General features: G+C 58.4%; 220 protein-coding genes, 1 pseudogene and 2 riboswitches (2 of these 223 only partly in view). Of the genes and pseudogenes, 113 read left to right on the top strand and 108 right to left on the bottom strand.

Going from position 1 to position 228,414, the window contains the following annotated elements; genetic code table 11:
- The 9 genes from H598_RS0100800 to moaA all read right to left on the bottom strand — a co-directional run.
- Positions 1-772: the 5' portion of an alginate export family protein gene (locus H598_RS0100800; protein WP_028111293.1), read on the bottom strand. Its footprint begins 431 nt before the window's first position; the window shows 772 of its 1,203 coding nt (coding positions 1-772); the start codon lies at positions 770-772; its stop codon lies beyond the left edge, outside the window.
- Between the two features lie 290 nt (positions 773-1,062).
- A complete protein-coding gene (locus H598_RS22945) occupies positions 1,063-1,881 on the bottom strand; it encodes an ATP-binding cassette domain-containing protein (RefSeq protein ID WP_051252210.1) in 819 nt (272 codons plus the stop codon).
- 2 nt (positions 1,882-1,883) lie between these two features.
- The gene (modB, locus tag H598_RS0100810) at positions 1,884-2,570 is read right to left on the bottom strand and encodes a molybdate ABC transporter permease subunit (RefSeq protein ID WP_028111294.1); all 687 of its coding nucleotides are present in this window, start codon (positions 2,568-2,570) and stop codon (positions 1,884-1,886) included.
- Positions 2,554-3,297: a molybdate ABC transporter substrate-binding protein gene (modA, locus tag H598_RS22950; protein ID WP_051252213.1), complete on the bottom strand. Its 744-nt coding sequence runs from the start codon at positions 3,295-3,297 to the stop codon at positions 2,554-2,556. Before modA ends, modB begins: the two co-directional genes overlap by 17 nt.
- A gap of 5 nt (positions 3,298-3,302) precedes the next feature.
- A complete protein-coding gene (gene moaE / locus H598_RS0100820) occupies positions 3,303-3,752 on the bottom strand; it encodes a molybdopterin synthase catalytic subunit MoaE (RefSeq protein WP_028111295.1) in 450 nt (149 codons plus the stop codon).
- A 2-nt stretch (positions 3,753-3,754) separates the two neighbouring features.
- Positions 3,755-4,003, bottom strand: a complete 249-nt coding sequence (gene moaD / locus H598_RS0100825; protein ID WP_028111296.1) for a molybdopterin synthase sulfur carrier subunit — start codon at positions 4,001-4,003, stop codon at positions 3,755-3,757.
- A gap of 1 nt (position 4,004) precedes the next feature.
- Entirely contained in the window at positions 4,005-4,490 is a 486-nt protein-coding gene (gene moaC / locus H598_RS0100830) for a cyclic pyranopterin monophosphate synthase MoaC (RefSeq protein WP_028111297.1), read from the bottom strand.
- Positions 4,490-5,014 carry a molybdenum cofactor biosynthesis protein B gene (moaB, locus tag H598_RS0100835; RefSeq protein ID WP_028111298.1) on the bottom strand — a complete coding sequence of 175 codons (525 nt, stop codon included), beginning with the start codon at positions 5,012-5,014 and terminating at the stop codon, positions 4,490-4,492. The genes moaC and moaB overlap by 1 nt, the downstream gene beginning before the upstream one ends.
- A 71-nt stretch (positions 5,015-5,085) precedes the next feature.
- On the bottom strand, positions 5,086-6,066 hold the full coding sequence (gene moaA, locus H598_RS0100840) for a GTP 3',8-cyclase MoaA (protein WP_028111299.1): 981 nt from the start codon (positions 6,064-6,066) through the stop codon (positions 5,086-5,088).
- A riboswitch (molybdenum cofactor riboswitch) is annotated at positions 6,055-6,187 on the bottom strand. (Overlaps the previous gene by 12 nt.)
- A 210-nt stretch (positions 6,188-6,397) precedes the next feature.
- On the opposite strand from moaA, the gene H598_RS0100845 reads away from it, so the two are divergent.
- Entirely contained in the window at positions 6,398-8,029 is a 1,632-nt protein-coding gene (locus H598_RS0100845) for an electron transfer flavoprotein-ubiquinone oxidoreductase (protein ID WP_028111300.1), read from the top strand.
- A gap of 44 nt (positions 8,030-8,073) precedes the next feature.
- Here H598_RS0100845 and H598_RS25345 read toward each other — a convergent pair whose 3' ends face one another.
- From H598_RS25345 to H598_RS0100860, 3 genes are all read right to left on the bottom strand, one after another.
- The gene (locus tag H598_RS25345) at positions 8,074-9,114 is read right to left on the bottom strand and encodes a GGDEF domain-containing protein (RefSeq protein ID WP_051252216.1); all 1,041 of its coding nucleotides are present in this window, start codon (positions 9,112-9,114) and stop codon (positions 8,074-8,076) included.
- 4 nt (positions 9,115-9,118) lie between these two features.
- Positions 9,119-9,967, bottom strand: a complete 849-nt coding sequence (locus H598_RS0100855) for a PfkB family carbohydrate kinase (protein ID WP_028111301.1) — start codon at positions 9,965-9,967, stop codon at positions 9,119-9,121.
- Between the two features lie 124 nt (positions 9,968-10,091).
- Positions 10,092-11,426, bottom strand: coding sequence for a coproporphyrinogen III oxidase family protein (locus H598_RS0100860; RefSeq protein WP_028111302.1), 1,335 nt, complete (start codon positions 11,424-11,426; stop codon positions 10,092-10,094).
- Between the two features lie 308 nt (positions 11,427-11,734).
- On the opposite strand from H598_RS0100860, the gene H598_RS0100865 reads away from it, so the two are divergent.
- Positions 11,735-12,373 carry a winged helix-turn-helix domain-containing protein gene (locus H598_RS0100865; RefSeq protein WP_028111303.1) on the top strand — a complete coding sequence of 213 codons (639 nt, stop codon included), beginning with the start codon at positions 11,735-11,737 and terminating at the stop codon, positions 12,371-12,373.
- Positions 12,374-12,458: 85 nt separating this feature from the next.
- Positions 12,459-12,857, top strand: a complete 399-nt coding sequence (locus tag H598_RS0100870) for a hypothetical protein (RefSeq protein ID WP_028111304.1) — start codon at positions 12,459-12,461, stop codon at positions 12,855-12,857.
- A gap of 57 nt (positions 12,858-12,914) precedes the next feature.
- Here H598_RS0100870 and H598_RS0100875 read toward each other — a convergent pair whose 3' ends face one another.
- From H598_RS0100875 to H598_RS0100890, 4 genes are read right to left on the bottom strand one after another with little or no spacing between them, the layout of a single operon-like run.
- Entirely contained in the window at positions 12,915-13,898 is a 984-nt protein-coding gene (locus H598_RS0100875; protein WP_028111305.1) for a formate dehydrogenase subunit gamma, read from the bottom strand.
- 47 nt (positions 13,899-13,945) lie between these two features.
- Positions 13,946-14,521 carry a formate dehydrogenase FDH3 subunit beta gene (gene fdh3B, locus H598_RS0100880; protein WP_028111306.1) on the bottom strand — a complete coding sequence of 192 codons (576 nt, stop codon included), beginning with the start codon at positions 14,519-14,521 and terminating at the stop codon, positions 13,946-13,948.
- A gap of 24 nt (positions 14,522-14,545) precedes the next feature.
- The gene (locus tag H598_RS0100885) at positions 14,546-17,410 is read right to left on the bottom strand and encodes a formate dehydrogenase subunit alpha (RefSeq protein ID WP_028111307.1); all 2,865 of its coding nucleotides are present in this window, start codon (positions 17,408-17,410) and stop codon (positions 14,546-14,548) included.
- 17 nt (positions 17,411-17,427) lie between these two features.
- Positions 17,428-17,622, bottom strand: coding sequence for a twin-arginine translocation signal domain-containing protein (locus tag H598_RS0100890; RefSeq protein WP_342663216.1), 195 nt, complete (start codon positions 17,620-17,622; stop codon positions 17,428-17,430).
- An 814-nt stretch (positions 17,623-18,436) separates the two neighbouring features.
- Here H598_RS0100890 and H598_RS0100900 point away from each other — a divergent pair.
- Positions 18,437-18,718, top strand: a complete 282-nt coding sequence (locus H598_RS0100900; protein ID WP_051252217.1) for a DUF1496 domain-containing protein — start codon at positions 18,437-18,439, stop codon at positions 18,716-18,718.
- Between the two features lie 4 nt (positions 18,719-18,722).
- Here H598_RS0100900 and xerC read toward each other — a convergent pair whose 3' ends face one another.
- From xerC to lptM, 5 genes are read right to left on the bottom strand one after another with little or no spacing between them, the layout of a single operon-like run.
- The gene (gene xerC, locus H598_RS0100905) at positions 18,723-19,613 is read right to left on the bottom strand and encodes a tyrosine recombinase XerC (RefSeq protein WP_028111310.1); all 891 of its coding nucleotides are present in this window, start codon (positions 19,611-19,613) and stop codon (positions 18,723-18,725) included.
- Positions 19,606-20,268, bottom strand: a complete 663-nt coding sequence (locus tag H598_RS0100910) for a DUF484 family protein (protein ID WP_051252219.1) — start codon at positions 20,266-20,268, stop codon at positions 19,606-19,608. The genes xerC and H598_RS0100910 overlap by 8 nt, the downstream gene beginning before the upstream one ends.
- Entirely contained in the window at positions 20,265-21,092 is an 828-nt protein-coding gene (gene dapF, locus H598_RS0100915) for a diaminopimelate epimerase (RefSeq protein WP_028111312.1), read from the bottom strand. Before dapF ends, H598_RS0100910 begins: the two co-directional genes overlap by 4 nt.
- Positions 21,093-21,130: 38 nt before the next feature.
- Entirely contained in the window at positions 21,131-22,375 is a 1,245-nt protein-coding gene (lysA, locus tag H598_RS0100920) for a diaminopimelate decarboxylase (RefSeq protein WP_028111313.1), read from the bottom strand.
- Positions 22,376-22,384: 9 nt separating this feature from the next.
- Positions 22,385-22,543, bottom strand: a complete 159-nt coding sequence (gene lptM, locus H598_RS27145; protein ID WP_252008015.1) for an LPS translocon maturation chaperone LptM — start codon at positions 22,541-22,543, stop codon at positions 22,385-22,387.
- Positions 22,544-22,621: 78 nt separating this feature from the next.
- Here lptM and cyaY point away from each other — a divergent pair, with 78 nt between their 5' ends.
- On the top strand, positions 22,622-22,939 hold the full coding sequence (cyaY, locus tag H598_RS0100930; RefSeq protein ID WP_035414901.1) for an iron donor protein CyaY: 318 nt from the start codon (positions 22,622-22,624) through the stop codon (positions 22,937-22,939).
- Positions 22,940-22,979: 40 nt separating this feature from the next.
- Here cyaY and H598_RS0100935 read toward each other — a convergent pair whose 3' ends face one another.
- Positions 22,980-25,349: a class I adenylate cyclase gene (locus tag H598_RS0100935; protein ID WP_028111315.1), complete on the bottom strand. Its 2,370-nt coding sequence runs from the start codon at positions 25,347-25,349 to the stop codon at positions 22,980-22,982.
- A gap of 222 nt (positions 25,350-25,571) precedes the next feature.
- Between H598_RS0100935 and hemC the strand changes: the two genes are divergently transcribed.
- The 4 genes from hemC to H598_RS0100955 are packed head-to-tail and all read left to right on the top strand — an operon-like array spanning position 25,572 to position 29,660.
- Positions 25,572-26,504, top strand: coding sequence for a hydroxymethylbilane synthase (gene hemC, locus H598_RS0100940; RefSeq protein ID WP_028111316.1), 933 nt, complete (start codon positions 25,572-25,574; stop codon positions 26,502-26,504).
- Complete coding sequence (locus H598_RS0100945; RefSeq protein ID WP_028111317.1) at positions 26,504-27,226, top strand: uroporphyrinogen-III synthase; 723 nt, start codon at positions 26,504-26,506, stop codon at positions 27,224-27,226. Before hemC ends, H598_RS0100945 begins: the two co-directional genes overlap by 1 nt.
- Positions 27,227-27,228: 2 nt before the next feature.
- Entirely contained in the window at positions 27,229-28,491 is a 1,263-nt protein-coding gene (locus H598_RS0100950) for a uroporphyrinogen-III C-methyltransferase (RefSeq protein WP_028111318.1), read from the top strand.
- On the top strand, positions 28,491-29,660 hold the full coding sequence (locus H598_RS0100955) for a heme biosynthesis HemY N-terminal domain-containing protein (protein ID WP_028111319.1): 1,170 nt from the start codon (positions 28,491-28,493) through the stop codon (positions 29,658-29,660). Before H598_RS0100950 ends, H598_RS0100955 begins: the two co-directional genes overlap by 1 nt.
- A gap of 47 nt (positions 29,661-29,707) precedes the next feature.
- Here H598_RS0100955 and rarD read toward each other — a convergent pair whose 3' ends face one another.
- On the bottom strand, positions 29,708-30,598 hold the full coding sequence (gene rarD / locus H598_RS0100960; protein ID WP_028111320.1) for an EamA family transporter RarD: 891 nt from the start codon (positions 30,596-30,598) through the stop codon (positions 29,708-29,710).
- An 85-nt stretch (positions 30,599-30,683) separates the two neighbouring features.
- Positions 30,684-31,148, bottom strand: a complete 465-nt coding sequence (locus H598_RS0100965) for a thioesterase family protein (protein WP_028111321.1) — start codon at positions 31,146-31,148, stop codon at positions 30,684-30,686.
- Between the two features lie 146 nt (positions 31,149-31,294).
- Here H598_RS0100965 and recQ point away from each other — a divergent pair, with 146 nt between their 5' ends.
- Complete coding sequence (gene recQ, locus H598_RS0100970) at positions 31,295-33,124, top strand: DNA helicase RecQ (protein WP_028111322.1); 1,830 nt, start codon at positions 31,295-31,297, stop codon at positions 33,122-33,124.
- Here recQ and H598_RS0100975 read toward each other — a convergent pair.
- The gene (locus tag H598_RS0100975) at positions 33,090-34,850 is read right to left on the bottom strand and encodes a tetratricopeptide repeat protein (protein ID WP_169629181.1); all 1,761 of its coding nucleotides are present in this window, start codon (positions 34,848-34,850) and stop codon (positions 33,090-33,092) included. The genes recQ and H598_RS0100975 overlap by 35 nt on opposite strands.
- A gap of 480 nt (positions 34,851-35,330) precedes the next feature.
- On the opposite strand from H598_RS0100975, the gene leuA reads away from it, so the two are divergent.
- The 5 genes from leuA (at position 35,331) to H598_RS0101000 (ending at position 41,700) form a co-directional block, all read left to right on the top strand.
- Positions 35,331-36,881, top strand: a complete 1,551-nt coding sequence (gene leuA / locus H598_RS0100980) for a 2-isopropylmalate synthase (protein WP_028111324.1) — start codon at positions 35,331-35,333, stop codon at positions 36,879-36,881.
- Positions 36,878-37,984, top strand: coding sequence for a 3-isopropylmalate dehydrogenase (leuB, locus tag H598_RS0100985; RefSeq protein WP_028111325.1), 1,107 nt, complete (start codon positions 36,878-36,880; stop codon positions 37,982-37,984). The genes leuA and leuB overlap by 4 nt, the downstream gene beginning before the upstream one ends.
- Positions 37,981-39,378 (top strand): 3-isopropylmalate dehydratase large subunit, encoded by a 1,398-nt coding sequence (gene leuC, locus H598_RS0100990; RefSeq protein ID WP_028111326.1) that lies wholly within the window; start codon positions 37,981-37,983, stop codon positions 39,376-39,378. Before leuB ends, leuC begins: the two co-directional genes overlap by 4 nt.
- A gap of 9 nt (positions 39,379-39,387) precedes the next feature.
- Positions 39,388-39,981, top strand: coding sequence for a 3-isopropylmalate dehydratase small subunit (gene leuD / locus H598_RS0100995; RefSeq protein WP_028111327.1), 594 nt, complete (start codon positions 39,388-39,390; stop codon positions 39,979-39,981).
- Between the two features lie 408 nt (positions 39,982-40,389).
- Positions 40,390-41,700 (top strand): outer membrane protein transport protein, encoded by a 1,311-nt coding sequence (locus tag H598_RS0101000; protein ID WP_028111328.1) that lies wholly within the window; start codon positions 40,390-40,392, stop codon positions 41,698-41,700.
- A 68-nt stretch (positions 41,701-41,768) separates the two neighbouring features.
- Here H598_RS0101000 and H598_RS0101005 read toward each other — a convergent pair whose 3' ends face one another.
- The gene (locus H598_RS0101005) at positions 41,769-42,665 is read right to left on the bottom strand and encodes a LysR family transcriptional regulator ArgP (protein WP_028111329.1); all 897 of its coding nucleotides are present in this window, start codon (positions 42,663-42,665) and stop codon (positions 41,769-41,771) included.
- A gap of 121 nt (positions 42,666-42,786) precedes the next feature.
- On the opposite strand from H598_RS0101005, the gene H598_RS0101010 reads away from it, so the two are divergent.
- Entirely contained in the window at positions 42,787-43,386 is a 600-nt protein-coding gene (locus H598_RS0101010; protein WP_028111330.1) for a LysE/ArgO family amino acid transporter, read from the top strand.
- On the opposite strand, the gene H598_RS0101015 is transcribed toward H598_RS0101010, so the two are convergent.
- The 8 genes from H598_RS0101015 to H598_RS0101050 all read right to left on the bottom strand — a co-directional run bounded on the left by H598_RS0101015 (position 43,372) and on the right by H598_RS0101050 (position 52,088).
- Positions 43,372-45,168 carry a cation:proton antiporter gene (locus H598_RS0101015; protein WP_028111331.1) on the bottom strand — a complete coding sequence of 599 codons (1,797 nt, stop codon included), beginning with the start codon at positions 45,166-45,168 and terminating at the stop codon, positions 43,372-43,374. The two genes, H598_RS0101010 and H598_RS0101015, sit on opposite strands and share 15 nt — an antisense overlap.
- A gap of 204 nt (positions 45,169-45,372) precedes the next feature.
- The gene (locus H598_RS0101020; protein ID WP_028111332.1) at positions 45,373-46,416 is read right to left on the bottom strand and encodes an inorganic phosphate transporter; all 1,044 of its coding nucleotides are present in this window, start codon (positions 46,414-46,416) and stop codon (positions 45,373-45,375) included.
- Positions 46,417-46,428: 12 nt separating this feature from the next.
- Positions 46,429-47,097, bottom strand: a complete 669-nt coding sequence (locus H598_RS0101025; protein ID WP_028111333.1) for a DUF47 domain-containing protein — start codon at positions 47,095-47,097, stop codon at positions 46,429-46,431.
- A 74-nt stretch (positions 47,098-47,171) separates the two neighbouring features.
- A complete protein-coding gene (locus H598_RS0101030; RefSeq protein ID WP_028111334.1) occupies positions 47,172-47,999 on the bottom strand; it encodes a hypothetical protein in 828 nt (275 codons plus the stop codon).
- A 12-nt stretch (positions 48,000-48,011) separates the two neighbouring features.
- Positions 48,012-49,382: an OprO/OprP family phosphate-selective porin gene (locus H598_RS0101035; protein WP_028111335.1), complete on the bottom strand. Its 1,371-nt coding sequence runs from the start codon at positions 49,380-49,382 to the stop codon at positions 48,012-48,014.
- A gap of 255 nt (positions 49,383-49,637) precedes the next feature.
- Positions 49,638-50,963: a hypothetical protein gene (locus H598_RS0101040; RefSeq protein ID WP_028111336.1), complete on the bottom strand. Its 1,326-nt coding sequence runs from the start codon at positions 50,961-50,963 to the stop codon at positions 49,638-49,640.
- 4 nt (positions 50,964-50,967) lie between these two features.
- Positions 50,968-51,438 (bottom strand): CYTH domain-containing protein, encoded by a 471-nt coding sequence (locus H598_RS0101045; protein ID WP_028111337.1) that lies wholly within the window; start codon positions 51,436-51,438, stop codon positions 50,968-50,970.
- A gap of 14 nt (positions 51,439-51,452) precedes the next feature.
- Positions 51,453-52,088 carry a hypothetical protein gene (locus tag H598_RS0101050; protein WP_028111338.1) on the bottom strand — a complete coding sequence of 212 codons (636 nt, stop codon included), beginning with the start codon at positions 52,086-52,088 and terminating at the stop codon, positions 51,453-51,455.
- A 323-nt stretch (positions 52,089-52,411) separates the two neighbouring features.
- Here H598_RS0101050 and H598_RS0101055 point away from each other — a divergent pair, with 323 nt between their 5' ends.
- Complete coding sequence (locus tag H598_RS0101055) at positions 52,412-54,013, top strand: SLC13 family permease (RefSeq protein ID WP_028111339.1); 1,602 nt, start codon at positions 52,412-52,414, stop codon at positions 54,011-54,013.
- A gap of 36 nt (positions 54,014-54,049) precedes the next feature.
- Positions 54,050-55,072: a helix-turn-helix domain-containing protein gene (locus H598_RS22960; RefSeq protein WP_051252221.1), complete on the top strand. Its 1,023-nt coding sequence runs from the start codon at positions 54,050-54,052 to the stop codon at positions 55,070-55,072.
- 10 nt (positions 55,073-55,082) lie between these two features.
- On the opposite strand, the gene H598_RS0101065 is transcribed toward H598_RS22960, so the two are convergent.
- The 4 genes from H598_RS0101065 to H598_RS0101085 all read right to left on the bottom strand — a co-directional run bounded on the left by H598_RS0101065 (position 55,083) and on the right by H598_RS0101085 (position 59,775).
- Positions 55,083-56,222 carry a linear amide C-N hydrolase gene (locus tag H598_RS0101065; RefSeq protein ID WP_028111340.1) on the bottom strand — a complete coding sequence of 380 codons (1,140 nt, stop codon included), beginning with the start codon at positions 56,220-56,222 and terminating at the stop codon, positions 55,083-55,085.
- Between the two features lie 91 nt (positions 56,223-56,313).
- Positions 56,314-58,359: a S9 family peptidase gene (locus tag H598_RS0101070; protein ID WP_028111341.1), complete on the bottom strand. Its 2,046-nt coding sequence runs from the start codon at positions 58,357-58,359 to the stop codon at positions 56,314-56,316.
- A gap of 559 nt (positions 58,360-58,918) precedes the next feature.
- Positions 58,919-59,326 (bottom strand): nitrous oxide-stimulated promoter family protein, encoded by a 408-nt coding sequence (locus tag H598_RS0101080; RefSeq protein WP_028111343.1) that lies wholly within the window; start codon positions 59,324-59,326, stop codon positions 58,919-58,921.
- 89 nt (positions 59,327-59,415) lie between these two features.
- Positions 59,416-59,775: a DsrE/DsrF/TusD sulfur relay family protein gene (locus tag H598_RS0101085; protein WP_028111344.1), complete on the bottom strand. Its 360-nt coding sequence runs from the start codon at positions 59,773-59,775 to the stop codon at positions 59,416-59,418.
- 65 nt (positions 59,776-59,840) lie between these two features.
- Between H598_RS0101085 and H598_RS0101090 the strand changes: the two genes are divergently transcribed.
- The 5 genes from H598_RS0101090 (at position 59,841) to H598_RS0101110 (ending at position 63,780) form a co-directional block, all read left to right on the top strand.
- Positions 59,841-61,259 carry a protein adenylyltransferase SelO gene (locus H598_RS0101090; RefSeq protein ID WP_051252296.1) on the top strand — a complete coding sequence of 473 codons (1,419 nt, stop codon included), beginning with the start codon at positions 59,841-59,843 and terminating at the stop codon, positions 61,257-61,259.
- The gene (locus H598_RS0101095; RefSeq protein WP_028111346.1) at positions 61,223-61,540 is read left to right on the top strand and encodes a DUF3630 family protein; all 318 of its coding nucleotides are present in this window, start codon (positions 61,223-61,225) and stop codon (positions 61,538-61,540) included. Before H598_RS0101090 ends, H598_RS0101095 begins: the two co-directional genes overlap by 37 nt.
- The gene (locus H598_RS0101100) at positions 61,537-62,532 is read left to right on the top strand and encodes a serine/threonine protein kinase (RefSeq protein ID WP_035414905.1); all 996 of its coding nucleotides are present in this window, start codon (positions 61,537-61,539) and stop codon (positions 62,530-62,532) included. The genes H598_RS0101095 and H598_RS0101100 overlap by 4 nt, the downstream gene beginning before the upstream one ends.
- A 54-nt stretch (positions 62,533-62,586) precedes the next feature.
- Positions 62,587-63,198 carry a thiol:disulfide interchange protein DsbA/DsbL gene (locus tag H598_RS0101105; protein WP_028111348.1) on the top strand — a complete coding sequence of 204 codons (612 nt, stop codon included), beginning with the start codon at positions 62,587-62,589 and terminating at the stop codon, positions 63,196-63,198.
- 375 nt (positions 63,199-63,573) lie between these two features.
- The gene (locus H598_RS0101110) at positions 63,574-63,780 is read left to right on the top strand and encodes a DUF1107 family protein (RefSeq protein ID WP_028111349.1); all 207 of its coding nucleotides are present in this window, start codon (positions 63,574-63,576) and stop codon (positions 63,778-63,780) included.
- Positions 63,781-63,810: 30 nt separating this feature from the next.
- Here H598_RS0101110 and H598_RS22965 read toward each other — a convergent pair whose 3' ends face one another.
- The 4 genes from H598_RS22965 to H598_RS0101130 all read right to left on the bottom strand — a co-directional run bounded on the left by H598_RS22965 (position 63,811) and on the right by H598_RS0101130 (position 68,372).
- On the bottom strand, positions 63,811-64,074 hold the full coding sequence (locus H598_RS22965; protein ID WP_051252223.1) for a cell division protein ZapB: 264 nt from the start codon (positions 64,072-64,074) through the stop codon (positions 63,811-63,813).
- A gap of 291 nt (positions 64,075-64,365) precedes the next feature.
- On the bottom strand, positions 64,366-64,761 hold the full coding sequence (locus tag H598_RS0101120) for a cytochrome c3 family protein (protein ID WP_035414907.1): 396 nt from the start codon (positions 64,759-64,761) through the stop codon (positions 64,366-64,368).
- 30 nt (positions 64,762-64,791) lie between these two features.
- Positions 64,792-66,354 (bottom strand): flavocytochrome c, encoded by a 1,563-nt coding sequence (locus tag H598_RS0101125; protein ID WP_028111351.1) that lies wholly within the window; start codon positions 66,352-66,354, stop codon positions 64,792-64,794.
- Positions 66,355-66,668: 314 nt separating this feature from the next.
- Entirely contained in the window at positions 66,669-68,372 is a 1,704-nt protein-coding gene (locus H598_RS0101130; RefSeq protein WP_084144263.1) for an HAL/PAL/TAL family ammonia-lyase, read from the bottom strand.
- A 521-nt stretch (positions 68,373-68,893) separates the two neighbouring features.
- Between H598_RS0101130 and H598_RS0101135 the strand changes: the two genes are divergently transcribed.
- A complete protein-coding gene (locus H598_RS0101135) occupies positions 68,894-70,429 on the top strand; it encodes a sigma-54 interaction domain-containing protein (RefSeq protein ID WP_028111353.1) in 1,536 nt (511 codons plus the stop codon).
- A 117-nt stretch (positions 70,430-70,546) separates the two neighbouring features.
- Here H598_RS0101135 and H598_RS0101140 read toward each other — a convergent pair whose 3' ends face one another.
- The 9 genes from H598_RS0101140 to H598_RS0101180 all read right to left on the bottom strand — a co-directional run bounded on the left by H598_RS0101140 (position 70,547) and on the right by H598_RS0101180 (position 80,045).
- The gene (locus tag H598_RS0101140) at positions 70,547-71,683 is read right to left on the bottom strand and encodes a hypothetical protein (protein WP_028111354.1); all 1,137 of its coding nucleotides are present in this window, start codon (positions 71,681-71,683) and stop codon (positions 70,547-70,549) included.
- 203 nt (positions 71,684-71,886) lie between these two features.
- Positions 71,887-72,216 carry a DUF2956 domain-containing protein gene (locus H598_RS0101145; protein ID WP_028111355.1) on the bottom strand — a complete coding sequence of 110 codons (330 nt, stop codon included), beginning with the start codon at positions 72,214-72,216 and terminating at the stop codon, positions 71,887-71,889.
- A gap of 91 nt (positions 72,217-72,307) precedes the next feature.
- Entirely contained in the window at positions 72,308-74,521 is a 2,214-nt protein-coding gene (locus tag H598_RS0101150; protein WP_028111356.1) for an OmcA/MtrC family decaheme c-type cytochrome, read from the bottom strand.
- A 106-nt stretch (positions 74,522-74,627) separates the two neighbouring features.
- Positions 74,628-74,810 (bottom strand): hypothetical protein, encoded by a 183-nt coding sequence (locus H598_RS22970; protein ID WP_035414909.1) that lies wholly within the window; start codon positions 74,808-74,810, stop codon positions 74,628-74,630.
- A 7-nt stretch (positions 74,811-74,817) separates the two neighbouring features.
- Positions 74,818-75,546, bottom strand: coding sequence for a hypothetical protein (locus H598_RS0101160; RefSeq protein WP_028111357.1), 729 nt, complete (start codon positions 75,544-75,546; stop codon positions 74,818-74,820).
- Complete coding sequence (locus tag H598_RS0101165; protein ID WP_028111358.1) at positions 75,543-76,082, bottom strand: hypothetical protein; 540 nt, start codon at positions 76,080-76,082, stop codon at positions 75,543-75,545. The genes H598_RS0101160 and H598_RS0101165 overlap by 4 nt, the downstream gene beginning before the upstream one ends.
- Positions 76,083-76,085: 3 nt before the next feature.
- On the bottom strand, positions 76,086-76,712 hold the full coding sequence (locus H598_RS0101170; RefSeq protein ID WP_028111359.1) for an energy-coupling factor transporter transmembrane component T: 627 nt from the start codon (positions 76,710-76,712) through the stop codon (positions 76,086-76,088).
- Positions 76,702-78,006, bottom strand: a complete 1,305-nt coding sequence (locus H598_RS22975) for an ATP-binding cassette domain-containing protein (RefSeq protein WP_051252228.1) — start codon at positions 78,004-78,006, stop codon at positions 76,702-76,704. The genes H598_RS0101170 and H598_RS22975 overlap by 11 nt, the downstream gene beginning before the upstream one ends.
- Before the next feature lie 2 nt (positions 78,007-78,008).
- On the bottom strand, positions 78,009-80,045 hold the full coding sequence (locus H598_RS0101180) for a TonB-dependent receptor (RefSeq protein WP_028111360.1): 2,037 nt from the start codon (positions 80,043-80,045) through the stop codon (positions 78,009-78,011).
- 161 nt (positions 80,046-80,206) lie between these two features.
- On the opposite strand from H598_RS0101180, the gene H598_RS0101185 reads away from it, so the two are divergent.
- From H598_RS0101185 to ubiA, 5 genes are all read left to right on the top strand, one after another.
- Positions 80,207-81,040 carry an HAD-IA family hydrolase gene (locus H598_RS0101185; RefSeq protein ID WP_084144264.1) on the top strand — a complete coding sequence of 278 codons (834 nt, stop codon included), beginning with the start codon at positions 80,207-80,209 and terminating at the stop codon, positions 81,038-81,040.
- A 62-nt stretch (positions 81,041-81,102) separates the two neighbouring features.
- Positions 81,103-83,280, top strand: a complete 2,178-nt coding sequence (gene uvrD, locus H598_RS0101190) for a DNA helicase II (protein ID WP_028111362.1) — start codon at positions 81,103-81,105, stop codon at positions 83,278-83,280.
- An 81-nt stretch (positions 83,281-83,361) separates the two neighbouring features.
- Complete coding sequence (locus tag H598_RS0101195; protein WP_028111363.1) at positions 83,362-83,862, top strand: aminoacyl-tRNA deacylase; 501 nt, start codon at positions 83,362-83,364, stop codon at positions 83,860-83,862.
- 99 nt (positions 83,863-83,961) lie between these two features.
- Positions 83,962-85,596 carry a methyl-accepting chemotaxis protein gene (locus H598_RS0101200; RefSeq protein WP_028111364.1) on the top strand — a complete coding sequence of 545 codons (1,635 nt, stop codon included), beginning with the start codon at positions 83,962-83,964 and terminating at the stop codon, positions 85,594-85,596.
- A gap of 75 nt (positions 85,597-85,671) precedes the next feature.
- Positions 85,672-86,529: a 4-hydroxybenzoate octaprenyltransferase gene (gene ubiA, locus H598_RS0101205; RefSeq protein WP_035414912.1), complete on the top strand. Its 858-nt coding sequence runs from the start codon at positions 85,672-85,674 to the stop codon at positions 86,527-86,529.
- Between the two features lie 56 nt (positions 86,530-86,585).
- On the opposite strand, the gene fre is transcribed toward ubiA, so the two are convergent.
- Both fre and ubiD read right to left on the bottom strand, forming a co-directional pair.
- Positions 86,586-87,281: an NAD(P)H-flavin reductase gene (gene fre / locus H598_RS0101210; protein ID WP_028111366.1), complete on the bottom strand. Its 696-nt coding sequence runs from the start codon at positions 87,279-87,281 to the stop codon at positions 86,586-86,588.
- Positions 87,282-87,372: 91 nt separating this feature from the next.
- On the bottom strand, positions 87,373-88,839 hold the full coding sequence (ubiD, locus tag H598_RS0101215; RefSeq protein ID WP_028111367.1) for a 4-hydroxy-3-polyprenylbenzoate decarboxylase: 1,467 nt from the start codon (positions 88,837-88,839) through the stop codon (positions 87,373-87,375).
- A 131-nt stretch (positions 88,840-88,970) separates the two neighbouring features.
- Here ubiD and H598_RS0101220 point away from each other — a divergent pair, with 131 nt between their 5' ends.
- From H598_RS0101220 to H598_RS0101230, 3 genes are all read left to right on the top strand, one after another.
- Positions 88,971-89,903, top strand: coding sequence for an SPFH domain-containing protein (locus H598_RS0101220; RefSeq protein ID WP_245595533.1), 933 nt, complete (start codon positions 88,971-88,973; stop codon positions 89,901-89,903).
- Positions 89,903-90,370 (top strand): NfeD family protein, encoded by a 468-nt coding sequence (locus H598_RS0101225; protein ID WP_051252232.1) that lies wholly within the window; start codon positions 89,903-89,905, stop codon positions 90,368-90,370. Before H598_RS0101220 ends, H598_RS0101225 begins: the two co-directional genes overlap by 1 nt.
- Before the next feature lie 121 nt (positions 90,371-90,491).
- Complete coding sequence (locus H598_RS0101230) at positions 90,492-91,442, top strand: LysR family transcriptional regulator (protein WP_028111370.1); 951 nt, start codon at positions 90,492-90,494, stop codon at positions 91,440-91,442.
- Between the two features lie 47 nt (positions 91,443-91,489).
- Here H598_RS0101230 and H598_RS0101235 read toward each other — a convergent pair whose 3' ends face one another.
- The 6 genes from H598_RS0101235 to H598_RS26275 all read right to left on the bottom strand — a co-directional run bounded on the left by H598_RS0101235 (position 91,490) and on the right by H598_RS26275 (position 94,851).
- Complete coding sequence (locus tag H598_RS0101235; RefSeq protein WP_028111371.1) at positions 91,490-91,786, bottom strand: hypothetical protein; 297 nt, start codon at positions 91,784-91,786, stop codon at positions 91,490-91,492.
- Between the two features lie 432 nt (positions 91,787-92,218).
- Entirely contained in the window at positions 92,219-92,518 is a 300-nt protein-coding gene (locus H598_RS0101240; protein ID WP_245595534.1) for a cytochrome c3 family protein, read from the bottom strand.
- 25 nt (positions 92,519-92,543) lie between these two features.
- Positions 92,544-93,503 carry a cytochrome c nitrite reductase subunit NrfD gene (nrfD, locus tag H598_RS0101245; RefSeq protein WP_028111373.1) on the bottom strand — a complete coding sequence of 320 codons (960 nt, stop codon included), beginning with the start codon at positions 93,501-93,503 and terminating at the stop codon, positions 92,544-92,546.
- Complete coding sequence (locus tag H598_RS0101250; protein WP_028111374.1) at positions 93,503-94,168, bottom strand: 4Fe-4S dicluster domain-containing protein; 666 nt, start codon at positions 94,166-94,168, stop codon at positions 93,503-93,505. The genes nrfD and H598_RS0101250 overlap by 1 nt, the downstream gene beginning before the upstream one ends.
- A 9-nt stretch (positions 94,169-94,177) precedes the next feature.
- On the bottom strand, positions 94,178-94,630 hold the full coding sequence (locus H598_RS0101255; protein ID WP_051252234.1) for a multiheme c-type cytochrome: 453 nt from the start codon (positions 94,628-94,630) through the stop codon (positions 94,178-94,180).
- Between the two features lie 44 nt (positions 94,631-94,674).
- Complete coding sequence (locus H598_RS26275; protein WP_156896889.1) at positions 94,675-94,851, bottom strand: hypothetical protein; 177 nt, start codon at positions 94,849-94,851, stop codon at positions 94,675-94,677.
- A gap of 426 nt (positions 94,852-95,277) precedes the next feature.
- On the opposite strand from H598_RS26275, the pseudogene H598_RS27150 reads away from it, so the two are divergent.
- Positions 95,278-95,478 (top strand): annotated as a pseudogene (locus tag H598_RS27150) (helix-turn-helix domain-containing protein); the annotation flags it as partial.
- Positions 95,479-95,532: 54 nt separating this feature from the next.
- A complete protein-coding gene (locus tag H598_RS0101265) occupies positions 95,533-96,249 on the top strand; it encodes a LysR substrate-binding domain-containing protein (RefSeq protein WP_245595535.1) in 717 nt (238 codons plus the stop codon).
- Positions 96,250-96,306: 57 nt separating this feature from the next.
- On the opposite strand, the gene rho is transcribed toward H598_RS0101265, so the two are convergent.
- Both rho and trxA read right to left on the bottom strand, forming a co-directional pair.
- Positions 96,307-97,572, bottom strand: a complete 1,266-nt coding sequence (rho, locus tag H598_RS0101270) for a transcription termination factor Rho (protein WP_028111377.1) — start codon at positions 97,570-97,572, stop codon at positions 96,307-96,309.
- A gap of 225 nt (positions 97,573-97,797) precedes the next feature.
- A complete protein-coding gene (gene trxA, locus H598_RS0101275) occupies positions 97,798-98,124 on the bottom strand; it encodes a thioredoxin TrxA (RefSeq protein WP_028111378.1) in 327 nt (108 codons plus the stop codon).
- Positions 98,125-98,442: 318 nt separating this feature from the next.
- Between trxA and rhlB the strand changes: the two genes are divergently transcribed.
- The 4 genes from rhlB (at position 98,443) to H598_RS0101295 (ending at position 103,638) form a co-directional block, all read left to right on the top strand.
- Positions 98,443-99,735, top strand: a complete 1,293-nt coding sequence (gene rhlB, locus H598_RS0101280) for an ATP-dependent RNA helicase RhlB (RefSeq protein WP_028111379.1) — start codon at positions 98,443-98,445, stop codon at positions 99,733-99,735.
- Positions 99,722-100,657 carry a Ppx/GppA phosphatase family protein gene (locus H598_RS0101285; protein ID WP_084144267.1) on the top strand — a complete coding sequence of 312 codons (936 nt, stop codon included), beginning with the start codon at positions 99,722-99,724 and terminating at the stop codon, positions 100,655-100,657. Before rhlB ends, H598_RS0101285 begins: the two co-directional genes overlap by 14 nt.
- Positions 100,658-100,842: 185 nt before the next feature.
- Entirely contained in the window at positions 100,843-102,240 is a 1,398-nt protein-coding gene (locus H598_RS0101290) for an L-cystine transporter (protein ID WP_028111381.1), read from the top strand.
- 60 nt (positions 102,241-102,300) lie between these two features.
- A complete protein-coding gene (locus tag H598_RS0101295) occupies positions 102,301-103,638 on the top strand; it encodes a CoA-disulfide reductase (RefSeq protein WP_028111382.1) in 1,338 nt (445 codons plus the stop codon).
- 48 nt (positions 103,639-103,686) lie between these two features.
- Here the strand turns inward: H598_RS0101295 and H598_RS0101300 are convergent, their stop codons facing one another.
- The 12 genes from H598_RS0101300 to ubiE all read right to left on the bottom strand — a co-directional run bounded on the left by H598_RS0101300 (position 103,687) and on the right by ubiE (position 115,117).
- Positions 103,687-104,250: a type II secretion system protein gene (locus tag H598_RS0101300; protein WP_028111383.1), complete on the bottom strand. Its 564-nt coding sequence runs from the start codon at positions 104,248-104,250 to the stop codon at positions 103,687-103,689.
- 103 nt (positions 104,251-104,353) lie between these two features.
- On the bottom strand, positions 104,354-107,020 hold the full coding sequence (locus H598_RS0101305; RefSeq protein ID WP_028111384.1) for a hypothetical protein: 2,667 nt from the start codon (positions 107,018-107,020) through the stop codon (positions 104,354-104,356).
- 81 nt (positions 107,021-107,101) lie between these two features.
- A riboswitch (cyclic di-GMP riboswitch) is annotated at positions 107,102-107,182 on the bottom strand.
- A gap of 239 nt (positions 107,183-107,421) precedes the next feature.
- Positions 107,422-107,964, bottom strand: a complete 543-nt coding sequence (locus H598_RS0101310) for a thioredoxin family protein (RefSeq protein ID WP_245595536.1) — start codon at positions 107,962-107,964, stop codon at positions 107,422-107,424.
- A 179-nt stretch (positions 107,965-108,143) separates the two neighbouring features.
- Entirely contained in the window at positions 108,144-109,115 is a 972-nt protein-coding gene (hemB, locus tag H598_RS0101315; RefSeq protein ID WP_371878144.1) for a porphobilinogen synthase, read from the bottom strand.
- Between the two features lie 159 nt (positions 109,116-109,274).
- Complete coding sequence (locus tag H598_RS0101320; protein ID WP_245595537.1) at positions 109,275-110,078, bottom strand: TatD family hydrolase; 804 nt, start codon at positions 110,076-110,078, stop codon at positions 109,275-109,277.
- Positions 110,068-110,601, bottom strand: a complete 534-nt coding sequence (locus tag H598_RS25350; protein ID WP_051252239.1) for a hypothetical protein — start codon at positions 110,599-110,601, stop codon at positions 110,068-110,070. Before H598_RS25350 ends, H598_RS0101320 begins: the two co-directional genes overlap by 11 nt.
- 54 nt (positions 110,602-110,655) lie before the next feature.
- Positions 110,656-111,420, bottom strand: a complete 765-nt coding sequence (tatC, locus tag H598_RS0101330) for a twin-arginine translocase subunit TatC (RefSeq protein WP_028111388.1) — start codon at positions 111,418-111,420, stop codon at positions 110,656-110,658.
- A gap of 2 nt (positions 111,421-111,422) precedes the next feature.
- The gene (tatB, locus tag H598_RS0101335; protein WP_028111389.1) at positions 111,423-111,818 is read right to left on the bottom strand and encodes a Sec-independent protein translocase protein TatB; all 396 of its coding nucleotides are present in this window, start codon (positions 111,816-111,818) and stop codon (positions 111,423-111,425) included.
- 6 nt (positions 111,819-111,824) lie between these two features.
- Entirely contained in the window at positions 111,825-112,052 is a 228-nt protein-coding gene (gene tatA, locus H598_RS0101340; RefSeq protein WP_028111390.1) for a Sec-independent protein translocase subunit TatA, read from the bottom strand.
- A 66-nt stretch (positions 112,053-112,118) separates the two neighbouring features.
- Positions 112,119-113,753, bottom strand: a complete 1,635-nt coding sequence (gene ubiB, locus H598_RS0101345) for a ubiquinone biosynthesis regulatory protein kinase UbiB (RefSeq protein WP_028111391.1) — start codon at positions 113,751-113,753, stop codon at positions 112,119-112,121.
- Entirely contained in the window at positions 113,743-114,351 is a 609-nt protein-coding gene (locus H598_RS0101350) for a ubiquinone biosynthesis accessory factor UbiJ (protein WP_028111392.1), read from the bottom strand. Before H598_RS0101350 ends, ubiB begins: the two co-directional genes overlap by 11 nt.
- Positions 114,352-114,364: 13 nt before the next feature.
- Positions 114,365-115,117: a bifunctional demethylmenaquinone methyltransferase/2-methoxy-6-polyprenyl-1,4-benzoquinol methylase UbiE gene (ubiE, locus tag H598_RS0101355; protein ID WP_028111393.1), complete on the bottom strand. Its 753-nt coding sequence runs from the start codon at positions 115,115-115,117 to the stop codon at positions 114,365-114,367.
- A 171-nt stretch (positions 115,118-115,288) separates the two neighbouring features.
- On the opposite strand from ubiE, the gene H598_RS0101360 reads away from it, so the two are divergent.
- On the top strand, positions 115,289-115,939 hold the full coding sequence (locus tag H598_RS0101360) for a transglutaminase-like cysteine peptidase (protein ID WP_245595538.1): 651 nt from the start codon (positions 115,289-115,291) through the stop codon (positions 115,937-115,939).
- Positions 115,936-117,855 (top strand): EAL domain-containing protein, encoded by a 1,920-nt coding sequence (locus H598_RS0101365; RefSeq protein ID WP_028111395.1) that lies wholly within the window; start codon positions 115,936-115,938, stop codon positions 117,853-117,855. Before H598_RS0101360 ends, H598_RS0101365 begins: the two co-directional genes overlap by 4 nt.
- Here H598_RS0101365 and H598_RS22985 read toward each other — a convergent pair.
- Both H598_RS22985 and rraA read right to left on the bottom strand, forming a co-directional pair.
- Complete coding sequence (locus tag H598_RS22985) at positions 117,827-118,894, bottom strand: formimidoylglutamase (protein ID WP_051252243.1); 1,068 nt, start codon at positions 118,892-118,894, stop codon at positions 117,827-117,829. The genes H598_RS0101365 and H598_RS22985 overlap by 29 nt on opposite strands.
- 2 nt (positions 118,895-118,896) lie before the next feature.
- Entirely contained in the window at positions 118,897-119,382 is a 486-nt protein-coding gene (gene rraA / locus H598_RS0101375) for a ribonuclease E activity regulator RraA (protein WP_028111396.1), read from the bottom strand.
- 341 nt (positions 119,383-119,723) lie between these two features.
- Between rraA and H598_RS0101380 the strand changes: the two genes are divergently transcribed.
- The 3 genes from H598_RS0101380 to H598_RS0101390 all read left to right on the top strand — a co-directional run bounded on the left by H598_RS0101380 (position 119,724) and on the right by H598_RS0101390 (position 121,751).
- Positions 119,724-119,972: a YgjV family protein gene (locus tag H598_RS0101380; RefSeq protein ID WP_028111397.1), complete on the top strand. Its 249-nt coding sequence runs from the start codon at positions 119,724-119,726 to the stop codon at positions 119,970-119,972.
- A gap of 189 nt (positions 119,973-120,161) precedes the next feature.
- A complete protein-coding gene (locus tag H598_RS0101385) occupies positions 120,162-120,680 on the top strand; it encodes a phosphatase PAP2 family protein (protein WP_028111398.1) in 519 nt (172 codons plus the stop codon).
- A 9-nt stretch (positions 120,681-120,689) separates the two neighbouring features.
- Complete coding sequence (locus tag H598_RS0101390) at positions 120,690-121,751, top strand: MJ1255/VC2487 family glycosyltransferase (RefSeq protein ID WP_028111399.1); 1,062 nt, start codon at positions 120,690-120,692, stop codon at positions 121,749-121,751.
- A 28-nt stretch (positions 121,752-121,779) separates the two neighbouring features.
- On the opposite strand, the gene H598_RS0101395 is transcribed toward H598_RS0101390, so the two are convergent.
- The 8 genes from H598_RS0101395 to priA all read right to left on the bottom strand — a co-directional run bounded on the left by H598_RS0101395 (position 121,780) and on the right by priA (position 130,969).
- Complete coding sequence (locus tag H598_RS0101395) at positions 121,780-122,169, bottom strand: gamma-butyrobetaine hydroxylase family protein (RefSeq protein WP_028111400.1); 390 nt, start codon at positions 122,167-122,169, stop codon at positions 121,780-121,782.
- Positions 122,170-122,186: 17 nt separating this feature from the next.
- Complete coding sequence (gene hslU / locus H598_RS0101400) at positions 122,187-123,515, bottom strand: ATP-dependent protease ATPase subunit HslU (RefSeq protein ID WP_028111401.1); 1,329 nt, start codon at positions 123,513-123,515, stop codon at positions 122,187-122,189.
- A 5-nt stretch (positions 123,516-123,520) separates the two neighbouring features.
- On the bottom strand, positions 123,521-124,051 hold the full coding sequence (gene hslV, locus H598_RS0101405) for an ATP-dependent protease subunit HslV (protein WP_028111402.1): 531 nt from the start codon (positions 124,049-124,051) through the stop codon (positions 123,521-123,523).
- A gap of 149 nt (positions 124,052-124,200) precedes the next feature.
- Positions 124,201-125,610: a DUF3131 domain-containing protein gene (locus tag H598_RS0101410; RefSeq protein ID WP_028111403.1), complete on the bottom strand. Its 1,410-nt coding sequence runs from the start codon at positions 125,608-125,610 to the stop codon at positions 124,201-124,203.
- Between the two features lie 40 nt (positions 125,611-125,650).
- The gene (locus H598_RS0101415; protein ID WP_028111404.1) at positions 125,651-126,256 is read right to left on the bottom strand and encodes a tRNA-uridine aminocarboxypropyltransferase; all 606 of its coding nucleotides are present in this window, start codon (positions 126,254-126,256) and stop codon (positions 125,651-125,653) included.
- A 50-nt stretch (positions 126,257-126,306) separates the two neighbouring features.
- Complete coding sequence (locus H598_RS0101420) at positions 126,307-126,867, bottom strand: SPOR domain-containing protein (protein ID WP_028111405.1); 561 nt, start codon at positions 126,865-126,867, stop codon at positions 126,307-126,309.
- 3 nt (positions 126,868-126,870) lie between these two features.
- Positions 126,871-128,619 (bottom strand): arginine--tRNA ligase, encoded by a 1,749-nt coding sequence (gene argS, locus H598_RS0101425; RefSeq protein WP_028111406.1) that lies wholly within the window; start codon positions 128,617-128,619, stop codon positions 126,871-126,873.
- Positions 128,620-128,779: 160 nt separating this feature from the next.
- Positions 128,780-130,969, bottom strand: coding sequence for a primosomal protein N' (priA, locus tag H598_RS0101430; RefSeq protein WP_028111407.1), 2,190 nt, complete (start codon positions 130,967-130,969; stop codon positions 128,780-128,782).
- A 253-nt stretch (positions 130,970-131,222) separates the two neighbouring features.
- Between priA and rpmE the strand changes: the two genes are divergently transcribed.
- The 3 genes from rpmE (at position 131,223) to H598_RS0101445 (ending at position 133,876) form a co-directional block, all read left to right on the top strand.
- Positions 131,223-131,435, top strand: coding sequence for a 50S ribosomal protein L31 (gene rpmE / locus H598_RS25870; protein ID WP_084144269.1), 213 nt, complete (start codon positions 131,223-131,225; stop codon positions 131,433-131,435).
- Positions 131,436-131,810: 375 nt separating this feature from the next.
- Positions 131,811-133,058: a malic enzyme-like NAD(P)-binding protein gene (locus H598_RS0101440; protein WP_028111409.1), complete on the top strand. Its 1,248-nt coding sequence runs from the start codon at positions 131,811-131,813 to the stop codon at positions 133,056-133,058.
- A 260-nt stretch (positions 133,059-133,318) separates the two neighbouring features.
- A complete protein-coding gene (locus H598_RS0101445; protein ID WP_084144285.1) occupies positions 133,319-133,876 on the top strand; it encodes a porin family protein in 558 nt (185 codons plus the stop codon).
- A gap of 118 nt (positions 133,877-133,994) precedes the next feature.
- On the opposite strand, the gene metJ is transcribed toward H598_RS0101445, so the two are convergent.
- Complete coding sequence (gene metJ / locus H598_RS0101450) at positions 133,995-134,312, bottom strand: met regulon transcriptional regulator MetJ (RefSeq protein ID WP_028111411.1); 318 nt, start codon at positions 134,310-134,312, stop codon at positions 133,995-133,997.
- 180 nt (positions 134,313-134,492) lie between these two features.
- Between metJ and metB the strand changes: the two genes are divergently transcribed.
- From metB to H598_RS0101475, 5 genes are all read left to right on the top strand, one after another.
- On the top strand, positions 134,493-135,638 hold the full coding sequence (metB, locus tag H598_RS0101455; RefSeq protein ID WP_028111412.1) for a cystathionine gamma-synthase: 1,146 nt from the start codon (positions 134,493-134,495) through the stop codon (positions 135,636-135,638).
- Positions 135,639-135,649: 11 nt separating this feature from the next.
- Positions 135,650-138,019, top strand: coding sequence for a bifunctional aspartate kinase/homoserine dehydrogenase II (gene metL, locus H598_RS0101460; protein WP_028111413.1), 2,370 nt, complete (start codon positions 135,650-135,652; stop codon positions 138,017-138,019).
- A 28-nt stretch (positions 138,020-138,047) separates the two neighbouring features.
- Positions 138,048-138,935: a methylenetetrahydrofolate reductase gene (metF, locus tag H598_RS0101465; RefSeq protein ID WP_028111414.1), complete on the top strand. Its 888-nt coding sequence runs from the start codon at positions 138,048-138,050 to the stop codon at positions 138,933-138,935.
- 246 nt (positions 138,936-139,181) lie between these two features.
- The gene (locus H598_RS0101470; protein ID WP_028111415.1) at positions 139,182-140,756 is read left to right on the top strand and encodes a methyl-accepting chemotaxis protein; all 1,575 of its coding nucleotides are present in this window, start codon (positions 139,182-139,184) and stop codon (positions 140,754-140,756) included.
- Between the two features lie 215 nt (positions 140,757-140,971).
- The gene (locus H598_RS0101475; RefSeq protein ID WP_028111416.1) at positions 140,972-142,546 is read left to right on the top strand and encodes a methyl-accepting chemotaxis protein; all 1,575 of its coding nucleotides are present in this window, start codon (positions 140,972-140,974) and stop codon (positions 142,544-142,546) included.
- A gap of 62 nt (positions 142,547-142,608) precedes the next feature.
- On the opposite strand, the gene H598_RS0101480 is transcribed toward H598_RS0101475, so the two are convergent.
- Entirely contained in the window at positions 142,609-143,706 is a 1,098-nt protein-coding gene (locus H598_RS0101480) for a hypothetical protein (RefSeq protein ID WP_245595539.1), read from the bottom strand.
- 222 nt (positions 143,707-143,928) lie between these two features.
- Between H598_RS0101480 and H598_RS22990 the strand changes: the two genes are divergently transcribed.
- Both H598_RS22990 and H598_RS0101490 read left to right on the top strand, forming a co-directional pair.
- Complete coding sequence (locus tag H598_RS22990; RefSeq protein WP_035414918.1) at positions 143,929-144,666, top strand: TetR/AcrR family transcriptional regulator; 738 nt, start codon at positions 143,929-143,931, stop codon at positions 144,664-144,666.
- A 57-nt stretch (positions 144,667-144,723) separates the two neighbouring features.
- The gene (locus H598_RS0101490) at positions 144,724-145,260 is read left to right on the top strand and encodes a DUF2799 domain-containing protein (protein WP_028111418.1); all 537 of its coding nucleotides are present in this window, start codon (positions 144,724-144,726) and stop codon (positions 145,258-145,260) included.
- Between the two features lie 21 nt (positions 145,261-145,281).
- Here the strand turns inward: H598_RS0101490 and H598_RS0101495 are convergent, their stop codons facing one another.
- The gene (locus tag H598_RS0101495; RefSeq protein WP_169629183.1) at positions 145,282-146,175 is read right to left on the bottom strand and encodes a helix-turn-helix domain-containing protein; all 894 of its coding nucleotides are present in this window, start codon (positions 146,173-146,175) and stop codon (positions 145,282-145,284) included.
- 121 nt (positions 146,176-146,296) lie between these two features.
- Here H598_RS0101495 and H598_RS0101500 point away from each other — a divergent pair, with 121 nt between their 5' ends.
- On the top strand, positions 146,297-147,157 hold the full coding sequence (locus tag H598_RS0101500) for a nuclear transport factor 2 family protein (RefSeq protein ID WP_084144271.1): 861 nt from the start codon (positions 146,297-146,299) through the stop codon (positions 147,155-147,157).
- A 75-nt stretch (positions 147,158-147,232) separates the two neighbouring features.
- Here H598_RS0101500 and H598_RS22995 read toward each other — a convergent pair whose 3' ends face one another.
- Positions 147,233-148,189, bottom strand: a complete 957-nt coding sequence (locus tag H598_RS22995; RefSeq protein ID WP_051252246.1) for an RluA family pseudouridine synthase — start codon at positions 148,187-148,189, stop codon at positions 147,233-147,235.
- Positions 148,190-148,502: 313 nt separating this feature from the next.
- On the opposite strand from H598_RS22995, the gene H598_RS0101510 reads away from it, so the two are divergent.
- Positions 148,503-149,051, top strand: a complete 549-nt coding sequence (locus tag H598_RS0101510; RefSeq protein ID WP_169629184.1) for a helix-turn-helix transcriptional regulator — start codon at positions 148,503-148,505, stop codon at positions 149,049-149,051.
- A 73-nt stretch (positions 149,052-149,124) separates the two neighbouring features.
- A complete protein-coding gene (locus H598_RS0101515; protein ID WP_156896890.1) occupies positions 149,125-151,098 on the top strand; it encodes a hypothetical protein in 1,974 nt (657 codons plus the stop codon).
- 80 nt (positions 151,099-151,178) lie between these two features.
- Here the strand turns inward: H598_RS0101515 and H598_RS0101520 are convergent, their stop codons facing one another.
- The 3 genes from H598_RS0101520 to H598_RS0101530 form a co-directional block, all read right to left on the bottom strand.
- Positions 151,179-152,075, bottom strand: coding sequence for a LysR family transcriptional regulator (locus tag H598_RS0101520; RefSeq protein WP_084144272.1), 897 nt, complete (start codon positions 152,073-152,075; stop codon positions 151,179-151,181).
- A gap of 626 nt (positions 152,076-152,701) precedes the next feature.
- Positions 152,702-153,091, bottom strand: a complete 390-nt coding sequence (gloA, locus tag H598_RS0101525; RefSeq protein WP_028111424.1) for a lactoylglutathione lyase — start codon at positions 153,089-153,091, stop codon at positions 152,702-152,704.
- An 82-nt stretch (positions 153,092-153,173) separates the two neighbouring features.
- Positions 153,174-153,659, bottom strand: a complete 486-nt coding sequence (locus tag H598_RS0101530; protein ID WP_028111425.1) for a VOC family protein — start codon at positions 153,657-153,659, stop codon at positions 153,174-153,176.
- A gap of 356 nt (positions 153,660-154,015) precedes the next feature.
- Here H598_RS0101530 and H598_RS0101535 point away from each other — a divergent pair, with 356 nt between their 5' ends.
- From H598_RS0101535 to H598_RS0101555, 7 genes are all read left to right on the top strand, one after another.
- Complete coding sequence (locus H598_RS0101535) at positions 154,016-154,477, top strand: CAP domain-containing protein (protein ID WP_211227262.1); 462 nt, start codon at positions 154,016-154,018, stop codon at positions 154,475-154,477.
- A gap of 398 nt (positions 154,478-154,875) precedes the next feature.
- The gene (locus H598_RS0101540) at positions 154,876-156,123 is read left to right on the top strand and encodes an HlyD family secretion protein (protein ID WP_028111427.1); all 1,248 of its coding nucleotides are present in this window, start codon (positions 154,876-154,878) and stop codon (positions 156,121-156,123) included.
- Positions 156,123-158,270 carry a peptidase domain-containing ABC transporter gene (locus tag H598_RS0101545; RefSeq protein ID WP_028111428.1) on the top strand — a complete coding sequence of 716 codons (2,148 nt, stop codon included), beginning with the start codon at positions 156,123-156,125 and terminating at the stop codon, positions 158,268-158,270. Before H598_RS0101540 ends, H598_RS0101545 begins: the two co-directional genes overlap by 1 nt.
- A 143-nt stretch (positions 158,271-158,413) precedes the next feature.
- Complete coding sequence (locus H598_RS26280; RefSeq protein WP_156896891.1) at positions 158,414-158,584, top strand: bacteriocin; 171 nt, start codon at positions 158,414-158,416, stop codon at positions 158,582-158,584.
- 9 nt (positions 158,585-158,593) lie between these two features.
- Positions 158,594-158,758 carry a hypothetical protein gene (locus tag H598_RS26285; RefSeq protein ID WP_156896892.1) on the top strand — a complete coding sequence of 55 codons (165 nt, stop codon included), beginning with the start codon at positions 158,594-158,596 and terminating at the stop codon, positions 158,756-158,758.
- A 51-nt stretch (positions 158,759-158,809) separates the two neighbouring features.
- A complete protein-coding gene (locus H598_RS0101550) occupies positions 158,810-159,097 on the top strand; it encodes a hypothetical protein (protein ID WP_028111429.1) in 288 nt (95 codons plus the stop codon).
- Between the two features lie 324 nt (positions 159,098-159,421).
- Positions 159,422-159,646: a hypothetical protein gene (locus tag H598_RS0101555; protein WP_028111430.1), complete on the top strand. Its 225-nt coding sequence runs from the start codon at positions 159,422-159,424 to the stop codon at positions 159,644-159,646.
- Between the two features lie 93 nt (positions 159,647-159,739).
- On the opposite strand, the gene H598_RS0101560 is transcribed toward H598_RS0101555, so the two are convergent.
- The 3 genes from H598_RS0101560 to uvrA all read right to left on the bottom strand — a co-directional run bounded on the left by H598_RS0101560 (position 159,740) and on the right by uvrA (position 163,292).
- The gene (locus tag H598_RS0101560; RefSeq protein ID WP_035414921.1) at positions 159,740-160,021 is read right to left on the bottom strand and encodes a hypothetical protein; all 282 of its coding nucleotides are present in this window, start codon (positions 160,019-160,021) and stop codon (positions 159,740-159,742) included.
- 107 nt (positions 160,022-160,128) lie between these two features.
- Positions 160,129-160,392 carry a hypothetical protein gene (locus H598_RS0101565; RefSeq protein ID WP_028111432.1) on the bottom strand — a complete coding sequence of 88 codons (264 nt, stop codon included), beginning with the start codon at positions 160,390-160,392 and terminating at the stop codon, positions 160,129-160,131.
- A gap of 74 nt (positions 160,393-160,466) precedes the next feature.
- Entirely contained in the window at positions 160,467-163,292 is a 2,826-nt protein-coding gene (uvrA, locus tag H598_RS0101570) for an excinuclease ABC subunit UvrA (RefSeq protein WP_028111433.1), read from the bottom strand.
- Positions 163,293-163,490: 198 nt separating this feature from the next.
- On the opposite strand from uvrA, the gene H598_RS0101580 reads away from it, so the two are divergent.
- From H598_RS0101580 to H598_RS0101770, 38 genes are all read left to right on the top strand, one after another.
- Entirely contained in the window at positions 163,491-164,858 is a 1,368-nt protein-coding gene (locus H598_RS0101580) for an MFS transporter (protein ID WP_035414924.1), read from the top strand.
- Positions 164,859-164,881: 23 nt separating this feature from the next.
- Positions 164,882-165,808, top strand: a complete 927-nt coding sequence (locus H598_RS0101585; RefSeq protein ID WP_028111435.1) for a LysM peptidoglycan-binding domain-containing protein — start codon at positions 164,882-164,884, stop codon at positions 165,806-165,808.
- 64 nt (positions 165,809-165,872) lie between these two features.
- Positions 165,873-166,511, top strand: a complete 639-nt coding sequence (gene ssb, locus H598_RS0101590; RefSeq protein ID WP_028111436.1) for a single-stranded DNA-binding protein — start codon at positions 165,873-165,875, stop codon at positions 166,509-166,511.
- A 414-nt stretch (positions 166,512-166,925) separates the two neighbouring features.
- The gene (locus H598_RS0101600; protein WP_169629185.1) at positions 166,926-168,848 is read left to right on the top strand and encodes an EAL domain-containing protein; all 1,923 of its coding nucleotides are present in this window, start codon (positions 166,926-166,928) and stop codon (positions 168,846-168,848) included.
- 125 nt (positions 168,849-168,973) lie between these two features.
- Positions 168,974-169,834 carry a type IV pilus biogenesis protein PilM gene (locus tag H598_RS0101605; RefSeq protein WP_028111439.1) on the top strand — a complete coding sequence of 287 codons (861 nt, stop codon included), beginning with the start codon at positions 168,974-168,976 and terminating at the stop codon, positions 169,832-169,834.
- On the top strand, positions 169,824-170,423 hold the full coding sequence (locus H598_RS0101610; protein ID WP_028111440.1) for a PilN domain-containing protein: 600 nt from the start codon (positions 169,824-169,826) through the stop codon (positions 170,421-170,423). The genes H598_RS0101605 and H598_RS0101610 overlap by 11 nt, the downstream gene beginning before the upstream one ends.
- Positions 170,420-171,091 (top strand): type II secretion system protein GspM, encoded by a 672-nt coding sequence (gspM, locus tag H598_RS0101615; RefSeq protein ID WP_028111441.1) that lies wholly within the window; start codon positions 170,420-170,422, stop codon positions 171,089-171,091. The genes H598_RS0101610 and gspM overlap by 4 nt, the downstream gene beginning before the upstream one ends.
- Positions 171,042-171,356 (top strand): MSHA biogenesis protein MshK, encoded by a 315-nt coding sequence (locus tag H598_RS26290; RefSeq protein ID WP_156896893.1) that lies wholly within the window; start codon positions 171,042-171,044, stop codon positions 171,354-171,356. Before gspM ends, H598_RS26290 begins: the two co-directional genes overlap by 50 nt.
- 17 nt (positions 171,357-171,373) lie before the next feature.
- The gene (gene mshL / locus H598_RS0101625; RefSeq protein ID WP_028111443.1) at positions 171,374-173,041 is read left to right on the top strand and encodes a pilus (MSHA type) biogenesis protein MshL; all 1,668 of its coding nucleotides are present in this window, start codon (positions 171,374-171,376) and stop codon (positions 173,039-173,041) included.
- A gap of 2 nt (positions 173,042-173,043) precedes the next feature.
- On the top strand, positions 173,044-173,961 hold the full coding sequence (locus tag H598_RS0101630) for an ExeA family protein (protein ID WP_028111444.1): 918 nt from the start codon (positions 173,044-173,046) through the stop codon (positions 173,959-173,961).
- A complete protein-coding gene (locus H598_RS0101635) occupies positions 173,958-175,151 on the top strand; it encodes a tetratricopeptide repeat protein (RefSeq protein ID WP_028111445.1) in 1,194 nt (397 codons plus the stop codon). Before H598_RS0101630 ends, H598_RS0101635 begins: the two co-directional genes overlap by 4 nt.
- Complete coding sequence (locus H598_RS0101640) at positions 175,148-176,902, top strand: GspE/PulE family protein (protein ID WP_028111446.1); 1,755 nt, start codon at positions 175,148-175,150, stop codon at positions 176,900-176,902. The genes H598_RS0101635 and H598_RS0101640 overlap by 4 nt, the downstream gene beginning before the upstream one ends.
- Position 176,903: 1 nt before the next feature.
- Complete coding sequence (locus H598_RS0101645; protein WP_028111447.1) at positions 176,904-178,121, top strand: type II secretion system F family protein; 1,218 nt, start codon at positions 176,904-176,906, stop codon at positions 178,119-178,121.
- Positions 178,121-178,585 carry a hypothetical protein gene (locus tag H598_RS0101650; protein ID WP_028111448.1) on the top strand — a complete coding sequence of 155 codons (465 nt, stop codon included), beginning with the start codon at positions 178,121-178,123 and terminating at the stop codon, positions 178,583-178,585. Before H598_RS0101645 ends, H598_RS0101650 begins: the two co-directional genes overlap by 1 nt.
- A 98-nt stretch (positions 178,586-178,683) precedes the next feature.
- On the top strand, positions 178,684-179,283 hold the full coding sequence (locus tag H598_RS0101655; RefSeq protein ID WP_028111449.1) for a prepilin-type N-terminal cleavage/methylation domain-containing protein: 600 nt from the start codon (positions 178,684-178,686) through the stop codon (positions 179,281-179,283).
- 27 nt (positions 179,284-179,310) lie between these two features.
- Positions 179,311-179,805 (top strand): type II secretion system protein, encoded by a 495-nt coding sequence (locus H598_RS27070; RefSeq protein WP_028111450.1) that lies wholly within the window; start codon positions 179,311-179,313, stop codon positions 179,803-179,805.
- A 105-nt stretch (positions 179,806-179,910) separates the two neighbouring features.
- Positions 179,911-180,408, top strand: a complete 498-nt coding sequence (locus H598_RS27075) for a type II secretion system protein (protein WP_035414927.1) — start codon at positions 179,911-179,913, stop codon at positions 180,406-180,408.
- 76 nt (positions 180,409-180,484) lie between these two features.
- Positions 180,485-180,961 (top strand): prepilin-type N-terminal cleavage/methylation domain-containing protein, encoded by a 477-nt coding sequence (locus H598_RS0101670; protein ID WP_028111451.1) that lies wholly within the window; start codon positions 180,485-180,487, stop codon positions 180,959-180,961.
- A gap of 27 nt (positions 180,962-180,988) precedes the next feature.
- Entirely contained in the window at positions 180,989-181,471 is a 483-nt protein-coding gene (locus H598_RS0101675) for a type II secretion system protein (protein ID WP_028111452.1), read from the top strand.
- The gene (locus H598_RS0101680; protein WP_028111453.1) at positions 181,458-181,946 is read left to right on the top strand and encodes a type II secretion system protein; all 489 of its coding nucleotides are present in this window, start codon (positions 181,458-181,460) and stop codon (positions 181,944-181,946) included. The genes H598_RS0101675 and H598_RS0101680 overlap by 14 nt, the downstream gene beginning before the upstream one ends.
- A complete protein-coding gene (locus tag H598_RS0101685; RefSeq protein ID WP_028111454.1) occupies positions 181,946-182,737 on the top strand; it encodes a PilW family protein in 792 nt (263 codons plus the stop codon). Before H598_RS0101680 ends, H598_RS0101685 begins: the two co-directional genes overlap by 1 nt.
- Positions 182,721-183,158 (top strand): hypothetical protein, encoded by a 438-nt coding sequence (locus tag H598_RS25355; RefSeq protein ID WP_156896894.1) that lies wholly within the window; start codon positions 182,721-182,723, stop codon positions 183,156-183,158. The genes H598_RS0101685 and H598_RS25355 overlap by 17 nt, the downstream gene beginning before the upstream one ends.
- Positions 183,159-183,222: 64 nt before the next feature.
- Positions 183,223-187,722 (top strand): DUF6701 domain-containing protein, encoded by a 4,500-nt coding sequence (locus H598_RS0101695; protein ID WP_028111455.1) that lies wholly within the window; start codon positions 183,223-183,225, stop codon positions 187,720-187,722.
- 215 nt (positions 187,723-187,937) lie between these two features.
- Positions 187,938-188,978, top strand: coding sequence for a rod shape-determining protein (locus tag H598_RS0101700; protein WP_028111456.1), 1,041 nt, complete (start codon positions 187,938-187,940; stop codon positions 188,976-188,978).
- 18 nt (positions 188,979-188,996) lie between these two features.
- Complete coding sequence (gene mreC, locus H598_RS23010; RefSeq protein WP_051252254.1) at positions 188,997-189,845, top strand: rod shape-determining protein MreC; 849 nt, start codon at positions 188,997-188,999, stop codon at positions 189,843-189,845.
- Positions 189,838-190,320, top strand: coding sequence for a rod shape-determining protein MreD (mreD, locus tag H598_RS0101710; RefSeq protein ID WP_028111457.1), 483 nt, complete (start codon positions 189,838-189,840; stop codon positions 190,318-190,320). The genes mreC and mreD overlap by 8 nt, the downstream gene beginning before the upstream one ends.
- Before the next feature lie 10 nt (positions 190,321-190,330).
- Positions 190,331-190,885 (top strand): Maf family protein, encoded by a 555-nt coding sequence (locus tag H598_RS0101715; protein ID WP_281171295.1) that lies wholly within the window; start codon positions 190,331-190,333, stop codon positions 190,883-190,885.
- A gap of 12 nt (positions 190,886-190,897) precedes the next feature.
- The gene (gene rng / locus H598_RS0101720) at positions 190,898-192,388 is read left to right on the top strand and encodes a ribonuclease G (protein ID WP_028111459.1); all 1,491 of its coding nucleotides are present in this window, start codon (positions 190,898-190,900) and stop codon (positions 192,386-192,388) included.
- Positions 192,385-196,293 (top strand): YhdP family protein, encoded by a 3,909-nt coding sequence (locus tag H598_RS0101725; protein WP_028111460.1) that lies wholly within the window; start codon positions 192,385-192,387, stop codon positions 196,291-196,293. Before rng ends, H598_RS0101725 begins: the two co-directional genes overlap by 4 nt.
- Positions 196,294-196,317: 24 nt before the next feature.
- Complete coding sequence (locus H598_RS0101730) at positions 196,318-197,151, top strand: carbon-nitrogen hydrolase family protein (protein WP_028111461.1); 834 nt, start codon at positions 196,318-196,320, stop codon at positions 197,149-197,151.
- A 5-nt stretch (positions 197,152-197,156) separates the two neighbouring features.
- Positions 197,157-198,605: a metalloprotease TldD gene (gene tldD, locus H598_RS0101735; protein WP_028111462.1), complete on the top strand. Its 1,449-nt coding sequence runs from the start codon at positions 197,157-197,159 to the stop codon at positions 198,603-198,605.
- A gap of 152 nt (positions 198,606-198,757) precedes the next feature.
- On the top strand, positions 198,758-200,140 hold the full coding sequence (locus H598_RS0101740; protein ID WP_084144273.1) for a TolC family protein: 1,383 nt from the start codon (positions 198,758-198,760) through the stop codon (positions 200,138-200,140).
- Complete coding sequence (locus tag H598_RS0101745; RefSeq protein ID WP_035414937.1) at positions 200,137-201,111, top strand: HlyD family secretion protein; 975 nt, start codon at positions 200,137-200,139, stop codon at positions 201,109-201,111. The genes H598_RS0101740 and H598_RS0101745 overlap by 4 nt, the downstream gene beginning before the upstream one ends.
- Entirely contained in the window at positions 201,108-202,184 is a 1,077-nt protein-coding gene (locus H598_RS23015; RefSeq protein ID WP_084144274.1) for an ABC transporter permease, read from the top strand. The genes H598_RS0101745 and H598_RS23015 overlap by 4 nt, the downstream gene beginning before the upstream one ends.
- The gene (locus H598_RS23020) at positions 202,181-203,353 is read left to right on the top strand and encodes an ABC transporter permease (protein WP_051252258.1); all 1,173 of its coding nucleotides are present in this window, start codon (positions 202,181-202,183) and stop codon (positions 203,351-203,353) included. Before H598_RS23015 ends, H598_RS23020 begins: the two co-directional genes overlap by 4 nt.
- Before the next feature lie 38 nt (positions 203,354-203,391).
- On the top strand, positions 203,392-204,261 hold the full coding sequence (locus tag H598_RS25360) for a hypothetical protein (protein WP_051252260.1): 870 nt from the start codon (positions 203,392-203,394) through the stop codon (positions 204,259-204,261).
- A 135-nt stretch (positions 204,262-204,396) separates the two neighbouring features.
- Positions 204,397-205,236, top strand: a complete 840-nt coding sequence (locus H598_RS0101765) for an AAA family ATPase (protein WP_028111465.1) — start codon at positions 204,397-204,399, stop codon at positions 205,234-205,236.
- 4 nt (positions 205,237-205,240) lie between these two features.
- Entirely contained in the window at positions 205,241-206,428 is a 1,188-nt protein-coding gene (locus H598_RS0101770; protein ID WP_028111466.1) for a vWA domain-containing protein, read from the top strand.
- A 38-nt stretch (positions 206,429-206,466) separates the two neighbouring features.
- Here H598_RS0101770 and yjgA read toward each other — a convergent pair whose 3' ends face one another.
- Entirely contained in the window at positions 206,467-206,991 is a 525-nt protein-coding gene (gene yjgA, locus H598_RS0101775) for a ribosome biogenesis factor YjgA (protein WP_028111467.1), read from the bottom strand.
- Between the two features lie 150 nt (positions 206,992-207,141).
- Here yjgA and pmbA point away from each other — a divergent pair, with 150 nt between their 5' ends.
- Positions 207,142-208,482: a metalloprotease PmbA gene (gene pmbA, locus H598_RS0101780; RefSeq protein ID WP_028111468.1), complete on the top strand. Its 1,341-nt coding sequence runs from the start codon at positions 207,142-207,144 to the stop codon at positions 208,480-208,482.
- Between the two features lie 56 nt (positions 208,483-208,538).
- On the opposite strand, the gene H598_RS0101785 is transcribed toward pmbA, so the two are convergent.
- The 11 genes from H598_RS0101785 to H598_RS26935 form a co-directional block, all read right to left on the bottom strand.
- Positions 208,539-208,811, bottom strand: a complete 273-nt coding sequence (locus H598_RS0101785; RefSeq protein WP_028111469.1) for an HPr family phosphocarrier protein — start codon at positions 208,809-208,811, stop codon at positions 208,539-208,541.
- The gene (rapZ, locus tag H598_RS0101790; protein ID WP_028111470.1) at positions 208,808-209,665 is read right to left on the bottom strand and encodes an RNase adapter RapZ; all 858 of its coding nucleotides are present in this window, start codon (positions 209,663-209,665) and stop codon (positions 208,808-208,810) included. The genes H598_RS0101785 and rapZ overlap by 4 nt, the downstream gene beginning before the upstream one ends.
- Positions 209,662-210,108, bottom strand: coding sequence for a PTS IIA-like nitrogen regulatory protein PtsN (gene ptsN / locus H598_RS0101795; protein ID WP_028111471.1), 447 nt, complete (start codon positions 210,106-210,108; stop codon positions 209,662-209,664). The genes rapZ and ptsN overlap by 4 nt, the downstream gene beginning before the upstream one ends.
- A 2-nt stretch (positions 210,109-210,110) precedes the next feature.
- On the bottom strand, positions 210,111-210,398 hold the full coding sequence (hpf, locus tag H598_RS0101800; RefSeq protein WP_028111472.1) for a ribosome hibernation promoting factor: 288 nt from the start codon (positions 210,396-210,398) through the stop codon (positions 210,111-210,113).
- Positions 210,399-210,422: 24 nt separating this feature from the next.
- A complete protein-coding gene (locus H598_RS0101805) occupies positions 210,423-211,889 on the bottom strand; it encodes an RNA polymerase factor sigma-54 (RefSeq protein ID WP_028111473.1) in 1,467 nt (488 codons plus the stop codon).
- Positions 211,890-211,955: 66 nt separating this feature from the next.
- Positions 211,956-212,687 carry an LPS export ABC transporter ATP-binding protein gene (gene lptB, locus H598_RS0101810; RefSeq protein ID WP_028111474.1) on the bottom strand — a complete coding sequence of 244 codons (732 nt, stop codon included), beginning with the start codon at positions 212,685-212,687 and terminating at the stop codon, positions 211,956-211,958.
- A complete protein-coding gene (gene lptA / locus H598_RS0101815; RefSeq protein ID WP_028111475.1) occupies positions 212,684-213,250 on the bottom strand; it encodes a lipopolysaccharide transport periplasmic protein LptA in 567 nt (188 codons plus the stop codon). The genes lptB and lptA overlap by 4 nt, the downstream gene beginning before the upstream one ends.
- Positions 213,237-213,791: an LPS export ABC transporter periplasmic protein LptC gene (gene lptC, locus H598_RS0101820; RefSeq protein ID WP_028111476.1), complete on the bottom strand. Its 555-nt coding sequence runs from the start codon at positions 213,789-213,791 to the stop codon at positions 213,237-213,239. The genes lptA and lptC overlap by 14 nt, the downstream gene beginning before the upstream one ends.
- Positions 213,788-214,342 (bottom strand): 3-deoxy-manno-octulosonate-8-phosphatase KdsC, encoded by a 555-nt coding sequence (kdsC, locus tag H598_RS0101825; protein ID WP_028111477.1) that lies wholly within the window; start codon positions 214,340-214,342, stop codon positions 213,788-213,790. The genes lptC and kdsC overlap by 4 nt, the downstream gene beginning before the upstream one ends.
- Complete coding sequence (locus H598_RS26930; protein WP_028111478.1) at positions 214,342-215,316, bottom strand: KpsF/GutQ family sugar-phosphate isomerase; 975 nt, start codon at positions 215,314-215,316, stop codon at positions 214,342-214,344. The genes kdsC and H598_RS26930 overlap by 1 nt, the downstream gene beginning before the upstream one ends.
- A gap of 18 nt (positions 215,317-215,334) precedes the next feature.
- On the bottom strand, positions 215,335-216,297 hold the full coding sequence (locus tag H598_RS26935; RefSeq protein WP_028111479.1) for a calcium/sodium antiporter: 963 nt from the start codon (positions 216,295-216,297) through the stop codon (positions 215,335-215,337).
- A 282-nt stretch (positions 216,298-216,579) separates the two neighbouring features.
- Here H598_RS26935 and H598_RS0101840 point away from each other — a divergent pair, with 282 nt between their 5' ends.
- The 11 genes from H598_RS0101840 to H598_RS27080 all read left to right on the top strand — a co-directional run bounded on the left by H598_RS0101840 (position 216,580) and on the right by H598_RS27080 (position 225,464).
- Complete coding sequence (locus H598_RS0101840; protein ID WP_028111480.1) at positions 216,580-217,395, top strand: ATP-binding cassette domain-containing protein; 816 nt, start codon at positions 216,580-216,582, stop codon at positions 217,393-217,395.
- A complete protein-coding gene (gene mlaE / locus H598_RS0101845) occupies positions 217,395-218,174 on the top strand; it encodes a lipid asymmetry maintenance ABC transporter permease subunit MlaE (RefSeq protein WP_218126887.1) in 780 nt (259 codons plus the stop codon). Before H598_RS0101840 ends, mlaE begins: the two co-directional genes overlap by 1 nt.
- A 1-nt stretch (position 218,175) precedes the next feature.
- Positions 218,176-218,646: an outer membrane lipid asymmetry maintenance protein MlaD gene (gene mlaD, locus H598_RS0101850; RefSeq protein WP_028111482.1), complete on the top strand. Its 471-nt coding sequence runs from the start codon at positions 218,176-218,178 to the stop codon at positions 218,644-218,646.
- Positions 218,647-218,661: 15 nt separating this feature from the next.
- On the top strand, positions 218,662-219,297 hold the full coding sequence (locus H598_RS0101855) for an MlaC/ttg2D family ABC transporter substrate-binding protein (RefSeq protein ID WP_028111483.1): 636 nt from the start codon (positions 218,662-218,664) through the stop codon (positions 219,295-219,297).
- Positions 219,294-219,581, top strand: coding sequence for an STAS domain-containing protein (locus H598_RS23030; protein WP_035414944.1), 288 nt, complete (start codon positions 219,294-219,296; stop codon positions 219,579-219,581). The genes H598_RS0101855 and H598_RS23030 overlap by 4 nt, the downstream gene beginning before the upstream one ends.
- Before the next feature lie 21 nt (positions 219,582-219,602).
- Positions 219,603-219,854, top strand: coding sequence for a BolA family protein (locus H598_RS0101865; protein ID WP_028111484.1), 252 nt, complete (start codon positions 219,603-219,605; stop codon positions 219,852-219,854).
- A 15-nt stretch (positions 219,855-219,869) separates the two neighbouring features.
- Positions 219,870-221,129, top strand: a complete 1,260-nt coding sequence (murA, locus tag H598_RS0101870) for a UDP-N-acetylglucosamine 1-carboxyvinyltransferase (protein WP_028111485.1) — start codon at positions 219,870-219,872, stop codon at positions 221,127-221,129.
- 143 nt (positions 221,130-221,272) lie between these two features.
- Positions 221,273-221,830, top strand: coding sequence for a cytochrome b (locus tag H598_RS0101875; RefSeq protein ID WP_028111486.1), 558 nt, complete (start codon positions 221,273-221,275; stop codon positions 221,828-221,830).
- A gap of 401 nt (positions 221,831-222,231) precedes the next feature.
- The gene (locus tag H598_RS0101880) at positions 222,232-223,500 is read left to right on the top strand and encodes a hypothetical protein (protein WP_156896896.1); all 1,269 of its coding nucleotides are present in this window, start codon (positions 222,232-222,234) and stop codon (positions 223,498-223,500) included.
- 69 nt (positions 223,501-223,569) lie between these two features.
- Positions 223,570-224,997: an AlkA N-terminal domain-containing protein gene (locus H598_RS0101885; RefSeq protein WP_028111488.1), complete on the top strand. Its 1,428-nt coding sequence runs from the start codon at positions 223,570-223,572 to the stop codon at positions 224,995-224,997.
- Complete coding sequence (locus H598_RS27080) at positions 224,994-225,464, top strand: methylated-DNA--[protein]-cysteine S-methyltransferase (protein WP_028111489.1); 471 nt, start codon at positions 224,994-224,996, stop codon at positions 225,462-225,464. The genes H598_RS0101885 and H598_RS27080 overlap by 4 nt, the downstream gene beginning before the upstream one ends.
- A 33-nt stretch (positions 225,465-225,497) precedes the next feature.
- Here the strand turns inward: H598_RS27080 and H598_RS0101895 are convergent, their stop codons facing one another.
- From H598_RS0101895 to H598_RS0101905, 3 genes are all read right to left on the bottom strand, one after another.
- Positions 225,498-225,737: a DUF6289 family protein gene (locus H598_RS0101895; RefSeq protein ID WP_028111490.1), complete on the bottom strand. Its 240-nt coding sequence runs from the start codon at positions 225,735-225,737 to the stop codon at positions 225,498-225,500.
- A 147-nt stretch (positions 225,738-225,884) separates the two neighbouring features.
- Entirely contained in the window at positions 225,885-226,961 is a 1,077-nt protein-coding gene (gene degS, locus H598_RS0101900; RefSeq protein WP_035415081.1) for an outer membrane-stress sensor serine endopeptidase DegS, read from the bottom strand.
- Between the two features lie 105 nt (positions 226,962-227,066).
- A protein-coding gene (locus H598_RS0101905) for a Do family serine endopeptidase (RefSeq protein WP_028111492.1) crosses the window boundary here: on the bottom strand, positions 227,067-228,414 show its 3' portion. The gene runs 14 nt beyond the window's last position; only the last 1,348 of its 1,362 coding nucleotides appear in the window; its start codon lies off the right edge, out of view; it ends in the stop codon at positions 227,067-227,069.

Consider the following 228,414-nt stretch of genomic DNA (forward strand, 5'->3'; position numbering starts at 1 on the left):
AGCTGGCGCTGGCGCTGTCCGATTCCTGAGTCGCCCATTCGGCGGCGTAGGAGATCGTGGTGCCGTCCAGATCGGTGTTACCGGCAAAGCGTACGCCCCAGGTATCGAGGCCGTTGTCGGTGTTGTCGTCGACCTCCAGCAGGTAGCCATACCCCACCAGGGTACCGAAGGCGGTTTTGTAGCTGGCGTTCAACAGGTGGTCGTCGGCATTGACGTCCCGCTCTTCGGCGAAGATGCGGTTTCGCTGGCTGAGGTAGCCATAGTTAAGGCTCAGATTCTTCATCGGCGTATAGCTGATGGTGGCGCCGTCGAAGGTCTGTCGGTCTTGACGCCAGCCCACGTGACCGACGAAGCGCTGGTTGTCCCAGGCGATGACCTGTCGACCCAGTTTGACGGTCATCATGCGGCTTTTGTATTGCAGCAGCGCCTGATCCAGTTCGGTGGTTTCCGGATCGGCGATCACCGAATACGCCGGTCGAGAGCCCAGCCCGTCGTTGTAGTCATCGACATTGAATACCTGACGGGAGTCTTCAAACTCCACCAGCGCCGAAAAGCCATAGGCGGCGCCGGTCTGGTAGGTGAGGCGGGTTCTCAGGGTCAGGGCGTCGGCGTCCTTAAGGGCGTTGTCCTGTTGCACATTCTCGTAGCGCATGCGCATGTCCAGGGTGGCTTTGCCGCTGGTGATGGCGTTGGCCACCGGGTCGGCGGCGGCGAACAGCCAGCCGGGGGATAGGGCCAGCGTCAGTGACGCGGCCAGAGTCATCAGTTTCATCATCCATTCCTTAGTTATTGTGAATTACTCTGTTGCGGGCGTGTCGTTCCTCGGCCCGGTGGTGTTACCGATTCCTCCCGTTGGTTTCCTAAGTGATAACTCTAATTTAGCCGTTTACGTCGCTTTTGCAGTAATAATCTTCATTTTCTGTGTCACCGCAGCGATACAGTTCCGGAAGATGCGCCGTTCAGGGGCAGGGAATGGCGACTAAGAGGAGGCTGGAAATGAGCTTAAGTAGCTGATTGGAAATAGAAAAATAAAAAGGGAGGCTCGGCCTCCCTCGAAAAGATTCAGGACGGTGTTTTGCTTTTCAGCCAGCGAGGTTCGGATACCAGGCCCACCACCTGACCGGGACGCAGTTCCGGGCCGTGTTCCGCCAGCTTCAGGGTCAGTTCCCCGGTGGCGGCATTATAATGGCTGACCTCGGCGTGGCCCCGGCGCTTGGGCAGGTGATCGCCGACGTCGCTGGTGGGGCCGATGGCGTCGATCTTGCCGTGTCCCATCAGAATCAGCGGATCGCACAGGTTGAGGGTTTCCGAGACCGAATGGCTGATGTACACCATGGGAAATGGGGTGGCGGTGTCGTTGAGGAAGCCCATCAGGTGCTGACGGCTGGCAAAATCCAGCGCCGCCAGCGGCTCGTCCAGCAGCAGGATTTTCGGGGCTGCCATCAGTGCCCGGGCGATGGCCACCCGTTGTCGTTGTCCGGCAGACAGCGATGGGGCCGGTTTTTCCATTAGCGGGCGAATGTCGCAGCCGTCGATCACTTTCTGCAGAGGAATGAACTTGTCTTTCGCCTGGCGTCGGGCCAGATCCAGGTTACCGCGCACCGTCAGGTGCGGAAACAGGCGGCTGTCCTGAAACACCATGCCGATGCGGCGCTGCTCAGGGGGCACAAACACGCCCTTGGCGCTGTCCTGAAGCACTTCGCCATCCAACTCGATGGTGCCTTCCAGCTCCCGGTTGAGTCCGGCGATGGCCCTCAGCAGTGAGGTTTTACCTGCGCCGGACGGGCCAAACAGACCGGTGATGCCGCGCATCTCCAGGTCACACTTGGCCTCCAGGTTAAACTGCCCCAGGTGCCCCTTCAGATCGAATTTCAGTTGCATGGTTACCAGTATCCCCAGCGGCGTTCGTTTTGTTGCAGGAAGCCGTAGATGAACACCAGCAGCGACATGGACAACACCAGCAGGCCGCCAGCCAGGGTGTGGGCCTGGTCATAGGCCAGGGCCTCCACGTGTTCAAACAGGGCGATGGAGATGACCTGAGTTTCTCCGGGAATGTTGCCGCCGATCATCAGTACCACCCCAAACTCTCCCAGGGTGTGGGCGAAGCCCAGCATCGAGGCCAGCAGAAAGCTGCGCTTGGTCATGGGGAACACCACGTAGTGGAAGCGCTGCCATCGCCCCATGCCCAGGGTGGCGGCAGCCTCCAGCTCGCCGGTGCCCATGGTGACAAAGCCGGATTGCAGCGGCTGCACCACGAAGGGCAACGAATAGATCATCGAGCCGATCACCAGTCCGGTGAAGGAGAACGCCAGTGATTGACCAAACAGCTCCTGAAACGTCGATCCCATGGCGTACTGGGGGGAAAACGCCAGCAGCAGGTAGAAGCCCAGCACCGTCGGTGGCAACACCAGTGGCAGGGCCACCACGGCCTCCACCATGGGGCGTAACCGGGAGCGGCTGTGGGCCAGCCACCAGGCCAGTGGCGGGCAGACCAGGATCAGGGCGATGGTGGTGATGGTGGCCAGCTTGAAGGTGACCCACAGGGCCTCGATGTCAGCGGACAGCAACATAGCTGCTGACCTGGTATCCGGCATCGGAAATCAATTGGTGTTGTTCGGCCATAAAGGTCAGCAGTTGCTGGGCCAGTTCGGGGTATTGGCTGCGGGTCAGGACCACCGCCTGCTGCTCCAGCGGATGGTAGTAGCTGTCGGGAATGATCCAGTAGCGATCCGGGCTGACATTGGCCGAGCGCAGCTGAGACAGCGCCACCAGGCCAGCCTGGACATTACCGCTATCCACATACTGGTAGGCTTGCAGGATATTGGCCCCGGTGACGATGCGGCCATGGAGTCGCTCCTTGGCCTTGAGTCGAGTCAGTACCTGGTTGGCGGCCGCCCCGTAGGGGGCCAGTCTGGGGTTGGCAATGGACAGCTTATCCTGCCATTGGCTCAGGCTGGCTTCACTGGGTTGCCCCTGGCGCTGCCAGTAGGCCAGTTGGCCGATGGCGTAGGTGGTGCGACTGCCGGAAACCGCTTTACCATCGGCTTCCAGCAAGGCGGGACGTTCTTTATCGGCAGCCAGGAACAGATCGAAGGGGGCACCGTGTTGGATCTGGGTGTACAAGCCCCCGGTGGATCCGGAAGAGATTCGAATCTTGTGGCCGGTTTCGGCCTCGAAACGCTGGGCGATGTCGGTGAAGGTGTGGGCAAAATTGGCTGCCACGGCCACCTTCAGTTCCTGTGCGTGTGCGCTACAGCCGACGATCACCAGCAGGCTGGCAATAAAGAGACGCATCATAACGGTTATTCCTCGTGCCACATCTCGGCGGCTTGTTGGTCTGAGTCCTTGGCTTCCACCCAATGGGCTTCGGCGTCGGTTTGCTCTTTTTTCCAGAACGGCGCCCGGGTCTTGAGGAAGTCGATCAGGTATTCGCTGGCGGCAAAAGCCGCCTTACGGTGGGCGCTGGAAACGCCGATAAACACAATCTGATCGCTCAGGGTCAGCGGGCCGACCCGGTGGATGATGGTCACCTCGTCCAGAGGCCAGCGTTGGCGGGCCTCCTGCTCGATCTGGGTCAGGACCGCTTCGGTCATGCCGGGGTAGTGTTCCAGCACCATGTTGGTGACGCCCTGGTTGTCACCAAAGTCGCGGACCTTGCCGACAAAGGTCACCACGGCACCGCAGGCTGGGTTGTCTGCCAGCCTGGCGTACTCATCGGCGACGCAGAAATCTTGGGTTTGTACCCGGTTCATCTTTAGCCTCCGGTTACTGGTGGGAAGAAGGCGACCTCGTCACCGTCTTCCAGTTCGACCTGCCATTGGCTCAGCGTCTGGTTCACGGCCACTAACAGGTTGTCGGTTCCCAGGGCCTGTTCCCATTTGTCTCCCTGGGCAGCCAGGAAGGTGCGCAAGCTGTTGGTGGTCATGCAGTGCTGGTATTCCAGCTCAATCTGGTCAACACCAATCACTTCCCGCACCTGAGCGAAAAACAGAACCTTAATCATTTTATGCCTCGTCAATCTTAAAGTGGCCGGATTTGCCGCCACGCTTCTCGAGAAGCTTAACACCGTCGATGACCATATCCTTTTGCACCGCTTTACACATGTCGTAAATGGTGAGCGCTGCCACAGATGCGGCGGTCAGGGCTTCCATTTCGACGCCGGTTTGCCCCGACAGTTTGCACAGGCTGCGGATGCGAACCTGGTTGAGCTCGGGCTCCGGAATCAGATCCAACTCCACCTTGGTCAGCATCAGCGGGTGGCACAGCGGAATCAGGTTCGAGGTCTGCTTGGCCGCCATGATGCCGGCAACGCGGGCGGTGGCAAACACATCCCCTTTGTGGTGACGACCTTCGACAATCATCGCCAGTGTGTCGGGGGCCATCTTGACGATCGCTTCGGCGCGGGCTTCCCGCTCGGTGGCCTGTTTCTCGGTGACATCCACCATGTGGGCTTCGCCCTTGGGATTGATGTGGGTAAATCCGCTCATGATCAGGCCTCAACCGGTTTCAGGTGGGTAACGAAGTTGCACGGCGTGTGGGTGCTGTTCAACTGTTCCACCAGAATTTTGTTCCAGCCGGTGCGGCAGGCGCCGGTGGAGCCAGGCAGGCAGAAGATGGCGGTGCGGTTGGCCATGCCACCGATGGCGCGACTCTGCACGGTGCTGGTACCCAGTTCGGTAAAGGTGATGTGACGGAACAGCTCGCCAAAGCCCTCGATCTGCTTGTCGAACAGCACGGCCACCGACTCCGGCGTGGAATCGCGCTCGGTGAAACCGGTGCCGCCGGTGGTGATCACTACCTGAACGTTATCGGAGGCGATCCACTCGGACAGGACGGCGCGAATCTGGTACTTGTCGTCCTTGATGATGCGGCGATCCGCCAGCTTGTGGCCGGCCGCCAGCAGTGAGTCTTCCAGAAACTGGCCGGATTTGTCGGTGTCGAAATCACGGGTATCAGACAGGGTCAGAACGGCGATGTTCAGAGGTACAAAATTAGCTTGTGACAGGTGTCCCATAATGGTGTCTCTTTGTTGGTTTAGCGCCCTAGTATATGGACGACTGAATTCGGTTATTTGCGCTGGATCAGTTAGCCGCCTATCGACGCCAGATGCTGGGTGACGCCGGTCAGGCCCTGATGCAACTGGTGAGTCTCGGTTTTCTGTTTCAGCTGTTGGTGCAGGCGAGCGACCAGCGCCGCCTGATGATCATCGTGCCCCAGCAGATCCCGCAGTTCCACGCCACATTCGGTGAACAGACACAGGTGCAGCTTGCCGATGGCCGAAACCCGCAAGCGGTTGCAGGTGGCACAGAAATCTTTGGCGTAAGGCATGATCAGGCCGATGCGACCCTGGTAATCTGGGTGGCTGAAGTTCTGCGCCGGGCCGTCAACCGGCCCCCGAGGATCTTCAGTCCAGCCCTGGGCCAGCAGTTGCTGCTTGATCACCATGCCGGAGACGTGGTGACGCTGGAAATACTCCTGACCCAGTCCGGTCTCCATCAACTCGATAAAGCGGATATCCACCGGGCGGTGGCGGATGTACTCCAGAAAGTTTGGCAGCTGATGAGCGTTGAGTTCGTTCAGCAGCACCACGTTGATCTTGACCTTGTGGTAGTCGGCGTCCAGCGCCGCCTCGATGCCGTCGAGCACTTTTTGCTGGCGGCCGTCGCCGGTGATCTGGCGAAACAGCTTTTCATCCAGGCTGTCGAGGGAGACGTTAATCTGGCTCAGTCCCAGTTGACGCCAGCGATGGGCGTTTTCCGGCAGGCGATAGCCGTTGGTGGTGGTGGCCACGGTGTCGATGCCTGGGGTATTGGCTGCGAGCTCAATGACTTGATCGAAGTCCTTGCGCAGGGTGGGTTCCCCGCCGGTGATTCGAATCTTGCGGGTGCCGACAGTGGCGAACGCCCGGATAACCCGGCCGACTTCGTCCACAGACAAAAAACGGGATTTGCCACTGCGCTGATAGCCATCGGGCAGGCAGTATTGGCACTTGAAGTTACAGGCGTCGGTAATGGAGAGACGCAGGTAATGAAATTCGCGACCATAGCGGTCTTGGAGTTCTGTCATGTGTCACCTTTCCAAACACGGGAGGTAGCGAGATTTCTCTGCGTTACCCTGGTGGCGGTATGCCACGGCTTGAAGACCATATATTCACTTAGGTCGGCCAAGCTCGGTTCACAACTTCCGCTAAGTTTAATCCATTCTGTTCAAGAACAACAACGTGGCTGGATCACAGAATTGACGCTGTTGTGAATTCTGTTTTGTCATAACGGCGAAAAAGCCGACAACTGGTAGGAACAGCTAACGGTGGCTTTTTAACCAAACGCGCGTTTAATTTTTGTCGTTATGCAGTAAGCTAGGGGCGTTAGGGAGATAAGAACGACAAAGGAATAACAAGATGGAACGCGAATCAATGGAATTTGACGTGGTCGTTGTTGGTGCCGGCCCTGCCGGGCTTGCCAGTGCGATCCGTCTGAAGCAACTCAATGCCGACCTGAACCTCTGTGTGGTCGAGAAAGGGGCCGAGGTTGGGGCCCACATCCTGTCCGGTGCGGTGTTTGAACCCAGGGCCCTGGATGAACTGCTGCCCGATTGGCAGGCTCAGGGAGCACCGCTGAATACGCCGGTGACCGGCGATGACATCTATCTGCTTAAAGCCGACTCCGCCAACCACTTTCCCAATGCCCTGGTGCCCAAAACCATGCACAACCACGGCAATTACATCACCAGTATCGGTAACCTGTGTCGCTGGTTGGCGGAGCAGGCCGAAGCCCTGGGGGTGGAGATTTATCCGGGCTTTGCCGCTTCCAAGTTGATCATCGAGGAAGGGGTGGTCAGAGGGATCCTCACCGGTGACATGGGCGTCGGCACCGATGGTGAGCACAAAGACAGTTACATGCCGGGGATGGAACTGCGAGGCAAATATACCCTATTGTCGGAAGGCTGCCGAGGCCACCTGGGTAAGCAGGCGATCAACCAGTACCAACTGAGTCAGGAGGCCGACCCTCAGCATTATGGCATCGGCTTTAAGGAGATTTGGAAGGTGCCAGCCGATCAGCATCGTCCTGGTCAGGTGGTGCATACCGCCGGCTGGCCTCTGGATGGCGAAGGCAGCGGCGGTGGTTATCTGTACCACGCCGACAACCACGAGGTGTGGGTCGGACTGATTGTGGACCTGAACTACACCAACCCCAACCTGTCGCCCTTTGAAGAGTTTCAACGCTACAAGACCCATGGTGTGATTGCCCAGCATCTCCAGGGCGGAGAGCGGGTGGCCTATGGTGCTCGGGCCATTACCAAGGGGGGGCTGAACGCCCTGCCGAAACAGCATTTCCCAGGTGGACTGTTGTTGGGGTGTGACGCCGGTACCCTGAACTTCGCCAAGATCAAGGGCACTCATACTGCCATGAAGTCTGGCATGGTGGCCGCCGAGGTGCTGGCCGGGGTGCTGACCGACTCCCATGCCGGTGGTGAGGACCTGGTTCAGTATGCCGAGGCCGTTCAGCAATCCTGGCTTTATGATGAGTTGTATCGGGCCCGCAACTTTGGACCGGCCATGCATAAGTTTGGCTCGCTGCTGGGGGGAGCATTTAACTACCTGGATCAGAATTGGTTCGGCGGTAAGTTGCCGTTTACTCTGCACGACACCGGTGCGGATTATGACGGCATGCAGCCGTTGTCACAGGCCAGGGTGATTGAGTACCCCAAGCCGGACGGAAAGCTCAGTTTTGACCGGCTCAGTTCGGTGTATCTGTCCAACATCTTCCATGAAGAGGATCAACCCTGCCATTTGAAGCTGGCGGATGCCAGCATTCCCATTAAGGTGAATCTGGCCCAGTACGGAGAGCCGGCGCAGCGTTATTGCCCCGCCGGCGTGTACGAGGTGGTATCGGAAGGTGGCGAAGATACGTTTGTCATCAACGGTCAGAACTGCATCCACTGCAAGACCTGCGACATCAAGGATCCCAGTCAGAACATCACCTGGGTGGTGCCTGAGGGCGGTTCCGGCCCCAATTACCCAAACATGTGAGTGCCCAGATCTGATGGAAAGCCCGCTTCGGCGGGCTTGTTGTTTCAGGCAATCACATAGCGGTTTCGACCCTCTAGCTTGGCCTGATTCAGGGCCTTTCCGGCTTGCTCGACCAAGGCATCGGCACCTTGCCCCGGGGTCCACTGGGCCACGCCGGCACTGAGGGTGATGGTGTCGCTGATGGGGGAGTGGCTGTGGGTCACGGCGGCTTCCGCGACTTCGGTGCGCAGTTGTCTGAGCAGCCGTTCGGCGCCGCCTTTATCGGTGGCGGGCAGCAAAATCGCGAACTCCTCACCGCCGTAGCGGGCAATGACGTCGGTCTGGCGACGGCTGCAGTGCACCATCAGCTTGGCCAAGCCTTTGAGGCACAGATCGCCGGCTTTATGGCCGTAATGATCGTTGTAGCTGCGGAAGTAATCCACATCCAGCATCACCAGAGTCAGCGGGTTGCGGGTGCGGCGATTTTCCGCCACCAGTTGCTTGAGGCGCTGGTCAAAGCGACTGCGGTTAGTGATGCCGGTGAGGCCATCCTGATCCGATTTCTGACTCATCAATTGCTGCAGTTTGCGATACCGGTCTTGCTGGCGGCGGCTGAGCCGGCTCCAGCGGCTCAGGGTGTGTTGCATCTGCTGTGCCACCACCAGGCTGATGGCCAGCAGCGTCAGGGCATACCAGGGAAACGGCGAGGTGGTGGTTAGGGCGGTTGTCAACGGCAGCAGCAGTGGCACCAGCAGTGCCACAATGGCCACCGGCCGGGTGTATAGGGTAATGGCGCTGGTCAGGACGATGACGGCATCGGTGAGGATCAGGGTGGTGAGATTAGTGGTGCCCAAGCTCAGTTGATGCAGGGCGACGAAGGCGCCGGCCACCAAGGTTTGCACTGGCAGTTGCCAGTCCGGCCCTCTCAGCGCCGACAGGGGCTTGGCCAATAGCACCGATAAGCCCAGTAGAATCAGCATTGGCACCCAGCTCATCAGCCCACTGGAAGGGGACTGCAGCAGCGCATTAACGGCAACCAGCAACAGCAGCAGACCGATCAGCCGCTGGTAGCCGTGACGGGCGATCCTCCGAAGGTGAAATGCCATAAGCTCATCCTTGAGTGTGTTTAAGAAAACTCCTTAGCTTTTCGGAAGGGATGGAGCTGGCACTCTGCAAGGCAAACGAGGCCCAGCGGGCGCCTTGTTCCATGGCGTGCTGCAGATCCTGCTGTTGCAGTAACCCGTCGATCAGTCCTGCCGCATAGGCATCGCCGGCGCCGGTGGTGTCGATCACCTCCGTTGCTACCGCTGCCACCGAAAAGCTGCGATCTTGAGTATAGGCGATGGCGCCGCTTTCGCCCTGAGTGACAATAAAGGCCTGCAGACTGCTGCCGGCGATCTGCTGGCCAAACAGCCAAGGATCGTCGATGTGATGCTGGCCAAGGTCGTCTACCGAGGTGATCAGGTAGTGACAGGGGCGGCGGCTGAGGTCTTTGGGCAACTGGGCGATAACCGTGGCCTGGGGCAACACCGACTGCATCAGTTGTGGCAGCCCTTCGGCGGTCAGGTTGACGTACAGGGCGTCCATGGGCTGATGGCTGAGGCTGGCGGGCAGCAACAGCCGCGGACGGTTGGGACGCAATATGGTGCGTTCACCGTCTGGTTCCATCAACAATTGCAGTGCCTGGGTTGGCCCCGGGTGACGGTGTACCTGCTGGCAATCCAGCCCCAGCTTCTCGGCTTGTTGCAGCAGCCAGTCTCCGAGATCGTCGGAGCCGACCTGGCTCAGCAGGGCGACCTGGTGGCCAGCCCAGGCCAGCGCGGTGCCGGTGTTGGCTGCGCCGCCACCAATCCGCTTGCCCAGATCTTCGTAATGGATGCGGGCGCCGGTGGTCAGGGGGCGGCTCAGCCGCAGAATGTGATCGCAGTTGAGGTTGGCGATGGTCAGTATTCGGGCCATGAGTGAGTTACTGTCGGCGAATGTTAACCCCGAGTATATCAATGACCCGGACAGGTTGCGCTAGTGCCAGGATCAACAAAGGGCGATGAAAATCGCCCTTTGTCTGCTGCGACCATGGCCGGGTTTACATGTCACCGGCCTTCAGTGGCCGTCGCAGTTCGGCGCGGACGTTGTCCATGCCGGCATAGAAGTTTTTCATCATCAGTACGCCCATCATCAGGCCGTTCGGTGTCGCCTGCAGCTTATCCGGATCGCTGGGATCCTGAACCAGGCCACCGGTGGCCTTCATAAAGGCCATCTCTTTGGTCAGCCCGCCCCACAGGCTCTTGCCAAAGTTGTCCTTGAAATAGGACTTGGACAGGCGGCCGCCAAACAGATTCAACAGGAAGCGGTACTGCATCACGGCTTTCTCGTTGTAGTATTTGGACGATTCCACCCCCATCTTGCCGGCGGCGATCTTTTCCTGATACTTGCGCAGCGAGAAGCTGTTTACGTACAGGGTATCGTGCAGGAAGCTGAAGCTGCCTGAGCCGACACCCAGGTAGTCGTCGTAGTTGACCACGTATTCGTCGAAGCTCTGATCCGCTTTCTTGCCAAAGGACCAGGCGGTCATCTGATCGTAGTGACCATTGAGGGTGTTGAGGATCAGCTCGTAGTCGCGGGCGATGTCCTGCTCGTTGTTGGCCAGGCTGCCCTTGGCACTTTTACGGGTCTGGTGGGTGACCATCAGCGGATAGGTGGTGATCTGGGTCGGCGCCAGGCGCACCAGCGTCTCCATGTCCTTGCGAATCACGTCCTGAGTCTGGCCGGCAAAGCCAAAGATCATGTCGACGCTGAGGATGGGGAAGTTCTCTTTGGCACGGGCCAGTTTCTCGTAGATCACTTCCGGCTCGCCAAACTTCTCCAACCGATCGGTTCTTGCCAGAATATCCCGGTCGAAGCTTTGTACGCCCACAGACAGACGGTCCACCAAACCGTGCAGCTGAGTGAACTCCATCGAGGTCAGGTGCAAAGGATCCGATTCACAGGATACCTGCTTGATGGAGGGGAACAGCTTGCGGGCGTGCTCAATGGTCTTGGCCAGTTCATCCACCAGTACCGTGGTGGTGCCACCGCCGATGTACAGCTCCTCGAAGTCGTAGCCCAGCGCCTTGGCCATGTCCATCTCGGCGCGCAGGGAGTGGAAGTAGGCCCGGGCCTTGTCTTCCTTAAACAGGAAGCGGTGGAAGGTACAGAAGCTGCACAGGGTGTGGCAGAACGGTACGTGGGCGTACAGCATGTATTTGCGTCCCGGCATCGGTGCCGGCATGGTGTCGCACGCCTGAGTGTCGAGACACAGGTGCCGCTCGGTGTAGTACTCCATCACCCGCTCCAGACTGTTCAGCATCCAGGTTGGGGTGGTGATTTTGGCCGTTTCTCGAATAGCGGCGTTGTTTAGGGCACGTTCTGCGAGCGACATGGTGGACTCTCTGGCTTCAAGGAATTAACCGCAGTCTAGTGTACCCGGGCAATGGCAATCTGTGAGCGGTTTCCGAAACTTTGTACTGTTAAGAGAAAATTGGTCAGATCTGTGATCCATTTGGCTTCACTTTGTGGTCTGCGCTGTGATGGTGCGCAGGGTTTTGCTGTGTTAAACCACACAAAAAAGGGGGGTAATGATCCCTGAGCGGCCGCTAATGTCGAATTGCTTACAGGATTTTCATCCCGAGCGGGCACGGCGCTGTCTAAGCTTGAGGAAGCAGATCAGTGGTTGCGGGAGGTCCAAGGATGGACGAACGAGTGTTGGTGATCGGTGATTACGCCTTTTGGGTACGCCAGGCCTGTGTGGTGGGGCCGAACCAGCGGCGTTATCGGCTCTGCCCCAAGGCGGCGCTGCTGCTGGAGTACTTCCTGACTCACCCCAATCAGGCCATTTCCCATCAATCTTTGCTGCACCATGGTTGGCCTGGCCGGGTGGTCAGTGATTCCGCATTGCGACGGGTGGTGGCGGATATCCGCCGTGCCTTCGATGACGATTATCGGGCGCCTTTGTACCTGAAGACCTGCCAGACACAGGGCTACCAATGGTTGCAGTTGCCCCACGAGGAGTACCATGCCCCTTTGAGCCGCGTGCGGGAGCGATGGCGTCTGGCGCTGGGGGCGGCGATGGTGGCGGTGGCGTCGGCGGCGACGCTGTGGAGCCTGGAACTGGAAGAGTCGGGTCAGTCCGTTGGCCCTGGTGGTCGTGGGGCTCGGGCTGGTCTGGTGCCCAAGGGAGTGGACAATGGTCACTGGCCATTGCTGCAGTGGCGCCAGCAACAGCTTGAGGCCGACTACAGCTATCGAATCGAGACGTCATTGGCGGGCGGCGAGTGCATCGACGGCCGCCCTCAGCCCAATTCGGTGGTGATTCCGCTGCGCCACTGAGGTGGCCCGGAACCGTTGTCATAAAAAAAGCCCCGACCGGAGTCGAGGCTCTATTCCCTAGAGTGACAATAAAGACGGTTTAGTCTTGTTTGTACTTCAGGGTGCCGTTGGCGTTTATCTCATCGAACCGGAAGGCGTTGCGGGTGCTGCTCAGCACCACGAATCCGGCGTTATAAAAAAGCCCCGACCGGAGTCGGGGCTTATTCGAGTTCAGAGTTCTGAGGAGAAGGGGTTAGTCTTGTTTGTACTTCAGGGTGCCGTTGGCCTTGATCGCATCGAACCGGAAGGCGTTGCGGGTGCTGCTCAGCACCACGAATCCGGTGTCATAAAAAAAGCCCCGACCGGAGTCGGGGCTTATCAGGTGTTCAGGCTACTGAAGACAGGGGATCAGTCTTGTTTGTACTTCAGGGTGCCGTTGGCGTTTATCTCATCGAACCGGAAGGCGTTGCGGGTGTTGCTCAGCACCACGAATCCGGCGTTATAAAAAAGCCCCGACTTGAGTCGGGGCTTATCAGGTGTTCAGTCTACTGAAGACAAGAGGTTAGTCTTCTTTGTACTTCAGGGTGCCGTTGGCCTTGATCTCATCGAACCACAGGTTGTGGTGCTGCTTGGCCCAGTTCTCATCACAGTAACCGGAGACCATGCAATCCATACCACCCTCTGACATAACGGTTGCCATGAAGATGTGAACGATGGAGAAGGCGCAGATGATGATCGCCGACAGGCCGTGGGCGATGATCGCCAGCAGGCTCAGGGTGCGGCTTGGCTCAACATACTGAGGGAACATCAGTACCACACCGGAGATGGAGATCACCAGGCCGAACAGGGCGAAGGCCCAGAACCACAGTTTCTCACCGGCGTTGGCGAAGCCCGCATCCGGGTGTTTACCCTTGAACGGACCGAAGTTGATGTAACCGCCCACCACCATGAACCAGGCGATGTCGTACTTGGCCGGAATCTGGTTCTTGGCCCACAGTACGGTCATCAGCAACCAACCCGCCATGAACGGAAACGCCATGTAGTCGTGAACCGGCTTGGCAATGGCCATCATGGAAGCGAAGGCCGCCTGACCCAGCACGGGTTCAACGAAGAACTTGCCGGCAATCAGCATCAGGCCGGTGAGGATCAGCAAAATGCAGGGAATGGCACCCAACCAGTGGATGGCCACATCGCTCTTGGACCAGCGGTGTACCATTTTGCCGGAAAAGCCGCCGTGCAGTTTAGAGATGCCATTGACCATGATGAACAGTACGAAGATGGCGATCATGCCAAACAGCGCCGCCATCAGGCCCGGGGCCATCAGCACGTTGCGCAGGGGAATGATGCGTTCGTCGTAGACGTTGATCGGCTGGTTATGGAACTCACTCTGAGACGTGGTGTAACCGGTCGCGCCCTCTTTCATGGCTTGCCACAGGACTTCCGACTGACTGGCGGTGGCGGCGGCGCTGTCCGCCGCTTCAGCCATTGCCAGCCCGGGAAGCATGACGGCAACCATCAGCAACAGGGCTTTGATCATTTGTTTCATTTCAGTGCTCCGAAAAGCGCGGGAAGCCTGGGCTTCCCGCCATTTCATTACTTGTTCCAGGTGCCGCGCTTCATGCCACGCTCGGCAACACGCTGACGGTAGATGTCGGACACAACGGCCGCATCACCGGCCAGCAGGGCCTTGGTGGAGCACATTTCGGCGCACATGGGCAGTTTGCCTTCGGACAGACGGTTGGCACCGTACAGTTCCTGCTCTTTGGCAGAGCCTGCTTCGGTGTTTGGACCACCGGCGCAGAAGGTGCACTTGTCCATTTTGCCCTTGGAGCCAAATACGGCTTTTTTCGGGAACTGAGGTGCACCGAATGGGCAGGCGTACAGGCAGTAACCACAACCGATGCAACGCTCTTTGTCGTGCAGTACGATGCCGTCTTCGGTCTTGGTGAAGACGTTCACCGGGCAGACCGCCATGCACGGTGCGTCGGCACAGTGCATGCAGGCTACCGACAGTGACGCTTCGTCGCGTTGACCGTCATTGATGGTTACTACGCGACGACGGGTGATGCCCCATTCCAGCGCGTTGTCGTTTTCGTTCTTACAAGCGGTGACACAGCCGTTACACTCGATGCAGCGCTTGGTGTCACACATAAACTTCATAGTTGCCATAGTGGCTATCTCCTACCCTAAACCTTACGCTTTCTCGATCTGACACAGGGAAGACTTGGTTTCCTGCATCTGAGTGATCGGGTCATAACCATAGGTCAGCGCGGTGTTTGCGGACTCACCTACTACGTATGGCTTGGTGCCATCTGGGTACACCAGGTCAACGTCGTGCATGACACCGGCAAAGTGATAAGGCATCCAGGTAACGCCCAGCTTCACGCGAGGGGTAACCAGGGCCTTGACCTTGATGCGCGCGCCTTCGGCGCCCTCGACCCAGACATCATCCCAGTTACGGATACCACGATCGGCGGCGTCGGCAGGGTTGATCTCAATGAACATCTCCTGCTGCAGCTCGGCCAGCCATGGGTTGGAACGGGACTCTTCACCACCACCTTCGAACTCCACCAGGCGACCGGAGGTCATGGCCAGTGGGTACTTCTTATCCAGGTTCTCGGTGATCACCTTGTCCTGAATGGTCTTGTACAGGGTCGGCAGACGGTGAACCTGCATGTCGTTGTAAGTCGGGTACTTGGCAATCAGGTCGCGACGCGGAGTGTACAGCGGCTCACGGTGAACCGGCATTGGATCCGGGAAGGTCCACACCTTACAGCGGGCCTTGGCGTTACCAAAGGGCACACAACCGTGCTTCATGGCGACGCGATGGATACCACCAGACAGGTCGGTCTTCCAGTTGCGGCCTTCCGCTTCGGCTTTCTCTTCTGCGGTCAGCTCATCCCACCAGCCCAACTGCTTCAGCATGTCGGCGGTGAATTCCGGATGGCCGTCACCCAGCTCGTTACCCTTAGGCGCGGAGCCTTCGGCCAGCAGGTTTTCGCCGTCGTGTTCGACGCCGAAACGGGCACGGAAGTTACCGCCGCCCTGCAGGACGTGCTTGGAGGTATCGTACAGAATGTGGGTGCCCGGGTGCTTCTGCTCCGGGGTGCCCCAACATGGCCAAGGCAGACCGTAGGTTTCGCCTTTGGCCGGGCCGCCCACGGCTTGCAGGTTCTCGTGAGAGAAAGTGCCCCAGTTCTCGGTGTGCATCTTGATGCGCTCCGGAGACTGGCCGGACATACCGATGGTCAGCATGCCGCGGTTGATCTCGCGGGTCACGTCTTCGATAACCGGCATGTTGTTCTTAACCTGCATGCGCTTGGTGAACTGCTGAGCAAAGCCCAGTTTGGTCGCCAGGCGGTACATGATTTCCAGGTCAGGCTTGGATTCAAACAGAGGCTCAACCACCTGCTGACGCCACTGAACGGAACGACCGGAGTTGGACAAAGAACCTTCGGATTCGAATTGGGAACAGGCTGGCAACAGGTAGACGCCATCCTTACGGCGGTGCATCACACCGGCCATGGTTGGGTAAGGGTCGACCACCACGATGGTGTCCATCTTATCCAGTGCGTTACGCACTTCCATCTGACGGGTTTCGGTGTTGACCGACTGACCCCAGAAGAACGCCATGCGGACGTTGTCTTTCTGGCCCAGCTTGGTTTTGTCTTCTAGAACACCATCGTGCCAGCGTGAACATGGCATGCCAGGAGTGGTCATCGGCTTCTTACCCAGGTATTCACCTTGGTCGAAACGGCCTTGAACCCAGTCAAAGTCCAGATCCCATACGTGGCTCCAGTGCTTCCAGGCACCGGTAGACAGACCGTAGTAGCCTGGCAGGGTGTCAAACAGCAGACCCAGATCGGTCGCGCCTTGCACGTTATCGTGGCCACGGAAGATGTTGGTACCGCCACCGGATTGACCCATGTTGCCCAGCGCCAGCTGCAGCAGACAGTAGGCACGAGTGTTGGCGTTACCGACGGTGTGTTGGGTACCACCCATACACCAAACGACGGAACCAGGACGGTTTTCTGCCATCAGCTTAGCGGCCTGGTACACCTGGTCTTCTTCGATGCCACAGACTTCTGCAACTTCGCTCAGAGGCCATTTAGCGGCTTCTTTGCGGATGTCGTCCATACCCCAGACGCGCTGGTCGATGAAAGTCTGGTCCTGCCAGTTGTTTTCAAAGATGACGTTGAGCATGCCGTAGATAAACGGAATGTCGGTACCAGGGCGAATGCCAACGTGCAGATCAGAGTGAGCAGCCGTACGGGAGAAACGTGGGTCAATAACGATGATTTTAGCGTTATTGCGTTCTTTGGCGGTGAGGATGTGCTGCATGGAAACCGGGTGGGCTTCGGCAGGGTTGGCACCGATAAAGAAGATGGCGTTTGCGTGACGGATGTCGTTGAACGAGTTGGTCATTGCACCGTAGCCCCAGGTGTTGGCAACACCGGCTACTGTGGTTGAGTGACAGATACGAGCAGAGTGGTCAACGTTGTTGGTGCCCCACATGGCCGCAAATTTGCGGTACATGTAACAGCCTTCGTTGGAGAATTTGGCGCTGCCCATGAAGTACACGGAATCCGGACCGGACTGCTCGCGAATCTTCAGCATCTGGTTGCCAACTTCTTCGATGGCCTGATCCCAGCTCAGCTTCTTCCACTTGCCGCCTTCCAGCTTCATTGGGTATTTCACCCGCAGCTTGGAGTGGCCGTGTTCGCGCAGGGCGGCACCTTTGGCACAGTGGCCACCACGGTTGAATGGGTGATCAAAGGCAGGCTCCTGGCCGACCCAAACGCCGTTCTGTACTTCGGCGTAGACACCACAGCCCACCGCACAAGCGGAACAAATGGTGCGCTTTACTTCGATGGGGGCGTTGTGATCAACATGATGGCCGGAGGCTTGCGCCTTACGGATCATGCCGGTGCCCAACATGGAAGCGGCGGCAATGCCTCCGGTGGTGACACCGGCGTTCTTCAGGAACTGACGACGGTTCAGGCCCAGTCCTTTTTTGGTTTCTACCTTAACTTCGGTAGAGGTACGTTTGAGTTGCATCGCAATTCTCTCCTGGATTACTGGCCGCGCAGGCTGGCGTAGTAGCTGCGTACGTGGTCGGTTTCTTTATAGCCAGAGTGCTTGGCTTCGGCTTTGGCCGAGGTGGCTGCAACTGGGGTGGCAATGGCAGCCACACCGGCAGCAGCTGGAGCCATGGCCAGGGCTTTCAGTAAACCGCGGCGCTCCAGGTTGGTGTTGTTGTGTTTCATCATCTTTCCTCGGAAGTAGGGGCGACGAGTGTTTTGGCCCCAACCGAATGAGCGGCATTGGTCAGGGCAGTAAAACGAGCCAAAAATGGCAGGCAGAATTGTCTATGTACGCAGACGGGAAAAATGTGAAGTTCGACAAGGTTCGCCGACCCCAAAGTGATAAATCGGAGTGATATTTGACCTAAATCTCCTTGTTAAGTGCTTATTAACCCAGGGTTTACCTAAATGTGACTTGTAGTTGAATAAAAAAGGTTTTTTTCACGATATTCGTAGAGGGTTGTCACATATTGATGCCTTTATCGGCGGGGTTGAGACAGTTTGGCCCGCATTTTGGTTCACATACACCTCGGCGGTTCTTTTAGAGTTAGTTTAAGTGACCTTGGGGATTTAACCTTTAGTTAACCTGGGTAAAAATTGCGTTCGGAGAGGGTTGTTGCTGTAACTCACAAAAGTGAGGGTTTTTAGTGCTTCAGCAGTGAGCCGGCCGGCAATTACCGGAAAACTGTGACGGATTTCAACTAATGGGTCTTTCATTGATCTCGATCAAGGGTCGTTTTTGGAAATCCGCTACTCTGCTCACACTGAATTTGCGTTTTTGAATCTGATTCTTTTAGAGTCTCAACCGGAGCCTGTTATGCGCCAGCCCTGCTTACCACATCTGTATATTCTGATCGTCGGTGTGTTCCTGGCCCTGACTCCGTTTGTCATCAATGCGGTTCTGATGCTGTCCGACGGCCTGGTATAAACCGCTTCATTTTGCTTCTGATTCCTGGGTCGGATACTCTCTGATTAACGGCCATCCAGGAACCCCCCAGCCATGCCATTCATTGTTTTGTTTCTTTCGCTATTCTCTGCCGTCGCCATGGCGGTGACCGATCCGGTTTTGATTACCCAGCCAACTCAGGTTCAGCCGGTGTGCTGGTATCAGGGGCAACAATACTCCCAGGGGGCGTTGCTGGAGATGTCCGGCCGTACTCTGGTGTGTGCCCAGAAAACCGAACATGAAACCAATGGCAGCCTGATCTGGTTGCCGCTGGATGAGCAGGGACAGCCTATCTGGCCGGAGCCGGTCCGCCACAGTAAGATTCGCATTAACTGACGACTCAGGTACGCTTCTTGGCCCTGGGATGGGCCTGGTCATAGACTTCGGCCAGGTGTTGAAAGTCCAGGTGGGTATAGACTTGGGTGGTGCTGAGATTGGCGTGGCCGAGCAACTCCTGAACGGCGCGCAGATCCTGGGAGGATTCCAGCATGTGGGTGGCGAAGGCGTGGCGCAATTTATGCGGATGCACTCGGGCACCGACCGCCTGTTGCTGCCCCCATTTCGCCAAGCGAGCCTGCACCGAGCGTGGGCTGATACGGGTGCCGCGGTTGGAGACAAACAGAGCCCCGCCGCTCTCCGTGGTCAATCCAGGGCGCAGCGTCAGCCAACGTTCTATCCACTCGATGGCCACTGAGGTCACCGGCAGCAGCCGGGTTTTGCCCCCTTTCCCGGTGACTCTCACCAGCTTTTCCTTCGCATCCAGTTGATCGAGGTCGATGGCCACCAGTTCAGCCAGTCGCAGACCACTGGAGTAGAACAGCTCCATCATCGCCCGATCGCGAACGGCAAGGGGATCCTCGCTGTCGATGCTGAGCAGTTGGTCCATCTGGTCCACGTCCAGATTCTTCGGCAGAGGTTTGCCCTGTTTGGGGGCGCTGAGGTGGCGAGCGGGATTGTGATCCACGGTGCCGTCATCGACCAGGAAGTCGAAGAACTGACGCAGCGCCGACAGGGTCAGGGCCAGCGAGCGCGGGGACAACCCCTGTCGGTGTAACTTGCTGATCAGCTGCTGCAACTGTGGGTGGCTGACGCTTTGCCAACGCTGCACGCCCTGCTGTTGCAACAGGGGCGCGCATCGGTTCAATTCTCTCAGGTAGTTACGACAGGTGTGGGGCGAATACTGACGTTCGCTGCGTAAGTAGCGCTCGAACTGGCGCAGTGGCTCATCCATGCAGCAGTTGCGGGATCTTGTAGGCCAACAACTGGCGCACCTGATCCAGCATCATGGTGTCCATGTCCGGGGAGAAGTGGCTGGGATCGTTGGAGGCGATGGCCAGCAGCGCCACAGGTTGACTGCGATCGCCGATGCACACCAGTGCCACCGAGCCGTTGTCCTGAGCCACCAGTGGGTTCTGCTCCTGTGCAGGGAGTCGGCCAAGGTAGTAGCCCTGTTCATTGAGGCGGCGACGCAGAATCAGGTTGAGCTCAGGTTGATCAAACTGCCCCTGTAGATCGGTAATGGCCAGCCGGACCTTGGCAAACCGAAAGCGGTTCTTGAAGCTGTCCACCAATACCCGGTTGACCTCGTCAAGGCTGCGGGTGTTGAGCAGGTCAAAGAACAGCTGGTTGTAGAATCGGTAGATGTCTTCGTTGCGGGAGGCCACCGACAACAGCGAGGTGATCTCCTCTTCCAGCTGTTGCACCCGGGATCTCAAGTTCAGTTGCTGGTGTTCAATCAGCGAGACGGTGCCGCGTTCGGTATGGGGAATCCGCAGGCTCAGCAGCAACTCTGGGTGGCGAATGAAAAAATCCGAGTTCTCCAGCAAGTACTCTTTGACCATGCTGGCACTCAGATCGTTAAGGCTGTCGGTGAGATCGTGTTTCATAATCCAATTTGACCATCGTAAACGTGTACGGCTGGCCCGGTCATTTCTACAGCCTTTCCATGGCCTGGCCAATCAATGTGTAAGGTACCACCTGGCAAATCAACGCGCACCTTTTGCGACAGAATTCCCTGATGCTGGCCGATCACCGCTGCGGCGCACGCTCCGGTGCCGCAGGCCAGGGTTTCCCCGGCGCCGCGTTCAAAGACTCTCAATTTGATGTGGGAGTCGGACAACACCTGCATAAAGCCGACATTGACCCCCTTGGCAAAGCGCTCATGCTTGCTCAGTTTGCGGCCGATGCCAACCACATCGGCGTTGTCGATGTCGTCTACCTGCAGCACACAGTGAGGGTTGCCCATGGAGACGGCGCCACACAGATGAATCTGGTCGTCGGTTTGCAGCAGGTAGGTTTTCTCTACCTTATTGGCCCGAAACGGCAACTGGCCCGGTTCAAATCTCGGTTGCCCCATGTTGACGGTCACCTGATCGTCGTGCACCAGTCGAAGCTTAAGGGTGCCGGCCTGAGTACTGACCCCGATGTGATTCTTGTTGGTCAGCCCTTTCATCCGCACGAAACGGGCAAAGCAGCGGGCGCCGTTGCCGCAGTTTTCCACTTCGCTGCCGTCTGCATTGAAGATGCGGTAATGAAAATCCAGCTCGGGATCGTAGGGGGGTTCCACCATCAGTAGCTGATCAAAACCCACGCCAAAATGCCGATCGCCGAGACGACGGATCTGTTCCGGAGACAGATACAGGTTCTGAGTGACGGCATCGACGACCATAAAGTCGTTGCCTAACCCCTGCATTTTGGAGAACTGGATCAAGACGCTGTCCTACTTTGGAATTTAAGTTTTTGATTAGTTTACGGCAGTAAGTGCTCACCTTGCCACAACTGATTGACGGTTTCTCGTTCCCGTATCAGCTGGGCCCGGTTGCCGTCGGCCATTATCTCGGCAATTCTGGGGCGGCTGTTGTAGTTGGAGGCCATGGCAAAGCCATAGGCACCGGCGCTGCGCACCGCCAGCAGATCGCCGGGCTCCAACACCAAGGGGCGATCTTTGCCAAGAAAATCACCGGTTTCACAAATGGGTCCCACGACATCGTAGCGGCGTGGGCTGCCCGAACGGGGAGTGACCGGGATGATCGCCTGCCAGGCGCTGTAGAGACTGGGACGCAGCAGGTCATTCATGGCCGCATCCACCACCGCAAAGTCTCGATCGTCTCCCTGTTTGAGGTACTCGACCCGAGTCAGCAGTACGCCGGCATTGGCCATGATGGCCCGGCCCGGTTCGAAGATCAGGGTCAGCGGTCTGCCTTTGAGCAGTTTCAGCAATTCGGCGGCATACTGATCCGGGTGGGGCGGATTTTCATCGCCATAGTTCACCCCTAAGCCGCCACCGACATCGAGGTGATGAATTCGAATCCCGCGTTGTTCGAGCCGATCGATCAGCGCCAGCAGCCGTTCCAGCGCCGCCAGAAACGGTGGCAGGGTGGTCAGTTGCGAGCCGATGTGGCAATCCACCCCTTTAATGTCGATGTGAGGCAGTTGCCGGGCCAGCTCAAAGGCGGCCTCGGCCCGGGCCATGGGGATGCCGAACTTATTCTGCTTCAGGCCGGTGGAGATGTAGGGGTGAGTGCCGGCGTCCACATCCGGGTTGATGCGCAGCGACACCGGTGCCACCAGCCCGAGCTCCTTGGCAACCTGGTTAAGGCGTTGCAGCTCTGGCTCGGACTCCACATTGAAACAGTGAATGCCCGCCGTCAGCGCCTGACGCATCTCTTCGGTGCGCTTGCCGACGCCGGAGAACACCACTTTTCCGGGATCCCCTCCCGCTTCCAGCACTCGCGCCAGCTCGCCGCCGGAGACGATGTCAAAGCCGCTGCCCAGGCGCGCCAGCAGGTTGAGAATCGCCAGGTTGCTGTTGGCTTTGACCGCGTAGCAGATGAGATGAGGGTGGGCGCCGACGGCCGCATCAAAGGCGTGCCAGTGGCGCTCAATGGTGGCCCGGGAGTAGACGTAGCAGGGCGTGCCATAGCGGTCAGCCAGTTCGGCCACGCTGACCTGTTCAGCCATCAGGCGTCCTTGGTGATAACTGAAATGGTCCATGGCGGTGTCCTATGGCTGAGGGTCGCGTTCCTGTTCAGATTCAGCGGCGACCGGGTGTTCCGAGGCAGGCGGATTGACGGCCTCCGGTTCGGGGAGCATCAGTGGTCCTTTCTGACCACAACCGGCCAGCAGCCAGCAGCAAAAAAATGCGGTAAACAGTCGTAACATGGGAAAAGCGATGACCTTGGGAATTTAGCCCTCTATAATCGCATTCCAACCGCCAATTGCAAACAAAGAGAATAGATCATGTCGATGGATACAAGCCGCTTTCACCAACTGGCCGATGACACGCTGGAAGGCATCGTTGATGCCATCGATGACAGTGAGTTGGAGCTGGATTATGAGCAGTCTGGCAACGTGCTGGATCTGGAGTGCATCGATGGCAGCCACATTGTGCTGAATAAGCAGGAAGCGATGTGTCAGCTGTGGTTGGCAACCAAGTTTGGTGGCTACCGCTTCAGTCAGGTCGAGGGACAATGGATTGAAGAGCGTGAAGGGGTGGAGTTGTTGAGTTTCTTAGCCGAGTCGGTGGCCAAACAGGGTGGAGAGCAGATTCAATTTTAATGCTTGCCGAGCGAATCCCTCCGTGGATTCGCTGGCGGAGCTACCCCAGCTGCAGCAGTTCCGATTCCGCCAGGGGCATCACCGTCAATTCGCCGTTGCAGCGCTTCAGTCGATAGAACTGCGGCAGATTAAAGCTGCCACCGCCAAACTTTCCTTCCTGCTTAAACACATAAAGATCACTGATGTTGTCGATCAGGGCGCTCAACTGGGTGACCGAATGGAAAAATCGTTGCATGACGTTGTTTTCATCCAGCAGATAGATGTCCAGCCCTTGCTGGCGCTCGCGCACGAAGTACTGTCGCATCCCCTTGCGGGCGTGCAGCCGCAGTATCGCCGGCGCGCTGGCATAGGGGTCATCGCCCAGGCGCGGCTGCGGCAGCGTCTGCAGGGTGCCTTCCTTGAGAGGCTCCGGCAGTGGCGGCAGTTCATCGGCGGGCCGCCAATGCATGCCCTGAGTGGAAAACAGCAGCCCATACTGATGCTCACCGATGGTCAAGGGCAGAACCTGCAGTTGCTCGGCCCGGCTTTGCTGGCGTAAGCGTCCACACTGCTCGATCAGAAATTGCAGCTTATCGGTGATCTGACGGTTGGCTCTGTGGCCGACCGACACCACCCGGACTTGGGGCAAGTGCTCATTGGTGATGCCGGACATCAGTTGCTCCAGCATTTTCAGTATGCCGTGCTCACCGTCGAAGCTGTGGTAGTGCAGCTCACCCCAACTGTTGCGACATAACAGCTCCAGCGACCCTATCAGTGGTCGCTTGGGGCGCCCGGTGGACAACACTTTATTGCCCCTCAGGTCCAGCATCGCTTCGGAGCCGTGCCAGTGACGGGAGGGATCCTGTTCCAGGTTGACCACCACCGTAATCTCGTCCAGATGCCAGGGTTGTTGCAGGGCCTCCAGATCGCTGGTTTCCGGTTGCGGCAGTTGCTGGCAGAACTGACGGGCCAAGCGGGTCAGTGAGCGACTGCTTCGGCCCTGGCCGGCATTGAAACAGTGTATCTGGGTATGAAAGTCCACCAAACCGTTGGCGGCGGCCCAGGCGATGCACGCCAGGCGGCTGCGGTGGTGGAACAAGGGGCTTTCACCAAACAGCAGCCGTTTGTCCGGTGGTTGCCGGTACAGGTACCAGTTGCCGCCGTGGCCGTCGCTGGCGTCCACCTGCAGCAGGGTCAGGTGTGGTTCCACCAGGCCGTGGCTCCATAACGGATTCAGCCTCACCAGCTTGTCCGGTTCCGACTCAAACTGGGTGTAGAGTTTGCGGGTCAGGATGCCCATGTCCTGAATCTGCAGTTGCCGGGGCAAGCGTTGGCCGCTGGCGAAGCTGGTGAGCCTCTGGTAGCTGGCCAGCATCAACTGTTGCAGTTGCTGATTGAACCAGCGCACCTGGCCGGCATGCCAGTGCTGGGCCTGGTCCAGCGACTCGATCAGCAGCGGTGTCCACTGCCATTGCTTCGCCAGCTTGGTCAGTTTGCGCCGCCGCCAGTCATCGTCATCCACCGGCGCGCTGTTGCTATGGCATTTCAGGTAGAAGCAGCGTTGCACCATCGATAGCCGGCTGGGTTCTTGCTGACGGGTCAGGTAGTGCTCCAGTCGCTGGTACAGCATCAGATAGTGATCGGTTTCCTGCACCGATTTGCCGGCCTTAAGCCCGTACCACAGCTGATCGCGCAGGATGCGCTGATCCGGGTAGTCGGCGACGTAGGCTTCCAGCAGCAGCACCTTGAGGGCGGATTTATGGGGACGGTCGATGCCCTTAAACAGCTGCCACAAGGCGGCACCAAAGAACTCACTGGCGGGCAGATGTTGGATCTGGCCGAGGGACAGCAGTGCCGGATGGTGAGTCGGTGCGCCGGGCCACCAGGCCAGGGCTTTGCCGGCCAGGCGGATCTGGGTGCGGTAGAACTCCTCCAGCAGCAGCCAGTGTTGGGCGCTGCCGCTGTGTTCCTTATCCAGACAGCGCTGGCAGGGCAGGCCGAACTGACAGGGATTGATCAGAAACAGGTGGGTTTCCAATCCCTGTTCGGTGGCCCAGCGGCTGAGCCATTGTGCCTTTTGCTGCAGGGCATCCAGGGTGTCGCTGTCCAGGCCGTCTTCATGAACCAGCCACAGATCCACGTCGGAGCTGCGGGTCTGGCCGAGGGAGCCGCTGCTGCCCATGGCATAGAGTCCCAGCAGCGGCCCAGTGTGGCTCAGGTCCTCGTCGGAGGGACGGAACAGCGGTGGCGAGACGAAGCCGCTGACGGCGGTCGGGCAGCCGGGCAATAAGCGTGACTTCGGGCAATGCAAGGCACCGATCACCGTCGACAGTACGGCAATCTGATGTGGGCTCAGAAGCTGCTGGAATTGCTTAAGCCGAACCTGATTTAGGGTGTTACTCAGGGCGATATCGGCCGAAACCTGATTCAATGTGGGCTCACAAAATAGGGGGAAACTGTGATCATGATAACATTATTCCGGGGTTGACGAGAAATCGTGAAAAGGATCAATTTTCCGAGATTTAGGGCGATAAAAGCGTAGCTAACCGCTGTGCCTGCTTTAATGCAATACGAAATGCTGGCAACATGAGCGCTAATTGTTGTTGGTAACGGCGCAAATCAGTGCCGATATTAGTTAAGGATACCGAGACTTATGGCGCGCAAAGAGATTCGAATCGCAACCCGCAAGAGCCCGCTGGCCATGTGGCAGGCGGAGTTTGTTAAGGCCGAGCTGGAAAAAGCGCACCCGGGCCTGGAGGTGATTCTGCTGCCGATGTCCACCAAGGGTGACATCATTCTCGATACGCCGCTGGCCAAAGTGGGCGGCAAAGGCTTGTTCGTTAAAGAGCTGGAAGTGGCCATGCTGGAAGGGCGAGCCGACATTGCGGTGCATTCCATGAAGGACGTGCCGGTCGATTTTCCCGAAGGGTTGGGTCTGACCACCATCTGTGAGCGTGAAGATCCTCGCGATGCCTTTGTGTCGAATAACTACCAGACCCTGGATGAGCTGCCGCAGGGGGCCATCGTCGGTACCTCCAGCCTGCGCCGCCAGTGTCAGCTGCGTGAACTGCGTCCGGATCTGAAGATTCGTGATCTGCGTGGTAACGTCAACACCCGTCTGCGCAAGCTGGACGAGGGTGAGTACGACGCCATTATCCTGGCGGCGGCAGGCCTGAAACGACTGGAGTTTGATCACCGCATCACCAGCTTTATCGAAAGCGAGCAGTCCTTGCCAGCCAACGGTCAGGGTGCGGTTGGCATCGAAGCCCGTCTGGATGACGCCGAACTGCTTGAGCTGTTGAGTGTGTTGGAGCACGAGGAAACCCGTGCTCGAGTGATTGCCGAGCGTGCCATGAACACCCACCTGGAAGGCGGCTGTCAGGTGCCAATCGGCGCTTACGCCGAACTGGAAGGCGACCAGCTGTGGCTGCGTGGTCTGGTGGGCAAGCCGGATGGCAGCGTTCTTCTGCGTAACGAAGTGCGCGGCAACAAGGCCGACGCCGAAAAACTGGGCATTGAACTGGCAGAGATGCTGCTCAGCGCCGGTGCCGGTGAGATTCTCAAAGAGGTGTACGGGGAGGCCTGATGCACATCTTGCTGACCCGCCCTGCGGGTCGCAATCGGTCTCTGGCCGCCCGGCTGGAGGCCATGGGGCAGCAGGTAAGTTGCTGCCCCATGATGGAGATCGTCGCCGAACCGGAGCCGTGTCCGTCCCCTCTGGCTGGGGTGGATGCGGCTTTTTTTGTGTCTGCCAACGCGGTCGACTACGCCGCCCGCCTGTTGCTGTCTTGGCCGCCGATTCGTTACCTCGCCGTCGGCGGTGCTACCGCTCGGGCGCTGCAGGCTCACGGGGTCTCCCCCCTGACCGCGCCGCCGGATAACGAAACCACCGAAGGGGTGTGGTCACTGCCGCAGATGGCGGATGTGGCCCAGCAGCGGTTTGTCATCGTTCGGGGCAATGGTGGTCGTGAGACCATGGCCGAGCGCCTGACGGCGGCGGGAGCATCGGTGCAGTATTGGTCGGTTTATCGTCGCCAGATACCCAAAATAAATGGGTCAGATCAAGTACAAAGCTGGCAACGGGACGGCGTTAACGCCATACTGGCTACCAGTGTCGAGATCCTGCACAACCTGTTTCAAGTGGTGCCCGAGCCTCAGCGACCCTGGCTGCAACGTCAATTGTTGTTGGTGCCGGTGGAGCGGGTGGCGGCGGCGGCCCGAAAACTGGGGTGCCAGCACATCTGTGTAACCCAAGGAGCAGGAGATGACGCTATCATTGAGTCGATAGCAAACTGGAAGAATCGTTAGTAATGGATAAGAAGCCGGAACATCCCAACTCTCCCAGCACCGATGAGTCGAAACTGGACTCGCCAGACACCGTTGATCACAACGCGACCCCTGCCCAGCCGCAGGACGATGCCCCTCAGCAGGCGCCGGAGCGCGACGCGGCGCCCGAGGCCGCCGAGCCGGCCTCTGATCCGGCCTCTGAGCCGACCTCTGAGACCGAATCCACCCCGGCCCCGAAGGCCGAACCTCGCCCCTTGAGCCCCTCACAGCCACAACCGGCCAAGGCAGAAAGTAAAGGCGCCAGCATTGCCATTCTGGTGGCCATCGTCGCCTTGCTGTTGGCGGCGGCTTCCACCGCCTTCACGGTGTGGCAGTGGCAACAACGTCAGCAACAACAGCTGCAGTCCCAGGCCCTGACCGGTAAATTGGATGAGATGCGCACTCAGATGCTGTCTGAGCGCACCATGCTGGAACAGCGCATTGGCGAGCAGGCCCGTCAGCAACAGGGGATGATCAAGCAGGTGGCCGAGTTGCAGTCTGCCCTGACCAAGGCCCGCAACCTGCGGCCCCAAGACTGGCTACTGGCCGAAGCGGACTACCTGGTGCAGATGGCTGGCCGCAAACTGTGGTTGGAACAGGATGTGCAGACCGCCATCGCCTTGCTGCAGGACGCTGACCGGCGCCTGAACCTGGTGGACGACAATGCCCTGACGTCGATTCGTGGGGCGCTGAAAGACGACATCGCCACCCTTAAAGCGCTGCCCAGACAGGATCTGGCCGGGCTGGCCCTGTCCATTGAATCCTTGATTGCCAAGGTGGACCAGTGGCCGCTGAATCGGGTTGAGCTGCCTGAACTGGCGCAGGCCGAAACCAGCAATGCCCCCTCGGAGTCGGTGGATGACTGGCGGGCCAATCTGGCGAAAACCTGGAGCGCCCTGATGGACGACTTTATTACCGTCCGCCGTCGACAGGGGGAGCTGCAGCCGCTGTTGGCTCCGGAGCAAGAGTGGTACCTGCGAGAGCACCTCAAAGGTAAGATGATGCAGGCTCAGCTGGCCCTGTACCACGGCCATACACAGGCCTATCGCAAGGCCCTGGGGACCGCGTCGGAGTGGATCGATACCTATTTCAAACGGGATGCGGCCGAGATCGATGCCGCCCTGGCAACTCTGTCTGAGCTGCGGTCGGTGGAGCTGGCCAGTCGCCTGCCCACGGAGTTAAACAGTCAGCCGCTGTTGGAACGCATTGTGGCGGATCGCCTGGGTAGTGCCAGGGAGAATCGCTGATGATTAGGCTACTGATTTACACCCTGATTGTATTGGCCGGTGCCATTGTCGGCCCCAAGCTGGTGGAGAACAAAGGCTACCTGCTGCTGGCCGTCGGCGATTACACCATCGAAACCTCGGTAGTGGCGGCGGTGGTGATGCTGCTGGTGGGCTTTGCCCTGTTGCAGCTGTTGGAGTGGTTGCTGGTCAAGGGGATTCAGGGCATCGGCCTGACCTGGTCGTTGCCCAAGCGCTGGCGACAGCGCAGTTCACGCAAGTTTACTCTGCAAGGCGCACTGGCCCTGGCGGAGGAGAACTGGTCTCTGGCCCAGACGGCGATGTCGAAAGGGGCCGGTGCCGGTGAACTGCCATTGGTGAATTACCTGGCGGCCGCCCGCGCTGCCCATCACCAAGGGGATGCTGAGCAGACGGAGGCGTTCCTGAAACAGGCGGAAGCCCTGCCCGGCAGCGACGCGGCGGTTAACATTGCCCGCATCCGCTACCTGATTCAGGACGGCGAACTGGCGGCCGGCCGTCAGTGCCTGGAGGCACTGCCGGCGTCACTGAGAGCCCGTCCGACGGTGTTGAAGCTGGCCCATGAATTGTACCAGCGCCAGCAGGATTGGGACGCCATCTCCCGCATTGCGCCAGCCCTGGCCAAGCACAAGGTGTTGCCTCAGGAGCAGTTGCAGGCGTTGCCAGTGGAGATTGAACGCGGTGCCTTGCAAGCGTGTCCGTCTCTGGAAGCGGTGCAGGAGCGATGGCAACAACTACCGCGACGCACCCGTAAGCTCGACTCCATTGCCCAGGCTTATATCGAGGCGTTGATCCGGTTTCAACAGCCGACGGAAGCCCGCAAGGTGCTGATGGCTCAGCTGTCGAAATCGGCGCCGCAGGCACTGTTGCTGGAGATGCTGCCGCTGTGCAGTGAGGATGCCGGTGAGTCACTGATTCATCAGCTGCAGCGACAGTATGCGGCTCCGGAGTCGCCGGCGTACTTTGATTGCCTGGCCAACCTCAGCCGGCAGATACGCCAGTACCGGGAGGCGAAGAAGTATCAGCGTCAGGCCATTGAGTTGGCGCCGACTCGCTATCGCTATTCCCAGCTGGCCGAGTTGCAGGAGCAACTGGGCGAGCATAACGGTGCCCTGGAAAGCTACCGTAAGTTGCTGGATCGGGAATTGGCGTAGTTGTCCGCCTGCTCAGACACGGCCCCGCTTGCGGGGCTGTGTGGGTTTCAGGGGTGGCGTTTTTTTCTCGACTGACGCCACATGTCAAAGGTGAACAGCAGCAGTGCGGCCCAGATGAAGCAGAAGGTCGTCAATTGGGCCGGGTCCAGCCGTTCATCGTAGAGGGTGATGGCCAGACCAAACATCAGGCTGGGGCCGATGTACTGGAACACCCCCAGCATGTAAAACGGAATTCGTACCGCGGCGGCAGCGAAGGACAGCAGCGGCAGGGTGGTGATGATCCCGGCGGCGATGATCAGCAGGTTAAGCTGCAGTGGATTGTTGCCTAAGTTGGAGGTCGGGGAGTCCAACTGGGCCCAGAACAGCAGCGCCACCGGTAGCATCATCGCAGTTTCCACGAACAGGCCGGTAATGGACTGTAACGCGACTTTCTTGCGCAGCAGGCCGTACAAGCCAAAGCTGCTGGCCAGGGCCAGGGAGATCCACGGCAGGGAACCGAAGTGCACCAGCTCTACCACCACGCCGGTGGTTGCCAGTCCCACCGCCATCAACTGCATTCTCGGCAGTCGCTCTCCCAGGAACAGCATCCCCAACGCCACATTGAACAGCGGGTTGATGAAGTAGCCGAGGCTGGCATCGAGCATGCGGCCGGAATTGACAGCCCAAATGAAAATCAGCCAGTTACCAGCGACCAGAGTGGCGGTGACGGTCAGGGTCAGTAACTGCCTGGGTTGGCGAAGCAATCGCCGGACTGCGCTGAACTGGCCGGTCACGGCCACCAGCAACAGCATCATCACGAACGACCAGATCACCCGGTGCATCAGAATTTCCGTTGCCGGTACTTCGGCTATGGATTTGAAGTACAGAGGGGCAAAGCCCCACATGCAGTAGGCCATGATGGCGTAGATCACGCCGTGGCGGAATTCCTGATTTTGCATGGGTCACACTGGTCGAAGTCGGGGGCAATTGCCGTAAAAGGAGCGACAGTATGCCCCTGCGGTGGCCATGGATGCAATGATGGTGTTACCCCACCAGGTAAGTCCCGGTACCAAAGGCGATGTGGCTGCCCCGCTCGTTGTGCAGCTCCATGCGGGACACCGCCACTTTATTGCCGGCGCGGATCACCGTGCCGGTGGCCACAAACAGCGCTCCGCGGCCGGGGCGCAGGTAATCGACCCGCAAGTCGATGGTGCCCAGGGTCTTCAGGCGTCGGGCCAGTACCTCTTCGGGCCAGAGCTCCCGACTCTGGATCACGCCGGTAAAGGCGGTGATGCCGCCCACCACGTCCAGCAGGGTGGCGGTGACACCGCCATGCAGAATCTGCTGGGCGGGGTTGCCTACCAACTGCGGTCGCATCGGCAGCCGCAGTTGCAATTGGGTCAGGCTCAGCTGGGTGAATTCAATGCCAACCAGTTGATGAAATGGAATGCGGTCAACAAACAGGCGGCGAACGTACTCCAGCGCCTGCGGCTGGGTCAGGGCGGTCATTGGCGCTGCTCCTCGATGCGTATTGGCTGTTTTTCAATCATTTATCAGAACACCTGCGGGATTGGGACACAACCTTTTTGTGATGGCAGACAGGCGCGGCCAGTTGAATTACAATAACGGGCCTTTTGTGACCTGTATTGAGATTCATGGACTCCACTGCCGCCGCCACGCCCCTTTCCGATTGCACCGATCCCGCGCTGGCCCTACTTCAGCAAGTGTTTGGGTACCGTCAGTTCCGTCCCGGGCAGCAACAGGTGGTGGCTTCGGCCTGTCAGGGGCAGGATGGGTTGGTGATCATGCCCACAGGCGGTGGCAAGAGCCTGTGTTACCAACTACCGGCGTTGCTGCTCGACGGCGTCACCGTGGTGGTGTCACCGTTGTTGTCGCTGATGAAAGATCAGGTCGACGCCGTTCGTCAGCTGGGGATCGGGGCGGTGGCGCTCAATTCCAGCTTGAGCCGTGAGGAGTGGCTGGCCAGCCTGGCCGCCATTCGGGATGGCCAGATCAAGCTGATCTATCTCTCACCCGAGCGGTTGCTGGCACCGGACATGATGGCGCGGCTGGCGGAATGGCCCTTATCGCTGATTGCCGTGGATGAGGCGCATTGCATCAGTCAGTGGGGCCATGATTTCCGCCCTCAATACGCCCGTCTCGGCGAGGTCAAACAGGCCTTTCCCCATATTCCGATGATGGCCCTGACCGCCACCGCCGATCAGGCCACCCGGGTCGACATCGTGCAGCGGTTAAGGCTGAACCAGCCCTACGAGCACCTGTCCAGCTTCGACCGGCCCAACATCCGCTACAGCGTGATGGACAAGCTCAGCCCCTTCACTCAGCTGAAGACCTTCCTGCAGCAGCAGAAAGGTAACGCCGGCATCATCTACTGTGGCAGCCGGCGGCGGGTCGAAGAGGTGGCCGAAAAGCTGCGCAAGGAGGGATTCGCTGCCGAAGCCTATCACGCCGGTCTGGAGTCGGATTTGCGTAATCAGGTGCAGGAGGCGTTTCTGCGTGAGCAGGTGGACATCGTCGTGGCCACGGTGGCCTTTGGCATGGGCATCAACAAGTCCAACGTCCGCTTTGTGGTGCACTGGGATCTGCCGAAATCCATTGAGAGTTACTATCAGGAGACTGGCCGTGCCGGTCGTGATGGTCTGGATGCCGAAGCCCTGATGCTGTTTGATCCTGGCGATATCGCCCGAGTCAGGCAGTTGCTGGAGAGCGGTGACCGTGAGCCCAACCCGGTGGACATTCACAAACTCAATGCCATGGCAGCCTTTGCCGAGGCCCAGACCTGTCGGCGACAGGTGCTGCTCAACTACTTTGATGAACCGGCCCACGAATCCTGTGGCAACTGCGATATCTGCCTGGATCCGCCGAAACGCTTCGACGCCACCGAGCAGGCCCGCAAGGCCCTCAGCTGCATCTACCGAGTGAAGCAGCGGTTTGGCATGGGCCACGTCATCGAGGTGCTGCGAGGCAGCAAGAACCACGCCGTGGTAGAGCGGGGCCATGACAAGCTGACCACCTGGGGCATTGGCAGCGAGCATTCCAGTGATCACTGGTTGTCGGTGTTGCGTCAGTTGGTTCACCATGGCTTGGTGAATCAGGACATTACCCGCTCCATGGCGCTGACGTTGAATCCAGCGGCCCGGGCAGTGTTGCAGGGGAGCCAAAAGCTGGAGCTGGCAGAGCCCCGCATTGTGCTGGCCAAACCCGGCAAGGGCCGCAGCCGACTGTTGCCGCAAAACTACGATCGACGCCTGTTTGCCCTGCTGAAGCAGTTACGCCGAACCCTGGCCGACGAGGCGGGGATTCCGCCCTATCAAGTGTTCTCCGATGCCAGCCTGGCGGAGATGGCCAGTGAGTTGCCGACCACAGAGTGGACGCTATTGCGGATCAACGGGGTGGGGGCCAAGAAACTGGAACGCTACGGTCAGCAGTTCATCGATGCCATTGCGGCTTATTTGGACGAATGATGTTTTCCGGCCGCATCAAGCTGTGCTGAATCTGATTGCACTCCAGCCGTGCCAACAGGGAGTCGCTGCGATCCAGAGGGTGAGAACGGGCCACGCCGGTGGTGATATTCAGGTAGCCGGCTTCCACCAGGCTGCGGCTGAGGCGATAGCGTAGCCGCTCGGCCTCGGCTTCACTGGCATCCACCAGCAGCATCAGCAACTGATGATCGCTGGGTTCCAGCATGATGTCATTGATGCGCAGATCCCGACTCAGAATCCGTTTCCGGTCCAATTCACTTAAGGGCGGGCCTTCCCAATTGAACTGCACCACCGGCAGGGTCCTGTCTGTGGTGGCCAGGGCATGCTCCAGCTGGCTGCGCCAGTCCTGATTCTGCAGCGGCCGGTTGCCGGCGCCGGCACCACTGTTGCTGGTGAGCTTAAACAGCAGCCAGATCAGCCATAACAACAGGCTCAGCGAGGCGATGACCTGCCAGATCATCAACTTGTTGTGTAGTTTAAAGTACTCTTCTGATTGGGCAGCCAGTCGCTCGCGACTGCGGTCGATGCGCTGATCCAGTTGGGCTTGCTGTTGCAGCAGTGCGTCTTTTCGCAGTTGCTCCTGCAGGCCGGCGTAGGCTTTCTGATACGACAACTGCAGCTGATACGCTTTCTGGTAATGCCCCTGTAGGGCCTCGCCTTCCGATTCGATGCGATCCAGATCGGCCAGGACTCGAGTGTCGTTGTCCTGCCGGTAGCGTTCCCGGGCCAGGTTGAGGTGATAGCGGGCGTCTTCGAACCGCTTCAGATGAAAGGCCGATTCGGCCAGAAAGCCCCGGGCCCGGGCCTGGCGTTCATCCATGCCCAGCTCGCCAAATTGACTGATGGCCAGCTCGGCGTAGTGGTAGCCGTTGGCGTAACGGTCCAGCTTCAGGCTCAGGTGGGCGTACAGCAGATTGAAATGGGCCTGATCGGTCAGGTTCATGTTGGGTACCAGGGCGTCCAGGCTCTCCATCTGCTGGCTGGCTTCGATAAAGCGCTGCTGCTGCATCAGGGTGAAGGTCTGGTTCACGCGAATCACCCAGCTGAGCACCGAGTCCGAAGGTGCTTCCCGAATCGCCTGTTCAAACAGGGTGTCGCTGCGCAGGTAATCCCCCAGGTAGTAATAGGTTCGTGCCAGCGAGTAGGACAGCATGGCCGGGTGAGGCTGATACAGGGGGGGGTAATCGTGGGTACTTTCCAGCCAGGTCAGGGCCTGATACAGGTCATCCAGCGCCGATTCCAGGTTGCCTTGATCCGCGTAGATGTCGGCCCGTCGTAGCAGGCTGACGCCCAGTGCGCCGTAGGCATTGTCGTCATTGATGGCGCGATTGATGCTTTGCAGGGCCTGCTCATACTGCCCCTGGGTCATCAGTTTGCCGCTTTCACAGGCGTTCATGTAGGCGGACAGTTGCGGCTGCTGCAGCTTTTCGGCCAGTGCCAGGCCCTGGCGGACCACCTGTTGAACTTCGGACAGGGAGCGACTGCTGGCGGCAGATTCACAGCGCAACACATGCCAGCGCATCTGTTGCAGAGGGGTTGCCGACTGAATCTGCGGGCCCAGCTTATCCAGGTGGGCGTAGCTGTCGGGCGCACTCAACTGCACCTCGAGGGTCAAGGCGTCCAGGCGTTGGGTCAGGTCGTCTGCCAGAGCGCTCCAGGGGAGAAGCATCAGCAGCAGGATTCCAATCATCCTAATCGGAGACAGCATTATGGCCTGCATAAATAAAGGGTAGGCCTATAGGATAATGCTTCTGTTACACATTGGTAAAGAAGTGGATACCGACAGGGCGAGGTGGCTCTCAAAAGCGGCACCAGAACTGAGTCGGAGGCGAATCTGTAAGTGACAGTAATTGTTGCTTAAATGCCACAAGATGGTGTCGAAGTTTCGGCGGCGAAGGGGGAAAGTCGGTCCGAAAAAAGCGAAAATTTCCCTCGTCCCGAGGATTAGTGGTTGACAGGCTTTGCGAAATACCGCCATAGTTAGGTCACTTCGTAACCACGATAAACTGAATTTTTATGTACAACGTTTTTGGTTCCACCCTACTACTAAGCCTAACCCTAGCAGGACGCTGCGCGGGCCGGCCGGTCGTGGACTAAAAACAGTACCACTCGAGCATAGCCAACCCGCGCCTTAGAGCGCGGGTTTTTTTTTGCTTGCGCATGGGGACGGGTTGTCAGGGAGGCAGTAATGACAGATCAGGTAATCTTGTTTGATACCACATTGAGAGACGGAGAGCAGGCGCTGGCCGCCAGTTTGTCGGTCAACGAAAAGTTGCAGATTGCTCGGGCATTGGAGCGGATGGGCATCGACATCATCGAGGCCGGTTTCCCGGTGTCATCGCCAGGGGATTTTGATTCGGTGCGTCAGATTGCCGCCACCATTAAGGACAGCCGCATCTGTGCCTTGTCCCGGGCGGTGCAGGCCGACATCGATGCCGCCGCCGAAGCCCTGAAAGTGGCGGATCAGTTTCGCATTCACACCTTCATCTCGACCTCGGATATTCATGTGCAAAGCAAGCTGAAGCGCAATTTCTCCCAGGTGGAAGAGATGGCCACCGATGCCATTCGCTATGCCCGTCGGTTTACCGATGACGTCGAGTTTTCCTGTGAAGATGCCGGGCGCACGCCCATCGACAACCTGTGCCGGATGGTGGAGTCGGCCATCAAAGCCGGCGCCCGCACCGTCAACATTCCTGACACCGTGGGTTACACCACCCCCACCGAGTTTGGCGGCATTGTCCGCACCCTGTTTGAACGGGTACCTAACATCGACCAGGCGGTGATCTCGGTCCATTGTCATGACGATCTCGGCTTGTCGGTGGCCAACTCCATTGCGGCGGTGGAAGCCGGCGCCCGTCAGGTAGAAGGTACCATCAACGGCATTGGCGAACGTGCCGGTAACGCGGCGTTGGAGGAGGTGATCATGATCCTCAAGACCCGCATGGCCCGCTTTGGGCTGGAAGTGGGGGCCAACCCGGCCGAGATCCACCGGGTCAGTCAGACCATCAGTCGTCTGTGCAACATGCCGATTCAGTCCAATAAGGCCATCGTCGGTGCCAACGCCTTTAGCCACAGCTCCGGAATCCATCAGGACGGGGTGCTCAAGTCTCAGAATACCTATGAAATCATGACCCCGGAGTCCATCGGTCTGGGGCGCAACAACCTTAACCTGACCTCCCGTTCTGGTCGTCACGTCATTAAACACCGCATGGCGGAGATGGGGTATGGCGACAGCGAGTTCGATCTCGAGACCCTGTATCAACGTTTCCTGACCCTGGCGGATAAGAAAGGCCAGGTGTTTGATTACGATCTGGAGGCATTGCTGTTCTTTGAGAATCAGCGTGAAGAGGAAGCCCACTACCAGATTCGTCAGTTGAACGTGCAGGCGGGCAGCAGTCATTTTGCTACCGCATCGGTAGAGATGCAGGTGGGCGAAGAGGTGATGACCGAGGCGGCCACCGGCAACGGTCCGGTGGATTCCGCCTACAAGGCGATCGCCCGGGCCACCGGCCATCAATTGGCCATCAAAAGCTACCACATCGGCGCCGAAGGCGGCGGTCACGACGCCCTCGGTCGGGTGGACATCACCGCCGAGTTTGAGGGGCGCACCTTTCATGGCATGGGCCTGTCGACCGACATCATCGAGTCGTCCGCCATCGCCCTGGTTCGGGTCTATAACCTGATCCACAGGCAGCAACAGATTCAACAGAAAAAACAACGTATCTTGGAGGAAGCATGAGCAGGCAGCATCGCATCGCAGTACTGGCCGGGGACGGCATCGGCCCGGAGGTGATGGCGGAAGCCATCAAGGTGTTGCAGGCCGCGTCCGGCCAGTTTGGCTTTACCCTGGATTACCACCCTCACGACATTGGTGGCATTGCCATCGACCGCCATGGCCGGGCATTGCCAGAGGAAACCCTGCAGGGCTGTGAGCAGGCCGACGCCATCCTGTTCGGTTCCGTCGGCGGCCCCAAATGGGAAGGGATGCCAGCGGCGGAGCAGCCGGAGCGGGCGTCGCTGTTGCCGTTGCGGGGCCATTTCGGGTTGTTCTGTAATCTGCGTCCGGCGCAGATTCACCAGGGGCTGGAATCTTTGTCGCCCCTGCGGGCGGACATCAGTGGTCAAGGCATGGATCTGTTGGTGGTCAGGGAGTTGACCGGCGGCATCTATTTTGGTGAGCCAAAGGGGCGCCGGGGTGAGGGGGCCGAAGAAACCGCGTTTGACACTATGACCTACAGCCGCCATGAGATTCGTCGCATCGCCCGGCTGGCGTTTGAAGCCGCCCGCAAACGCCGGGGGAAAGTGGCGTCGGTGGACAAGGCCAACGTGCTGGCCTGCTCGGTGATGTGGCGTGAAGAGGTCAACGCCATGGCCAAAGATTATCCCGATGTGGAGCTGGAGCACATCTACATCGATAACGCCGCCATGCAGTTGCTGCGCCGACCGTACGATTTCGATGTGATGCTGTGTTCGAACCTGTTTGGCGACATCATCTCCGACGAAGCGGCGATGATCACCGGCTCCATGGGGCTGTTGCCGTCTGCCAGCCTCAATGAAAGCGGTTTTGGCCTGTATGAGCCGGCCGGGGGCAGTGCCCCCGACATCGCCGGTCGCGGCATTGCCAACCCGGTGGCGCAGATTCTGTCGGCCAGCCTGATGTTGCGCCACAGCCTGGGTGAGCAGGCGGCCGCCGATGCCATCGACCGGGCGGTTTCCGAGGCCCTCGCCGCCGGCCAGATGACCGCCGAACTGTTGCCGCCGGAACGCCGTCAACAGGCGTTAACGACCGCCCAGATGGGCGATGCCATCGCCGCCCGCATCGCCGGAGGAACCCCGCAATGAGCCAAACCCTGTATGAGAAAATCTGGCATAGCCACACCCTGAATGTCCCGCAGGGGCAGACACCGTTGCTGTACATCGACCGTCATCTGGTGCACGAGGTGACCTCCCCTCAGGCGTTCGATGGTCTGCGTCAGTCCGGTCGCTCGGTTCGGGCGGTCGGCAAAACCCTGGCGACCATGGATCACAATACCTCTACCCGGACCCGCTCCATTGAGGCGTTGCCGTCGCTGGCCCGGACTCAGGTGGAGACTCTGCAAGCCAACTGCCGTGAATTCGGCATCACCTTGTATGACATCCATCATCAGAATCAGGGAATTGTTCATGTGATGGGGCCGGAGCAGGGCTTTACCCTGCCGGGCACCACCATTGTCTGTGGCGATTCCCACACCGCCACTCACGGCGCCTTTGGGGCGCTGGCGTTTGGCATCGGTACCTCCGAAGTCGAGCATGTGCTGGCCACCCAGACCCTGCGCCAGCGCCGGGCCAAGACCATGAAAATTGAGGTGCGGGGCGCGGTGGCACCAGGCATTACCGCCAAGGACATCGTGTTGGCGATCATTGGCCGGGTCGGTCACGGTGGTGGTACCGGTTATGTGGTGGAGTTTTGTGGCGAAGCGATTCGCAACCTGTCCATGGAGGGGCGAATGACCGTGTGTAACATGGCCATCGAACTGGGTGCCAAGGCGGGACTGATTGCTCCGGATCAGACCACGTTTGATTACCTCGAGGGCCGCCCCATGGCGCCTCAAGGTGAAGCCTGGCAGAGTGCGGTGTCACACTGGCGCAGCCTGCACAGCGATGACGATGCCAGCTTCGATGCCGAGGTGGTGTTGGACGGGGCCGCCATCGCTCCCCAGGTGACCTGGGGCACCAACCCGGGTCAGGTGATCGCCATCGACCAGCCGGTGCCTGCCGCCGAGGCGTTTGAGGAGTTAGTGGCTCAGTCTGCCGCCATCAAGGCGCTGGCATACATGGACTTGGCGCCGGGAACGGCATTAACCGAGGTCAGCATCAACAAGGTGTTTATCGGTTCCTGCACCAACTCGCGCATTGAAGATCTGCGGGCGGCGGCGGCCATCGCTAAAGGCCACAAGGTCGCCCCCGGTGTCGATGCCATCGTGGTGCCTGGCTCCGGGCTGGTAAAACAGCAAGCGGAGCAGGAGGGGTTGGATGCGGTATTCATCGATGCTGGTTTTGAATGGCGCCTGCCCGGGTGCTCCATGTGCCTGGGGATGAACGACGATCGCCTCGAACCGGGCGATCGCTGTGCGTCCACATCCAATCGTAACTTCGAAGGGCGACAGGGGCGGGGCAGTCGTACTCACCTGGTCAGCCCGGCCATGGCCGCCGCCGCGGCGTTGGCGGGCCGGTTCGTCGACATTCGTACTTTGTAGGAGCTCAACATGCAGCCATTTATTCACCATCAGGGCACGGCCGCGGTGCTTGACCGGGCCAACATCGATACCGACCAGATCATTCCCAAGCAGTTTCTGGCCAAGGTCACTCGCGAGGGGTTTGGGGTGCACCTGTTCCATGACTGGCGCTATCTGGATCATGAGGGTCAGCAGCCCAATCCGGATTTTGTGTTGAACCAGTCCCCCTGGGATCGGTCCACCATTCTGATTGCCGGGGAAAATTTCGGCTGTGGATCCAGCCGCGAGCATGCGCCCTGGGCGTTAGCCGACTTCGGCTTGCGGGCCATCATTGCCCCCAGTTTCGCCGACATCTTCTATCAGAATGCCATCAATAACGGTTTACTGCCGGTGACCCTGTCGGAGCCTCAGGTTCAGGCGTTGATTCAGGCGGCGGCAGTCGCGCCGGTGAGCATCGATCTGCAGCGGTGTCGGGTGCAATGTGGTGAGCAGAGCTGGTCATTTACTCTGGATGACGATGCTCGCCATAATCTGCTCAACGGTCTGGATGCCATCGGCTTGACGCTGAGCCATGAGCACGCCATTGATGACTACGAAGGCAGCATTCCCGCCTGGCGACAGTAATCAGATGTACGCTGAAATCGGTATTGGCGATCAGCTCCGACCAGTGTAAATGCTTTATTTTCAATGGTTTGAAATGCCTATTTTGGCGTACTCATTATTACTGGTGAAATTCACTGTTTTGATTTTGTGGCTTGGGCGTACACTGTGCGCCCAATTTTGCCATCTAATGATTTGATTTATCTGGCTTTTTATTTTTTAGCTCAGAATTTAGAGTAAACGTTCGGTACACTCGTTCAGCTTTGCGGCCATCAAAGCTGTGTCAAACGATCTTCTTTGCGGTGAATTATTCTGAGTATCTGTTTTGAATCAGGGTTTTTATACAATTCGATTCAGGAGTAATTGCACTATTTTTTTCTCTCTCTACTATGGCGACAAATCAAAATGACCGGATAAGGTTTTGGGGAGAGTATGAAAATTCGTGTAGTTGCTGCCGTTGTTGCCACCGTACTGGCGGCGCAGGCCCAGGGGGCTGGATTCCAGCTGGCCGAGTATTCCGCAACAGGTCTGGGGCGGGCATTTGCCGGCGAAGCGGCCATTGCCGATAACGCCAGTGCACAAGGGCGCAACCCGGCGCTGCTGATGCAACTGGATGGGCAGCAACTGTCTCTGGGTGCCATCTATGTCGATCCTAACATCGACTCTCAGGGTGACGTCAGCGTCAGCCTCAATGGCACCCCGGTGTACGCCACTGGCCCTGGTGAAGCGGATGCGGACGACTTCGCGCCGGCGGCCCTGGTCCCCAACTTCTACTACAGCAACCGGTTGTCGGATCAGTGGGCCATTGGCGTGGCACTGAACTCCTCTTACGGCCTGGCGACCGAAGTGCCTGCGGGCCATGCTACCGCGATCTTTGGTTCCACCACCGAAGTCACCACCATCGAATTTGCCCCCAGCCTGGCCTACAAGGCCAGTGATGCCCTGAGCTTTGGTGTGGCCTTGCGTGCCCTGTACGGCGATGGCAAAGTCGAGGCGACGGTTCCTGCCTGGGCTGAGGGGCTGGGTGTATTGCCTTCGGGTTCCACCGGTGCCGTTCTCAAGTCGGTTGAAGGTGATGGCGTGGCCTTTGGTTACCGGCTCGGTGCCACCTGGGAACCCGCTGCTGGCCACCGCATTGGTCTGGCCTACCACAGCGAGATCGAGGTGGAACTGGAAGGCGATGCCACCGGAGCGGGCTTCGGTCTGGCTCCCGGGGCGAGCAAGCCTGGCAGCCTGAAGCTGCCATTGCCAGCGTACGCTGAGTTTGCCACCTTCCACCAGTTGACTGAGCGATTCGCCATGCACGGTTCCATCAACTGGACCGACTGGAGCGCGTTTGAAGCCCTGGTTGTGGAGTTCCCCGGTGAGCCAAACAACTTGCTCAAAGAGGAAAACTTCAAAGACAATTGGCGCTTTGCCCTGGGTGGCACCTACGAGGCCAGCGACATCTGGACCCTGCGCGCGGGCATGGCCTACGACAAAACCGCAGTGGGTGATGCCGATCGTACCCTGACCATTCCTGACTCGGATCGCCTGTGGTTCTCCATTGGCTCGGCCTGGCAGTTGCAGAAGGATCTGACCCTGGATCTGGCCCTGACTTACATCGAGGCTACTGGAGATGCGCCGGTCAACGAAACCATGGTGATGCCTATCTCCGGTATGGGTAATGCCGAGATCAGCTACAGCGGTGGCATCGAAGGCAATGTGGTTCTGGTGGGCGCCCAGCTTAGCTACGTGTTCTGATCGACCCTGAACTGAGAAAAACCGGCGACCTGTTCGCCGGTTTTTTTATGCCTCGGGGCCGGTGCTGTTCAAGCCTTGTGCTTGAGTAACGCCGACTTACCGTGCTGAATCAGGGTGTGGCCAACGGTTTCCATCACCGGGCTTTGCAGGCGCCAGCTGTGCCAATACAACGGCACCTGAATGCGGTGGTCGCTCAGGGATTTAAGCTGGCCCTGAGCCAGGGCGTCCTGAACCTGGGGTTGTGGCAACAGCGCATAGCCCATGTGTTGCAACACCGCATCGAGAAACCCTTGTGATGAGGGCAGTTGGTGGTGGGGCGGCCGACCATTGGCGTCGCCGAAATGGCGGCCGAGAAACCGGGTCAGCAGTTCGTCGTCCCGACCAAATAACAGGGTCGGGGCCTGCATCAGGGTTTGGGCGCAGATGCCGTCGGCAAAGTGGCGGGCGATGAATTTGGGGGTCGCCACCAGTTGATAGCCCAGGGCCCCCAGCAGGGTGGAACGGCATCCCTGGACCGCCCGAGCGTGGGCAGAGATGCAGCCGGCCACTTCGCCTCGTCGCAGTCGCTCCAGGGTGACCACTTCATCCTCCACCGTCAGCTCCGATAATACGTCGTGGTGTTCAAATAGATGCGCCAGTGCCGTCGGTAGCCAGGTCGCCAAGCTGTCGGCGTTGACCGCCAGGCGGATGGTGCTGTAAGCGCTTTCCTGTTCATCGGTCAGGGTCGTCGACAGGGTGGACTCCATCATTGCCACCTGCTGTTGATGTCGCATCAGTGCCAGCCCTGCCTGAGTCGGGCGGATGGGGTGGGCCCGCACCAGCAGTGGCCGTCCTAGCCGCTGTTCCAGCAGTTTCACCCGCTGCGAGATCGCCGATTGGGTCAGTCCCAGTTCGCGGGCGGCGTGGTCAAAACTGCCGAGACGGGCGACGGCAGACAGGGCTTCCAGCAGCTTGTAATCGAACATGATGTTAATAAGCTCCGCTAATATTTCATTAGCACTATTAATTTTTGTTAATCATTGCCCCAGCCTACAATGAGCGCCATCAAGTCACAAGCCCACAGGGTTCAGGTAGAGGTAGTCGGGAATGGTTTCAGCGTACATCAATGGATTAGGGGTCGGTGCCGGGTTGATCATGGCCATCGGTGCCCAGGGGGCCTTTGTCCTGAGCCAGGCGTTGAAGCGACAGTACCATCTGATGGTGGCGCTGGTATGCACCTTGCTGGACGTGATTCTTATCGGCCTCGGTGTGGCCGGTGTCGGCGCCTTGATTACCGATACCCCCGAGTTGCTGGCGGTGGCGCAGTACGGTGGTGCGGCCTTTTTGCTGTGGTTCGGCTTGTGCTCACTGCGCCGGGCCATTGCCGGTCAGGGGGGCATGCAGGCCAGTGAAGCCATCGCCAGTCGCCGCAAGGTGTTGATCACCACCCTGGCGGTGACCCTGCTGAATCCCCATGTGTATCTGGATGCGTTGGTGTTGCTGGGCTCCATCGGCGCCCAGTTTGGCGATGCCCGTTGGTCATTCTATGCCGGTACCGTCACCGCGTCGTTGCTGTGGTTCCTGGGCCTCAGCCTTGGCGCCGCCCGGTTGGCGCCGGTGCTGTCCACTCCCAAGGTGTGGCGCGCCATCGATCTGCTGGTGTGGGCACTGATGTGGGGCATCGCCGTCAAGCTACTGCTCAACTGAGCGGGATTCCGGCGGGCACAAGGCCACCACCTGCCACTGGGGGGCCGGAGTAAACGGGGCGTCGGCGGTAAACACCCGCAGGCGCCCTTTGTCGTTTAGGGCGAACAGTGGCAGCGCTTCCGGGTTGTCCTGCTGATACTGTGGCCAGTCGTAACTGTCGGTCAGTCCGGTTGCTTTAATCTGATGGCCCGCGTGCATGCGCTGGTGCAACAGGCCATAGCTGCAGTGTTCGCCAAACAGCCGTTGATGGCGTTCGGTTGCCTGCTGGCGATTGGCATTGCCCTGGTTGGCTTCTGGCAGCCGGTAGACGCGTTCCAGACCGAAACGATCCTGAAAATGGTAGGCCACTTCGGTGTTGTGCTGGCGGTAGGGGCTAAGCACCAGCAACCGGCTGATCAGGGTCAGATCCAGCTGACTGTCGGCGTGCTCAGAGGTCGGATGGCCGTAGTAGACGGAGAGTCCCTGCATACGGGCCTGGCTGAGATTGTCCCAGTTGGTGTCACTGAGCAGCACCGGAATCCCGTAGTGATGCAGCTGCCTGGCCACGGCGATGGCAAAGGGGTTGGCGCCGAAAATCATAAAGCCATTGCGATCCGGTGCCTCCAGGCCCAACCACCGCACCAAGGGCGCGGTCAGGACACTCTGAAGCAGCACGGTGGCAACGATCACCATAAACACCAACGGCACCAATTGCTCCGCTCCCAACAGGCCGGTGCTGGCCAGCTTTAGCGCAAACAGCGACGAGATGGCTGCGGCGACGATGCCTCTGGGGGCGATCCACCCCAGCAACCACCGTTCCCGTGGTGACAGGTTACTGCCGATGGTGGCCAGCCATACCGCCAGCGGTCGGGCGATCAGCAGCAGGATCGTTAGCCAACCAAGCGCGTCCCAGCCAAGGTAGGTCAGATCTTCCCGTCCCAGCCTGGCCGCCAGCAGGATGAATAATCCGGAGATCAGTAGCACCGTCAGGGTCTCTTTGAATGCCAGGATCGGTTCCAGATCCAAGTCCTTACTGTTGGCCAGCCAGATCCCCATCAGGGTGACCGTTAATAAGCCGGACTCGTGCATCAATTCGTTGCTGACCGCAAAGGCCGTCAGCACCAGCGTCAGTACCGCCACGTTTTCCAGGTAGCGTGGGAACATCCGCTTTTTGAGCGCCCGGGCCAGCAGGAAGCCGGCGCTGGCGCCGGTGGCACTGCCCACCACGACCGTCATGGTAAAGGTGGCCAGCGCCTGCCCCAGCGCCTGACCCTGGCTGGCGGTGATGAATTCGTACACCAGCACCGCCAGCAGGGCGCCGATGGGATCGATGATGATCCCTTCCCAATGCAGCAGGGTCGCCAACTTGCCGGAAACCCGCACACTGCGCAGCAGCGGCGCGATTACCGTCGGCCCGGTGACCACCACCAGCGCCCCGAGCAGGGCGGCGGCTTCCCAGGACAGCGGCAGCAGGACAAAGGCCGACAGGCCCGCCAGGGCAAAGGTGATGAGCATGGCGATGGACACCAGTTTCAGCACCAGTCGATTCTCATCTTGCAGCTGGCTGAACTTCAGGGTCAGTGCGCCTTCGAACAAGATGATGGCCACCGCCAGCGATACCAGCGGAAACAGCAGTTCTCCCAACAACCGGTCTGGCGACAACAGTTGCAGGCCGGGGCCGAGCGCCAGTCCGGTCAGCAGCAACGGCAGAATGGCAGGCAGACGCAGCCGGAATGCCAGCCATTGACAGACAATGGACAGCAAGCCGATAAGCGCCAATGAAATCAATGGGGATGACACCATAGTGCTCCTGATTCTGACGGTGTGTTAAGGCTAGAACAGATTTGCGCTGGCGAAAAAAAAGCGCCCCTTTCGAGGCGCAATGTCAGGAGTGACAATGGGGTGATGGTAGCGAGGCCGGCAGTCGCCGCCGACTCTGCCACCAGAAGCGGCGACGGTTGCGGTGGCGGCGTTGACCACCGTTGACTGGCGTGGCGGTTATCGGCGTCATAGCACGGTTACCGAAAACACATTCTGGACCAGATACAGGCACAGCAGGCACCCCAGGGCGGAGATCAGCGGAGTGCTGCACCAGCCGATGACCACCCGCACCAGCACCCGCCATTGAATCGGTAACTGTTTCAACACCCCGATGCCGATGACGGCACCGATTACCGCCTGGGAGCTGGACACCGGTACCAATGGAATGGCCGGCAGCCCGGCATCGGTCAGCAAGTCCGACAGCCCTTGAGAGGAGAACAGAAACAGCACGATGGAGTGAGCCATCACTACCACCCAGGCCGTAACCGGGGTCATGGGGATCAGGCCATCGCCGACGGTCATCATCACCCGCTTGGAATAGGTAAAGACGCCGACGCTGATGGCCAGGCCGCCGAGCAGAAACAGCTGCATGGCCGGGGTGAAGGCGATGCCGAGTAATTGAGTCGGCTCAAACGGCGCACTGGAGACAAACACCCCCATGACGTTGGCGATGTTGTTGGCGCCCAGGCTGTAGGAACCAAAGGCGCCGGCCACGATCAGGCCGATGCGGGTCCAGTTGTCCAGGGAGAATAACCCGGGGCGGCCGCGATTGATGCCCCAGGCCACCATTTTGTACAGCACAATGGCGGTGACGAACGACAGCAGCGGGCACACCACCCAGGTGGTGACAATCTTACTCAGCACCTTGGTGTCGGTGTCGGTGCCACTGAACAGGTTCCAGCCGATGATGGCGCCGACAATGGCCTGGCCGGTGGAGACCGGCAGTCCCCACTTGGTCATCATGTACACCGTCAGCGCGGCGGTCAGGGCCACGGTAAAGGCGCCGCCCATGGCGGAGATGCTGCCCAGTGACCCCAGGGTGTGGGAGGCGCCAGCGCCGCTGATGACCGCCCCAAGAATGACCATCACCGAGCAGATGGCGGCGGCGGTACCAAAGCGAACCATGCGTGATCCCACCGCGGTGCCGAACACATTGGCGGCGTCGTTGGCGCCCAGCGACCAGCCGAGAAACAGCCCGCTTGAGAGAAAGATGAGCGTTGCGATTTCCATGCTCCGCTCCCGTTATTGCATGCGTTTAAGGGTGAATACCGACACCCGGTCGCTGATGTCTTCGGCGATGTTGGCGACGTCGTCGATGCGATCGAAGAAATAGCGCAATTGCACCTTGTTGGTCAGGGGCAGGTCGGTGTCAAACAGGGTCATCTTGGCCCGAATGCACACCTTGTTGGCATCGCTTTCAAACAGGATCACCTTCTGGTGGTATTCCTGCACCCGCTGCAGATCGGTGAGGAAACTCTTGGCGCAGAGGACGGTGTGATCCAAAGTTTCGCCTACCAGACGCAACAGGTCGTTGAGATCGTCATTGACCTGCGCTGGAATGGTGGGCTGCTCCACTTTCAGATGCACGCCGATGGTTTCCTGCTGATTCATCAGCTTATCGGTCAGCTCGATCAGTAGCGCCACATCGGAGCGCAGATCCGGGATCAGGGTGCGGGCATACAATCGAGTGTCGATCTCTCGTCGCAGCTGGTCGGCCGAGCTCTCAATCTGCTGCAGCTCGGCCAGGGTGTCATCGAATTCAGGGCAGTTGGCCCCGCTCTTGAGGTAGATTTGCCACAGGCGGGCAAATTTGTGGTGGGCCAGGGTAACGTGATCGAGAAACTGGTACACCTGGGTTTCGGTGCTCTGACTTTGATTCAGTAAAGACGTGACTTTGGAAAACCAAAGCATGCGGCCTCCTTGTGCTAGAGAGTGAGTCGGGGTGGAGCGGGAATCCGGAGCCCATTGCGGGCTCCGCGGCAGGGTTAGTGGAACCCGGGTGTCATCTTGAATGTGGCCTTGGTCTTGGAGCCGGTGTGGATGCCGTCGGTGAGGCCGGAGGCCTGCACCTGGTCGTACAGATACTGAAAGGCCTGATCCAGCTCGTCCCGATCCTTGGTCAGCCCCTTGAAGGAGAAGTCTGAAAAGGCGGTTCTTGGCCGGCGGTAGTAAGGGGTCCAGACCTGAAAGTCCACTTCGATGCCGTCGAAACGGGGATCGGTCATGTAGCCTTCCCAGTCGTAGGTGCGCATCACCACGGTTTGTTTGAGATCGTCGCCGCGTTGTTCCAGTATGGTTTTGACCAGCGCCCAGGCGTCGTCGTGATTGCGGATGTGGTCAATGACCACGTCAAAGGCCAGTGACTTTACATTGATGTCGTCGGGCGAATAGGGAATGTCGTAGCTGACACTGTACTTGGTTTTGTCACCGTCGTAATCGATCTCCGCTTTCTTGTAGCCGCTGATGTCGCCAAAGCCTTGAGGGTCGGTGGCCCGCAATTTGACCGTAATCTTGCTCTTACTGGGCTTGGTAACGTGCTCCCGGACTCGAATCTGCAGCGCCTGCTGCTTCAGGGCCCGATCCGGCGTGTCAAAATAGGTCACCAGCTTTTCCGAGGGCGAGTCTTCGAACCGAATGAAGCTGAACGCGGCATTGAACTCATCGGTCAGGGTATCGGTGGCGTAGGGCAGGGTGGTGCCGGTGCCGATATTGACCGCGTATTCGATCTTATCGAAGTGGTCCTTGGTCAGGGCCTGGGCATTGCTGCCCAGGCACAGGCTGGCCAATCCCCACAAAAACGTATTCATACGCATGGGGTAAGCTCCTTAGAAAGCAAACTGCAGGCGGGCCTGAATGATGCTGGTGTCCTGATCGTTCTGTTCGATGCCGTTGATGTCATCGAAGCTCTTGTCGTACTCCCCTTCGGCGTAGACGTAGTTGAGCTGCGCCTTGAGGTTGTCTTCCAGGTACCAGTTGAGGCCGACCACGTAGTTGGTCATGTCGCCGCCGTACTTGAGGCTGTTGTCGCTGAAGTTGGCCTGGTCATAGCGGACCGCCACTTCCCAGGCGCCCCAACCGCCGGCCGACACCGGCTTGTCGGGACGGGGCGACTTCATTACCCCTTTTTTACGGCTGTAGCGCCATTTTTCCCCGGTCAGTATGTAAGAGGCGGTCAGGTAGTAGGCGTCGACCTCCACATCGGGCTTGTCGATGGCATCGGCCTTGGCGGCAATGTATTCCCCTTGCAGCAGCAGATTGCGGTGTTGATACAGCACTTCGGCGCCGTAGTGCTGGGCACCTTTGGCGTCGAAGTTACCGGTATCGATCATGCGGCTGGCGGGTTTGGAGGCCGGACGAGCCCGGTAGCGCAGCTCGCCAATGTCATCGTTGATGTCCATCATCAGGTAGCTGGCACCCAGGTGCAGCAGGTTGTCGTTGCTGCGGATCGGCGTGCCGGTGACGCGAGCGTTGATGATGGTGGTTTCCGGGTAGCTGACCTCCTCTTCGAAGTCCTGTTCATCGCTGTCCCACTTTTCCTCCTCCAGTTTGGAGAAGTCGATGCCGTACCCCAGTGCCATGGCCCAGTTATTGCCGGCGTAGCGCCATTGTGCGCCCAGGGCCCGGTCTGGTGAGAAGGTATCGGTCGAAGCTCGTTCCATCATAATCTGATGGGCGGAGCTTTGGGTGCCCTGCATACCAAAGGCGTATTTCTGGAAACCCAGAGTCAGCTTCTGATCGTCCCAACCCTCCCAGGTGACCTTGGCGTCTTTGAGATCCACTTCGCTGTCGGCGAAGTCCAGCTCAATCTCATACTCCCACAGGCGGGCAAACTGCCCCTCGATGCCCAGGCGCAGGCGACGGATGTTGGTGTCTTTATGGGCCGGTTCGTAGTTGAGTTTCTTGCCTTCGTACATCTCATCCACATCGACGTAATCGGCCTGGATGCGGGCTTTGAAATTCAGGGTAGAACGTCCATCTTTGGAGACCAGTGTTGGCGCCGGAGAGCTTTTGGAGAACTTGACCCGGTCGGTTTTCTTGGCGGCGTCCCGGGCTTCGATCAGTTCGATCTCAAGGGCTTCGAGGCGTTGTTCAAGTTCGGAAAGTTTTTGATCGTCGGTAGCCAATGCTTGCGGGGCAAATCCGGTAAGAGCGACGGCAACAGCCAAGGCGACGGAAGTAACTGGATAGCGAGCCATAATGTGTCTCCTCCAAAGGAGTTCATCCTTATTAGATTATTTGAAGTCGTTGCTTCATTGTCCGAACTTAGAATAGTTCTATGTACATTTTTTTAACGTGATCCAAATCAACTAATCTCAACCTTTTCTTACAGTCTTAATCACGCTTTGAGAAAAGAAAAATCGAAGGCTATTGCTGGGGAATTGGAAGGCGAAACGGCAGCGCCGCCAGCGGAGGCGGTTATTAAGGTGTGGGGGTGAGGTCGGGATTGTTGGCTATTTCCTGCTGCCGGATTCGATCTCCTTAATACGGTGTATGCCTCGTCTGCTGGCGTGCAATCGAAACAGTTTCACCTTGGCCTGAGCCTGCTCCCGGGTCTCAATGATCAGGTAGATTGGCACCACTTGATGCACGTCCACCTTGCGCAGTTGCTGACTCTCCTGCTGCCAGATGGTTCGAATCTGGCTGGGCAGGAGTCGCAGTGGGCGGCTCAGGTTTAGTGTAAGATCATCGTGAAATTTATTCGACTGCTCGATGGCTTTGTGTTGGCGGAAAGAATACTGACGACGGTAGGACCAAGCGGCTTCGATACGAGAGGTCTCTGCCGAGGTCAGGGATTTTTTTAGGGTGGAAATCAAAACGTCGAGTTTTTTCCCTTTTGGGTGATAAAAACTCTCCTTAATATCCAAGCTCGGCTCTTTGTCACTGGCTTTATATAATCGATAGTGGTGTTGGTAGAAACGTGAATAAAATTTCTCAACCAGGTAGTTACGACCCAGCTCTTTTATTCGATCCTTGAAGATATAGGAGAATACCAGTGAGAAAAAAAATGGCGTGGTGAAGTTACCAAAGGCCCGCTGGGTGGCGAATGCGATGCCGGTGGCAAACGCCATGGCCATCGCCGCCGAGAAGCCAAAAATCAGCTGCTCTGCCATCTGGGTACCTTTGAGTAAGCGTCGCTGCAGCTGATAAGGCCGATCGATGATGCGCTGGCACAGCCCGAGTTTTTCCAGCATCTTTTCCCGTCCCGCTTCCTGCTCGTGTCCCAGGCGAATCCCTTGCCGCCGGGCGTAATGTTCCAGTAGCAGCAGGTAACGACGAACTTGACGGGTTTGACTGCAGCGACCGCCATGGCGTTCACGCAGCAGGGCCTGGTTGAACTGAAAAACAATCAGTTGCCGGGCCAGTTTGTACAGCTTGCGCTGCTTGGGGGCGGTCAGGCTTCGGTCCAGGCGCAGAAATCGGCACAGCGGGCTGCGCAGCGCCAGCAGTTGATCCCCTTGAGCCTGCTCAAACTGATGCAGCAGCCCATTGACCAGATCCGCCAACATCCGCTTGAACTGGCGCTCTTTCATGGCGTGACCACCATGCAGCAATTGGCAGTAACGCTTCAGGTCGCCGGGCTGGGGTTGTCCCGGTGAGCTGAGTCGTTGTTGCTGCAGTAAATTTTGATAAAAACGGGTGGCACTGAGGCTGTCTTCATCGCTGACCATGGCCGACGGCAGCAGCAGGTGCAACTTCCACTCGGTGCTGCTCGGTTTCTGAGTCAGTCCGATCTGAAATTGCAGGTGATACTTGTCGGCAATGGACAGCGAAATCATAGTCTTACCAGCTGGTATAGGGGGTTTTCATCAGCATGGAGTTGTAATAACGCACGTCTCCGGTGACCTCCTGCGCCAGCCAAGTCGGCTTGTGTACCTGTTGCTGCTCCGATTCCAGTTCGACCTCGGCGACGGTCAGTCCCTGGTTTTCGCCATAAAATTCATCCACTTCAAAGGTGTGGCCCTGGTGGCTGACCAGGTAGCGGGTCTTGTCGATCACCCCGGGCTCACAGATTTTCAGCAGCGCCTGCGCGTCTTCCAGGGCGATCTCTTTTTCCCATTCAAACCGGGAGGCACCACTTTCGCTGCCGATCCCTTTGATGGTCAGGATGCCCTTGTCCCCCTTGATGCGGACGCGGACGGTGCGTTCCGGGGCACTGCTCAGGTAGCCCTGGACAATGCGGGTCTGTTTGTGTGAGTCCGCCTTGAACGAGTCGTCGTTCACCAGGTACTTGCGTTCAATTTCCAAAGTCATGTCTGCGGTTCCTCTTAGTTTGCCAGCGGCTTGTTGGTCATGCCGATCACCCGCTTGATGGCTTGCAGGTAGTTGATGTTCTCGACCCCTTCCAGGCCCACATCGCTGATGGTTTTCTGAATGTCTTCCAGTTCGGTGGACTCGGAGTTGATGCTGACAATTTTTGCCCCGTTGACCAAGACATTGGCGACTTCACAGATGCTGTTGTTGACCATGTAGCCGAAGCGTTCTTTGTTGATGCGGACCGACTGCAGATCCGGGTGAGCGTCGATCAGGGCAAGGAATGCCTGCAGATCATACTGTTGCGCTTCCAGAGCGGGCATTTCAACCATAAAGGCCGGGAAGATCTCCTGTTCCAGTTGCTGTTTGGACACCGGGAATTCCGCCTTCAGTTTAGGATCCCACTGCTCCAGACCGTCGACGGCCTGGACGAAGGTTTTGATGTCCATCTTGCCATCACGAATCTTGGTGTTGTTCAGGTCGTTGGTGCTGGACACGATGTAAATCTCTTCACTGTGGCGACACCACACTTTTTCCGGTACCGGAACCGACAGGCGCGCCATCCGCTCATGGGCCGCTTCGAAGCTTTGTCCGAAGGTACGGAATTCAAAACGAGGTTTGGAGATCTCACCGATTTTCAGTTCAGCCATGGGGCAATCCTTTTTGAGTCATTCTGTGATTATTGTTTCGCCATTTATGCTATGCCGGTCACCACGCCTGTGATGTGATCGCGATCAATTTTGCTCCAATTAGTTTTTATCTAATCTTACATTCTATATTGGCGCAATGGTCAGTGTTGGTTGTTTTTGTGGTTGTTAATCAATGGTTTGTGAGCTTGTTGGTGTTTGTTTTTGTCGGTTTGGCTTCAGATTAAAAAAGCACTAATTGTGTTTATTGATGATCTGGATCTAGGTTTTTTGCAAAGTGAATGGTTACTTTGTCCCCATCAAATGGATGGATAGGCAAAATAATAATGAACAGTGAAAAAGTGCTTAGGGACGACCCGCTCGACATGAGTCAGTACCGGATGGAACATCTGCCGGTGCGGGTTAAGTCCACCTTCGAACAGTGGTTGGAACGGTCGGGGCTGGCGATTGCCGCGGCGGTATTCGGCATTCTGATGCTGGGCGACGTGCCGGCCTTTCTGCAGAACATCGATGTGCAGATGTTGGGAAAAACCGCGGCCGGTCATTTTGCCAATGTGGGCGCCGACCAGTTCAGTCTGCACGGTGTGGCGATGCTGGCCATATTTTGCGGTGCAGTGATTCTGTGGATCACCGAAGCATTGCCTAACTATCTGACCTCACTGATTGTCATTATTTTGATGGTGCTGACCGGGGTGCTGCCGGAACGCACCGCCTACGCGCAGTTGGGCCACCCGATCATGTGGCTGAATATTCTGTCGTTCATTCTGGCTTCGATGCTGGTGAGCAGTGGCGCCGCCAAGCGCTTTGCCTTGTGGTTTATCTGCCGCTTCGGCACCAGTGCCACTCCGATTTTCTACAGTTTCATGGTCATTAACCTGGTGCTGTCGGCGTTCATCTCGGCGACTACCGCCAAGGCGGCGATCCTGATGCCAATCTTTATGGTGATTGCCGCGGTGTACGGCGCCCGCGGTGGTGACAACAAAAACAACTTTGGCCGCAACCTGGTGCTGCAGAACCTGTTGCAGATTAACTTGTGTGCCGGTGCCTTTGTGACCGGGTCCGGCGCCAACCTGCTGGCGGCCAGCCTGATCGCCGGTGCCATCGGCGGCAACTTCTTCTTCGGTGACTGGATGGTGGTGGCCTTTCCCATCGTGGTGTGCATGATCGTCATCGGCTGGCTGCTGGCGACCCGAGTGTATTTCCCGCTGTCGCCGGAAGAGCGGTTGCCACAGATCGAAGGCGGCATGCAGCGGTTGCAGCAAGAACTCAAGGCCATGGGGCCAGTCAGTCGGCTGGAGGTTCGCTCGATACTGATTTTTGTCACCATCCTGTTTTTCTGGGCGACGGATCGCTATCACGGTGTCAGCGCCACCGCGGTAGCCTTCATCGGTGCCATCGTGGCGTTGTCGCCACGCATCGGCGTGGTGAACTGGAATCAGGTGGACATTCCCTGGCACCTGCTGATGTTTTCTGCCGGCGCTTACACCCTGGGAGCCGGCTTTAAGCAAACCGATCTGCCCAACCTGGTGGTGAACGCCGGGCTGGAGCACTTCGGGTTGGATGCCAGCACGCCGTTCTGGGTATTTTATGTGGCGTTAACCGGTTGTATGTTGCTGAGCTCGTTGGTGTTTCAATCCAAAACCATGCGTACCATGCTGTTTGTGCCCATCGCCATCGGGGTGGCACAGCGGTTTGGCTACCCGGTGATGAGCCTGGCGTTGCCGGTGGCGCTGCTGATTGAGCACGTGTACGTATTGCCCTTTAACAGCAAACCGGCGCTGTTGCTGTACTCCACCGATCACTACAGCCTGTCGGACACCTTTAAATTTGGCTTTACCATGCTGATGATCGGCTGGGCAACCAGCATTCTGTTGGGAGAAACCTGGTTCAAGTGGTTAGGCTACACCCCCAATGGTGTTTTCTGGTAATCTCGGAGCAACTTACCTCTACATTGTGGCGACAGAGTGACCAACAAAAGCAGTGGCGATATTCGCAGTAAATTGGCCTTGCTTCAGCTTGCCAAGGAGCTGGGAAGCATCAGTCGTGCCTGTGACATCATGGGTTACAGCCGCGACAGCTATTACCGCTTTAAGCGGCAGTACGAAAGTGCCGGTGAACAAGGGTTGCGTAATCTGTCGCGCAAGAAGCCGGCGATCAAGAACCGAGTGTCGCCGGAGGTGGAATCCCAGGTGATTGAGATTGCACTGGACTACCCCAACTATGGTCAGGCCCGGGCGGCGGAATTGCTGACGGCCCGTGGCTGCACCATCTCTCCCAGTGGTGTTCGCGCCATCTGGGTTCGGCACAACCTGGAGACCAAGCAAAACCGGTTGCTGGCGTTGCAAAGCGCCCTCAATCAGCGGCAGGAGTTGGAAGGCGAGTCCCGTCGTCAGGTGGAGCACCTGTATGAGATTAAGCAGGATCAGATGGGACTGGAGTGCCGATACCCCGGCGATGTTTGCGTTCAGGATACCTTTAAGCTGGGCAACGTTGGCGGGTTGGGAACCCTGTATCAACACACTTTCCTTGATGCTTACAGCCAGTTTGCCCATGCCTGGGTCAGCGACAGCAACGACGCCAGCCATGCCCGTGATTTTCTGCTGCGCCAGGTGGCGCCCTGGTACCAGCAGCAGCGGTTGCCGATTACTAACCTGTTGACCGACAAAGGCGCGGAATTTTTTGGCAGTAAAAGCCAGCCGTTTCAGCAGGCGATCGCCGAACTTGGTTGTCATCATATCCACATGCGAGCCTATAACGGCCCGGTGGTGAACGGCCTGGGTGCCCGGTTTCACACCCTGGTCTGGAATGAGTTTTATGAGCCGCTGTTTAAAGCCCAGCGGCTCGATCACCTCGATAGCCTGCAACAGCAACTGCAGGAGTGGCTGGCCAGATACAATCAGCAGTTCGCCATTGCCGGCCGTTACACCCTGGGCAAGACGCCGTCAGAGACCCTGACGGTGGCCCGGCACCTGATCCCCGAGGTCTGACGCCGGGGCACTACACCGCGGTGTACCACGGCTCGGTGGGGAACAGTTCGATCTCTTCGATGTCACTGATTCCGGCGAGTCGCTGGGGCAGATCCAGCCGATTGAGGCCCGGGTTGCTGTAAGTACTGAAATAGAAGTAGCAGTTCTGATGATCCCGTATGGTGCAGAACTGGCTGAAGTCATTCAGGTTTTTCGGTGGGTCCAGCAACAGCTTGTCCACCGGCGCCGCATCCCGTCCCAGGCTGGTGTTTTCCAGCACCGACCCCATCGGCACCCACATGGTTTGCAATACCTTGAACATCTGCATGATCCGCAGCTGATAACTCAGGTGTGCGGGTTCGTCCGGGTTGATGCTGGCTCCGGCCTGACGCATTTTGAAGGCGCGCACAAAGCGTGACTCCGGAGTGGCGTCGGCGGGCAACCCCTGCAGGCCGCTGCCGTTGGCCTGGTAAGCCTGACCCTGATCATCGAACTTCACCACATTGGTGCACGACAGGTGGGTATAGTGGTTGAGGTTATTCAACTGCCAGGGGTAGGAGGGCTGGTTGGTCATGACGCCGTGGTGATTACGATACAGCTGGGTCTCGCCGTTGAGACACTCGATGATCAGTGCGTTGCCCGCCTGGTCGGTGAACGCCATGTGCAGCGGCAGAATCTGTTCCAGTACGCCGGGCAGCGGGTTGATCACCGCCAGCGGGCCGTCAGGACCGAAGTCGCGCTCAATCTCATCCACGCTGGCGTAATGCCGCAATACAAAGCCCACCAGCTGGTTGTAGGGCACGCCGGCCCGGGTGTCGCTGACCGCTTCATAGTGTGAGCCCACCATATACAGGGCCGAGCCACTGAGGCCGACTTCATTGAGACCGTCGTAAAAGGTGTTCTGGGCCAGCGCTTTAAACTTGCCTTTGAGGGCCTGCGTCATCCACGGGGTGACCGGGTAGTCCTGCAGATTGTCTGAGGCCCGCACCGAGGCAAAACCGTAGCGCTTGCCGGTGGACGCCTGAGGCCCGTCGACAAACAGTTCCGCCTGTTTGGGCACCAATTGCAGGGTGGTGGGGATTACAAAGGGAAAGTCGTGGCAGCGGCCAGACAGGCGCGGGTTGTCGTTGCTGATGCTGCCCTGGGGGGCCAGAGTCAGATGGGTGCACATGGGTAAAGGTCCTTTTTGATGTGCCAATGGACCTTTTAAGCTACAAAAAAGGGGTGTTTGACGACACCCCTTTCAACTAGCATAAACTGAGTTATTTCAGCTCTTTGCCCAGTACGTAATGCTCAAACCAGGCCAGATCCCAGCTCATCTTGGTTTTGCGATGAGACATCTTGCTCAGGCCATGGCCTTCGCCAGGGTAGATCACCAGTTCGGTGGGCACGTCCAGATAGTGGCGCAGGGTGCGGTACAGCCCCTTGGCGTGCGGCGCCGGAACCCGGGGGTCATTTTCGCCCATGTGGATCAGGGTCGGGGTGGTGATGCTGCCGGCGTGGGTCAGGCTGGAACCGTGAGTGTAGGCCTCCGGCTTTTCCCATGGCAGGCCCTCCATGTAGTTGAGGACGTGGCCCGGGGTGTCTTCCAGCAGCCATTGCAGGCGCTGATCAAACACACCGGCACCGGAACTGGCCGCCTTGTAACGGGTGGTGGTGCTGATCAGAGCGTTGGTGAGGTAGCCACCGTTGCTCCACCCCATCACGGCCAGCTTGTCGGCATCGGCAATGCCCTCTTTGATCAGCGCATCGACGCCCGCTTCGATGTCCTTCACTTCGATGTCGTGTTCGTGGCCAACCAGTTCCACCAGGAACTTATCACCGTAGCCAGTGGAGCCGCGGTAGTTGGGGGACAGCAAGGCCCAGCCCTTGGCCGCGAAACTGGCACGGCCATAGGAGCGGTGCTGCAGGGCGTACGGGGTGGCGGCGGTGGGACCACCGTGAATCTGTACTACCAGCGGCAGCGGGCCATCGGATTTCTTATAGCCTGGGGGCAGTTCCAGCATCCCTTCTACCTGACTGCCATCCGGTGCCGTCCACTGGAAGCGGCTGATCTGAGGCAGTTTCCAGTTATCGGTTTGCGGGTTGATGTTGGTAATGCGGTGCGGCGTTTTGCCCACTTTGCCTTGATACAGATCGTAGAAGTGATCCAGGCTATTGTGGCTCATGACCATCGTTTTTCCGCGGCCATCGAAGGCGTAGCTGCCGACCACATAGTCGCCGTCGGTCAGGGTACGGGTGCGACCCTGTTTGCCGTCATCGATGTCGGTGCAGAAGATCTTGACCGAACCCTGCTCGGCGCCGCGGTAACACAGCTCGTCGCTGTTGGGGCGCCAGAGGCTGTCGGAGCCGTTGAGGGTGGCTTTGCCCGGGCGTTCGAGGTCCAGTTGCCACTGTACCTGATTGTCGTCGCCAATGGCCGCCACAAACAGTTGACCGGGATGGCCGTCGTAATCGATGCGCCAGGCCAGCTTGTTGCCATCCGGGCTCCACTTAGGGTGCATCAACCAGCCGTATGGGGAAGGGGCCTGCTCACGCCAGGCGCTGTCTTCCAGCACCGTATTGGTGTCGGACTCGATGTCATACACTTCGACGTGAGACCAGCCTTCCAGGAAGATCAACTCGTTATCTGTGGTCGTGACCCGTGCCAGACGTTTGCCGTCGAGGCTGACGTCGAAGTCCCAGACCACTTTGTCGTCATCCAGCAGCAGCTCGGTACGGAAATTCTGCAGATTGAGGCTGTAGATGGGATTGACGTCGACACTGCCATGGCCATAGTTGGGGCCCTTGTTGGCGCTGCGTTGAGCGGTGAACGCGTCTTGCTCGGTGTGGCTGCGGCTGGTGCTGAACCACAGGCTGTCCTGACCGAGTTCGAAGTGCTTCACTCCTTGCTCTTCCCGGGTCAGGGGAACGGCATCGCCGCCGCTCAGCGGCATGCGGAAGATCTGGCTCTTACCATTGTAGGGCGGCTGTTTGCCTTCGCCGCGTTTTTCTGCCCGCAGGAAGTACAGGTACTTGCCGTCGCTGTCGAGGCGAGGCTGAGACTCCTTGTCGGGGCTGAAGGTCAGGCGCTCCGGTTTTTGCTGGCCCAGCTTGACGCGCCACAGATCGTTCAGGCTCTTATCGGCGGCCTCATCCCAGTAACTCTGTACCCAGACGGCCTGCTCGCCATCGGCGCTCAACTGGACCTGGCTCATGCCCTGAATGGAGAAAAAATCATTGGGAGTGATGTCGTGGGTGCGCTCGGCCAGAGCCGGGTGTGCTGCGAGGGCAGCCGCAATTGCTGCGGGGAGCCAAGCTGTCTTCATGGGGTTATGTCCTTGTTGTGATTATTGGCATTGAGCTTACCCAATTCTCACAACTCAGAGTAGAGCTAATAACGGGATTTGTGCTTTTTGGCGGCTGGTATAACCACAAAGGGAAAGGTGGCAGGCCGGTCGAGGGAAACCGACCCACCAATAATCGATCACTGCCCGATCATCCGTTCAGGATCACCGAGGTACCCGGCGGTGACCGGGATGGCATTGGCGCAAAGGTTCAAGATTCGGACCAGGCCACGGAGGCGGTACAGTGAAGGGTCCGAAAGCGACCGCGCGGTCGCAAAAAAAGGCGCGAATTCATCCGTGTTCATCCTTGATGAGGTCATAAGCCGTGGGGCGGAGCAGTCAGGGATGTTCAGGTCGCAGATATCCTGTCTGTCGACCCGTCTGACAGCGCAGCGAATGGTACCAAATAAAATCAAAAAAGCTATAAAAAATAGATAGATGCGAGGATTTCTATGAATTGTTTCAGTGATTTTTCTTTAGATTTCATCCGCTTGAGTGTTGTTCGCGCGCAGTATGTGAAAGTTGCTGAAATATATGAATTTTATTCAGCTTTTGACGGTGAGTCTGGGGTCCGCTGACGTCGGCGTCGATTGGCACGCATGGGCGGCTTGGCGGGTACCGGGCGGCGATTGTCCCGCAGGTGCTGCAGGGCTTCCAATGGGTGGCGCAGCAGCATTCTCGGGCCAGCGTAGCGCATCATGATGCGGGCCTGTTGTCTGGGCTCCGGCTTATAGCAGTGGATGGGACACTTGCCACAGGTGGGTTTGCTGTCGCCATAGGGGCAGCGGTCGAGCTTGGTTTCGGCGTAATCCAGCAGAGCCTGGCATTGGTCGCACAGGCCCTGTGGGTTGCGTTGGCCGTGGCAATTGGCCCGGCAATAGATCTGGGCCATGTGGCCCATGGTGCGGTATTCATTGGCCAGGCGGCCTTGCAAAATGCGGCTTTTCATAAATAACCCAGTTATTGGCTCAGGTATGGTGGTATCTTAACGGGTATTGAGAATCTATCTATGCAGCGCCGCCGCATTTGCGAACCGGATCAAAGGTGCAGCACTTTGTCGCTGTGCAGTGTCCAATGGCTCAGTTCAACCAGAGTTCCGATCTGGACGCCCTCGATGAGTCTGTCCTCGGTCAGGCCCCGGGCTTCGGCGCAGGTTTTACACAGGCTCACCGGCACGCCCTGAGCCAGCAACAGTTCGATCATCTGGCCAATGTGGTAGCTGAGATCCGGGGTCTGTTGGCCACTTAGGGCCGCGACCACGGCATCGGACATCAGAAACACCCGTTGGCTGAGTGGCTGATCGCCGTGCTCCTGCATCGCCAGGGCGATGCGCAGGGCGTTGTAGAGCTTTTCGCTGCCGTAAGGACTGTCGTGGGCCACCATCAGAATGGATGTCATAGGGGTCTCCTGGTAAAGGGCCGGCAAAGGCGGAAATGAGCGTTGGATCAAGGAGAAAGATTGTGCTGAATTTGTCTGCGGGAATCAATCAGGCGGTCGCCGGGCTGGCCCAGCCGGTTGAGCCGTCGCCGCTGCGCGAGCCGGTGTGGCTGGGGTGGAGTGAGGAGATGGCCCATACCCTTGGCTTGCCGGCCACCGCGACCACCGCCTTGCTGAAGCAGTGTAATGGTGAGGGGCCGTTTCGCTTAGCGCCGATGGCCCAGGTTTACTCCGGCCATCAGTTTGGCGGCTATACCCCAAGGTTGGGTGACGGTCGTGGCTGTCACCTGGGGGAGTTGCACGGCTACGAATTGTTCCTCAAAGGCAGTGGTCCGACGCCGTACTCCCGCGGTGGTGACGGTCGGGCGGTGATCCGCAGCGCCGTGCGAGAGTTTCTGGCCAGCGAGGCGTTGCACCACCTGGGGGTGGCCACGACCCGGGCGCTGGCGGTGCTGGGATCGGACACCCCGGTATGGCGGGAGCAGCAGGAGCGGGGGGCCATTACGGTGCGGGTTAGCCGCAGTCATTTGCGCTTCGGTCATTTTGAATACTTTAAGCACAGCGATCAGCCAAAGGTGCTGAGTGCCCTGATCGATTACACCCTGGAGCGGTACTTTCCCGATTGCCTGAGTGACGCCAAGCCGGTACAGGCGTGGTTTTTCGAGGTGGTGTCGCGGACCGCCGAGACCATTGCCGACTGGCAGGCGTTGGGCTTCGCCCACGGGGTGCTCAACAGCGACAACATGTCGATTCTGGGCGAGACCTTTGATTATGGTCCGTTCGCCTTTATGGATCGTTGCGATCCCGGTTTGGTGTGCAATCATTCCGATCACCACGGTCGTTACGCCTTCGATCAGCAGCCTGCCATCGGCTGGTGGAATCTGCAGCGGCTGGCATTGGCGCTCAGTGATCACCTGGATGCCGAGATGATGGCGGCGGCGCTGAGTCACTATCAGCAGCAACTGGTGGCCCGATACCTGTGGCGGATGGAAGCGCGATTGGGGGTGGTGTCCGAAGGGGAGATTCAGCCTCGATTGGATCTGGTGGCGGACTTGGTGGGGATGATGCGACGTCAGCAGGTGGACTTTCACCTTTGCTTGCGCAGCCTGTGCCGATTGGATCCCACTCAGGACGACAATGCGCTGGGGCTGTGGCTGGGACGGGACAGCCAGTGGTCAGACTGGCTGTGCCGCTACCGTGACCGGTTGGCGTTGACGGAGTTGCAACCCTGGCAGCGGCAGCGGGCTCAAGCCAACCCCAATGTGATTCTGCGCACCCACCTGGCCCAACAGGCCATCGAAGCCGCCGAAAACGGCGATGCCGCGCCACTGAATCAGTTGCATCAGGCCCTGCGACATCCCTATGATGAGCACCCGGATCACCCTCACTACACAGAGGCACCCCCTTCATGGGCGCAATCGATCACCCTCTCCTGCTCCAGCTGAGTGCACCTCGGTGGCAGGCCGACACCGGTCAACTGCTGTGGACCCTGGCGGCCGATGACGACACCCTGGCGCAGTTGGTCCCCTTGATGCTGGCCCGGCTCGACTGTCGCCTGCTGGAGCACAGCTGGGGGGCGGACCGTCACCTGTGGTTGCTGGAGTTTGAGGGGTGTCGACTGGCGCTGCAGTACGAAGCGCTGTGCGACACCCTGTGGTTGCAGGCCGAACGTGCCGGCGATCAGGAGGTGACCGAATACCTGGCACAACTTTGGACCTCATTATGACCCTCGCTCAATTTGATTTTCACTCCCTGAGTCCCGATTGCATCCTAGACGCGGTGGAGTCCGTCGGCTTGTATCCGGAAACCGGTTTGCTGCCACTGAACAGCTACGAGAACCGGGTGTACCAGTTTCGTGCCGACGACGGTCGTCGCTATGTGGTCAAGTTTTACCGGCCTCAGCGCTGGACCGAAGCGGCGATTCTGGAGGAGCACGCCTTTGCCCATGAGCTGGCTGCGGCGGAGGTACCGGTGGCGGCGCCGAAACGGATCGACGGCACCAGTTTGTTTGAGCACCAGGGGTACCGCTTTGCCCTGTGGGACAGCATCGGTGGCCGTGAGTTTGAGGTGGACAACCTCGAGCAGCTGGAACAGGTGGGGGTGTTTCTGGGGCGGATGCACAAGGTGGCTCAGGCGGGCCAGTTTGCCCACCGGGCGCCGCTGACGATCGACACCCATGGCCATCAGCCTCGGCAGGTGCTGCAGCAACAGGCGCAGCTGCCGTCGCACATCGAGACGGCGTTTTTTACCGTCCTCGATCAGGTGCTGGAGCGAGTGGCGCAGGCGCCGTGGCAGCGGGTACGCACTCAACGCCTGCATGGCGACATGCACCCCGGCAACATTTTGTGGACCCCGGACGGACCCGGCTTCGTCGATCTCGATGACGCCCGCACCGGCCCGGCGGTGCAGGATCTGTGGATGATGCTGGCGGGAGAGCGCAGCCATCAGCAGATGCAGCTGGACATTTTGCTGGAAGGGTATGAAACTTTTTGTGATTTCGACCACTCTGAATTACAGCTGGTTGAGCCGCTGCGGGCATTGAGGATGGTGCATTACCTCTCCTGGCTGACCTTGCGTTGGCAGGACCCCGCGTTTCCACGTAACTTCCCCTGGTTTGGCAGTGATCGCTTCTGGGAAGATCAGGTGCTGGCAATGAAAGAGCAACTGTCTGCCCTACAGGAGCCGGCGTTGTCGCTGTCTCCGGGGTTAAGTTTTTGAGTCTGTTGTGGCACAGTGAGCCGCAGTTTTTGAGAATTGTTTAGAGAAGGCACTATGAAAAAATTACTCGCGATTGCGTTTACCCTGATGTTGGCGCCGCTGGCCCTGGCGGCCCAATTTGAGGAAGGCACGCACTACAAAGTCGTCAGTCAGGCGCCGGTTCAGGGGCAGCCTCGGGTGACTGAGTTTTTCTCCTTCTACTGCCCCCACTGCTACACCTTTGAAAAAGTGCACCTGCCCAACCTGAAAAAGAGCCTGGACAGTGGCATCAAGTTTGAGCAGAAGCACGTCGACTTCATTGGCGGTCCCATGGGGATCGAGATGACCAAGGCGCTGGCGGTAATGCAGACCATGAAGGTGTCCGAGCAGGTGAAGAAGCCGCTGTTTTCCGCCATTCATGACAACGGCGTTAAGTTCAGCACCGGTAGTGACGTCAAGCAGCTGTTTGTGGATCAGGGCGTTGATGGCGAGAAGTACGACAAAGCCATCAACAGCTTTATGGTGAACTCTAAGGTCAAGAGCTGGAAGAAAGAGCAGATCAGCAGCGGTATCCGCGGTGTGCCGGCGATCATCGTCAACGGCAAGTATCAGGTGGAGATGGGCGGGCTGGAAAGCGCCGAGCAACTGTCTGAGTTGATCAACTACCTGGCCAAAAAACAGGACTGAGTGCTGCATCAGGCCACCTAGGGGAACCGCTCGGTTCCCCTTTTTGTTACACGATGTTTTTGTATATTGAATGCAATTTATGTTAATAAAAAAAGATCGGTGCAACACCGATCAAAAGCGAGCGTGACTCCTGCCGCCTCTCAGCCCCATACCCCTCGAGACGGCGGAACTAACCGTCATGACTCGCGGTTAGGAACACTGCCAAATCACAGTAACAAGTTTGCAACATGATGCCAAATGACGGGGTGTCAAAAATTCACTACGGAAAGCTTTGGGATAATCTAATATCAGTAGGTTGTATTGCGAGCAAAACTAAATACAATTGCCGCGGTCTGATAGTGTGCATCAGCCAGAATAAAACAAGGAATTTTGTCGGTGAGAATTTTCCCAATCTACGCGCCAAGGATGATCGCGAAACACGCCAGAGTCTTTAGGGATGGGGTGGTGCTGGTTAAGCACGTAGGTCGACTGGAGTTTAAAGCCGGGCGATTCATCATGCCCGTTCGTTCGTTGCCCAAGGTCCGTGAGGTGATCAACGAACTCAATGATCTGCTGCAGCCGGACGCCGCAGCAGCGACCTGATACTGGCCTGATTCCTCAGGCCGGTCAGTCTTATGCTAACTCGCTCAGGCCTGGTGTCGGCGGCTCAGCTTCCGCATCGGCCTGAGACAGTTTGTTCAACAGCCCTTCCGCTTTGCTGTTCCAGGCAGCCAGTTGCTGTTCCAGCTCCTGAGTGCGTTGCTCCAGTTGCTGGTTGCGCAGTTCCAGTTCCTGGGCGCGTGTCCGCTCCTCTTCCAACTCCATTTGCTGAAGTTCGATGGTCTCCAGCGCATTTTGTACGCGAGACTCCAGTTTATCTAACAGTTCTAAGCTCATACGACAGTTACTACTTAATTTTGGACAGAAAGCGATTCTATCAGTGCCTGCGGCTGTGATCACGGTATTTTGCCTGAGGGATTGCCAATCTTTCGGCTCCGTGCTGGAGGGGGGGCGCGCAAGGAGGAAAAAGGGCCGGCTTCCTAGCAAAGCCGGGGTCCTTGGGTGAGATAACCAACGCTTACCAGAGCCAGGCTCTGGCGCAGGGAGGCCCATGGCCACCCGATGATGAGAGGTGGCCATGGGACCGCGTTGAGGTTCCCCGGCGACGATCCGCGGGGAGCCGGGGGGTTACTTGCGTTTCAGGTCCGGGTATTTGAACTCGTGGCAGTTGTTGCAGTAGACCTCGGTCTTCTTGTGCTGAGCGTGGCAGTAGACACAGCTCAGATCCTGGCCATAGTGCAGGCTGTCGTGAGGGTTCGGCTCGTAGTCGGCGCCGTGACCCGGACGGGCCGTCTGCTGGGCCAACTCCTCTTTGCTGCCGTGGCAGGTCAGGCAGTTGTCCTCTGACGGAATGGTGTAGGGCTTGCTGTCACCGTGACAGGTGGAGCACTCGACGTTGCCCTGTTCGTCGGTAAAAATCTCTTTGTGATACGACTTCAGTGGCATCTTGGCGGCCAGGGCCGGAACGGACAGGCTCACGCCGGCGGCGATGAAGGCGGCAATAAGTGCGTTGCGAGTAGACATGCTGTCTCCTGAATTCAAAAGGGCGTTGGCTTAAGCCTGCTTGAGGGAAATGGCGGACGCCGCTGCGGCGCTGCGAGCCGCATTGCGGCCGGTTACCACCCCTTCGGCCACCGCACAGGCGCCCAGGCGAGAGGCGCCGTGGATGCCGCCGGTGGCTTCCCCTGCCGCGTACAGGCCGGCAATGGGTTTATCGGACACCAGGTGCAGCACCTCAGACTGGGTGTTCACTCGAACGCCGCCCATGCAGTAGTGCACTTTTGGCCACATCCGCACCGCGTACCACGGCCCTTCCGTCAGCTCAAAGGCCTGCATCAGCGGCCGCCCGAACTGTTGGTCTTCTCCGTCGCGCACAAACTGGTTCCACTGTGCCACCTGGGCCTTCAGCTTGTCGGCCGGTATGCCGTACTCGTTGGCCAGTTGCTCCAGGGTGTCGGCTTTCTTGATGACGTCGTACTTCATGCCCCAGGCCAGGGTTTGCGCCTTGGCGGCCCCCTTGGCGTTGGTCAGGCCGATGGGGTACACCGGTTTGCCCTGCTCATCGCGGCGGGTCATGATGGCGTCGGCCCGGGCCTTACGGTCCGCCAGTTCATTGAAGAAGCGTTCACCGGTGCGGGCGTCGACCACGATGCCGTTCTGGTAGGTGGCGGCGGTGTTGAACTGCGAGGCGGTGCCGAAGCCTTTCTCATCGGGAGAAGACCAGGGACCCAATTGAATCTGGTCCAGGTGGATGGGGTTGGCACCGATCAGCATCATCTGCTTCAGGGCGCCGGCGGTGGCACCCGGATGGTTGGTGGAGTCCAGTTCCGAGGTCAGCTTAGGTTGCTGCATCTGACGGAAGTCGATATCGCGACCGAAGCCACCGGTGGCCATGATGACCCCTTTGCGGGCGCCCAGGGTGCGCATCGAGCCGGTCCGCTCTTTCGGGAAGAAATACTGGCTTTTGACGTTGACGCCGATAACGCGCTGGTCGTCATCCTGAATGAAAGACTCCAGCTTGGTTTGCTTGTACATGGTGACGCCGATCTTCTCTGCCGCCTTGATCAGCGGACGGATGATGCCGGCACCGGAGCTTTCGCGGGTCTGCAGGACGCGGGGCACGGAGTGGCCGCCGAAGTGCTGAACGAAAGGCTTCCAGACGGTGCCGTAGCTTTCCAGCCACTTGGCCGACTCTGAAGTACCGTTGCATACCAGTTTCAGCATGTTGACGTCGTTCATGCCCCGGCCGGATTTCAGCATGTCGCTGACCATCAACTCGATGCTGTCGTTGACGCCCTCTTTGGCCTGCAGTTCTGAGCCTGCCACCGCCATGGCACCACCGTTGATGGTGGAGTTGCCGCCAAACACCGGCATCTTATCGATTACCAGCACCTTGGCGCCCTCTTCGGCGGCTTGTACCGCCGCCGACATGCCGGCAAAGCCGGAGCCGACCACGATGATGTCGAACACTTCGTCGAACTGTTGAGGGGCGGGTGTGCAGCTTGCTTTGGCCTGAGCCTGGCCGGTCACCATCATGGTGCCCATGCCGGCCGCCAGCGCGGCGCCTTTTTTCAGTAACGCCCGACGGGACGCCACCATGTTGTTGTTGTTGGTCATCTTAATCTCCAGTGCACCTTGGCATTGATATGCCAGAGTCAGTGCGAAGGTCGTGCCAGTTAGGGTTTTTCAGGGAAAAAGGAGGGGATTTATGATCGGCCCCACACGAGCACGACATTTCGGGGAATGGGGTTACGGTATTTAGTAGGGGTTACGAATGCTGGTGCTCGTCTGGCTGGTTGGGATCGCGACATGAGGGGATAAAAGCGAAAGTTTGTTTTGTTGGCGTGGTACGGGTGTGGCATTTGGGGTGTTTCTACGAAATAACGTAAAAAGCCGGCGCTGAGGCCGGCTTTTGCGAGAGTCGGAGTGACTTAGTAGGCTTTTACAAATTCAGTAGAGGCCTTGAAGTCCGGAGTGTAAGGGCGGTCTTTGTCCACGAACTTAACCAGTTTGCGGTATTCCTTGTACATCTTACCGGTCTCTTTACCCAGCTTCAGCTTAGGGTTGTCCAGCTTGCGCAGGTCGATGGCCTGAGCGGAGTGGAACAGTTCCAGACCGAAGATGGTGCTGAGGTTGTCGGAGATCTGAATCAGGTTGTCGGAAGCCAGCTTCAGGTTGGTGAAGGTGTCTTCGATGTTACCGGCGATGGCCACACCCTCGAAGCTGACTGGCTGAGCCAGTTGCTTGTTGCGAACGTGCAGGTCAACGTAAGCTTTCTGAATGGCACCGAAGGCGTGACCCATGTTGCCTGGCGCAGTCAGGAAGCGCGGCAGGTGAGTGAAGTGGTCATCGGACAAACGGGTAGAGCGCATCACGGAGTTGTGAGACACCTGAGTCATTGCCACGCTCAACTGCTGTACCGCCATGGCCACCGGCAGTGGGTTGAAGTTGGTGGTCGGGAATACGCCGCCTTTGCCGTCGATCAGGTACTTGGCAACCTGAGGCTTGTTGACGTATTTCTTACCTGGGTTGAGTACGACCGCCGGGTTGTCGTCGGAGGCGTTGATCTGAATCTTCAGCATCGCTTCCAGCTCGTCCGCCGCTTTTTCAGCCATGGCGAAGGTGTAGCCGGAGGTACGGAAAGACAGCGGATCCTGCAGTGGACGGGTGTCGTTCAGATCCCACAGGTAGGAGCCATCCAGCTTGCTGAGGATGGTGTCTGAGGTCGCCTGAACGTAAGGGAACGGACGCACGCCATTGGTTTGTGGCAGGAATGGCGCCACGTTGCCGTTCAGACCTTCCAGGGACAGGCCAAACAGGGTTGGGGCCACTTCCAGAACCTGCTCGGCGTCTTTCAGACCCTGCATGGCGTAAGCGGTGGCGAAGGAGTTGTTGGACAGGATGGACAGTGCGTCTTTGCCGATGGGGTCCAGCGGCTTGATGCCGGCTTTCTTCATCGCCTTGGAAGAGCTCATGCGCTCACCCTTGTAGAACACTTCCCACTCGCCCAGCATTGCCAGACCCACGTGGGACGCCAGCAGGATGTCGGCTTCGCCTACGGTACCCTTGGATGGGATAACCGGCACGATGTCGTTGTTCAGGTAAGCTTCGTACAGATCCGCGACCTGAGGTTGTACGCCGGTTTGACCGTGCAGCAGGGTGTTCAGGCGCACCGCCATACCCAGACGAACCATTTCGGCAGGCATCGGCTCACCCACGCCGGCGCTGTGAGCGCGCAGGGCGTTGATCTGGAACTCTTTGGATGCCTTCAGGGCTTCCTTGGTCATTTCACCGCTGGCATCAAACAGCTTGTGGTCCTTGTTCAGGCCCACACCCACGGTCAGACCGTAGACCGGCTTGCCCAGGCGTGCTGCGGTCATCAGGGTGTCGTACGCCTTGTCCAGACGCTTTTCTGCTTTGTTGGCAATATCCACATCGGCGTCGCCAGCCGCAATGGCCCAGGCTTGGTCGATGGTCATGTCAAAACCGTTCAGAGTGATGGTGTCTTTGGCCAATGCCGAACCTGCGGTCAGGCTCAGGGCCAGTGCAACAGCAACTTTACTTGTTACAGCTTTCACTATGCTTTCTCCAGCTTTTGTATTGTTAGTCTGCGTAAGACAAACAGGGATTCCCATTCATCGATGACAGACAATTGCAGCTTGTGTGCCAGCCGTGCCAAAAGCCGGTTTTGGGGGCGGAACTATGATCGGCCACGGGCAGTTACGAAATGCCGTGAAACGACTTACCGGATTTCGTGGGACGCTACGAAATCTAACTATGGCAGTGGCGGTGGTGGTGAACAGAGTGTGGCAGTAAATGTGGGGTGAGGTAATGGCTGCAACTGAGGAATTATCAGGCTGTGAGCTTGCTCAAATAACCGTGGCTTTCATGAGCCTAAGTGGGCTGCGACAATAACTGTGAGCTGGATCCTTTATTATCGATATAAATAATTGAAATGAGGTCAGAATTAATAAATTAGTGAAATATGTAGACTGGATCTCATTTGGCATTTTAGTTTTTTTGTCGTGGATAATCGGTGATTTTCAGGTGTTTTCTTAATATCGCTTTTTTAGCTTCAAATACATGACCCAATCCTCGGTATTGCCTCGCTTCAGCTTTTAAAATGACGACAATTCGTAATTGAGGGCCCAGTGTTATGTCTACCGAGCTGAAGTTTTTCTATGAGGTGACTCAGCACCTGTCCGGCAGTTTGCAGTTGGATAAGTCCCTGAAGCACTGCTTTGACTACCTGGTCCAGCACATTCCCATCGATGGCATCTACATCAACCTGTTTATGCAAGAGAGCCAGGAGATTCAGATGGTGGCGCACGCCGACCGTCAGGGGGGACAACTGCTGGATCGTCGCATCGCGCTGACGCCCGAGATGTGTGACTCCCTCAATGATCGCGAGCGACCGCCCATCCGCATTCTGAACCACATCTCTATGGATGGGGTCAGCCATCACGTGCTGTCGCAGCTTATTCCCGGTGCCAAATCATTGATGCTGTTAAGAATGCAGTGTGATGATTTTCATCTTGGGGTGGTGGGACTGTACGCCAACCAGGAGCAAAGCTTCCGCGCGCGCCATGCGGATCTGCTGCAATCCCTGCATCAGCCCTTCAGCATGGTGACGGCGTTCAACCTTCAGGGGCGTAACCTGTTGGCGGAGAAAGCGCAACTGGAGGCGGAGAACCGCAGCTTACGCCGCTCTATCGACAGTCGAGAAGACGTCATCGGCGCCAACAGTGGTCTGCGTCAGGTGATGGAGCAGGTCGAGGCCATCGCACCGCTGGACAGCACGGTGCTGATTAACGGTGAGACCGGTTGTGGTAAAGAGGTGATTGCCAACGCCATTCACACCCGTTCTTCCCGATCCAACAAGCCGTTTGTGAAGGTGAACTGCGGGGCGATTCCCGACTCGTTGATCGATTCCGAACTGTTTGGTTATGAAAAGGGCGCCTTTACCGGCGCTGAGAAGCGTAAGCAGGGCTATTTCGAGCAGGCCAACGGCGGCACCATCTTCCTGGACGAGCTGGGGGAGCTGCCGTTGTCGGCCCAGGTGCGCTTGTTGCGGGTACTGCAGAGTCGCACCATTGTTCGGGTCGGGGGCATCGAACCGGTGGAATTGGACATTCGCATCGTGGCGGCGACCCACAGGGATCTGCAGCAGATGGTTAAGGCTGGCTCGTTCCGTGAGGATCTGTGGTACCGGCTCAATGTGTTCCCCATCGCCATTCCGCCGCTGCGCCATCGCCGTGAAGATGTGCCGTTGCTGGTTCATCATCTGCTGGAGCAGTTTTTGACCCGCTTCAAGCTGGATCGCTTGCCCTCCATTGCCCCGGAACAGTTGGCCAAGCTGCAGAACTACGCCTGGCCGGGCAACGTTCGTGAACTGGTGAATGCGGTCGAGCGAGCGATGATTCAGTCCCGAGGGGCGCCGTTGGTGTTTGACTTTCTCAGTACTGGCGGCGAGCCGGAAACCGGTCACAGTGGTGGCGGAGAGACGGTGGTGATCGACCCCAGTCGTGCCAGTGATCACTTGGTGTCACTGGACACCATGACCGCCAAATACATTGAGCATGCCCTGAGGATCACCGGCGGCAAGATTCACGGCAGTGGTGGGGCAGCGGAGAGGCTGGAGATTCACCCCAATACACTGCGCAGCAGAATGAAAAAGTTGGGGTTGATGTAATTCAGCGTCTAGAAAGAAAAACGCGGCCACGGCCGCGTTTTTTTATGCCCCATAAAAAAGCCACCGCTCAGGCGGTGGCAAAAGGGTCAGGAAATAAAACAGGGTGTTGAGGTTCGGTTAGAAGTAGTAACCGAAGTTGATGTTGATGCGCTGATCCCAGCCGTCGCCGGCTTCTGGCAGACCAACGTGGTCGTCCATCTTGGTGGAGAAGGTCATGTTTTTACCCATGATGAAATCCGCCATGATGTAGATCGGGCCGGCCGAGAAGGCGGCACCGGTAACGTTCTGGTAGCTGTTGTCGTAGCTGCTGTCATCCACGTCGGGAGTCATCAGGCCGAAATCGTTGTAGATCTTGACGCTGCCCCAGGAAGTCGGGATGGTTTTCGCCAGGTTGAAGGAGTAGATCTGACCCTTGGAAGCCACTTCATACTGCCAGCCAGCGCCGCCCAGACCGATCTTGTTGTTGTCCATGCCGTCTGGATTTTCGGCATCAAATTCGTACTGCATCGCTTGCAGTTGCAGTTTCCAGCCCTGGTAGCCTGCGTCCATGTGGACGGCAAAGGCGTTGCGGTCACCGTTTTTCTCGGTCTTGCTGTTGTAGATCTGGCCGTACTCCAAAGAGCCACCCATGACGATTTTCAGGTCACCGTCGCTGAGGGTGTAGGTCTGACGCAGGTTGATCTGGTTGGTTTCTTCGTTGTTGTACTCGGTGCCGTTAACGGTGCCGGAGAAGATGTCAGGGGCGTAGGCTTTGGTGTCTTTGGAGTTGTATTCGCCGTTCTTGTAGAAAGCGATGTCGGTGTGCCATTTGCCGTTGTCGAAGGTGGCTTTGGCGCCAACATCGAAATCATCCTCGAAGCCCAGGTAGTAAGGCAGACCGAACCACCAGCTGTTGGAGATGAAACCCGGGTTACCGAATGGGACCTTGTTGATACCGAACTGCAGCTGCCATTCCGGATCGATGTTGTAGTAACCGTAGCCCCATTTGATGAAGTTTTTGCCGGAGGCAAAACGGTATTCGCTGGACAGACCCCAGTCGCCGTGGGTGCCATCAAATTTAAGCGTTAATACGTCAAAATTCAGGTCGCCGCCTTTATCTTTTGACTGGTCGTTATACAGCTTCATGCCGTAATTAACACGAACGGAACCACCGATATTCATGCCATCTTCTGCCGCGGCATTTACGGTGTATAAAGAAGACAAGAGTGCCGAAATAACTAAGGCAGATTTTGTCAGGCGCATGCTGTTCATCATATTTACCTTTCAGTGTTTGTTTTTGTGGTAAATACAGAGCACGGGCTGTGCCAAGCAGGAAAAAACCTGAATCGCGGCTGAATTTCTTGAATCCGGATTTGCAAAAACGATATCTGGTGATTTTGCGGTTACGAGATGTCGTGAGATTAACGATATTTCACATGCGCAAGGCGCCGATTCGGGCGAATCGGCGCCTCTGAGGGTCAGGCCATCGACAGGTAGGTCAGGAAACCGGCCCAGCTGAGTCCGAGCAGAATCCAGGGAAGCAGGGCGGTCTGCCGGGAGGTGGTGTCCATCGACACCGGCGCTTGCTCGGGCTGGGATTTGTCCCGTTGTTCACGCTTCTTCTGCTTGTCACGCTCGCGGGCCTTGGCCTTTTCACGCTTCTTGTATTCGGCGATGCCTTTCTCGATGCCTTTGGCGATCAGCCGGGTTTGCTCTTTGGTCTGGCCGGGTTTTTGGGTGGCCTTGGCAATCTTATCGGCCTGGGCCACCACCTGGGGGGAGACGGCCTGCTGGTTCTTTGCTTTCATGGAGTCGTTAAGGTGAGAAATGGTGACCCAGTGTACCTCAGGTGCCAGCAAAAAGGGGGCCGAAGCCCCCTGAAGGATTTTGGTGCAGGGGTCAGTCCGAGCCGTGGACCTTGTCGATGCCAAAGGTTTTGCCTTCGCCATGACAGGTACTGCAGCTCTCTACCGGCAGGTTGGCGCTGCTGTCCGGGTTGCTGTCGACGGTGGCGCCGTTGCTCTCGAAATGGGCCATGGCCGCGGCATCGGCGTGGGCGTGACAGGAGCGGCAGCTGGCGGCGACGGGAGACACGTACTGGTCGGTGCCAATGGCGATGGCCCGTTTACCGGACATCAGGCCGCCGTCGGCCGCAAACAGCGGTTGATCGGCGCTGTGGCAGGCACCGCACTGGACAATGCCATTGGGGTAGCCTTGCAGTTCGGCCTCGGCGTTGAGGTACACCCCCTGGGCCTGGTCGTTGTCCCAGGCGCCGCTGTGGTAGCGGTGAACCACGGTGACCAGATCCCGGTTACTGAAGCGGATGCCCTCGACCTCAGTGGCGCTGCCATCGTCATTAATCACATTGACCGTCGGGTGGAATGAGCCGGCCCAGGTGCTGTTGTGGCAATGCATGCACTGAGTAAACTCGGTTACCCCATGGCTGCCTTTCACGTGGGTGAGGTTTTCGTGGCAGGCGTTACAGGCGGTTTCGGTTACCGAGACCCGGTCGGGCTGACTGTGGCGAGCCGTTGTCGGGCTGCCGCCGTCGAGGTTGAAGTAGGCCACCGGCGCGTGATTGGCGTAGCCGGTACCGTCGGCCTCACAGGGCATCGCCGCACCCTGTTCGCCGCAGAACTGCACCTCGGCGGTCAGATAGATGCTGCCGCTCAAGCTGCTGTCGGCCAGATCTTTCGCTACCGTCAGTACGCCGCCGCTGAGGCTGACCCGATCCGGTGCGTTGATGGTGAGGGTGGCATTGCGGGTCACCACGCCGTCGGTATCGACGTTGCCCAGCAGGATGCCTCGACCGGTGTTGGTCATGTAGGGGGTAAAGTCGAAATCGTCGGCGGCGGGGGCGCCATTGAAGGTGACATTGGCAGTGACCGTCAGGGTACTGAGGTCATCGGCGAGGCCGTTGTCACTGACCACTGCGGAGGTAAACTCAAACCCCAGCCCTTCATTGGCCAGCATCAGTGCCCGGCGCATCGGTTGGTGGCTGTACTCCACGGTACCGGGCAGTCCGGGACCCGCCGGTGGCGCATCGGGGCCATGACAGCTGTCACAGCTGCGATCGCTGCCGACGGCGGCGATGTGGTTGGCGGCGTCCTCACTGGTATGACAGGACTGACAGGCCTGGCCGTAGAGGTTGGCCTGCCAGCTGTCCTGTTCACCGTGACAGTGCTTGCATTGAAACAGTTCGCCGGGAAATCCGACCGCGTCAAATCCGTCCCGAATGCCGGCGTGCAGATCGTGAATCATGGCGGGGAAATCGGCATCGCCCAGGGCCGGAGTGTGGCAGGCCACGCATTGCTCCACTTTCTGGTAGTTGGAGTGGGTGTCCAGGTAGGCGATGCGCGGGTCGTCATCCGGGTAGCCTGGCAGTGCGCCGTGGCACTGGATGCAGGCGCCATTGGTGACACTGTCTTTGACTGAGACCGCCAGGGCATCGCTGGCGGGAATGAAGTCCAGCGGTGTCGACAGCACTTTGTCCGCCACCCCTTCGCCATTGCTGTCATTGAGATCATAGGCCCGAATGATCACCCGGTGCAGCAAGTTGGGGTCGCCATCGGCCAGCACCACTGGCGCATTGCCATCATGGCTCCAGCTGCCGTGGTAACGGCCCGGAGTGGCCTCATCCTCGACCAGGGTGCAGGCATTAATCTCATTGCCGCCCCGGTCGGTGGTTTTTCCGGTCAGGGTACAGGTCATGGACGAGCCGGCGCCGTTGGCCTGAGTGTGGCTCTGCCACTGGGTCGGTGCGCCGCTGTCGCCGCTGTTGGTCGACTGATTCATCACGTACAGGGCGATGCGTGACAGCCCGACCAGGGGTACTCGGTTGCCACCATTGAGGCCGCTGGCGCTGAATTCGATGCTGAAGGGATCGCTGCCGGTGACCACCACGTCACCGGGTTGCAGCATCAGCTCAACCTCGGCGGCCGATTCTGCGGTGCGGGTAAAGGAGCCGGCAGGCAGGCCGGGATCCCCCGGAGGTCCAGGGGGACCTTCCGGCCCCGGGGCGCCGTCGGCGCCATCGTCGCCGTCACAGCCAAAGATCAACAGAGAGGCCCCCAGCAGCAGGGCTGAGCGTGTTGCAGCTGACTGAATCATCATCATTGTCCTTTTCGATTGTTGATTGCGGGCCTCTAAAATGTAGGCGAGCTTTCACGGTTCGGACAGTGTGGAAGTGGATGTTATTTCAGTGATAAAACCTAGTGTTTTAGTCGGCTTTTGCCTGTTCGAGCTGCTTTTGCGGGTGAACGCAGTGGTATCCTTCCTGCAACCAGCGCCGGTAGGCGCAGTTGACGCAGGAGCGCAGGGTGTCGTCCACCTGTTCATCTTCGTCGTCGGCGATGAACCAGCGGCACTCGCGGGCAGCCATGCGGCTGTGTTTGCTTTCCATAGTGTCCTCAATAATGCTTCAGGTGGCGTTTTTGGGCGTTGAACCAACGGTCGCCGTCGAAGGCCACCAACAGGGTCATGCGGTGATTGAGCTGTACCGCTTTCAGTTTGCCTTCCAGTTCGATTCGAGTGTGGTTGGGAACCGGTTGATGGCTCAGGGTCCAGACTTGCTCCAATGGCGTGTGACGCAGCAGCGCGGCGATGCTGACTGGCTGTGCTAACCCTTCGGGCAGCGTCAGTTGGCCCTTATAGCGGCCGTCATTGCCGCACAGTCTCAGGCCGATGCCGGCCAGGGCGCCGATCACGCCGTCGCCACTGCCGCCGTGCTCTGACAGCCTGGCCTGGCATTGCTGTGCCAACTCGTAAGCCTGCTCCTTGGTCAGCACCTCTTTCTTGGCCCGCAGTCCGAATTCAATCAGGGCTCGTCGAGCCTCGGTGTCGGCGTCGCTGAACAGGCACAGGCCCGGATCCGATCCCGGTGCCGATTCCGACAACAGGTGCTCCACGGCCAATTGGCGAATGCGATCCGGATCGCCGGCTTCGCCAATGCAGAAGCACATGGCGCTGTTGTGGGAGGTGTAGGGAATGTCGTCATGGACAAAGAGTTGGTGTCGGGTCACCGGCGAGCAGTGGCCCAGCTCCAGCTGGTGAATTTTTTCGGCCAGCTCTTCGGCCAGTTCTCCGGTGCCCTTGGTGCCGATCTCGTCGGTGTCGTCGATGCAGAGGTAGAGGGTCATTGTGGTTGCCTGTGTGTGGGAATCAATTGGTGATGAGCGAGGCGTTGCAGCAGCATAGGGGTGCAACAGGCCCCGAGAATGGAGAACAGTCCACCGCCGAGGGTCTTCCAGCCGGACTGGACCAGGATCAGGGCCGGGTCGGCGCCCGCCAGCCACAGCTCCAATGCCCCTTTGCCAACCCACACCGTCAGCGCTGCCGCTGCCACCAGCAGCGCCTGAGCGGTAAACCAGGGGGCCATGGGCAACAGCAGCAGGGCCAGCTCCATTGCCATGGCCGGCAGCAGAAACTTCAGCAGCACCAGCGGACCGCCCTTGCCGACGCCCATGATCAATGCCAGCAAGCCGGTCATCAGGCCGCAGTACAGCACCGAGCCCCGCTGTGGGACCAGGCCGCGGGCCAGCAGGTAGACCAGCACCAGCAGGAACATCGAATGGCCAGTCAGGCCCAGCTTCAGCCGCACCACGGCTTTGAAGCTAACCAGTAGCAGGGCCAGGCCGCTGAGCAGTATGGCGTCGCTGAGTGAAAAACGGTTCACGGATTACTCCTCCGGGTAGTGGGTCATGGGCTTGGGGTTGTCATCGCAATAGCCCCGGGCCTGCAGGGCGGTGGCTTGCAGTTGGCTCAATCGAATCAAGCGGATCAGTAATGGCAGTAGCACCTGGCTGGCCAGGGCCTTCCAGGCGGCCGGGCGCCACAAATCGCCGCTGCCGATGGGCGCGCCTCGAAGCCGTTGCAACAGGTACAGCTCTTTGGCCTCATCGGCGATCAGCGGAATCTGGCTGAGGCAGGCGCCGAGAATGAGGGCGTTGCGGTCACTCATCCAGCCTCGAATGGCCGCCAGGGTATGGTGACCCGGGGTGGACAGGAAAAACCACAGTCCGGGAACCAGCATCAGGGTCATCCTCAGACACAGCAACAGCGCATCCGGCCAACTGTTCAGGCCGAAACGGATCAGGTACAGCGACACAATCAGCACCAGCTGCACCAGCAGCAGCCGGGTCAGTTGAGACAGGGCCTTGAGCCCCTGAGGCTGAAGCAGTAACAGACTCAGGTTGACCATGGTCAGTGGCGCCAGCGCCCAGGGGGGCAACAGCAGTGCCGCCGTTGCCAGAACTGGAACCAGTGCCAACTTAATCCGGGTACGGCTGCGGGTGCTAACCTTCATGGATCTCTCCCGCCTCGATGTGCCACTGGCGGTGACTCAAGGGCAGAGGCCGGTGGCTGGCGATCAGCACTGCGCCCCCCCGTTGCAGCCGCTGCGCCAGCGCACGCCATAAACGTTGGCTGGAGTCGGCGTCCAGTCCGGCAAAGGGGTCATCCAGCAACAGCAGCCTGGGCTGTCGACACAGCTGACTGGCGATGGCCACCAGGTGCTGTTGCCCGTAAGACAGCGTCAGCGGTGAACGATCGGCCAAGGTGCTCAGGCCTAATTGAGCCAATTGCTGGTCGGCCTGTTGTCGGCACTGAGACTCTGGCAGCCCCAGTTGCCGCAAGGACAGCCTGAGCTCTTCGGCGACGGTGGTGGCACTGAGCTGGCGAGCGGGCTCCTGGCACACCAGCGCCAGTTGCCCGCCATGGCTGTCGAGACGCGGCGGGCGATTCAGTACCATAACCTGGCCGTCGGGGGCGGCCGTCAGTCCACACAGGGCCCGCAGCAAGGTGGTTTTGCCACTGCCGTTGTTGCCCCACAACTGCACGCACTCACCAGGGTGAATGGCCAGTGCGCTGGCCTTAAGTCGGTCTTGGTTCCCCAGTGTCAGGGTCATGGCGGTTAACTGCAGCAGCGCCGAGGCTGGGGCCACGGGCGGGGGCAGAGCCAGTGACTGGCACTGTGAATCCGGTTGCGGTGGCTGACCCAGACCGGACTGGGTCAGCCAGCGGTGATGGTCGATGAGGTCGCCATAGCCGTCGCTGTGATGCTCGGTAATGACCAGGGTGAGGCCCTGCCGTTTGAGGCGGTTCAGCAGGGCCTGCAATTGAGCGAAACCCTGATCGTCCAGTTGTGCCCAAGGCTCGTCCAGTAGCAGCAGTTCTGGCCGGCTGACTAACTGGGCGGCCATCAGCACCCGGTATTTCTGTCCCAGTGACAGGGCTCGGGTGGGGTGGTTCAGGGGCAGGTCCAGTTCCACCAGATCCAGAGCCTGGCGAACGCGGGCTTTCATCTGCTTGGAGGGGACGCCTTGTGTCTCCAGGCCCAGGGCCACCTCCGGTCCAATTTGATCACGAAGCAGCTGCAGGTTGGGGTCTTGCAGCACCAGCCCGCAGCGGTTCGGGCGACGCAGGTCACCACCGCTGATCGGCTGAATGCCAGCCAGGATCTGCAACAGGGTACTCTTGCCGCAGCCGGTGGGGCCGGACACCAGTAGGGCCTGCCCCTTAGGCAGGCGCAGATCCAACGGCGCCCACAAAGGGGCGCCGTTACGTTCTGCCGTGACCCCGGTAAGGGTCAGTGCCGTCATGTTCAGAACTCGGCGCGCAGGCTGAGCATCCACTGCCGTCCGGCGGCGGGCAGATCTTCGCTCTGCTCGTAGTACTCATCCAGCAGGTTGGTGACCGTCAGTTGCCAGGAGGTGCCCTGCCAGGGCAGGGGTTGTCCCAGGCTCAGATCCACCAGGCTGTAGTCATCGATGTCCACCGGGCCGTTGGCGTCGTAGTACACCTGATCCATGACCCGCTGTGCGTCCAGGCGGGCGGTCACTTCCCATGGCAGTCGGGTCAGCAGGCTCAGCTTCACCGTATGCGTCGGACGGTTCTGCAATTGATCGCGATTCTGATCGTCCTCACCGCGATTTTCCGCATCCAGATAGCTGTAGGTCAGATCCAGATCCACCGCGTCCAGCGAACGGTTGCTCCAGCCGAGATCGACCCCTTGGAATCGGTATTCAGCGTAGTTGCGGTAGACATCGTTGCTGTCCTTTTCGATGTAGTTGTCGACATCGCTGTGGTACACCGACACCATCCAGCTGTTGGCGGCATCCAGTTGTTGCTCCAGTCCCAGCTCGAAGTGCTCGGTGGTTTCTGGTTCCAGCTCGGCGTTGGCACCGCTGCCTTCGTACAGGTTGCGCAGCGTCGGGAAGCGGACCTTGCGGGCGGCGGAGGCATGCAGCTGGGTGTTGTTGCCCAGCATGTAGAAGCCGGAAGCCAGGGCGGAATAGCGGTTCTTCTCTTCGATGTCGCTGCGGTGCCAGCCGGCCGACAGGGTGGCGCCGTAGTCGCCATTGGCCAGCCACTGGTACTCGGTGACCAGGGTGTACAGGTTCTGGCTCTCGTCCAGGTGGCTGATGCTGGGGGCACTGCCGCCACCGTTGCCGCCACCGTTACCGCCGCCGTTACCGCCGCCGTTGCCGCCGCCGTTGCCACCGGCTCGGGCCTGGGCTTTGTTGCCCCCCTTGCCGCCGCCACCGCCGGAGCTGGCGGCTTTAATCACGGTGGCATCGTACTGCTGGTTTTCCAGAATTACCGCAGTGGTCAGCACGTGCTGTTGATTGCTCAGAATCCACTGGCCATTAAAGCCCTGATTGGTCGCGGTAGAGTCGCTTTGCTGCTTGTAGGCATCGAAGTCGGCGTTGGTGTATTGATTTTCAAGCTTGTCCTGCCAATTGTGGTAGGCAAAACCGCGTACACTGTTGTGGCTGTTGAGGCGGTGCGCCACGCTGAACTGGATGCCACCTTTCTTCAGGTCATCCACCCGTTCGTACTTAATTTTACTGTCGGCCAGGTTGCCGACTCGGCTGGGCTTGCCCCACTCGGCCTGCTCGTATTCGCCGGTCAGGCTCATGCGGGTGTCGTCACCCCATTGCCACTCGGCATTGCCATACAGGCTGTCCGAGCGGTTATCGCTGTTGTTGCGCTGGCCGCCGTTCTCTTCCGGACCCGGGGTGAAGTCGTCGGCCAGGTTGAAGCCGTCCTGGCCGCTGCCGCTGTAGCTCAGCAGCAGGTTGCGGGTGTCGGTGGCACCGGCGACACTGGCATTGGCTGTCCAGCGACCGTCATTGCCGGCACCCACCTCGGCGCTGACGCTGCTGGCATCGATGCCGGTGCGGGTAATGACGTTGATGACCCCGGCATTACCGCCGGTGCCGTACAGCAGCGAGCTTGGGCCCATGCTGACCTGAATCTCTTCGATGCGGCTGGCAGGGATCAGGCTGGCGTCAAACTGGCCGTCATAACTGCTGTTGGCTGGTACGCCGTTGACCAGCAGCAGTACATGGCGTGTCTTGAAACCGCGAATGTCGATCAGTGGTCGACCGGCACCACCGGTGCGTACATAGACACCGGGAATCTTGGTCAGCGCCTGGTCCAGAGTCAGGGCCCCCTGCTGCTGCAGATCCTCCTGGGAGATGCTGTAGCTGGTGGTGGCCAGTTGCTGGGGGGCCGGTGCGTCACCGGTCACCACGATCACCTCTTGAACGTCAAACACGGAATCGGATTGATCCGTCGCCATAGTCGAGCCACTGCACACCAGTGCAATGGCACTTGCCACCGTAGTAAACCGCATAACCTGTTGTTCCACTTGTAATCAGACTGGAGTTGTGAGGTCATTTTCGGATCTTGGTCACGTTATCTTCAATCGCCTTGCGCTGGTCCTTAGAGCTGGATCAACAGTAAATGCGCCCAAAGGAAAAGAGTGACCTGAAATAACCATTGCGCCGGGACAGAATGTCTCAGGGAGCGGCCTGTCCGGACAGAAAGGGGCGGTTGTCGATGGCGGCGTCATTTAGGCGTCGCCGCCAGCAGTGCTATGCTAGGGGCATTCTTGAACAGGGGTGGATGCCCATGCAGTTTTATCGTCGCCTGCATCCGGTGAAAGCGATCAGCTTCGATCTGGATGACACCTTATACAACAATAAGCCGGTGTTGCTGGCCGCCGAAGCCCGGTTGATGCAGTGGCTGGCTCATCACAGCCGCCTTCCCCAGGCCGGAGAGCGTCGTTGGTGGTGGCAGCAGCGGGCCCATCAGCTGAGGCTGACGCCGGAGTTGCGTCACGATACCACCCGGTTGCGGCACCGCACCTTGGAACGGGGGTTGCTGGCGTTAGGGCTGTCCGACTGTGCCTCGGCGGAGTTGGCCGATGGCGCCATGGCCAATTTCCTGGAGTGGCGCAATGAGATTGTGGTCAGCGACGAGGTGCGCCAGGTGATCCAACGCCTGGCGCGGCGCTGTCCGTTGGCGGCGATCACCAATGGCAACGCCGATCTGGCCCGGTTCTGGCCCCAGGCGCCGTTTGTGGTAGCCCGCTATGCCGGTCAGCATGGGCCGATGAAGCCCGACCCGTCCCTGTTTGAACAGACCTGGCAGCGACTGGGGGTGGCGCCCGCTCAGCTGCTGCACATCGGCGATCACCCCAATGCGGATGTGGCCGGAGCCAATCGGGCCGGCTGTCAGAGCGGCTGGTTGACGCCCCCCTATGAGCAGGCGGCGCGACCGCTCGCCGCCAGTCTGCCCACCTTTGCCTTTCAGCGGCTGTCGCAGCTGCTGCAGTTGCCCCTCTGAATACTGGTTAAATACTCAGTGTTTTTTGCTATAGTGGCGTTTTTTCCCATTGGAGCCTTGCCATGATCCCGTCGGCCTCAGCGTCTGAGTTACTCGACTCCCTCAACGACAAGCAGCGGGCTGCCGTTGAGTCGGCGCCCGGTTCGGTGTTGGTGCTGGCCGGTGCCGGCAGTGGCAAGACCCGAGTCCTGACCCACCGTATCGCCTGGTTGCTCAATGAGCAGGGTGAGAGCCCGTTCGCCATTCTGGCTGTGACCTTCACCAACAAGGCGTCGGCGGAGATGCGCAGTCGCATCGAGTCGCTGGTGGGCGGCCCCATGAATCGAATGTGGATCGGCACCTTTCACGGGCTGGCGCACCGACTGTTGCGGGCGCACCACCATGAGGCGGGACTGCCGGAAGGGTTTCAGATTCTCGACTCCGACGATCAGTACCGGTTGATTCGCCGCATCCTCAAAAGCCTGGATTTGGATGAAAAGCGCTGGCCGCCTCGGCAGGCCATGGGTTACATCAATGCCAAAAAGGACGAGGGCTTGCGCCCGGCGCACATCGATGCCGGGCACCATCCCATGGAGCAGATGCTGCTTCGCATCTACAGCACCTATCAGGAGGCCTGTGATCGGGCCGGATTGGTGGATTTTGCCGAACTGCTGCTGCGGGCCCATGAGTTGTGGCTCAAGCACCCGCAAATTCTGCGGCATTATCAGGGCCGGTTTCGGCATGTTCTGGTGGATGAGTTTCAGGATACCAACGCCATTCAGTATGCCTGGATTCGGTTGTTGGTGGGGCAAAGCAGCAATGTGATGATCGTCGGCGACGACGACCAGTCCATCTACGGCTGGCGTGGTGCCAAGGTGGAAAACCTGACCAAGTTTTTGGACGATTTCCCCGGTTCCGAAGTGATTCGGCTGGAGCAGAACTACCGTTCCACCGGCAACATTCTGGCGGCATCCAATACTCTGATTGCCAACAATGCCGAGCGGATGGGCAAAGAGTTGTGGACCGACGGCAAGGATGGCGAGTTGATCGCCGTGTTCCAGGCCTTCAACGAACTCGAGGAAGCCCGTTTTATTGTCAGCCGGGTTAAGCAGCACCTGGAGCAGGGCGGAGCGCTGGCGGACTGCGCGGTGTTGTACCGCTCCAATGCTCAGTCGCGAGTGCTGGAGGAGGCACTGTTGCATCAGCAGGTGGCCTATCGCATCTACGGTGGTCTGCGCTTTTTCGAGCGTCAGGAGATCAAAGATGCCCTGGCCTACCTGCGACTGGTGGCCAACCGCAGCGACGATGCGGCGTTCGAGCGGGTGGTCAACACCCCGGCGCGGGGCATCGGCGATCGCACCCTGGACATCATTCGCACCACCTCCCGCCAGCATAGGTTGTCGTTGTGGCGCAGTTGTCAGCAACTGTTGAATGAGAAAGCACTGTCCGGACGGGCCGCCAACGCGGTGCGGGGCTTTATGGATCTGGTGGCAGAGATCGACGACGAGATTGCCGACTTTAGCCTCAAATTGGCCACCGATAAGGTGATCGAACTGTCCGGGCTGCGGGCCATGTACGAACAGGAAAAAGGCGAAAAGGGCCAGGCGCGGGTGGAGAACCTGCAGGAACTGGTGACGGCGGCCGGGACCTTTGAAAAGCCGGAAGAGGCCGAGGAGATGAGTGACGTCAATGCCTTCCTGGCCCATGCGGCGCTGGAAGCCGGTGAAAACCAGGCCAGCGACAGTGAGGATGCGGTGCAGATGATGACCCTGCATTCGGCCAAGGGACTGGAGTTTCCGCTGGTGTTCATGTGCGGCGTCGAAGAGGGGATGTTCCCCAGCCAGAAAGCGGTCGAGGAGGGAGACCGGCTCGAGGAGGAGCGGCGCCTGTGTTACGTCGGCATGACCCGGGCGATGCAGAAGCTGACCATCAGCTACGCCGAAAGCCGCCGCATCTATGGCCGGGAAACCTTTGCCAAGGCGTCCCGGTTCCTGAGCGAGATCCCCGAGCAGTACCTGGAGCCGATACGGGCCCAGACCCAGGTCAGCAGTACCAAGAGCGTGAATCGTTTCAGCCAGACCGACAAGAGCTTCGATGCCACCGGCCTTAAGCTGGGGCAGCGGGTAAAACACCCGAAATTTGGTGACGGGGTGATCATCAACTACGAAGGCACCGGTCCCCAGAGTCGAGTGCAGGTGGCGTTCGATGGTCAGGGCATCAAGTGGTTGGTGGTGGCTTACGCCCGGTTGCAACCCATGTAAGGCCCGGTCAGCGCCGGTTCCCTGCCGGCGCCGGCATTTGCGATTACACTTAAGGTGGTGCAAGCCTTAGGAGGAATCGTCATGGGCATTGCCATTAGTATCAGTGAGTACCTCAATCAACACCATATCCCGTTTCGGGTGGTGTCCCACCCCTATTCCGAATCAGCCCTGCAATCGGCCATCAGCGCCGGCATCCCCCAGCAACAGGTGGCCAAAGCGGTGATGCTGCAAGATCACCAGGGGCGCCAGTTGATGGCGGTGATCCCGGCGGACCGGCGCCTGCGCCTGAAGCGGCTGGGGGAGTTGCTGGAACGGGATCTGTCTCTGATGCCGGAGGTGGAAGCATCGCAAACCTTCCCCGATTGTCAGTTTGGCGCCTTGCCGGCGCTGGGGCAGGCGTACCACGTTCCCGTGGTGTTTGATGAGGTGTTGCAGGACCAGCAGCAGGTGTTTTTTGAAGCCGGTGATCATCAGTTGCTGGTGCAACTGAGTCAGCGCGACTTTGGCCGGGTGATGGCCGAAGATCGCCATGGCCGCTTCAGCGTGCAGCCGACTCTGGACTACGGTCAGCGGCGATTGTGAGAGCTTTCCCATTTCACTGATGGCCCGTGATCCAGATCAAGACTCCTTGTGTCAGAAGTGTGTACTTTGCCGGTACATACTTCGCAAGGAAAAGTTAACGTGCTGTTACTTAAGCGTATTTCACTGGGCAAGAAGCTCTGGTTACTGGTCATCCTTTCCATCATTGCCACCCTGTGGTTGCTGGTTTTTTCCGCGGATCTGCTGAAGCAGCGCATCAACGAAGCCAGCGATGAAGCGCTGGTCAATCAGGTGGAGCAGGCCAGCTCCCTGTTGACTCATTATCAGACCCTGATTCCCGAACTGGGTGAGGCCCAGGCCAAGCAGCAGGCGCTGGCGGCGCTGGCGGCATTGAGATTTGAAGGGGACAACTACTTCTGGGTTCTGGATCGCCAGGGTACCCTGCTGGCCCACAGCCGCCGCCCGGACCAGCTGGGGCAGGTGATGACGGCGGTGACCGACGCCAACGGCCAGCGTCACTGGCAGACCATGCTGGATCGCACCGCCAACGGCGGCCGCGGCTTCCTGACCTATGCCCTGACTCAGAACGACCAATCGGTGCGGGACAAAACTTCCTACGTGATGGCCGACGACCGCTGGAACTGGGTCGTGGGTGCCGGTGTGGAACATGCCAATACTCAGGCGCTGTTCTGGGATTTGATCGTGCGGCTGGTGTGGGTGTCGATCATTGCCACCGCCATTACTCAGTTGGTCAGCCACTTTATTCGTCGTGACATCAGCCAGGCCATCGGTGATCTGGAAAAGGCCTGCGATGCCATGGCCGATGGCGATCTCAGTGGCCGCGACGATCAGCTGCTGGACCGACGCGATGAGCTGGGTCATCTGGCCCAGGCGCTGACCAAGATGCGCCGTTCGCTGGTGCAGGTGCTGGCCGAGGTGAAGCGCAATGCCGACGATGCCCAGCAGCAGTCTCAGGCCCTGAGCGAATCGGCCCAGGCCAGTCAGCATACGGTGGAGGAGCAGCAGGCACAGTTGCAGCAGGTGGCCACCGCCGTCAATGAGATGAGCCACACCATCGGCGATGTGGCCCACAACGCCGAGCAAACGGCGTCATCCACCGATTCCGCGTCCCAAAGCAGCGTCGACGGTCAGCAGCGCATGCAGCAGGCGGAGCAGCAGATCAACCGCCTGGCAGACAGTGTCAGCACCAGTGCCGAACGGATCGCCGAGCTGCATCAGGGGGTTCAGGCCATCAGCGAAATTACGGAGGTGATTAACGGCATCTCCGAACAGACCAACCTGCTGGCGCTCAATGCCGCCATCGAAGCGGCCAGGGCCGGCGAGCAAGGGCGGGGCTTTGCGGTGGTGGCCGATGAGGTGAGGCAGTTGGCGGCCCGGACCCGGGAGTCCACCTCGCAAGTGCAGACCACCATCGAGAGCCTGCAGCGTGGTGCCGTGACCTCGGTGGAGGCGATGCAGGGGTGTGCGACCATGGCCACCCAGAGCGCCGAAACCAGTCAGCAGATGGCCGATACCCTTAAGGAGATGGTGACTCAGATCCGCGATGCCAACGATCGTGCCGGTCAGATTGCCACCGCTGCGGAGCAACAGAGCTCGGTGTCCGAAGAGATCAATCAGAACCTGATCCGCGCCAATGACGCCGGTGTCGAGGTGAAAACCCAGGCGGAACAGGTGGCCGAGCAGAGCCAGGTGCTGCTCAGTCATGCCAGCGACCTGCAGGTGCAATTGCAGCGGTTTAACTTCAGCGCCGGATAGTAGTTTGGCCGGGATTGCCGCATAATGGCCCCAGTTGGAATTTGACGAGTACGGGCACGGAAGATGCTTGCAGTGATGCGTGATCGATTAGGGCCATACCTGCGCCTGGCCAGACTGGACCGGCCAATTGGAACTTTTTTGTTGTTATGGCCGACGCTGTCGGCCATCTGGCTGGCCGCCAATGATGGCTCACCGGACCCTCGGGTGGTATTGGTGTTCTTTGTGGGGGTGTGGTTGACCCGCGCCAACGGCTGCATCATCAACGACTACGCCGACCGCGACCTCGACGGCCACGTGGAGCGCACCAAGGGGCGGCCGCTGGCCAGTGGCGAGCTCAAGCCCAGAGAGGCACTGGCGCTGTTCGTGGTGCTGGGGCTGGTGTGTTTTTCCCTGGTGCTGACCCTCAATACCCTGACGGTGATGATGTCCTTTGTCGGCATGGCGCTGACCATCCTCTACCCGTTCACCAAGCGGTTTTTCCCCGGCCCCCAGATGGTGCTCGGGGTGGTGTGGAGTTGGTCGATTCCCATGGCGTTTGCGGCCCAGACCGGCGCGGTACCGCTGGAAGCCTGGTACCTGTTTTTCGCTCATTGGTGCTGGACCGTGGCCTACGACACCATGTACGGCATGGTCGATCGTGAAGACGACCTGCAGGTGGGGATACGGTCCACCGCCATCTGGTTTGGCCGCTATGACCGTCACTTTATCGCGCTGTTTCAGCTGATGACCCTGGTGCTGCTGTCGGCACTGGGCTGGCGTCTGCAACTGGCCTGGCCTTACTACGCGGGGCTGGTGGTGATGACGCTGTTGTTCGTGCATCAGCAGTGGCGCATTCGCCATCGTCATCGCGATGCCTGTTTTAAAGCGTTCTTGAACAACAACTGGGCCGGGTTGGCGCTGTTTACCGGAGTGGTGACCAGCTACGCCCTATAGCCCGTCCGCCCACAAAAAAACCGCCTGTCGGCGGTTTTTTTGTGGCTCGGTGGCGGCTACTTGATGTAGGCAAAGGCGTCACCGAACAGGCGCCGTTCATCGACCCCTTTGTTGCGGAAGGCTTCTCGGGCGGCGCCTGCCATCTCAAAGCGTCCGGCGATGTAGACGTCGTAGTCACCCAGGCTGATGAAATCATTGCAGACGGCGTCGATGACCGTGCCTTGGCGCTGGCCAGCCACCGCCTCATCAAACACCGGAATGACGGTTAGGTGAGGGCAGCGCTGCGCCCACTGGGTCAGCTTGTCGGCCTGGTACATGCTGGCCTGATCCCGGCAGCCCCAGTACAGAAAGGTGGTGCTGGTATCACCGGCAGCAATCAGGGTTTCCATGATGCTGTTGATGTAGGAGAAGCCGGTGCCACCGGCAATCAGCAACCGTGGCCGTGACTGATCCTGGCGCAGGTAAGCGTCACCGAACGGCAGCTCCACCTCGATGCTGTCGCGGTTTTGCATCGCTTCGATCACCTGCATGGCGTAGCTCTCGGCGACCGCGGCGCCGATGTGCAGCTCCAGCTGGTCGCCGTTGACCGGGCTGGAAGCGATGGAGAACGGACGTTTATCTTCATCACTCATCACCACGGTCAGGTACTGGCCGGCGGCAAACGACACCGGTTGTGTCGGGGTGAGGATGACCTTGAAAACGGTATCGCAAAACGGCGTCACCGAAGCGATGTTACAGCGGATCCTTTGCATTCTATTCTCATTGTTATCGAGTTACTGCGGCGCATTGTAGCCCGAAGCCCGGGCGACACGCCAGCGTAAGGATCGATTGCGGCTATCGCCACTAATCGATTCCCAGAGAGTCCCACAGGTCGTCGACCCGGGTTTTGACCGCCTCGTCCATGACGATGGGCTCGCCCCATTCCCGCTGGGTTTCCCCTGGCCATTTATTGGTGGCATCGATGCCCATTTTGGAACCGAGCCCGGCTACCGGGGAGGCGAAGTCCAGGTAATCGATGGGGGTGTTGTCCACCATCAGGGTGTCACGGCTGGGGTCGACTCGAGTGGTCAGGGCCCAGATAACGTCGTTCCAGTCGCGGGCGTTGACGTCATCGTCGCAGATGATAATGAACTTGGTGTACATAAACTGGCGCAGGAAGCTCCAGGCCCCCATCATCACCCGCTTGGCATGACCCGGGTACTGCTTCTTAATGGTGATCACTGCCATTCGGTAGCTGCAGCCTTCCGGCGGCAGGTAGAAATCTTCGATCTCCGGGTACTGTTTTTTCAAAATTGGCACAAACACTTCGTTCAGCGCCACACCAAGCATGGCAGGCTCATCCGGCGGCCGACCGGTGTAGGTGCTGTGGTAGATGGCGTCTTTGCGCATGGTGATGTGGGTGACCGTCAGCACCGGGAAGCGCTCCACTTCGTTGTAGTAGCCGGTGTGGTCGCCGTAAGGGCCTTCATCGGCTTCCTCGCCGGGCTCCAGGTAGCCTTCGAGGATGATTTCACTGTGGGCCGGTACGTCCAGATCGTTGCTGATGGATTTGATCACCTCGGTGCGTTCGCCTCGCAGCAGCCCGGCAAACGCGTATTCGCTCATGGCATCGGGAACCGGGGTGACGGCGCCGAGGATGGTGACCGGGTCAGATCCCAGTGCCACCGACACCGGATAGCGCTCGCCCGGGTGTTTTTCCTGGAAATCTTTGTAGTCCAGTGCCCCGCCCCGATGGGCCAGCCAGCGCATGATCAGCTTGTTCTTTCCCAGCAGTTGCTGACGGTAGATGCCCAGATTCTGGCGTTTTTGGTTGGGGCCCTTGGTGATGGTCAATCCCCAGGTCACCAGCGGCGCCACGTCGCCGGGCCAGCAGTGCTGAATCGGCAGTTGAGTCAGATCGACGTCGTCGCCACTGATCACCACCTGCTGGCAGGGGGCTTTCGAGACCCGCTTGGGGGGCATGTTGAGCGCCTGCTTGAACATCGGCACCTTGGAGATGGCGTCTTTGAACCCGGACGGGACCTCGGGCTCCTTCAGAAACGCCAGCAACTCCCCCACTTCCCGCAGGGCACTGCTGTCTTCCCGGCCCAGGGCCATGGCCACCCGTTTCGGGGTGCCAAACAGGTTGGCCAGCACCGGCATCTGCTTGTCTTTGACGTTCTCAAACAACAGCGCCGGTCCGCCGCTGCGCAGCACCCGGTCGCTGATCTCGGTCATCTCCAGATGGGGGTCGACTTCGGCAGCGACCCGCTTGAGCTCGCCAGCCTGTTCCAAGTGGCTTATGAACTCTCGTATATCCCTGAATTTCATGCGATAGTCTCTAATTTACAGGCTACAATCATAGCTGATGCGCGCGGCCAGGCTGCGCTTTTGGGCTAGTATACTCGTCATGGTCGGGGATGTCGCCGCCCAGGACGCCGCCGTCCACTCTAGGAGTAACCATGGAGATTGGTATGTTTATCGAAGTGCTGGGACCCAGCTTTATTTTCGTCGTGTTTGCCCTGGTAGCGGTGTTTACCGCGGTCAAAATTGTGCCTCAGGGGCACGAATGGAACGTGGAGCGGTTTGGGCGCTTTACGCGCTCATTGAAGCCAGGTTTGCACCTGGTGGTGCCGTTTATCGATCGCATTGGGCACAAAATCAATGTGATGGAAAGGGTACTGGACATTCCCAGCCAGGTGGTGATCAGTCGCGATAACGCCAATGTAACCGTGGATGGGGTGACCTTTATTCAGGTGATCGATTCGGGGCGGGCCGCCTATGAGGTCAATAACCTGGAGAACGCCATCCAGAACCTGGCCATGACCAACCTGAGAACGGTGTTGGGCTCCATGGAGCTGGACGAGATGCTGTCTCGCCGGGATGAGATCAACGATCGCTTGCTGGCGGTGGTGGATGCAGCCACCCAGCCTTGGGGCGTGAAGGTGACGCGCATCGAGATCAAGGACATCTCGCCGCCGTTGGATCTGATCGAGTCGATGAATGCCCAGCTTAAGGCCGATCGTTCCAAGCGTGCCGAGATTCTCGAAGCCGAAGGGGTGAAGCAGGCGGCGATTCTCAAGGCCGATGGGGAAAAGCAGGCGGCGATATTGCGGGCCGAAGGGGAGCGTCAGGCGGCGTTTCTGGAAGCGGAAGCCCGGGAGCGCCAGGCGGAGGCCGAAGCCAACGCCACCACCACGGTGTCCAACGCCATCGCCAGTGGCGACCTTAACGCCATCAACTACTTTATTGCCCAGCGCTACACCGAAGCGTTGGCGGACATCGGCAAATCCGATTCCAGTAAGCTGGTGATGTTGCCGGTGGAAGGCAGCAACCTGGCCGGCTCCGTTGCCGGTATTACCGAACTGATTCAACAGGTGAGGGCGTCATCGTGATGGAACTGTTACTGAGCATGACCGCCACCCACTGGTTGATTGCCGGCTTGTTGCTGCTGACCCTGGAATTGATCGGTTCCGGCGGCTACTTGTTGTGGATTGGCGGCGCCGCCATCTCCACCAGTGTGTTGGCCAGACTCTCTTCGGTCAGTGTCGAAAACCAGTGGTTTGTGTTTGGTTGCCTGTCGTTGCTGTTTACGTTTTGCTGGTACCTGTACCAGCGCGGGCGCGACAAGCGCGGACTGGAACGCACCGGTCTGAATCAGCGTAGTCGTGGCCTGATCGGGGCCCTGGGCACCACATTGACCTCGGTCTCGGCTCAGAGCGGGCGGGTGAAAATCGGCGACACCAGTTGGTCGGCACGCTGTGTCGAGCAACAGGAGGTGCAAGCCGGGGAGCAGGTGGAAGTGATCGAGGTGGATGGTACCGTGCTGGTGGTGTCTGCGGTTTCCGAACCTGACAGCTAACCTTCAGTGCAGCCTGGTTACTGCCGGAACCTTATGACGGTAAATTCGATAAAACCTAGTTAACTTAATCTATTAACCGGAGTAGCATGGGGCTTTCTGGTTTGCCTCAGGCGCAGTAGCCATGCTCAACCTTAAGTTGGTCGATATTCGCGTATTCCTTTCCATCTTTGATTCCGGGTGCAGTAAAACCACCGCATCACGCCTGGGGCTCTCTCCGGCCAAAGTCAGCCGCAGCCTGGCAGGGTTGCGGCAGGTGTACAGTGATTCTCTGTTTATTAGAAAGAAGAGCGGCTTTGTGCCAACGGCCAAGGCCTCGGCTCTGGAGCAGGATTTTCGCCAGGCTATGTCGTTACTGGATAAGCAGTATCAGAAAGACCTGGCACGCCATCAACCCCTGGAAGTGAAAGTTGCGCTGCCGCCTACCTTGTCGGTGGGGCTGCCGCAGCGCCTGGCCGATGCGGCAAGTCAGCTGCCTGGTCAGGTGACCGTTTCCATCCAGCCTCTGAATCTGCGCATCTGCCAGCAGGTGCTCAATGGCAGCTTGTCCATGGCGGTGACCCACAGGGAGTGTCGCAAGTTGAAGGACTGCGTCAGTCAGAACAGCGATCAGTTGCAGGTTCGGCGCATCAGTGAGGGGCAGTTTCTCTATATTGTGGCGGCCAGGGACCATCCGGTCTGGCAAAGGGAGCGAATTCTGGAGCACCTGGCTGAGTACCCCTTTGTGATTACCCAGGTGATTGGGTTCAACAACGAGGTGGACCCCTTCGAAGTTTGGTGTGAGCAAAGGGGCCATGAACTGCAGGTGGATCGGAAGGTACAAAGCCTGGCCAGCCTCATCGAGCGCCTAGTCAACAGCCAGGCGATCTCCTTTGTGGGAACACGCTGCGCCGCTAGGTTTATCGACAGTTTTGAAGGGTTTCGAGCTGAGAAGCTCACCAATGACCAATATGATTCGCTGCACGGCTACCAGCCCAGACCACAGTACAGTTTGCTGACGGACATAGGCGCAGACGACAGGCTGATTCCCATCCAGGATGCGGTGGAGCGCTTTATTCGTGAGCAGGTGAATTAAATGAAGGCCTGCGCCTGATGAGGGGCGCAGACCTCGCAGGGAACAGGTCAGCGGCGCTGGGCGATGGCCATTTTTTCGCTAAGCGCCTTGGGAGAATCATGGCATTTGGTGCAGTGTTGTCGAACATAGGCTTCGTCCGGTAACAGAGGAGGAAGTGCGTCCCCTTCTGCCCAGCGGTGACAGTCCATGCAACTGACTTCATCCAGATGATGTTCGGTGTCTATCCAGATGTGGGCCGGGGTGACGGACCACTTTTCGTCGTGGCATTCATCGCAATCATCGATGGCCAGCCCCGGATGGCTAATTAGGGTCAGCAGCAGCAAAATCAGACGCTGTTTCATCATTGGAAACGCCTAGTAATAGAAGTGAATAGAGCCGGTTGTCCAAGATGCCGGAATAAACCCAGTGGGGGTAAGAGCAGGATAGGAAGAAACGGGGATTGAGGAAAGGACAGGGAAAGACAGTTGTGAATTGCTGCCTAATCTTCGTTGGCTGAAATGCAATATCTCATTTTTCGAAAAGCAGATAGTTGAAACCCATTAATCTGCAATTTAATAATGTGTCCGAAAGTATGAGTTTTATCTAATTTACTTCATCCTTACTTATTGGTGTGCTCCGTGAGTCTCAAAAAGGGGCCACCCCGAGGGTGGCCAAAGTAGGATGAGATCCCGGACTAACCGGGGGCCGTCCTGGCCAAGAAAATCGTCCTGTGTTGCAACGGGCGGCAGCGGTTGCCGAATCGGGTCATCACGCCGAGGGCAACCGCCTTGGCACCGTTATTCGTGACAGTTAGCGCAACCGGCATTGAGGTCCACATCGTCGTGGGCCACATGGCAGTCGGTGCATTCCAGTATGCCATCGTGTTTTTCATGGGCGTCGCCGCCCAACTCCTTCATGGCGCCGTGGCAATCCAGGCAAGCCTGATTTTCAAAGGCCATGTCGCTGGAAGGAACCCCCTCTGCGTGACAACTTTCGCAGCCACTCATGTCGCTGTGGCTATCGGCGATCGGCTGAGCGCTGACTGCCAGAGGCAAGCTGCACAGCATCAGGGTTATCAGGGTGTGTTTCATCATCATCTCCAGTGGTGTTGATGCCGAAGCATCAGGCGACGGTCAATTGACCGGCGTACAAAACAAAGTGCCTGAGGGCGAACACCCCAATCAGGGTCAGCATGCAGGTGGTGACCACAAAGGCATTGCTGTGCCGCATCCGCTCCGGCATCCAGCGGTTCAGGGCCGCCGGGACCAGCATGCCGCCGACCACCACCAATCCCCAGAAGATCGCCGACCAGAAGCCGCCACCCAAGGCGACCTTGGCGGCCTCCAGGCTCTGGCCACCAGCAAAAGCCAGGCCGATGAAGAAGGCAAACAGCAGGAAGCCTTCGAAGATCACCAGTGGCGACTCCAACCCATGGACAAAGTGAATGTCATCGTCGGTGGGACGGTGCTTAAACAGCAGCAGGCTCATCAGAATGGATGCGCCGATCCCGGAGGAGATGCCGGAGACCAGGAACAGAATCGGCAGGATCGGGTTGTTGAGCATGGGGTAGCCCTTGAGCGCCGACAACAGGAAGCCGGTGTAGGCGCCGAGGATAACCGCCAGCGCGGCCAGCACGTTTTCAATGGGGCGACTGTGACGGCATAACCAGTTCACCAGGGCCACGAATCGTGGCAGTGCCGCTTCCAGTTTGCGCATCGGGGCGGCAAAGGCGATCAGCAGCCACACCAGCAGAACGCCAATGTACAGTGACGCGGCGATTACCCCCAGGGACATCACCGAGGTGGGGTTGTAAAACACCATGATTTTCCAGAAATCAAACGGCTTGGTGAGGTCGAGTACCAACAGCCCCAGGCCGACCATGATCGCCAGTGGTCCTACGGCGGCGGCGCCCTGAACAATGCCACTGTGGTGGGCAGGCAGTCCCTTATTTTCCAGTTTACGTTTGGTCAGAATGCCGATCACCGTGGCGCCGGCGGAGACGCCTGCCAGAAACAGGTAGATGGCGATGGGCCAGTGCCAGACCAGGGTGTCGAAATGCAGTGCGCTCTCTACGGTGTTCATTACAGTACTCCTGCTTTCTGGCTGGGAATGCGGAACAGCTTGGGATTGGTGCCCAGATCCAACTTGGCGCGCTCGGTGCGTTGGTGGCGCAAGATGGTGGCCAGTTCACTGTTCGGATCGTTGAGGTCACCAAAGGTCAGTGCCTTGGTGGGGCAGGCTTCGACGCAGGCCGGCAGCCGGCCTTCGGCCAGGTTGGTTTTGCGGCAGAAGTCGCATTTGTCGGCGGCCTTGGTCACCGGGTGGATGAACCGAACCCGGTAAGGGCAGGCGGCGATGCAGTATTGGCAGCCGACGCACTTAAACGGATCGACGTCGACAATGCCGGTTTCCTTATCCCGGAATGCGGCGCCAGTGGGGCAGACGCTGATGCAGGGGGCGTCCTGACAGTGTTGGCAGCTGTCGCGACTGAAGCGGTAGTAGGGGTCTTCGTCGGCATTGAACGGGCCGTCGATATTGAGTTTGAGGCGGCTGACTCCTTCCGGCACGTGGTTGACTTCCCGGCAGGCGTGCTCGCAGGCCCGGCAACCAATGCACTTGGTTTCGTCGTGAATCATTGCCAGGTTTTTCACTTTAGTGTCAGCGTCGGAGCTGGCATCGGTGCTGATGACCGCAGTGACGGCGCAGGCAGCGGAGCAGCCTAGAAATTGGCGTCTGGACAGGCTCATGATCTCTCCTTATTGCTGGCTGCCGTGGCAATCCACGCACAGTTGGGTCCGGCCGATCTCATCCAGTTCGGAGATGGGGTCGGTGTGGGGGTGCAGTTGGTGGCAGTCGGCGCAGCCGACTTTGTCCTGATGGACATCGTGGGTCCAGTCGGCGTTACGCAGCTTGACCGGTTTGTGGCAGCGGGCGCAGCGCTGATTTTGGATCGCCACCTCAGTCTGGCTGTCGGCGCCAAACTCGATGACCGGCGCTTTCTTTCTGGGGTGACTGCCTTGGTCGCCGTGGCAACTGGTGCAGGCCAGTCCCTGTTTGCCGATGGTGCTGTGAACGCCTTCCATGGAGCCGTTCTTCTTGTGGCAACGTAGGCACTTGGCTGAGGCGTCGTTGGCCGCCTGCAGGGGTGAGGCAGCCATGGCCAGCAAGGCGCAGCTCACCAAGATCGATAGCAGATGCCGATCTCTCATATATCCTCCGGGGAGATTGGGGGCCCCGAAGGGCCCGAAGTCGATCAGTGTTGCGGTTTGGCGTGGCGGGCTGGAGCGGCAACGGTTTTCTTTTTACCGTCGGTCAGGTACTCGTAGAAACCCACCACAATGGCAGAGGCCACATAGGGCAATGCGATGAACAGAACAAAGAACAAGAACAGATAAGGTAATACAACTGTTAGGAAAGTAGCGAAGCTCATAATATCCTCCTGGGCTTAAAAAGGGGATTTCCCTTCCTTGACTCTATTTTTATTCTTTATTTGCCCCATTAATATTGATTACGATCAAATTTGAATCCTAACTTGCCCTATAAATAGGAATATTTTGATCTGGTAAATATTTCCATTTTCGGGAAATGCATTCTTTAAATATCACTTATTGGCAATATGATTAATTGCTTTTTCAACCTTCTGAATATTACTAGTCGCAACTTAGTATTGCGTTTTTAACAATTTCACCGCGAATTTCAGCGTTTTACCCTAAATTGCTGTATTCAAAAGCAATAAAATGAAAGATGCAGTTCTACAAATCGAGTTTTGGGTTCATAAATATCTGAATTAGATCTTTTGTTTTCTACCCATTTGGTGGTACTTTTTAAAGCGATGATGATGTACCAAGGAGTTGCTATGAACTCGTGTTCAAAGATAGATAGCATATGCGACTTATCAATATTTAATGTAACTGTGTTTGTTAATATATACCAAGTTCTTAATTCACAGACAGTCGCAAAAAGAATGGGAGTGCAGCCCTCTAAAATTAGTAGAGCGTTGGCTGCATTAAGACAAGTATTTAACGATCAATTATTTATTCGGAAACAGTATGGATTTGAGCCGACCTCTCTCGCGTCTCGTCTCTATCCCACCATGGAACAGTTGCTGCAAGTGTCCGACAGTTTATCGGAACAACTTCACCCCGATGTGGTCGAGCGCCGTCGGGTTTCCATTGCGGTTCCGGCCACCATGCAGGCGGGCCTGACTCAGTACCTGAGCAACGTGTGTCGCAGCCGTGGTGAACAACTGGATATTGTTACCACCGGCTGGAATGGCAAGGTGGTGGAGGACATGGAGTCCCATCACCTGGACCTGGGGGTGTTTTACGCCTTGCAAGGCTGTCCGCAGCTGGGCAGTGAGCTGGTGGCCCGCAATACCTCGGCCTACCTGGTGGGTTGCAGTGAGCACCCGATATGGCAGCAGGGCCGGGTCAACCTCGCCGAGTTGTTCCGGCATCCCATTGTGGTAACCGAGATGACCGAGTTTAATGATACCGAGGATCCGCTGGAGTCGGTGGCTCGGAAAATGGCGCTGGACCTGAACGTGGCCGCCCGGGTCAATAGCCTGACTGAACTGACCGAGATGATCGTCAACTCCAGTAATTTGTCGGTCGTGTGTGGCGCTCATGCGGTCAACTTCCTGCGCTCGGTCAACGGCATTCGTGTGCAGCGCATTCCCGATGAAGTGCGTCAGGAGGTACTGAGGTTGAGTTGTGGGGACGGTGAACCAGGATTCCACCTGGTGCAGCGCAGTGGCCGTGCGGTACCGCCCTGGCTGGTGGAGTCCCTGCGTCAGTTTACCCGCGAGGCCGCCGAGCCCCGGGACTGAGTTAATGCCAGACACAAAAAAAGCCGCATTCAGCGGCTTTTTTGTTGTCCGTCGGCGTTAGCCCTTGGAGCGTTTCATGGCGGTGAAGAACTCGTCGTTGGTCTTGGTCATGGCCAGACGGTCGATGAGGAATTCCATCGCTTCGATCTCCTGCATCGGGTGCAGAATCTTACGCAGAATCCACATCTTCTGCAGCTCTTCGGAGCTGGTCAGCAGCTCCTCGCGACGGGTGCCGGAACGGTTGAAGTCGATGGCCGGGAAGACCCGCTTCTCGGCAATCTTACGAGACAGGTGCAGTTCCATGTTACCGGTGCCCTTAAACTCTTCGTAGATCACTTCGTCCATCTTGGAGCCGGTATCGATCAGCGCGGTGGCGATGATGGTCAGGCTGCCGCCCTCTTCGACGTTACGAGCCGCACCGAAGAAACGCTTAGGACGGTGCAGGGCATTGGCGTCCACACCACCGGTCAGTACTTTACCGGAGGAGGGGATCACGGTGTTGTAGGCACGAGCCAGACGGGTGATGGAATCCAGCAGAATCACCACGTCTTTCTTGTGTTCAACCAGGCGTTTGGCCTTCTCGATAACCATCTCTGCCACCTGTACGTGGCGGGAAGCTGGCTCATCGAAGGTGGACGCGACTACTTCACCTTTCACCAGGCGCTGCATCTCGGTGACTTCTTCCGGACGCTCATCGATCAGCAGTACCATCAGTTCACAATCCGGGTGATTGTAGGCAATGGACTGAGCAATGTTTTGCAGCAGCAGGGTTTTACCGGCCTTGGGTGGCGCAACGATCAGGCCACGCTGACCTTTACCGATGGGGCTGGCCAGATCCAGAACCCGGGCGGTGATGTCTTCAGTAGAGCCATTACCACGCTCCATCCGCAAGCGGTCATTGGCGTGCAGTGGGGTCAGGTTTTCAAACAGGATCTTGTTGCGGGAGTTTTCCGGACGATCGTAGTTAACCTGATTCACCTTCAGCAGGGCGAAGTAACGCTCGCCCTCTTTCGGTGGACGAATCTTACCGGCAATGGTGTCACCAGTGCGCAGGTTGAAGCGTCGAATCTGGCTAGGAGACACGTAGATGTCATCCGGACCAGCCAGGAAGGACGCGTCGGCGCTGCGCAAGAAACCAAAGCCGTCTTGCAGAATCTCCAGCACGCCGCCGCCGAAGATGTCTTCGCCACTTTTTGCGTGTGCCTTGAGAATGGAGAATAGGATGTCTTGCTTCCGTGCGCGAGCCATGTTGTCGAGTCCCATGGACTCAGCCAGAGCGACTAGCTCGGAGACGGGTTTCTGCTTAAGTTCAGATAGATTCATGGGTGGGTCTTTGTGGTTTTGGCGCCAGTTGAATATCGACGCGTTCGTTACAAAACTAATTGAGGTTTTTTTAGGTCGCCCAAAAGGCAGAAGCCGTGACAGGCTGGCAAGTGTTGGCTAATAAACTAGCACTAAAGCAAAACAGCGTCCAGTGTCGACCGGGCTTTTTAATTGATTGGTGACATGGGGAAGGTCAACCCAGGCCGTAGCCTGGGTTGAAAGGCGTTACAGATGGGAGTCAATGAACTCTTTCAACTGAGTCTTAGAGGCTGCGCCTACCTTGGTGCCTGCCAGCTCGCCATTCTTAAACAGCAGCAGGGTCGGGATGCCACGAATGCCGTATTTGGCCGGGGTGCCGTTGTTCTGGTCAACGTTCATTTTACCGATAACGACTTGATCGCCGTACTCTTCGGCCAGTTCATCCAGAACCGGGGCGATCATTTTGCAAGGACCACACCATTCCGCCCAGAAGTCCACCAGCACAGGGGTGTCGGATTTCAATACATCGGCTTCGAAGCTGTCGTCACTCAGCTGTACAATCTTTTCGCTCATTGTTTACTCCGTTTATTTTTTGGTCGGGACGGGTCCCATGACTGCAATCTTGGGCCAATCGGCGACGCTTTCAACCCTCAGGCGAACAAAAAGTGTTGTCTTCGCCTGGGTATCAGATCTTGTCAGTTTCTTCTGTTGCGCTGGCGTCCGTTCGAGTTTCATCCGTTTACAGGCCAGGACTGTGGTGCCCTGTTTGGGCAACGGACAGTGACGAAGCGCAAACTGCTCTGTGTCGACTGAATGATTCCTCAATAGAATCGGTAATATTTGACTGGATCACGTTTTCTAATGCAAGCGCATCCGGTATGCTTTCCAACCATGAGCAAAACACACTTAACTGACACCCGCTTCACCGACCTGCCGCTGGCCCCTCAAGTGGCTGATGCGCTGGTGCAGACAGGGTTCACTCACTGCACGCCGATTCAGGCCCTATCCCTACCTATCGTACTGGACGGCAAAGACATTGCTGGTCAGGCGCAGACCGGTACCGGTAAGACCCTGGCATTTCTGGCGGCGACTTTTCATGAACTGATCACCCGCCCTGTGCCGGAGCAGCACGATGGCAAGAGCCCCCGGGCCATTGTCATGGCGCCGACGCGTGAACTGGCCATCCAGATTCATCGCGATGCCGAGCCTCTGGCGGCAAGCGCCGGCCTGAAAATGGGCCTGGCCTACGGTGGCGAAGGCTACGATGCCCAGCGTGCCACCCTGGAAGCTGGCGTGGATGTTCTGATTGGTACCACCGGCCGCTTGATTGACTACTTCAAGCAGGGCGTGTTCAACCTCAACTCGATCCAGGTCATGGTGCTGGATGAAGCGGATCGCATGTTCGATCTTGGCTTTATTCGCGACATCCGCTACCTGTTCCGCCGCATGCCGGCGGCGAAAGATCGTCGCAACATGCTGTTCTCTGCCACCTTGTCCCATAAGGTTAAGGAACTGGCTTACGAACACATGAACGATCCGGTTCACGTGGAAGTGGAACCAGAGCAGAAGACCGGCAAGCGCATCAAGGAGGAGCTGTTCTACCCCTCCAACGAAGACAAGATGCGCCTGTTGCTGACGCTGGTGGAGGAGGAGTGGCCAGACAAAGCCATCATCTTCGCCAACACCAAGCATCGCTGCGAAGACATCTGTGGCTGGATGGCCGGCGACGGCCATCGGGTCGGTCTGCTGACCGGTGACGTGCCGCAGAAAAAGCGGGTTCGTATCCTTGAGCAGTTTAAGGGTGGCGAGCTGGACTTCCTGGTGGCTACCGACGTGGCGGCCCGGGGCCTTCACATCAGCGACGTAACCCACGTCTTTAACTATGACCTGCCAGACGATTGTGAAGATTACGTTCACCGCATCGGTCGTACCGGCCGTGCCGGCGCTGAGGGCTCTTCCATCAGCTTCGCCTGTGAAGAGTATGCCCTTAACCTGCCTGACATTGAGGCCTACATCGGTCACACCATTGCGGTGACCAACTACGACGCCGATGCGTTGCTGACTGACGTTAAGCGTCCACAGCGGATTCAGCGTCACCGCCGCCCCAACACCGGCGGTAAACGCCCCGGCGGGCGGGATCGCTCCTCCGGTCAGCGCGGCCCTCGTCGTCATGACAAGCGGTAATCCCTCCAACGGCGGCCTTTTGGCCGCCGTTACCTTAGGCTCCAACAGTTTTAATCTGCTCCTGGCCCGTCCCAGTGCCTCCGGTGTGCCCGAGGTGGTCGCCAAACATAAGCGCAAGGTCCGCCTGGCGGAAGGGCTGGATGCCGAAACCGGCTTGTCGGACGCGGCGTTTGAGCGGGGCATCGACTGCCTGGCCTGGTTTGGTGACATTCTCAGGCAGGCCCAGCCACAACGGGTACAGGTGCTGGCGACGGCGGCCCTGCGGGTGGCGGCCAATGGCGATCAATTCAGAGCGCGAGCCGAGCCGCTGCTGGGCTATCCCATCGAAGTGATCAGCGGCGATGCCGAGGCGGAGCTGATTTATCAGGGCATGCGAGCCTGCACCTCGGTGGCGGGTGAGGCCCTGGTGATCGACATCGGTGGTGCCAGTACTGAGCTGGTGATCGGCGATGCCGAGCAGATCCATTTCAAGCACTCCTTCGAGCTTGGCTGCGTGCTCTATACCCAGCGCTACTTTGCCGAGGCCGTGACCGAGGCCGGTTTCGAGGCGGTGGCGGAGGCGGTGGCCCGGTTACTGGCGCCACAGCTGCCACAGATGACGACGTTTCGGTGGCAGCATTGCCTCGGGGTGTCCGGCACGGTCCGGGCCCTGTTTGAGCTGGCTCCACAGTTGGGGTGGTCGCAACCGGTGCTGACATCGGAATTGCTGGCGCTGGTGAAAGCCCGCTTGTGTGAGGACAGCGAGGCGGTGCTGGCCTTGCTGGATAGTGAGCGGCGACCGCCGTTTGCCGCTGGGGTGGCCATTTTGCTGAGTATCTTCGAGCTGCTGAACATCACCGAATTGCGCCAGGCCGGTGGTGCCCTGCGCGAGGGGCTGCTGCATCGGCTGCAATCTGACGCTTACCAGGCTGCCGATACCTAAGATTATTACGATTTGTTTATAACAAATTCATTTTGGTACTAAGGGCGATCTTTCCCGGTCGAGTATTCTGTACTACCCGCGAATCAGGGCTTACGCCTGAATCTGGGCAAGAATTCAACATAACAAACTGTAAACAATTTTGGTACTGGCATGACTCCCCAGGCAATGGGGTGAGGTAAGAGTAAATGAGTGTATTGGTGGTGGCGAACGTCCTGGCGATGTTAGCGCTGTTGTGGCTGCTGTATCGCATGCAGCAGAAGCATGTAAAGTTTACCCACAGGGTGTTTGCCGGTCTCGGAATCGGGGTGGCCTTTGGCCTGATTCTGCAACTGGTGTACGGCGTGGACTCGCCACACCTGGCAACCTCCATCGACTACTTCAACATCGTCGGTCAGGGCTATGTGCAGCTGCTGAAGATGATCGTCATGCCGCTGGTGATGGTTTCCATCATCAGTGCCATTCTCAAACTCAAGGATGCCGAGTCTCTGGGGAAAATCAGCGGCCTGACCATCGGTGTGCTGCTGATCACCGTGGCCATTGCCGGCCTGATCGGCTTCTTCGTCGCCAACCTGTTTGGCTTGACCGCCGAGGGGCTGACCCAGGGGGCTCGAGAGGCCGACCGGGCCGCCTACCTGTTGTCCCGGGAAGGCGCCGCCTCTGGCATCTCCATCGCCACTACGCTGGTGAATTTGATCCCGGCCAACCCCTTCCTCGACATGACCGGTGCCCGTGACACCTCCATCATCTCGGTGGTGATTTTCTCCGCCTTTGTCGGCATCGCCGGCCTCGGTCTGCACCGCAAACAGCCGCTGGTGGCAGAGCGGTTCGACGCCTTCATCGAAGTGGCCTATGCGGTGGTGATGCGGATCGTTACCCTGGTACTGCGCCTGACCCCGTATGGGGTGCTGGCCTTGATGACCAAGGTACTGGCCACCAGTAAGTTTGCGGACATTTTCAACCTGATCAATTTTGTGGCGGCGTCTTACACCGCGCTGGGGCTGATGTTCCTGATTCACCTGCTGCTGGTGAGCTTCTTCGGCGGCAACCCGGTGACCTACATTCGCAAGGTGCTGCCGGTACTGTCTTTTGCCTTTACCAGCCGCACCAGTGCCGGCACCATGCCGCTGAACATTCAGACCCAGACTCACCGTCTGGGGGTACCGGACGGCATTGCCAACCTGTCGGCGTCCTTTGGTGCTACCATCGGCCAGAATGGCTGCGCGGGCATCTACCCGGCGATGCTGGTGGCGATGATCGCCCCCACCATCGGCATTGATCCGATGACGCCGTCGTTCATCATTACCATGATCGCCACCATTGTTGTCGGCTCCTTTGGGGTGGCCGGCGTCGGCGGCGGGGCGACGTTCGCCGCGCTGATTGTGCTGACGGCGCTGGATATGCCAGTGGCCCTGGCCGGTTTGCTGATCTCCATCGAGCCGCTGATCGACATGGGCCGCACCGCTTTGAATGTGAATGGCGCCATGACCGCCGGTTTCGTTACCAGCCGGGTGTTGGGTCAGACCGACATGGCGGTGTATAACGGTGAGCAGGAGTTGGATGTGGACCTGGAGTCCGCCTCCTGAGCCTCGACTTTTGAAAGAAAAGGCCGCCATCGGGCGGCCTTTTGCGTGGAAATTGAGTCTATGAAAATTGTGATTATCGGCGGCGAAGCCGCCGGCATGAGTGCCGCCGCCAAGGCGCGTCGAACCGACCGGGATGCCGAGATTATTGTGTTTGAGCAATCCGAGGTGGTCTCCTTTGGCGCCTGTGGCCTGCCGTATTTTATTGGTGACAGTTTTGATGAGCCCGGTTACATGGCGGAGCGCAGTGTGGCCCAGTTCCGGGATTCCGGCATTGATCTGCGCACTGGCCATCGGGTGGAGCGATTGGATTGCGACCAGCAGCGACTGTGGGTCACCGATCTGGCGTCCGGTGAGCAGTTTACTCAAGACTATGACAGCCTGATGATCGCCACCGGCGCCTCGGTGGTAAAACCGCCCATCGAGGGGTTGGCATTGCAGGGGGTGCATTTCCTGAAAACCCTCGAGGATGGCCTCACCATTAAGCCGCAGTTGCAGTCTGCCGCCATTGAAGAGGTGGTGGTGATCGGTGCCGGCTACATCGGCCTGGAGGTGGTCGAGGCGTTGGTACACCAAGGCAAGCGAGTGCGATTGATCGAGCTGAGTGACCGAGTCCTGACCGAGTCGTTCGATGTTGAGATCAGCGAGCTGATTCAGCAGGAGTTGCTGGAAAAAGGGGTGCAGCTGCACCTTAAGGAGGCGGTGCAATCGTTGTCCGGGGAGCAGGGGCGGGTACAACATGTCCACACCAATGCCGGCCAATATCGTGCCGATATGGTGATTGTGGCGACCGGCGTGCGCCCCAACAGCGAGTTCTTGTCCGACACCGGCATCGAGCGGTTGAGCAATGGGGCCATCGTCATCGATGAGCAGGGCCGCACCAGCCTGCGGGCGGTATACGCCGCCGGCGATTGTGCCACGGTCTGGCACCGGGTGCGTCGTCAGCCGGTCTACATTCCGCTGGCGACCACCGCCAATAAGCTGGGGCGACTGATCGGCGAGAACCTCTGTGGCGGTGCCCGCGCCTTCCCGGGAACCCTGGGCAGTGCCGGGGTCAAGGTGCTGGCGCTGGAAGCGGGCCGCACCGGCATCAGTGAGCGCGAAGCTCGGGAGTTAGGGCTGGATTACAGCACAGTGGTGATTAACGACAAAAACACCACCAACTACGTACCGAACCAGCAGTCGTTACGGGTGAAACTGGTGTACGACCGGGTCAGCAAACAGCTGTTGGGCGGCCAGATCGCCGGCGGACCGGGAGCGGTGTTGCGAGTTGACACCCTGGCGGCGGCCATCCATGCCAAGATGACCACGGCGGATCTGGGGATGTTGGATCTGGTGTACGCGCCGCCGTTTGCCCGCACCTGGGATGCCATCAACGTCGCGGGGAACGTGGCCAAGTAATTCAACAGGGCGCTCAGGCGCCCTTTTTTATGGTGGGAAAGCGGTGAGCTAGCGTTGGATGACCCCGACGCTGCCATCTTCGGAGCGGTATTCGATGACAATGGCGGCGCTGTCGCGGTCAGCACGATCGCCGCCGGCCCGATAGACGTAACTGCAGCGGCTCATCGGGTTATTGTCGCCATTTTCGTTATGGCGATAGGCGTGGTAATCGGCATTGAAATCGGGATCATTGGAGGGCAGAGCGACGCTGGGAGCATCGACGATCAGGGTTTGCCACAGGGAGACGCAGCCAGCATCACCCTTACCAATCTGCTGAGCCTGGCCCATGGGGTTGTTCTTGTTGATGCCAAGTGGGTAGCCCGCGGCATTCAGATCCAACACGCCATCCACGTAACCGGGCAGGTTAACGATCTCCTTTCCCGGGCTGACGATCTGCCAGCGGGTGTGCGCGAACGCCACCGCCTGCTGAAACGAAGCGGCCACCGCTTTGGCTTGAGCCAGCTCGGCTTCTGGTCTGAGGCTGGTCAACCTGGGAAAGGCGATGACCGCCAGGATGGCCACCACGATCAGGGTGATCACCAGCTCCATCAGGGTGAATCCGCGTTGCTTCATTGATCGGCACTCGTAGACGGTAAACAGTCACTAGAGTAAATGATCTGAACAGAAAGGGAAGCCTGACGGAAAATGGGCTGCCCCGAAGGGCAGCCGGGAAACGCTAGGGCAGCCACTCAAAACGGAAGCTTTCCAGCATGTCGTCATTCCGCTGGCCATCGGCCTGAGGCGAGACGGTACGCATCAGCACCCGCTCCAGTGGACCGCTGCCGAAACGGGACAGCATCAGGGTTTCCGGGTCAACGCTGCCATCGGCCATGATCGGTTGCAGTTTGAAGCCAGCGTCGGTCTGCGCCCATAAGAACTCCTGATTGACGCCGCTGTCACTGTCGTCGGCGCACTGGCTCAGGTCGACCCAACCACTGCCCTGCTGGTGGTTATCGGAGCCGTTCAGATGCAGGGTCATGCTGCACTGCGCCTCGTCGTCGGCAGTCAGACGAAACGACTGTGGCTGTGACAGCGGTTCCAACGCCAACGGCCGAATTCGAGACAGTGGGTACGCTTCGACGACGCCGTTATCCAGCTCGCTGGCCTTCATCACGTCGGCGCCCAGCTCGGCGTCCGCCAGTTGCAGCAATGCCCAGTCGCCGCCATCAAACTGCAGCAGCAGTTGCTGGTCGGCGTCGATGACCCAGCGGCCATTGTTGCGGTGGTGCGAGACCTGGCCTTCGTCGATGTCGTCCACCCAGGTCAGCAGCTGCCCCTGGGCACCGAATTGAATCAGCGCCTGGAAATCGCCGCCTTCGGCCAGATACTGTGTGCCGGTCAGTGCGGCGGTGGCGGTGGGGTCGGCCACTAGCTCAGGGGGCGCCGGTTTGTCGTCGCCGTCACCGGGCTGGTCACCGTCACCGGGTTCGGTTCCATCGCCGGGGTCGGTTCCATCGCCGGGATGATGGACGCCGCACTCCGACAGTGGCAACTCCTGACGTAGCGACGGCGCACCAAGTCCTTCAATCAGGGCGTCGATGGCGCTGCCGTTGAAGCTCCAGTCGTTGCTGCGGGTGGTGCCTTCGTCGATCAGGTAGGCGTGCCGCACCAGGCCGTCATGAACGGTCAGCAGGGCCGAGGCGTTGTCCTCACCCAGCAGCGACTGGGTCCATTGTGGCAGCGACAGCTGCAGACCAAAGTCGGTCAAGTGCCAACTGCCGCCGTCTTTAGCCTGTGGCTGGCCGCAACCTGAGTCATCGCAGTGCTGGTGCTGGACCACAAACAGGCGCAGGTCGCCTTGTTGCTGCTCCAGACTGCCGTACAGGCGAACCGCCAGGCTGGTGCCCTCTTCGCCGCCGATGTAGATCAACGGCGCCTCACCGGCGGCGTTAGCCAGCAGCTGCTGCAGTTGCTGGGCCGGGCCGGTTGGCAGGTTAACCTGGTTGCACCATTGGGTCTGTGCATCACACTGCGGATCGTAGGAGAGCAGAGCGCGCTGGCTCAGTTGTCTGAAGGTCAGCTGATAGCCCTGGGCATCGGCGGGAAAGCGAAGGTCGCTGCTAAGTTGGTGCATCCAGACTTTTTCGCCATTGGCGTAGCGCTTCATTTTCAGGTCGGTCAGGTCCAGCTTGCGAGCCCACACTTGCTGGCGGCCGTCGACATCGGACTCGACAATGACGGAGCCGTCTTCCTGCACCGATTCGATGTGGATGGCGTTGTCCATCGACTGCCAACTGCCTTGCTTCCAGATCAGCGTATCGCGGCGATCGTCGTCGTCGCTGGCAGTGAAGCCGAGTTCCGCTCCCTGGTAGCCGAAGCGGTTAAATTGGACCTGCTGCTCCTGCAGTTGAATCTGCTGATAACTCAGCTCCCGTTCGGCGATGCAGGTCTGGCTATCCGCTTGGTAGCTGCGCTGCTCATGGCCACCCAGCTCGAACATGCCGCGCTCCTGGGTGATGATTTCCATCAGGTCGGAGTGCTGTTTATGGGCGTGCTCGCGATTCTCCTCCACCTGTTCCTGCACCTCTTCCGGCGCCAGCGGCAAAGCTTCATTGACCTGATCGGCAATGGCGTCGACGTCGGTGTCGTCGCCACTGGCTTCGGACTGATCGACGCTGGCGACCAGCAACTCCAGGTTCTCTGCCACGGTATCGGCAATGGCATCGGCCACTTCGCTGTCGTTGGCGTCGCCGCCGGTACCACCGTTGGCGGCCATCGCCTTGTGAGCGGCGGCAGTGACCCGGGCGACCACCTGGGCGACCTTGTGAATGCGGTCGTAGCCCTGGCCGTTTTCATGCTGTTTGCCGGCGATGTAGTCGTCCAATACGCTGAGTTCGGAGCCCTGAATGCCCAGCGACTGTTCCAGGGCGGCGGTCGCCGTCTCCAGGTCGAGATCGCTGTTTTTGACCTCGGCAGCCAGCATGGTGGTCAGTGGGCTGATGAAGGCGTTGACCCCAGCTGGGGCGGTCATGGTGTAACCCTGATCGATGAGGATGCCGGGTGCATCTTCATCTTCGGTCTGGCCGGCGATGACTTTCACCAATACCCGAGCTTGGGTCAGATCCAGATCCCCGTCCAGGTTGTCGAAATGAAACTGGCCCCCGGACTGAGACTGGGTGGTGGGCTCGCTGGGATCACACTCGTTATTGTTGTTCAGATCCAGGCAGACCTGAGCGTTAACCAGGTAACCATCGGCGGTGGTGCCGGACAAGCTCTGAGTCGGCTCCGGTGCCGGTGGCTCCGGGGTGGGCGTCGGGGTGGATGAGGAGGAACCGCCGCAGGCGGCGAGTTGGGTTAATGCTGCGGCCATGGATATGGCCAGCAGGTGGCGTCTGAAGTGCATAGTCTACCATCCCTAATGGTTGAACCTATTTCAAACGCTGGCGCTGGCGAACGCCGAGTGGCCACCGGGACCACTCGATACGCTGGAAACCCCGCTGTCTCTGTGAAGCAGAGACCGGTGGCTTTGCGTCCCAGCTTCGCAGCTGGTTTGCCATTGTCAGCGATGCATCGTGTGATGTCGTTATTATGGTGTCGATAAGCGGCGACAAAGCGGGGATACCGGCTCGGTCATCGCGGTGACTTAGGGATTAAATCATGAGGTTACGTCGATGTCATGGCAAAGATGAACGACTGTGAGTCGATGCTGACACCGTGTGAAAAAAGGATGCGTTAAAACAGATATTTACAGTTGGGCTAAGGTGCCAAGCCATTGAATTTAATGGCGTTGGCACCTTGAGAGTGCTATTTCAGAATCTCTGCCAGATCCTGTTCCAGCGAGGTGGTCGGCGATTCGATGATGCGACCGATCTCCTTGCCCTGTTGCTGGATGATGAAGGTGGGAATCCGTTGGAAATCGTAGGCGGCGGCCAGGTGCTGCGGGTCCGCCTTGCTGCGATCGACGCCGATGTAACGCACCTGCAGGTGGTCGTTGCCGGCCAGTTCCAGAATCTTGGCAAAACGCGGGGTTTCACGGTGGCAATCCGGGCACCAGGTGCCGATGATAACCACGATCTCGGTTGGGGTGTCGACCGCCTTCAGTTTGTCCAGCCACTGAGGCTGAGGGGCATAGTCAGCGTAGTTATCGCTGTAACCCGGAATGGCGTCCATGATGTCGGCCATGGCCAGTTCACCGGTCAAAATAACCTCCTGTTTATCGGGTTGATCGCAGGTGGCGAAGGGGCCTTTCTGTCCCTCTTCAAAGCCACAGCCAGAGTTGGCAAAGGCGCCGCTGCTCAGCAGGGCCGGGGCCAATAACATGGCCATCAACGTGCTCTTTTTCATCATTCTCTCACCTTAGTTTGTCTCCTGCTAGTCTGACCCAGATTCAGCCAAGAGGTGCCCTGGCGGTAACGGAACTGTGAAGCCGATCATGACCGTTGTCACAGTTTCTGCCTCGATGGCGAGCCGATCCAGAAGCACAAAAAAGGCGGCCGAAGCCGCCTCGATGGAATCGATTCAGGGGGTTACTTTTCGTTCAGCCACTGAGCCACGCGCTTGGCAAAGTAGGTCAGTACGCCATCGGCACCGGCCCGCTTGAAGCACAGCAGGGATTCCAGAATGATCTTACGCTCGTCGAGCCAGCCGTTTTGAATGGCAGCCATGTGCATGGCGTATTCGCCGCTGACCTGGTAAGCAAAGGTGGGGACCTTCAGCTCGGTCTTAACCCGGCGTACGATGTCCAGGTAAGGCATGCCCGGCTTCACCATCACCATATCGGCACCCTCTTCGATGTCCATGGCCACTTCCTGCAGGGCCTCATCGGAGTTGGCGGGATCCATCTGATAGGTGTGCTTGTTGCCCCCCTTCAGGTTACCGGCGGAGCCGACCGCATCGCGGAATGGGCCGTAGTAGCTGGAGGAGTACTTGGCGGAGTAGGCCATGATCTGGGTGTTGACGTGACCGGCGGCTTCCAGGGCATCGCGAATGGCGCCAACGCGGCCATCCATCATGTCGGACGGGGCCACCACGTCGGCACCGGCTTCGGCATGGGACAGGGCCTGCTTCACCAGCACTTCGGTGGTGATGTCGTTAAGGATGTAACCTTCGTCATCGATGATGCCGTCCTGACCGTGAGTGGTGAACGGATCCAGTGCCACGTCGGTGATCACACCCAGCTCTGGGAACTCCCGCTTCAGGGCTCGAACCGCTTTCTGAGCCAGGCCATCCGGGTTATAGGCTTCTTCGGCGCCCAGAGATTTGATCTCCTGCGGGGTCACCGGGAACAGCGCGATGGCTGGAATGCCCAGAGCAACAATCTCACGGGCTTCCTCGATCAACAGGTCAATGGACAGACGCTCGACGCCGGGCATGGACTCAACCTGCTCTTTACGGGCATTGCCCTCCAGCACAAACACTGGGTAGATCAAATCATTGACGCTCAGCTGGCTCTCGGCCATCAGGCGACGGGAAAAGTCATGACGACGCATCCGACGCATGCGGCGACGAGAAAAAGGTCCGGTTACAACGGTCACTTGCTGCTCCTTGGTAATGGGGGGTGATGGCCAAATTTGCCCGTCAAACAGGAGGACGACGGGGCTGGGCCGATCTCGTGGTGACAATATTAGCAAACTCTACCACTCTGGATAGGAGCTTAATCACACTTGAAACAGGCGTTTGGCGTTCAATTGGCACTGGTACGACAACGATTCCAGCGATTCGTTGCGCAGCTCCGCCACTTTATTGGCAATGTGTGGCAGCCATCGCGGTTCGTTGCGGCGGCTTTTGGGTTTGGGTCTCAGATCCCGGGGCAACAGGTAGGGGGCATCGGTCTCCAGCAACAGCCGCTCGGCGGGAATCATCGGCACTAGCCGTGCCAGTTCCTGGCCCCGCCGCTCGTCGCACACCCAGCCGGTAATGCCGATGAACAGATCCAGATCCAGCGCCTGATAGAGTTCCTGCTCGGTGCCGGTAAAGCAATGCAGCACCCCACCGCTCAGGTTGGGACGATGCTCGTGGACCATGGCCTGAAAGTCGTCACCGGCGTCGCGGCAGTGCATCAGCACCGGCTTGGCCAGGTCGCAGGCCAGCTTCAGCTGGGCGGAAAAGGCCCGCCGCTGATCCGCCCTGGGGGAGAAGTCGCGGTTGTAATCCAGGCCGCACTCGCCGACGGCAACCACCGCCGGATGGCCGCACAGTTGCCGCAGCTGCTGCGGGCTGTCGGCGTCGAAGCGGCTGGCGTAGTGAGGGTGAACCCCGGCAGTCGTGCGGATGCCGGGGTGAGCCTGAATCAGGCTCTGCAACTGCCTGGATTCCTCCAGGTCGCTGGCGACGGCGATGAGGTCACGGACCCCGGCGTCGGCGGCGCGGACGATGACCTCCTCCAGATCATGGCGAAACTGACTGGAGCTCAGGTTGACGGCGATGTCGGTCCAGGCCAGTGGTGCGCTGTTACTGGACACGCTTGACCCGCACGCTGCCATTGCGGCCTTCCTGGGTCAACAGGAACGATCCCAGGGCGGCTTTGCTGATGGTGATGGTGCCCTGCTTGCTGAGGCGGAAGTTGCGAGATTCGGTTTGTTTCCAGCTCTGACCATTGTCCAGAGTGATGGTGAACTTGCCGTAGGCGTCTTTGCTCATCTTGGTGATGGTGCCTTGAATCTGTTCCGGCTCGTTCTCGTCGGCCTTCTTGATCAGCCCGAACTCCTGCTCGGCAGATTGGGGCGAGCTGGTAACGGCGGCCGGGGCGGCAGCGGCCACAACCGGAGCCGGGCTCAGGCTGGCGGCAGAGGTGCCGTTGAGTTTGTCGTAACACACCAGCCGATCGAGGCGATCCTGTTGCTGCTGACAATTGAGGATGGCTTCGGCAGCCTGGTCATAGCACGCCAGGCGCTGCAGTTGATCATCGATGGCGTTACAGGCGGGTTCCGCGGCCTGGGCGGCAACGGGAGTGAGCAGTAAAGCGAAGATGGCGGCCTTGTTCATATAACGTTTCCTTTAGTTGTTATTGTCCCTTAGACCGCCAGATCGGGAGGGAAGTTACTCTTTGGTTGCTTCCTCAGTGGTCTCTTCCTGATCCTCTTCTTCGTCATCACGGGGCTTGTACAAGCGGGCGAAGAACAGGCCTCCTTCAAACAGAAGTAACATCGGCAAAGCCAACATGCTCTGTGAGATGATGTCCGGCGGTGTCAGTAGCATACCAACAACGAAGGCACCGACAACAATATAAGGTCGGTTTTTCTTCAAATCCTCCGGGGTAGTGACCCCTGCCCAGACCAAAAGAATCACCGCTACCGGGATCTCAAAGGCCAGTCCGAAGGCGAAAAACAGCTTCAGAACAAAGCTCAGATAGCTGTTGATGTCGGTTGCGACCTGCACTCCTTCCGGTGCCACACTGGTAAAGAACCCGAACACCACCGGGAATACGATGTAGTACGCAAACGCGATGCCACCGTAAAACAGCAGTGAACTGCTGATCAGCAGCGGAAACACCAGTCGCTTTTCATGTTTGTACAGTCCCGGCGCCACGAAGGCCCAGATCTGGAACAGTACATAGGGCATGGCAACGAACAAGGCCACAAACATGGTCAGCTTGAAGGGAGCGAAGAACGGCGAGGCCACGTCGGTGGCGATCATCGAGGCGTTGTCCGGCATTACCGCCAGCAGCGGTAAGGACAGATAGTTATAGATGTCGTTAGCCCAGTACGCCAGGCTGGCGAACACGAGCAAGACACCGCCGATGATGTGCATCAGGCGGTTTCTCAGCTCAAGCAGATGACTGATTAGGGGTTGCTGCTCGGACATACTTACTCTGAAGGTTTACCCGATTCCGTAGCCTTGGGGGCTGAGGGCTCGGGAGTGGGCGAGATCGAAGGGGCAGGGGACTCGGTGGTTTCCGGTTGTTGCACCTGATAGGGGCGATTCACCGATTGTGCAGCGTCACGTAGTTCCTGAATCGATTGCTTCAGGCCAGGATCCAGAGATTCGAGTCCTTTGGACTCCGCCTTCTTAAGATCCGCCTGCAACTGCTCGATCTTCAGTTCCTGCTCGAGTTCGTCTTTTACTGAACCGGCCATGCGTTTGATGGTAGTCAGCCAGCGACTGACGCTGCGCATGGCAACCGGTAGCCGCTCTGGTCCCAGCACCACCAGGCCCAAAACGGCAATCAGAACCAGTTCAAACATGCCAATACCGTCAAACATAGTGGTTTAGGCCTGTTCTTTGTTTTTCTGCTCGGCAGTGGTGGAGTCTGCTGCCTTCTCTTCTTCGATAGCTTTCTTTTCCGCTGGCTTGGCGTCTTCGTCGCCAATGGCTTTCTTAAAGCCCTTTACCGCGCCACCCAGATCGGAGCCCATGCCACGCAGTTTCTTAGTTCCGAACAGCAGAACTACGATCAGCGCGATGATTAGAAGTTGCCAAATACTGATGCCACCCATGTTGTCTCCGGGATCTCTAAAAAAGTAAATAAACGATATTCAATGTATCAAGTTTTGACGGCGTTTTCACTGATTGTTGAGCCGCCAGCCTTTGGTCCATGCCGCAATTCCGGCAAGGGCCAAAGCCGTTGAAGGCCAGATTGTACTGAATTTCCCTAGCAATATTGTGCTGGAGATCAACAAAACCGAGCCAATAATGAGGAAGTAGTGACTATTGTGAATCCTGCGACGCTGGCGAATGTATCGATCCATGATTCCCTGAGGATGTCGGAGCAGTTGCCGACTCAGTTGCAGGTTGTCGTGCAGCAGATCCGGCATCTCCGGCAGCTTCTCCAGCCAGAATGGCAACGCTTCACGAACCCGCTTGGCCTGGGCCGATGGTCCGATCTGTTCGGCCATCCACTGTTCCAGGAACGGCTTGGCGGTTTGCCACAGATCCAGCTGTGGGTACAACTGCCGCCCCAGCCCTTCGATGTACAGCAGGGTTTTCTCCAGCAGCACCAGTTGCGGTTGCACCTCCATTTCGAATTCGCGGGCACAACGGAACAGCTCCACCAGCAGGTGACCGAAGCTGATCTGCGACAGGGGTTTGTTTTCCAGAGGCTCCAGTACCTTGCGCAGTGCCTTTTCAAATTCGATGGGGTCGGTGTCGGCGCTGACCCAGCCGGAGCCGATGTAGACGTGGGCCAGGCGAGGGTAGTCCTGGTTAAAGAAGGCCAGGAATACGTCGGCGAGGCAGCGTTTGTCGTTTTCGGTCAGGCTGCCGACGATGCCACAGTCGATGCCGATGTAGGTGGGATCGTCCGGATGCTCACGGCTGACAAAGATGTTGCCCGGGTGCATGTCGGCGTGGAAGAAGTTGTCGCGGAACACCTGGGTAAAGAACACCTCCACCCCACGTTCCGCCAGTTTCTTCATGTCGGTGCCCTGGGCCTTGAGCGCATCCAGGTCGGTGACCGGAATGCCGTAGATCCGTTCCATCACCAGCAGTTTGCGTCGACACAACTCCGGATAGACCCGGGGGATGTAGAGCGCCGGTGAGCCGGCGAAGTTGTCCCGCAGGCGGCGAGCGTTGCTGGCTTCCTGGACCAGGTCCAGCTCCGCCAGAATGGTCTTGCGGTAATCCTCCACCACTTCGACCGCGCGCAGGCGCTTGCCTTTTTCGGTGTTGCTGATCATCGCCGCGGTGGCGGCCATCAGGCCCAGATCGGCGTGAATGACCCGCTCGATGTCCGGGCGAACCACCTTGAGGATGATGTCGTCGCCGGTGGCTTTAATGGTGGCGGTGTGAACCTGGGCCACCGAGGCGGAGGCCAGCGGGGTGATGTCGAAGTTACTGAACAGGCGATCCACCGGTTGCCCCAGTGCTTGCTCGATCTCCCGTTGGGCCAGTTGGCCATCGAACGGGGGCACGCGATCCTGCAGTTCCGCCAGGGCGTTGGCAAACTCGTCCGGCAGCAGGTCGCGGCGGGTAGACAGCATTTGGCCAAACTTGATGAATACCGGCCCCAGTGATTGCAACGCCAATTTGACTCGGGCACTGGCGTTGGCGTCGCCGGCTTTGCGACCGACCCAGAACATCGTCCGGTCCATGATCTTGAGCAGCAATGGTGTGCGCTCGGCGGGCAGCAGTTCGATCAATCGGTACTGACGAACAGTGCGGGCGATCTGATAGGCACGCTTGAGGGCGCTAAGGCTCATGGCGTTTCTCCAGCGCGGTCAGGCGGCCCAGCAGGGCTTCGGCCCGCTGTTGCAACTCATCCACCTGTTGGCAAAACAGGCTGACTTCGCTGGGGCCGGGCAGCACCTGGCGCTCCTCGATCAGGTAGTCGCTCAGATGGGCACCGCCGGCCTGAAGCTGTTGGCGGCCAAGATCGAACAGGCTCTTGCCGAGGCTGTGCATGCGATAGGCCATGCCGTCGCCCACCAGTTTGCTCAGGGGCTCGGTCAGGTCAGGCTCAATCTGACTCAGGAGTTGGGTTAGCTTGCCCACCAGTTGCATGTCGCCGCTGATCTCCAGCTTCTGCTGCTTGACCAGTTCCGACAGTGGCTCACCGGCCTGAATGGCGGCCAACACCGACAGGCTGACCTTGAGCTGAGCCTGGCTGTCGCCGCCATAGCGGCTGTACACCAGAATCGGGTCGGCCATGATCAGATACAAAGGCCAGGGCAGTTCGGCGAGCTGCAGTTCGATCACCTGCCCCTGGCAGTCGGCCAGAGGACGGGCATCGGGATGGTACTTCAGCAGGTGCCCCAGCGCCGCTTCCAGGCTGCCTGCTACTAGGGTGGCAAGGTGCATAGTGCCTCGCTGATCAGAACTTATAGCCGCGGTGCAGGGCAACCACACCATTGGTCATGTTGACGTAGTCTGCCTGGTCGAAACCGGCGCTGAGCATCATCTGCTTCAGGGTTTCCTGATCCGGATGCATGCGGATCGATTCCGACAGGTACTGGTAGCTTTCGGCGTCGCCGGCCACCATGGAGCCCATCTTAGGAATCACCTGGAAGCTGTAGAAGTCGTAGGCTTTTTGCATCATCGGGTTCAGCGGCTTGGAGAATTCCAGCACCAGCAACTTACCACCGGGCTTCAGTACCCGGTTCATGGACGCCAGCGCCTTCTCTTTCTCGGTAACATTACGCAGGCCAAAGGCGATGGTAATGATGTCGAAATGGTTGTCCGGGAACGGCAGGGCTTCGGCGTTGGCCTGTACGTAGTTGACGTTGCCAACCACGCCCTGGTCTTGCAGCTTGGCGCGACCGACTTTCAGCATGGAGTCGTTAATGTCGGCCAGAACCACTTCGCCCTTTTCTCCCACCAGCTGGGAGAATTTTTTGGTCAGGTCCCCGGTACCACCGGCCAGATCCAGAACCTTCATGCCCGGGCGGGCGGCGGCGCATTCGATGGTGAAACGTTTCCAATAGCGATGAACCCCGAAAGACATCAAATCGTTCATCAGGTCGTACTTGGAGGCGACAGAGTGGAATACGTCGGCAACCATTTCGGCCTTCTTATCGGCCTCTACCGTTTTGTATCCGAAATGGGTCTTGTCCCCGTTATCAGCCATGAGCGGGCATTCCTATGTTAGCTAGCTGGAAATTGGACACAGTCTACACTTTAAAACAGTGAACAGAAACGGGGCGCGGCCAATCTGTAACCGTTATCACGATGCATACTGTGCCCTCTTACAGAATTATCGCTTCGATTTCGGGGTCTGGCATTACGTGTGCGTATCGTTTTGATCATTCTTGTTTTGTTGGCCAGTTCCGTCGGGGCGGAGCCGCTGCCTCAGTGGCGGGCATTTTTTGCTCCGGACCGACTGGCCCGGGTCGAGCAGCACTTCGGGGCCGAGGGCGTGGCGGAGGTGATGAAATTGCACGATTTCATCGACGCCCGTCTGCAGTTGTCCCTGCCTGCCGCAGCGCATTTGAAGCCGGTAAATGACTACTTCAACCAATACCGATTCGTATCCGACCAGCGCCATTGGCAGCAGGCGGACTACTGGGCCACGCCGTTTGAATTTGTGGCCAGCGGCGGTGGCGATTGTGAAGACTTCTCGTTGGCCAAGTTTTTTACCCTGCGGGTGCTGGGAATGCCGTCGGTGCGAATGCGGTTGATGTACGCCAAGGCACTGGAGCTGAATCAGGCACACATGGTGCTGACCTACCTGGAGCAGGAGCAGGCAATGCCACTGGTTCTGGATAACCTCAACAAGACGATTCTGCCCGGGGATCAGCGCCCGGATCTGTTGCCGGTTTACAGTTTTAACGGCGAAGGGTTGTGGCGGGCGCGGGCGTTCGATCAGGGAGTGCGCCTCAAGCAGGGGGAAAACGGCATTCTGCTGTGGCAGGAGTTGTTGGAAAGGCTGGCGGCCGGGGAGGGAAGATGACGTTATTTCGGTTGTTACTGATCTGTCTGGTGCTGCTGGTAGCCAGCCTGACGGCGACGACGCTGGCGTTGTTTGTGCGTGGCAGCCAGGAGTACCTGGTGACCCAGTTGGCCAGCCATGGTCAGGATACCGCCACCTCCTTTGGTTTGTCCCTGTCGCCAGTGCTGGCCGGTGACGACTGGGTGCTGGCGGAATCCATGGTGGATGCCATCTTTGATCGCGGCGATTTCGCGTCGCTGATTCTCGAAGGGGGCGATCATCGGCTTGAGCGGGTTGCCGGCGCCCCGCCCGAGGTGGCTCCGGCGTGGTTTCGGCGCTGGGTACCGGTGCAGGTGCCTCCTCGTGTCACGGAAATCAATGCTGGCTGGCGCTTGGTGGCCACCCTGACGGTGACCGCGAATCCGCAACCGGCGATGCTGCACCTGTATCGCATTGCCCGTCATGCCTTGATGGTGGCGCTGGTGGTGGCGCTGTTATCGATTGTGTCCGGTGCCTGGATTCTGGGTTGGATCCTGGCGCCGTTGAAGTCGGCTCAGGCACAGGCGGAAGGGTTACGACGACGGCGCTTCATCCGTCAGCACAAATTGCCGCTGTTGACCGAGTTACGAGCCCTGACCCTGACCATGAACCGTATGGTGGAGAACAGCGAGCAGCAGTACCGACACCAGTGTCAACGGATCGAACAACTGCAGCGGGCCAGCTTCATCGATGCCGAAACCGGCCTGGGTAATGGTCAGCGGGGTCGGGATCGCTTGGATCAGATGCTCAATGACCGGGAATTGGAGTATGGCGTCCTGGTGCAGGTACACCTGAGTGGCTTGGAGCAGCTGGAACATAAGCTGGGGTTGGCCGCTCAGCAGCCGCTGATCCAAGGGGTTACCGAGTTGATGCGCCAGCAGCTGGCCCGGTTGCCGCTGGCGAGAATGTACCGCATGGGGCAGGCAGACTTCTGGATCCTGCTGCCGGGAATGGAGGCGCCAGACTGGACCGACAGTGGTGAGCAATTGACGGCGGCGCTGAATCGGCAGGTGACCCTGGCCGGTGCGACCCGGGTGGTGCTGGCGCAACAATCGTTTCATTTCGGTCAGTCGGTGGCCGAGGTGGAACAGCAGTTGCACCAGCAATTGCAGCGTTGCCTAAGTGGCGTGGCGGTGGTGGCGGAGGCCGCTGTCGAACAAACCGACCTGTCGGCCCAGCAGGCGCGGCTGCTGCGGTTATTGCAGCGGGTTCCCCGGTTGCTGCTGCAGCCGGTTGTCGATTGCGATGGCGAGCCGTTGTACTACGAAGTGCTGGCGCGGTTTTTTGATGGTCAGCGCTGGCGGGCGCCGGCGTCGGTGGTGGTGTTGGCGCAGCGGCTGGAGCAGGAGCAACAGGTGGACTTGTTGGTCCTTGAAGCCTTGCTGGCGCAGGTGAAACAGCGGCCACTGGCGGCGACCCTGGCGGTCAACCTGACCGCCGCATCACTGTTGTCGGCCCAGTGTGCGCCGAGGCTGGGACGGGTCGGTAAACAGCTGCGGGCCTTTGGGGCCTCACTGGCGGTAGAGATTCCGGAGCAGGCGCTGCTCGAACACCCCGATGGCGTGCGCTTCGCGGTAGAGCAACTGCAGCAGCAGGGAATACCGGTGTGGCTGGACCACGTTACCCCGGCCGGAGTGGCGGAGCTGGAAACCCTACCGGTCACCGGCATCAAACTGGATCCCGGCTACAGCCGTCACCTGAATCAGCAGGGCAGTTACGAGTCGCTGTTGCCGCTGATGGTAACCGCCGCCCACGCTCGGGGGGTATTGGTGGTGGCAGAGCAGGTGGAGGACGCCGGGGTCGCCGAGCGCCTGTGGAGCCATCAGGTGGATGGCCTGCAGGGGTTTGCGCTGACGGAACCCCGGCCCTTTACTGAGGTGTCCGCAGTCGACCGTTGAGATAGCTGAGCACCAGCTCGGATAACGCTTGCCCGACCTGGCGCTGGCCGGCCTCGAGGCCGGCGGGGTGGCACTCGGGAGCGCCTTCGGCCAGATGCAGGTAACGGCAGGCCGGGTGACGGGCCAGGGCGTAGACGATGTGCAGCGCATCCATCAGCGGTATGCCGGCGACGGTCTCGGCGGAGCTGGCCAGGCCGGCGATGGCGTCCAGATCCACTTCGATGCCCAAAGGCAGGGTGGAGGCACTGACATCGTTGTCGATCTGTTCCAGGAGCTGGTGCAGAGGCCGTTCACGGCGAACCCACTGCTGCTGAAGACTGGTCCAGTGCTTGCCGCACTGCCGCAGTGCCACCAGGCTGGCCTGGTTGTTCTTCTGTTCGTGCAGTCCCAACACGTGGTAATACCCCAGCGCGCCCTGCTCATGGGCGTAGGCGAAGCCGTTGCCGCTGTGGCGACCCTCGGGGGCGCGAAAATCGCTGTGGGGATCGAGGTTGACGGCGGCCATGGGACCGTCCAGTGCCTGACTGCAGCCCATCAGAATGGGAAAGGCGTTGTTGTGACCGCCACCGATGACAATGGGCTCCAGACCGGCGCCGATGATGGCGGCAATCACTGGCATGACCCGTAGATCCAGTTCGGCGGTGTGTTGGCGCAGGGCCTGCAACTGTTCCGAATCCGCCGCGTCCAGGAACTGGCACTGCTCCAGCAGATCGGTGGTGTCGATGTGGCCCAGCAGCAGCAGTTGTTCACCGCCCAGCAGTTCGTTGGCCTGCAGGTTGGCAAATTGACTGAGGAAAGCCCCCCAGCCCCGTTCGGCGCCGCCGCGACCCAGGTTGGCCCGGGGGCCGATGTCTTCCGGAATGCCCAGCAACACATAGCGGGCGCCCTGCTGGCGGGCAGCGGCCAGTCGCTCCGACAACGCGGCGCCGTCGGGGCCGAGCTCGGCCCCGAGCAGCCAGTGTTCGCCCTGATGTGCCTCGCCACCTCGATGGTGAACGTAGGCGCCGAGATAGTCCTTATCTGCCAGCACCAGGCTCATAATCAGTCGATGTCCAGCGGGTCGGGAGACAGGATGATGCCGGTGGAATCGGCGTACAGGTGATCTTCCGGCAGGAAGGTGACGCCACCGAAGTTCACCGGAACGTCGACCGCTCCTTCGCCGGTCTGGTAGGCCCCCACGGGAATCGAGGCCAGCGCCTGAATGCCGACGTCGATGTCTTCAAGGGCATCCACTTCACGGACGCAGCCATAGACGATCAGCCCTTCCCAGTTGTTGCGTGCCGCCAATTCTGCCAGTTCGGCATCGATCAGGGCGCGGCGCAGTGAGCCTCCGCCGTCAATCAGCAGCACTTTGCCGGTGCCGTCCTGCTCCAGGGTGTCGGCGATCAGCACGTTGTCCTCAAAACACTTGATGGTGTGCAGTTCGCCCCCGAACGAATCACAGCCACCAAAGTTGGTGAACATGGGTTCGACCACGTCGACTTGTTCGGCGTACAGGTCGCAGAGTTCAGATGTGTTGTAGTGCATGATAGCCCCCTTCGCAGTGCGTTTTCGCCCCAAGTATAACCCCAATTTTCACCATTGAAATGCGGCTTTTGTGGCAGAACTCATTGTTTGTTAATCGAGTTTTGCTTTACTTGGCAGACTTATATTTCAATTGTGTTGTAAAATAACGAAACAAATCAATTTGTCCGCCAACTAATGCGTGATCTTGATCACGCTTAATGCATGAATGTATTGATGTTAACAACTTGTTTGCTACCATCTGTCGCGATTTTTGATTAATGATTCACCAGACAGTTCGGGGCAAGGAGTCTCCATCACCAGTCAAGGTAGAGGGGAATCGTCAGCATTTCTGAGGAAGTATCATGGAACTGAACCTGGTTGAAGTCGTCGGTCATATGGCCTCCATTATGGTCGCCATCTCCCTGATGATGAAAAATATTGTGCGACTGCGAGTGCTCAACTTCATTGGTTGCTCGTTGTTTGTGATTTACGGTTTGCTCATCGATGCATCTCCGGTCTGGACCATGAACGCCTTCGTTGCCAGCGTCAACGTGTTCTATCTGGTGAAGATGTTCCGCGAAGACAAGTCGCCTCAGGCTGAAAGCGCGTAAGCCGCTGATGCCGGAGAAAAGGGTCGCTCAAGCGGCCCTTTTTTGTGGCTGAAATTCGCGTCAGCCGCCAGTCTCCCTCCTCTATCGCCCTGTTTTTATTGCTGTCATTGAATTGACCTGTGGCCGTAACTTTTCTGTCACCCCGCCGCCATACCTTCACAATGAATTCAGAGAGCGAGGGGACTCGTGATGTGGCAACAACTGGATGAATGGGACAGGCAGTGTTTCTGGTGGCTGAACAAAGCCGGTGGCCATCCGGGTGCCCAGTGGTGGGCCCGCAACCTCTCGCGCAGTGGTGACGGGGCCGGATACGCGTTATTTGCTTTCATTGCCGCCGGCTACGATGACAGGCTGGGGCCGAAGCTGTTGCTGATGTTGCTGCTGGCCTATGCCATCGAGCTGCCTCTCTATTGGTTGCTCAAGACCCGTCTGCGACGCCAGCGCCCGTGTCAGGCTTTGGCCGGTTGTCAGGCGCGGGTGAATCCCCACGACAAGTTCAGCCTGCCATCCGGGCACAGTGCGGCGGCGTTTCTGTTTGCCACCCTGCTGGCCTGGTACATCCCGGCCCTCGCTCCCTGGGGGTTCATCTGGGCCGCCGGCGTGGCCTGGGGCCGGGTGGTGCTCGGGGTTCATTACCCCGGTGACGTGGTGGCGGGGGCGTCTCTGGGCACCTGTGCCGCCTTGGTTAGCATGTCATTAGTGATTTAGGACTCGATGATGCGAATTTTGTACGGCATACAAGGCACAGGCAACGGTCACCTGACCCGGGGACGGGTGATGGCTCCGGCATTGGCCGATGAGGGCATCGAGGTCGACTACCTGTTTTCCGGCCGCCCCCGGCAGCAGTACTTCGATATGCAGCCCTTTGGGGATTTCCAATGCCGCACCGGCTTGTCGTTTGCCACCCGGGATGGCGGCGTCGACATGTGGCAGACCTGCCGCGCCAATCGTCCGGGCGTCTTCTGGAGCGATGTGCGGAACCTGGATCTGAGCGACTATGACCTGGTGTTGAACGATTTCGAACCCATCAGTGCCTGGGCGGCTCGGCGTCAGGGTAAGGAGTGCATCAGCGTCAGTCATCAGAATGCCTTTCAACACGATGTGCCGGTGGCGGGACAGCGTTGGCTGGACAAGCTGATCATGAGCAAGTTTGCCCCGGCCTCCATCCACCTGGGCTGTCATTGGCACCACTTTGGCTGCGATCTGCTGCCGCCCTTTATCGAGCCCCCTCACGAGCAGGTGGCCGAGGTGGGGCATGTGCTGGTGTACCTGCCGTTCGAGGAGCCGGCGGCCATCGCCACTCTGCTACGTGCGGTGCCTGAGGTGCAATTCCAGGTGTATCACGGCCAGCCGGCACCGGCGTCACTGCCGGCCCACGTGCACTGGAACCGCTTCGATCGCCAGGGGTTTCAGCGTCACCTCGGTGGCTGTTCCGGGGTGATCTGTTCCGCCGGATTTGAACTGGTGTCTGAGGCGCTGGTGTTGGGCAAAAAGCTGTTGTTAAAGCCGTTGAAAGGCCAGTTTGAGCAACAGTCCAATGCGCTGGCTCTGGAGTTGTTGGGCGCGGCAACCGTGATGGACAATGGGGGCCGCCATGAACTCAAAACCTGGCTCGCCAGCAGCGCCTGTGAGCCCATCCATTACCCTCAGATGGGGCGACTGTTGGCCCGCTGGTTGAAGCAGGGGCAGTGGCAGGATGTGTCGGCCTTGTGTCGGGAAGCCTGGACGCAGGCTCGGCTGCCGGAAAGCTGGCAGCATAAATGGGCCTACGCCTATTAAAAGAGGAGCCGTCTGGCTCCTCTTTTATTTACTTATCGCTGTAGTGAATCTTGACGTCCAGCAGCGGCTCTCGGCTGCCTTTGGCGGCCTTGAGGCGGGTGAGGTAGTCCTCCCACATCTGGCCCTGATTCATGGCAAAACTGTACAGCACATCCCAGGAGTAGAGGCCACTGTCGTGGCCATCATCGAACACCAGTTTGACCGCGTACTTGCCCACTGGCTCGATCTTGTTGATGTTCACTTCCCGTTTATTGGTGACCAACTGGGGGTTGCCGTGGCCGTGCACCTCCGCAGAGGGTGAGCAGACTCGCAGCAGCTCGCAGGCCAGCTGGGCGGTTTCGCCTGTTTCGAACTCGACCTCCAGAACCCGTGACGTGCGCTTCAGTTTCAGCTTGGTGACTTTTGGTGCCTGACGCATGGCAAACCTCGTTGTAGTTACAGGATAAAGCGAGACAAATCTTCGTTCTCAACCAGCATGTCCAGGTGGTCATTGACGTACTTGGCATCGATGGTCAGGGTGTCACCGCTCTTGTCGGAGGCCTCAAACGAGATCTCTTCCATCAATTTTTCCATCACCGTGTGCAGGCGGCGGGCACCGATGTTTTCGGTGCGTTCGTTGACCTGCCAGGCGGCTTCAGCAATGCGCTTAATGCCATCATCGGTAAACTGAATGGCAACCCCTTCGGTGGCCATCAGGGCGCGGTACTGCTCGGTCAGGCTGGCGTTGGGCTCGGTCAGAATGCGAATGAAATCGTCCGCAGACAGGGCTTCCAGTTCCACCCGAATCGGCAGGCGTCCCTGAAGCTCCGGAATCAAGTCCGATGGTTTGGCCAGCTGGAAGGCGCCGGAGGCGATAAACAGGATGTGGTCGGTTTTGACCATGCCGTGCTTGGTGTTGACGGTACAGCCTTCCACCAGTGGCAGCAAGTCACGCTGAACCCCTTCGCGGGACACGTCCGGGCCTGAGCTTTCGCCGCGCTTACAGATCTTGTCGATCTCATCCAGGAACACGATGCCGTTCTGTTCTACCGCGTCGATGGCTTTCTCTTTCAACTCTTCCGGATTCACCAGTTTCGCGGCTTCCTCTTCCACCATCAGCTTGAGGGCTTCGGAGACTTTCATCTTGCGGCGCTTGCTGGGTTGATTGCCCATGTTCTGGAACATCGACTGCAGCTGGTTGGCCATCTCTTCCATTCCCGGTGGGGTCATGATCTCGACGCCCATTGGGGATTGAGACACGTCGATCTCGATCTCTTTGTCGTTCAACTGGCCTTCGCGCAGTTTCTTGCGGAAGGTCTGGCGAGTGGCGTTGTCGCTGCTGCTCTTGTCCTGGGACCACTCGTCGCGGGGCTTGGGAAGCAGGGCGTCCAGTACTCGCTCTTCGGCCGCTTCTTCGGCGCGGAAGCGATTGCGCTCCACTTCGTGTTCCCGGGTCATCTTGATGGCGGAGTCGGTCAGATCGCGAATGATCTGCTCAACCTCTTTGCCCACGTAACCCACCTCGGTGAATTTGGTGGCTTCGACCTTGATGAACGGCGCCTTGGCCAGCTTGGCCAGGCGGCGGGCAATTTCAGTCTTACCCACACCGGTTGGGCCGATCATCAGGATGTTTTTCGGGGTCACTTCCTGGCGCAGTTCGTTGTCCAGTTGCATACGGCGCCAGCGGTTACGTAGGGCGATGGCCACCGCCTTTTTGGCATCGTTCTGACCGATGATGTGACTGTTGAGTTCGGAAACAATTTCTCTTGGCGTCATTTCAGACATGGCGATTAACCCTTGCTTGGAAGTTCTTCAACGGTGTGGTTCTGGTTAGTGAATACACAGATATCACCGGCGATGGTCAGGGCCTTTTCGCAGATCTCGCGGGCACCCAGATCGGTATTTTGCAACAGCGCCTGGGCGGCTGCCTGAGCGAAGTTGCCTCCTGAGCCGATGGCCACCAGATCGTGCTCCGGCTCTACCACGTCGCCGTTACCGGAAATCAGCAGGCTGGTTTCCTCGTCCGCTACGATAAGCATAGCTTCCAGTTTCTGCAGGGAGCGTTCGGTTCGCCAGGCTTTCGCCAGCTCGACGGCCGCTCGGGTCAACTGGCCCTGATGGGCGTTGAGTTTGGCTTCCAGTAACTCAAACAGGGTAAAGGCATCGGCAGTGGCACCTGCGAATCCGGCCAGCACTTTGCCGCCGTTCAGCAGCCGCACTTTGCGGGCGTTCCCTTTCATTACCGTGTTGCCCAGGGATACCTGGCCATCTCCGGCGATGACTACTTTGTCGCCGCGGCGAACCGATACAATGGTGGTCATAGTGATTCCTTTTTGCGTTCCGGGCCAGGCCCGGCTCTGGAAGTCGAATGTCTGTTGTTAGCAGTAAATGTGGGGACAGTAATGGCCGGCTTCAACCCTAAAATCGGTCTCGGCCAAGATTTGTGACATAAAAACGGTGTTTGAGTGGCCTAAGGAAGCGGTGGCAGCAGCAGCGCCCGGTTGCCGTTGTGAATGTACAACAGCGCCGTCAACACCACCGCATGGGTATTAAGGTTACTGCTGGAGTTGACCGTTCCGTCTTGATAGCGGCCGGTCAGCCAGCCTGTGGGGCGGTACAGCGCTCGGGCCTGATGCCACAACTCGGTGCCGAAGTCGTCGTCACTGAGTACCGCCCAGCTGAGGGCGCACTTGGCGCTCAATACCTGGACGGTGTCGGTGGCCTGGCCGCGGTAGTCGGTGCTGTGCCAGGGCTGGTCGGCAAAGCTGAGGTTGTTGTACAGGAACCAGGGAGGATGATTGCTGGCGTCTTCACCAAAACACCACAGCCGCTGCTGTTGTTGCCATTGGCGTCGGTGGATCTCGAGAATCTGCTGTCCCTCCTGGCGCAGTTGTCCCAACTCCAGCTGCGCCAGGTAGAAGGGGTCGCTGGTGAGAAACGGCAGATTGCGCCGATCCAGTGGCAATCGAATCCCCATTAGCTGGCCGGTTGGCAGTCGGCTATAGTCGAACGCCGTGTGCGTCTCCAGTTGCCACTGTGCCAGCCCGGCCGCGGCGTATTGCTCGTAGCCATAGCGCCCCTCCTGATAGCGTCGCTCCCGCCCCTGGTGGTAACGGGCGCCAATCAATTCTCCCTGATGCACCAGGTGCGACAGTTGCCAACGCTGGGTGATGGCGGTTATCTGGCTGCGAAACTGTGGGTGCCGGCGGTCGATGATCGCCAGCCAGGTGAGGGTGCGGGCGATGTCCAGTACCGACCAGCCGTTGCCGTGGCGGTCGCTGTCATGGGCCGGTTGACCGCTGTCGGTGCGATAGCTGCGGGCCGGCAGCAGATCGTCATACAGCGGCATGGTGGCCAGGGTGGTCAGCAGGGTGGACAATCGCTGTTGAAACTGGGACGGGGTGATCAGCCCCAACTCGGCGGCGGCCACGGTCCCGGCCAGGGCGCTGCCAACGTCCCAGAGTGTGGTCTCTTTGTAACCGTAAACGGAGTTGATCATGCCGGTATCGGCCTGGTACTGACTGGAAAAATAGCGCCAGGCTGATTGTGCCATCTGGCGATGAATCGGCAGCAAGCGGGCAAAGCGCGGCTGATCGGAGGCCCGTTGCGAGCGATCCTGAGGTAAGGGGGATGGGGTCAGTCCTTGGGTGATCACCTTTGAGGTGGGTGCCGGGACGTTGGCCGGCGTGACGCTGCGGCTCAGTTGAGCGCTGCCAGACAGTCGGGGGGCGTTGACATCGCCGCTGGCGGGCGAGACCCGGGCCGAGGCCTGCGCCTTGCTGGACAACCGCATGGGGGACGGATCTGCGCTGGACGGCGGATCGTCATTGGCCGCCCCGGGCAGCCATACCAGGGTCAGCATCAGGCACCAAAGTCGCATCCTTGCTCATTCAATGAAGTGGAGATAGCCTGAGTGTAGCTCAGTTTTTCTTTTGGTAACGGTGTTTTACGTCGTCGGGCATGTGGGCCAACTGGCTGGCTTTGAGGGCGTCAAAGGCGGTAAACAACGGCCCGGTATCGCAGCGATCGATGCCATTGAGACCATGGGCGATGGCCTCCAGTGTCGACAGGCTGTCCGGGCGGCGCGCCTTGCGAATCTGGTAATCGCCGGCGGGCACTTCGGCGAAACTCAGCTTGGGTAAGGCCTGCAGCCAGGGGTTGAGTTGCAACAGTCGATAGACCTTCTTCCAGGTGCCATCGAGAACCAGCAGGTTCAGCGGAGCACTGTCCCGGCCCAGGGTTTCCATGGCGGTGGCATCGTCGCCGGGGTACAGCAGGTAACTGGGACGATCGCTGTCGGCCAGCTGTTGTCGTAACCGGGCAAAATCCTCAGGGTGCTCGCCAGGCCAAAGCTGTCCCTGGTCCAGGCACAGCAGGCTGAGGGTGGCGGTCCCCTTGGCGGCATTCGCCTCGGAAGGGTGCTGCAGAATGTGAATCGGATGCCGGTTGTGCACCGGCGCAGTGGCGGCGCACAGGCACACTTTTTGTGGTCGCTGGCAGCGGGGGCAGGTTGGGCGTTTGCTCATAACTCGGTATCGAAAAAAAGGGCCACCCTAGGGTAGCCCTTATTGCTGGATCAGTTCCACAACCAGATCTGGCAGCCGTTGATGCCGCCACGCTGGATCTTGTGGCGCTCGCTCTCGGCCACGCGTTTGCGTTCGTAGGGACCGAGTACCACTCGGAACCAGACGCCGTTGCTGCCGGTGGTGCGCCGAACCTGAGACTCCATCCCCATAAAGGCGATCTTGGCTTTCATGGCTTCGGCCTGGCTCTGTTTGCGGAACGAGCCGCACTGCATCTGGTAGGGGCCACCCAGTTCCTGTTTCGGCACCTCAACCTCGACCTCTTTCTCAGGCAGGGTCTCGATGTACTCCCAGGTTTCCTGTGGTTTCTCCGGCAGGGCCGGTTCGGGCTTGCTGGGCTTGGTCGTCGGCTGCGGCACCGGCACGACCACCGGGGCTTCGGTGACCGGTTGGTCTTCCGATGCTCCCTGAATCGACCAGAGGAAATAGCCAAAACCGCCGATCAGGGCGATCACCAGCACCAGTTTCAGCCAGGGAAAGGCCGGTTTGGCTGCGGCTTTGCGGCCTTTGGCGCGCGGCTTGCGGCCGCGCTTGGCGTAGTCCCGGGTAGCCATGGATTACATGCGCTCCAGGGTGTTGATGCCCAGCAGGCCCAGGCCGACCTTGAGGGTGTTGGCGGTGGCCAGGCACAGGCGCAGGCGGCTGGCTTTGACGTCGTCGGCGACGTCGTCCTTGTTGATGGGGCAGGCCTCGTAGAAGCTCATGAAGGCACCGGCCAGCTCAAACAGGTAGGTACACATCAGGTGAGGAGCACCCTTGGCGGCAACGCCATGAACCACGTCGTTCAGCTGCACCAGCTTCTGCGCCAGTGCTTCCTCTTTATCGTGCTCGAGGGTGATGCTGCCATTGAGGTCGGCGGCGTTGACACCGGCCTTGCGGAAGATCGACTGAATGCGGCTGTAGGCATACAGCATGTACGGGGCGGTGTTGCCTTCAAAGGTCAACATGTTGTCCCAGTCGAAGACGTAATCGGTGGTGCGGTTCTTGGACAGATCCGAGTATTTCACCGATGCCATGGCCACGGTGGTGGCGATGGTGTCCAGCTCCTCAGCCTGCAGATCCGGGTTCTTGTCACCGATCAGCTTGATGGCGCGCTGATGGGCTTCTTCCAGCAGATCGGCCAGTTTCACCGTACCGCCGCTGCGGGTTTTGAACGGCTTGCCGTCCTTGCCCAGCATCATGCCAAAGGCGCAGTGCTCGGTGGTGGTTGTGTCAGGCAGGTAACCGGCCTTACGGGCGATCAGCCAGGCTTGTTGCAGGTGCTGAGCCTGACGGGAATCGATAAAGTACAGGATGCGGTCGGCGGAAAAGGTGTCGACCCGGTACTTGGCGGCGGCGATGTCGGTGGTGGTGTACAGGAAGCCACCGTCGCGCTTACGGATAATCACCCCCATGGGGTTGCCGTCTTTGCCCTTGTACTCATCGAGGAAGACCACGGTGGCGCCGTCGTCTTCTACCGCCAGGCCTTGCTGGGTCAGGTCGGCGACCACTTCTGGCAGCAGGGCGTTGTACAGGCTTTCCCCCATGACGTCGTCATTGCTCAGGGACACGTTGAGGCGGTCGTAGATGGCCTGGTTCTGAGCCATGGTGATGTCCACCAGCTTCTTCCACATGGTGCGGCAGTACTCGTCGCCGCCCTGCAGTTTGACCACGTAGTTACGGGCACGCTCGGCGAAGGCGTCGTCTTCGTCGTAGTGCTTCTTGGCTTCGCGGTAGAAGGCTTCCAGATCGGACAGGTCCATATCGGAGGCGCTTTCGTTCTCCATCTTCTCCAGGTAGGCGATCAGCATGCCGAACTGGGTGCCCCAGTCGCCGATGTGGTTGGCGCGAATCACCTTGTGACCCAGGAACTCCAGGGTACGGGTGACGGCGTCACCGATGACGGTGGAGCGGATGTGGTGCACCGCCATCTCTTTGGCGACGTTTGGCGCCGAGTAGTCGGTCACGATGGTCTGAGGTGCAGCGACGGCGGCCACATTGGCGCGGCTGTCGGTGGCAATGGTTTCGATCTGCTTGCCGAGCCAGCCGGCATCGAGGAAGAAGTTGATGAAACCGGGGCCGGCGATCTCAACCTTGGACACCAGTTCCGAGGCCGGCAGGGTGTCGATGATCAGTTGCGCCAGTTCACGGGGATTCTTCTTGGCAGGCTTGGCCAGCATCATGGCCAGGTTGGTGGCCAGGTCGCCGTGGCTTTTGTCCCGGGTTCGGTCTACCTGAACGCGAGGCGCAGCCTCGGCTGGAATGTGGCCATTCTCTTTCAGGAGAGTGACAGTCTGTTCAAGTAACTGCTGGATATGTTCTTTCATCGCGACACCGAAAAACTCTATGGGGACAGGCCGGATAACGGCTGATAATCAAACCGCACATTTTAGCGCCTAAAGCGCCTAATACCAACGCTTTGTTTGCCCGGTAACCGAGTTTATTGTCGTTGTGAGTCAGTGGCGGTGATTTTGCTTCAGTAGCGGCTTACAACAGGTCCTGAGGATCCCGCTCCAGATGCCAGCGACAGCGCTTGGCCGAGGGCAACTGCTCGATGCGGGGTAACGCATGCTCCAGCGCCTGTTGCAGGTGTTTGCGATCGTTGGCCAGCAGCAGGGTGTGGTAGCGGAATTTTCCCGCTTTGCGCTCCATGGGGGCGGGCATCGGCCCGACCCGCTGAATCGGCAGGGCATCAAAGCAGTGGTTGGCGTCATTGAGGAACTGCTGCGCCTGGTTGGCGTAGGTGGCTTCGGCGCGAATGATCGCCATCTGTCCGGCCGGTGGCAGCATGGCGTCCATCCGCTCTTTCAGGGCGGCATCGGCAAAGGGGCCGTAACCCTGGGTGGTCAGCTGATGCAGCAGCGGATGGTCCGGCTGGTGGGTCTGCAGGATCACTTCGCCGGGTTTGCTGGCACGGCCAGCGCGGCCAGCCACCTGGATGTACAACTGCGCCAGACGCTCCGAGGCCCGAAAGTCGGCGGAGAACAGGGCGCCGTCCACATCCAGCAGCCCCACCAGGGTCACATCGGGAAAGTGGTGCCCCTTGGCGAGCATCTGGGTGCCAATCAGGATACGGGCTTCGCCGCGGCGAATCTTTTCCAGCAACTGATTGAGGCTGCCTTTGCGGGAGGTGGTATCTCGGTCGATGCGCACCACCGGGTACTGGGGGTAGCGCTGCACCAGGGCTTGTTCCAGTTGCTCGGTGCCGACGCCCTGGGTAAACAGCTGGGTCGAGCCGCACTCGTGGCACTGATGCGGCAGGCGTTTCTGGCTGCCGCAATGGTGGCACTGCACCATGCCCGAGCCCTGATGCACCGTATAGAAGGCGTCGCAGCGGCTGCAGCCATGGAGGTGGCCGCATTCGTGGCACAGCAGTGCCGGGGCAAAGCCGCGACGGTTAAGAAACAGCATCACCTGATTGCCGGCCTCCAGATGCTGCTCCATCTTTTCCAGCAGTTGCCTGGACAGGCCGGCGTCCAGGTTTTGCAGGCGCAGATCGACGATGCGCTGCTTTACGTGCTGGGCCACCCCGGCGCGTGCGGTCAGTTGCAAGCGTTTGTATTTGCCGCTGGCAACGTTATACAGGCTTTCCATCGATGGGGTGGCGGAGCCCAGGATGATCGGCACTTGCTGCAACTGGGCCCGCATTACTGCCAGATCGCGGCCGTGGTAACGAAAGCCCTCCTGCTGCTTGAAGCTGGCGTCGTGCTCTTCATCGATGATGATCATCCCCAGCTTGGGCATGGCGGTGAACAGGGCCGAGCGAGTGCCGAGCACGATGCCGAGGGCGCCGGCCTGGGCCTGTTGCCACACCTGCAGGCGTTCGTTGTCGTTCATGGCCGAATGCAGCACCCCCACCGGGACCGGAAAACGTCGCTGAAAGCGTTCAATGGTCTGCGGGGTCAGGCCGATCTCAGGCACCAGTACCAACACGGTTTTGCCGGCGCGAAGAATCGGCTCCATCAGGTGCAGATAGACCTCGGTCTTGCCGGAGCCGGTGACCCCTTCCAGTAGATAGGCGCCGAAATGATCCAGATCGCCGCTGATGGCCGCGACCGCCACCGCTTGCTCCCGGTTCAGTACCTGCGGCGTCTCACCCAGCGTGACTTGTTGGTGCCAGTCGGTATCGAAACTCAAGGCTCGTTCGCCGGCCTCGATCAAGCCCTTATCGGCCAGGGCCTTCAGTGCCTGGCGACTGAATTCCAGTTTGCTGACGTCGCCGTCGGCGATCTGAGTCTGGGTCTGCAGGTAGGCCAGCAGGCGTTGCTGCTGAAAGGCGCGTTTAAGGCCATCGAGGTCGGCGCGGCGGCCGGCCTCGGTCAGTTGCCACAGCTTGATCGGCTGTGGCTGCGCCGACTCTCCCTGTCGCAGTTTCACCGGCAGCAGCTGATTCAGTACCATGCCTATGGGGCTGCAATAATACCGCGCCGCCAGGCGGGACAACTGCCACAGAGTGTCGTCCAGCACCGGCGCCGGGTCCAGCCCCCGGTCGATGGGTTTCAGTTTGTTGTCCGGCAGATCGCTGTGGTCACTGATGGTCACCACCACGCCGACCATCGATTGACGGCCAAACGGCACTTCGACCCGACAGCCGGGCTGCGGCAGTGGTTGGTCAGCAGCAGGTAAATAGCTGAACAGTTGGCGAAGGGGAACGGGCAGGGCGACCTGAATGTACACTGAGCTGTCTCATTATAGTAGCGGCATGGGCTCCGGGTGCTGGCGGGACCCGGTTTTTGCTGCCATCGCAGGGATCCTGCCACGGCGCCTGACTACCCTATCAGAGCTGGAACAATGATACTATGGAGGCGGATTGATGCTTGCGGCGGTTGGTTACATCATGTACCATTACGCGCCTTAAAATTGTCAATAACGACGTATGGTGTCCGGCTTTGGATCGGATAGCGATACGGCCTTAACTGAGGTTTTCCCAATGAAACAAGGTATTCACCCAGAGTACGCTGAAATCAATGCTACTTGCTCTTGCGGTAACGTAATCAAGACTCGTTCTACCGTAGGTAAAGATCTGCACCTGGACGTATGTTCTTCTTGTCACCCATTCTACACCGGTAAGCAGAAAGTTCTGGACACCGGCGGCCGTGTGGACAAGTTCAAGAAACGTTTCGGCGCGCTGTCTTCCAAGTAAGCCGACCCGTTTTAGGAAAAGGGCACCCATTGGGTGCCCTTTTTCGTTGCGGTCTGAAATAAATTCGACCCAAACAGACTATTTAAATTGGTCAGTCTTTTTTACCATTCAAATAGCCAAAACCCGCCATTAAACTGACATTTTTCCCTATATTACTGTCAGTGCTGAATTAGTTTATTTTTTCATTTAGTCACTTTTACTGAACGATGCATGAGTATTTTGTTACTTTTGCCTTGTTGGCAATGAAACTGGTCGGAATTGCCTGTTATATCAAGCGCTAATGACAACATCGGTTGCAAATTCAGGCCAGAGGAGTAAGGTTTCATGCGACTGTACCCCTCCCTTAAAATAAATGTAGTGACTGGAATTAAGAGAATGGCAGACCTCCGCGAACAAGCGCTCGAATATCACGCCCAACCCGTTGCCGGCAAAATCAGTATTGCCCTGACAAAGCCAGCGGAAACACAACACGATCTGGCTTTGGCATACAGCCCGGGTGTTGCTGAACCGGTTCGTGAAATCGCCTCCAACCCTGCAGATGCTTATAAATACACCAACAAAGGCAATCTGGTTGCGGTGATCACCAACGGCACCGCGATTCTGGGTCTGGGCAACCTGGGCCCTCTGGCCTCGAAACCGGTAATGGAAGGCAAGTCTCTGCTGTTTAAGCGTTTCGCCAATATCGATTCCATCGACATTGAGGTGAAGCACCGCACTCAGGAAGAGTTTATCGATACCGTCGCCAACATTGCCGACACCTTCGGCGGCATCAACCTGGAAGACATCAAGGCACCGGAGTGTTTTGAAATCGAGAAGCAGCTGGTTGAGCGCTGCCAGGTACCGGTGTTCCACGATGACCAGCACGGCACCGCCATTGTGACCGCGGCGGGCATGCTCAACGCGTTGGAGATTCAGGGCAAGAAGCTGGAAGAATCCACCATCATCTGTCTGGGAGCCGGTGCGGCGGCCATTGCCTGCATGGAGTTGCTGATTAAGTGCGGCGCCGTGCGCGAAAAAATCTACATGTTGGATCGCAAAGGGGTGATTCACACCCGTCGCGATGATCTCAACGAATATAAGAAGCTGTTTGCCAACAACACCGATAAGCGCACCCTGACCGATGTGATTCAGGATGCCGACGTGTTTGTGGGGGTGTCTGGCCCGGATCTGCTGACCGAAGAGCAGGTTAAGTTGATGGGCGACAAGCCGGTGCTGTTTGCCTGCTCCAACCCGGATCCGGAGATTCGTCCCGAGCTGGCCAAGGCCGCACGCCCGGATGTGATCATGGGAACCGGTCGCAGCGACTACCCGAACCAGGTCAACAACGTGCTGTGCTTCCCGTTCATCTTCCGTGGTGCCCTGGACGTTCGTGCCCGGGCCATCAACGACGAGATGAAGGTGGCGGCGGTGGAAGCGATTCGTGAACTGGCCAAGGAGCCGGTACCGCAGTCGGTACTGGATGCCTACCAGGTCAGCAGCCTTAGCTTTGGTGCCGAATACGTGCTGCCCAAGCCGATGGATCCACGCCTGCTGCCTCGAGTGGCCAAGGCGGTGGCTCAGGCGGCCATTGAGTCCGGTGTGGCGGAGATCGAGACCCTGCCGGACCACTACATGATCGATTAACGCCGACCGGCGACAATTGAGGCAGCGCATGGCGCTGCCTTTTTTTTGAGTAACACCCCACCTTGCCACTGGTGGTGAATTGGTCGGCAGGCCTCAGTGCGACAGCATCGGCGGCAGAATTCGCTGTGCATGGCTATTCAGTGCGGATGCAAAGTCTGTCGTTATTAATAATAAGTTACTGATTTACATGTTTAAATTGTTTAATTGATTGCACTCGCTCATGATATCTTATCGGATTAACCCCGATGGTATTTGGAGAGATGATGAAAAGAACAATCGGTTCCGGGCTGGTGTTGCTGGCCATGTTGGGCTCCAGCGCCGCCATGGCGGCAGTGGATCAGACCGGCTTTTATGTGGGCGGTTTTGTTGGCAGCACCACCCTGGAAGTGGAAGATTTTGATAAGTCGGAAGCGGGCTTTGGTGCCTACGGCGGCTATAACTTCAACGAGTGGTTCGGGCTGGAATCGACGCTGTTCGTTACCAGCGAATACAAGCTGGAAGATGAAGATGAAGCCTATGCTGCGGCGTTCACCATTGCGCCGAAGTTTACCGCTGTTATCAATGACACCTTCTCGGTCTACGGCAAACTGGGCCTGGCCAGCATGCTGGTGAGTGTCGATACCCGCCTTGGCGATCAGGATTTCTACGGTGTCGGCTTTATGTGGGGCCTGGGCGTGAACGCAGCCCTGACCGACAACCTCAACCTGCGTCTGGGTTATGAGTCCATGAGCGGCGATCTGGAGCACGAAGACTTCAGTCGTATTGAGATCGATACCGATCTGTCTCAGATTAACCTGGGCCTGCACTACCAGTTCTAAACAGTCAGCAATCAAAAGGGGGCCATCAGGCCCCCTTTTTTGTATTCAGCTCAGCAAGGCTGGCGGGCAGCGAAAACGGCCCCAGTGGCGGCCGCATTGCTGTGAACCCAGACAGCAATCAGTCCAGGTCTTCCCAGGTGATGCCCAGCGCTTCCATCTGCTCTTTGGCGGCAGCGGGAATGGTGTCGGGGCGATCCTTTCTCAGATCCTCATCGACCGGCAGCGGTTGACCGGTGAAGGCGTGCAGAAACGCCTCGCACAGCAGTTCGCTGTTGGTGGCGTGACGCAGGTTTCCGACCTGGCGCCGAGTACGCTCGTCGGTCAGCAATTTCAACACACCCAAGGGGATGGACACGGTGATTTTCTTCACCTGTTCACTCTTTTTCCCGTGCTCTGCGTACGGGCTGATGTATTCACCACTCCACTCTGTGCTCATTCTTAGCTGCCTTAAACGTAAGTTAACGGGGCAAATTTTAACGACTCCGGCGGTGGAGTCAACTTGTCGACATCTTAACCTATAAACGTTTAGACGTCTAAACGCCTTGACGCCCAAATTTAGATTGGTTACTTTGGACGTCCAGACATCTTGCGATCACAGAATAATCAGGAGCCACGGATGAGTACCCCAAAGCCAGCCACCATTGCCGCCCGTGAGGGCATCGACAGCGATCTGACTCATGGCGCCGTGGTGCCACCCATCTACCTGTCCAGCAACTACACCTTTGCGGACTTCAACCAGCCCCGCCAGTACGACTACACCCGCTCCGGCAACCCGACCCGGGACACCCTGGCGTCGGCGATTGCCCAGCTGGAGCAAGGTCACGATGCGGTGATCACCGCCACCGGCATGGCGGCAGTGACCCTGGCGGTCAGCCTGCTGAAGCCCGGCGAGCGCCTGGTGGTGCCCCACGACTGTTATGGCGGCAGCTACCGTCTGTTTACTAACCTGGCGGCCAAAGGTGCCTTCGAGTTGTCGGTGGTCGATCAAGGCGACGAAGCCGCCCTGGCGCAGGCATTGGCGTTGAATCCGAAAATGGTGTGGCTGGAAACTCCAAGCAACCCGTTGCTGCGGGTGGTGGATGTGGAGACCGTGTCTCGGCAGGCCAAGGCCGTCGGTGCCCTGGTGGTGGCCGACAACACCTTCCTGTCGCCGGTGCTGCAGCAGCCGTTGACTCTGGGGGCCGACATTGTCATTCACTCCACCACCAAGTACATCAACGGCCACTCCGATGTGGTGGGCGGCGCGGTGGTGGCCAAAGACCCGGAGTTGGCAGAGTCACTGGCCTGGTGGGGCAACTGCCTGGGGATCACCGGTGCGCCGTTCGACAGTTTCCTGACCCTGCGTGGCCTTCGAACCCTGCCATTGCGGATGAAGCAGCACCAGGCCAACGCCGAAGCGGTGGTGGCGCTGTTGCAGGCGCACCCGGCGGTGGCCCGAGTGCACTATCCCGGGTTGGAAAGCCACCCCGGTCATGAGTTGGCCCGGCGTCAGCAATCCGGCTTCGGCGCCATGCTCAGTTTTGAGCTTAAGGGGGGCGAAACCGAAGTGCGCGCCTTCCTCAGTCGCTTGCAGCTGTTCTCGCTGGCGGAAAGCCTGGGCGGGGTCGAGAGCCTGGTGGCACACCCTGCCACCATGACCCATGCGGCCATGGATCCCGAGGCCCGTGTGGCTGCCGGCATCGAGGAGACTCTGATTCGTTTGTCGGTCGGCATTGAAGACAGCGAGGATTTGGTGGCGGATCTGAGTCAGGCACTGGGATAAGGAGCAGCAGAGTGAGCGGTAAGCAGCTTCATAAATTCGGGGGATCCAGCCTGGCCGATGCCGAGTGCTATCGGCGAGTGGCCCACGTCATTCAAACCCAGGGCCAGTGTGGCGATCTGGTGGTGGTGTCGGCGGCGGGTAAGACCACTAACGCGCTGTTGAAACTGGTGGCTCTGGCCAGCAGTGATCTGGCCTGGCAGCCGGAGCTGGAGGCGGTGATCGGCTTCCAGCAGCAACTGGTGCAGGCCCTGCTCGGTGAGCAGGGCGCCGGCCTGGCTGCGGCCTTGGACGTGGATCAGCGGCAGTTGCAGCAGCTGCTGCAATGTCAGGGCGTCGACGGTGCCGAGGTTCAGGCTTTTGGTGAGTTGTGGTCGGCGCGGTTGCTGGCGGCGTTGTTGTGTCAGCAGGGGGCACCCGCCACGGCACTGGATGCCCGTGATTTTCTGATTCTGCACACCGGGGTACAGCCACAGCCGGATTGGGCGGGGTCGGCACAGCGGTTGCATCGCTGTCTGGCCGAGCGCCCCAATCAGCGGCTGGTGATTACCGGCTATTACGGCAGTGATGGCGGCGGCCGCACCCGGCTGTTGGGGCGCAACGGTTCCGATTACAGCGCCACTTTGATTGCCGCGCTGGCGGAGGTGGCCGAGGTGACCATCTGGACCGATGTCGCCGGCATCTATAATGCCGACCCCAACGTGCTTACCGACGCCCGATTGCAATCCAGCCTCAGTCTCGACGAGGCCGATCAACTGGCCAAGCTGGGGTCGCCGGTGTTGCACTGTCGAAGCTTGCAGCCGCTGCGGCAGGTGAACCTGACCCTCAATGTTCGATCCAGTTTTACCCCGGACGCCGACTATACCCGCATCCTGCCGTCGGGCAGCGAGCAAACCGAGCCGGTGGTCACCAGCCTGAACCAGGTGGCGCTGCATCAGTGGCAGGGAGAGGCCATCGACTTTGACCGCTTGCTGGGGTGGTTGGCTCAACAGGGGATTACGCCTCTGGCCAGTTACCCGCAGTCGTTGTCGTTGGCGCTGACGTCGGAGCAATCCCGCAGCCTGGGCGAAGCCCTGCTTACTCAGGCGGCCTCACTGGGGTTGAGTCAGCCGAGCAGGGATGACAGTTATGGCCTGGTGGGGGTCGTGAGCCAACATCCGGCGCGGTTGGCGGGGGCGTTTTCCCGCCTGTTGGGGCGACGCGCATTGCCGTGTTTCCGCCATCCTCAGGCGCTGGTCAGCCTGGTGCCACAATCACAAGTCAACGCCTTGGTGGCCTCGGTGCACCGCCGCTGCGCCGGGCCACGTAAGCGCATCGGTATCGTGCTGGCTGGTAAAGGCAACATCGGCAGCGCCTGGCTGGATCTGTTTGCCCGTCAGCAGTTGGGCCTGAATGACGAACTGGAAGCGGAATTGAGGCTGGTGGGGATCGTCGGTTCCGAACACTACCTGATTGACGAGAATGGCCTGTGTCCACGGCAATGGCAGCAGGCGTATGACCAGCATGCCCGGCCGTTCAACAAGCTGGAGTGGTTGTCGCAGGCCGCCGACCTGAATCTGGATGAGGTGGTGCTGTTGGACATTACCGCCAGTGCCTCCCTGGGGCTGAATTACCCGGCCATTGTCGAGGCCGGCCTGCACGTGGTCAGTGCTAACAAACAGGCGGGCAGTGGTCCGAATGCCTTCTATCAGGAGTTGCAGCGACAGCTGTCTAATTGCCACCGCTACTGGCGATACAACGCTTCGGTGGGGGCCGGTCTGCCGGTGTTCTACAGCATCGACGATCTTAAGCGCAGTGGTGATGCCATCAACGGCGTCTCCGGTGTGTTTTCCGGCACCCTGAGCTGGCTGTTCGACCACTTTGACCGCCAGGATTCGTTCTCTGAGTTGGTGTTGCAGGCCAAGGCCGACGGCCTGACCGAACCGGATCCCAGGGACGATTTGTCTGGCCGGGATATGCAGCGTAAGTTGTTGATATTGGCTCGTGAATTGGGGTTAACCCTGGAGCTCGAGCAGATCGAGCTGGAATCGCTGGTACCGGCGAACCTGGTGGATGTACCGCTGAATGAATTTTTGCAGCGCATTGGCGAGCTGGATGAGGCCATGGCCTCGGCGGCGCAGCAGGCTCGGGCCGAGGGCAAGGCGCTGCGCTATGCCGCCAGCCTGGTGATCGACGCTGACCGGGTTCAGGCCCGGGTCGGTCTGGAGCGGGTCGAACCCGACCACCCCTTTGCCACTTTGCCGGCCGGGGACAATCAGTTTTTGTTTTTGAGTAAGCACTACCCCAATGGGCTAGTGATTCAGGGGCCGGGGGCCGGACGGGAAGTGACCGCCGCCGCCGTACAGTCTGACTTCGTCGCCATTTGTCGGCGTCTGTTGCACTGAGTAACGCACGTTTCAAAGGAGCAGTACCATGGGATTTCATCACGCACAGCAGTTAGAAGCCTTGAACGAGCGTCTCAGCCATCTTAAGGACATTCAGGTTTCATTCGAGTTCTTTCCACCGTCATCGGAATCCATGGAACAGACACTGTGGCAGTCCATCGAGCGGTTGCAGCCCCTCAAGCCCCGCTTCGTGTCGGTCACTTACGGCGCCAATTCCGGGGTGCGGGATCGCACTCACAAGGTGATTGAGAAGATTCACACCGAGACCGAACTGGTGGCGGCTCCGCACCTGACACTGGTGGATGCCAGCGACGAGGAGTTGCGTGTTCTGGCTCGGCAGTATTGGCAGCAGGGGGTGCGCCACATCGTCGCCTTGCGCGGCGATCTTCCGGAAGGGCAAGGTCGGCCAGACCGGTTTGCTTCCGATCTGGTGTCACTGCTGAAGCAGGAGCACGATTTCGAGATCTCGGTGGCAGCCTACCCGGAAGTGCACCCGGAAGCTCGCAATGCTCAGGCGGATCTCATCAACCTCAAGCGCAAGGTCGATGCCGGCGCCACTCGGGCGATCACTCAGTTCTTCTTCGACATCGAGGCCTACCTGAGATTTCGCGACCGCTGCGCCGCGGCCAACATCGATGTGGAGATCGTGCCCGGGATTCTGCCGGTCACCAACTACCGTCAGTTACTGAAGTTCTCTGAGTTTGCCAAGGTGCATGTGCCCAATTGGCTGCACCACATGTTTGATGGCCTGGATGAAGACCCGGCCACCCGCAAGCTGGTGGGGGCCAACGTCGCCATCGAGATGGCCAAGGTGTTGGCCAAGGAGGGGGTCAAGGAGTTTCACTTCTACACCCTCAACCGGGCCGAACTCAGCTACGCCATCTGCCACGCTCTGGGTGTGCGCCCGACCAGCTGATCGAGATTGGAGGACGGTTGAATTCTAGCGGCACGTCACGGGCGTGCCGCTGTGTTTTGAGACTGGGTCATGAACCGGCGGACGCGGTCAGCATAAGCCCAGAAGATTTTGTGACCATTCTTGTGATTTCGCTCTAAATTTTAGCAAGTTGCGTTTAGATTCACAGGTGCAACTTTGACGGCTGTCATGTTTAGGAATCGCCGCTTTTGTCAAAATACTGACACCCTACACTCAAACAAGTATCCCATGCGCAACAATCAACCCGTGACCCAGACCGAGAAGACGCTCAGCATCGATTCCATCCTGCTGTCGACCACGGATCTGGAGGGCAACATAAAATACGCGAATGAGGATTTCACTAGCATTTGTGGTTTCTCGTTTGAGGAACTGCATCGCCAGCCTCACAACATTGTCCGTCACCCGGATATGCCGCCGGTGGCGTTCGAGTCGATGTGGTCAACGGTGAAAACCGGTCAGCCGTGGATGGGGCTGGTCAAAAACCGTTGCAAGAATGGCGACTATTACTGGGTCAATGCCTACATTGCCCCGGTCTATGAAGATGGCGTGCTGCACGAGTATCAGTCGGTGCGGCGCAAACCCACCGAGGCTCAGGTTAAGTCGGCCGATCGCATCTACAAGGCGGTCAATGCCGGTAAGACCCCCAGGGAGCTGAAGCCAGACTGGCTCGGTTTTGGCGGTCGACTGATGGCGTGGACCCTGCTGACGGTGCTGCTGACGGCGTACGGTGCCAGCTTTTCGCCGCTGCTGGCGGGTGTGGTTGGGGCCGTGGTGGCCTCGCTGGGGATCTACAGTATGATGGCGCCGTTTCGGACGCTGGTGGATACCGCCACCAACATCATTGACGACCCCATTGCCTCGGCGGTGTACACCAATCGCCAGGATGAAATCGGTAAAATCGATCTGGCGATGCACTTCCTGGTGACCGAGACTGGCGGTGTGGTGGGCAGGATGGCCGACTCCGCCGGCTCCATCAGCGTGCAGAGTACCGATCTGAATGGCACCATCAATGAGACCCGCGAGCGCGCCGACAGTCAGAGCCAGCAGACCAGCCAGGCGGCCACCGCCATGGAGGAGATGACCGCCAGCTTTGCCGAAGTGAACAACAACACCCAGACCGCCGCCGAAGAGATGGGTGCCAGCCATCAGGCTGCCGAATTGGGCCACGAGCGGTTGGTGACGGTGATCGACGCCATCAATAAGCTCAGTGATGAGGTGGGCCATTTCTCTGAGGTGGTGGAATCCATTGAACAGGACAGTCGCGACATCAGTGGCGTGCTGGAGGTGATTCGTGGCATTGCCGAACAGACTAATTTGCTGGCGCTGAATGCGGCCATCGAAGCCGCCCGGGCCGGTGAGTCTGGCCGAGGCTTTGCGGTGGTGGCCGACGAAGTGCGGCAGTTGTCCAGTCGCACCAGCGAATCGACGGCGCAGATCGAAGAGATCGTGAATAAGTTCCAGGACAGCACTCGCCGGGCCACCGAGGCGATGCAGGCCGGTCAAAGCCAGGCGTCGCGTTCGGTTAACCTGGCGGAAGAGGCCGATGCGGCGTTTGAGTCGTTGCGGGCCTCCATCAACCGCATCAGTGGCATGGCGGAGGAGAACGCCTCGGCCATGAGTCAGCAGACCACGGTAGCGGCGGAGATCAGTGAAGCGATTCAGGTGATCAGTGAGCTGGCTCAGGAAAGCCTGCAGCAGACCGAACTGGCCAAGGATCGCGGCGATCAGATGAACCGCCTTTCCTACAAGACCCATAACCTGTCGCAGCAATTCTGGCAGCAAAGCGTACAGCGGGACTATTAACGCGTCGGCGTCAGGCCGATGTGAGCGGGTTCCCGCAGGTTGTGTCACTAACCTGCGGGATTTTATGTATTTATGTGTTTAACGCCATGAAAGGGTGGAAGTTTGTCCTTTTCTGAGATTGTTATTCGTTAACACATGAATAACTTGATGTGGGTCATATTCCCCACCTGAACGGTTTGCCAGAATGGCGCCTTATCCCAAAAAACATCATAACTATGCGTGATAATCAACCGGTTACCCAGAAAGAGAAGCCCCTAAGCCGCGACTGCATTTTGCTGTCGACCACGGATCTGAATGGCAACATCAAGTACGCCAACGAGACGTTTATCGAGGTGGGGGAGTACTCGTTTGAAGAGTTGCACCGTCAGCCTCACAACATCATGCGCCACCCGGACATGCCTGGAGTGGCGTTTAAGTCGTTGTGGGATCGCGTAAAGTCAGGACAGCCCTGGATGGGGATGGTGAAAAACCGCTGCAAAAGCGGCGATCACTATTGGGTCAATGCCTATGTGGCACCGGTGTATGAGGACGGCAAGCTGCACGAATTGCAATCGGTGCGCCGCAAGCCCACGGCCGAGCAGGTCGCGTCGGCCGACCGCATCTACAGGGCGGTCAACGCCGGTAAAACGCCGAAAGAGATGCGCAAAGATTGGCTCGGCTTCGGCGGCAAGATGATGCTGTGGGCCTCGGCCGTGACTGCCGGTACCGCGGCCGGCGCGGCCTACTCGCCGCTGATGGCCGGGGTGGTGGGCGCGGTGCTGGGCGTGGCCGGCATCTATGTGATTCTGTCGCCACTGCGCAAACTGGTGGATACCGCCACCAGCATCATCGACGATCCCATCGCCGGGGCGGTGTACACCGGGCGTCAGGATGAGATCGGTAAGTTGGATCTTGCCATGCACTACCTGGTAACCGAAACCGGCGGCGTGGTGGGTAGAATGGCGGACTCGGCCGGTTCTATTAGCGGCCAGAGCAGCAACCTTAACGTCACCATCAATGAAACCCGCGAGCGGGCCGACAGTCAGAGCCAGCAGACCAGCCAGGCGGCCACCGCCATGGAGGAGATGACCGCCAGCTTCGCCGAAGTGAACAACAACACTCAGAAGGCCGCCGAAGAGATGGGCGCCAGCCATCAAGCCGCCGAACTGGGTCATGAACGCTTGATGACGGTGATCGACGCCATCAACAAGCTCAGCATCGAAGTGGGCCACTTCTCCGAGGTGGTGGAATCCATCGAGCAGGACAGCCGTGACATTAACGGCGTACTGGAAGTGATTCGTGGCATCGCCGAGCAGACTAACTTGCTGGCGTTGAACGCCGCCATTGAAGCGGCCCGGGCCGGCGAATCCGGCCGTGGCTTTGCGGTGGTGGCGGATGAGGTACGGCAACTGTCTAGCCGCACCAGTGAGTCGACGGCCCAGATTGAAACCATCGTCTCCAAGTTCCAGGACAGCACCCGTCGGGCCACCGCTGCCATGGAAGCGGGCCAGACCCAGGCATCGCGATCGGTCAACCTGGCCGAGGAAGCCGATGCGGCGTTTGAGTCGCTGCGGGCCTCCATCAATCGCATCAGCAGCATGTCAGAGCAAAACGCCACGGCCATGAGCCAGCAGACCACGGTGGCCAGTGAGATCAGCCAGGCGATTCAGGTGATCAGCGAGCTGTCCACCGACAGCCTGGAGCAGACCGAGCAGGCCAAAGATCGCTGCGAACAGATGAGCCGTCTGTCCAGCAAGACTCACCACTTGTCACAGCAGTTCTGGAAGCAGAGCGTTCAGCGCGAATACTGATTCGAGTCGGTTTCTGTTGCGACCCAGCGCCCCGATGACATCGGGGCGTTGTTGTTTCTGCCCTAAAACAACCACTGGGCGGTCAGTTGACCGTAACCGGCGTCGCCCTGATCGGCGTGCTGCCACGGGTTGCTGCTGTCCATGACTCGATATTGACCGGCCTCAACACCGACCACCAACTCCCGGGTCAGATTGCTGAACAGGTTGATGCCCCAGTGAGCCCGGTCGCTGCGGGCCACTTCGGTTCGAGTGCGGCCGTAAAAGACGGTGGAGCGCAGGCTGTCGCCCCAGAAGTGACGATAGGCCACCATGGCGGCGGTGGTGGTTTCCAGCTCCCCGTAGCTGATGTCGGTGGCGGCGCCGGTGCCCACATAACGGCCCAGGTTGCCATAGTGCAGTTGCAGGCGAAGATCGTCCTGCCCCGGCAGTCGCAGCCGTGCGGCCAGCGAGGCGCCCAAGGCCACCTCGGCCAGACCGTCGGGGTCCAGATAGCGGGCCAAAGCCGACAGTGACAGGTTGCCCCAGTCGCCATGGCTGTCCCGGCGAACAATCAGGTCCGGCACGCGGTCGTTGTCGGTGCTGATCCATTGAGGTTCCTTGTCGGGCGTGGTGGCCTGGGTGCCCCAGGTATGGGGGTTTTCCAGGGCCAGTTGCCAGGCACCGCTTTGATAGCGAATCAGCCCTTGCCTGATCATGGCCTCGCCCACCAGTGGGCCACCGAGGTTAGTGGTTTCCGGAAAGGTGCTGGTGTTGACCAGGGTCGACCAGGTTTGGCCGGCGGTGAATCCGGCGTAGCTGAAGTAGGCGTGGCGTAACCTCGGACTGTAGGAGTTGGAAATTACGCTGTTGCCCTGGCTGGAGCCGACAAAATCGATCTCGGCAAAGCCGTGAACGCCTTCCCGGCTCAGGCCGAGGTTAAAGCGGCTCTCCTGGGCACTGAACTGCATCCGCTGGGCAGGTTTGGAGACCGCGCCGCTGCCGGTCCAGCCCTGAGTGAAGGGCACGGTGCCGTCGATGTAGCGCATCCCAGCCTTGATGAAGCCTCCGGCCTTGAGCGTCAGCTCGTCGGCCCGTGTCGGCACCGCAGTGGTGCAGGCCAGCAGAGTGAAAATCGTAACAACTAAGGCGGGGGTGGATCGCTGGCTCAGGGTCGGGCGCATGGGGGCTCTCTTCGGTAAGTGGCGCGCCAACCTTAGAGGCCAATTCGCCGTCAGCCGGTGAAGCCAGTCACGTTTTCGAAGGCCGGGAAAAGTTGTTCGTGAACCCTCTGGTGAATGTTTTTTTCCGCTGCGGTAAGGTGCCGATAATGAGCGATAAGGCAAGCCCTGTGGCAGTTATTTCCCCATTGCAATCTTGAAGATCAGACAGGAAGGAGCGGCAACATGAAGTGCCCGTCAGAGGCGTCACACCGGCAGCGTTGTAACGCCATTTTGGACGCCGCCGAGGCGCTGGTGGTGGCCGATGGCATCATCTCGTTCAACTTCTCTCAACTGGCTAAGGAGGTCGGTTGCTCCACCGGCACCCTGTATCGTTTCTTTGAACGTAAGGAAGACGCGCTGGTGTGCTTGTTTCTGCGCAATGCCACCAGCAACCACCTGCAGGGATTTGTGACCCAACACCCCGATTTGACGGCAATGGAAAAGGTGCTGCTGCCGGTGCTGTTTACCTTTGAGATGGTGCAGCGTAACCCCAGTTTCAACGCCCTGCGGTCGGTGTCGGTTAACGCCCACATCTGGAAGCTGGCCAGTGCCGACAAAGTGGCTCGGCTGCGGCAACGGGTGGACCATTTTTGGAACTGGTTTCATCAGTCGGTGGCGCAGGCGCAAGCCAGCGGCGAGCTGCAGGCCAGTCCCGACCAGGCCAGGTTGTTGGCTCAGGGGATGGTGTTTTTTCTGACTGGTGCCCTGACTCAGTTTGAAAGTCAGCTGGTGAGTGGCCGCTATCTGGGAGAGCGCAATGACACCTGCTTTGAGCATCTGTATCAGCTGATGAATCAGTATCGCTGGCACACGCCTTTTACCGAGGCGGTGTATCGGTCGCTGGCGCAGCAGGTGGCGGCCTACCTGCAGCAGCATTACCGCCGTCACCGCGACTGTGGTCATTGTCAGCAACTGGGATAAAGTCAGGTACGGCCTTGTCCATGTATGAGAGTAAGCACCAATACAGGAAGAACTGGAATGATAAAACGAGCTAACTCGGCGCTGGTGGTTGTGGCGTTGCTGGCGCTGTTGTCTGGCTGCGCCTCCATGTCGGTACAGCAGTGCCAGCAAGCCAACTGGGCTCGCATCGGCCTGACCGATGGCCAGAGTGGCGTTAGGGTGACCCGGGTGGATGACTATGTGAAAGACTGCGCGGAAGCCGGAGTTCAGGTCGCGGTGGCGGACTGGACCGAGGCCTATGAGCTGGGGTTGCTAAGTTATTGTCTGCCTGAGAATGGATTTTTGCAGGGTCGGCAAGGGCACGATTACCATAATGTTTGCCATAACGATCAATTTGTAGAGCGCTACAATCAGGGGCGGGCCCTGTACCTGAAAGAGAAGCGAATCGCCGAGATAGATACTCAACTGCAGCAGCTCGATAATCAGATTGCCGGATTGGGCGTCAGTGACGATGACAAAGAGAACCGCAAACAGCTTTGGGCCCAACGGCGGCAACTGTTGGAGGAGCGCGATCGCCTGCTCCACTCCGGCGTTACCTTCAGCATCAGTTTCTAGCCGCCACTGGGCGAAGTACCGTTATTTTTGCTGCCGGAACGCCTTGGGGGTAACTCCGATCAGGCGCCGAAAGAACTTAATGAAATTGGTGGTTTCCGAAAACCCCAGCTGATGGCCCACCTCTGCCACCGACGCGGTGCTGTGGGCCAGCAATCGCTGTGCTTCCAACGCCGTTCGCCGGTCGATCACCTGCTTGGCCGATCGCCCCTCTGCCGCCAGACAGGCACGGCTCAATGTACTTTCTGAATAGCCCAGACTCTGAGCGTAATACTGCACCTGACGCTGCTGCAAAAACTGGCGCTCCAGTGCCTGTCGAAACAGTCGGTAGGTGAGGCTGTGACGCTCTGGCTCATGATCCAGTTGTTGTTGGCGCCGCTGCAGTCGGGCCACCCTCAACAGTAGGCTCATCAGTTCATGGCGGATCAGCGCCGCGTCCAGTTCGTCGCCGTCGAACTGTTCAAAGTCGTGCCGCAGCCGGGTAAATTCAGCCCCAAGCTGAGCGGCGTCATCAGGTGACAGCGACAGCAGCGTGTGCCATTCATCGAAGCGCAGCAGGCTCAGTTGCTGCGGCAACTGCTGGCCACTGTGGTAGGGCAGGGCGTCGGGGGCGATCAGCACGATGTCGGCGTCGTAGTGGTGGTGGGTGAGCCACTGTTGAACCTGGCCGGGGCGAACGCAGACCAGGGTGCCGGGTGCCATCGGCCAATCCTCAAAATCGATGCGGTGACGACCCTGGCCGGCGGTGACCAGGATCAGCATATAGAGGTGAACCCGTTCCGGCTTTACCATGAAGTCGGCGGACACCTTGCGCTTTAACTCCGACAGCGTCATCGGTTCCAGCCCCAACCCCCTGAGCCTGGGGTTGTTAAAATTGATGTTCCGCAGGGGAAGGGCGTTGTCTTTGGATGATGGCATCGGCTGCCCTTGCTTGATTTTGACCATTGTTTGAGTCAAATGTACCTATTGGGTCGGCTTCAATAAAGGAATAATCCCCTTATTGAGATTTCGCAGTCAGTAATGAGAAAGGATTTTGACCATGAAAAGCTGGACCAAGACCGCAATAACAAGCACGGTAGTAGCGTTGTCCCTGGCCACCACGGCGTGCAGTAATACCTCTCATCAGCAGCCTGAGCCTCTGAGCAACAAGGACAAGGTGACGGCGCTGCTGAAGAGCATCGAAACCGGCGATGCCGAGCCGGTAAGCTACATCAACCCCAATAAGTACATTCAGCATAATCTCGGGGTGGCCGACGGCCTGGCGGGCTTTGGCGCCGCATTGCAGGCCCTGCCGGAGGGATCGGCCCGCGTGGATACGGTGCGGGTGTTTCAGGATGGGGACTTTGTGTTTGCCCACACCGATTACAACTTTTTTGGCCCGAAAATCGGCTTCGACATCTTCCGCTTTGAGCAGGGGCTGATCGTGGAGCACTGGGACAACCTGCAGCAGACGCCGGACGGTGCCAACCCCAGTGGCCGTACCATGATCGACGGGCCGGTTCAGGCCGAGGACCTGGACAGCACCGAGGCCAACAAGGTGTTGGTGAAAGGCTTTGTGGACGATGTACTGGTCAGCGGCAAGATGGACACCATTACTCAGTACATCGAACCGAACTACTACCTGCAGCATAACCCGGGCATCGCCGACGGCCTGGATGGGTTGGGCTCGGCGCTGGCGGCCATGGCGGAGCAGGGGATCACCATGGAGTATCAGCAGGTGCATCGAGTGCTGGGAGAAGGCAATTTCGTGTTAACCGTCAGCGAAGGAACCCTAGGGGGCCAGCACACCTCGTTCTACGATCTGTTCCGAGTCGAGAATGGCAAGATTGTCGAGCACTGGGATACCATCGAAGCCATTCCGCCGCAAAGCGAGTGGAAGAACGGTAACGGCAAGTTCTGAGCAGTAAACCGGGACATCATCATCACCCGGAAAGCAAACGCCCGGCCTAATGGCCGGGCGTTTTTTGTGGTGAGGCTAATCCAGCGGCAACTGATGGCGGCGACAAAACTCACGCCAATCCTCCGAGTAGTGAGGGTTGGTAACCACTAACTCCGGTGCATCCTGCGATAGCTTTAACTCCACCTCGTGGGCGAACAGCAGATGATGGCGGGCGCCCAGGCGAGCCCGGTCGGCATCGGTAACCGCATCGGCCAGTCGCTTCAGGTAGAAGTCGCCGCCGTTGGCGTAAATCTTGTCACCCACGATGGCGTGGCCCAGATGAGCCAGGTGGGCACGAATCTGATGTTTGCGACCGGTCACTAACTGACACTCTACCAGCGCATGGCCCTGGCCCCGGGCCAACACTCGAAACCGAGTGTGGCTGGCCTTACCCTTTTCATGGTCCGCGACCACGTGCATCTGGCAGCGAATGGGACTGTCGGCCAAGGTATTCAGCTTGCACTTCATCTCATGACTGTGCCACTGCGGATTGCCCTCAACCACCGCGTGATAGACCTTACGCTGCATCAACTCAGCCAATTTGGGCTGCCAGTGACTGGCGGCGCGCTGATCTTTGCCCATCAGCACGATGCCGCCGGTATCCAGATCGAGCCGGTGCAACAGGTGCGCCTGTTTCCAGGGGCTCTGTCGCCGCACCAGTTGCACCAGGGTGTTGTGAATATTGCGGGTGGTGCGACTGACCGGCAGGCTCGGAGGCTTGTGCACCGCGATGAGATCGGCCCCTTCCCACAGCAGTTGCCACTGCGTATCGACCTCTGGCTCGGCGTAGTTGGCGATGCGGTAGTCCAGCACCTGGCCGGCCACCAGCTCCGGATTGCCCTCGGCGAGCTGGCCATCTATCTGCACCGAGCTGCTGACTTCAAACGCCTGCCATACGGCGGTATCCAGATAGGGAAACAGTGAACGCAGAAAGTCGTACAACGGCTTGCCGGCGTCTTTGGGGGCAACGATGTCGGTGAAGGTGGCGGTCATGGGGTCTCCGTGGTTTCGGGCAGTGTAGCCTATTTGGCCATGGCCCAACACCAGCTGGAGGGACGGGAGGGGCGCTCCGGGATTGGTGAGTAAGCTGCCGGCGTCACAGCGATCTTATCACGATGACATTTATCTCGTTTCATGCTGCGAATTCTGCAATGCGGTGTTTCGGGGATCGAAATGAACTGGTTTGCCGATGTGCGTTACTCTAACGGCTATTAAATACCCAGCAGTTAGAGATGTTGATTCAGGGGTAATGTGCCTGCTTAAAAGCGGCAATACCAATACCCATCTTGGAAGAGGTGTGAACAAAATGAACTGGATTGTACTGAAATCGGTGAATTTTCAGTTTGAAACTGCAGTTATTGGTACTTCTGTGGGGTTTCAAGATATTTGTCGCCATCAGTTCTTTGACTATCACGTATCTGATGAGTCGCTAAAAAGTTTGGCAAGCATGTTTGTGGTCTCCAAATTTGATAGCAAACACATAAAACATATCGAACTGCTTTGGCGTGACCGACGGCACTCTAATTTCCAGTGTTTTGACCTCATTGATGATGGTGAGTACGTCGGTGCCATCATTGTCTGCAGTGCAAGTGATCCTGCAGTTCATGTTTTGGGGAATGGCAATAAGTTGAGCCAGCATTTGAGTCTGTCGAGCTTTAGAAAGATAAGAAGTAACAACAAGACCCGGATTATTGTTAATTTGACTGCCCTTGGATTGAGCACGGGTGAAATATCCCACCTGATGAATCTCACCAGTCGAGGTGTTGATTATCACCTGGAAAAAGCGAAACAAAGGCTTGGTGCTACCAATAAAGCAAATTTGGTATTTAAAGCCAATCAGTACGGTTGGTTATGAACTCTACCCATATCATGGAGGAACAGAAATAACCCGATTGCCAACCTATTACCTACCCATATAAAAAATTAAGATGATGATGAATACAAATAAAATGCCTGCTGCCATAGCGTTACTGTCGCTACTGGCCCTTAGCGGTTGTGGATCCGATTCGGACTCAAGCTCTGATCCACAACGCCCGATTGCTGATACTGATAAAGTCCATGAAAGCCTAGAGGTGGCCGTTACCCCGAAATCGGAATTAGAGGGAACCATCAATGTCTACCTTGGCCACTGGTACCCGTGCTCCGACCTGCATCCAGAGATGTGTACCCAAGATGCCGATCTGAATGACTTGCCGGCCATCGGGGTTCATGGTGATGAGAACGATCCTAACTGGCTGACTTACGGCCGAGGGAATCCAAACGGAACCTACAACAAGGAACATAACCGCCTGACGGCCAGGCCTGCGGCGGGGGCTGACGACTACAGCATGAAGATCAGCGCCGCCGAGCTTAAGCGTTTTGCGGCCGAATCCGTGCGCAGCGATCTCTTCATTCCCCGCCAGTACTCCGCGCTGGATGTGGTGTTGTATGTCTCCTCCATTCGAGATGATTTCGAAGTCACCCTGGGTGAATTCAACGAGGAGATGAATACCTATGAATTTACCACGTCGTTTGATGCCAATAATGACGGCGATTACGACGATGAAGGTGATTATAAGGACAGCAAAAACTGGTACGCGAGTATGTTGTACAGCGGCGGCGATGCCAAAAAAAGCAATGGTCAGCCTACCTTAGAGCCTTTTTATGATCGTATGGATGAGCTTTGGGTCAAAGAGGGCATGCACATTCGCTTTCAGCCCGAGTCCAGCATCATGACTGCCCGGCGTCAGCAAACTTTAAAGGCCGAAGTGGCGCGTTTTCATGCCGCCGGAGATAAGGTGGTTCTGCCTGAATTGCGCGTGGACTTTGGCGATGGACGCGGTCCACAGGTTGTGGCTCAGAACGTGGAGGTGAAGCCGCACAATTTGCGCCCGGACGTATTCCAAAAAGGGGTTATTACTGTCTTGGATGTCGCGCTAACCGCTCACGACGAGTATGGGGTTAAATTTGGCGTCACTTTCTGGCCGACCATTGCCACCAACGCCGATGTGGGCTCCTACGCGGTGACCGCCATCGATGAGCAACGAGCCCACGGCTTTTACGGGTGGACCTTGTATCGCGGTGAAGACTTCACCAGCAATGATTTCTTCTATCACCCGAATAAGGAGTGGCCAGTTGCCAAAGACGTACAAACGGATACGGAGTTCGGACGTGTGTGTGAGTTTCTGCGTGATGATGATGGCAACTTAAACCAGGCCGCCGCGCAGGAGTGCATCGATAATTGGTTCAATCTGTTTGGCGGTAAGAATACGCACCGAATGGCCGATACGGTGCCTATGGTCATGCCGCAGCAATACGTAATGTTCGAATGGTTTGCCAACATGGAAAACGCCTGGGAAATGGCCCATCGAAACTATGGCCCGGACGGCCAGTTCCCCATTTATGACATCGAGCGAGCGGTCGCTCCTTTGGATGAAAACCACTTTGGCTGGAAGGTCGCCGACTGTGCTCAGTGCCACAGCCTGGATAACATCCACCTAAACGGTGACTCTCCGACCCTGCCGGAACAAAGCGAACCTTACTACTGCGCGTCGTGTCACGGCAGTAACGGCGCTCCTGTTGGCCATGGTGAAGAAGCGCGCTGTTTCTGGTGTCACTCTGAAGATAAGTTGATGCCAAATCACGGCGAGGCTTCTCAGAAAATGTACTTCGATGACACAGAGTGCTCGGGCGTTACCAAGCAGAAGAAGATTGATATCGGAGGCTACTACGGTCCCTGTGCCGATGCGGTTAAGACTGCCTCGCCCGATTTCCATCGAGAGGTTAAGGATTTCGCCGATAACTCAACGTTCTATCGCTTACTGCCTGCGGAGAAGCGTATTACCTATGGGAATAATGACTGGCGCACCAGCGAAAGCTTCCCAGACCCATACTCCTGTATGACATGTCACCCGAATCAGTGATGATTCGTTAACAGAGTGACTCAAATGCCAGAGCCGTTATGCTCTGGCATTTTTCATGTTGAGGTGTATTGCAGCAAGCCTTACAGGTTGGGCAGGGCGTTTAGGAAGGCTGTTAACTCATCGGTAAACACCTTCACTCGGTGGGGGCGATGCTGACGAGACGGGTAGATGGCGTACATGACGTTCTGGTTGTAGATATCATCGGAAAACAGACGCACATACTGGTTCTTTGGCAGGTTTCGAAATGCGCCATTGGGCAGGCAGGCGACACCCAGATTTTCTGATACCATTTTTGCCAGCACGTCGGGCAGATCGGAAGTGATGCGAGTTGAAGTGATAAATTCACCACTCAATCCTTGGCCGTTGTCCCACTGTTGCTTGCCTTGGCGGTAACTGGTGTCTATCTGCAGTTGCAAATAGGGGTAATTCGATAATTCGCTTGGGTGTTTCGGCACACCATATTGTTCCAATAAGCCCTTGCCGGCAAAGAAGTGTCGTTTACCCTGGAAAATGAGCTTGGCAACCAGGGAGGTGTCATTGGGTAAATTAGGGCTAATGGCGATGTCGTAGTTATGCAGAGTTTCAATGCGGCGACCGTGACTCCCTTTCACGCTAAGTTCAACATTCGGATAACGCTTCATAAAGGGTGCCAAAAATTCACCGGCTAAAATGTTGCCAAACGTGGGTGGCACCATCAGGCCAATGGGGCCACGAACTTCTTGCTTGTCGTTGACCAGGTTACGAATGTTGTCTTCTTCACTCAACAGTATTTCTACCCGCTTCAGAATGGCGGTGCCCTGACTGGTGGTGTGAAACTCTCTGCCACCGCGGTGAAACAGTTGGGTGTTCAGCTCATCTTCCAGGCTTTTAATCTTACGGCTTATGGATGAGGCGGTGATGTCGAGAATCTCAGAAGCACGAGCAATACTCTGCGTCTTGGCCACCACCATAAAGACTCTAAGTGCACCTAAATTCATTATCCAGTTACCTCGTTGAGTGTAAAAGTACTGAGATTATTCATTGTCTGAAAACGCATAACTTTGGTTATTATAGGTTTTTAGCTGATGAGTCAGTGGTGAATAAACCTGGGCTAAGCGAGCGTATCTGTAAAACACAGAAAAAGTCGCTATTGGTTTTATATTTATTGATCTAAATACCGGCCCATTGTACGACGAACTGAACATTAGTTCAGGTGTACAGATCACTGATGCCAAAACAAACCAAAGCGCGGGGCGAAAATAGCCGCTGCCGTGTTACTGGGTGGCGAGGGCCCAGAGGAATTACGGGGTTGAGTGGACAGGGAGACCGCATTGGAGTGGCTGGCGACTCATAATTCAGAGCCGTTGCACATTCGAGGTGCGGCTAACCCGTGTTGGTCGATGGAACTTGGCTGAGAGGCTGGGTATTGCGGCACATGTTTTTTAGGATCGCCAACTCGATCGTATTTACGGTACCGACCAGTGAACGCTCCCATATCGGCTTGCGAAGGAGCGTTTATTGCGTCACGACAATGCCCCGCTCTCGCTGCCTTGGTATGGGAGAGCCTACTTTCAGATTTGGGCTTCAATTCTCGCTTATGCGACCGCGAAACGCCCGTAGAGGATCAATCTTGCTGAATCAACTCAACCTTGTAGCCATCGGGATCGGTTACAAAAGCGATGTGGGTTGAGCCGCCCAGTACTGGCCCGGGTTCGCGGCTGATGTTACCGCCGGCCGCGCGAATTTTATCGCAGGCCGCGTAGATGTCTTCAACACCTAGGGCGATGTGGCCAAATGCGTTGCCGTGATCGTAATTGGACTCGCCCCAATTGTAGGTCAGTTCAATAACGGCATGACCTTGGCTTTCTTCACCGTAACCAACGAAGGCCAGGGTGTAGTGGTAGTCTTTGTTTTCAACCTGACGCAGCAGCGTCATGCCCAGTACGTTGGTGTAAAAGGCGATGGCTTTATCCAGGTCGCCCACGCGCAGCATGGTGTGAAGCAGTTGTGCCATTCGGGTTTCTCCAAGATGGTCTGGATTGGTAACAAGCCAGCATCATGGTGCTGGCTTGAGTTCAGCCGCTGAGATCGACGACTTACTCGTACTCTGAGGAGTAGGTTTCGGCGTAGGAGTGAGAATACAGCTCGAACAGGTTGCCGAACGGGTCTTCCAGATACACCATCTTCGCCGGCTTGCTGTCGTCTTCCGGGTGGTAGCGCATAATGTCCATCCGCTGCTTGCCGCCATACTGAATGGTTTTTTCAATGACACCTTCAAAGTCGGTGGTTTCCAGGCAGAAGTGGAAGATGCCGATGCGAGAGAAGTCGACCTCATGGCGCTCCTGGCGATCCTTCATTTCAAACAGTTCAACGCCGATGCCGTCAGTCGTCAGCAGGTGGGCGATGTTGAAGCCTTTAAAGCCTTCGCCGAATACCTGAGTGCACATGCGACCGATGGCGGTCTCGCGCTCCTCCAGGACTTCGCTCTTGCCCATGACCATCTTCAGGCCCAGTGCTTTGGTGTAAAACTCGATGGCCTTGTCCATGTCGGTGACCATGATGCCTACGTGACTCATTTTCATAATAGGGTGCTCCAGATTCGTTGTGGTGGTGCGTATCTTGTTTCGATGTGGAGCAGTATAGGAAGGGTCAAAGATATAGTTAAATTATCAAATGTGATTTTTATGATTACATTTTATTATATCTTGATTTGAGGAGGCTTGAGTCGAGCCCGGTTCAGCTGGTAGCAGCCTGGTGGCCTATGGACGCTAGCGGCTGCTGACTATTAGTCGCTATTCTCTCTCGTTGATACTTCACCTGGAGCGTGCCAATATCTCAGCTTACTGCGTTAGTAGGGTTACTGAATGTGCTTTTAGGGGGGATGATGTTGCGGTTTGGGCTGATACTGGTGACAATCGTCGCACAGGGCGAAGTAGGCATGGCTGTGGCTGCTGATGGTAACGGCTTGAATCAATGCCGGGATAATCTGCCTGAACTGATAGAGCGCATCAACGAGGTTCGGACCAGTGGACAACTGTGCGGGGGGCGTCGATACCCGGCAGTGGCTCCGCTGCAAGCCCATGGCTTGTTGCAACAAGCAGCCTGGGAACACGCCTCTAACATGGCTAACTACAATTTTCTCAGCCATACCGGTCTGGATGGCAGCGATGTGGGTCAACGTGTTACTGCTTTGGGGTATGAATGGCAGTTTGTCGGTGAGAACATTGCCGCCGGCCAGCCTAATGTGGATACCGCAGTCAAAGAGTGGCTGGCCAGTCCCGGCCATTGTCAAAACCTGATGTCATCGGAATACCGGGAAACCGGAGTCGCCTGTGTTGCCAACCCAGATTCGGAATACGGCTACTACTGGACTCAGGTATTTGCAGTGGGGTTCGAGTGATTATGATGGTAAATATTGCTCTGTTTGGCTTCTATAGTCACTCAGTTAATAGGTGACTCAATAACTTAAGCCATCACTCGGTGCTTAGTGAATTATACAATTCAAACATCAATAACAGTTCTTATCAATGATATGATGCTTATTGTTACCATAGAGTCTGCGTTCTACTTATCTAACCCTTGCTAGCCGCTATTTTAGCTGTGAGTGGTTGTGATTGATTGTGACTTCTATCGAATTGCTGTTCTGGTTTGTTGATGCGCCGTATCTATAACCTGCTGATTAATATTGTTATTATTGTTTTTTGATGTGTGTGTTTGTGATCTTTTGTTATTCACGAGTATAGTCGTAATTTCTTTGCTACCTTTCTTTCATTCGTTGAGTGAATCAGGACAAGGAAGATGGCTGGTTTATTTAGAGCACAGGCAATAGAAGCGCAAAAACATCGACTCACGGGAGTCGTGTCTTTGTCTCAGCCAATGTCGATTCACTATATAGCCTTAAGTCTTGTAGTCTTTACTATTGCGTTGATTGTTTTCCTTCTGACCTCTGAATATGCACGAAAAGAAACGGTTAAGGGGTATCTGAAGCCAGACAAAGGCATGATTCGTGTGTACTCCGACAGAAGAGGGGCCATTACCGAACTTCATGTTGAGGAGGGGCAAAAGATTGGTAAAGGCGACCCTCTGATTACCATCACTGACAGCCGTTCCCTTACCTCGGGCGGAGAACTTGAAGATACCCTGATAGAAGAGATCGACAAGCAGATCTCTATCCTTAACAGGGAGCTTGTTCATCGCAAAGATTTGGAACATAAACAGCAACATAAACTGGCTACAGACATCGATGCTCTAGAGCGCCATATCGATGATCTTGGATTGCAGCTCTCTCTCATTTCAGAGCGTTTGGAGATCAAAGAAGTTCTTCTAGATAAATCAAAGGAACTGCACCAGAACGGATTTATATCAACATCGGATTTCCACGCCCAAAAGGAGCAACTGCTGCTGGTGCAACACGCCAAGGAACAGGCTCAGATCGATAAGAACCAGAGTCAGTCCAGGTTGGAACAGCTGCAACAGGAATCTGGAATGTTGCCCCACCAACGTTCATTGCAAATCCTTGAGATCGAAAAGAAGTTAACCATTTTTCTTCGACAGCGAACTGAGGTGCAGAACCGGTTTCGCTACGTCATTCGTGCGACCTCAAACGGAACGGTAACCGCTATTCAAACAGCGATAGGGGAGTACATTTCATCTTCGGTACCGTTAATGAGTGTAATTCCCGAGGGAGCGGTTTTAGTTGCGGAGTTGCTATTACCGAGTCGCTCAGCAGGATTTGTAAGAAAGGGGGATACAACGCGTCTGCGATTCGACGCCTTTCCTTATCAGAGATTTGGGTCCATGGCCTCTCATGTTTATCAGGTCGATAAGGTTGTTCTTGAGCAAAATGACAGCCGATTGCCCATTCCAATGAATGAGCCTGTTTATCGAGTGCAGGCCAAGCTTCCGGTACAAAGTCTGAATGCTTACGGCGAGTCGTTTCAACTGAAAAGCGGCATGCAACTGGAGGCGGACATTATTCTGGAAAGCCGAAATTTGGTCCAATGGCTGCTGGATCCCATCTATAGCCTGAAAGGGAGGGTTGGGTAATGTCTGGCAAGAGCGATAACAACCAAACGGCTTCAATGCTGGATTTTTCCGGTATTAAGCGAGTGCCAGTGATTCTCCAGGCCGAGGTCGCTGAGTGTGGTTTGGCCTGTTTGGCTATGGTTGCCAGTTTTCATGGCAAAAGGCTGGATTTAGCTGCAGTAAGAAAGCGGTTTTCAACCGGCCTTAAAGGGATGAACTTGCAACAAATGATCGAAGTGGCAGATTCGTTAGGTCTGGCGAGTCGAGCACTTAAATGCCCTCTGGAGGAGGCTGGTCACCTATCTTTACCCTGTGTCATCCACTGGGATATGAATCATTTTGTGGTGCTTACCAAAGTCACTTCCAAGCACGTGATGGTCAATGATCCGGGAAAGGGACGGTGCCAGTATGGCCTGGATGAATTTGCGACTCACTTCACTGGCGTGGCACTGGAGCTGTCTCCGACTCAGAGTTTTATCCGTGAGGATGAGCGTCAAAGAATGCGGTTAGGGCAACTGTGGTCTAAATTGACCGGATTCAAATCTGCACTACTGGCACTTTTGGGTTTCTCTCTGTTGCTGCAGCTATTTTCTCTGGTGTCTCCCTATTACATGCAGTGGGTGGTCGACGAGGTATTGATCAGCCAAGATGTGGCACTACTTAAAGTGCTGGCCTTGGGATTTGCCCTGATAGTCTTGATAACTGTCGCAACCACCGTCGCTCGCTCCTGGTTAGTCTTAAGGCTGTCCGCCTTATTCAATATGCAATTGGGTGTGAATCTATTGCACCACCTATTGAGACTGCCGATGAGTTTCTTTGAGAAACGGCATATTGGTGATCTGGTTTCTCGATTTGGATCATTGGCCAATGTCAGAGAGCGGATAACCAGCGGTCTGGTGGAGACGACAGTCGATGGCTTGATGTCCATTGCGGTATTGATCATGATGTTTATCTACAGCATTAAGCTGACCGTGGTTGTCTTGATCGCCGTGGCATTGTATTACCTTCTTCGATTATCTCTGTATCGACCATTGCATAGAACCACCGAGGAGTCGATTCAAGCGAGTGCCAAAGAGCAAAGTAATTTTCTGGAAAATGTCAGGGGTATTCAGACAATTAAGCTTTTTACTCGGGAAGCTCAACGACAATCCCTTTGGCAAAACCAGTATGCGGATGTCATCAACGCCGACATTAGGTTGGGAAAATTAAAGATCGGATTTGAGTCATCGAGCAAGTTTCTGTTTGGAATTGAAAATATTGTCGTTGTTTACATTGCGGCCATGACCGTTATGGATGGAAAGATGACGGTTGGTATGGTGCTGGCTTTTATGGCCTATAAACAACAGTTAACAGAGCGAGCGACCAGTTTTCTTGAACAGTTGATCGAATTTCGCATATTGCGTCTACATTTGGACCGAATATCGGATATCGCCTTGCATGAACAAGAAAGCTGTCGAGACGGTGATCAACTGCTGGAAGCACCTCACGGGCGATTGACTGTTGAGGGAGTGAGCTTCTCCTATGGAGATGCTGTTCCTGTTCTGCAGGAGGTATCTCTGGTCATTGAACCTGGAGAGTGTATTGCCATCGTTGGCGCATCGGGTGAGGGCAAGTCAACGTTGATGAAGTTGATGCTTGGATTACTGTCTCCTGTGAGTGGCCGAATTTGCTTGGATGGGGTGGACATCAATACTCTCGGGCTGACTCGTTATCGTCGTCAGATTGCCGCTGTGATGCAGAATGACACCCTTTTTTCCGGAAGTGTCGCTGACAACATCACCTTCTTCGATCCCGAACCAAATCTGTTGAAGATGCAGAAATGTGCCCAATTGGCGGCAATAGACAGTGAAATTCGGGGCTTTCCAATGGGCTATGACAGCCTTGTAGGAGATATGGGTAACCAGTTTTCCGGCGGTCAAATGCAGAGGATATTGCTGGCCCGAGCGCTGTATCAGGAGCCGAGTGTGTTGTTCTTGGATGAGGCCACCAGTCATCTGGACTTGGACAATGAAACTCAGATTAGTCAACAGATTAGCAAGCTGCCGATTACCAGAATAATTGTTGCCCATCGTCCTGAAACGATTCGTCATGCCGATCGTGTCTTTGCTCTGGAGTCAGGCAGGGTGCGGGACATCAATGTTGAGGAGGCGATCAGCACTAATTCGTAGAAAGGAATTTGATGCCGGAATACACAAGGCATTGGATCAAGGGCGGAATGTGTAGCCCTTGTCATCATGCAAGTTGCTGATTTTGAGGCTATGCTTTAAATCCGCACTTGCATAAACAGGGAACGTTAAATAAGGATGTTGTTATGCAGGAATTGACAAATAGTGAATTGAATAATGTTGTTGGAGGTCACCCAATAATTGTTGTTGTTGGGTTTGTTGTACGTTCAACCATTTTCAGAAATGCAGTGAAAGGATCAATTACAGCCTTTTCGGCATATGCGGGCTATCGAGCTGTTGGAACACTTGAATTCTAAGGATAGAATATGACTTTATTAAATGGAAATGAAATGTTGGAAGTTCAGGGGGGGAACCCTGTTGCTATTGCTCTTCTGGTTGTAGCTGCTCGTTACTATGGAAGAAAGGCAATTGGTATGTCTGTCGGTGCATTCGTTTCAGGCGGCATTGGCCGTTGGTTGAATACTAACTAGGAAGCAGTCAAATGTGGCTTTTTGCCACATTTGACTTTTAAGGAACTGGATATGTTTTCTAGAGATTGCCCACATTGTAAATCCTCGATAGATTTTTCCTACATCAAGAAGTTCGTGGATGACGAGCGTATTCCTTGCCCTCATTGCCACCGGGTTCTTAGGGTTAGCCCTGTCGCGTCTCTGATCAACAGTGTTTTTATCGGTTTGGTAGTTGGTGGAGCGCTGGGGCTGTTCACTGACATCCGAGTGGACTTTATAGTTGTCATTGGCGGACTGGTGACGGTATTTTTCCAGAAATACTTGGATGTGTTTTTTTCATTGGTAGAAGATAAAAGCTGAGGGGAAAAGGATGAAACTTGGCCACTTGGAACGGTACTGCGGTAATTGTGGGCATCAATTTAGCAGGGAATTGCTGATGTCGTTGATTACAAAAAATAAGATTGACTGTGAACGATGCCGGTTTATTAATACCCCTGCAATCCTATCAGGAAACCTTGTTATATTATTTGCGTTTTTTCCTTTTGTGTTTGGGCTATATTATTTTCTTGGATCTTGGAATAGCTATGTCTTGGATGCCATATCCTTTGGGGTTGGTTTTGCTCTAATCAGGCTAAGTGCCCCCTTTTCCTCTCTGAAATCGTTCCCGCCGGAAGACTAGGGAAGATGACCTTTCCTAAAGGAAATGCCCCATCTTACGAAGCCTTATTCTATTTCGCCCTATGGCTATTGATGTTTGCGGTTTTAGTGACATTACTGAGCGCCCTGGCGCTGTCTGAGTCGCCGAAGCTCGATGCTTCCTTGCTGGCGGGCGCATGGTTGTGTTCGGCGGCCAATGCGCTGTGGTTGCTGCTTAACCTGGAGTGGCTGTTGGGAAAGCCAAAGTCATAACGGTAGCGGCATCGCCCCATCTGTTTTAGGAGTTAGCCCCAAGGCGGCGGAGTGTGTTTTAGCCGGCGGTTGTTCCCTGCCGAAGCGCAATGGCTATTGCCACTCACCTTGGGCCTGTTCATGGCGAATCACCTGATAGACGGCGATGTTGGCCATGGTCAGGTTGCGCACCAGTTCAGGAATGCACTGCATCGGCAGCTCACACTGGTAGCCGTGGGGCAGGGCGATGAGCTTGCGGCTGTGCTCGGGACCAAGAAAGTCGGTGAGAATGGTTTTGGCGGCGCCGTTGGATTCCGCTACTTCAAAGGTGACCCGGTAGAGATCGCTGGAGTAGTCTTTGGGAGTGCCCTGAATCTGGGTGTCGCTAGAACGCATGAGATCTTCCTGTGGTTGGCTGCTTTTGGCCAGCGTTGAGGCGCCATTATTGGCGTAACGGCCGCACAGTTCAATCTTGACATCTGGCCCGAGTTTGGGCGGGTGGCTTACACCACGCCGTTGCGTTTCAGGCCCCGATGAACGTTGCGGCACAGCTTGCCCAGACGTGAAACGTCGCCCAGCTTAGGCACCTCACCCTGTTCCAGCCGGGTCTCCCAGTCACACAGTTCGGTGTCCACCAACTCCAGCAGTTTTTTGGGGCAGCCAATGCACTTGCCGCCACACAACTCGGCTTCGGGCACGCCAAAAGGGAAGGCGTCCCGGGCCTGCTGAATCAGCTGTGTCATGGCGGTGTGGCAATCGGGTTTCATATCGTTGTTGGCGCTTAAACAAAGAGGCCCAGTCTGTCGCGACCGGGCCGGATGGGTCAAGGTTGGCGTTGCGGTCAGGCGAGCAGCGGCTTCAGGAAGCGGGCGGTGTGCGAGACCTTGTGCTTGGCCACCTGCTCGGGGGTGCCGGTAACCAGGATTTCACCGCCACCGGAGCCGCCCTCGGGGCCGAGGTCTACAATCCAGTCGGCGGTTTTGATCACATCCAGGTTGTGTTCAATTACCACCACGGTGTTGCCGTGATCGCGCAGTCGGTGCAGTACGTCCAGCAGCATCTGAATATCCTGGAAGTGCAGGCCGGTGGTGGGCTCGTCCAGAATGTACAGGGTCTTGCCGGTGTCACGCTTGGACAACTCCCGCGCCAGCTTCACCCGCTGGGCTTCACCGCCAGAGAGGGTGGTGGCCGATTGGCCCAGGCGAATGTAAGACAGGCCCACATCCATCAGGGTTTGCAGCTTGCGGGCAATGGCCGGGACCGGGTCGAAGAACTGACGCGCCTCTTCGACGGTCATCTCCAGCACTTCATGAATGCTCTTGCCTTTGTAGTGCACTTCCAGCGTCTCGCGGTTGTAGCGCTTGCCCTTACACTGGTCGCACGGCACGTACACGTCTGGCAGGAAGTGCATCTCTACCTTGATCACGCCATCGCCCTGACAGGCTTCGCAGCGCCCGCCACGGACGTTAAACGAGAAGCGACCGGGCTTGTAGCCTCGGGCGCGGGATTCGTGAGTACCCGCAAACAACTCCCGAATCGGAGTGAAGATGCCGGTGTAGGTGGCCGGGTTGGAGCGGGGGGTACGGCCAATGGGGCTCTGATCGATGTCCACCACCTTGTCGCAGTTATCCAGACCCTGGATGCTGGTGTAGGGGGCCGGTTCGTCGACGCTGGCGCCGTTGAGTTCGATGTGGGCCAGCTTGTAGAAGGTATCGTTGATCAGGGTTGACTTACCGGAGCCGGAGACGCCGGTAATGCAGGTCATCAGGCCGCAGGGAATGGTCAGGTCGACCCGCTTCAGGTTGTTGCCACTGGCCCCTTTGAGTTCAATGACGCTGTCTTTGTTGAATGCCACCCGTTGCTTAGGAATGGCGATCTGTTTCTTACCCGACAGGTATTGGCCGGTAAGTGAGTGCTCGCTATCACAAATGGCCTGGTAATCACCCTGAGCCACAACGGCACCGCCATGAACGCCGGCACCGGGGCCGATGTCGACAATGTGGTCGGCGGTGCGAATGGCGTCTTCGTCGTGCTCCACCACAATCACCGTGTTGCCCAGATCCCGCAGGTGGGTCAGGGTGCCGAGCAGACGCTCGTTGTCACGCTGATGCAGGCCGATGGAGGGCTCGTCCAGTACGTACATGACCCCCACCAGGCCGGCACCAATCTGGCTGGCCAGACGAATGCGCTGGGCTTCGCCGCCGGACAGGGTTTCTGCCGAGCGTGACAGCGTCAGGTAGTTGAGGCCTACGTTCACCAGGAAGCCGAGGCGGTCGCAAATCTCTTTCAGTACCTTCTCGGCAATCTGGGCGCGTTGCCCTTCGAGCTCAATGCTCTGGAACCACTCCAACGCCTGGCCGATGGACCATTCCGCCAGGATCGGCAGGTTGACCTCATTCACGAACACGTTGCGGGCTTCTTCCCGCAGCCGCGAACCACCGCAGCTGCGGCAACTGGAGGTGCTGATGTACTTGGTCAGCTCCTCTCGCACCGAGTTAGACTCGGTGTCTTTGTAGCGGCGCTGCATGTTGTTGAGAATGCCTTCGAACGGGTGGTTGCGAGTCACCACATCGCCCCGGTCGTTGACGTATTTAAAGGCGATGCTCTGGCGGCCAGAGCCGTTCAGCACTACGTCACGGGCTTTCTTGGGCAGGTCTTCAAAGGGTTCATCCAGGTCAAACTTGTAGTGGTCGGCCAGGGATTTGAGCATCTGGTAGTAGTAGAAGTTGCGCTTGTCCCAGCCGCGAATGGCGCCGCCAGCCAGCGACAGTTCCGGGTTAGTGATCACTCGCTGCGGGTCGAAAAATTGCTGCACACCCAGGCCATCACAGGTGCCGCAGGCTCCGGCCGGGTTGTTAAAGGAGAAGATCCTCGGCTCCAGTTCACTCATGGCGTAGCCACAGAGTGGGCAGGCGAAGTTGGCCGAGAAGATCAGCGGTTCGGCATTGGCGTCGTCCATGCTGGCAACATGAACCACCCCCCCGGACAGCTCCAACGCGGTTTCAAAGGATTCCGCCAGTCGTTGGGCCAAATCGTCGCGAACCTTGAAGCGGTCTACCACCACTTCGATGTTGTGTTTTACGTGCAGGTCCAGCGGCGGTGGATCCGACAGGTCGCAGACCTCGCCGTCGATGCGGGCGCGAATGTAGCCCTGAGCCGCCAGCCCCTCCAGCAGCTTGGTGTGTTCGCCTTTACGGCCCTGAACCACCGGCGCCAGCAGCATCTGCTTGCTGCCTGCGGGCAGGGTCAGCACTTTGTCCACCATCTGGCTGACGGTCTGGGCGGCCAGCGGCTGGCCGTGGGTGGGGCAGCGGGGCTCGCCGACCCGGGCAAACAGCAGTCGCAGGTAGTCGTACACCTCGGTAATGGTGCCCACGGTGGAGCGAGGGTTGTGGGAGGTGGACTTTTGCTCGATGGAGATCGCTGGTGACAAGCCTTCGATGTGGTCGACGTCGGGCTTTTCCATCAGCGACAGAAACTGGCGGGCGTAGGCCGACAGGGATTCCACGTAGCGGCGTTGGCCTTCCGCATACAGGGTATCGAACGCCAGCGACGACTTGCCTGAGCCCGACAGCCCGGTGATCACAATCAGCTTGTCGCGGGGAAGGGTCAGGGAGATGTTTTTCAGGTTATGGGTGCGGGCGCCGCGGACGTCAATCTGATCCATGATACTGCCAGAGTTAAAAACAATTTGATCAGTATCGCATAATCTTTATTGCTAAGGCACTTCCACAAAATCGATGGTCTTAATCTGCATTGTAAAGTCCAGTTTAAGGGCGGCCACGGCGAACACCGGCACAGATTGACACTGTGCAGCGTGTTCAGCTCTGGTAAACTGTCGCCCCCGAAGCGCTCCAGTTAGAGGATGCATGCAGTGAGTAATGGGTTGAACCCTACCGAACGCCGAGCGGCGTTTACCCTGGCCAGTGTTTATGGCCTGCGGATGTTTGGGTTATTTTTGATCATGCCGGTGTTGGCGATTTATGGCCAGCACCTGGACGGCTTCTCCCCCATGTGGGTGGGTTTGGCCATTGGTGGCTACGGCCTGACGCAGGCGTTGCTGCAGATTCCGGCGGGCATGCTGTCGGACAAATACGGTCGTAAACCGGTGATCACCGTCGGCCTGATCCTGTTTATTATTGGTAGCCTGGTGGCGGCCACCGCCGACAGCATTCAGATGGTGACGGTGGGCCGTGCCTTGCAAGGCATGGGGGCAGTGGCCTCGGCGGTGCTGGCCCTGGCGTCGGATCTGACCCGGGAAGAGCAGCGTCCCAAGGTGATGGCGGTGATCGGTTCCTTCATCGGCCTGTCGTTTGCCATTAGCCTGGTGGCCGGCCCGACGCTGGCCTCTTCAATGGGGTTGAGCGGCCTGTTTTATTTGACCGCGGTGCTGGCTTCGGCGGCGCTGCTGGTGGTGCACGGTCTGGTGCCCAACGCGGTACGCCAGGCGCCCACCGGCGATGTGGTGGCCGTTCCGGCCCGGTTCCTGAAGATGCTTAAGAACCCGCAGCTGCTGCGCCTGGACATCAGCATCTTTGCCTTGCACTTCATTATGTGTGCGCTGTTTGTGGCGCTGCCGATTGCCGTGGTCGATAGTGGCCTGGTGGCCACTTCGCACTGGAAGCTGTACTTGCCGGCATTGCTGCTGAGCTTCGTGCTGATGGCGCCGATGATCATCTTTTCGGTCCGTAAGCAGGACAGCCGTCGCCCGTTCCTGATGGCGATGCTGCTGCTGATGGGGTCGATGCTGATGATGGCTTTCGCTCACCACAGCCTGTGGGTGCTGGGGGCGGCGACGCTGGTGTTCTTTACCGGTTTCAACTACCTGGAAGCATCACTGCCGACGCTGATCTCCCGCCTGAGTCCGGCTGGAGATAAAGGCTCGGCCATGGGCATCTACTCCACCAGCCAGTTTATGGGGGCGTTTTTCGGTGGCTCCATCGGTGGCGGCATGTACACCATGTTCGGTGCTGAAGGGGTGTTCCTGGTGTGTGCCGGCCTGACTCTGTTGTGGTTTATTCCGATGCTGGGCCTGAAAAACCCTCGCTCGGTCAAGAGCATTACCATGGACGCGCACATCAATAACGACGCCCATGCCAAGGCCCTGGCCAGCCAGTTGCTGGCTCAACCCGGCGTGGCGGAAGTGACCTTGATTCTGGAACAGCAGGCGGCCTACCTGAAGGTAGAGGAACCGTTTGATATTGAACAAGCCAGACAGTTACTGGCGAACTGATAGCGAAGGCTGAGGGGAAAACGATGGCCAAGGGAGTGGTGTTTTGGTTGTTGTTGCTGTTAACCGCATCGGTGCACGCCAGAGAGGTGGAGCACCTGAGTATCAACCGGGTACTGTCCCGGCCGGGCGAGCCCCTCGAGTTGACCATCAATGTGGTTGGCGACGCCTTTGTGGTGGAGCAGCTGCGCTTCTTTCTGGTTCAGGATGGCCGTCGCACCCTGTTGCATCGTTCATCGGTCAACAACTATAAGCTGCACCTCAAGGGGCGCGAGCCGGTAAACGGCAACCGCGCCGAGGTGGTAGTGTCCAGCCTGTTTCATGACTCGGCCGACAAGCTGATTCACTTTACCGTCAAGCTGGATGGCGATAAGGCCCGTTCACCGGAAGTGGTGGCGACAGTACAACGGGTGGCACCTGCCGTCGATTCTCATTCCCGCTCGGTTCCCCCCAGGGCTTGCCCGCTGAATGGTCGCAGCTTCTGGTCCATGAGCCGGGATCTGGCCCCGCAACTGGGCTTGGGGCATTACGGCGCCATGATGGCGCTGGTGCAGGCCAATCCCGACTGCTTTAGCAACGGCGATCCGCAGAAACTGCACTGCGAGGCGCTGGCTTGCCCACCGGCCTTGGTGCTGAACCAGTGGCAGAACGAAGCCCGGGCCAAGCAGGCGTTTTATCGCGCCCCACAAGCCAAATCGCAGCCCCCCATCGTGATGGACAAGCGCTCGCTGTGGTCGGTGGCCAGGGTCTCTGCCGGCAAGATGGGGCTGGGTCAGTACGGAGCCTTGATGGCGCTGGTGCAGGCCAACCCCGGCTGTTTTCGAGGCGGTAATCCAAATTCCCTGACTTGTGAGCAGCTTAGTTGGCCAGAGGCCAAGATAATCGGCCATTGGAACTCAGAGGCCAGTGCCAAAAAGCGCTTTGAAAGCTTGAGCAAAGCCAGCGGCAGGTGATGATCCTGTCACGGTGCTGTGGTACCCTTGCTCGATTAGAGAAAATTCAGAATTGGAGACAACGATGGCCAGCCGTGGCGTCAATAAAGTGATTCTCGTTGGTAACCTGGGACAAGATCCTGAGGTTCGTTATATGCCGAACGGTAACGCCGTGGCAAACATCACCGTAGCAACCAGTGAAACCTGGAAAGACCAGCAGGGTCAGCAGCAGGAGCGTACTGAGTGGCACCGTGTGGTGATGTTCCGTCGTTTGGCTGAAATCGCCGGTGAATACCTGCGTAAAGGCTCCAAAGTGTACCTGGAAGGCAAACTGCAAACCCGCAAGTGGCAGGACAACAACGGCCAGGATCGTTACACCACCGAAGTGGTGGCGGATGAGATGCAGATGCTCGATTCCCGTGGCGGCCAGCAAGGCGGCGGTTTCCAGGGTGGCCAGCAAGGTGGTGGCTTCCAGAGTGGCCAGCAAGGTGGTGGTTTCCAGGGTGGCCAGCAAGGCGGCCAGGGCAACTACGGCGGCGGTCAGCAGTCTGCGCCTCAGCAGAACTATGCACCGCGTCAGCAAGCTGCTCCTGCACAGCAACAGCAGAAGCCTGCCGCACCTCAGCAGCCTGCTCAGCAAAAGCCGGCCGCACCGCAGCAGACTGCCCAGCAGAACTACACTCCGGATCTGGACGATGGCTGGGACGACGATATCCCGTTCTAGGATTCCGATGTCGTTCGGTAAAGATTGAAAAAGGCCCTGACTCGTCAGGGCCTTTTTGTTGTCGGTTCGGCGGTGGTGCCACTTTTCATTGTTGAAGTGAATGCCGCACCCCAGAGGGCGGGGATAGTGGCCGTCGATAATGGCGTAAACCGTTTGCAAATGCCCGCCGGAAAAGGCTTTTCGATATTGCCTGAGCAATTTACTCGGTGTGCATATTGGAGTACCGTGAAGACTATGGTGTGTCACGCTATGGGTTTCATTGGTAAGTTCATTGGCAGCGAAGGGGAGTGCCTTCGTTTTAGTGCTCACTGAGAGAACAATAATGCACTGAATTTTCCTGCAGGCGTGCCGCCTTTGGGGATGGATGATTAAGACAAGCTCGGCATGGACAAGATCGGGCAGACAGGGGCGTCGATGAAGAAAACCCAGGAACAGACTCAGCGCTTAATTGCGTTTTGGGTCGCCTCTTTGAGTATCGTGGTGTTTGCGCTGTTGGTCAGCGCCTGGACTGCGGCGTACTCCCATTCCAGCCGCAACCAACAACAGAATGTGGAGCATCTGGCCGCCACGCTGGAGCGACAATTTTTCCGCAATGCGGACCTGTCTGCCCTGGACCGCTGGCTGCCGGATCTCCTGCTTAGCTACGAATTCTCCCGTTTCGGTTTGGAGCGGGATGGCCATGACCTGTATCGCTGGCAGGCGCCTTATCCACTGCACCGACGCCAGAATCATTTCGACATTCGCCTTTCCAATGAAGTGCATATGCAGGTAGTGATGCCGGCGCCCCAGATCCTGACTGGTTTCTCCGGCAGAGAGTGGGCGGTGATTTTTGCCGGCCTGCTGGCTTCGGTGGCGATGGTGGTCATCGGTTACTTCTGGTTGTCTCGGGAGATGAACGGAGTCGAGATGCTGGCCAGGCGTTGTCGAAAAATACTGGCCGGTGACATGTCGGCGGCTGCCCACGCCGCTTCTGGCGAACGCCCCATCAGTGCGGCCCGGGCCATCAGCCGACTGCACCGCAGCTGGAATCATGAGCGTCAGGCCAAGAAAAACCTGGATCATTACATTCGCGCCAATACCTTCCTCGATGCCAACCTGGGGATCGGTAACCGCTCCTTCTTTGAGCATCGACTGCAGGCGTTTGCCGAGCAAGGCGAGATTAAACAGCAGGGTATGGTCAGCCTGGTGCAGTTTACGGCCCTGGAAGGGGTGTCGGCATCGGAGCGTAAGGCGGTCATGAGCCAGTTCATCGATCTGACCCGGCCGCTGATCGCCGATCATTTCGATGCGGTATTTGCCAGCCGCAGCTCGTTTGAGCTGGGGCTGTTGATTCCGCAGTTGCCGTTGAAAGAGTGCGAAGGGCTGTTGGCCAAATTGGTGAAGGTGGGCGACATGTTGGCGCTGCCCAAGTCGGTGGACGCCGAAGAGCTGATGCACATCGGTGTGGCTTACTACAACCGCGGTGACACCCCGGATCAGGTCATGGGCGAAGCGGAGATGGCCCTGAGAGCGGCCCAGCTTCAGGGCGACAGCGGTTGGTTTATGTACGACAAGGGGGCGGTCGATCGGGAGTTGGCCCAGGGGTCGGTGCGCTGGCGTTCGATGATCGAAAATGCCCTGTCCCGGGACGGGCTGGTGATCTACATGGCACCGGTGAAGGATCATAAAGGGGGCCTGAACCACCTCGAGGTGTTCAGTCGCATGCGCAACAACCAAGGCGAGTTGATGCGAGCCACCCTGTATCGGCCCATGGCCTGGCGCTGTGGGTTGATACCGCAAATCGAGCTGAGACTGGTGGAGATCGCCCTGCGTCAGCTGCGCGACCACGACTGGCCGGCGGCAGTATCGGTGAATGTGTCGGCGGAATCCTTGCTGCATGAACGCTTCATTAAACGGCTGAAGATGATCCTCGCCAGCTACAGCACTCGCCGGCAGCAACTGATCGTGGAGATCAATGAGCGCGAGCTGGTCAGCCAGGCCGATAAGCTGGAGAAGCCGCTGCGGCAGTTGCAGGCGGCCGACTGTCTGCTGGCGGTGGACGGCGTTGGACAGTCAGTCGAAGAATTGGACTACATCGACCGATTTGCTGTGAACTACCTTAAATTGCACACTAGTCTGTCGCAAAAAATCCATCTTAGGCCAGAAAATCAGCTATATATTGGTAGTCTGGTTAAGAGTTTGGCCCACTCAAAAGTCAAAGTCATGGCCGAGGGAGTGGAGCAGGAGGAGGAGCGGCAGCGACTGGCGTTGTTGGACGTGGTGGCCTATCAGGGCGCCCTTGCCGGCAAGGCGACGCCACAGCTCCAGCAGATAAAGTCGCAATTCAAGGATTTTTGACACTGTCAGACTATTGACGGCTATGGATGGTTACCAGTAGGGAATGTGGTAATATAGCAAAACGCGTGTTTAACCAACTGACAGCGCTTAAATAACTAATTAGCTTTAATGTAAAGGGCGGAACTATGGGAATCTTTTCTCGCCGGTCAGCAGAACCGCTGCTGATGGGTGGTTATTTGGTGGGCAACTTATGCCACCTCGCTGTCGAGAATTTCCGTCTGCCACCGCTGTCTGTGGACACTCCGGAGTCCTGGAAAGCGACCTTTAACAGTTTGCCGAACGCCCCCAAAGTGATTCGCTTACTGCTCAGTTCCGATCTCTATGAGGTGATCACCGTCGACCGCCCCAACGTCGATGCGACAGAGATGCGGGCGGCATTGACCTGGTCGGTGAAAGACCTCAGCGGCATTCCCCTCGAGCACCAGCATCTGGATTTTTTCGAGCTTAAGGTGCAGCCGGCGGGCCCGAAAAAGCTGCAGGTGGTGGTAGCGGATAAGCGTAAGCTGACCCCTCTGGTGACGGCCCTGCAGAAGCAAAAGGTGCGCATCGAACTGATCACCATCGAGGAGATCGCCCTGACGAACCTGATGCCAAAAGATGAGCGACCCCATCTGATGCTGTGTCAGCAGCAGGACAACCAGTTGCACCTGGTGGTGTCGGTGGCCGGCGAGTTTGTCCTGAAGCGGCCAATCAGTGGGGTTCAGTTTGTTGAAGAGCAGGACGACGCCGGCCGTCAGGCTCAGTTCGATTTTCTGACCCTGGAGTTGCAGCGGTCGCTGGATTACCTGGATCGGCAACTGCGTTTGCCAGCGCCTTCTAGCATGAATCTGCTGTTACCGGTGGAGCTGCAGCAGTGGCTGGAGCCCAGGATACAGACCTTCTTTGAGATTCCCGTGGTGCAGGTCGCCAGTGTTGATTGCGATGTGGTGCAGTGCATCGCCAAGGCGGCATTGGCAGAACGCCCCGAGGTGATGGATGAAGCATAGAGTTAACTTATTCAGTTCCGATCTGCTGCCTAAGCAGATTCGGCTCAATTTCAATCGGACCGTTGCCGCCATGGCGGCGGTGCTGGTGCTGATGGTGGCGGCGTACGGCTGGTTGAGTTACCTGCATCAGCAGAGTGAGGCCGAGCTGGCCAGCCTGCAACAGCAGCAAACCGATCAACAGCAACAGATTCAGCAGCTCACCGAGCAGATGACCGCTCGTCAGCCGGATCAGCACCTGTTGCAGCAAGTGGAGATTCTGCAGCGTCAGCTGGATGCCATGGAATCCCTGGGGCTGGAGCTGGATCGTCGCAGCGTCATGGCCAATCCCGGTTTTTCCAACTTGATGAAAGAGTTGGCACAAAGCAGTGATCAGCAGGTGTGGTTGCAGCGCTTCGGAGTGTCCGACAACGGCATTGTGTTGCAAGGGCTGGCGCAGTCGCCGGCCGCCGTGCCCCAGTGGCTGGCCAAGTTGGGCCTGAAACACTCATTGCGGGGCCGCTCCCTGAGCCAGTTCACCCTCAATGGCGGCACCGATGGCCCGGTTACCTTTGTGGTGGGGCATGGCCTCGAAGAGGAGGAGGGCGAATGAATCGGATTGAGAAACTGAGAAGCCAGTTTGATGCCCTCAGCGTTCGAGAGCGCGGCCTGATCTTTGGCGGCGGCCTGGTGGTGCTGACGATGTTGCTGTTTACCCTGCTGGTGGAACCGATGTGGCTGAAGCTGCAGCAGAACCAAAGCAGCATCGGCAGCATCGAAGCGCAGCTGCCTGCCTATCAGGCTCAGGTTATGGAATTGAACGACCAGTTGGCGTCCGACCTGGATGAGGCCAATCGACTGAAGATGGACGAGCTGTCGGAGCAGATTGCCCAGGAGCAGTCGAAGCTGGGGGAGCGGGTCATTGGTTTGATTCTGCCCGAGCAGATGCCGACGGTACTGGCGCAGATGCTCACCAGTGCGGCCCAGGTTGAGCTGGTATCGCTGGTGTCCAATCCGGCGGAGCCGCTGTCACCGGCCAGCTCCCTGTATCAGCATGGCCTGACGCTGACCCTGAAAGGGGAGTATTTTGGTCTGATGAAAGTGCTGGCCAAGATGGAAGCCCTGCCGCAACAGTTTTACTGGCAGAAAGTGGATTATCAGGTGGAAGAGTATCCGATGGCGATCATGACCCTGGATATTTATACCTTAGGAACAGAGAAGGAGTTGATTCGTGTTGGTACGCGTCTTCGTAGTGATACTGAGCTGTTTTCTGTTAACTGAGGTTCAGGCACAGCCATTAAGAGATCCGACCCAGCCTCCGGCTTGGGCAGCACCGTCACAAGCGGCCGCACCGGTGTCCAACTCGGGGCAGCTGCAATCCATCGTGGTGTCCGACACGAAGCGGATGGCCATTATTGGTGGCAAAAGCTATGGCCGTGGCAGCCAGGTGCTGGGATCCAGAATTACAAGAATCGAGCGGGATGCTGTCTGGCTGGCCGATGGCCGCAAGCTGGTACTGTTTCCCAAGTTAGGTGTTCAATTATGAAGAAAATCAGGGAATCGATGACGGTTATCAAAGCACTTCCCCTACTGGCGTTGGTGTTGCTGGCGGGGTGTCAATCACTGCCGGAAGATCGACAGGATCCTGCAGGTAGCAAGCAGGCCTTGAATCAAGCCATCGAGGAGCAAGCGGGAAAGGCGTCTGCGGTGCAACCGCCGATGGCGCTGCCGAACGAGATTGCCCGGGAACTGACGGCCTCGACGCCGGTGATCCCCAAGCCGGCAGTACCGCTCATCGATGTGGCCGCCAAGGATGTGGATGCCCGGGTGTTCTTCTCCAGCCTGGTGGAGGGCAGCCCCTACAGCGTCGCCCTACACCCTGGCGTACAGGGCAGCATCTCGCTGAACCTGAAGCAGGTGTCGGTGGATGAGGTACTCAAGACCATCGAAGATATTTATGGCTACGACGTGCGTCGCACCGGCCGTGTGCTGCAGGTGTACCCAACCGGCATGCGTACCGAAACCTTCTCGGTCAACTACCTGTACATGCAGCGTAACGGTTTGTCGGTGACCAGCGTCAACTCCGGTGGTCTCACTGACGACAATTCCAACAATAATAACGACAACAATAACAACAGCGGCAGCAACAATAACAACCGCTCCAACAACTCCAATAACAACAATTCGGACAGCAATTCCGGCGGCACCAATGTCAATGGCACTCGAATTGAAACCCTCAACAAGACCGATTTCTGGACCGAGCTGAAAGAGACCCTGACCACCCTGGTGGGCACCGGCAAAGGCCGTTCCGTGGTGTTGCTGCCCCAGGCCGGGTTGGTGACCATTCGTGCCTTCCCGGATGAAATTCGTCAGGTTCGCGAGTTCCTGACCACCGCCGAAGGTCACATGCAGCGGCAGGTGATTCTGGAAGCGCGGATTCTGGAAGTGCGCCTGAACGACGGCTACCAGCAGGGCATTCAATGGAGCCTGCTGGACGATGGCACCGGTGCCGACAACGTCTGGTCCGGTGGCACCAGTGCTGGCACCTTCGGCAACGCGGTCACCGACGTGCTGGGTAACGTCACCGGCCTTAAGTTCAGCAACAGTGACTTCAGTGCGGTGATCAACCTGCTGGACACTCAGGGCGACGTGGACACCCTCTCCAGCCCACGGGTAACCGCCACCAACAACCAGAAGGCGGTCATCAAGGTTGGCTCCGACGAGTACTTCGTTACCGAGGTGTCCTCCACCACCGTGGCTTCCACCACGCCGGTGACCAGCCCGGAAGTGGAACTGACGCCGTTCTTCTCTGGCATTGCCCTGGACGTGACCCCGCAGATCTCCGCCGATGGCGAGGTGCTGCTGCACGTCCACCCATCGGTAACCGACATCTCCGAGCAGGTGAAAACCATTAAGGTGCTGGATGATGTGCTGGAGTTGCCGCTGGCGCAAAGCGACATTCGTGAGTCCGACACCCTGGTGCGCGCCAAGAGTGGCGACGTGGTGGTGATCGGTGGCCTGATGAAGACCTTGATGGAGGACGTGGAGTCCAAGGTACCGTTCCTGGGAGACATTCCGGCGGTAGGGGAGTTGTTCACCAACAAATCTCAGCGGGAGCAGAAAACCGAGCTGATCATCCTGATTAAGCCGACGGTGATTGAGAAGGGCACCTGGGAGCAGCAATTGAAGCAGTCCCAGTCACTGATCAACACCTGGTACCCGAACGAGTAACTATGTACCTGTATCACTTTGGCCTCAGGGAGTTACCTTTCTCCCTGACGCCAAACACCCAGTTCTTCATGCAGATTGCGCCCCATGTGGAAGCGTTGCAAGTGCTGCATACGGCACTGGCGGCCGGTGAAGGCTTCATCAAAGTAACCGGCGAGGTTGGCACTGGCAAAACTCTGTTGTGCCGCAAGATGCTCAATGAGCTGGGCAATCAATATCAGATCGCCTATCTGCCCAATCCCTGCCTGAGTGCCGATGAGCTGCGCCAGGCGGTGGCCACTGAGTTGGGAATTCCTCAGCAACAGGATCAGCATCGCCTGACCGAAGCCATTAGCCATCGGTTGTTGCAACTGGCCGGGGAAGGCAAGCGGGTGGTGCTGCTGCTGGATGAGGCTCAGGCCTTGCCGGATGAAAGCCTGGAAGCGCTGCGCCTGTTTACCAACCTGGAGACCGAGTACGCCAAGTTGCTGCAGGTGGTGTTATTTGGTCAGCCGGAGCTGGATCGCCGCCTGGCGGACACCCAGTTTCGGCAGTTGCGTCAGCGCATCACCTTCAGCTACCAGCTTCGAGGGCTGACGCTGCAGGAGACCTGCGCCTACGTCGAGCACCGACTGGCCATTGCCGGCTATAAGGGGGAGTCCCTGTTCAGCTGGCAGCAGATGGCCTGGTTGCACCGGGCCAGCAATGGCATTCCCCGGCTATTGAATGTGCTGTGCCACAAAACCCTGATGCTGGCCTACGGCGCCGGTGTGCAGGGCAGAATTGATAACGCCATGGTGCAGGCGGCGGTGGCGGACACCGAGTCTGCCTATCGTCTGTTGCCCTGGTGGCGGGAGAACCTGTTGATGGTGATGTCGCTGATGATGCTGACTCTGGCGGCGGCCGGTTTGGGTTTGAGTTTCTACCTGGAGGGGAGCCTGTGAGTGTAATCAACAAGATGCTTAAGGATCTCGACCAGGATCAGCGCCAGCGCATTGTCCACCCCAATCTGGTGTCGATGCCGTCGTCACCCTCGGCGCGGCAGCCGCGCAACTGGTGGTGGCTGGTGCTGCTGCTCAGTGTGGTGGCGGTTGGTCTGAGCTGGTACAGCCTGTGGCCCAACCTCAGCGGTCGGGCGGAGACCCTGCTGACGCAGGCGCCGGCCAGTGCCACCGCTCAAGAGGTGGTCGAGCCTCTGCCTATGGCCCCGGCAGTGACGCCGGCAGTGAGTGTGATTTCCGAGCCGCAGCCAGCCCAGGTGCCAGTAACCTCAGTGCCAGCAACCTCGGCGCCAGCGACCTCGGTGCCAGCGATTGAGACCGTGGCTGCGGCCAACAACGACGCCGCCGCGAACACCTCGAAGGCCAACGCGCCTGCCACGACTGCCTCAGCCCGGCCGACGGTTCGGATCGAAGCGGCCATCGAGCCAGAGCAGCGCCAGGCTGCCAGCATCGAACAGGCACCGATGTCGGCACCTGCGGCGGTTACGCCCAAGGCGGAACCCAAGGTCGTCGCCGTGGCAGAGGTGGTTGCCCCTAAGCCAAAGCCGGTGATGGTGGTGACCCCGGCGGCGTTGACCTCAGAGCAGCAGGCGCAACAATTTCTGGCTCAGGCGCAGCAGCGCCAGGGCGGCACCGACTTATTGAAACAGGCTCTGGCCCTGGATCCTCAGTTGCATGAGGCCAGGGTATTGCTGGCGGAGCGCCAGGCCGCCACCGACCTGGGCACGGCCCTGGTGACGCTGGCCAAAGCCAGCCAGGCCTACCCTCTGCACAGTGAGTATCCGCTGTTGGCGGCAGAGCTTAGCCAGCAGGCGGGCCAGGATGAGCAGGCCAAATTGTGGCTGGGGCAGTTGGCGCAAAAGCCGCTGACCTCAGAGCTGCTGGCGCGGCGGGCCGCGGTGGCTCAGGGGCTGTCCATGTTGACCATGGCGGTCAGTGATTATCAGGCTCTGACTCAGGCGCAGCCGGAGCAAGGTCGCTGGTGGTTGGGGCTGGCCTACAGCCTCGATCGCATGGGTCAGTATTCAAAGGCGCTGCCGGCGTATCAGCAGGCGGCGCGGACCAACACCTTATCGACGTCGGCCCGGCAATACATCGACCAACGGCTGAAGCAACTTGGAGAAGCGGGATGAAGCCTCAGTTAAAGCAGCGTTTGGGTGATCTGCTGGTGGGCCAGCAGATCATTACCGAGGCGCAGCTCAACCAAGCCCTGGACGCCCAGCGCAGCGGCGGCCGCAAACTGGGTCGGACGCTGATCGATCTCGACTTTATCAGCGAAGAGCAGCTGTTGTCGTTTCTGTCCAAGCAGCTGAATGTGCCCTTTGTGGACATCAGTGAGCGTCGATTGGACCCGGCGGTGGTGAAGCTGCTGCCGGAGATGCACGCCCGTCGTTTTCGGGCCCTGGCCATCGACGGTGACGATCACTCGGTGACGGTCGCCATGAGTGACCCGGCGGATCTCGGTGCCTACGACTCCATCGTCAGCTTGCTGGCTCCGCGCCGGGTGGAACTGGCGCTGGTGACCGAAGGCCAGTTGTTTGAAGGCATCGACAACCTGTTTCGTCAGACCGATCGCATCGCCTCCATCGCCGGTGAGTTGCAGCAGGAGTACCAGCAGGAGCAGGAGTTCGATCTTGCCAGCATTACCGCTCAGGACGCGGACAATGAAGCCACCGTGGTTCGGCTGCTGAACTCGATCTTCGAAGATGCCATTCGAATTCGGGCCTCGGACATCCACATTGAGCCCGGCGATAAAGAGCTGCGGATTCGTCAACGGGTCGACGGTCAGCTTCAGGAAACCGTGCTGACCGAATACGGCATCGCCAGTGCCTTGGTGCTGCGAATCAAGTTGATGGCCAATATGGACATCTCCGAGAAGCGGATTCCTCAGGATGGCCGTTTCCACTTTGAAGTGGGCAAGCATCAGCTGGATGTGCGGGTCTCCACCATGCCGGTGCAGTTCGGTGAATCTGTGGTGATGCGTCTGCTGGACCAGTCTGCGGGTCTGCTGCAGCTGGAACAGACCGGGATGCCCGCGGACATTATCAGCCGCATTCGCCATCAGATCAGTCGTCCCCATGGCATGATCCTGGTGACCGGCCCCACAGGTTCCGGTAAGACCACCACCCTGTATGCGGTGCTGAATGAGCTCAATAAAGCCAACACCAAGATCATTACCGTCGAAGACCCGGTGGAATACCGACTGCAGCGGGTCAACCAGGTTCAGGTGAATCAGAAGATCGGCCTGGGGTTCTCGGAAGTGCTGCGAACCACCCTGCGTCAGGATCCCGACATCATCATGGTGGGGGAGATGCGCGACCAGGAGACCGCAGAGATTGGCCTTCGCGGGGCGATCACCGGTCACTTGGTGCTGTCGACCCTGCACACCAACGACGCCATCACCTCGACCCTGCGTCTTATCGACATGGGGGCGGCCCCGTACCTGGTGGCCAGTGCCCTGCGGGCGATCATCGCCCAGCGGTTGGTGCGTCGAATCTGCCCCCGTTGCGGCGAGACGCACGCGCCGAGCACTTCGGAGCTGGCGTGGCTGCGCCACATTCAGCCCAATGTCGACCACGGCCAGCAAGGCTACCGCAAGGGACGAGGCTGCCAGTACTGTAACCACACCGGTTATCGCGGCCGTATCGGCGTGTTCGAGATGCTGGAGCTGGATGAGCCGATGGTGGAAGCCCTGCGCATGGGCAGCCCGGAAGCGTTCGCCAAGGCGGTTCGCAGCAGTGGCCAGTTCCGGCCGCTGGTGGACAGTGCCCTGTCTTACGCTGCCTCCGGCATTACCAGCATCGCCGATGCCATGCGACTGGCCGAGGACGTCAGCGAAATTGCCGCGCCGCTGATCGAACGGGCTCAGGAGATGAGGGACTGATATGGCCCAGTACAGCTATCAAGGTCGTGACGCCACTGGAGCTCAGGTCGAAGGGGTACTGGAAGCGAACAATGAGAGCGCGGTGGCGGATCAATTGATGCGCCGCGCCATCATCCCGCTGCGCATCGAAGAGAAGCGTGGCGGCGATGGCATCGACTGGCAGGCGATGTTCCGCCCCAAGGTCAAGATGACCGACCTGCAGATGTTTACCCGGCAGATGCTGTCTCTGACCCGTTCGGGCATTCCGTTACTGCGGGCCATTACCGGCCTGGCAGACAGCAGCCACTGTAAGGTGTTGTCGAAAGCGCTGAGAGAGGTGGCCGGCCAACTGACCTCGGGTTACTCGTTGTCGTCGGCGCTGAACCAGCATCCACACGTATTCAGTGAACTGTACGTGGCCATGGTGCACGTAGGTGAGAATACCGGTCAGCTGGATCAGGCATTTTCGCGCCTGTCACAGCATCTGGAGATGGAGCAGGATACCAAGCGGCGTATCAACAGTGCCCTGCGCTACCCCATTATGGTGCTGGGCGCCATTGCCATCGCCCTGGTGGTGCTCAACATCTTCGTGATCCCCGAATTTGCCAAGATGTTCTCCAAGTTCGGCGCCGAACTGCCGTTGCCGACCCGGATCCTGATCGCCACCTCGGATTTTTTCGTTAACTACTGGCCGTTGTTGCTGCTGGGGTTGATCGCCACGGTCGTCGGTTGGCGCATGTGGTTGGCCACCGACTCAGGAAGGCTCAAATTTGATCGCTTTAAACTGCGGATGCCCATTGTTGGCAGCATCATGGAACGGGCCACCCTGGCTCGGTTTGCCCGCAGCCTGGCGATGATGCTTCGAGGCGGGGTACCGGTAAACCAGTCGCTGTCTCTGGTGGCCGACGCGGTGGACAACCGCTTTATGCACGACCGTATCGTCGAGATGCGCCGGGGCATCGAAGGGGGCGAGTCCATTACCCGTACCGCCAACCATTCACAGTTGTTTACGCCGCTGGTGTTGCAGATGCTGGCCGTAGGCGAAGAAACCGGACGAATTGATGAATTGCTCGACGATGCTGCCGAGTATTACGAGCGCGAAGTGGACTACGACTTGAAAACCCTGACCGCCAGAATCGAGCCAATCTTGCTGGTGATTGTGGCGGCCATGGTGATGGTGCTGGCATTGGGTGTGTACCTGCCGATGTGGGACATGTTCAGTGCCTACAAGGGGCGCTGATGAGCCTGCAAAAGGGCACAGACATTCGACTGAGGCGCGATCTCATTCGATTGACTACGCTTATTGTGGTGCTGGCTATCATGTTGGCTTTATTGGTGAATTGGCGACAGGGTGAACCCAAGGTCGATCGCCAAATGGCCTATCTGATGCAAAGCCGGTTGGTGACCAGTATCAACCTGGCGCGGGTCACCTGGATGAAGTCCGGACGACCCGAACAGATTCAGTGGCAGCCGCCGGGCTGGGATACCGAGCCGGTTTGGCTGGCGATGAGTCATCGTGGCTGGCCGCAACCTCAGGGCGATTGTGGCCGTCTGTGGTCGGCCATGATGGGCACCGAGCCGCTCGGCGAGGCGGTGAGTATTGACCAGGATGATAAAAATTGCTGGGTAAGTTTTAACTCCCACGCGCTTATAAGGTATCATTCGGCAACAGGAAGCGTCATTTTATTGGCTAACGCCAAATAATTTGCGCATCATCGAGATAAACAGCTGTTTTTGTGGGTGCCTTGTTTACATTTTATCCATAAAATAGAGTGAACGTTTTGAAACGGAAGGAAGCGAGTATGAAGAAGCAAAGCGGCTTTTCCTTAGTGGAATTGGTGATCGTAGTTGTGGTTTTGGGGTTGCTCGCAGCAGTGGCACTTCCCCGTTTTATTAACATTACCGACGAAGCGGAAGACGCGGCGTCTGAAGGTGTGGCCGGCGGTTTCGCCTCTGCCATCGGCATTACCCGCGCCCAGTGGGAAGTGGAAGGTCGTCCAGATGACGGTAAAGTGCTGTTGGGCGGCACTGATATCGGTGTCAACGAGTTCGGTTACCCATCTGGCGATGCCTCTGCTGTGATCGCTGTCAACGCCATGAATGCGACTCGCTGTAATGGCGCGTTTGGTGACGTGCTGCAAAGCCCACCGCCAAGCACCGAGGGTGCCACCAATAAGGATCTGCGTAACTTCCGTTACACCGCTCAGGTGATCAATAACGGCGGCGCAACCGTGACTCGTCCTAACGGCTCTAGCATTACGGCTGATCTGTGCATCTACCATCAGGTGGCAACACTGAACCTGGCCGAAAACGGCCGTACTGCCGGTCCTTTTGTAACTACTACAGGTAAAGGCTTCACTTATGACCCAGGCACCGGCCAGGTCGTTACCTTTACCAACTAATTGGTTTTCAGTACGAGGACAATGATCATGACGAATCAACGTGGCTTTACTCTGATTGAACTGGTGGTGGTGATCATCGTGCTGGGCATCCTGGCCGTGACCGCAGCACCGAAGTTTATTGATCTGCAGACCGATGCTCGCATCGCTACCCTGAAAGGCGCCAAGGGTGCCATTCAGGGCGCCAACGCCTTGGTGTATGCCAAGGCCGCGGTCAATGGTGTGGAAGGTGATAACTGCACTGGCAAGACCGATGGTGGCTGTAAAGCGGTTCAGGATGACATCAGTATTCTGCCCGTGTTTGGCAGCATTGGCGCCTCGAAGACTGATCTGAATGAAGTAGTTGAGCTGGACAGCAATGAGTGGGATCTCGATGACACCACCACCTCCGGTACCGTTTACATCACCCCGCACGACTTTGCGGTGGATACTGCATCCGGCAAGCCCAAGGCCTGTCAGCTGGAGTACGTACCGGCGGATGGCTCGGTTGCTGCGAGCTACACCATTGAAGACAACGGCTGTTAAGTCGATTGAGATTGTGGGGCGAAACGGAGTCGCCCCGAGTTTGTGCCGTTGCGGTGAACAAAGAGAAGTGGCGCTGCAACGGAAAGTATTTTGGGAATTTGTAGTATGAAACAACAATCCGGTTTTACCCTGATTGAGCTGGTGGTGGTGATCATCGTGCTGGGCATCCTGGCCGTAACCGCTGCGCCGAAATTTATTGATCTGCAGACTGATGCTCGTGTGGGTACGCTAAACGGCGCCAAAGGGGCGTTGCAAGGGGCTAATGCGCTGGTGTATTCCAAGTCAGCGATTAACAACCTGCACAAACAAGATGGAACTGGTACTAAAACCGTTACCCTTTATGGTACGACTACAGTGACTCCGCTGTTTGGTTACTTGAAAGCATCGAAAGATGACGTCGCTAATGCTGTCGAGCTGGACAGCAGCTGGGTGGTTGATGTCGATGATGCGACCACTCCGACCAAGGTGTTTATCCATCCAACAGGCGTTACCTTTGATAAAGATGAAACCGGTGAAACCGGTGACAGTTGTCATCTGAGCTATACACCTGCGGGTTCCGTAGGCGCGTCACCGACCTATTCAATTGTGAAAGGCAAGTGCTAACTTAAGCTTCAAAATTGATGAGGCTGAGTAGCAAGTGTGATACTCAGCCTTTTGTTCTTTTTAAAGGAATAAAAGTATGAAACAGCAATCCGGTTTTACCCTGATTGAATTGGTGGTAGTGATCATCGTGCTGGGCATCCTGGCCGTGACCGCGGCACCGAAGTTCATCGATCTGCAGACCGATGCCCGTGCTGCCACCCTGAGTGGCATGCAGGCGGCAGTGAAAGGCGCCGATTCTCTGGTGTACGCCAAGGCCGCCATCGCCGGCGACGAAGGCAAAGCCACCGCCACCGTCAGTGTCAACGGCACCGATGTGAACCTGGTTTATGGCTACCCCAAGGCCACCGTGGCTGATTTGAGTGCGGTACTGGAGATCGACACCACCAACGAGTGGACCATCGATGTCACCAAGAAACCTGCGGGTGTCGGTGCGGTAATCCACCCGAAGGACTTCGACCCCGGAGCCCTGGGCGTGAATGAGTGTTACGTGACCTACAAAGAGGCCACGGCCACGACTCCACCAGTGGTGGAAGTCAAGAAGACTAAGTGCTGATTTACTAGAAAATAACCTTGGTTATTTATGGGTGAACGACAGAAAGGCTTTACGCTGATCGAGCTGGTTACCATCATCGTGCTGGTGACCATCCTTTCTGTTGCCGCCCTGTCCCGATTTTTAGGGGCGGATCAGTTCGCCACCTACACCGCTCGCGATCAACTGCTGTCAGAGCTGCATTATTTGCAGCAGCTGAATCTGGCCGGTCAGAACTGCCAGTTGAACGTCAATGGCAATGGCTTCTGGTTGACCGCCACCTGCGGTTCCCCTTCAAAACGCGCCCGTCAGGAGCGTTGTGATTCCGGTGCGGTGATCAACAATGGCGTCTGTCTTAACGATGGCGTTGCCCTGACCATGGCCGGTACCAATGTCTTTTCCCTGAGCTTTGATGATCTGGGTCGAGTCAATAACTGCACCCTCACCGCCGGCCAGTGCCGTTTGACGATTTCCGGATCAGACACTCTGTCGCTGTGCATCGAAAACCAGGGGTACATCCATGATTGCCCGTAAGCGTGGTTTTACCTTAATCGAGATGGTGGTCGGCATGGTGGTGCTGGCGATCTCACTGGTGATGTTGTCGACGCTGATGTTTCCGCAGGCGGAGCGGGCGGCGCAGGGCATCTACCAGGCTAGGGCGGCCCAGGCCGGCCAGGTGGTGATGGGCGAATTGATGGCTCGGCAGTTCGACAGCGCCACCCCCAGTGGTGGCGGCGTCGTGGCCGGGTTGAACTGCACCAAGGTGACGCCGGGTACCGATCCCACTCAGTGGCTGTTCTTGGAAGACTTCAATGGCTACCGTGGCAGCGTCGATGACCTGCTTGGCAGCAGCAGTTACGATCGGTACCGGGTGGCCATCGATGTCGGCTGCAACACCGCAGCCGTGGGGGCCACCGCCTGGTCCGGTGGCGCCAAGGTAGTGACCATCACCATTTCCGCCCCGGATGGCAGCCCCTACCCCTATCAACTGGTACGGGGGAACTACTGATGCGCCAGCGCGGCTTTACCCTGATGGAGTTGCTGGTCACCATGTTGATTCTGGTCATCATCGCCATCGGCGTGACCAGCTTTATCAATTTCTCTACCCGCATCTACGTCGATAGCCAGCAGTGGGGCGATGCCGTAGCTCAGCAGCGCTATGGCATGCAGCGTCTCAGCCTCGAAGTGCGTGATGCCTTGCCCGGCAGCATGGCGGTGACCACCACGACCACCGCCCATTGCTTGACGTTTCGTCCCATCGTAAACAGTGGTCACTTCCTGGAAGCGCCGGTGCACAATAATCCACAACAGATCAGTATTTTTGCCCTGGACTGTTGCACCGCTGCCGACTGCCAGGCCTGCATTCCTGGTGATGCCGGTAACCAGTTTGGCATCGCGATCCTCGACGGTTACGCTGTGCCCAACCCGCTGCCCAAGTTTCCTAACTCCAGCTGCAATGGTGACAACATCTGCACCCTGAATCTGGATACGGCGCTGACCCAGGGGGATTTTTCGGTGGGCAAACGCTTCTATCTTGCCGATAACCCCATCAGCTATTGCCTGCAAAACACTGGCGCCTTGGTGCGAACCAGCGGCAGCGATGTCAGCACCATGGGAGAGGGCTACACCAATAACCTGGCCGCCTGCAATCTGAACGACCGCAATAACGAGCAGTGCCCGTTTATTATTCAGCCGCCGAGCCTGGCTCGAAACAACGTGGTCAAGCTGCAACTGTGGTTGACTCAGGCCGGACAGAGCACCCGCTTCGCTCAGGAGGTGCAACTTGAAAATGTTCCCTAGCCGACAGCGCGGCAGCACCCTGATCATTGCCCTGTTTGTCACCGTGGTGATGTTGGTGCTGGGGGTGGCATTGATGCAGATGCTGGAAAATCAGGATGACCAGATGCTGCTGGAAGTGAACGGCAGCCGCACCTGGGCGGCAGGGCAATCCGGTCTGGACTGGGGCCTGGCCCGGGTTTTGAATCGGGGCACTGAAATCGCGGCCACCGCCTGCGCCAATGCGGCCGCAACACTGACCCCTGGCGCCGGGCTGCCAAATAACGGGGGCTTTCCCGGCTGCCGGGTTCAGGTGAGCTGCGCCCACACCCCCTTTATGGTGGATGGCGTGGCCCGAAACCGTTTTATGATTACCGCCAATGCCAGTTGTGGCCCCTCCGGGCTGACAGTGAATCGTAGATTCGAATCACAGGCATTTGATTAATAATGACAACCCACTCACAGACAGGTCATAGTAATGACTGTAGTGGGTCAAACTGAGCAGGGTAATGTTGAGTACACGACGAACCTGGTTATACCGGATCATTGCTTTTGTCAGCGCTGCGGCCTTTACCGGTATCACGTGGGCGTTGCCGATGTGCGTGGAGGTGTTTCCCAGTGCATTGCAGGGGCATAAGTCTGGTGCCAAGGTTACTCTGAAAGATCAGTCCCGAGTTTATCAAGACCCCGATAACACCTTTGAATTCGTCAGCCGCTCTTTTTCCAGCAATTATCACTGTGGTGGTGGTGCTTGTGCCATCAATAACCAGCTTGCCGAGCGTTTGAGCTTGCCGTCGGTGACGGATCCCAACGATTTTGCCAACGATCCTAACGACTTTCCCAGTACTTCCGGCGGCAGTTCGCCGGATCTGCGTTGCAACGGTGGCCGTTTAAAGCTGGGGCAAGGCAGGAATAACACCAATCGTTTCAATACGCTGGTTGTGCCTTCGGGGTGCATGGTGGAGTTCCACTCCAAGTACGACGATTACTATTTTAATAAATTGGTGGTGGAGGCCGGCGCCGAAGTGCGCATGGATGGACAGCGGTTGTTCGTTCGTACCCTGGAGATGGATAACTGGAACAGCAACTACGGCATCTACTCGGTATCCGGCGTCAACGAACTGCACGCCTACAACGCCAAACTTGAAGGGGGCAGTGCCATCTACCCTTGGGGTGGCACCTTGGAGATGTACGGTTACCACGACATTAAGGTGGAGGACCAATCCTCTATCGATGCCGACTTTGCCGGCCGTTACATGAATAAATTGGAGGTGAAGAATTCTGGTTCGGTCACCATGGACTCGAACCCGTTCACTATTAAAACCCTGAACTTAAAGGACAATGGCGTACTGGATTTTGCCAGCCCGGGGACCCTCAGGGTTAAGGATTCTCGTATCGAAGACTCGGCCATCATTCGCTCCAATGCTGGCTTGGTGGACTACACCGTTTATCATGACTTTAAGGTGACTGAGCAGGCCGCTCTGGCCATCGAATTTCAGCCGCACTATGCCAATTCGATGACGTTTTACGACAACGACAATGCCACCTACCGGTTTGCCCCCGGGGATTACCCCATCAAAACACTCGATTTTGGCGATGAAGATGACGCCGGATCATCGACCCGAATTGCCATTTCAGGAGCGGGTACCGTTCGTTGGTTCTTAAAGGACAGTGGCCTCAACCTGAGACGGGGCATTCGAATCAACGACGGTGGCAGTGCCAGCAGTTGGCAGGTGTATACCCCCAAAGATTCCACTTTGCGAGATCAGGCCCAATACACCGGTGTGCTGTACAGCGCCGACAAGAAGACCAAGATTGAAGATCAGGCTCGCATTCTTGGAGTGGTGTCCGCCGATGACGTCGAGTTAAAAGATCAATCCGCAGTGTACTATCGAGGCAGTGCACTCGATGGGGACTTTTCCGGACTGTGTGTTGATGGCTCACCAGATGATGACCCCTATATCCGCTTTGGTCGGGTTACGCTCAACGGCAGCGGCCAGGCCACCATCAGCTTTGACAACTACAGCGGCTCGGAGGCGCCGTTGGTGTTCTTGATGCCACCAACCGATAAAGCCACGGTTTATCAGCAGTATCCTGCCAGTGTCCGAGTTCGGAGCGTGTCGGTTTCCGGAGCCACCATCGAGCGTTGGCGCCCTCATGCCTACTATGGCTCGCCCAGTCGACTGGATATTACCGAGGTGGACTACCTGGTCGTGTCGCCGGGCCGATATTCGCTGAAAGACAGTGCCGGCATCGAGCGGGTCAAGCTGGAAGCAGGACTAAAGAGCAGCTGTAAGTACGCCGGCAAGAGCAGCAGTTCTGGCAGTGCTTGCAGTGCGGGTTCGGAGAGCATTACTTTCGGTCGAAGCCTGTCGGGTTCGGTGGCGGTACTCGCTGAGCTGCAGAGTCACAACAACATCAATTACTGGGCACCGTTTTTTACCGCTCGGGTTGAGAGCGTGACGTCCAGCGGATTCCACCTGGGACTGGAAGGCAGCGAGGTGGATAACTATTTCTGGCAGACCGAAAATATCGGTTGGTTGGCCATTGATGGATCCGGCACGGTGGACATCAATGGGGAAATGCTAAAGGTGGAGTCCGGCAATCACCTGCAAAGCTACCGCTTCTCTGGTAACAACTACCGCTCAACCCGGGATCTGAACCAGCAGTGTTGGAACAGCAATAACTTTAGCTTTGCTTCTGCGTTTCCCGGGCCGCCGCTGTTTTTCTCCAACAAGCGTACCCGCCATGGAGGGGACGGAGGCTGGGCCAGGACCTGTACCCTGACCGCGACTCAGTTTAACGTCATCGTTGAGGAGGATTATTTCTCCGACGGCGAGCGCAGCCATTACGGCGAGTACTTCAGTTATCTGGCCATCGAGGCGCCGTCGGTGGCGCCACCAACCACGGTTCGCCTGCGTCATCCAGACACCGCCATTAACTGTGTCGGTGCTCAGATGGTGGTGGATCTGTGCAGCAACGCCAACTGCACCAGTTTCGATACCAGTGCCGAACTGGTGGTCACCTTCACCTCCACCGCCGCCGGGCAGTGGAAAAACAACCGTACCGGCCAGACCGGCAGCACCCTGACGGTTCGCCACGGCGACACGTTGACTCTGTGGCAGCCGCTGGAAACCACGGTGACTTTGGGGGTCAGCAATCACCCCTATCAGTGCCTCAGTGACAATGGTGACGCCGACTGCCAGGTGGACTACAAACTGAGCGGACTGCTGCTGACACCGGATACGGCCGAGATGACGTCGTGTAAGACCGGCCACCGGCTGCAGGTGGCGGTGGTGGAAACCGACAGCAACAGCCCGCAACAGTGCATCGCCGGTGCCTCTGGCAGCGAAACCGTCAACCTGAGCTTTGCCTATGAGCAGCCGTCGTCGCCGGAGGTGCAGGCGCCTCTGTACCTTGATGGCCTGACATTCACCGCTTCGGCGCAGCAATCGTTGACCATGGACTTTAGTATTGATGGCACCGATTCGGTGTCCATGCGCTACCCCGAAGCCGGCAAGCTGAAACTGCTGGCGTCCATGACTCGGGGCGAGGGCGACGGTGAGGTGACCCTAACCGGTGAGGCCAGTTTTGATTGGTTGCCTGCCGGGTTCCATATCGGCGCCGACAACGAGCAGTGCGACAGTAACTTCACCCGTTGTAAACCTTACCGCAAGGCCGGCCAGTCGCTGGATGTGGACGTCAGTGCCCACTGCTGGGTGGCCAATGATGATGGTTCCTACGCCAATAATCCCGTGACCAAGAATTTCCGCCACGACGGCATCAAGCTGAAGCCTGAGTTGGTGGCGCCCGCCAATGCCAATGCCAGCAACAGCACCGACGATGCCAATGCGGTGGCCGAAGTCACCGCCGGCGGCAGCGGCAGTGCCGACAAGACGCTGGATGAAGTGGGGGTGTTCCGCTATGTCCTCGATGGTGATGTCAGCTATCTGGGCGGTAAGATTGATGAAGACAACTACAGCAGCCGCAACATCGGTCGCATTACTCCAGCCTATCTGAGCGTGCAGACCGGCAACACTCAGTTGCAGGGGTATTGTGGCGACTTCAGTTACCTAGGCCAGCCCATCGCCTTTAGCCATGCGCCGGTGTTGACGGTGGTGGCCAAAGGCACCGGCAACAAGGTCACCAATAATTTCGACAGCGAGTTCTGGAACCTGGGCAACCCTCTGGCCAGCTTGAGTTATGCCACCGGCGTAGCCGGTCTCGGCCTGCAGGACACCGGCTTGCCGGCGTTGGAGCGCGACAGCGGTGATTTTGACGGCTCGCGGGAGTTTGCCCTGAGCAAAGAGTGGTTGCGCTTTAGGCGGCCGGTAGCCGCCATGGCGCCGGTGAATTACCATGTCGCCACTGGCCCCAACTTGCAGATGAGCATCGATAAAGCGGCCTTTACCATCAATGCCGACCAGGTATGTCTGGGCCAGTGGGGCAGTTGTGAGGGCACCAGCTTTGGCACCGATGTGGCCGGCGTGCGCCAGAGTTACGTGCTGGCGCCACAGCTGCGCTATGGCCGGGCGGTATTGGCCAGCGCCTATGGCAGTGAGAACCAGACCCTGACGCTGCCGCTGACGGTGGAGTATTACAACGGCGCTAATTTCAGTGCCAATATCCTCGATGGCGGTTTCTATGCCGACGGTCGCCCCTATGTGGCGGCCTCGCTGGGCAGTTCCGGCCGGGTTAGCCTCAGCGGCAGTTTGAATCCGATGCCGCTGACGTCGGGCAACGGTTACGTCAACCAGGGGGAGTTTCCCTCTCTGCGGGTGGCCGGTACCGGCGCGGTAACCCCGACGCCGTTAACCCTGGAGTACCATCTGGAAGCGCCTTTTGTGGCCCAGAGCCAGTGTTCGTTCCCCAATCAGGACTCGGAGGCGCCGACGTGGCTGCAGTGGTACTGGGAGTCGGCAACCACTCCGAGTAACCCGAAGGCCTCGGTGACGCTGGGGCGTTTCCGCGGCCATGACAAGGTGATCTACCGCCGGGAAATTTTCTAATCAACCGTGGCGGCTAACGGCAAAAAAAGCTGCGTTTAATGGGCCGTTGAGTGTGCTTAAAAGCGCTAGCCGTCATAAAAAAGTAGTGCGCCGATTTTTCGACACTGTGAAATAAGCCATAACCCTAGTGCTCAAGCGGGTTGTGGATTGGTCAGGGCGTTGGTAAAGTTAGCTGATTTTCGCATTTCTTACCGTTTCGCAAACAGGGCTGGTACATGTTCAAAAAGCTTCGTGGAGTATTTTCCAACGACCTATCCATCGACTTAGGTACCGCCAACACTTTGATTTACGTAAAAGATCAAGGGATAGTCTTGAATGAACCGTCTGTGGTGGCGATTCGTCAGGAAGGGCCTAACGCCAAGAGCGTGGCCGCAGTTGGTAGTGCAGCTAAGCAGATGCTGGGGCGTACCCCTGGCAATATCAAGGCCATTCGCCCGATGAAGGACGGTGTCATCGCCGACTTTATGGTGTGTGAGAAGATGTTGCAGCACTTTATTAAACAGGTGCATGACAGCGGCATTTTCCGTCCCAGCCCACGGGTACTGATTTGCGTGCCTTGCGGCTCCACTCAGGTTGAGCGTCGTGCCATTCGCGAGTCGGCCCTGGGTGCCGGTGCCCGTGAGGTGTACCTGATCGACGAGCCGATGGCCGCTGCCATTGGTGCCGGCCTGCCGGTATCGGAAGCCACCGGCTCCATGGTGGTCGATATCGGTGGTGGTACCACCGAGGTGGCCATCATCTCCCTCAACGGCGTGGTGTACTCCGCCTCCGCCCGTGTCGGTGGTGACAAGTTCGATGAGGCCATCATCAACTACGTGCGCCGCAACTACGGCAGCCTGATTGGTGAAGCCACCGCCGAGCGCATTAAGCACGAAATCGGTTCCGCCTACCCGGGTGAAGAGGTTCGTGAGATCGAAGTGCGTGGCCGTAACCTGGCCGAGGGTGTGCCGCGCAGCTTTACCCTTAACAGCAACGAAATTCTTGAAGCGCTGCAGGAGCCGCTGTCCGGCATCGTCAGCGCCGTGATGACCGCCCTGGAGCAATCGCCGCCGGAACTGGCGTCGGACATCTCCGAGCGGGGTATGGTGCTGACCGGTGGTGGCGCCATGCTGCGGGATCTGGATCACCTGCTGCAGGAAGAGACCGGTATCCCGGTTGTGATCGCCGATGAACCCCTGACCTGTGTTGCCCTCGGCGGCGGCAAGGCGCTGGAGATGATCGACGTTCACGGCGGCGATATCTTTGCCGAAGAGTAAGCCGCAGGCCCCCGCCCAATGAAGCCCTTTTTTATTCGTGGCGCCTCACCGCAATACCGCCTGTTTATGGCGGTATTGCTGTCTCTCGCCCTGATTTTGGCCAACGATCGTCTGCTGCCGATGCGCTCGGCGCTGGCCACCCTGGTCAGCCCGTTGCAGCACTTTGCCAACGTACCGGCGGTGGTGATGGACCAGCTGTCCACCAACCTCTCCAGTCGCTCCAACCTGCTGCGGGAAAATGAACGCCTGCAGCAGCGGCAGCTGTTGATGAGTGAGCAGTTGCTGAAGATGGCCAACCTGCAGGAGGAGAACGCCCGCCTGCGTGCGCTGCTGCAATCCTCCACCCGTCAGGATGCCCGTCGCATGGTGGCGGAGGTGATGTACGTCGATCGGGATCCCTTTAAAAATCAGGTGCTGATCGACAAAGGGGTCAACGAAGGGGTGTACGTGGGCCAGCCAGTGCTGGACGACTCCGGTGTGGTGGGGCAGGTGACCGAGGTGTCGCAAACCACCGCCCGAGTGCTGCTGATCGCCGACTTTACCCACGCCATTCCGGTGCGGGTGGCGCGCAACGACGTGCGGGCGGTGGCCAATGGCAGCGGCAAGCTGGATCTGCTGCAGCTGACCAATGTGGCCATGAGTACCGACATCAAGGTGGGGGATCTGTTGATCTCCTCCGGCCTGGGGCGGCGCTTTCCCGAAGGCTACCCGGTGGCCACCGTGACTCAGGTGGTGCGGGATGAAGGCATGACCTGGGCTCAGGTCTCGGCCGAACCGGTGGCGCACCTGGATCGCATTCGTTATCTGTTGCTGTTGTGGCAGCACGAAGTTCAGGGCCCGGCGTCCTTGGAGAGCTCCGATGGATAAGCCGCAACGTTATAGCCTTATCTGGATCACCATTCTGGTGGCCCTGTTTTTACAAATCATGCCATTGCCTCAGGTGGTGGCCTCCTGGCGTCCGGACTGGGTGCTGCTGGTGCTGGCGTACTGGACTCTGGCGTTGCCCCACCGGGTGGGCATCTTTACCGCTTTCGTAGTGGGACTGCTGCTGGACGTGCTGTTGGGGGCAACCCTGGGAGTGCGTTCGCTGGCGCTGTCGGTGGTGATCTACCTGGTGGCGCTGCAGTACCAGAAACTGCGCCACTTTTCCTGGGTGCAGCAGGTCAGCATACTGGCGGGATTGAGTCTGGCCAGCCATTTACTGGTATTCTGGGCGGAGTACCTGCACAGCGGCGTATCGCTGTCGTGGGAGTACCTTCGTCCCGTCGTCACCACGCCGTTGTTGTGGCCCTGGGTATTCTGGTTGCTGCGACGGATTCGGCGTCACTACAAGGTGAAGTAACATGACACAGATTCAGTGTTTCCTAGCTTCCTCGTCCCCCAGGCGCAGAGAGTTGCTGGGGCAGTTGGGCTATCGGTTTGACTGCGTCAGCCCGCACATCGATGAAACCCCGGCGCCGGGCGAAGGTCCAAAACAGTATGTCCGTCGTCTGGCGGCAGAGAAGGCTCGGGCCGGCCAGGCGCTGGTCAGCCAGCCCTTGCCGGTGATCGGCTCCGACACCATCGTGGTGCTGGATCAGCAGATTCTGGGTAAGCCGATAGACGCTGCCGATGCCATGGCCACCCTGCAACGCCTTCAGGGGCGCAGCCACCAGGTGATGACCGCCGTGGCCTGCGTGCAGGGGGATCGCATCGAACAGGCCCTGGTGATCACCGAGGTGACGTTCTGCGCCATGAGCGAGGAGCAGATACGAGCCTATGTCGACAGCCAGGAGCCCATGGACAAAGCCGGCAGCTACGGCATCCAGGGGCTGGGGGGCGCCTATGTGCAGGCCATCAATGGCAGTTACTCTGCCGTGGTGGGGCTGCCCATGGTGGAAACCCGTCAACTTTTACAACGCATTTAACCGGGAGGCCAGGTGCAACCGTCTTCAGTCGTTGGAACCGAGCTACTAATTAACGTCACCCCTACCGAGAACCGGGTCGCGCTGCTTGAGCGTGGCCAGTTGCAGGAGGTGCACATCGAGCGCCGCGGTAAGTTGGGCATTGTCGGCAACATTTACCGGGGCAAGGTCACCCGGGTGCTGCCGGGCATGCAGGCGGCGTTTGTCGACATCGGCCAGGACAAGGCGGCATTTTTGCACGCGTCGGACATCATCCCTCACACCGAGTGTGTGGCGGAGCCGGAGAAGAAACAGTTTCAGGCCCAGGACATTGCCACTCTGGTGCGCCCGGGCCAGGACATCATGGTTCAGGTGACCAAGGATCCCCTGGGGACCAAGGGCGCCCGCCTGACCACCGACATCACCCTGCCGTCCCGTTATCTGGTGTTTATGCCGGGTGCCGCCCACGTGGGGGTGTCGCAGCGGGTGGAATCCGAGCAGGAGCGGGAACGGTTGAAGAAGATCGTCGGCCAGTTTGTGGATACCGACGGCGGGTTCATCATCCGTACCGCCGCCGAAGCCGCCAGCGAGCAGGAACTGGCCCACGATGCCGCGTTCCTGCGCCGAGTGTGGCGTAAGGTATCGGAACGGCGTCGCCGCCCCGGCGGTAAGGTCACGCCCCTGTATGAAGATCTGACTCTGCCACGGCGGATTTTACGGGATCTGGCCATCAGCAAGATCGAGCGGGTGCAGGTGGACTCTCGCCTGGCCATTGCCGAGCTGACCGAGTTTGCCGAGGAGTTCGTGCCGGAAGTGGCACCGGTGCTGGAACATTTCACCGGCCCGTCGCCGCTGTTTGATCTGTTTGATGTGGAGAATGAGATCCAACGTTCCCTCGAGCGTAAGGTGGAGCTCAAGAACGGTGGTTACCTGATCATCGATCAGACCGAGGCCATGACCACCATCGACATCAATACCGGCGCCTTTGTCGGCCATCGCAACCTCGAAGAGACCATCTTCAATACCAACCTGGAAGCCACCCGGACCATCGCCCACCAGTTGCGGTTGCGTAACCTGGGCGGGATCATCATCATCGACTTTATCGATATGACCTCGGAAGAGCATCGTAGCCGGGTACTCAGCACCCTGCAGGCGGCCCTGGATCAGGATCGGGTTAAGACCAGTGTCAGCGGTTTCTCTCGGCTGGGGCTGGTGGAAGTGACCCGCAAGCGCACCCGGGAAAGTCTGGAGCATGTGCTGTGCGGCGAATGCCCCAGCTGTAAGGGCACCGGCAGCATGAAGACCGTCGATACCGTCTGTTACGAGATGTTCCGTGAGATCATTCGAGTGGATCGTCAGTATGACGCCGATGAGTTTTCGGTGTACGTGGCGCCGACGGTGCACGATGCCCTGGTCGGCGACGAAGCCCATAGCCTGGCGGAGCTGGAGGTGTTTATCGGTAAACGGATCCGTTTGCAGCCTGAGCCGCTGTACAGCCAGGATAAGTTTGACGTGGTGATGATGTGACACTCACCGCGCGCGCGCGGCGTCTGCTCCGATTTTGTTGGTACGGTGCCGCGACGGTCATCGTCCTGTTCGCCTTGCTGGTCAGCGCGGTGCGTTCACTGCTGCCCGAACTGGACTCCATTCGCGATGATTTGACTCAGCAGATTCAGCAGCGAAGTGGCTTGGTCATGACGATGGAGCAACTGGGGGCCAGCTGGGAACCCAAGGGCCCGCAGTTGGTGATCAAGGCCTTCCATCTGCCCGCCCAGCAAGATCTCAACATCGACATCCAGGTTCAGGAGGCCGTGGCCCAGCTGGACTTCTGGCGTTCGTTGCGGGATCTGGATTTTCGTTTCGACCGGGTCACTTTCAACGGTGTCGAGGTGCATGTCCATGGTCCGTTGACCAACTCCGGCGGTGACAGCGGCAACGCCGTCAGCGCCTTTAAAAACACCTTCCTGCATCAGCTCAGCGAACTGAATATCTCCGAAGGGGTGCTGTACCTGCACCTGTCCGACAACAAGCCGGAACCCATTCACATTGCCAACCTGCAATGGCGCAACCGCGGCAACCGTCACCTGGGTGAAGGGCGGCTGTATCTGGATGAGACCAGCAACCTGGATGAAACCCTGAAGCTGGCGGTGGAACTGCGCAGTGCCCAGCAGCAGCGCTTGTTCGGGCGTGGTTATTTGCAAGCGGAGCAGTTGGATATCGGTGACTGGCTGGCTCGTCAGTTTGGTAACGGTTCTCGCCAGTTCCGTGGCGTGCTCAATATGCAGTCCTGGCTCAGTTTCGACGAGCAGGGGGTGCGTGGGGCACAGATCGCCTTTGGTGAGAGTGACTTCAGCTGGCAGCAACCGCAGGCACAGCGGATGGCCATCAAGGGCGGCAGCCTGGTGTGGACCCCCACGGCCACCGGCGGCGAGCTGTCCAGCCGTGATCTGCAACTGACCAGCAATGGTCAACCCTGGCCCGAGACTCGCCTGGCGCTGTCGCAGCAAGGCGACGACGTCAGCCTGTGGATGAATCGGTTGCCGCTGGACAAACTCAAGCCGTTGCTGGGGTTGTTACCGGGCATTAAGGATCGAACCCTGGCGGATCTGCTGGATGCCAACGGCCGCGGCCAGCTGGCCGACATCAAGCTGCAGCAGCGGCCAGACGGCTGGTCCGCGTCTGCCGGATTGAAGGATCTGGGCTGGGACATGAGCGGCAAGGTGCCAGGATTGTCCGGTCTCAACGGTCAGTTTGTCTGGCACAAAGATCATGGCCGCTTGAGCCTGCCCAAGCAGGATCTGGCCTTTTACTGGCCGTGGCAGTTTTCCCATACGGTGAAGTTCAGCGAGGTCTCCGGAGAGCTGACCATCGATCGGCAGCAGGGCTGGCTGGTGAAAACCGACAGCCTGAAGCTCGACGGCGACATCCTCAAGGCCGATCTCGAGGCCGCTTTGCTGCTGCCGGAGCAGGGCGCCACCAGGTTGCAGTTGTACGGCAATGCCGAACTGAAGCAGGCAGAGATGGCCGGGCGGTTGTTCCCGCGTAAGGCCATGGGCGAAGCGCTGTCGGATTACCTGTCCACCTCGCTGCAGGCCGGACACACCGACGATGCTCAGATTCTCTGGCACGGTGATTTTAGCGATTATCCCTATGACGGTGGTCAGGGGGTGTTCCAGGCCGGGTTTACCCTGAAGCAAGGCCAGTTCCAGTTTCTTCCCTCTTGGCCTGCCGTTACCGGCATCACCCTGCAGGCGCTGTTTGAAAATAAGCGCATGGATCTGTGGCTGAAACAGGGATTGCTGGACCAGGTGCCGGTTCAGGACGCTCACGTCTTTATTCCCACCCTCGACAGCAACGCGACCCTGACGGTGTTGGCCGGGGTCCGCGCCGACGCTCAGGCTGCCACCCAACTGATGCAGGCATCGTCGCTGTCGGCCTCGGTTGGGGCCACCCTGGCGCAGCTGAAGATAGAGGGGCCGGTGGCGACCAGCCTGGATCTGACCTTTCCCCTGGGAGCCGGGGTGGAGGATCAGTCGCCCGCCATTCTGGGACGGGTGGCGTTCTGGGATAACCCGGTGTATCTGACCGCCTTGTCGACACAGCTGTCCGGACTGCGTGGCGAGCTGCAGTTCAACGGCGACCAGGTGACGGCTACTGATCTTGGTGCCCGAGTGTTTAACCAGCCCCTGTCCATCAGTCTGAACACCGGTCGCAGCAGTGACACCGAATACCGGGCCGATCTGCAGCTCGGTGGCCAGTGGCAAACCGCCAACATCGATGAGAATAATGTCTTTCCGTTGTTTAGCCACCTTGAGGGCCAGGCTCGCTGGAGCGGCGATGTCGGCTTGGTTTTCCTGGAAGGTGGCGGCTATCGCTATGACGCTCAGATCAACAGTGATTTGGTGGGCCTGAACATCGATCTGCCGGCACCGGTAGGCAAGTCGGCATCGACTCCTTATCGGGCGGTGCTGGAGGTGCACGGCGATGACAGCGGTGCCGAGTTGCAGTTCAGCGAAGGGATGCGACTGGGGTATCTGGCTCAGTTCCGCATCGATGAACAGGGGTTCCACTGGCCCAATTATCAGCTGGCCATCGGTAAACGCCCCAGCCTGTATGGCGTCGAGGGTGGCTCCATCGATCTGGCCATGAGCGAGGTAGAGCTGACCGAGTGGCTGCCGTTGATCACCGCTTTCATCGATACCAGTTCCGATAAACAAGCCAGCATGGTGCCGCCGCTGACTCGAGTGCATGGCTCCATCTCGCGCCTGGATATTTTCGGTCTCTACTTCGATCAGACGTTGCTGGAAGGCTGGCCGGATGAATCGGGCTGGCGCTTTCGGGCGGAGTCGGATCAGCTGCGCGGGGACGTGCGCATCGGCAAGCAGTGGCGCCAAAATGGCATCGGTGTTATTGCCGATCGGTTGCAGTTGCTGTGGGACGGCAGTGATGACAGCCCACAGAAAGCCAGCGCCGATTTGATCGCCAAGATGCCCGGAGTCAGCATCGAAGTGGCCGATTTTTCGGTCAAGGATCTGCCTCTGGGGCAGTTAACGCTGACCGCCTCTCACACCGAGTCCGGTTACAGCGTCGATCGCATCGAGTTGTCGCGGCCCGAGTACCAACTGAACGCCTCCGGACTGTGGGTGGCGGATGGCGACCTGACCCGGTTCGACCTGGGCGGTGAGCTCAATAGCCCCGACTTTGGCAAGCTCAGTTCGGTGATCAAGCAGCCGCTGGGAATCAAGTCGTCGCCGCTGGATACCCAGTTTGCGGTCAGCTGGCAGAATGCGCCCTGGGAGCCGGACTACGCCAGCCTTAACGGCAGCCTTGGCTTTGAACTGGGTCAGGGCCACTTGTCGGAAGTCTCCGATAAGGGCGCCCGGATCCTGTCTCTGTTCAGCCTGGACTCGTTGCTGCGCAAGTTGTCACTCGATTTTACCGATGTCTTTGGTAAAGGATTTTATTATCAGTCCTTTAAAGGGGACATTACCTTCACTGACGGCGTCTCGACCACCACCAATACGGTATTGGACGGGGACGCGGGGGTGATGAAGATTAACGGTGACAGCGATCTGGTCAGCCATCAACTGGATTACCGCATCAGCTTCTCACCGGCCCTGACTGCCAGTGTGCCGGCGGTGGCGTTGATCTCTGGCGCGTCCCTGACCGTGGGGGTCGGGGCCTTTGCGGTGTCCAAGATTCTGGAGCCGGTGATCGAGATCATCACCCAGCTGAACTTCAAGTTGACCGGAACCTTTGAAGAGCCGATTCTGGAAGAGTTGGAGCGGGCTAAGCGGGAGATTCGCATCGTCGAAGACAGCCCCGCCCCCGAGACCAGCCCGAAGCCGGCGCCGGCCACCGAGGCGCAACCGCAGATGGAGGCGTTGCCGGAACCCCTGCCAGATGGGGACGGCAAAAGCGTCGGACAATAGCAGGATCACGGCCAGGAGGGCCCGATGCAGCTGTATGCACTGCAATGCTGTTCCCTGGAGCAGCCCAATGAGAATCTCAGCCAGTTGCGGCAGCTGATGCAGCCGTTGCTGGACCAGTCCGGCCCCAAACTGGTGGTGTTGCCGGAGTGTGCCCTGTGTTTTGACGGTCCTCCGGGTCAGTGGCAGGCGCTAGCCGAGCCTCTTGGTCAGGGGGCGATGCAGCAGGCGTTGTCGCTGTTAGCGAGCGAGTTTGGCTGCATACTGGTCGCCGGAACCATACCAATACGGGCCGAAGACGGCCGCGCCTATGCGGCCTCGTTGGTGTTTGATGAGCAGGGGCGGCGCATTGGCCACTACAATAAGATTCATCTGTTTGATGTCGATGTCGACGATGCCACCGGTCGCTACCGGGAAAGTGACACCACCTGCCCCGGTGATCACATCGAGGTGATCGACACCGCCGCTGGCCGCATCGGTGTGGCGGTGTGTTACGATCTGCGCTTTCCGGAGTTATTCCGGGCGCTGGCCAGTGCCGGTGCCGATGTGGTGGTGGTGCCCAGTGCCTTTACTCAAAAAACCGGCGCGGCCCACTGGCGCACTTTGCTGCAGGCTCGGGCGCTGGAAAACCAATGTTATGTGGTGGCGGCCAATCAGGCCGGTACCCATGGGCGAGGGCGGCAGACCTGGGGCCACTCGATGGTCGTGGATCCCTGGGGGCGGGTGCTGGATGAACTGGCGCAACAGCCGGGATTGGCAACGGCGCGACTCGATCAACAACGTATTACTGAGATTCGGCGAGCGATGCCGGTTCTTAACCACATTCGGCTTCCCCTGGGAGTCAGAGAAAGGAACAAGTGAACCCTATGACTCTTAAGAACGTGTCAGCCACTCTGCTCAGCCCCACCGGTTTGTCGGTGGACGATCTGGAGCGCACCCTGGCGCGCATCCATCAGCATAAGCTGGATTATTCGGACATCTACCTGCAGTCGGCCCGGCACGAATCCTGGGTGCTGGAGGACGGCATCGTTAAAGAGGGCAGTTTCAACATCGAGCAAGGGGTCGGTATCCGCGCCATCGATGGCGAAAAAACCGGCTTTGCCTACGCCGATGAGATCACCCTGGATGCGCTGCAGCAGTCGGCGGATGCCGCCCGGGGCATTGCCGCCGCCGGCGCCGATGGTCGGGTCATGGCGCTGAGCAACCGCCCCAGCGTACGTCGCTATCCGGCCGAAGACCCCATTCGTAGCTGGGAGCAGCAGCAGAAGTTGTCGTTGCTGCAGGAGATGGATCAGTATGTGCGGGCCCTGGATTCCCGAGTGCAGCAGGTGATTGCCAGTTTGTCGGCGGTGTACGAAGAGGTGCTGGTGGTGGCGTCCGACGGTACCCTGGCGACGGACATTCGTCCGCTGGTGCGACTGAACTGCTCGGTGATCATGGTGGACGGCGATCGCCGTGAACGGGGCAGTGCCGGCATGGGAGGGCGTTACGACTACGCCCAGCTGGATGCCAGCAATGACGATGACCGCCGCCGAGCGCTGGATCTGTGCCATCAGGCGGTGCGCATGGCCGAAGTGAATCTGCGGGCGGTGGATGCCCCTGCCGGAGAGATGCCGGTGGTGCTGGGTTCCGGTTGGCCCGGGGTGTTGCTGCATGAGGCGGTGGGCCACGGTCTGGAAGGCGACTTTAACCGCAAGGGCTCCAGTGCCTTCGCCGGTCGCATCGGTGAAAAGGTGGCCAGTGAGTTATGCACCATTGTCGATGACGGCACCCTGGACGGACGTCGAGGCTCGGTCAGCATCGACGATGAAGGTACGCCGGCGCAAAACACCGTGCTGATCGAGAACGGCATCCTGAAAGGCTACATGCAGGACAAGCTCAATGCTCGACTGATGGGCATGGCGCCCACCGGCAACGGCCGTCGTGAGTCGTACGCCCACATGCCAATGCCGCGGATGACCAACACCTACATGCTGGCTGGAGACAAAGAACCGGAGGAGATCATCGCCTCGGTGAAACAGGGGATCTACGCCCCTAACTTCGGTGGTGGCCAGGTCGACATTACCTCGGGCAAGTTTGTGTTTTCGGCCTCGGAAGCCTACCTGATCGAAAACGGCAAGATCACCACCCCGATCAAAGGGGCCACCTTGATTGGCAATGGCCCCCAGGCGATGCAGACCATCAGCATGGTTGGCAACGACCTCAAGCTGGATAACGGCGTCGGCGTCTGTGGCAAAGAGGGGCAGAGCGTGCCTGTGGGGGTCGGCCAGCCCACTCTGAAGTTGGATCGTCTCACCGTCGGTGGCACAGATTGAGTCTTTTGCACTGATTTGACTTAACAAAGGCGAGCTATGCTCGCTTTTTTATTTGCATTTATGCTTCACTCATCGGATCAGCTTATAATGCTTCTCCTTACGACTTTAATGGGTTTAAAATTAGAGTCATGACTCTAAGTACAGGATGCACAATGCGTTACTGGATTGGGATACTCGCGTGCGTCTGCACCGCGGCCACGGCACAACCGCTGAGCTTATTGCAAGCCTGGCAGCGGGTGGAAACCGTCAGCGACAAGCTGCAGGCGGAACATCAGGCGGAAAATCGCGCCGCCGCCGAGCTCGGCGCCGCCGAGCAACTGGGGATGCCGTCGCTGTCCCTGAGTGGCAGCTATACCCGGCTGGATAAGCCGATTGAACTGGACTCCCGTGCCATCAATCCCATTGGTGATCTGTTGCAGCTTCCCCAGGTGGGCGCCATCGCGGGTCAGTTGGGGATGGATCTGTCCGGCTTGAACTGGAAGACCGAAATCACCGACCGCGACATCTACCACGCCAGCCTGAAAGCGGTTTGGCCACTGTACGTGGGCGGACGCATCGAAGCCGCCCAGGCGATCAAGGCCGCCGAGCTGGATCAGCAGAAGCAGCAGGGGGAGCTGAGCCGTCAGGAGCGGTTCACCACCTTGGTGGAACGCTACTTTGCGGTGGTGCTCAGCACTCAGGTGGAACAGCTGCAGCGCCAGCGTCTGCAGACGTTGACTGAGCACCTGCAGCACGCCGAAGCGATGCAGAAGCAGGGCCAGATTGCCGAAGTGGAACGTCTGAATGCCCAGGTGGCGATGGAGCAGGGCCAGGTGGCGCTGTCTCAGGCCCAGCGGCGCAGTAAACTGGCGCACATGGCGCTCAACACTTTGCTGCAGCAGAATCAAGTGGATACCGCCCAGGGGCTGGGATTGCCACTGACTCAGCCGGATCTGGACCGCTGGCAGCAACAGATGCTGGAGGTGCACCCGGCGCTGGCGTTGTATCAGGCCAAGGAGGCCCAGGCCCAGGGGGCCATCGATGCCGAAAAGGGTCGTTACAAGCCGGAAGTGGCGCTGTTCGGCAACTACACCTTTGAGACTCAGGACAGCCTGGCGGCGGAGCTGGAGCCGGACTGGCTGGTTGGGGTAACGGTGAAGGTGCCACTGTTTACCAACGACGGCCGTTCCGATCGGGTGCGAGCGGCGAAAAGCGCCCAGCTGCAGGTGCAGCATCTGCGTGCCCAGACACAACAGGATCTGCAGCTGTTGATGGCATCCCGCGGCCAGGAGCTAAGCCAGGCACAGCATGAATACCGCGCCCTGGCGACCGCCGAGACGCTGGCCAAGGAGAACCTGCGCTTGCGGCAACTGGCGTTTAGCCAAGGGCTGAGCACCTCCATCGATCAGGTGGACGCCAGCGACAAATTGCTGGAGGTACAGACCGCCCGCGCTGCCGCCCAATACCGTTATCTGGTCGCTCTGGGGCAATTGGCCGCCATGAGCAGCAACCAGCAACGTCTTTTCCAACTGCTTGAACGCACGGAATCAGAATGAAACGAATCAACCAAACCCTGGGGTTCATCGCCCTGCTGTTGTTGCTAGGTCTGGCTGCCCGGGCGGCCTGGATCCTGAGTCAGCCCAAGGCGGCCCACATTCAGGGCCAGATTGAAGCCCGCCAATATCACGTCTCTTCCAAGATACCGGGAAGGCTGGAGCGGATTCTGGTGCACCGGGGCGACCAGGTGACCAAGGGCGACCTGTTGTTTGCCATCAGCAGCCCGGAGCTGGAAGCCAAGCAGATGCAGGCTCAGGCCGGCTTGGAAGCGGCGAAGGCTTTGAAAGCCCAGGCCGACAACGGTGCCCGGGCGCAGGAGGTGCTGGCGGCCAAGGAGCAGTGGAATAAAGCCAAGGCGGCGGCCAAGCTGGCCAGAGTCACCTATGAGCGGGTGGAAAACCTGTTCGACGAAGGGGTGGTGGCCCGGCAGAAGCGCGATGAAGCCTTCACTCAGTGGCAGGCGGCCAACTTCACCGAAAGTGCCGCCAGAGCGGTGTACCTGATGGCCGACGAAGGGGCCCGTCAGGAGACCAAAGACGCCGCCGCCGGTAAAGCCATGGCGGCTCAGGGGCAGCTGAACGAGGTGCAGGCGGTGCTGGCGGACAGTCAGATGCGCGCGCCTCGAACCGGTGAGGTGAGCCAGGTGATGCTGGATGAGGGCGAATTGGCGCCGTCCGGGTTCCCGGTGGTGACCTTGGTGGACATGACCGATGCCTGGGCGCTGTTTAATGTCCGTGAAGATCGGCTGGCGGAGTATCCAGAGGGTGAGCTGGTGCAGGTGCGGATTCCGGCGCTCAATGCCAGCTTCCCCTTTGTAGTGCGCTACCGGTCGGTGCTGGGGGATTACGCCACCTGGAACGCCAGTGAAAGCGGCATGGATTTTGATTTGCGTACCTTTGAGGTGGAACTGGTGCCCCAGAGCCCCATCGAAGGCCTGCGTGCCGGCATGACGGCGCTGATTGACCTATGAGCCGCTCAAGGGTGGTCCTGCTGCACCGAAGCTTTCGGGATCTGCTGTCGGACCCGTGGCAAGCGAGCCTGATGACCTGGCTGCCGGTGTTGCTGGGGATCATCCTCTGGGGCGTGTTTGCCCGCGGCCTGCCCACCGAATTGCCGGTGGCCTGGGTCGATATGGATAACACCGCCACCAGCCGCACCCTGGGACGCCACCTTGAGGCGTCACCGGCCATTGCCCTGACCCAGTATGCCGACGGTCGCAGTGCCCAGTTGGCGATGCGCCAGGGAGAGATGTTTGCGCTGGTGCTGATTCCTGCTCACTTCGGTGAAGACCTGATGGCCGGGCGCACGCCGGATCTGGCGGTGCGCTACAACACTCAGTTCATTCTGGTGGGCAAGCGTCTGTACAGCGCCGCACTGGCGTCGTTGCAGGGCGGTCTGGCCGACGTGGGCTCGTTGGCGACCCTGGCCAGCGGGATACCGGCGGAGTACGCCGAGCAGGCGTTGTCACCGGTGAAGGTGGAGCTCAAATCGATGTTCAATCCGGACTTGAGCTACCTGCCTTTCCTGTTGCCCGGCATCATGTTGGCGTTGTTCCAGTTGCTGGTGATGGCTACCCTGGTGAATACCGTGGGGCGCGGTAAGCGTGGCCTGCCGTTGCGCATTGCCCTGTTGATGCTGTGGTGGTGGCTGATGGGCGGCATTGGCCTGTTGGTGATGTACGAAGGACTGGAGTTGCCGATGATGGGATCCTTGTGGGTGCTGTGGTTGGCGATGATCCCTCTGCTGGGAGGCATTGCCGGCATGATTCTGCTGATCGCCCTGATTGTGGATGACCCGGTTCGGGCCACCAGCATTGGCGGGGCGCTGTTCGCGCCGGCATTTGCCTACATGGGGGTCAGTTTCCCGGTCAATAGCATGCCTTGGCCCGCGGAGATCTGGCGGGTGCTGATGCCCAGCACTCACTATGTGCCGCTGCTGCTTCAGGGTGGCGGTAATCATCATTGGTCGTCACTGTGGCCGCTGTTTCTTATGTCACTGTTGCTGGTTCCCGTGGCCCGCCGGTATCGGGGAGTGCGAGCATGAGTTGGTGGACCTTGTTTCGGCGCGAATGGCTGGGCCTGCTGACCGATAAGGCGGCGATGTTGACCGCCATCGGCGGCATTCTGTTTTACGCCGTGATCTACCCCCTGCCTTATGATCATCAGGTGGCCGGGGCGCAACCGGTGGCGGTGGTGGATCTGGACCAAAGTGCCACCAGTCGCAAGTTGATTCGTATGTGGTCGGCATCGCCAAAAATTCACATCAGCGACAACTATCCGGAGGTTGACCGGGCCGAGCAGGCACTGCACGACGGTGACATCGCCGCCTTGGTGGTGATCCCGGCCCAGTTTGAGCGCAACCTGGTGCGGGGCCAGCAGCAGACGCTGGCAGTGGCCGGTGACGGCAGTTTCTTTCTTGCCTATGGCAATGTGGCGACCGCCATGCTGCAATCCAGTGGTTATTTGAATGCCGAGATTCGTTTGGCTCGAAGCGTTGCCAATGGTGGCCGTGTCGAGGAGGTAATGCGTCAGCTGCAGCCGGTGTCGACCCGGGTGCAGCCGGTGTTTAACCCCAACGGCAGCTACATCAGCTACGTGGTACCGGGTGCCCTGGTGTTGATCCTGCATCAGACCCTGTTGATGGTGGCATCGATGCTGGGGGCCAACAACTGGCACTGCCGCGGCGAATGGCACCGCTATCCGTTGATGACCTGGGTCAGTGCTCGCACCACCATGCTGGTGTGCCTGTACCTGCCTTCCTGCATTCTCTATTTTGATCTGGTGTTGCCCGGGCATGATGTGGCGATGCTGGCTTCCTGTTGGGCCATGGTGCAACTGCTGGTGCCGTTTCTGTTGTCGACGGCGCTGGCAGGGATTGCCATCAGTACCCTGTTTAATCGTCGCGCCGTGCCGGTTCAACTGTTGGTGCTGACCGGCATGCCAATCCTGTTCACCTGTGGCTTTGTCTGGCCCGGGATCAGCATGTCACCGCTGCTCAGTGGGGTGTTTGCCTGGTTACCGGCACAGCCGGCGATGATGGGGATGATAAAGCTCAACCAGATGAACCTGGGAATCGTAAACCTTTATTACGAGCTGTCGACTCTGTGGATTCAGGTGATAGCATGGGGCATCTTGGCGCTGTTGGGTACGCACTGGCGTCAGACTCACCGGGCTTCAGTGCTGATTGATCGCGCTGAACCGAGCTTTGATTAACCCCCTTTTGGTTTTCCACTTTTTGTCAGGGATGAACTATGCAACGGCTGCTTCTGGCTTCGACCTTATTGATTTCCTCCGCGTGCTGGGCTCAAGGGCCCGGTGAACGCCCGCTGCCGTTTGAGTTCAGCGCCTACAGCGTCGGCTTCCCGTCGGCGTCGACTGAGAACGACGGTGACGTCAGCCAGGATAACTACGGCTTTAACTTCAGCTACCGTCAACCGCTGAATCAGCAATGGCTGGTACGCTACCAGCTGGATTACGAGTACAGCAGTTTTGATTTCGATCGCAGCCGCCTGTTCGGCGGGCGCCTCGACAGCTGGGACAGCAAACAGCAGTTAGGGGCTGGGGTCAGCTTCGTCCGGCCCAGCCGCGATGGCCTGACCTGGTTTATTGCCCCGCGTGTGCAGTGGGCTTACGCCGACAATGCCAGCTTCAGCGATGGCTTTGGTTATGGCTTGCTGGCGGCAGCCACCTATCCGGTGTCCGATACCCTGACCCTGGGCTTCGGTGGCGGTTATTTTAATGACCCCTATGACGTGTCGGTGATTCCGGTGTTGCTGGTGAAGTGGCAGATTACCGACAAACTGCGACTGGATAACCCGTTCGAGCCCGGCTTCTCCGGCCCGGGGGGACTGGAGTTGTCCTACGCCTTTAACCCGTTCTGGGAGTTTGGCCTGGGTACCGCTTACCGCGCCCAGCGCTTTGCCGTGGAGCAGGGCAGTGTCGAGATTGAGAATCCACTGACCTTCCTCAGGGGCACTTACAGCAACCCGGATAACTGGCGCCTGTCGGGGTACCTGGGGTATCGCAGCGACGGCAAAATGAAAGTGCACGGTCAATTTGAAGCCAGTCAGGATCTGGATGCGGAGGCGGCCTTCGGCGCCATCTTTACCTACAACTTCTGAGGCTTCTCCACCAGTGAAATTCAGGCGGCCCCCTAGTCAGGGGGCCGCCTTTTTTGTTAGCTTCAATGCAGTTGCTGACACGTTAGCCTAAGATGGCCGTCGTTTGCCCCCCATGTCGAACAGAAGGATCAGTCAATGAAGTTTCAGGGAACCGGTGAATACATCGCCACCGAGGATTTGCAGATGGCGGTCAACGCCGCGGTGACCCTATCCAGGCCGCTGTTGATCAAGGGAGAGCCGGGAACCGGCAAAACCATGTTGGCGGAGCAGGTGGCGCTGTCTTTGGGGAAGCCATTGATCCAGTGGCACATAAAATCGACCACCAAGGCCCAGCAGGGACTGTATGAGTACGACGCCGTGTCGCGGTTACGGGACTCTCAGTTGGGTAATGACAAAGTGGAGGACGTGCGTAATTACCTGAAGAAAGGCAAGCTGTGGCAGGCGTTCGAGGCCGATGAACAGGTGGTACTGCTGATTGATGAGGTGGACAAAGCGGACATCGAGTTTCCCAACGACCTGTTGGTGGAGCTGGATAAGATGGAGTTTCATGTTTACGAGACTCAGGAAGTGATTCGCGCTCGCCACCGTCCCATCGTGATCATCACCAGCAATAACGAAAAGGAATTGCCGGATGCGTTTCTGCGCCGCTGCTTCTTCCATTACATCCGCTTTCCCGATGCCGAAACCATGAAGCGCATCGTCGAGGTGCACTTCCCCGACATTAAGCCGCGGCTGGTGCAGCACGCCATGGAGGTGTTCTTTGAACTCAGGCAGGTGGCCGGACTGAAGAAGAAGCCGTCTACCTCGGAGTTGGTGGATTGGCTTAAATTGCTGATGGCCGACGACATCGATCCGACCGTATTGGCCAACACCGACATTCGCACCGCGTTGCCGCCCCTATGCGGCGCCCTGGTCAAGAATGAGCAGGATGTGGCGCTGCTGGAGAAGCTGGCGTTTATGACCCGGCGGGGGTAAGGCGATGCTGATTCGGTTTTTCTTTGCCCTGAGGCGAGGCGGAATTCCGGTGTCGGTGACCGAGTTGCTGGCACTGCTGGAGGCGATGGATCAGCAACTGGCATTTGCGGATCTGGAGCAATTCTATGTGCTGGCGCGTCTGTGCCTGGTCAAGGATGAAACCCAGTACGACAAGTTTGATCGGACTTTCGGTGCGTTTTTTGAGGGCCTGGACACGGCGACCGAGCACTGGCAGGAGGCGATTCCCGATGAGTGGTTGCGGGCCGAGATGGCTCGCTCGCTGACCGAGGAGGAGCGCCGGCAATTGGAGGCGGTGGGAGGCATCGAGGCGTTGCTGGCGGAGTTTCGCAAACGCTTCGAAGAGCAGCAGAAGCGCCATCAAGGTGGCAACCGCTGGATTGGCACCGGCGGTACCTCGCCCTTTGGTCACAGTGGTGAGCGTCCCGGTGGCATGAGAGTCGGGGGCCAGGGTCGCAATCGCTCGGCGGCCAAGGTGTGGCAGCAGCGCCAGTATCGCAACCTCGATGGCGATGTGGAGCTGGGAATTCGTAACCTGAAGTTGGCGCTGAGGAAGCTGAGACGCTTTGCCCGCACTGGGGCCGACACCGAATTGGATCTGGACGGCACCATACAGGCCACCGCCGACAGCGGCGGCCTGCTGGACGTAAAGCTGGTGCCGGAACGGCACAACGCCATCAAGTTATTGCTGTTTTTTGATGTCGGGGGTTCCATGGACCCCTATGTTCGCCGCTGTGAGCAACTGTTCAGTGCCTGTCGCAGCGAGTTTAAGCATCTGGAGCAGTTCTATTTTCACAACTTTCTCTATGACCAGCTGTGGCGGGATAACCGCCGCCGCCGTGAGGAGTCGACGCCGCTGGCGGAGATCCTGCGTACCTACCCCAAGGACTACAAGGTGATCGTGGTCGGGGACGCGTCCATGGGACCGTACGAGATCTTCAGCCGTTACGGCAGTGTCGAGTTGATGAACGAGGAGCCGGGAGCGGTCTCCATGCAGCGTGTGTGCGACCGATTTTCGCGGTTGATCTGGCTGAATCCGGTGCCCAGGGAACATTGGCGCTACACCCAAAGCATCGGCGCAGTGCGGGAGTTAATCGGCGATCGGATGTACCCGTTGACGTTGTCGGGGCTGGAGCAGGGGATTGGCGCTCTGCTGGGGCAGCAGAGGCCGTAAATCAGGGGCCCGGACGGGCCCCCTCCATCAGACGAGGGTCAGTCGTCCAGGTACTGACGAATCAGCTTGAACAGTTCCCGGGAAGATTTCGGTGGCTTGTTGGCCTGCTGCTCTTTCTTGGCTTGACGGATCAACTGGCGCAGGCGCTGGCGCTCACTCTCCATCTCCGGCACCTTGGCAAACAATGCCTGTACCGCCTCGTCACCTTCGGCGATCAGGCGATCCCGCCACTCCTCCATCTGGTGGAAATGCTGGTTGGCCTGATTGTGCTTGTTGCGAATTTTGTCCAGTGCCTGGCGGATGGGATCCGGATCGCGGAACCGCAGCAGCTTGCCGATGAACTGCATCTGGCGGCGGTAGGCCTCATTTTTTCCCTTAAGGCGGTGGGCCAGCGCGACGGCGACCTCTAACTCTTCATCCATGGGCACTTTGGCCAGATCACTTTTTCCCAAAGCCAGGATTTCGGTGCCAATCTTCTGCAGCTCTTCAGCTTCCCGCTTCAGCTCGCTCTTACTGATCCACTCGTCTTCCTGCTGATCCTGAGGGGGGCGTTGTGCCGCCATGATACTTCTCCGCTGCAATATAAGTCTTAACTGAGGGGCATTCTAGCAGCCCATGGGCAGTTCAGGCCAATAATGGCAAGCCCGAGCCCTATCGCAGAGCTGTCGGGGTTTGCTATCCTGTGCTCAATTGACTTTTTGTGGGACAGACGAGTGACTCAAGTGAGTATCGAACAGCAGCGTCAGCATCTCGAGCAAGCGGTAGCCGTCGCGCTGGAGGAAGCCGGAAAACTGGGAGTGACCGCTGCGGAAGTGGCGATCAGCAAGCAGCAGGGGTTGTCCATCTCAACCCGCCAGGGAGAAGTGGAAACCGTCGAGTTTAACAAAGACGGTGCCCTGGGAATCTCCCTGTATCGCGATGGCAGCAAAGGCAATGCCTCCACTTCGGATCTGAGCCCCCAAGCGATCGTCGACGCCGTGCGGGCCGCCGATGGCATCGCCCGTTACACCAGCGCCGATGAACATAATGGCCTGGCGGATGCCAGCCTGATGCCCACCGAATTGCGGGACCTGGATCTGTACCACCCCCATCCGATGACGCCGGAGCAGGGGATCGAGCTGGCCAGCCGCTGCGAACAGGCGGCCCTGGCCGAAGGCGGCCGCATCGAGCAGTCCGATGGTGCCAGTTGCAACAGCCACGAAGGCATCAAGGTGTACGGCAACAGCCACGGCTTTATCGGCAGCTATGCCTCCTCCCGCCACAGCCTCTCCTGTGTGCTGATCGGCAAGGATGAGCAGGGTATGGAGCGGGATTATGACTACACCGTCAGCCGTCGTTTCGATGCCCTGGACGGTCCGGAGGCCCTCGGCAAGCGGGCGGCGGCCAAAGTGGAGGCCCGCCTGGGGGCCCGCAAGATCGACACCTGCGAAGTGCCGGTGCTGTTCTCCGCCGAAACTGCCACCGGCCTGATCGGTCATCTGGTGGGGGCCATCAGCGGTGCGTCCCTGTATCGGGAGTCGTCGTTCCTGCTCAACAGCCTGGGCACCCAGATTCTGCCCGAGTGGTTGTCCATCCATGAGAATCCGCACCTGCTGGGTGGCTTGTCCAGTGCCGTCTTTGACGGCGAAGGGGTGGCCACTCAGGCCCGGGACATCGTGGCTGACGGGGTGTTGCAATCCTATCTGCTGACTGCCTACTCAGGCCGTCGCCTGAAGATGGCCACCACCGGCCATGCCGGCGGCATCTACAACTGGGACATCAGCAGTAATGGCGGCGATCTGGCTGCCATGCTCAAACAGATGGGGACCGGCCTGTACGTCACCGAACTGATGGGCCACGGCGTCAACAGCGTGACTGGCGATTACTCTCGCGGTGCCGCCGGGTTCTGGGTGGAGAATGGCATCATTCAATATCCGGTGCATGAGATCACCATCGCCGGCAATCTCAAGCAGATGTACAAGGAGATGGTGGCGGTGGGCAGCGATCGCGACCCGCGTTCCAGCATTGGTACCGGTTCAATCCTGTTGTCTCAGATGAAGGTGGCGGGTAACTGAGCGAAGCCTCAGCGATGATCACCACGCCGGCCCCGGGGCCGGCGTTGTTGTTTGGGCTACTCGGATTCGTCGAAGCGGGCGCTGAACAGCTCGGTAATGGCGGTCATGGCCGGTTCGGCATCGTCGCCGTCACAGACGATGGTGACCTCCTGGCCCTGACAGGTTTCCAGCATTAGCACACCCAATACGCTGTTGGCGTCGGCGCTCTGGTTGCCATGGATGATCTGAATGTTGGCGTCGTAATTATGGGCCACCTGGGCCAGGCGGGTGGCGGCCCGGGCATGCAGCCCGAGCTTGTTTACCACCCTCAGGGTGCGGGTCAGTTTCATTGGCTGTCGTTGAGTTTCAATTCCCGGTGGCGGACGGAGATGTGTTTCTGGCTCAGCTTAAAGCGGTTTCCCAGTTGCTGGGCGATGTAGACACTGCGATGTTGGCCGCCGGTGCAACCGATGGCCACGGTCAGGTAGGCGCGATTGTTGCGTTCCAGCATCGGCAGCCAGTTTTTCAGGAAACTCTCGGTGTGGTCAATAAAGCGGGCCACTTCGGCTTCCTTGGTGAAATAGCGCTGCACCGGTGCGTCCAGGCCGGTCAGGGGCCTCAGCTTCGGATCCCAGTGAGGATTGGGCAGGAAGCGGACATCGAACACGTAATCGGCGTCCTTGGGGATGCCGTGTTTAAAGCCAAAGGATTCAAACACCAACAACAGGTCCCGTTCGGCCTTGCCCAGCAGGCGGGTGCGAATCTCATCCGCCAGTTGATGCACCGACAGGTTGTCGGTATGGATGCTGTGGTCGGCCAATTGCCGAATCGGCGCCAGCATCTCGGTCTCCGAAGCGATGGCCTGGGCCAGTGAGATGCCGGTCTGCGACAGCGGATGCAGCCGCCGGGTCTCGCTGTAGCGCTTGATCAGGCTGCTGTCGGAGGCATCCAGAAAATAGATTTGCCAGTCGACGCTGTCCGGCAGTCGCTTCAGTTCATCGGGAATGCTTTCTGCCTGCTCTGGCAGGTTGCGAATATCCAGACTGACCGCCAGTGTGGAGCAGCGATCCACCATTTCATTGACCAGTGCCGGTAGCATGCTGGCCGGCAGGTTATCGACGCAGTAGTAGCCCAGGTCTTCCAGGACCCGCAGGGCCACGGATTTGCCTGCGCCGGAGCGGCCGGAGAGGATAATCAGTTTCACGAGGTCACCAGTTGATAGATCTCATGGTCATCGGCCGATTTGCGCAGCGACCGACAGATGTCTTTGTTGTCCAGCACCTTGGCCATGGAGGCCAGGGTCGACAGGTGCTGTTTGCAGTTGTCTTCGGGGACAAACAGGGCAAACAGCAGATCGACGGGTTTGCCGTCGATGGCATCAAAGGGGATCGGCTCGTCGCATTTCACGAATACGGCGATGGCGTGGTCCACGTTCGGCAGGCGGCCGTGGGGCAGGGCGATGCCTTTGCCAATGCCGGTGCTGCCCATCTTTTCCCGGGCCAGCAGGCTTTCAAACAACTGCTGCGGGTTGACGTCGGTGTAACGCTGGCTGGCCAGCTGAGAAATCAGCTCCAGGGCGCGTTTCTTGCTGGTACCCGGAGCGGCGATGGTGGCACACTCCGGGCTGAGTATCGTCTCAATATCCATGGTCAGTGACGTGAAATTTTCTCTTTATGTTTAAGGACTTGCCTGTCGAGTTTGTCGATCAGACCATCGATGGCGGCGTACATATTGCTGTGGTTGTGGGTGGCATAGACCTCCCGGCCGCTCAGGTGCAATTTGGCTTCCGCGGTTTGCTGCTGTTTTTCCACATTCAGGACCACATGCACGTTGGAGATGTGGTCGAAGTGGCGCTCTAACTTATCGAACTTGGTATGCACATAGTCTCTTAGGGCCGTGGTGATTTCTACGTGGTGGCCGGTCAGGTTAATCTGCATATGGGTTCCTCCTTAGTTAGCCGTTTACAGGCTTTTCCTCTGATTTGAGGGAGCAATAGACAGGGCTTCTCGGTATTTGGCGATGGTGCGCCGTGCGACCTTGATTCCCTGTTCTGCCAGCAGCTCCGCCATCTTACTGTCGCTGAGAGGCTTCCTTGGGTTCTCTGCAGCAACCAATTTTTTAATTAAAGCACGGATTGCGGTGGAGGAGCATTCTCCGCCGTTTTCTGTGCTGACGTGGCTGGAGAAAAAATACTTCAATTCGAAGATGCCACGTGGGGTATGCATGTATTTCTGGGTGGTCACCCGAGAGATGGTGGACTCGTGCATGTCGACCGCTTCGGCGACGTCGTTGAGTACCATGGGTTTCATCGCTTCGTCACCGTATTCCAGAAAACCCTGCTGGAACTGAACGATGCAGTTAGCCACCTTCAACAGGGTGTCGTTGCGGCTTTCGAGGCTTTTGATGAACCACTTCGCTTCTTGCAGGTGACCTCGGACAAACTGGCTGTCGGCCTGGTTACGGCTGTGGCGACTGAGGGCCGCGTACTGTTCGTTGATGCGAATCTTCGGCATGGTCTCTGGGTTCAACTCCACCACCCAGCGGCCTTTTTTCTTGCTGACGGCGACGTCGGGTATGACGTACTGGTCGTTATCGGAGATCAGGGCACTGCCCGGGCGCGGATTCAGGGTCTGAATCAGCTCCATCGACAGTTTCAGCTCCTCTTCGCTGAGGCGGGTTTTGCGCATCATGCCGCGAAAATCCCGGTTGGCCAGCAGATCCATGTGCTCCTGAATCAGCATCTCGGCTTCGGCCTTCCACGGGGTATCGCCGTCAAACTGACTCAGTTGTACCAGCAGGCATTCGCCCAGGTCCCGGGCGCAGACGCCGATGGGATCAAAGCGTTGTACCCGCTTGAGTACCGCTTCCACTTCGTCCAGCTCGACGTCGTCGTCACCCATGGCTTCGAGAATGTCGTCGCTGCTTTGAGTCAGGTAGCCGCGCTCGTCGGTGGCGTCGATGATGGCGATGGCGATGGCGCGGTCGGTGTCCGACATCGGCGTCAGTTCCATCTGCCACAGCAGGTGGTCCTGTAACGAGTCCGAGGTGCTGCCCTGGAACGGCATGTCGTCTTCGCGACTGCCGCTGCTGCTGGAGGTGGGGGCCGAGGTGTAGTACTCGTCCCAGGAGGTGTCGACCTGCAGGTCGTCGGGCATGTCAGTCTGGGACAGGGCTTCGCTGGTGTCGAGGCTGGCGGGCTCTGGGGCCACGTCCAGCTCATTGCCGTTGTCGCTGGCTTCGGGGGCATCCACGTTGGCGGGAGCCGCCAGAAACTCTTCGTCGGCTTCCAACAGCGGGTTGGAGTCCAGCGCCTCCTGGATCTCTTGCTGTAAATCCAGGGTCGACAACTGCAACAGCCGAATGGCCTGCTGCAGCTGCGGGGTCATGGTGAGTTGTTGCCCCAGTTTCAGCTGAAGAGAAGTTTTCATTTACAACAACCCGTCCTTATCCTTGTTTTTGTGTAGTGACATCCAGGTTGCCCTGCCTACCAATTACTATAGCTTGAACTGATCACCCAAGTATACCGAGCGCACCAGCTTGTTCTCCAGGATGGCGGCTGGCTCACCCTGGGCGATCAACTCACCGTGACTGACGATGTAGGCGTGTTCACACACGTCCAGGGTCTCACGCACATTGTGGTCGGTAATCAGCACACCCAGGCCCCGGTCTCGCAGGTGTTGGATGATCTTCTTAATGTCGATCACCGAGATGGGGTCCACGCCGGCAAAGGGTTCGTCGAGGAGAATGAACTTGGGATCCGCCGCCAGGGCGCGGGCGATCTCCACCCGGCGCCGTTCGCCGCCGGACAGGCTCATACCGAGGCTGTCGCGGATGTGAGTGATGTTGAACTCCTCCAGCAACTGCTCCAGTTTTTCGACCCGCTGGCTGGTACTCATCCCTTTGCGGGTTTGCAGAACCGCCATCAGGTTGTCGTAGACGGAGAGCTTGCGAAAGATCGACGATTCCTGAGGCAGGTAGCCGATGCCCTTGCGGGCGCGGCTGTGCATCGGCAGCAGGGTGATGTCTTCGCCGTCGATCTGAATGCGGCCGCGATCGTTTTGTACCAGGCCCACCACCATGTAGAAGGTGGTGGTCTTGCCGGCACCGTTGGGGCCCAGCAGGCCGACGATCTGGCCGGTGCTGACCTCCAGGCCGACATTTTTCACCACTTCCCGGCCCTTATAGGCCTTGGCCAGCTTGTCTGCGGTCAGGGTTGAACGACTCATGGTTGCTGCTCACCTTGCTTAGGGTCTGTCGGTTGCTGTTGCGGAGCGGGCTCAGGTTTGGGGTCCGGCTTAAGATCCGCATCGGCCGGCAGGAAGATGGTGGTGATCTGCTCGTCACCGCTGCTTTCGGCCAGCAACTTCTGCTGGTTCAGGTCGTATTGAATGGTATCGCCTTTCACCAGGCTGCCGGACTGGCGCATTTCGGCGTTGTGGCTCAGGGTCAGAATGCGATCCTGCAGGCTGTAACGAATCTCACCGGCTTCCGCTTCCGCCAGTTTGCCGTTTTCCATCATCTGCTGGTAGGTGGCCGGTGTGCCGGTGGCCACCAGTACCTTGACGTCTTTGTTGTCGGTGGCTTCTACCCGCAGTTCATCGGCGTTGATCAGCAGAGTGCCTTGGGAGATGCGCACCCGTCCGGAATAGACGATGGTGCCGTTGGGCAGATCGGCATTGGACTTGTCCGCCTTGATCTCCACCTTTTCGCGGGTGTCGCTGTCCAGGGCGAGGGCGCTGGTGCTGGCTACGACCAGCAAGGCAGTGAGCAGCAGTTTAATTGGTTTCATAGATGGCATATACCTGACTCTTCAGTTCTACCTTGTTCAAATTCAAATCGGCCCATAAGCCCTTGGCATTGATCTCAAAGTCCTCTCCGGTGGCCAGAATCTGGCGGTTGGAGGTCATGATCATGGTTTCCAGATCCAGCTCAAGATAGCTGGTGGTTAAGGTCTTCAGCGGTTCATTGGGCTCAATGGCTGTGATGATAACATCATTTTCCAGAACCACATGGCGGCCGTCACTTAACTGTCCCTGTTTTGCCTGGATGCGCCATTGCCCCTGGCTGTCCTGTGGGTACAGCAGGTATTCGGGCTTGGTCAGCCGGGTCAACGCCAGCGACTGGTAATGCTCCATCTCGTCGGCGGCGATCTCGGCGTTCAGGTGTCCCTGTTCCGAGTAGATTCGACTCTTCAGATTTTCGGCAATAAAGTCCGGTTGATAGCTTGGCTTCACCTCGTCGGTCAGTTGGTCCTTGAGGACCATGGAGCGCCAGGTCAGAAACGACGCGGCACCGAACAACAGGGCGATGGCCAGGGCCTCGCGTTTCATACGCTCATTCCTTGGGCATGTTCCAGGGTCCCTTGGGCAGCCATGATCAGATCACACAGCTCGCGCACGGCGCCGAAGCCGCCCCGGGTTACCGTTGTCAGTGTAGCTTGCTTGCGCACCAGTGGGTGCGCGTCGTTGACGGCCACCGACAACCCAGTCAGGGCCATCACCGGGGTGTCCACCAGGTCGTCGCCAATGTAGGCGCACTGGTCATCGCTGACGTTCAGCTGACGCTTCAGCTGCTCGTAAGCTTCGACCTTGTTGTCCACCCCTTGGTGGATGTGCTTTACCCCAAGGGCGGTCATGCGCCGCTGCACGATGTCGGATTTGCGGCCGGTGATGATCGCCACGTCGACGCCACTGGTTTGCAGCGCCTTGATGCCAAAACCGTCGCGGGTGTGGAACGCTTTCAGCTCCTCGCCATTGTTGCCCAGATAGATGCGGCCATCGGAAAATACGCCGTCAACGTCACAGACCAGCAGCCGGATCCCTTTCGCCAGTTCAAACGCCTGTTGGCTGACAGGACCGTAGAGGGTTTCGATGTGATTCATTACAGCACTCCTGCCTTAAGCATATCCATCATGTTGAGGGCTCCCAGAGGTTGCCCTTGCGGGGAGACGCGCACCAGGCCATTGATTTTCTTCTCTTCCATCAGCTTTAAGGCCTCGGCAGCGAGCAGGTTGTCGGCCAGGGTGATGGGGTTGCGAGTCATCACTTCGCCGATGGCGGTGGCGTGAATGTCGATGCGGGCATCCAGGACCCGGCGCAGGTCGCCATCGGTAAAGATGCCGCTGAGGTGGCCATTGCCGTCGAGGACACAGGTCATCCCCAGCCCTTTGGCGGAAACCTCCAGCAGGGCTTCGGAGATGGTGACAGTTTCCGACACTGCCGGCAGTTGAGTGCCGGTGTGGGTCAGCTCATCGACCCGAAGCAGCAGCTTGCGACCCAGGGCGCCGCCGGGGTGAGACAGGGCGAAGTCGTCGGCGGTAAAGCCTTTGGCCTGCAGCAGGGCGACGGCCAGGGCATCGCCCATCACCAGAGTGGCGGTGGTGGAGGAGGTGGGAGCCAGCCCCAGGGGGCAGGCTTCCTTGGTGACTTTGATGTTGAGGTGAACCTGAGCCAGCTTGGCCATGCTGGAGTCGGGCTTGCCTGTCATGGCGATCACCGAAATGCCGAGGCGGCGGATGACCGGCATCAAGGTCATGATCTCGCTGGCTTCGCCGGAGTTGGAGATCGCCAGGACCACATCGCCTTCGGTCAGCATGCCCAGATCGCCGTGACTGGCCTCACCGGGGTGAACGAAGAAAGCCGGTGTGCCGGTGCTGGCCAGGGTGGCGGCAATTTTGTTGCCGACGTGACCGGACTTGCCCATGCCCATGACGATGACTTTTCCCTTGCACTGTTGCATCAGTTCGCAGGCCGCAACAAACGCATCATCGATGTACTGCTGCAATCCTTGCAGTGCTTCAATCTCTACGTCGATCACTTCTCGCGCCCATTGGCGCAATTGGGAGGGGGTGGCCATGGTATTACAGAGCTCCTTTTAGCCTGCCTGCGTAAACAGGATGCCTTGGTAGGCGATAAATATAATAAGTAAAATCAGCCCTTCGATGCGGCCCAGTACCTGGCGCTTCTTCATCCACAGGATCAGCAGCGGTGCCAGGCTGGTCGCCAGCATGACGTACAGGTCTCGGCCGGCGGCATTGGCATCGACGCTGCCGGGGGCCAACAGGGCCGGAATCGCCAGCACCGCCAGGATGTTAAACAGGTTGGAACCGACCACGTTACCGATGGCCAGATCGTCTTCGTTCTTCAGTACCCCGGCGATGCAGGCGGCCAGTTCCGGCAGGCTGGTGCCGATGGCGATGATCGTCAGGCCGATGACCAGATCCGACATGCCGAACCATTGAGCGATCCCCACGGCGCCGTCCACCATCCAGCTTGACGCCAACGGCAGCAGTGCCATCCCCAGCAGCAGCCAGAAGGTGGCGTGGCTGGTGGGCAGGTTGGTGGGAATCTCATCTTCGCTGGCTTTGGCCATGGGATCGTTGTCCCGGTTGCGCCAGGCACTGGTACACAGGTACCCAAGAATCAGGGCAAAGGCACACAGCAGCAGCATGCCGTCAAAGTAACTCAGGTGTTGATCGCTGAGCAGATACCCGGCCAGCAGGGTTCCGGCCATCATCAGAGGCATTTCTCGACGCAGGGTGTTGCTGCCGACCACCAGAGGCCGCAGCAGGGCGGTAAGGCCGAGAATCAGGGTGATGTTGGCGATGTTGGAGCCCAGGACGTTGCCGATGGCGGTGTCGCCCTTGCCATCCAGGGCGGCCGTGGCCGACACCATCATCTCCGGTGCCGATGAGCCCATGGAGACAATCGTCAGGCCAATGATCAGCGATGGCAGGCCCAGGTTACGGGCAATGGCGGCGGCGCCATAGACGAAACGGTCGGCACTCCAGACCAGTAACGCCAGCCCGCCCAGCAGCATCAGAATATTGAGAAACATGTTTTAAAAAACCTGGCATTGAAGAGGCGCATTGTCGCCCGAACATTTTGAAAAGAAAAGGCCGGGCCCGGTTGTTGTGGATAAAAATGGGACTTCATAGAATGAAACCTGGGAACCAGCCGGATTGCACGCCGGTCTGTGTAATAAGCACGGCGATGGCTGAGTGGCCCTGACCCGTTTGATTTACGTCATTTTACAACGGAATTTCGGCCCGATTAGTTATATTCCTTTCCGAATATTGATAATCTGCCATATTCCGGTCAAAAAGACCCGTGTAAGGGAATGAATTTCTTAGTGGAAAACCCAGACAACCTGATTGAAGTCCAGGGGCTGACATTCAGCCGCGGGACCAGACAGATATTTAAGGGCCTGGATCTGGTGATCCCCAGGGGCAAGGTGACGGCCATTATGGGCCCCAGTGGCATCGGCAAGACCACGCTGCTGAAGTTGATTGGCGGCCAGTTGCTGCCGGATTCGGGGCGAGTGTTGTTTGATGGCCAGGACCTGCACCGGCAAAGCCGCAGCGATCTGTTTGGCTTGCGTCGCCGCATGAGCATGCTGTTCCAGTCCGGGGCACTGTTCACCGACATGTCGGTGTTCGACAATGTGGCCTTTCCTTTGCGAGAGCACACCGATCTCAATGACTCTCTGATTCGCAAACTGGTGCTGATGAAGCTGGAAGCCGTGGGGCTGAGGGGCGCGGCTGCCCTGATGCCGTCGGAGCTGTCCGGTGGCATGCAGCGTCGGGCGGCCTTGGCGCGGGCCATCGCCCTGGAGCCGGAACTGGTGATGTACGATGAGCCGTTTGCCGGCCAGGACCCAATCTCGATGGCGGTGCTGGTGAAGCTGATCAAAGAGATGAGTGAGGCGCTGTCACTGACCTCGGTGGTGGTGAGCCACGACGTGCAGGAGGTGCTGTCCATCGCCGATTACGCCTACGTCATTGCCGATGGCCAGGTGATTGGTGCTGGCGATGGCGACAGCCTGAGACAGGCAGAGTCGCCGCAATTGCAGCAGTTTCTCCGTGGCCAGGCCGACGGACCGGTGGCATTCCATTACCCGGCACCGGCGTATCAACAGGAGTTACTCAACTCATGATGGTTCAGATGATTCAGCGACTGGGGCGCACGGGCCTGGAGACCTTGAGCTCTATGGGCCGGGCCACCCTGATGCTGGTGGGGGCCCTGGTGCACAAGCCCGAACCCCGCAAAATGTGGCCGCTGTTGGCCCGTCAAATCTACAGCGTCGGAGTCCTGTCGATGCTGATTATCCTGGTGTCCGGGCTGTTTATCGGTATGGTACTCGGCCTGCAGGGTTACACTATTCTGGTGGACTTCGGTACCGAAGAGAGTCTGGGCCCGATGGTGGCGCTGTCGCTGCTGCGTGAGCTGGGACCCGTGGTGGCGGCGCTGTTGTTTGCCGGCCGTGCCGGTTCGGCGCTGACGGCGGAGATTGGGCTGATGAAGGCCACCGAGCAGTTGGCCAGCCTGGAGATGATGGCGGTGGACCCACTGCGGCGGGTGATTGCGCCCAGGTTCTGGGCCGGTGTTATTTCGTTGCCATTGCTGACGCTGATGTTTGTGGCTGTCGGCGTATGGGGCGGCCATTTGGTTGGCGTCGAGTGGAAAGGCATCGATGACGGTGCCTTCTGGTCGATTCTGCAGGCTCAGGTGGAGTGGCGTCAGGACATCGTCAACTGCCTGATTAAATCGGTGGCCTTTGCCACCGTCGTGACCTGGATCGCCACCTACAAAGGCTACAATGCTTTGCCCACCGCCGAAGGCTTGGGCCGGGCCACCACAGATACCGTAGTGCACGCCTCCCTGGCTGTTCTGGGATTGGATTTTTTGCTGACCGCATTGATGTTTGGAAACTAGCATGACGAATAGAAAAATTGAATTGGCGGTGGGTGGCTTTTTGCTGGCCGGCATCATCGCGTTTCTGGTGTTGGTCTTTAAGGTGGCGGACATCGATCCCCGCGCCCACACCAACGTGTATATGCTGACCGCTCAGTTCGACAACATCGGCAGCCTCAAAGAGCGCTCGCCGGTGAAGGTCGGTGGTGTAGTGGTAGGGCGGGTGGCCCAAATCGATCTGGATCCCGAATTGCTGGTCCCGGTTGTGACCCTGGCCATTGAGAGTCGCTTTGATCAGTTTACCGATACCAGCAGCGCCTCGATTCTGACCTCTGGCCTGTTGGGCGAACAGTACATCGGCCTGACTCCGGGGTTTATGGACGACGAATCTGAGCTGTTGGCCGATGGCGACCGCCTGGAAGACACCCGCAGTGCCATGGTGCTGGAGGAACTCATTGGCCAGTTCCTGTACAGCAGCGGCAACAAAGGTTAATCGGGAGGACAGACTATGATGCAGCGAATTTTGCAATTGGCTCTGGTGCTGGTAATGGGGATGGGGTCGGCTCAGGCCAAGGACTACACCAACCCCTACGAGATGATGAAGCAGGTGGCGGATCATGCGTTTACCCGCCTGAGCCAGGAGCGCAGCGAGCTGGACAGCGATCCGGCCAAGGTGCGCCAGTTGATCGATGAAGAGCTGCTGCCCTACATCGATTACAAGTACGCCGCTTACAAGGTGATGGGGGTGCATGCCCGCAAGACCACTCGCGATCAGCGGGACAAGTTCACCGCTGAATTTAAAGAGTACATGTTGGCGACGTTTGCCAGTGCCTTTGATAAATACACCGACCAGACGCTGGAGTTTGCACCGGAGAAGCCCTATGGCGAAGCCAAGATTGTGGCCATCGATGTGAAACTGATCGAAAAGCAGCGGGAACCGGTGGATCTGCAGTTCAAGGCCCGTAAAAACAAGAAGGGCAACTGGAAGGTCTTTGATCTGGTTGCAGAAGGCATCAGCTTGTTGGCTTCCCAGCAGGCGGAGCTTGGTGGCCTTATCCGTCAACAGGGGATCGATTCTGTCACGCAACAGTTGGCGGAGCGCAATCGACAAGGTATTGTGGCGACCACAGGACAGAGCCAATGACCGTTAGCGCTCGTGTCGCCGACCGCCGATTGTGCCTGGAAGGCCAGCTGACTCTGGATACGGTCAGCCACTTTTGCGGACCAACACCGTCTCCCCTGACGGACACCATTGCCGAGATCGATCTGTCTGGGCTGACCCGGTGTGACAGTGCCGGTGTGGCGTTGTTGCTGGAGTGGGTCGGCCTGGCGCAAAGCCGGGGACAGTCGTTGACATGGGTTGGGGTGCCGGCAGGCGTACGAGCCCTGTTGGACCTGTATGATATTGATTTTTTAGCTATCGCATAGCGAAGCTCGAGGGAAAGCGTAATGCAGAACACTGAAGTCGCCGAGATGCTGCGCCAGGCCATGGACCTGGACGATGTGATCGTCACTGCCGAAGGCACTCACTACAAAGTGGTGGTGGTCGGGGCCTGTTTTGATGGCATGAGCCGAGTAAAACGCCAGCAGGCTGTTTACGCCCCACTGATGGAAAAGATCACTGATGGAACCTTGCATGCTTTGACCATCAAAGCATTTACGCCAGCGGAATGGCAGCGTGAAAAAATGTTTAACCTGTGAGCTGGCTGATATAGCGTGGATAAATTGCAAATTCGGGCAGCCGGCCCCTTAGCCGGCGAAGTCACCATCTCTGGTGCAAAAAATGCGGCCCTGCCGATTTTGATGGCCTCAGTGCTGGCCGACGATGAGATGCGTATCGGCAACGTACCGGCGCTGCGTGACGTCAACACCAGTTGTCAGTTGCTGCGCCAATTGGGTGCCGACGTCAGTGACCTGTCTCAGGGCGTGGTGGCCATTCGCCCTCAAAGCATCGATCAGTATGTGGCGCCCTATGACCTGGTGAAGACCATGCGTGCCTCGATCATGATTCTGGGGCCGCTGCTGGCGAAATATGGCCGCGCCGATGTGTCTCTGCCCGGTGGCTGTGCCATTGGCGCCCGGCCGGTGAACCTGCACATTCATGGCTTGCAGTTGATGGGGGCCGAGGTCACCGTTGACGAAGGCTACATCAAGGCTCGCATCGACGGTCGTCTCAAAGGCGCCACCATCCTGATGGACATGGTGTCGGTGACCGGCACTGAGAACCTGATGATGGCGGCGGCGCTGGCCGACGGCACCACGGTGATTGAAAACGCCGCCCGGGAACCGGAAGTGGTGGATCTGGCCAACTGCCTGAATGCCATGGGGGCCGACATTAAAGGCGCCGGAACCGATACCCTGGTGATTGAAGGGGTCGAACGCTTGTCTGGCATTCACTACGAGGTGATGCCGGACCGCATTGAAACCGGTACTTATCTGGTGGCGGCAGCGGCGACCGGTGGCCGCATTGTCTGCCGTAAAGCGGCGCCGGAGACCATGGATGCGGTGCTGCTCAAGCTGCAGGAAGCGGGCGCTCAGATTGAGCGCGGCAGCGACTGGATTGCCCTGGATATGGGCGGTAAACCGCCTCAGGCTGTGGACATTAAAACCGCGCCTCATCCGGCGTTCCCCACCGATATGCAAGCCCAGTTCTGTGCCCTCAATGTGGTGGCACAAGGGGTCAGCAAGGTAACGGAAACCATTTTCGAAAACCGGTTTATGCACATCCCTGAGTTGCAGCGGATGGGCGCCGATGTCGATCTGGAAGGCAATACCTGCCTGATCAAAGGGGAAGCCAAGCTGACCGGCGCACAGGTGATGGCCACCGATCTGCGGGCGTCGGCCTGTCTGGTGATTGCCGGGCTGGTGGCTGAGGGCACCACCATCGTCGATCGCATCTACCACCTGGACCGTGGCTACGAGCACATCGAAGACAAGATGGCCGGGCTCGGCGCCGACGTGGTGCGCTTGAAGTAGCGCCGTCTCGCCTCGTTCAACGCCGGCCTTAGTGCCGGCGTTTTTGTGTCTGACATCTTCCGTTACAAGGGCTGAGGTATTTCATTTTTACATCCTTGACCGGGCCAATTAGCATAGGGGCAGAGACCAACAAGGAGTGTGTTATGAAGGACTCAAAACAGCAACTGGCGCCGTTGACCGTGGCGCTGCACTGGATCGTGGGCCTGACGTTAATGGCGTTGCTGGCGGTGGGCATCTACATGGAGGAGAACGAGGCCTACGCCCTGTATCCCATCCATAAATCCATTGGTATGCTGATTGTGGTGGTGGCCCTGGCCCGCATCGGCTGGCGCAGTCGCCAGGGCTGGCCGCAGCCGTTGTCGAAGGAGAGTCGCCCGCAGCGGTTGCTGGCAACGGCGGTACATTGGACGTTGATCATCGGTACCGTGTTGATGCCGGTTTCCGGCATGATGATGTCCGGCGGCGGCGGTCATGGTCTGGAGATCTTTGGCTGGCAGTTGCTGGCGGCCAATCCGGATCCGGCCAACCCGCAAGCGGTGTTGCCATTGAGTGAATCCCTGGCCGGTCTGGGGCACGAACTGCATGAGCTGGGAGGCAACCTGATGATCGCCGCCATCGTGCTGCACGTGGCCGGTGCACTCAAACACCAGTTAATGGATGGCGATGGCACCCTGTCGAGAATGCTGGGCCGGCGGGTGTAACCGCTCAGTTTCGATGACAGTGGCACCGGCGCTGCGGGTTAGCCAAGCCTTCTCACCCCGCCTCCATGGCGGGGTTTTTAGTTTCTACGAAGGGGGGGCGAAGCCCTATTTTCTCCGTCTTAGGCGACGTTCTGCCAAATTAAGCTCTGCTTCTTAGCTATGTTATTGATTTATATTTTGATTATGGTCAATGAGCCTGGGAAGGGCTGTCGGTAGAATCCGCCGCTTGAAAATTCCCTGACTCACCGGAGTACACTTTGTTGTTTGATCGCAAGCTCTGCCCTGTTTTGATCGCCCTGATGCTGACTGCCTGCGGAGGCTCAGGCTCAGGTTCTTCCACGCCAACCGGGCCGGATGAGGGCGGTGGCAATGAGGGCGGTACTCCGGGCGCGTCTGAGCTGATGCCATACACACCCGAGTATGTGACCCCACGCCGCTATGCGGATCTCGGCGCTGAGATTCAGCACATCGATCAGCAACAGGACCGGTTCTGCCCTTACCCGGCGGCACCCGGGCAGTGCGAGTATTACGGTTATAAGGATGTGGCCTACAGCGTGCCGGAAGAGACGGACAGCACCGGTTTGGATGACATGGCGACCACCATGTCGGCGCTGCAATACTATGTCGATATTCAGGCCGGGCTGTGGGGATTGCAGGATTCCGAGGCGCTGATGGCGGTGGCCGCGTTTTCCGACGGCGCTGCGGTCTCTGAGGCCATCGAGTTGATCGCGTTTGATCTGCAGCGACTGCAGGCATCGCAGCCGGGCATTATCGATGCCGAGCTGCTGAGCGCTGCGGCGGCCACGGATGACCGCTGCACGGATTCCGGTACCGGCCCGCTTAGCAGCACGTATTGCCAGGCCACGCGTTATGTGGATGGATTGCAATCACAGCCGGACTGGCAACCGGTGCTGGACAAGGTGGTGCGCGCCGCTGCTCAGCAGTATCAGCACTCTGGCGACTACTTCGATGCGCTGTGTGCGTCGGTGCCATCGGCGCAGATGCTGTGCCAGCTTGATCGCAGCATCAATAGCTTCAGCTTTGATTTGCTGGTGGCGCAGTTTGGCCCGGGGAACGGGACAAAACTGGCAGTACAAGGGGTGGCGTACAAAGGCGACAACAACAAAGGAGGCTACCTGTCCGGGCGCATGGTGTTGCCGAACAACCTCAGCAGCTTTCCTGAGTTTGACGCCAAGGTATTCAATCATGAGCTGACCCACTTTGTGATCGATCAGTACATGAGTGGGTCTGGAGTAACGTTCTATGGCCGTATGGAAACCCGCTTGTTTGAAGAGGGCATCCCGGTGGCGTTTGCCGAGCAACAAACCTGGACTTGGGAAAAGCTGGCTGAACTTGCTCAAAGTGGTGGCCAATTCCTGCTGACACAGGACAACTACAACACTCGAGGATCATTGGTGAACTACTTGCTGGTGGCGAAAACGGCGGCTGAAGCCAGGGCGAAACACCAGGCGTTGTTGACGTTCATCAAGACCATTTCTGTCTACGACGACATCGCGGTGGCCTTTGACCACGCCGGGTTTACTAACCACAAAGGGCAAGCGATCACCCTCGACCAGTTCGGTCGGGACATTGCAACCTGGGTAACAGAGCTTGCCAATGATGCCGACCTGAGCCAGTACAAAACGGCCATTCAGTACGCTCGGGGTTGAATTCGAAGTCGGGGGCATTGATGTCCGGATCCGGCTCATTGGTGGCTGGGGCTGTGATACAGTGGCCCCATGACACTGACTCATTCCCAATGTGAACGGGCACGCCTGGCCCGAGACCACCGCTTTGACGGCCGTTTCTTTACTGCCGTCAAAACCACCGGCATCTATTGCCGGCCGGTGTGTCCGGCGCCGGCGCCGAAATCCGACAACGTCGAGTACTTTGCCAATGCGGCCGCAGCGGCTAAAGCCGGCTACCGTCCGTGTCTGCGCTGTCGCCCCGAGAGTGCGCCGTTCAGTCCGGCGTGGCGGGGAACCGCAACCACGGTCACGCGAGCGTTGTCGCTGATTCATGCCGGCGAACCGATACCGGCGCTGGCGGCGTTCGCCGAGCGTCTCGGCGTCAGCGATCGTCACCTGCGACGCTTGTTTGAACAACACCTCGGGGTGTCGCCGCTGGCTTATGCCCTGAACCATCGGCTGTTGTTTGCCAAACAGTTGCTGTCAGAGAGCGAGTTGCCAATATTGGCGGTGGCTCAGGCGTGCGGGTTTCAGTCCCGTCGCCGTTTCAATGACGCGTTTCAGCGCCAGTTTTCCCTGACCCCGTCCGACATTCGCCGTCGTACTGATGCCGGTGGCCCCGGTTGTCGGGTGCAACTGCGATTCCGGCCGCCGTTTGATTGGTCGACCCTGCTGGCGTTCTTGCAAACCCGGGCGTTGCCCGGGGTGGAGCGGATTGAGGCTGACTGTTACAGCCGCGCCTTTCAACTTGGGCAGCAGCGAGGGTGGTTCGAGTTGTCGCCGGATCTCGAGCTGTGCCGATTGAATCTGACCATTCATTGTGACGCCCCCCATTGTCTGCAGGCGGTGGTGCAGCGTGTCAGGGAGGTGTTTGATCTGGATACCGATCCGCAGGCGCTGTGGCAGGCCTTCGCCGAAGACGCGCAGCTTGGGCCGATCTGGCGTCGCCATCCCGGACTGAGGTTGCCGGGGATCTGGAGTGAGTTTGAGGCGGTGGTTCGGGCCATTGTCGGTCAACAGATCAGTGTCAAAGGCGCGAGAACGATACTGAGCCGTTTGTGCGATCGCTTCGGTGAGCCGTTCCCGCAGGCGTCGGGCTTATCACGGACGTTTCCGACACCGGCACGGTTGGCCAGCGCCGATCTCAGCGGTCTGGGGCTGACGGCCACCCGGGCTCGATGGTTGCAGGGCATTGCCCGCGCCTACGCCGATGGCTTTGAGGCTGGCCACGGCTCGCTGGCGTCACGGCTGCAGCGACTGCAGACTCTGACCGGGGTGGGGGACTGGACGGCGCAGTACGTGTGCATGCGCGGGTTGCAGGAGAGCGATGGTTTTCCCGCTTCGGATCTGGGTTTGTATCATGCCCTGAAGTTAGAGAAAGGCAGCCCGACACAGACCCGGGAGTTGGCGGAATCGTGGCGGCCCTGGCGTGCCTACGCGGTGATGGCATTGTGGCAATCTTTAGGAGAATCAACATGAAGTATGATCAGTGGGCGTCGCCTTGGGGAGAGGTACTGGCGGTAGTGTCGGATCAAGGCTTGGTGGCGTTGGGGTTTCAGCAGGGCGCCCAGCCGCTGACCATCGAAACGCACTGGCAGCGTTGCCCTCAGGCGTTGCAATCGGTACGGACTCAGTTTGAGGAGTACGCCCAAGGACGTCGACACCAGTTTGATCTGCCTCTGGATATGCGCGGGACGGCATTTCAGCAGCAGGTGTGGCAGGCATTGATGACCATTCCGTATGGCGAGACGTGCGCCTACTCGGACATTGCCGAGCGCATCGGCCGGCCGAAATCGGTGCGGGCCGTGGGGGCGGCAAATGGTCGCAATCCGGTGGCGGTGGTGGTGCCTTGTCACCGGGTGATCGGCAAAGACGGTAGCCTGACCGGTTATGCCGGCGGGGTGGAACTTAAGCTGGCGTTGCTTGACCACGAGTGTGGCAAGTGAGGGTTGGGGGAGTCAGGACTCCCCCGATGTGCATCAACGCCGGGAGAAGGCGCAGGGCTCGTGGCCAACCAAACGCTTATAGGGGGTGATGGTGCCGGTAACGTAGGTGCTGTTGTCGCAACGGGTGACCGACTCACCGACGATGGTGGTGTGACTGGCGTCCGAGTAGTACACGTATTCGAGAATGTAGTTGCCGGCCACGGCGTAGCCGGTGAGGCCCAATGCGGCAATGGTGGTCAGGGCCAGCAGCGGTTTTCTGAGAGTGTGAGTCATGTGATTTCGTCCTTGTTGTTGATGAAGGGGCAACTCCTTTTTGCCCGACATTCATTAACTTAGGAAATATAAATTCACTTGTAAATGCTTTTGTTCAGGGCATAAAAAAACGGCTCCCATGGGAGCCGTTTTTTATTTTGTGTTGGTTTAGCGGGTCGGCGCCTGATAGGGCGGCATTTCGCCGATGGTGACCGGCAGCCGAAGCGTCTTGCCTTTGCGAATCAGGGTCAGGTTGACCTCGGTACCCGGTGGCGTCTCGGCGATGGCATCCATCATGGCGTTGACCCCTTCGATTTTTTGGCCGTTGAGTTCGGTGATGACGTCGCCGGCCGCCAGCCGGGCTCGGGCGGCCGGGCTGTTGCGATCGACGTTGGTCAGCAACACGCCGTCGGTATTGGCGATGCCCATTAATCGTGCCCGGGTGGCATCCAGCGGTGCGGCACTGACGCCGAGGTGGCCGCGAATCACTCGACCATCTTTAATCAGCTTTTCCATGACGTGATGGGCCAGTGGCAGCGGAATGGCAAAGTTGATGCCGACGCCACTTTCACCGCCGACATTGTAGTTGGCGGTGTTGACCCCCACCAGGTAGCCGTCCGCATCCACCAGGGCGCCGCCGGAGTTGCCTTGGTTAATGGCGGCATCGGTCTGGATGAAATCCTGATAGCCGGAACTGAGGCCATATCGACCGGTGGCGCTGATGATCCCCTGGGTAATGGTTTGCCCCAGGTTGTAGGGGTTGCCGATGGACAGCACCGCATCGCCGATCTCCGGTTGACGCTTGAGATCGTAGGGGATGGTGGGCAGAGATTGTCCTTCGGTATCGATGTACAGCACCGCCAGATCGGTCCAGGGATCGGCGCCAATCATCACCGCCGAACCCCAGCGACCATCCTGCAGGGCCACGTAGATCAGGTCGGCACCGCTAACCACGTGATAGTTGGTCAGCACGTAGCCGTCTTCCCGCATGATGATGCCCGAGCCCAGGCCGGCGTCGGTGGACTGATTCGGGAAGGCCGCATTCTGGGTGCGGGAGTAGATGTTCACTACCGCAGGGGAGGCGCGTTTGACCGCCTGGGCAAAACTGGTGCGATTGACCTGGCTGCTGGGCCAGCTGAGATCCGGCAGTTGCTGCCTGAGGCTGGGGCTCAACAGCACGATGGCGATGGCCAGCACCAGCCCGGCCAGAATCGGTTTCGCAACGTAGAGCAGGAACTTTGCCATGGTCTTAATAATATTGATGAATGAAAGCACGAGGGTATCACATCGAAGGAACACAAAAAAATGAGCCGCTACCGGAAAGGCAGCGGCTCATGGCGGGCATAGGGGTTATCGGATTATCAGGTACATGTTGCTGTCATCACGACGGATGTTCAGCGCCAGTGCGCCTTCGTAATCCTCCAGCAGGCTACGCAGCTCTTTCAGGCTCTGCACTCGCTCGCGGTTAACGCCGAGGATGATGTCGCCTTTACGCAGCCCCTGGCGGGCAGCGGCAGAGCGCTCTTCCAGCTCGGTAATGGCGACGCCTTCGATGCCGTCCTGGTTGTAGGTGGACAGCTTGGCGCCTTCCAGGGCCGGGTGAACCACGCTGGCTTTGACGTTCTCACCTTCCGCTTCGCTCAGGGTCACCTTGACGGTCTCTTCATCGCCGTCGCGAATGATGCCCAGCTTCACTTTGCTGCCGGCGCCCATGGTCGCGACTTTGGCGCGCAATTCGGAGAAGGTGCGAATCTTACGGCCATTGACGCTGATGATGATGTCACCGGCCTTCAGGCCCGCCTTGGCGGCGGCGGAGTCTGGGACCACCTGGCTGACGAAGGCGCCATGCTGAGACTCGAGGCCAAACAGTTTGGCGGTTTCGTTGTCCAGCTCCCGGCCCAGCACTCCGAGCACACCGCGGCGCACTTCACCGAATTCGATGATCTGCTGAGTCAGGCCGCGAACCATGTCCGACGGAATGGCAAAGCCGATGCCGACGTTGCCGCCGCTCGGAGCCAGAATGGCGGTGTTGATGCCGATCAGTTCACCGTGCAGGTTCACCAGGGCGCCACCGGAATTACCGCTGTTAATGGCGGCGTCGGTCTGGATGAAGTTTTCCAGGCTCTCGATGTTCAGGCCGCTGCGGCCCAGGGCGCTGACGATACCGGAGGTGACGGTCTGTCCCAGGCCGAAGGGGTTACCGATGGCGACGGCAAAGTCGCCGACCCGCAGGCCGTCGGATTTGGCCAGTTTCACCTCGGTCAGGTCGTCGGCCTCCACTTTCAGCAGGGCCACATCGCTGCTCTGATCGGAACCGATCAGCTCGGCTTCAAATTCGCGGCCGTCGCTGAGGCTGATGAGAATCTTATCGGCGCCGTCGATGACGTGGTGGTTGGTGACGATGTAGCCTTCATCGGCGTCGATGATGACCCCGGAACCCAGGCCGCGGAATGGGCGCTCCTGGACTCGCTCCCGAGGCGCATTGGGGCCGAAAAAGTAACGAAACGGCTCAGGAATCTCCTGGCGGGACACCTGGGTGCCGGATACCGACACCGACACGACGGCAGGGCCCACCTGCTCGATCATTGGTGCCAGGCTCGGCAATTGCTGTCCCTCAACCACCAGAGGCAAAGCGGCGTGGCTGGTGGCGGGAAACAGAGAGACTCCGGCAGCGAAAATCGCGGCGGTCAGAACGGTA

The organism is Ferrimonas kyonanensis DSM 18153 (assembly GCF_000425405.1).
Lineage (GTDB): Bacteria > Pseudomonadota > Gammaproteobacteria > Enterobacterales > Shewanellaceae > Ferrimonas > Ferrimonas kyonanensis.

Bases quoted from the DNA above. Each gene is read 5' to 3' on its own strand.
- H598_RS22945 (WP_051252210.1), bottom strand. From the start codon at position 1,881: ATGCAACTGAAATTCGATCTGAAGGGGCACCTGGGGCAGTTTAACCTG.
- modB (WP_028111294.1), bottom strand. From the start codon at position 2,570: ATGTTGCTGTCCGCTGACATCGAGGCCCTGTGGGTCACCTTCAAGCTG.
- modA (WP_051252213.1), bottom strand. From the start codon at position 3,297: ATGATGCGTCTCTTTATTGCCAGCCTGCTGGTGATCGTCGGCTGTAGC.
- moaE (WP_028111295.1), bottom strand. From the start codon at position 3,752: ATGAACCGGGTACAAACCCAAGATTTCTGCGTCGCCGATGAGTACGCC.
- moaD (WP_028111296.1), bottom strand. From the start codon at position 4,003: ATGATTAAGGTTCTGTTTTTCGCTCAGGTGCGGGAAGTGATTGGTGTT.
- moaB (WP_028111298.1), bottom strand. From the start codon at position 5,014: ATGGGACACCTGTCACAAGCTAATTTTGTACCTCTGAACATCGCCGTT.
- moaA (WP_028111299.1), bottom strand. From the start codon at position 6,066: ATGACAGAACTCCAAGACCGCTATGGTCGCGAATTTCATTACCTGCGT.
- H598_RS0100845 (WP_028111300.1), top strand. From the start codon at position 6,398: ATGGAACGCGAATCAATGGAATTTGACGTGGTCGTTGTTGGTGCCGGC.
- H598_RS25345 (WP_051252216.1), bottom strand. From the start codon at position 9,114: ATGGCATTTCACCTTCGGAGGATCGCCCGTCACGGCTACCAGCGGCTG.
- H598_RS0100855 (WP_028111301.1), bottom strand. From the start codon at position 9,967: ATGGCCCGAATACTGACCATCGCCAACCTCAACTGCGATCACATTCTG.
- H598_RS0100860 (WP_028111302.1), bottom strand. From the start codon at position 11,426: ATGTCGCTCGCAGAACGTGCCCTAAACAACGCCGCTATTCGAGAAACG.
- H598_RS0100865 (WP_028111303.1), top strand. From the start codon at position 11,735: ATGGACGAACGAGTGTTGGTGATCGGTGATTACGCCTTTTGGGTACGC.
- H598_RS0100875 (WP_028111305.1), bottom strand. From the start codon at position 13,898: ATGAAACAAATGATCAAAGCCCTGTTGCTGATGGTTGCCGTCATGCTT.
- fdh3B (WP_028111306.1), bottom strand. From the start codon at position 14,521: ATGGCAACTATGAAGTTTATGTGTGACACCAAGCGCTGCATCGAGTGT.
- H598_RS0100885 (WP_028111307.1), bottom strand. From the start codon at position 17,410: ATGCAACTCAAACGTACCTCTACCGAAGTTAAGGTAGAAACCAAAAAA.
- H598_RS0100890 (WP_342663216.1), bottom strand. From the start codon at position 17,622: ATGATGAAACACAACAACACCAACCTGGAGCGCCGCGGTTTACTGAAA.
- H598_RS0100900 (WP_051252217.1), top strand. From the start codon at position 18,437: ATGCCATTCATTGTTTTGTTTCTTTCGCTATTCTCTGCCGTCGCCATG.
- xerC (WP_028111310.1), bottom strand. From the start codon at position 19,613: ATGGATGAGCCACTGCGCCAGTTCGAGCGCTACTTACGCAGCGAACGT.
- H598_RS0100910 (WP_051252219.1), bottom strand. From the start codon at position 20,268: ATGAAACACGATCTCACCGACAGCCTTAACGATCTGAGTGCCAGCATG.
- lysA (WP_028111313.1), bottom strand. From the start codon at position 22,375: ATGGACCATTTCAGTTATCACCAAGGACGCCTGATGGCTGAACAGGTC.
- lptM (WP_252008015.1), bottom strand. From the start codon at position 22,543: ATGTTACGACTGTTTACCGCATTTTTTTGCTGCTGGCTGCTGGCCGGT.
- cyaY (WP_035414901.1), top strand. From the start codon at position 22,622: ATGTCGATGGATACAAGCCGCTTTCACCAACTGGCCGATGACACGCTG.
- hemC (WP_028111316.1), top strand. From the start codon at position 25,572: ATGGCGCGCAAAGAGATTCGAATCGCAACCCGCAAGAGCCCGCTGGCC.
- H598_RS0100945 (WP_028111317.1), top strand. From the start codon at position 26,504: ATGCACATCTTGCTGACCCGCCCTGCGGGTCGCAATCGGTCTCTGGCC.
- H598_RS0100950 (WP_028111318.1), top strand. From the start codon at position 27,229: ATGGATAAGAAGCCGGAACATCCCAACTCTCCCAGCACCGATGAGTCG.
- H598_RS0100955 (WP_028111319.1), top strand. From the start codon at position 28,491: ATGATTAGGCTACTGATTTACACCCTGATTGTATTGGCCGGTGCCATT.
- rarD (WP_028111320.1), bottom strand. From the start codon at position 30,598: ATGCAAAATCAGGAATTCCGCCACGGCGTGATCTACGCCATCATGGCC.
- H598_RS0100965 (WP_028111321.1), bottom strand. From the start codon at position 31,148: ATGACCGCCCTGACCCAGCCGCAGGCGCTGGAGTACGTTCGCCGCCTG.
- recQ (WP_028111322.1), top strand. From the start codon at position 31,295: ATGGACTCCACTGCCGCCGCCACGCCCCTTTCCGATTGCACCGATCCC.
- H598_RS0100975 (WP_169629181.1), bottom strand. From the start codon at position 34,850: ATGCTGTCTCCGATTAGGATGATTGGAATCCTGCTGCTGATGCTTCTC.
- leuA (WP_028111324.1), top strand. From the start codon at position 35,331: ATGACAGATCAGGTAATCTTGTTTGATACCACATTGAGAGACGGAGAG.
- leuB (WP_028111325.1), top strand. From the start codon at position 36,878: ATGAGCAGGCAGCATCGCATCGCAGTACTGGCCGGGGACGGCATCGGC.
- leuC (WP_028111326.1), top strand. From the start codon at position 37,981: ATGAGCCAAACCCTGTATGAGAAAATCTGGCATAGCCACACCCTGAAT.
- leuD (WP_028111327.1), top strand. From the start codon at position 39,388: ATGCAGCCATTTATTCACCATCAGGGCACGGCCGCGGTGCTTGACCGG.
- H598_RS0101000 (WP_028111328.1), top strand. From the start codon at position 40,390: ATGAAAATTCGTGTAGTTGCTGCCGTTGTTGCCACCGTACTGGCGGCG.
- H598_RS0101005 (WP_028111329.1), bottom strand. From the start codon at position 42,665: ATGTTCGATTACAAGCTGCTGGAAGCCCTGTCTGCCGTCGCCCGTCTC.
- H598_RS0101010 (WP_028111330.1), top strand. From the start codon at position 42,787: ATGGTTTCAGCGTACATCAATGGATTAGGGGTCGGTGCCGGGTTGATC.
- H598_RS0101015 (WP_028111331.1), bottom strand. From the start codon at position 45,168: ATGGTGTCATCCCCATTGATTTCATTGGCGCTTATCGGCTTGCTGTCC.
- H598_RS0101020 (WP_028111332.1), bottom strand. From the start codon at position 46,416: ATGGAAATCGCAACGCTCATCTTTCTCTCAAGCGGGCTGTTTCTCGGC.
- H598_RS0101025 (WP_028111333.1), bottom strand. From the start codon at position 47,097: ATGCTTTGGTTTTCCAAAGTCACGTCTTTACTGAATCAAAGTCAGAGC.
- H598_RS0101030 (WP_028111334.1), bottom strand. From the start codon at position 47,999: ATGCGTATGAATACGTTTTTGTGGGGATTGGCCAGCCTGTGCCTGGGC.
- H598_RS0101035 (WP_028111335.1), bottom strand. From the start codon at position 49,382: ATGGCTCGCTATCCAGTTACTTCCGTCGCCTTGGCTGTTGCCGTCGCT.
- H598_RS0101040 (WP_028111336.1), bottom strand. From the start codon at position 50,963: ATGATTTCGCTGTCCATTGCCGACAAGTATCACCTGCAATTTCAGATC.
- H598_RS0101045 (WP_028111337.1), bottom strand. From the start codon at position 51,438: ATGACTTTGGAAATTGAACGCAAGTACCTGGTGAACGACGACTCGTTC.
- H598_RS0101050 (WP_028111338.1), bottom strand. From the start codon at position 52,088: ATGGCTGAACTGAAAATCGGTGAGATCTCCAAACCTCGTTTTGAATTC.
- H598_RS0101055 (WP_028111339.1), top strand. From the start codon at position 52,412: ATGAACAGTGAAAAAGTGCTTAGGGACGACCCGCTCGACATGAGTCAG.
- H598_RS0101065 (WP_028111340.1), bottom strand. From the start codon at position 56,222: ATGTGCACCCATCTGACTCTGGCCCCCCAGGGCAGCATCAGCAACGAC.
- H598_RS0101070 (WP_028111341.1), bottom strand. From the start codon at position 58,359: ATGAAGACAGCTTGGCTCCCCGCAGCAATTGCGGCTGCCCTCGCAGCA.
- H598_RS0101080 (WP_028111343.1), bottom strand. From the start codon at position 59,326: ATGAAAAGCCGCATTTTGCAAGGCCGCCTGGCCAATGAATACCGCACC.
- H598_RS0101085 (WP_028111344.1), bottom strand. From the start codon at position 59,775: ATGACATCCATTCTGATGGTGGCCCACGACAGTCCTTACGGCAGCGAA.
- H598_RS0101095 (WP_028111346.1), top strand. From the start codon at position 61,223: ATGGGCGCAATCGATCACCCTCTCCTGCTCCAGCTGAGTGCACCTCGG.
- H598_RS0101100 (WP_035414905.1), top strand. From the start codon at position 61,537: ATGACCCTCGCTCAATTTGATTTTCACTCCCTGAGTCCCGATTGCATC.
- H598_RS0101105 (WP_028111348.1), top strand. From the start codon at position 62,587: ATGAAAAAATTACTCGCGATTGCGTTTACCCTGATGTTGGCGCCGCTG.
- H598_RS22965 (WP_051252223.1), bottom strand. From the start codon at position 64,074: ATGAGCTTAGAACTGTTAGATAAACTGGAGTCTCGCGTACAAAATGCG.
- H598_RS0101120 (WP_035414907.1), bottom strand. From the start codon at position 64,761: ATGTCTACTCGCAACGCACTTATTGCCGCCTTCATCGCCGCCGGCGTG.
- H598_RS0101125 (WP_028111351.1), bottom strand. From the start codon at position 66,354: ATGACCAACAACAACAACATGGTGGCGTCCCGTCGGGCGTTACTGAAA.
- H598_RS0101130 (WP_084144263.1), bottom strand. From the start codon at position 68,372: ATGGGAATCCCTGTTTGTCTTACGCAGACTAACAATACAAAAGCTGGA.
- H598_RS0101135 (WP_028111353.1), top strand. From the start codon at position 68,894: ATGTCTACCGAGCTGAAGTTTTTCTATGAGGTGACTCAGCACCTGTCC.
- H598_RS0101140 (WP_028111354.1), bottom strand. From the start codon at position 71,683: ATGATGAACAGCATGCGCCTGACAAAATCTGCCTTAGTTATTTCGGCA.
- H598_RS0101145 (WP_028111355.1), bottom strand. From the start codon at position 72,216: ATGAAAGCAAAGAACCAGCAGGCCGTCTCCCCCCAGGTGGTGGCCCAG.
- H598_RS0101150 (WP_028111356.1), bottom strand. From the start codon at position 74,521: ATGATGATTCAGTCAGCTGCAACACGCTCAGCCCTGCTGCTGGGGGCC.
- H598_RS22970 (WP_035414909.1), bottom strand. From the start codon at position 74,810: ATGGAAAGCAAACACAGCCGCATGGCTGCCCGCGAGTGCCGCTGGTTC.
- H598_RS0101160 (WP_028111357.1), bottom strand. From the start codon at position 75,546: ATGACCCTCTACCTCTGCATCGACGACACCGACGAGATCGGCACCAAG.
- H598_RS0101170 (WP_028111359.1), bottom strand. From the start codon at position 76,712: ATGAAGGTTAGCACCCGCAGCCGTACCCGGATTAAGTTGGCACTGGTT.
- H598_RS22975 (WP_051252228.1), bottom strand. From the start codon at position 78,006: ATGACGGCACTGACCCTTACCGGGGTCACGGCAGAACGTAACGGCGCC.
- H598_RS0101180 (WP_028111360.1), bottom strand. From the start codon at position 80,045: ATGCGGTTTACTACGGTGGCAAGTGCCATTGCACTGGTGTGCAGTGGC.
- H598_RS0101185 (WP_084144264.1), top strand. From the start codon at position 80,207: ATGTCTCAGGGAGCGGCCTGTCCGGACAGAAAGGGGCGGTTGTCGATG.
- uvrD (WP_028111362.1), top strand. From the start codon at position 81,103: ATGATCCCGTCGGCCTCAGCGTCTGAGTTACTCGACTCCCTCAACGAC.
- H598_RS0101195 (WP_028111363.1), top strand. From the start codon at position 83,362: ATGGGCATTGCCATTAGTATCAGTGAGTACCTCAATCAACACCATATC.
- ubiA (WP_035414912.1), top strand. From the start codon at position 85,672: ATGCGTGATCGATTAGGGCCATACCTGCGCCTGGCCAGACTGGACCGG.
- fre (WP_028111366.1), bottom strand. From the start codon at position 87,281: ATGCAAAGGATCCGCTGTAACATCGCTTCGGTGACGCCGTTTTGCGAT.
- ubiD (WP_028111367.1), bottom strand. From the start codon at position 88,839: ATGAAATTCAGGGATATACGAGAGTTCATAAGCCACTTGGAACAGGCT.
- H598_RS0101220 (WP_245595533.1), top strand. From the start codon at position 88,971: ATGGAGATTGGTATGTTTATCGAAGTGCTGGGACCCAGCTTTATTTTC.
- H598_RS0101225 (WP_051252232.1), top strand. From the start codon at position 89,903: ATGGAACTGTTACTGAGCATGACCGCCACCCACTGGTTGATTGCCGGC.
- H598_RS0101230 (WP_028111370.1), top strand. From the start codon at position 90,492: ATGCTCAACCTTAAGTTGGTCGATATTCGCGTATTCCTTTCCATCTTT.
- H598_RS0101235 (WP_028111371.1), bottom strand. From the start codon at position 91,786: ATGATGAAACAGCGTCTGATTTTGCTGCTGCTGACCCTAATTAGCCAT.
- H598_RS0101240 (WP_245595534.1), bottom strand. From the start codon at position 92,518: ATGATGATGAAACACACCCTGATAACCCTGATGCTGTGCAGCTTGCCT.
- nrfD (WP_028111373.1), bottom strand. From the start codon at position 93,503: ATGAACACCGTAGAGAGCGCACTGCATTTCGACACCCTGGTCTGGCAC.
- H598_RS0101250 (WP_028111374.1), bottom strand. From the start codon at position 94,168: ATGAGCCTGTCCAGACGCCAATTTCTAGGCTGCTCCGCTGCCTGCGCC.
- H598_RS0101255 (WP_051252234.1), bottom strand. From the start codon at position 94,630: ATGAGAGATCGGCATCTGCTATCGATCTTGGTGAGCTGCGCCTTGCTG.
- H598_RS26275 (WP_156896889.1), bottom strand. From the start codon at position 94,851: ATGAGCTTCGCTACTTTCCTAACAGTTGTATTACCTTATCTGTTCTTG.
- rho (WP_028111377.1), bottom strand. From the start codon at position 97,572: ATGAATCTATCTGAACTTAAGCAGAAACCCGTCTCCGAGCTAGTCGCT.
- trxA (WP_028111378.1), bottom strand. From the start codon at position 98,124: ATGAGCGAAAAGATTGTACAGCTGAGTGACGACAGCTTCGAAGCCGAT.
- rhlB (WP_028111379.1), top strand. From the start codon at position 98,443: ATGAGCAAAACACACTTAACTGACACCCGCTTCACCGACCTGCCGCTG.
- H598_RS0101285 (WP_084144267.1), top strand. From the start codon at position 99,722: ATGACAAGCGGTAATCCCTCCAACGGCGGCCTTTTGGCCGCCGTTACC.
- H598_RS0101290 (WP_028111381.1), top strand. From the start codon at position 100,843: ATGAGTGTATTGGTGGTGGCGAACGTCCTGGCGATGTTAGCGCTGTTG.
- H598_RS0101295 (WP_028111382.1), top strand. From the start codon at position 102,301: ATGAAAATTGTGATTATCGGCGGCGAAGCCGCCGGCATGAGTGCCGCC.
- H598_RS0101300 (WP_028111383.1), bottom strand. From the start codon at position 104,250: ATGAAGCAACGCGGATTCACCCTGATGGAGCTGGTGATCACCCTGATC.
- H598_RS0101305 (WP_028111384.1), bottom strand. From the start codon at position 107,020: ATGCACTTCAGACGCCACCTGCTGGCCATATCCATGGCCGCAGCATTA.
- H598_RS0101310 (WP_245595536.1), bottom strand. From the start codon at position 107,964: ATGATGAAAAAGAGCACGTTGATGGCCATGTTATTGGCCCCGGCCCTG.
- hemB (WP_371878144.1), bottom strand. From the start codon at position 109,115: ATGCGTCGGATGCGTCGTCATGACTTTTCCCGTCGCCTGATGGCCGAG.
- H598_RS25350 (WP_051252239.1), bottom strand. From the start codon at position 110,601: ATGAACAAGGCCGCCATCTTCGCTTTACTGCTCACTCCCGTTGCCGCC.
- tatC (WP_028111388.1), bottom strand. From the start codon at position 111,420: ATGTCCGAGCAGCAACCCCTAATCAGTCATCTGCTTGAGCTGAGAAAC.
- tatB (WP_028111389.1), bottom strand. From the start codon at position 111,818: ATGTTTGACGGTATTGGCATGTTTGAACTGGTTCTGATTGCCGTTTTG.
- tatA (WP_028111390.1), bottom strand. From the start codon at position 112,052: ATGGGTGGCATCAGTATTTGGCAACTTCTAATCATCGCGCTGATCGTA.
- ubiB (WP_028111391.1), bottom strand. From the start codon at position 113,753: ATGAGCCTTAGCGCCCTCAAGCGTGCCTATCAGATCGCCCGCACTGTT.
- H598_RS0101350 (WP_028111392.1), bottom strand. From the start codon at position 114,351: ATGCACCTTGCCACCCTAGTAGCAGGCAGCCTGGAAGCGGCGCTGGGG.
- ubiE (WP_028111393.1), bottom strand. From the start codon at position 115,117: ATGGCTGATAACGGGGACAAGACCCATTTCGGATACAAAACGGTAGAG.
- H598_RS0101365 (WP_028111395.1), top strand. From the start codon at position 115,936: ATGACGTTATTTCGGTTGTTACTGATCTGTCTGGTGCTGCTGGTAGCC.
- H598_RS22985 (WP_051252243.1), bottom strand. From the start codon at position 118,894: ATGAGCCTGGTGCTGGCAGATAAGGACTATCTCGGCGCCTACGTTCAC.
- rraA (WP_028111396.1), bottom strand. From the start codon at position 119,382: ATGCACTACAACACATCTGAACTCTGCGACCTGTACGCCGAACAAGTC.
- H598_RS0101380 (WP_028111397.1), top strand. From the start codon at position 119,724: ATGGAACTGAACCTGGTTGAAGTCGTCGGTCATATGGCCTCCATTATG.
- H598_RS0101385 (WP_028111398.1), top strand. From the start codon at position 120,162: ATGTGGCAACAACTGGATGAATGGGACAGGCAGTGTTTCTGGTGGCTG.
- H598_RS0101390 (WP_028111399.1), top strand. From the start codon at position 120,690: ATGCGAATTTTGTACGGCATACAAGGCACAGGCAACGGTCACCTGACC.
- H598_RS0101395 (WP_028111400.1), bottom strand. From the start codon at position 122,169: ATGCGTCAGGCACCAAAAGTCACCAAGCTGAAACTGAAGCGCACGTCA.
- hslU (WP_028111401.1), bottom strand. From the start codon at position 123,515: ATGTCTGAAATGACGCCAAGAGAAATTGTTTCCGAACTCAACAGTCAC.
- hslV (WP_028111402.1), bottom strand. From the start codon at position 124,051: ATGACCACCATTGTATCGGTTCGCCGCGGCGACAAAGTAGTCATCGCC.
- H598_RS0101410 (WP_028111403.1), bottom strand. From the start codon at position 125,610: ATGCGACTTTGGTGCCTGATGCTGACCCTGGTATGGCTGCCCGGGGCG.
- H598_RS0101415 (WP_028111404.1), bottom strand. From the start codon at position 126,256: ATGAGCAAACGCCCAACCTGCCCCCGCTGCCAGCGACCACAAAAAGTG.
- H598_RS0101420 (WP_028111405.1), bottom strand. From the start codon at position 126,867: ATGGCTACCCGGGACTACGCCAAGCGCGGCCGCAAGCCGCGCGCCAAA.
- argS (WP_028111406.1), bottom strand. From the start codon at position 128,619: ATGAAAGAACATATCCAGCAGTTACTTGAACAGACTGTCACTCTCCTG.
- rpmE (WP_084144269.1), top strand. From the start codon at position 131,223: ATGAAACAAGGTATTCACCCAGAGTACGCTGAAATCAATGCTACTTGC.
- H598_RS0101440 (WP_028111409.1), top strand. From the start codon at position 131,811: ATGGCAGACCTCCGCGAACAAGCGCTCGAATATCACGCCCAACCCGTT.
- H598_RS0101445 (WP_084144285.1), top strand. From the start codon at position 133,319: ATGATGAAAAGAACAATCGGTTCCGGGCTGGTGTTGCTGGCCATGTTG.
- metJ (WP_028111411.1), bottom strand. From the start codon at position 134,312: ATGAGCACAGAGTGGAGTGGTGAATACATCAGCCCGTACGCAGAGCAC.
- metB (WP_028111412.1), top strand. From the start codon at position 134,493: ATGAGTACCCCAAAGCCAGCCACCATTGCCGCCCGTGAGGGCATCGAC.
- metF (WP_028111414.1), top strand. From the start codon at position 138,048: ATGGGATTTCATCACGCACAGCAGTTAGAAGCCTTGAACGAGCGTCTC.
- H598_RS0101470 (WP_028111415.1), top strand. From the start codon at position 139,182: ATGCGCAACAATCAACCCGTGACCCAGACCGAGAAGACGCTCAGCATC.
- H598_RS0101475 (WP_028111416.1), top strand. From the start codon at position 140,972: ATGCGTGATAATCAACCGGTTACCCAGAAAGAGAAGCCCCTAAGCCGC.
- H598_RS0101480 (WP_245595539.1), bottom strand. From the start codon at position 143,706: ATGCGCCCGACCCTGAGCCAGCGATCCACCCCCGCCTTAGTTGTTACG.
- H598_RS22990 (WP_035414918.1), top strand. From the start codon at position 143,929: ATGAAGTGCCCGTCAGAGGCGTCACACCGGCAGCGTTGTAACGCCATT.
- H598_RS0101490 (WP_028111418.1), top strand. From the start codon at position 144,724: ATGATAAAACGAGCTAACTCGGCGCTGGTGGTTGTGGCGTTGCTGGCG.
- H598_RS0101495 (WP_169629183.1), bottom strand. From the start codon at position 146,175: ATGCCATCATCCAAAGACAACGCCCTTCCCCTGCGGAACATCAATTTT.
- H598_RS0101500 (WP_084144271.1), top strand. From the start codon at position 146,297: ATGAAAAGCTGGACCAAGACCGCAATAACAAGCACGGTAGTAGCGTTG.
- H598_RS22995 (WP_051252246.1), bottom strand. From the start codon at position 148,189: ATGACCGCCACCTTCACCGACATCGTTGCCCCCAAAGACGCCGGCAAG.
- H598_RS0101510 (WP_169629184.1), top strand. From the start codon at position 148,503: ATGAACTGGATTGTACTGAAATCGGTGAATTTTCAGTTTGAAACTGCA.
- H598_RS0101515 (WP_156896890.1), top strand. From the start codon at position 149,125: ATGATGATGAATACAAATAAAATGCCTGCTGCCATAGCGTTACTGTCG.
- H598_RS0101520 (WP_084144272.1), bottom strand. From the start codon at position 152,075: ATGAATTTAGGTGCACTTAGAGTCTTTATGGTGGTGGCCAAGACGCAG.
- gloA (WP_028111424.1), bottom strand. From the start codon at position 153,091: ATGGCACAACTGCTTCACACCATGCTGCGCGTGGGCGACCTGGATAAA.
- H598_RS0101530 (WP_028111425.1), bottom strand. From the start codon at position 153,659: ATGAAAATGAGTCACGTAGGCATCATGGTCACCGACATGGACAAGGCC.
- H598_RS0101535 (WP_211227262.1), top strand. From the start codon at position 154,016: ATGGCTGTGGCTGCTGATGGTAACGGCTTGAATCAATGCCGGGATAAT.
- H598_RS0101540 (WP_028111427.1), top strand. From the start codon at position 154,876: ATGGCTGGTTTATTTAGAGCACAGGCAATAGAAGCGCAAAAACATCGA.
- H598_RS0101545 (WP_028111428.1), top strand. From the start codon at position 156,123: ATGTCTGGCAAGAGCGATAACAACCAAACGGCTTCAATGCTGGATTTT.
- H598_RS26280 (WP_156896891.1), top strand. From the start codon at position 158,414: ATGCAGGAATTGACAAATAGTGAATTGAATAATGTTGTTGGAGGTCAC.
- H598_RS26285 (WP_156896892.1), top strand. From the start codon at position 158,594: ATGACTTTATTAAATGGAAATGAAATGTTGGAAGTTCAGGGGGGGAAC.
- H598_RS0101550 (WP_028111429.1), top strand. From the start codon at position 158,810: ATGTTTTCTAGAGATTGCCCACATTGTAAATCCTCGATAGATTTTTCC.
- H598_RS0101555 (WP_028111430.1), top strand. From the start codon at position 159,422: ATGACCTTTCCTAAAGGAAATGCCCCATCTTACGAAGCCTTATTCTAT.
- H598_RS0101560 (WP_035414921.1), bottom strand. From the start codon at position 160,021: ATGCGTTCTAGCGACACCCAGATTCAGGGCACTCCCAAAGACTACTCC.
- H598_RS0101565 (WP_028111432.1), bottom strand. From the start codon at position 160,392: ATGAAACCCGATTGCCACACCGCCATGACACAGCTGATTCAGCAGGCC.
- uvrA (WP_028111433.1), bottom strand. From the start codon at position 163,292: ATGGATCAGATTGACGTCCGCGGCGCCCGCACCCATAACCTGAAAAAC.
- H598_RS0101580 (WP_035414924.1), top strand. From the start codon at position 163,491: ATGCATGCAGTGAGTAATGGGTTGAACCCTACCGAACGCCGAGCGGCG.
- H598_RS0101585 (WP_028111435.1), top strand. From the start codon at position 164,882: ATGGCCAAGGGAGTGGTGTTTTGGTTGTTGTTGCTGTTAACCGCATCG.
- ssb (WP_028111436.1), top strand. From the start codon at position 165,873: ATGGCCAGCCGTGGCGTCAATAAAGTGATTCTCGTTGGTAACCTGGGA.
- H598_RS0101600 (WP_169629185.1), top strand. From the start codon at position 166,926: ATGAAGAAAACCCAGGAACAGACTCAGCGCTTAATTGCGTTTTGGGTC.
- H598_RS0101605 (WP_028111439.1), top strand. From the start codon at position 168,974: ATGGGAATCTTTTCTCGCCGGTCAGCAGAACCGCTGCTGATGGGTGGT.
- H598_RS0101610 (WP_028111440.1), top strand. From the start codon at position 169,824: ATGAAGCATAGAGTTAACTTATTCAGTTCCGATCTGCTGCCTAAGCAG.
- gspM (WP_028111441.1), top strand. From the start codon at position 170,420: ATGAATCGGATTGAGAAACTGAGAAGCCAGTTTGATGCCCTCAGCGTT.
- mshL (WP_028111443.1), top strand. From the start codon at position 171,374: ATGACGGTTATCAAAGCACTTCCCCTACTGGCGTTGGTGTTGCTGGCG.
- H598_RS0101630 (WP_028111444.1), top strand. From the start codon at position 173,044: ATGTACCTGTATCACTTTGGCCTCAGGGAGTTACCTTTCTCCCTGACG.
- H598_RS0101640 (WP_028111446.1), top strand. From the start codon at position 175,148: ATGAAGCCTCAGTTAAAGCAGCGTTTGGGTGATCTGCTGGTGGGCCAG.
- H598_RS0101645 (WP_028111447.1), top strand. From the start codon at position 176,904: ATGGCCCAGTACAGCTATCAAGGTCGTGACGCCACTGGAGCTCAGGTC.
- H598_RS0101650 (WP_028111448.1), top strand. From the start codon at position 178,121: ATGAGCCTGCAAAAGGGCACAGACATTCGACTGAGGCGCGATCTCATT.
- H598_RS0101655 (WP_028111449.1), top strand. From the start codon at position 178,684: ATGAAGAAGCAAAGCGGCTTTTCCTTAGTGGAATTGGTGATCGTAGTT.
- H598_RS27070 (WP_028111450.1), top strand. From the start codon at position 179,311: ATGACGAATCAACGTGGCTTTACTCTGATTGAACTGGTGGTGGTGATC.
- H598_RS27075 (WP_035414927.1), top strand. From the start codon at position 179,911: ATGAAACAACAATCCGGTTTTACCCTGATTGAGCTGGTGGTGGTGATC.
- H598_RS0101670 (WP_028111451.1), top strand. From the start codon at position 180,485: ATGAAACAGCAATCCGGTTTTACCCTGATTGAATTGGTGGTAGTGATC.
- H598_RS0101675 (WP_028111452.1), top strand. From the start codon at position 180,989: ATGGGTGAACGACAGAAAGGCTTTACGCTGATCGAGCTGGTTACCATC.
- H598_RS0101680 (WP_028111453.1), top strand. From the start codon at position 181,458: ATGATTGCCCGTAAGCGTGGTTTTACCTTAATCGAGATGGTGGTCGGC.
- H598_RS0101685 (WP_028111454.1), top strand. From the start codon at position 181,946: ATGCGCCAGCGCGGCTTTACCCTGATGGAGTTGCTGGTCACCATGTTG.
- H598_RS0101695 (WP_028111455.1), top strand. From the start codon at position 183,223: ATGTTGAGTACACGACGAACCTGGTTATACCGGATCATTGCTTTTGTC.
- H598_RS0101700 (WP_028111456.1), top strand. From the start codon at position 187,938: ATGTTCAAAAAGCTTCGTGGAGTATTTTCCAACGACCTATCCATCGAC.
- mreC (WP_051252254.1), top strand. From the start codon at position 188,997: ATGAAGCCCTTTTTTATTCGTGGCGCCTCACCGCAATACCGCCTGTTT.
- mreD (WP_028111457.1), top strand. From the start codon at position 189,838: ATGGATAAGCCGCAACGTTATAGCCTTATCTGGATCACCATTCTGGTG.
- H598_RS0101730 (WP_028111461.1), top strand. From the start codon at position 196,318: ATGCAGCTGTATGCACTGCAATGCTGTTCCCTGGAGCAGCCCAATGAG.
- tldD (WP_028111462.1), top strand. From the start codon at position 197,157: ATGACTCTTAAGAACGTGTCAGCCACTCTGCTCAGCCCCACCGGTTTG.
- H598_RS0101740 (WP_084144273.1), top strand. From the start codon at position 198,758: ATGCGTTACTGGATTGGGATACTCGCGTGCGTCTGCACCGCGGCCACG.
- H598_RS0101745 (WP_035414937.1), top strand. From the start codon at position 200,137: ATGAAACGAATCAACCAAACCCTGGGGTTCATCGCCCTGCTGTTGTTG.
- H598_RS23015 (WP_084144274.1), top strand. From the start codon at position 201,108: ATGAGCCGCTCAAGGGTGGTCCTGCTGCACCGAAGCTTTCGGGATCTG.
- H598_RS23020 (WP_051252258.1), top strand. From the start codon at position 202,181: ATGAGTTGGTGGACCTTGTTTCGGCGCGAATGGCTGGGCCTGCTGACC.
- H598_RS25360 (WP_051252260.1), top strand. From the start codon at position 203,392: ATGCAACGGCTGCTTCTGGCTTCGACCTTATTGATTTCCTCCGCGTGC.
- H598_RS0101765 (WP_028111465.1), top strand. From the start codon at position 204,397: ATGAAGTTTCAGGGAACCGGTGAATACATCGCCACCGAGGATTTGCAG.
- H598_RS0101770 (WP_028111466.1), top strand. From the start codon at position 205,241: ATGCTGATTCGGTTTTTCTTTGCCCTGAGGCGAGGCGGAATTCCGGTG.
- yjgA (WP_028111467.1), bottom strand. From the start codon at position 206,991: ATGGCGGCACAACGCCCCCCTCAGGATCAGCAGGAAGACGAGTGGATC.
- H598_RS0101785 (WP_028111469.1), bottom strand. From the start codon at position 208,811: ATGAAACTGACCCGCACCCTGAGGGTGGTAAACAAGCTCGGGCTGCAT.
- ptsN (WP_028111471.1), bottom strand. From the start codon at position 210,108: ATGGATATTGAGACGATACTCAGCCCGGAGTGTGCCACCATCGCCGCT.
- hpf (WP_028111472.1), bottom strand. From the start codon at position 210,398: ATGCAGATTAACCTGACCGGCCACCACGTAGAAATCACCACGGCCCTA.
- H598_RS0101805 (WP_028111473.1), bottom strand. From the start codon at position 211,889: ATGAAAACTTCTCTTCAGCTGAAACTGGGGCAACAACTCACCATGACC.
- lptB (WP_028111474.1), bottom strand. From the start codon at position 212,687: ATGAGTCGTTCAACCCTGACCGCAGACAAGCTGGCCAAGGCCTATAAG.
- lptA (WP_028111475.1), bottom strand. From the start codon at position 213,250: ATGAAACCAATTAAACTGCTGCTCACTGCCTTGCTGGTCGTAGCCAGC.
- lptC (WP_028111476.1), bottom strand. From the start codon at position 213,791: ATGAAACGCGAGGCCCTGGCCATCGCCCTGTTGTTCGGTGCCGCGTCG.
- kdsC (WP_028111477.1), bottom strand. From the start codon at position 214,342: ATGAATCACATCGAAACCCTCTACGGTCCTGTCAGCCAACAGGCGTTT.
- H598_RS26930 (WP_028111478.1), bottom strand. From the start codon at position 215,316: ATGGCCACCCCCTCCCAATTGCGCCAATGGGCGCGAGAAGTGATCGAC.
- H598_RS26935 (WP_028111479.1), bottom strand. From the start codon at position 216,297: ATGTTTCTCAATATTCTGATGCTGCTGGGCGGGCTGGCGTTACTGGTC.
- H598_RS0101840 (WP_028111480.1), top strand. From the start codon at position 216,580: ATGAATTTCTTAGTGGAAAACCCAGACAACCTGATTGAAGTCCAGGGG.
- mlaE (WP_218126887.1), top strand. From the start codon at position 217,395: ATGGTTCAGATGATTCAGCGACTGGGGCGCACGGGCCTGGAGACCTTG.
- mlaD (WP_028111482.1), top strand. From the start codon at position 218,176: ATGACGAATAGAAAAATTGAATTGGCGGTGGGTGGCTTTTTGCTGGCC.
- H598_RS0101855 (WP_028111483.1), top strand. From the start codon at position 218,662: ATGATGCAGCGAATTTTGCAATTGGCTCTGGTGCTGGTAATGGGGATG.
- H598_RS23030 (WP_035414944.1), top strand. From the start codon at position 219,294: ATGACCGTTAGCGCTCGTGTCGCCGACCGCCGATTGTGCCTGGAAGGC.
- H598_RS0101865 (WP_028111484.1), top strand. From the start codon at position 219,603: ATGCAGAACACTGAAGTCGCCGAGATGCTGCGCCAGGCCATGGACCTG.
- H598_RS0101875 (WP_028111486.1), top strand. From the start codon at position 221,273: ATGAAGGACTCAAAACAGCAACTGGCGCCGTTGACCGTGGCGCTGCAC.
- H598_RS0101880 (WP_156896896.1), top strand. From the start codon at position 222,232: ATGCCATACACACCCGAGTATGTGACCCCACGCCGCTATGCGGATCTC.
- H598_RS0101885 (WP_028111488.1), top strand. From the start codon at position 223,570: ATGACACTGACTCATTCCCAATGTGAACGGGCACGCCTGGCCCGAGAC.
- H598_RS27080 (WP_028111489.1), top strand. From the start codon at position 224,994: ATGAAGTATGATCAGTGGGCGTCGCCTTGGGGAGAGGTACTGGCGGTA.
- H598_RS0101895 (WP_028111490.1), bottom strand. From the start codon at position 225,737: ATGACTCACACTCTCAGAAAACCGCTGCTGGCCCTGACCACCATTGCC.
- degS (WP_035415081.1), bottom strand. From the start codon at position 226,961: ATGGCAAAGTTCCTGCTCTACGTTGCGAAACCGATTCTGGCCGGGCTG.